217 protein-coding genes, 3 tRNA genes, 1 other RNA gene and 1 riboswitch (2 of these 222 running past the window's edge) are annotated in these 226599 nt (G+C 56.7%); of the genes, 95 read left to right on the top strand and 126 right to left on the bottom strand.

The genetic code is table 11. The annotated features are described in order from the left end of the window. The 3 genes from FZZ90_RS06395 to FZZ90_RS06385 form a co-directional block, all read left to right on the top strand. Positions 1-441, top strand: partial view of a 5'-methylthioadenosine/adenosylhomocysteine nucleosidase gene (locus FZZ90_RS06395; protein ID WP_226424882.1) — the 3' portion only. 321 nt of this gene lie to the left of the window's left edge; only the last 441 of its 762 coding nucleotides appear in the window; the start codon falls outside the window, past its left edge; it ends in the stop codon at positions 439-441. After that, positions 438-1646 carry a ChbG/HpnK family deacetylase gene (locus FZZ90_RS06390; RefSeq protein WP_370631035.1) on the top strand — a complete coding sequence of 403 codons (1209 nt, stop codon included), beginning with the start codon at positions 438-440 and terminating at the stop codon, positions 1644-1646. Before FZZ90_RS06395 ends, FZZ90_RS06390 begins: the two co-directional genes overlap by 4 nt. Before the next feature lie 246 nt (positions 1647-1892). Next, on the top strand, positions 1893-2657 hold the full coding sequence (locus FZZ90_RS06385) for a hypothetical protein (protein WP_226424880.1): 765 nt from the start codon (positions 1893-1895) through the stop codon (positions 2655-2657). A gap of 191 nt (positions 2658-2848) precedes the next feature. Here FZZ90_RS06385 and FZZ90_RS06380 read toward each other — a convergent pair whose 3' ends face one another. Beyond that, complete coding sequence (locus FZZ90_RS06380) at positions 2849-3799, bottom strand: glycosyltransferase family 2 protein (RefSeq protein ID WP_226424879.1); 951 nt, start codon at positions 3797-3799, stop codon at positions 2849-2851. An 82-nt stretch (positions 3800-3881) separates the two neighbouring features. Here FZZ90_RS06380 and FZZ90_RS06375 point away from each other — a divergent pair, with 82 nt between their 5' ends. The 3 genes from FZZ90_RS06375 to FZZ90_RS06365 all read left to right on the top strand — a co-directional run bounded on the left by FZZ90_RS06375 (position 3882) and on the right by FZZ90_RS06365 (position 7536). After that, positions 3882-5306: an NADP-dependent isocitrate dehydrogenase gene (locus FZZ90_RS06375; protein ID WP_226424878.1), complete on the top strand. Its 1425-nt coding sequence runs from the start codon at positions 3882-3884 to the stop codon at positions 5304-5306. 21 nt (positions 5307-5327) lie between these two features. Further along, positions 5328-6050 (top strand): sulfotransferase family 2 domain-containing protein, encoded by a 723-nt coding sequence (locus tag FZZ90_RS06370; protein ID WP_226424877.1) that lies wholly within the window; start codon positions 5328-5330, stop codon positions 6048-6050. Between the two features lie 106 nt (positions 6051-6156). After that, positions 6157-7536 carry a (Fe-S)-binding protein gene (locus FZZ90_RS06365; RefSeq protein ID WP_226424876.1) on the top strand — a complete coding sequence of 460 codons (1380 nt, stop codon included), beginning with the start codon at positions 6157-6159 and terminating at the stop codon, positions 7534-7536. Here FZZ90_RS06365 and FZZ90_RS06360 read toward each other — a convergent pair. Then, positions 7435-8781, bottom strand: a complete 1347-nt coding sequence (locus FZZ90_RS06360; RefSeq protein ID WP_226424875.1) for a four-carbon acid sugar kinase family protein — start codon at positions 8779-8781, stop codon at positions 7435-7437. The two genes, FZZ90_RS06365 and FZZ90_RS06360, sit on opposite strands and share 102 nt — an antisense overlap. A 14-nt stretch (positions 8782-8795) precedes the next feature. Here FZZ90_RS06360 and FZZ90_RS06355 point away from each other — a divergent pair, with 14 nt between their 5' ends. Further along, positions 8796-9947, top strand: coding sequence for an FAD-binding oxidoreductase (locus tag FZZ90_RS06355; RefSeq protein WP_226424874.1), 1152 nt, complete (start codon positions 8796-8798; stop codon positions 9945-9947). On the opposite strand, the gene FZZ90_RS06350 is transcribed toward FZZ90_RS06355, so the two are convergent. Together FZZ90_RS06350 and FZZ90_RS06345 are read right to left on the bottom strand one after the other, a co-directional pair. Continuing rightward, entirely contained in the window at positions 9932-10786 is an 855-nt protein-coding gene (locus FZZ90_RS06350) for a galactose mutarotase (RefSeq protein WP_226424873.1), read from the bottom strand. The two genes, FZZ90_RS06355 and FZZ90_RS06350, sit on opposite strands and share 16 nt — an antisense overlap. Before the next feature lie 19 nt (positions 10787-10805). Then, a complete protein-coding gene (locus tag FZZ90_RS06345; protein WP_226424872.1) occupies positions 10806-11726 on the bottom strand; it encodes an alpha/beta fold hydrolase in 921 nt (306 codons plus the stop codon). A gap of 20 nt (positions 11727-11746) precedes the next feature. Here FZZ90_RS06345 and FZZ90_RS06340 point away from each other — a divergent pair, with 20 nt between their 5' ends. Continuing rightward, the gene (locus tag FZZ90_RS06340; protein ID WP_226424871.1) at positions 11747-12097 is read left to right on the top strand and encodes a hypothetical protein; all 351 of its coding nucleotides are present in this window, start codon (positions 11747-11749) and stop codon (positions 12095-12097) included. Between the two features lies 1 nt (position 12098). On the opposite strand, the gene FZZ90_RS06335 is transcribed toward FZZ90_RS06340, so the two are convergent. Further along, on the bottom strand, positions 12099-13475 hold the full coding sequence (locus tag FZZ90_RS06335) for a cation:proton antiporter (protein WP_226424870.1): 1377 nt from the start codon (positions 13473-13475) through the stop codon (positions 12099-12101). Positions 13476-13687: 212 nt separating this feature from the next. Between FZZ90_RS06335 and FZZ90_RS06330 the strand changes: the two genes are divergently transcribed. Next, positions 13688-16210 (top strand): glycogen/starch/alpha-glucan phosphorylase, encoded by a 2523-nt coding sequence (locus FZZ90_RS06330; protein ID WP_226424869.1) that lies wholly within the window; start codon positions 13688-13690, stop codon positions 16208-16210. Positions 16211-16268: 58 nt separating this feature from the next. On the opposite strand, the gene FZZ90_RS06325 is transcribed toward FZZ90_RS06330, so the two are convergent. From FZZ90_RS06325 to FZZ90_RS06315, 3 genes are all read right to left on the bottom strand, one after another. Beyond that, positions 16269-16736 (bottom strand): hypothetical protein, encoded by a 468-nt coding sequence (locus FZZ90_RS06325; RefSeq protein ID WP_226424868.1) that lies wholly within the window; start codon positions 16734-16736, stop codon positions 16269-16271. A 37-nt stretch (positions 16737-16773) separates the two neighbouring features. Then, positions 16774-17100, bottom strand: a complete 327-nt coding sequence (locus tag FZZ90_RS06320) for a hypothetical protein (RefSeq protein ID WP_186494314.1) — start codon at positions 17098-17100, stop codon at positions 16774-16776. 93 nt (positions 17101-17193) lie between these two features. Continuing rightward, positions 17194-17267, bottom strand: a tRNA-Arg gene (locus FZZ90_RS06315). Positions 17268-17305: 38 nt separating this feature from the next. Here FZZ90_RS06315 and rnpB point away from each other — a divergent pair. Both rnpB and rnc read left to right on the top strand, forming a co-directional pair. Continuing rightward, positions 17306-17697: RNase P RNA component class A (rnpB, locus tag FZZ90_RS06310), an RNA gene on the top strand. 27 nt (positions 17698-17724) lie between these two features. Then, positions 17725-18450, top strand: coding sequence for a ribonuclease III (gene rnc / locus FZZ90_RS06305; protein ID WP_226424867.1), 726 nt, complete (start codon positions 17725-17727; stop codon positions 18448-18450). Here rnc and FZZ90_RS06300 read toward each other — a convergent pair. Together FZZ90_RS06300 and FZZ90_RS06295 are read right to left on the bottom strand one after the other, a co-directional pair. Then, positions 18408-19235 (bottom strand): ion transporter, encoded by an 828-nt coding sequence (locus FZZ90_RS06300; protein WP_226424866.1) that lies wholly within the window; start codon positions 19233-19235, stop codon positions 18408-18410. The two genes, rnc and FZZ90_RS06300, sit on opposite strands and share 43 nt — an antisense overlap. Positions 19236-19239: 4 nt before the next feature. Further along, complete coding sequence (locus FZZ90_RS06295; protein WP_115024823.1) at positions 19240-19425, bottom strand: NAD(P)H dehydrogenase subunit NdhS; 186 nt, start codon at positions 19423-19425, stop codon at positions 19240-19242. A gap of 55 nt (positions 19426-19480) precedes the next feature. Between FZZ90_RS06295 and rimM the strand changes: the two genes are divergently transcribed. Both rimM and FZZ90_RS06285 read left to right on the top strand, forming a co-directional pair. After that, positions 19481-20014 carry a ribosome maturation factor RimM gene (rimM, locus tag FZZ90_RS06290; protein WP_226425037.1) on the top strand — a complete coding sequence of 178 codons (534 nt, stop codon included), beginning with the start codon at positions 19481-19483 and terminating at the stop codon, positions 20012-20014. A gap of 69 nt (positions 20015-20083) precedes the next feature. Beyond that, positions 20084-21559 (top strand): mannose-1-phosphate guanylyltransferase/mannose-6-phosphate isomerase, encoded by a 1476-nt coding sequence (locus FZZ90_RS06285; protein WP_226424865.1) that lies wholly within the window; start codon positions 20084-20086, stop codon positions 21557-21559. Positions 21560-21562: 3 nt separating this feature from the next. Here FZZ90_RS06285 and glmS read toward each other — a convergent pair whose 3' ends face one another. Continuing rightward, positions 21563-23452, bottom strand: coding sequence for a glutamine--fructose-6-phosphate transaminase (isomerizing) (gene glmS / locus FZZ90_RS06280; RefSeq protein ID WP_226424864.1), 1890 nt, complete (start codon positions 23450-23452; stop codon positions 21563-21565). 54 nt (positions 23453-23506) lie between these two features. Continuing rightward, complete coding sequence (gene psaC, locus FZZ90_RS06275; protein ID WP_006850103.1) at positions 23507-23752, bottom strand: photosystem I iron-sulfur center protein PsaC; 246 nt, start codon at positions 23750-23752, stop codon at positions 23507-23509. A gap of 145 nt (positions 23753-23897) precedes the next feature. Here psaC and acpP point away from each other — a divergent pair, with 145 nt between their 5' ends. Genes acpP through FZZ90_RS06240 form a run of 7 tightly spaced genes read left to right on the top strand, consistent with a single transcriptional unit; the run spans position 23898 to position 33357 of the window. Next, positions 23898-24140: an acyl carrier protein gene (gene acpP, locus FZZ90_RS06270; RefSeq protein WP_011363161.1), complete on the top strand. Its 243-nt coding sequence runs from the start codon at positions 23898-23900 to the stop codon at positions 24138-24140. A gap of 8 nt (positions 24141-24148) precedes the next feature. Beyond that, a complete protein-coding gene (gene fabF / locus FZZ90_RS06265; protein ID WP_226424863.1) occupies positions 24149-25396 on the top strand; it encodes a beta-ketoacyl-ACP synthase II in 1248 nt (415 codons plus the stop codon). A 54-nt stretch (positions 25397-25450) separates the two neighbouring features. Beyond that, on the top strand, positions 25451-27460 hold the full coding sequence (gene tkt / locus FZZ90_RS06260) for a transketolase (RefSeq protein WP_226424862.1): 2010 nt from the start codon (positions 25451-25453) through the stop codon (positions 27458-27460). A gap of 54 nt (positions 27461-27514) precedes the next feature. Continuing rightward, the gene (pseB, locus tag FZZ90_RS06255; RefSeq protein WP_226424861.1) at positions 27515-28519 is read left to right on the top strand and encodes a UDP-N-acetylglucosamine 4,6-dehydratase (inverting); all 1005 of its coding nucleotides are present in this window, start codon (positions 27515-27517) and stop codon (positions 28517-28519) included. A 9-nt stretch (positions 28520-28528) separates the two neighbouring features. Next, positions 28529-29428, top strand: coding sequence for an aldo/keto reductase (locus tag FZZ90_RS06250; RefSeq protein WP_226424860.1), 900 nt, complete (start codon positions 28529-28531; stop codon positions 29426-29428). Next, the gene (locus tag FZZ90_RS06245) at positions 29425-31491 is read left to right on the top strand and encodes an aminotransferase class III-fold pyridoxal phosphate-dependent enzyme (RefSeq protein WP_226424859.1); all 2067 of its coding nucleotides are present in this window, start codon (positions 29425-29427) and stop codon (positions 31489-31491) included. The genes FZZ90_RS06250 and FZZ90_RS06245 overlap by 4 nt, the downstream gene beginning before the upstream one ends. Positions 31492-31527: 36 nt before the next feature. Beyond that, positions 31528-33357 carry a carbamoyltransferase C-terminal domain-containing protein gene (locus FZZ90_RS06240; protein WP_226424858.1) on the top strand — a complete coding sequence of 610 codons (1830 nt, stop codon included), beginning with the start codon at positions 31528-31530 and terminating at the stop codon, positions 33355-33357. A gap of 1 nt (position 33358) precedes the next feature. Here FZZ90_RS06240 and FZZ90_RS06235 read toward each other — a convergent pair whose 3' ends face one another. Genes FZZ90_RS06235 through FZZ90_RS06225 form a run of 3 tightly spaced genes read right to left on the bottom strand, consistent with a single transcriptional unit; the run spans position 33359 to position 35989 of the window. After that, on the bottom strand, positions 33359-34003 hold the full coding sequence (locus FZZ90_RS06235) for a glycosyltransferase family 2 protein (RefSeq protein WP_226424857.1): 645 nt from the start codon (positions 34001-34003) through the stop codon (positions 33359-33361). Further along, positions 33996-35090, bottom strand: a complete 1095-nt coding sequence (locus FZZ90_RS06230; RefSeq protein ID WP_226424856.1) for an N-acetylneuraminate synthase family protein — start codon at positions 35088-35090, stop codon at positions 33996-33998. Before FZZ90_RS06230 ends, FZZ90_RS06235 begins: the two co-directional genes overlap by 8 nt. A 17-nt stretch (positions 35091-35107) precedes the next feature. Beyond that, the gene (locus tag FZZ90_RS06225) at positions 35108-35989 is read right to left on the bottom strand and encodes an SDR family oxidoreductase (RefSeq protein ID WP_226424855.1); all 882 of its coding nucleotides are present in this window, start codon (positions 35987-35989) and stop codon (positions 35108-35110) included. A gap of 79 nt (positions 35990-36068) precedes the next feature. Here FZZ90_RS06225 and FZZ90_RS06220 point away from each other — a divergent pair, with 79 nt between their 5' ends. The 5 genes from FZZ90_RS06220 to FZZ90_RS06200 are packed head-to-tail and all read left to right on the top strand — an operon-like array spanning position 36069 to position 41089. Then, complete coding sequence (locus FZZ90_RS06220) at positions 36069-36803, top strand: class I SAM-dependent methyltransferase (RefSeq protein ID WP_226424854.1); 735 nt, start codon at positions 36069-36071, stop codon at positions 36801-36803. Then, positions 36790-38061 carry a DUF4910 domain-containing protein gene (locus FZZ90_RS06215; RefSeq protein WP_226424853.1) on the top strand — a complete coding sequence of 424 codons (1272 nt, stop codon included), beginning with the start codon at positions 36790-36792 and terminating at the stop codon, positions 38059-38061. The genes FZZ90_RS06220 and FZZ90_RS06215 overlap by 14 nt, the downstream gene beginning before the upstream one ends. Before the next feature lie 28 nt (positions 38062-38089). Continuing rightward, on the top strand, positions 38090-39424 hold the full coding sequence (locus tag FZZ90_RS06210) for an NAD(P)/FAD-dependent oxidoreductase (protein WP_226424852.1): 1335 nt from the start codon (positions 38090-38092) through the stop codon (positions 39422-39424). Further along, positions 39414-40400 carry a GNAT family N-acetyltransferase gene (locus FZZ90_RS06205; RefSeq protein WP_226424851.1) on the top strand — a complete coding sequence of 329 codons (987 nt, stop codon included), beginning with the start codon at positions 39414-39416 and terminating at the stop codon, positions 40398-40400. Before FZZ90_RS06210 ends, FZZ90_RS06205 begins: the two co-directional genes overlap by 11 nt. Further along, entirely contained in the window at positions 40397-41089 is a 693-nt protein-coding gene (locus FZZ90_RS06200; protein WP_226424850.1) for a bifunctional 2-polyprenyl-6-hydroxyphenol methylase/3-demethylubiquinol 3-O-methyltransferase UbiG, read from the top strand. Before FZZ90_RS06205 ends, FZZ90_RS06200 begins: the two co-directional genes overlap by 4 nt. Before the next feature lie 54 nt (positions 41090-41143). Here FZZ90_RS06200 and FZZ90_RS06195 read toward each other — a convergent pair whose 3' ends face one another. The 17 genes from FZZ90_RS06195 to thiC form a co-directional block, all read right to left on the bottom strand. Beyond that, entirely contained in the window at positions 41144-42556 is a 1413-nt protein-coding gene (locus FZZ90_RS06195) for a hypothetical protein (RefSeq protein ID WP_226424849.1), read from the bottom strand. Positions 42557-42976: 420 nt separating this feature from the next. Next, entirely contained in the window at positions 42977-44035 is a 1059-nt protein-coding gene (locus tag FZZ90_RS06190; protein ID WP_226424848.1) for a hypothetical protein, read from the bottom strand. 152 nt (positions 44036-44187) lie between these two features. Further along, entirely contained in the window at positions 44188-44940 is a 753-nt protein-coding gene (locus FZZ90_RS06185; RefSeq protein WP_226424847.1) for a cephalosporin hydroxylase family protein, read from the bottom strand. A gap of 5 nt (positions 44941-44945) precedes the next feature. Further along, the gene (locus FZZ90_RS06180) at positions 44946-45599 is read right to left on the bottom strand and encodes a formyltransferase family protein (protein WP_226424846.1); all 654 of its coding nucleotides are present in this window, start codon (positions 45597-45599) and stop codon (positions 44946-44948) included. Positions 45600-45714: 115 nt separating this feature from the next. Next, positions 45715-46431 (bottom strand): bifunctional 2-polyprenyl-6-hydroxyphenol methylase/3-demethylubiquinol 3-O-methyltransferase UbiG, encoded by a 717-nt coding sequence (locus tag FZZ90_RS06175; RefSeq protein ID WP_226424845.1) that lies wholly within the window; start codon positions 46429-46431, stop codon positions 45715-45717. Next, positions 46431-47375: a diiron oxygenase gene (locus tag FZZ90_RS06170; protein WP_226424844.1), complete on the bottom strand. Its 945-nt coding sequence runs from the start codon at positions 47373-47375 to the stop codon at positions 46431-46433. Before FZZ90_RS06170 ends, FZZ90_RS06175 begins: the two co-directional genes overlap by 1 nt. A gap of 100 nt (positions 47376-47475) precedes the next feature. Further along, on the bottom strand, positions 47476-48702 hold the full coding sequence (locus tag FZZ90_RS06165) for an N-acetyl sugar amidotransferase (RefSeq protein ID WP_226424843.1): 1227 nt from the start codon (positions 48700-48702) through the stop codon (positions 47476-47478). Further along, on the bottom strand, positions 48695-49369 hold the full coding sequence (gene hisH, locus FZZ90_RS06160) for an imidazole glycerol phosphate synthase subunit HisH (protein WP_226424842.1): 675 nt from the start codon (positions 49367-49369) through the stop codon (positions 48695-48697). The genes FZZ90_RS06165 and hisH overlap by 8 nt, the downstream gene beginning before the upstream one ends. Next, the gene (locus FZZ90_RS06155; protein ID WP_226424841.1) at positions 49366-50121 is read right to left on the bottom strand and encodes a HisA/HisF-related TIM barrel protein; all 756 of its coding nucleotides are present in this window, start codon (positions 50119-50121) and stop codon (positions 49366-49368) included. Before FZZ90_RS06155 ends, hisH begins: the two co-directional genes overlap by 4 nt. A gap of 140 nt (positions 50122-50261) precedes the next feature. After that, the gene (locus FZZ90_RS06150) at positions 50262-51386 is read right to left on the bottom strand and encodes a DegT/DnrJ/EryC1/StrS aminotransferase family protein (protein ID WP_226424840.1); all 1125 of its coding nucleotides are present in this window, start codon (positions 51384-51386) and stop codon (positions 50262-50264) included. A 1-nt stretch (position 51387) separates the two neighbouring features. Then, the gene (locus tag FZZ90_RS06145) at positions 51388-52599 is read right to left on the bottom strand and encodes a class I SAM-dependent methyltransferase (RefSeq protein WP_226424839.1); all 1212 of its coding nucleotides are present in this window, start codon (positions 52597-52599) and stop codon (positions 51388-51390) included. Continuing rightward, a complete protein-coding gene (locus FZZ90_RS06140; protein WP_226424838.1) occupies positions 52596-53165 on the bottom strand; it encodes a dTDP-4-dehydrorhamnose 3,5-epimerase family protein in 570 nt (189 codons plus the stop codon). Before FZZ90_RS06140 ends, FZZ90_RS06145 begins: the two co-directional genes overlap by 4 nt. Beyond that, on the bottom strand, positions 53155-54255 hold the full coding sequence (gene rfbG / locus FZZ90_RS06135; RefSeq protein WP_226424837.1) for a CDP-glucose 4,6-dehydratase: 1101 nt from the start codon (positions 54253-54255) through the stop codon (positions 53155-53157). Before rfbG ends, FZZ90_RS06140 begins: the two co-directional genes overlap by 11 nt. Further along, positions 54255-55025 (bottom strand): glucose-1-phosphate cytidylyltransferase, encoded by a 771-nt coding sequence (gene rfbF, locus FZZ90_RS06130; protein ID WP_226424836.1) that lies wholly within the window; start codon positions 55023-55025, stop codon positions 54255-54257. Before rfbF ends, rfbG begins: the two co-directional genes overlap by 1 nt. Before the next feature lie 24 nt (positions 55026-55049). Beyond that, positions 55050-56015, bottom strand: a complete 966-nt coding sequence (locus tag FZZ90_RS06125; protein ID WP_226424835.1) for an NAD-dependent epimerase/dehydratase family protein — start codon at positions 56013-56015, stop codon at positions 55050-55052. Then, positions 56012-57523 carry a hypothetical protein gene (locus tag FZZ90_RS06120; protein WP_226424834.1) on the bottom strand — a complete coding sequence of 504 codons (1512 nt, stop codon included), beginning with the start codon at positions 57521-57523 and terminating at the stop codon, positions 56012-56014. Before FZZ90_RS06120 ends, FZZ90_RS06125 begins: the two co-directional genes overlap by 4 nt. A gap of 18 nt (positions 57524-57541) precedes the next feature. Then, positions 57542-58924 carry a phosphomethylpyrimidine synthase ThiC gene (gene thiC / locus FZZ90_RS06115; protein WP_226424833.1) on the bottom strand — a complete coding sequence of 461 codons (1383 nt, stop codon included), beginning with the start codon at positions 58922-58924 and terminating at the stop codon, positions 57542-57544. Positions 58925-58970: 46 nt separating this feature from the next. Then, positions 58971-59078: riboswitch (TPP riboswitch) on the bottom strand. Between the two features lie 76 nt (positions 59079-59154). Between thiC and FZZ90_RS06110 the strand changes: the two genes are divergently transcribed. Next, complete coding sequence (locus tag FZZ90_RS06110; RefSeq protein ID WP_226424832.1) at positions 59155-59811, top strand: hypothetical protein; 657 nt, start codon at positions 59155-59157, stop codon at positions 59809-59811. On the opposite strand, the gene FZZ90_RS06105 is transcribed toward FZZ90_RS06110, so the two are convergent. Genes FZZ90_RS06105 through ruvB form a run of 5 tightly spaced genes read right to left on the bottom strand, consistent with a single transcriptional unit; the run spans position 59804 to position 63632 of the window. After that, positions 59804-60418, bottom strand: a complete 615-nt coding sequence (locus FZZ90_RS06105; RefSeq protein WP_226424831.1) for a HEAT repeat domain-containing protein — start codon at positions 60416-60418, stop codon at positions 59804-59806. The genes FZZ90_RS06110 and FZZ90_RS06105 overlap by 8 nt on opposite strands. Then, the gene (locus FZZ90_RS06100) at positions 60415-60642 is read right to left on the bottom strand and encodes a DUF3188 domain-containing protein (RefSeq protein ID WP_011363156.1); all 228 of its coding nucleotides are present in this window, start codon (positions 60640-60642) and stop codon (positions 60415-60417) included. The genes FZZ90_RS06105 and FZZ90_RS06100 overlap by 4 nt, the downstream gene beginning before the upstream one ends. Further along, on the bottom strand, positions 60639-61820 hold the full coding sequence (locus FZZ90_RS06095; protein WP_226424830.1) for an amidohydrolase: 1182 nt from the start codon (positions 61818-61820) through the stop codon (positions 60639-60641). Before FZZ90_RS06095 ends, FZZ90_RS06100 begins: the two co-directional genes overlap by 4 nt. Before the next feature lies 1 nt (position 61821). After that, positions 61822-62586, bottom strand: a complete 765-nt coding sequence (locus FZZ90_RS06090; protein WP_226424829.1) for a tetratricopeptide repeat protein — start codon at positions 62584-62586, stop codon at positions 61822-61824. Further along, a complete protein-coding gene (gene ruvB, locus FZZ90_RS06085; RefSeq protein ID WP_226424828.1) occupies positions 62583-63632 on the bottom strand; it encodes a Holliday junction branch migration DNA helicase RuvB in 1050 nt (349 codons plus the stop codon). Before ruvB ends, FZZ90_RS06090 begins: the two co-directional genes overlap by 4 nt. A gap of 50 nt (positions 63633-63682) precedes the next feature. On the opposite strand from ruvB, the gene smpB reads away from it, so the two are divergent. Together smpB and FZZ90_RS06075 are read left to right on the top strand one after the other, a co-directional pair. Continuing rightward, a complete protein-coding gene (gene smpB / locus FZZ90_RS06080; RefSeq protein WP_226424827.1) occupies positions 63683-64189 on the top strand; it encodes an SsrA-binding protein SmpB in 507 nt (168 codons plus the stop codon). Next, the gene (locus FZZ90_RS06075) at positions 64189-65310 is read left to right on the top strand and encodes a hypothetical protein (protein ID WP_226424826.1); all 1122 of its coding nucleotides are present in this window, start codon (positions 64189-64191) and stop codon (positions 65308-65310) included. The genes smpB and FZZ90_RS06075 overlap by 1 nt, the downstream gene beginning before the upstream one ends. Positions 65311-65431: 121 nt before the next feature. On the opposite strand, the gene FZZ90_RS06070 is transcribed toward FZZ90_RS06075, so the two are convergent. Beyond that, a complete protein-coding gene (locus FZZ90_RS06070) occupies positions 65432-67030 on the bottom strand; it encodes a serine/threonine protein kinase (protein WP_226424825.1) in 1599 nt (532 codons plus the stop codon). Positions 67031-67110: 80 nt separating this feature from the next. Here FZZ90_RS06070 and egtB point away from each other — a divergent pair, with 80 nt between their 5' ends. Genes egtB through FZZ90_RS06050 form a run of 4 tightly spaced genes read left to right on the top strand, consistent with a single transcriptional unit; the run spans position 67111 to position 69964 of the window. Beyond that, positions 67111-68259, top strand: a complete 1149-nt coding sequence (gene egtB, locus FZZ90_RS06065; protein ID WP_226424824.1) for an ergothioneine biosynthesis protein EgtB — start codon at positions 67111-67113, stop codon at positions 68257-68259. Next, positions 68256-69209, top strand: a complete 954-nt coding sequence (egtD, locus tag FZZ90_RS06060; protein ID WP_226424823.1) for an L-histidine N(alpha)-methyltransferase — start codon at positions 68256-68258, stop codon at positions 69207-69209. Before egtB ends, egtD begins: the two co-directional genes overlap by 4 nt. Before the next feature lie 45 nt (positions 69210-69254). Further along, positions 69255-69488 (top strand): hercynine metabolism small protein, encoded by a 234-nt coding sequence (locus FZZ90_RS06055; RefSeq protein WP_038551723.1) that lies wholly within the window; start codon positions 69255-69257, stop codon positions 69486-69488. Further along, positions 69485-69964 carry a hercynine metabolism protein gene (locus tag FZZ90_RS06050; protein WP_226424822.1) on the top strand — a complete coding sequence of 160 codons (480 nt, stop codon included), beginning with the start codon at positions 69485-69487 and terminating at the stop codon, positions 69962-69964. The genes FZZ90_RS06055 and FZZ90_RS06050 overlap by 4 nt, the downstream gene beginning before the upstream one ends. 1 nt (position 69965) lies before the next feature. On the opposite strand, the gene FZZ90_RS06045 is transcribed toward FZZ90_RS06050, so the two are convergent. The 7 genes from FZZ90_RS06045 to FZZ90_RS06015 form a co-directional block, all read right to left on the bottom strand. After that, complete coding sequence (locus FZZ90_RS06045; RefSeq protein ID WP_006851112.1) at positions 69966-70229, bottom strand: hypothetical protein; 264 nt, start codon at positions 70227-70229, stop codon at positions 69966-69968. A 27-nt stretch (positions 70230-70256) separates the two neighbouring features. Continuing rightward, positions 70257-71765, bottom strand: a complete 1509-nt coding sequence (lysS, locus tag FZZ90_RS06040) for a lysine--tRNA ligase (protein WP_226424821.1) — start codon at positions 71763-71765, stop codon at positions 70257-70259. A gap of 44 nt (positions 71766-71809) precedes the next feature. Next, positions 71810-72571: a response regulator transcription factor RpaB gene (rpaB, locus tag FZZ90_RS06035; protein ID WP_186572165.1), complete on the bottom strand. Its 762-nt coding sequence runs from the start codon at positions 72569-72571 to the stop codon at positions 71810-71812. Between the two features lie 92 nt (positions 72572-72663). After that, the gene (locus tag FZZ90_RS06030) at positions 72664-73971 is read right to left on the bottom strand and encodes a sugar ABC transporter substrate-binding protein (protein ID WP_226424820.1); all 1308 of its coding nucleotides are present in this window, start codon (positions 73969-73971) and stop codon (positions 72664-72666) included. After that, complete coding sequence (locus FZZ90_RS06025; protein ID WP_226424819.1) at positions 73968-74477, bottom strand: rod shape-determining protein MreD; 510 nt, start codon at positions 74475-74477, stop codon at positions 73968-73970. The genes FZZ90_RS06030 and FZZ90_RS06025 overlap by 4 nt, the downstream gene beginning before the upstream one ends. Position 74478: 1 nt before the next feature. Beyond that, positions 74479-75225, bottom strand: coding sequence for a rod shape-determining protein MreC (gene mreC, locus FZZ90_RS06020; RefSeq protein WP_226424818.1), 747 nt, complete (start codon positions 75223-75225; stop codon positions 74479-74481). Positions 75226-75229: 4 nt separating this feature from the next. Continuing rightward, positions 75230-76282, bottom strand: a complete 1053-nt coding sequence (locus FZZ90_RS06015) for a rod shape-determining protein (protein WP_226425036.1) — start codon at positions 76280-76282, stop codon at positions 75230-75232. A 142-nt stretch (positions 76283-76424) separates the two neighbouring features. Between FZZ90_RS06015 and FZZ90_RS06010 the strand changes: the two genes are divergently transcribed. Together FZZ90_RS06010 and FZZ90_RS06005 are read left to right on the top strand one after the other, a co-directional pair. After that, positions 76425-76802, top strand: coding sequence for a single-stranded DNA-binding protein (locus FZZ90_RS06010; RefSeq protein WP_226424817.1), 378 nt, complete (start codon positions 76425-76427; stop codon positions 76800-76802). Between the two features lie 101 nt (positions 76803-76903). Continuing rightward, a complete protein-coding gene (locus tag FZZ90_RS06005) occupies positions 76904-77569 on the top strand; it encodes a sulfotransferase family 2 domain-containing protein (protein WP_226424816.1) in 666 nt (221 codons plus the stop codon). A 31-nt stretch (positions 77570-77600) separates the two neighbouring features. Here the strand turns inward: FZZ90_RS06005 and FZZ90_RS06000 are convergent, their stop codons facing one another. Then, a complete protein-coding gene (locus FZZ90_RS06000; RefSeq protein WP_226425035.1) occupies positions 77601-78260 on the bottom strand; it encodes a DedA family protein in 660 nt (219 codons plus the stop codon). Positions 78261-78335: 75 nt separating this feature from the next. After that, positions 78336-79766: an adenosylhomocysteinase gene (gene ahcY, locus FZZ90_RS05995; RefSeq protein ID WP_226424815.1), complete on the bottom strand. Its 1431-nt coding sequence runs from the start codon at positions 79764-79766 to the stop codon at positions 78336-78338. A gap of 31 nt (positions 79767-79797) precedes the next feature. Between ahcY and tsaE the strand changes: the two genes are divergently transcribed. Next, positions 79798-80289 carry a tRNA (adenosine(37)-N6)-threonylcarbamoyltransferase complex ATPase subunit type 1 TsaE gene (gene tsaE / locus FZZ90_RS05990; RefSeq protein WP_226425034.1) on the top strand — a complete coding sequence of 164 codons (492 nt, stop codon included), beginning with the start codon at positions 79798-79800 and terminating at the stop codon, positions 80287-80289. On the opposite strand, the gene FZZ90_RS05985 is transcribed toward tsaE, so the two are convergent. The 3 genes from FZZ90_RS05985 to FZZ90_RS05975 are packed head-to-tail and all read right to left on the bottom strand — an operon-like array spanning position 80256 to position 83134. After that, entirely contained in the window at positions 80256-81212 is a 957-nt protein-coding gene (locus tag FZZ90_RS05985; RefSeq protein WP_226424814.1) for a carbohydrate kinase, read from the bottom strand. The genes tsaE and FZZ90_RS05985 overlap by 34 nt on opposite strands. Positions 81213-81233: 21 nt before the next feature. Next, complete coding sequence (gene mutT, locus FZZ90_RS05980; RefSeq protein ID WP_226424813.1) at positions 81234-82391, bottom strand: 8-oxo-dGTP diphosphatase MutT; 1158 nt, start codon at positions 82389-82391, stop codon at positions 81234-81236. Further along, positions 82391-83134, bottom strand: a complete 744-nt coding sequence (locus FZZ90_RS05975; protein WP_226424812.1) for a recombinase family protein — start codon at positions 83132-83134, stop codon at positions 82391-82393. The genes mutT and FZZ90_RS05975 overlap by 1 nt, the downstream gene beginning before the upstream one ends. Before the next feature lie 269 nt (positions 83135-83403). Here FZZ90_RS05975 and FZZ90_RS05970 point away from each other — a divergent pair, with 269 nt between their 5' ends. Beyond that, positions 83404-83937 carry a DUF411 domain-containing protein gene (locus tag FZZ90_RS05970; RefSeq protein WP_226424811.1) on the top strand — a complete coding sequence of 178 codons (534 nt, stop codon included), beginning with the start codon at positions 83404-83406 and terminating at the stop codon, positions 83935-83937. Positions 83938-83972: 35 nt separating this feature from the next. On the opposite strand, the gene FZZ90_RS05965 is transcribed toward FZZ90_RS05970, so the two are convergent. From FZZ90_RS05965 to FZZ90_RS05955, 3 genes are read right to left on the bottom strand one after another with little or no spacing between them, the layout of a single operon-like run. Beyond that, entirely contained in the window at positions 83973-84248 is a 276-nt protein-coding gene (locus FZZ90_RS05965) for a hypothetical protein (RefSeq protein ID WP_226424810.1), read from the bottom strand. Beyond that, the gene (locus FZZ90_RS05960) at positions 84245-84460 is read right to left on the bottom strand and encodes a DUF3721 domain-containing protein (RefSeq protein WP_226425033.1); all 216 of its coding nucleotides are present in this window, start codon (positions 84458-84460) and stop codon (positions 84245-84247) included. The genes FZZ90_RS05965 and FZZ90_RS05960 overlap by 4 nt, the downstream gene beginning before the upstream one ends. A gap of 32 nt (positions 84461-84492) precedes the next feature. Beyond that, positions 84493-85194 (bottom strand): DUF305 domain-containing protein, encoded by a 702-nt coding sequence (locus FZZ90_RS05955; protein ID WP_226425032.1) that lies wholly within the window; start codon positions 85192-85194, stop codon positions 84493-84495. A 46-nt stretch (positions 85195-85240) separates the two neighbouring features. Between FZZ90_RS05955 and FZZ90_RS05950 the strand changes: the two genes are divergently transcribed. Continuing rightward, a complete protein-coding gene (locus FZZ90_RS05950; RefSeq protein WP_226424809.1) occupies positions 85241-85639 on the top strand; it encodes a MerR family transcriptional regulator in 399 nt (132 codons plus the stop codon). 24 nt (positions 85640-85663) lie between these two features. Here FZZ90_RS05950 and FZZ90_RS05945 read toward each other — a convergent pair whose 3' ends face one another. Together FZZ90_RS05945 and FZZ90_RS05940 are read right to left on the bottom strand one after the other, a co-directional pair. After that, a complete protein-coding gene (locus FZZ90_RS05945) occupies positions 85664-85819 on the bottom strand; it encodes a multicopper oxidase domain-containing protein (protein WP_006853919.1) in 156 nt (51 codons plus the stop codon). A 128-nt stretch (positions 85820-85947) separates the two neighbouring features. Next, positions 85948-86433, bottom strand: a complete 486-nt coding sequence (locus FZZ90_RS05940) for a hypothetical protein (RefSeq protein ID WP_006853920.1) — start codon at positions 86431-86433, stop codon at positions 85948-85950. 539 nt (positions 86434-86972) lie between these two features. Here FZZ90_RS05940 and FZZ90_RS05935 point away from each other — a divergent pair. Continuing rightward, a complete protein-coding gene (locus FZZ90_RS05935) occupies positions 86973-89684 on the top strand; it encodes a DUF3854 domain-containing protein (RefSeq protein ID WP_006853922.1) in 2712 nt (903 codons plus the stop codon). Positions 89685-89839: 155 nt separating this feature from the next. Here FZZ90_RS05935 and FZZ90_RS05930 read toward each other — a convergent pair whose 3' ends face one another. From FZZ90_RS05930 to FZZ90_RS05910, 5 genes are read right to left on the bottom strand one after another with little or no spacing between them, the layout of a single operon-like run. Further along, on the bottom strand, positions 89840-91699 hold the full coding sequence (locus FZZ90_RS05930) for a recombinase family protein (protein ID WP_006853923.1): 1860 nt from the start codon (positions 91697-91699) through the stop codon (positions 89840-89842). A 34-nt stretch (positions 91700-91733) separates the two neighbouring features. Beyond that, positions 91734-91913 carry a hypothetical protein gene (locus FZZ90_RS05925; RefSeq protein ID WP_226424808.1) on the bottom strand — a complete coding sequence of 60 codons (180 nt, stop codon included), beginning with the start codon at positions 91911-91913 and terminating at the stop codon, positions 91734-91736. Then, positions 91897-93669, bottom strand: a complete 1773-nt coding sequence (locus FZZ90_RS05920; protein ID WP_226424807.1) for a transglutaminaseTgpA domain-containing protein — start codon at positions 93667-93669, stop codon at positions 91897-91899. The genes FZZ90_RS05925 and FZZ90_RS05920 overlap by 17 nt, the downstream gene beginning before the upstream one ends. Then, positions 93666-94562 carry a hypothetical protein gene (locus tag FZZ90_RS05915; protein ID WP_226424806.1) on the bottom strand — a complete coding sequence of 299 codons (897 nt, stop codon included), beginning with the start codon at positions 94560-94562 and terminating at the stop codon, positions 93666-93668. The genes FZZ90_RS05920 and FZZ90_RS05915 overlap by 4 nt, the downstream gene beginning before the upstream one ends. Next, positions 94510-95472 carry a MoxR family ATPase gene (locus tag FZZ90_RS05910; protein WP_226424805.1) on the bottom strand — a complete coding sequence of 321 codons (963 nt, stop codon included), beginning with the start codon at positions 95470-95472 and terminating at the stop codon, positions 94510-94512. The genes FZZ90_RS05915 and FZZ90_RS05910 overlap by 53 nt, the downstream gene beginning before the upstream one ends. 53 nt (positions 95473-95525) lie before the next feature. Here FZZ90_RS05910 and FZZ90_RS05905 point away from each other — a divergent pair, with 53 nt between their 5' ends. After that, the gene (locus FZZ90_RS05905) at positions 95526-96449 is read left to right on the top strand and encodes an alpha/beta fold hydrolase (RefSeq protein WP_370631034.1); all 924 of its coding nucleotides are present in this window, start codon (positions 95526-95528) and stop codon (positions 96447-96449) included. On the opposite strand, the gene FZZ90_RS05900 is transcribed toward FZZ90_RS05905, so the two are convergent. Genes FZZ90_RS05900 through mgtE form a run of 3 tightly spaced genes read right to left on the bottom strand, consistent with a single transcriptional unit; the run spans position 96406 to position 99671 of the window. Further along, positions 96406-97110 (bottom strand): hypothetical protein, encoded by a 705-nt coding sequence (locus FZZ90_RS05900; protein WP_226424804.1) that lies wholly within the window; start codon positions 97108-97110, stop codon positions 96406-96408. The two genes, FZZ90_RS05905 and FZZ90_RS05900, sit on opposite strands and share 44 nt — an antisense overlap. Before the next feature lie 38 nt (positions 97111-97148). Next, positions 97149-98156: an RpoD/SigA family RNA polymerase sigma factor gene (locus FZZ90_RS05895; RefSeq protein WP_226424803.1), complete on the bottom strand. Its 1008-nt coding sequence runs from the start codon at positions 98154-98156 to the stop codon at positions 97149-97151. A 54-nt stretch (positions 98157-98210) separates the two neighbouring features. Next, positions 98211-99671, bottom strand: coding sequence for a magnesium transporter (mgtE, locus tag FZZ90_RS05890; protein ID WP_226424802.1), 1461 nt, complete (start codon positions 99669-99671; stop codon positions 98211-98213). A gap of 72 nt (positions 99672-99743) precedes the next feature. Between mgtE and FZZ90_RS05885 the strand changes: the two genes are divergently transcribed. Further along, entirely contained in the window at positions 99744-100217 is a 474-nt protein-coding gene (locus FZZ90_RS05885; protein WP_226424801.1) for a glutathione peroxidase, read from the top strand. Here the strand turns inward: FZZ90_RS05885 and FZZ90_RS05880 are convergent. The 4 genes from FZZ90_RS05880 to gyrB are packed head-to-tail and all read right to left on the bottom strand — an operon-like array spanning position 100183 to position 103207. Next, on the bottom strand, positions 100183-100581 hold the full coding sequence (locus FZZ90_RS05880; protein WP_226424800.1) for a CrcB family protein: 399 nt from the start codon (positions 100579-100581) through the stop codon (positions 100183-100185). The genes FZZ90_RS05885 and FZZ90_RS05880 overlap by 35 nt on opposite strands. Then, positions 100574-100954, bottom strand: a complete 381-nt coding sequence (locus FZZ90_RS05875; protein WP_226424799.1) for a CrcB family protein — start codon at positions 100952-100954, stop codon at positions 100574-100576. Before FZZ90_RS05875 ends, FZZ90_RS05880 begins: the two co-directional genes overlap by 8 nt. Then, entirely contained in the window at positions 100935-101240 is a 306-nt protein-coding gene (locus FZZ90_RS05870) for an SH3 domain-containing protein (protein ID WP_226424798.1), read from the bottom strand. The genes FZZ90_RS05875 and FZZ90_RS05870 overlap by 20 nt, the downstream gene beginning before the upstream one ends. Further along, on the bottom strand, positions 101240-103207 hold the full coding sequence (gene gyrB, locus FZZ90_RS05865) for a DNA topoisomerase (ATP-hydrolyzing) subunit B (protein WP_226424797.1): 1968 nt from the start codon (positions 103205-103207) through the stop codon (positions 101240-101242). Before gyrB ends, FZZ90_RS05870 begins: the two co-directional genes overlap by 1 nt. Before the next feature lie 152 nt (positions 103208-103359). Between gyrB and miaA the strand changes: the two genes are divergently transcribed. Together miaA and infC are read left to right on the top strand one after the other, a co-directional pair. Further along, the gene (gene miaA, locus FZZ90_RS05860; RefSeq protein ID WP_226424796.1) at positions 103360-104259 is read left to right on the top strand and encodes a tRNA (adenosine(37)-N6)-dimethylallyltransferase MiaA; all 900 of its coding nucleotides are present in this window, start codon (positions 103360-103362) and stop codon (positions 104257-104259) included. A 57-nt stretch (positions 104260-104316) separates the two neighbouring features. After that, positions 104317-104970, top strand: a complete 654-nt coding sequence (gene infC / locus FZZ90_RS05855) for a translation initiation factor IF-3 (protein ID WP_226424795.1) — start codon at positions 104317-104319, stop codon at positions 104968-104970. Here infC and FZZ90_RS05850 read toward each other — a convergent pair. Next, on the bottom strand, positions 104967-105596 hold the full coding sequence (locus FZZ90_RS05850; protein WP_370631033.1) for a dienelactone hydrolase family protein: 630 nt from the start codon (positions 105594-105596) through the stop codon (positions 104967-104969). The two genes, infC and FZZ90_RS05850, sit on opposite strands and share 4 nt — an antisense overlap. A gap of 217 nt (positions 105597-105813) precedes the next feature. Here FZZ90_RS05850 and FZZ90_RS05845 point away from each other — a divergent pair, with 217 nt between their 5' ends. Genes FZZ90_RS05845 through FZZ90_RS05830 form a run of 4 tightly spaced genes read left to right on the top strand, consistent with a single transcriptional unit; the run spans position 105814 to position 109954 of the window. Then, positions 105814-106815: a GntR family transcriptional regulator gene (locus tag FZZ90_RS05845; protein WP_011363122.1), complete on the top strand. Its 1002-nt coding sequence runs from the start codon at positions 105814-105816 to the stop codon at positions 106813-106815. A gap of 10 nt (positions 106816-106825) precedes the next feature. After that, the gene (cysE, locus tag FZZ90_RS05840; RefSeq protein WP_226424793.1) at positions 106826-107578 is read left to right on the top strand and encodes a serine O-acetyltransferase; all 753 of its coding nucleotides are present in this window, start codon (positions 106826-106828) and stop codon (positions 107576-107578) included. Continuing rightward, positions 107568-108422 carry a sulfotransferase family 2 domain-containing protein gene (locus tag FZZ90_RS05835; protein ID WP_226424792.1) on the top strand — a complete coding sequence of 285 codons (855 nt, stop codon included), beginning with the start codon at positions 107568-107570 and terminating at the stop codon, positions 108420-108422. Before cysE ends, FZZ90_RS05835 begins: the two co-directional genes overlap by 11 nt. Further along, positions 108422-109954: a glycosyltransferase family 2 protein gene (locus FZZ90_RS05830; protein ID WP_226424791.1), complete on the top strand. Its 1533-nt coding sequence runs from the start codon at positions 108422-108424 to the stop codon at positions 109952-109954. Before FZZ90_RS05835 ends, FZZ90_RS05830 begins: the two co-directional genes overlap by 1 nt. On the opposite strand, the gene FZZ90_RS05825 is transcribed toward FZZ90_RS05830, so the two are convergent. The 3 genes from FZZ90_RS05825 to secA are packed head-to-tail and all read right to left on the bottom strand — an operon-like array spanning position 109936 to position 114810. Then, a complete protein-coding gene (locus tag FZZ90_RS05825; RefSeq protein WP_226424790.1) occupies positions 109936-111228 on the bottom strand; it encodes a capsular polysaccharide synthesis protein in 1293 nt (430 codons plus the stop codon). The two genes, FZZ90_RS05830 and FZZ90_RS05825, sit on opposite strands and share 19 nt — an antisense overlap. Continuing rightward, positions 111225-111989 (bottom strand): hypothetical protein, encoded by a 765-nt coding sequence (locus tag FZZ90_RS05820; RefSeq protein WP_226424789.1) that lies wholly within the window; start codon positions 111987-111989, stop codon positions 111225-111227. The genes FZZ90_RS05825 and FZZ90_RS05820 overlap by 4 nt, the downstream gene beginning before the upstream one ends. 7 nt (positions 111990-111996) lie before the next feature. Next, positions 111997-114810 carry a preprotein translocase subunit SecA gene (gene secA, locus FZZ90_RS05815; protein ID WP_226424788.1) on the bottom strand — a complete coding sequence of 938 codons (2814 nt, stop codon included), beginning with the start codon at positions 114808-114810 and terminating at the stop codon, positions 111997-111999. 233 nt (positions 114811-115043) lie between these two features. Between secA and FZZ90_RS05810 the strand changes: the two genes are divergently transcribed. Further along, positions 115044-115907 (top strand): hypothetical protein, encoded by an 864-nt coding sequence (locus FZZ90_RS05810; protein WP_226424787.1) that lies wholly within the window; start codon positions 115044-115046, stop codon positions 115905-115907. 8 nt (positions 115908-115915) lie between these two features. Here FZZ90_RS05810 and FZZ90_RS05805 read toward each other — a convergent pair whose 3' ends face one another. Genes FZZ90_RS05805 through FZZ90_RS05795 form a run of 3 tightly spaced genes read right to left on the bottom strand, consistent with a single transcriptional unit; the run spans position 115916 to position 119751 of the window. Next, positions 115916-116929, bottom strand: coding sequence for a glycosyltransferase (locus FZZ90_RS05805; protein ID WP_226424786.1), 1014 nt, complete (start codon positions 116927-116929; stop codon positions 115916-115918). Continuing rightward, positions 116926-117987: a tetratricopeptide repeat protein gene (locus FZZ90_RS05800; RefSeq protein ID WP_226424785.1), complete on the bottom strand. Its 1062-nt coding sequence runs from the start codon at positions 117985-117987 to the stop codon at positions 116926-116928. Before FZZ90_RS05800 ends, FZZ90_RS05805 begins: the two co-directional genes overlap by 4 nt. Before the next feature lie 21 nt (positions 117988-118008). Beyond that, positions 118009-119751, bottom strand: a complete 1743-nt coding sequence (locus FZZ90_RS05795) for a hypothetical protein (RefSeq protein WP_226424784.1) — start codon at positions 119749-119751, stop codon at positions 118009-118011. 38 nt (positions 119752-119789) lie between these two features. On the opposite strand from FZZ90_RS05795, the gene FZZ90_RS05790 reads away from it, so the two are divergent. Both FZZ90_RS05790 and FZZ90_RS05785 read left to right on the top strand, forming a co-directional pair. Continuing rightward, on the top strand, positions 119790-120989 hold the full coding sequence (locus FZZ90_RS05790) for a hypothetical protein (protein WP_226424783.1): 1200 nt from the start codon (positions 119790-119792) through the stop codon (positions 120987-120989). 59 nt (positions 120990-121048) lie between these two features. Continuing rightward, the gene (locus FZZ90_RS05785; protein WP_226424782.1) at positions 121049-122452 is read left to right on the top strand and encodes a hypothetical protein; all 1404 of its coding nucleotides are present in this window, start codon (positions 121049-121051) and stop codon (positions 122450-122452) included. 944 nt (positions 122453-123396) lie between these two features. On the opposite strand, the gene FZZ90_RS05780 is transcribed toward FZZ90_RS05785, so the two are convergent. The 5 genes from FZZ90_RS05780 to uvrB form a co-directional block, all read right to left on the bottom strand. After that, positions 123397-126372, bottom strand: coding sequence for an ABC transporter transmembrane domain-containing protein (locus FZZ90_RS05780; RefSeq protein WP_226424781.1), 2976 nt, complete (start codon positions 126370-126372; stop codon positions 123397-123399). A 22-nt stretch (positions 126373-126394) separates the two neighbouring features. Further along, complete coding sequence (locus FZZ90_RS05775) at positions 126395-127138, bottom strand: peptidylprolyl isomerase (RefSeq protein WP_226424780.1); 744 nt, start codon at positions 127136-127138, stop codon at positions 126395-126397. Between the two features lie 18 nt (positions 127139-127156). Further along, positions 127157-128383, bottom strand: a complete 1227-nt coding sequence (locus FZZ90_RS05770) for an HlyD family secretion protein (protein WP_226424779.1) — start codon at positions 128381-128383, stop codon at positions 127157-127159. A 162-nt stretch (positions 128384-128545) separates the two neighbouring features. Further along, positions 128546-128617 (bottom strand) — tRNA-Gly (locus FZZ90_RS05765). 89 nt (positions 128618-128706) lie between these two features. Then, positions 128707-130746 (bottom strand): excinuclease ABC subunit UvrB, encoded by a 2040-nt coding sequence (uvrB, locus tag FZZ90_RS05760; RefSeq protein ID WP_226424778.1) that lies wholly within the window; start codon positions 130744-130746, stop codon positions 128707-128709. Positions 130747-130817: 71 nt separating this feature from the next. Here uvrB and FZZ90_RS05755 point away from each other — a divergent pair, with 71 nt between their 5' ends. The 4 genes from FZZ90_RS05755 to FZZ90_RS05740 all read left to right on the top strand — a co-directional run bounded on the left by FZZ90_RS05755 (position 130818) and on the right by FZZ90_RS05740 (position 135018). Beyond that, the gene (locus tag FZZ90_RS05755) at positions 130818-131273 is read left to right on the top strand and encodes a GNAT family N-acetyltransferase (protein WP_226424777.1); all 456 of its coding nucleotides are present in this window, start codon (positions 130818-130820) and stop codon (positions 131271-131273) included. 252 nt (positions 131274-131525) lie between these two features. After that, positions 131526-132536, top strand: a complete 1011-nt coding sequence (locus FZZ90_RS05750; RefSeq protein WP_226424776.1) for a hypothetical protein — start codon at positions 131526-131528, stop codon at positions 132534-132536. Beyond that, positions 132533-134260 carry an aminoglycoside phosphotransferase family protein gene (locus FZZ90_RS05745; protein WP_226424775.1) on the top strand — a complete coding sequence of 576 codons (1728 nt, stop codon included), beginning with the start codon at positions 132533-132535 and terminating at the stop codon, positions 134258-134260. The genes FZZ90_RS05750 and FZZ90_RS05745 overlap by 4 nt, the downstream gene beginning before the upstream one ends. After that, positions 134260-135018, top strand: a complete 759-nt coding sequence (locus tag FZZ90_RS05740; protein WP_226424774.1) for an NTP transferase domain-containing protein — start codon at positions 134260-134262, stop codon at positions 135016-135018. The genes FZZ90_RS05745 and FZZ90_RS05740 overlap by 1 nt, the downstream gene beginning before the upstream one ends. Here the strand turns inward: FZZ90_RS05740 and FZZ90_RS05735 are convergent. Both FZZ90_RS05735 and FZZ90_RS05730 read right to left on the bottom strand, forming a co-directional pair. Then, positions 135002-136015 carry a hypothetical protein gene (locus FZZ90_RS05735; RefSeq protein WP_226424773.1) on the bottom strand — a complete coding sequence of 338 codons (1014 nt, stop codon included), beginning with the start codon at positions 136013-136015 and terminating at the stop codon, positions 135002-135004. The genes FZZ90_RS05740 and FZZ90_RS05735 overlap by 17 nt on opposite strands. Then, positions 136012-137220, bottom strand: a complete 1209-nt coding sequence (locus FZZ90_RS05730) for a sulfatase-like hydrolase/transferase (RefSeq protein ID WP_226424772.1) — start codon at positions 137218-137220, stop codon at positions 136012-136014. The genes FZZ90_RS05735 and FZZ90_RS05730 overlap by 4 nt, the downstream gene beginning before the upstream one ends. A gap of 56 nt (positions 137221-137276) precedes the next feature. On the opposite strand from FZZ90_RS05730, the gene mutS reads away from it, so the two are divergent. Next, positions 137277-139979: a DNA mismatch repair protein MutS gene (gene mutS, locus FZZ90_RS05725; RefSeq protein ID WP_226424771.1), complete on the top strand. Its 2703-nt coding sequence runs from the start codon at positions 137277-137279 to the stop codon at positions 139977-139979. A 4-nt stretch (positions 139980-139983) separates the two neighbouring features. On the opposite strand, the gene ribH is transcribed toward mutS, so the two are convergent. Together ribH and psbZ are read right to left on the bottom strand one after the other, a co-directional pair. Then, complete coding sequence (ribH, locus tag FZZ90_RS05720; protein ID WP_115009674.1) at positions 139984-140466, bottom strand: 6,7-dimethyl-8-ribityllumazine synthase; 483 nt, start codon at positions 140464-140466, stop codon at positions 139984-139986. Between the two features lie 64 nt (positions 140467-140530). After that, entirely contained in the window at positions 140531-140719 is a 189-nt protein-coding gene (gene psbZ / locus FZZ90_RS05715) for a photosystem II reaction center protein PsbZ (RefSeq protein WP_006850156.1), read from the bottom strand. Positions 140720-140853: 134 nt separating this feature from the next. On the opposite strand from psbZ, the gene FZZ90_RS05710 reads away from it, so the two are divergent. Beyond that, the gene (locus FZZ90_RS05710) at positions 140854-141585 is read left to right on the top strand and encodes a sulfotransferase (protein WP_226424770.1); all 732 of its coding nucleotides are present in this window, start codon (positions 140854-140856) and stop codon (positions 141583-141585) included. A gap of 9 nt (positions 141586-141594) precedes the next feature. Here FZZ90_RS05710 and FZZ90_RS05705 read toward each other — a convergent pair whose 3' ends face one another. Further along, entirely contained in the window at positions 141595-142353 is a 759-nt protein-coding gene (locus FZZ90_RS05705) for a DUF561 domain-containing protein (protein WP_226424769.1), read from the bottom strand. Positions 142354-142388: 35 nt separating this feature from the next. Between FZZ90_RS05705 and tilS the strand changes: the two genes are divergently transcribed. Further along, a complete protein-coding gene (tilS, locus tag FZZ90_RS05700; protein ID WP_226424768.1) occupies positions 142389-143393 on the top strand; it encodes a tRNA lysidine(34) synthetase TilS in 1005 nt (334 codons plus the stop codon). Here tilS and FZZ90_RS05695 read toward each other — a convergent pair. After that, the gene (locus tag FZZ90_RS05695) at positions 143341-143988 is read right to left on the bottom strand and encodes a precorrin-8X methylmutase (RefSeq protein ID WP_226424767.1); all 648 of its coding nucleotides are present in this window, start codon (positions 143986-143988) and stop codon (positions 143341-143343) included. The two genes, tilS and FZZ90_RS05695, sit on opposite strands and share 53 nt — an antisense overlap. Positions 143989-143997: 9 nt before the next feature. Between FZZ90_RS05695 and holA the strand changes: the two genes are divergently transcribed. Genes holA through FZZ90_RS05680 form a run of 3 tightly spaced genes read left to right on the top strand, consistent with a single transcriptional unit; the run spans position 143998 to position 147617 of the window. Beyond that, a complete protein-coding gene (gene holA / locus FZZ90_RS05690; RefSeq protein ID WP_226424766.1) occupies positions 143998-144963 on the top strand; it encodes a DNA polymerase III subunit delta in 966 nt (321 codons plus the stop codon). A 47-nt stretch (positions 144964-145010) separates the two neighbouring features. Next, positions 145011-146816: an aspartate kinase gene (locus FZZ90_RS05685; RefSeq protein ID WP_226424765.1), complete on the top strand. Its 1806-nt coding sequence runs from the start codon at positions 145011-145013 to the stop codon at positions 146814-146816. 33 nt (positions 146817-146849) lie between these two features. Further along, positions 146850-147617 carry a hypothetical protein gene (locus FZZ90_RS05680; protein WP_226424764.1) on the top strand — a complete coding sequence of 256 codons (768 nt, stop codon included), beginning with the start codon at positions 146850-146852 and terminating at the stop codon, positions 147615-147617. Here FZZ90_RS05680 and FZZ90_RS05675 read toward each other — a convergent pair. Genes FZZ90_RS05675 through FZZ90_RS05665 form a run of 3 tightly spaced genes read right to left on the bottom strand, consistent with a single transcriptional unit; the run spans position 147603 to position 151625 of the window. Then, on the bottom strand, positions 147603-149642 hold the full coding sequence (locus tag FZZ90_RS05675) for a ribonuclease J (RefSeq protein WP_226424763.1): 2040 nt from the start codon (positions 149640-149642) through the stop codon (positions 147603-147605). The two genes, FZZ90_RS05680 and FZZ90_RS05675, sit on opposite strands and share 15 nt — an antisense overlap. Before the next feature lie 52 nt (positions 149643-149694). Beyond that, on the bottom strand, positions 149695-150603 hold the full coding sequence (gene dapA / locus FZZ90_RS05670; RefSeq protein WP_226424762.1) for a 4-hydroxy-tetrahydrodipicolinate synthase: 909 nt from the start codon (positions 150601-150603) through the stop codon (positions 149695-149697). Continuing rightward, positions 150603-151625: an aspartate-semialdehyde dehydrogenase gene (locus FZZ90_RS05665; RefSeq protein ID WP_226424761.1), complete on the bottom strand. Its 1023-nt coding sequence runs from the start codon at positions 151623-151625 to the stop codon at positions 150603-150605. Before FZZ90_RS05665 ends, dapA begins: the two co-directional genes overlap by 1 nt. 156 nt (positions 151626-151781) lie before the next feature. On the opposite strand from FZZ90_RS05665, the gene tig reads away from it, so the two are divergent. The 5 genes from tig to FZZ90_RS05640 all read left to right on the top strand — a co-directional run bounded on the left by tig (position 151782) and on the right by FZZ90_RS05640 (position 157841). Further along, positions 151782-153191 carry a trigger factor gene (gene tig, locus FZZ90_RS05660; RefSeq protein WP_226424760.1) on the top strand — a complete coding sequence of 470 codons (1410 nt, stop codon included), beginning with the start codon at positions 151782-151784 and terminating at the stop codon, positions 153189-153191. 43 nt (positions 153192-153234) lie between these two features. Continuing rightward, positions 153235-153909, top strand: a complete 675-nt coding sequence (gene clpP, locus FZZ90_RS05655; RefSeq protein WP_038551825.1) for an ATP-dependent Clp endopeptidase proteolytic subunit ClpP — start codon at positions 153235-153237, stop codon at positions 153907-153909. 89 nt (positions 153910-153998) lie between these two features. After that, the gene (clpX, locus tag FZZ90_RS05650; RefSeq protein WP_226424759.1) at positions 153999-155348 is read left to right on the top strand and encodes an ATP-dependent protease ATP-binding subunit ClpX; all 1350 of its coding nucleotides are present in this window, start codon (positions 153999-154001) and stop codon (positions 155346-155348) included. A 4-nt stretch (positions 155349-155352) separates the two neighbouring features. Then, positions 155353-155991: a lecithin retinol acyltransferase family protein gene (locus FZZ90_RS05645; RefSeq protein WP_226424758.1), complete on the top strand. Its 639-nt coding sequence runs from the start codon at positions 155353-155355 to the stop codon at positions 155989-155991. A 23-nt stretch (positions 155992-156014) separates the two neighbouring features. Continuing rightward, positions 156015-157841: a DNA polymerase III subunit gamma/tau gene (locus FZZ90_RS05640; protein ID WP_226424757.1), complete on the top strand. Its 1827-nt coding sequence runs from the start codon at positions 156015-156017 to the stop codon at positions 157839-157841. On the opposite strand, the gene FZZ90_RS05635 is transcribed toward FZZ90_RS05640, so the two are convergent. The 3 genes from FZZ90_RS05635 to FZZ90_RS05625 are packed head-to-tail and all read right to left on the bottom strand — an operon-like array spanning position 157838 to position 162006. After that, positions 157838-159103, bottom strand: a complete 1266-nt coding sequence (locus FZZ90_RS05635) for an exo-alpha-sialidase (protein WP_226424756.1) — start codon at positions 159101-159103, stop codon at positions 157838-157840. The genes FZZ90_RS05640 and FZZ90_RS05635 overlap by 4 nt on opposite strands. Next, positions 159103-160422: a glycosyltransferase family 2 protein gene (locus FZZ90_RS05630; protein ID WP_226424755.1), complete on the bottom strand. Its 1320-nt coding sequence runs from the start codon at positions 160420-160422 to the stop codon at positions 159103-159105. The genes FZZ90_RS05635 and FZZ90_RS05630 overlap by 1 nt, the downstream gene beginning before the upstream one ends. A gap of 24 nt (positions 160423-160446) precedes the next feature. Next, positions 160447-162006, bottom strand: a complete 1560-nt coding sequence (locus FZZ90_RS05625; RefSeq protein ID WP_226424754.1) for a SpoIID/LytB domain-containing protein — start codon at positions 162004-162006, stop codon at positions 160447-160449. A 57-nt stretch (positions 162007-162063) separates the two neighbouring features. Between FZZ90_RS05625 and rpmI the strand changes: the two genes are divergently transcribed. From rpmI to FZZ90_RS05610, 3 genes are read left to right on the top strand one after another with little or no spacing between them, the layout of a single operon-like run. Further along, positions 162064-162261 carry a 50S ribosomal protein L35 gene (rpmI, locus tag FZZ90_RS05620; protein WP_006852081.1) on the top strand — a complete coding sequence of 66 codons (198 nt, stop codon included), beginning with the start codon at positions 162064-162066 and terminating at the stop codon, positions 162259-162261. A gap of 56 nt (positions 162262-162317) precedes the next feature. Beyond that, positions 162318-162665, top strand: coding sequence for a 50S ribosomal protein L20 (gene rplT / locus FZZ90_RS05615; RefSeq protein ID WP_011363098.1), 348 nt, complete (start codon positions 162318-162320; stop codon positions 162663-162665). 11 nt (positions 162666-162676) lie between these two features. Next, positions 162677-163195 (top strand): tetratricopeptide repeat protein, encoded by a 519-nt coding sequence (locus tag FZZ90_RS05610; protein WP_226424753.1) that lies wholly within the window; start codon positions 162677-162679, stop codon positions 163193-163195. Between the two features lie 38 nt (positions 163196-163233). On the opposite strand, the gene FZZ90_RS05605 is transcribed toward FZZ90_RS05610, so the two are convergent. Continuing rightward, positions 163234-163779 (bottom strand): hypothetical protein, encoded by a 546-nt coding sequence (locus FZZ90_RS05605; protein WP_226424752.1) that lies wholly within the window; start codon positions 163777-163779, stop codon positions 163234-163236. 51 nt (positions 163780-163830) lie between these two features. Between FZZ90_RS05605 and FZZ90_RS05600 the strand changes: the two genes are divergently transcribed. The 4 genes from FZZ90_RS05600 to FZZ90_RS05585 all read left to right on the top strand — a co-directional run bounded on the left by FZZ90_RS05600 (position 163831) and on the right by FZZ90_RS05585 (position 167345). Beyond that, positions 163831-164649, top strand: coding sequence for a thiazole synthase (locus FZZ90_RS05600; protein WP_226424751.1), 819 nt, complete (start codon positions 163831-163833; stop codon positions 164647-164649). A gap of 92 nt (positions 164650-164741) precedes the next feature. Continuing rightward, entirely contained in the window at positions 164742-164915 is a 174-nt protein-coding gene (gene psb34, locus FZZ90_RS05595; protein ID WP_226424750.1) for a photosystem II assembly protein Psb34, read from the top strand. Positions 164916-164989: 74 nt separating this feature from the next. Further along, positions 164990-166186, top strand: coding sequence for an NAD-dependent epimerase/dehydratase family protein (locus FZZ90_RS05590; protein WP_226424749.1), 1197 nt, complete (start codon positions 164990-164992; stop codon positions 166184-166186). A gap of 13 nt (positions 166187-166199) precedes the next feature. Continuing rightward, positions 166200-167345, top strand: coding sequence for a glycosyltransferase family 1 protein (locus FZZ90_RS05585; RefSeq protein WP_226424748.1), 1146 nt, complete (start codon positions 166200-166202; stop codon positions 167343-167345). On the opposite strand, the gene mrdA is transcribed toward FZZ90_RS05585, so the two are convergent. Genes mrdA through cbiD form a run of 6 tightly spaced genes read right to left on the bottom strand, consistent with a single transcriptional unit; the run spans position 167342 to position 173536 of the window. After that, on the bottom strand, positions 167342-169129 hold the full coding sequence (mrdA, locus tag FZZ90_RS05580; protein ID WP_226424747.1) for a penicillin-binding protein 2: 1788 nt from the start codon (positions 169127-169129) through the stop codon (positions 167342-167344). The two genes, FZZ90_RS05585 and mrdA, sit on opposite strands and share 4 nt — an antisense overlap. Beyond that, positions 169126-169509, bottom strand: coding sequence for a hypothetical protein (locus tag FZZ90_RS05575; protein ID WP_226424746.1), 384 nt, complete (start codon positions 169507-169509; stop codon positions 169126-169128). The genes mrdA and FZZ90_RS05575 overlap by 4 nt, the downstream gene beginning before the upstream one ends. 9 nt (positions 169510-169518) lie before the next feature. Next, positions 169519-170130 carry a hypothetical protein gene (locus tag FZZ90_RS05570; RefSeq protein ID WP_226424745.1) on the bottom strand — a complete coding sequence of 204 codons (612 nt, stop codon included), beginning with the start codon at positions 170128-170130 and terminating at the stop codon, positions 169519-169521. Between the two features lie 57 nt (positions 170131-170187). Then, positions 170188-170811: a sulfotransferase gene (locus FZZ90_RS05565; protein WP_226424744.1), complete on the bottom strand. Its 624-nt coding sequence runs from the start codon at positions 170809-170811 to the stop codon at positions 170188-170190. Continuing rightward, positions 170811-172397, bottom strand: coding sequence for a glutamine-hydrolyzing GMP synthase (gene guaA / locus FZZ90_RS05560; protein WP_226424743.1), 1587 nt, complete (start codon positions 172395-172397; stop codon positions 170811-170813). Before guaA ends, FZZ90_RS05565 begins: the two co-directional genes overlap by 1 nt. 32 nt (positions 172398-172429) lie before the next feature. Beyond that, positions 172430-173536 (bottom strand): cobalt-precorrin-5B (C(1))-methyltransferase CbiD, encoded by a 1107-nt coding sequence (gene cbiD / locus FZZ90_RS05555; protein ID WP_226424742.1) that lies wholly within the window; start codon positions 173534-173536, stop codon positions 172430-172432. Between the two features lie 38 nt (positions 173537-173574). On the opposite strand from cbiD, the gene FZZ90_RS05550 reads away from it, so the two are divergent. Together FZZ90_RS05550 and FZZ90_RS05545 are read left to right on the top strand one after the other, a co-directional pair. Then, entirely contained in the window at positions 173575-174723 is a 1149-nt protein-coding gene (locus tag FZZ90_RS05550) for an alanine--glyoxylate aminotransferase family protein (RefSeq protein ID WP_226424741.1), read from the top strand. A 32-nt stretch (positions 174724-174755) separates the two neighbouring features. Next, positions 174756-174827 (top strand) — tRNA-Gly (locus FZZ90_RS05545). Positions 174828-175179: 352 nt separating this feature from the next. Here the strand turns inward: FZZ90_RS05545 and FZZ90_RS05535 are convergent. Together FZZ90_RS05535 and FZZ90_RS05530 are read right to left on the bottom strand one after the other, a co-directional pair. Beyond that, a complete protein-coding gene (locus FZZ90_RS05535; RefSeq protein ID WP_226414611.1) occupies positions 175180-175398 on the bottom strand; it encodes a hypothetical protein in 219 nt (72 codons plus the stop codon). Between the two features lie 38 nt (positions 175399-175436). Next, a complete protein-coding gene (locus tag FZZ90_RS05530) occupies positions 175437-175760 on the bottom strand; it encodes a chemotaxis protein (protein ID WP_226424739.1) in 324 nt (107 codons plus the stop codon). Positions 175761-175844: 84 nt separating this feature from the next. Here FZZ90_RS05530 and FZZ90_RS05525 point away from each other — a divergent pair, with 84 nt between their 5' ends. Genes FZZ90_RS05525 through FZZ90_RS05515 form a run of 3 tightly spaced genes read left to right on the top strand, consistent with a single transcriptional unit; the run spans position 175845 to position 177183 of the window. After that, a complete protein-coding gene (locus tag FZZ90_RS05525) occupies positions 175845-176357 on the top strand; it encodes an AbrB family transcriptional regulator (RefSeq protein WP_226424738.1) in 513 nt (170 codons plus the stop codon). Between the two features lie 33 nt (positions 176358-176390). Continuing rightward, entirely contained in the window at positions 176391-176801 is a 411-nt protein-coding gene (locus tag FZZ90_RS05520) for a DUF6554 family protein (RefSeq protein WP_226424737.1), read from the top strand. 13 nt (positions 176802-176814) lie between these two features. Continuing rightward, positions 176815-177183, top strand: coding sequence for a hypothetical protein (locus FZZ90_RS05515; protein WP_226424736.1), 369 nt, complete (start codon positions 176815-176817; stop codon positions 177181-177183). On the opposite strand, the gene FZZ90_RS05510 is transcribed toward FZZ90_RS05515, so the two are convergent. Further along, complete coding sequence (locus FZZ90_RS05510) at positions 177138-178742, bottom strand: DEAD/DEAH box helicase (protein ID WP_226424735.1); 1605 nt, start codon at positions 178740-178742, stop codon at positions 177138-177140. The genes FZZ90_RS05515 and FZZ90_RS05510 overlap by 46 nt on opposite strands. A gap of 161 nt (positions 178743-178903) precedes the next feature. On the opposite strand from FZZ90_RS05510, the gene FZZ90_RS05505 reads away from it, so the two are divergent. Continuing rightward, positions 178904-179299 (top strand): HNH endonuclease, encoded by a 396-nt coding sequence (locus FZZ90_RS05505; protein ID WP_226424734.1) that lies wholly within the window; start codon positions 178904-178906, stop codon positions 179297-179299. 3 nt (positions 179300-179302) lie between these two features. Here the strand turns inward: FZZ90_RS05505 and FZZ90_RS05500 are convergent, their stop codons facing one another. Then, positions 179303-179470: a serine protease inhibitor gene (locus FZZ90_RS05500; protein WP_226424733.1), complete on the bottom strand. Its 168-nt coding sequence runs from the start codon at positions 179468-179470 to the stop codon at positions 179303-179305. Positions 179471-179502: 32 nt separating this feature from the next. On the opposite strand from FZZ90_RS05500, the gene FZZ90_RS05495 reads away from it, so the two are divergent. Further along, positions 179503-180471: an SDR family oxidoreductase gene (locus FZZ90_RS05495; RefSeq protein WP_226424732.1), complete on the top strand. Its 969-nt coding sequence runs from the start codon at positions 179503-179505 to the stop codon at positions 180469-180471. On the opposite strand, the gene FZZ90_RS05490 is transcribed toward FZZ90_RS05495, so the two are convergent. After that, positions 180425-180634, bottom strand: a complete 210-nt coding sequence (locus FZZ90_RS05490) for a hypothetical protein (RefSeq protein ID WP_226424731.1) — start codon at positions 180632-180634, stop codon at positions 180425-180427. The genes FZZ90_RS05495 and FZZ90_RS05490 overlap by 47 nt on opposite strands. Between FZZ90_RS05490 and pdxA the strand changes: the two genes are divergently transcribed. Further along, positions 180615-181631 carry a 4-hydroxythreonine-4-phosphate dehydrogenase PdxA gene (gene pdxA, locus FZZ90_RS05485; RefSeq protein WP_226424730.1) on the top strand — a complete coding sequence of 339 codons (1017 nt, stop codon included), beginning with the start codon at positions 180615-180617 and terminating at the stop codon, positions 181629-181631. The two genes, FZZ90_RS05490 and pdxA, sit on opposite strands and share 20 nt — an antisense overlap. Position 181632: 1 nt before the next feature. On the opposite strand, the gene accB is transcribed toward pdxA, so the two are convergent. Together accB and efp are read right to left on the bottom strand one after the other, a co-directional pair. Next, entirely contained in the window at positions 181633-182109 is a 477-nt protein-coding gene (gene accB / locus FZZ90_RS05480) for an acetyl-CoA carboxylase biotin carboxyl carrier protein (RefSeq protein ID WP_226424729.1), read from the bottom strand. Further along, positions 182106-182669, bottom strand: coding sequence for an elongation factor P (gene efp, locus FZZ90_RS05475; RefSeq protein ID WP_226414710.1), 564 nt, complete (start codon positions 182667-182669; stop codon positions 182106-182108). The genes accB and efp overlap by 4 nt, the downstream gene beginning before the upstream one ends. Positions 182670-182734: 65 nt before the next feature. On the opposite strand from efp, the gene FZZ90_RS05470 reads away from it, so the two are divergent. Further along, on the top strand, positions 182735-183811 hold the full coding sequence (locus FZZ90_RS05470) for a peptidylprolyl isomerase (protein WP_226424728.1): 1077 nt from the start codon (positions 182735-182737) through the stop codon (positions 183809-183811). Continuing rightward, a complete protein-coding gene (gene thiL, locus FZZ90_RS05465) occupies positions 183808-184794 on the top strand; it encodes a thiamine-phosphate kinase (RefSeq protein ID WP_226424727.1) in 987 nt (328 codons plus the stop codon). The genes FZZ90_RS05470 and thiL overlap by 4 nt, the downstream gene beginning before the upstream one ends. A gap of 77 nt (positions 184795-184871) precedes the next feature. On the opposite strand, the gene gap is transcribed toward thiL, so the two are convergent. Then, positions 184872-185897, bottom strand: coding sequence for a type I glyceraldehyde-3-phosphate dehydrogenase (gene gap, locus FZZ90_RS05460; protein ID WP_226400533.1), 1026 nt, complete (start codon positions 185895-185897; stop codon positions 184872-184874). 160 nt (positions 185898-186057) lie between these two features. Between gap and murC the strand changes: the two genes are divergently transcribed. From murC to FZZ90_RS05445, 3 genes are read left to right on the top strand one after another with little or no spacing between them, the layout of a single operon-like run. Continuing rightward, on the top strand, positions 186058-187467 hold the full coding sequence (murC, locus tag FZZ90_RS05455) for a UDP-N-acetylmuramate--L-alanine ligase (RefSeq protein WP_226424726.1): 1410 nt from the start codon (positions 186058-186060) through the stop codon (positions 187465-187467). Further along, positions 187464-188366, top strand: coding sequence for a UDP-N-acetylmuramate dehydrogenase (gene murB, locus FZZ90_RS05450; RefSeq protein ID WP_226424725.1), 903 nt, complete (start codon positions 187464-187466; stop codon positions 188364-188366). Before murC ends, murB begins: the two co-directional genes overlap by 4 nt. Before the next feature lie 24 nt (positions 188367-188390). After that, positions 188391-188732, top strand: coding sequence for a YbaB/EbfC family nucleoid-associated protein (locus FZZ90_RS05445; RefSeq protein ID WP_226424724.1), 342 nt, complete (start codon positions 188391-188393; stop codon positions 188730-188732). Here the strand turns inward: FZZ90_RS05445 and rsgA are convergent. The 4 genes from rsgA to grpE are packed head-to-tail and all read right to left on the bottom strand — an operon-like array spanning position 188707 to position 191645. Then, on the bottom strand, positions 188707-189621 hold the full coding sequence (gene rsgA, locus FZZ90_RS05440; RefSeq protein ID WP_370631032.1) for a ribosome small subunit-dependent GTPase A: 915 nt from the start codon (positions 189619-189621) through the stop codon (positions 188707-188709). The genes FZZ90_RS05445 and rsgA overlap by 26 nt on opposite strands. Then, positions 189614-189841 carry a sulfurtransferase TusA family protein gene (locus tag FZZ90_RS05435; RefSeq protein ID WP_226424723.1) on the bottom strand — a complete coding sequence of 76 codons (228 nt, stop codon included), beginning with the start codon at positions 189839-189841 and terminating at the stop codon, positions 189614-189616. Before FZZ90_RS05435 ends, rsgA begins: the two co-directional genes overlap by 8 nt. After that, a complete protein-coding gene (gene dnaJ, locus FZZ90_RS05430) occupies positions 189838-190974 on the bottom strand; it encodes a molecular chaperone DnaJ (RefSeq protein WP_226424722.1) in 1137 nt (378 codons plus the stop codon). The genes FZZ90_RS05435 and dnaJ overlap by 4 nt, the downstream gene beginning before the upstream one ends. Then, entirely contained in the window at positions 190974-191645 is a 672-nt protein-coding gene (grpE, locus tag FZZ90_RS05425; protein ID WP_226424721.1) for a nucleotide exchange factor GrpE, read from the bottom strand. The genes dnaJ and grpE overlap by 1 nt, the downstream gene beginning before the upstream one ends. Before the next feature lie 90 nt (positions 191646-191735). On the opposite strand from grpE, the gene FZZ90_RS05420 reads away from it, so the two are divergent. Genes FZZ90_RS05420 through FZZ90_RS05410 form a run of 3 tightly spaced genes read left to right on the top strand, consistent with a single transcriptional unit; the run spans position 191736 to position 195946 of the window. Then, positions 191736-193580, top strand: a complete 1845-nt coding sequence (locus FZZ90_RS05420) for a GspE/PulE family protein (RefSeq protein ID WP_226424720.1) — start codon at positions 191736-191738, stop codon at positions 193578-193580. 10 nt (positions 193581-193590) lie between these two features. Next, positions 193591-194667, top strand: a complete 1077-nt coding sequence (locus FZZ90_RS05415) for a type IV pilus twitching motility protein PilT (protein ID WP_226424719.1) — start codon at positions 193591-193593, stop codon at positions 194665-194667. Between the two features lie 19 nt (positions 194668-194686). After that, positions 194687-195946, top strand: coding sequence for a type II secretion system F family protein (locus FZZ90_RS05410; protein ID WP_226424718.1), 1260 nt, complete (start codon positions 194687-194689; stop codon positions 195944-195946). On the opposite strand, the gene FZZ90_RS05405 is transcribed toward FZZ90_RS05410, so the two are convergent. Beyond that, positions 195921-197126, bottom strand: a complete 1206-nt coding sequence (locus FZZ90_RS05405; RefSeq protein ID WP_370631031.1) for an NAD(P)/FAD-dependent oxidoreductase — start codon at positions 197124-197126, stop codon at positions 195921-195923. The two genes, FZZ90_RS05410 and FZZ90_RS05405, sit on opposite strands and share 26 nt — an antisense overlap. A gap of 34 nt (positions 197127-197160) precedes the next feature. Then, the gene (msrB, locus tag FZZ90_RS05400; protein WP_226424716.1) at positions 197161-197664 is read right to left on the bottom strand and encodes a peptide-methionine (R)-S-oxide reductase MsrB; all 504 of its coding nucleotides are present in this window, start codon (positions 197662-197664) and stop codon (positions 197161-197163) included. Positions 197665-197704: 40 nt separating this feature from the next. On the opposite strand from msrB, the gene dusA reads away from it, so the two are divergent. Then, on the top strand, positions 197705-198700 hold the full coding sequence (dusA, locus tag FZZ90_RS05395) for a tRNA dihydrouridine(20/20a) synthase DusA (RefSeq protein WP_226424715.1): 996 nt from the start codon (positions 197705-197707) through the stop codon (positions 198698-198700). A gap of 13 nt (positions 198701-198713) precedes the next feature. Here dusA and FZZ90_RS05390 read toward each other — a convergent pair whose 3' ends face one another. The 7 genes from FZZ90_RS05390 to FZZ90_RS05360 all read right to left on the bottom strand — a co-directional run bounded on the left by FZZ90_RS05390 (position 198714) and on the right by FZZ90_RS05360 (position 205773). Further along, on the bottom strand, positions 198714-199178 hold the full coding sequence (locus FZZ90_RS05390) for an RNA-binding protein (RefSeq protein ID WP_226424714.1): 465 nt from the start codon (positions 199176-199178) through the stop codon (positions 198714-198716). 126 nt (positions 199179-199304) lie between these two features. After that, the gene (argH, locus tag FZZ90_RS05385) at positions 199305-200723 is read right to left on the bottom strand and encodes an argininosuccinate lyase (protein WP_226424713.1); all 1419 of its coding nucleotides are present in this window, start codon (positions 200721-200723) and stop codon (positions 199305-199307) included. A 28-nt stretch (positions 200724-200751) separates the two neighbouring features. Beyond that, on the bottom strand, positions 200752-202164 hold the full coding sequence (locus FZZ90_RS05380; protein WP_226424712.1) for a PP2C family protein-serine/threonine phosphatase: 1413 nt from the start codon (positions 202162-202164) through the stop codon (positions 200752-200754). A gap of 35 nt (positions 202165-202199) precedes the next feature. Beyond that, entirely contained in the window at positions 202200-203702 is a 1503-nt protein-coding gene (gene ftsY / locus FZZ90_RS05375) for a signal recognition particle-docking protein FtsY (RefSeq protein WP_226424711.1), read from the bottom strand. Next, a complete protein-coding gene (gene nusB, locus FZZ90_RS05370; protein ID WP_226424710.1) occupies positions 203702-204337 on the bottom strand; it encodes a transcription antitermination factor NusB in 636 nt (211 codons plus the stop codon). Before nusB ends, ftsY begins: the two co-directional genes overlap by 1 nt. A 3-nt stretch (positions 204338-204340) precedes the next feature. Further along, positions 204341-205075 (bottom strand): DUF502 domain-containing protein, encoded by a 735-nt coding sequence (locus FZZ90_RS05365; RefSeq protein WP_226424709.1) that lies wholly within the window; start codon positions 205073-205075, stop codon positions 204341-204343. Positions 205076-205125: 50 nt separating this feature from the next. Further along, on the bottom strand, positions 205126-205773 hold the full coding sequence (locus FZZ90_RS05360; RefSeq protein WP_226424708.1) for an HpsJ family protein: 648 nt from the start codon (positions 205771-205773) through the stop codon (positions 205126-205128). A 36-nt stretch (positions 205774-205809) separates the two neighbouring features. On the opposite strand from FZZ90_RS05360, the gene queG reads away from it, so the two are divergent. The 3 genes from queG to FZZ90_RS05345 are packed head-to-tail and all read left to right on the top strand — an operon-like array spanning position 205810 to position 210190. Continuing rightward, positions 205810-206775 (top strand): tRNA epoxyqueuosine(34) reductase QueG, encoded by a 966-nt coding sequence (queG, locus tag FZZ90_RS05355; RefSeq protein WP_226424707.1) that lies wholly within the window; start codon positions 205810-205812, stop codon positions 206773-206775. A 19-nt stretch (positions 206776-206794) separates the two neighbouring features. Next, positions 206795-207676, top strand: a complete 882-nt coding sequence (locus FZZ90_RS05350) for a tetratricopeptide repeat protein (protein WP_226424706.1) — start codon at positions 206795-206797, stop codon at positions 207674-207676. Positions 207677-207721: 45 nt separating this feature from the next. Further along, positions 207722-210190 (top strand): DNA topoisomerase (ATP-hydrolyzing) subunit A, encoded by a 2469-nt coding sequence (locus FZZ90_RS05345; protein ID WP_226424705.1) that lies wholly within the window; start codon positions 207722-207724, stop codon positions 210188-210190. 7 nt (positions 210191-210197) lie between these two features. Here the strand turns inward: FZZ90_RS05345 and purF are convergent, their stop codons facing one another. The 7 genes from purF to FZZ90_RS05310 form a co-directional block, all read right to left on the bottom strand. Continuing rightward, a complete protein-coding gene (gene purF / locus FZZ90_RS05340; RefSeq protein ID WP_226425029.1) occupies positions 210198-211655 on the bottom strand; it encodes an amidophosphoribosyltransferase in 1458 nt (485 codons plus the stop codon). Positions 211656-211714: 59 nt separating this feature from the next. Then, positions 211715-214021, bottom strand: a complete 2307-nt coding sequence (gene purL / locus FZZ90_RS05335; RefSeq protein WP_226424704.1) for a phosphoribosylformylglycinamidine synthase subunit PurL — start codon at positions 214019-214021, stop codon at positions 211715-211717. Between the two features lie 40 nt (positions 214022-214061). After that, the gene (locus FZZ90_RS05330; RefSeq protein WP_226424703.1) at positions 214062-214814 is read right to left on the bottom strand and encodes an RNA methyltransferase; all 753 of its coding nucleotides are present in this window, start codon (positions 214812-214814) and stop codon (positions 214062-214064) included. 1 nt (position 214815) lies between these two features. After that, positions 214816-215973 carry a DNA polymerase III subunit beta gene (gene dnaN / locus FZZ90_RS05325; protein WP_226424702.1) on the bottom strand — a complete coding sequence of 386 codons (1158 nt, stop codon included), beginning with the start codon at positions 215971-215973 and terminating at the stop codon, positions 214816-214818. 434 nt (positions 215974-216407) lie between these two features. Then, a complete protein-coding gene (gene thrC, locus FZZ90_RS05320; RefSeq protein WP_226425028.1) occupies positions 216408-217466 on the bottom strand; it encodes a threonine synthase in 1059 nt (352 codons plus the stop codon). Between the two features lie 101 nt (positions 217467-217567). Then, positions 217568-218149, bottom strand: a complete 582-nt coding sequence (locus FZZ90_RS05315) for an alpha/beta hydrolase (protein ID WP_226424701.1) — start codon at positions 218147-218149, stop codon at positions 217568-217570. Positions 218150-218173: 24 nt separating this feature from the next. Next, positions 218174-220033, bottom strand: a complete 1860-nt coding sequence (locus FZZ90_RS05310; protein WP_226424700.1) for an AarF/ABC1/UbiB kinase family protein — start codon at positions 220031-220033, stop codon at positions 218174-218176. Between the two features lie 77 nt (positions 220034-220110). On the opposite strand from FZZ90_RS05310, the gene recN reads away from it, so the two are divergent. The 4 genes from recN to FZZ90_RS05290 form a co-directional block, all read left to right on the top strand. Further along, positions 220111-221793: a DNA repair protein RecN gene (gene recN, locus FZZ90_RS05305; protein WP_226424699.1), complete on the top strand. Its 1683-nt coding sequence runs from the start codon at positions 220111-220113 to the stop codon at positions 221791-221793. Between the two features lie 45 nt (positions 221794-221838). Beyond that, positions 221839-224802, top strand: a complete 2964-nt coding sequence (uvrA, locus tag FZZ90_RS05300; protein ID WP_226424698.1) for an excinuclease ABC subunit UvrA — start codon at positions 221839-221841, stop codon at positions 224800-224802. Next, the gene (locus tag FZZ90_RS05295; protein WP_226424697.1) at positions 224802-226298 is read left to right on the top strand and encodes an alpha/beta fold hydrolase; all 1497 of its coding nucleotides are present in this window, start codon (positions 224802-224804) and stop codon (positions 226296-226298) included. Before uvrA ends, FZZ90_RS05295 begins: the two co-directional genes overlap by 1 nt. Before the next feature lie 207 nt (positions 226299-226505). Then, on the top strand, positions 226506-226599 hold the start of the coding sequence (locus tag FZZ90_RS05290) for an HAD family hydrolase (protein WP_226424696.1). 2030 nt of this gene lie beyond the right edge of the window; 94 of the gene's 2124 nt are visible here — the first part of the coding sequence; the start codon lies at positions 226506-226508; the stop codon falls past the right edge of the window.

Raw genomic sequence — 226599 nt, 5'->3', positions numbered from 1 at the left:
GCCCGGCCCCTGTTCCCAAGGTTCACGCTGCCAGCGCTGAACAAGGACCGGCTCCAACCACAGCCGGCTTGGTTCCACTGGGCCAAGAGCGCTCTGCTGGAGGCCCACGACGCGGGCGACCTGGACGGTTTCGCACAGCCAAGCAGTGGGCTGATCGCCACAGGGGATCGCTTCATCGGCGATCCAGCGGTGCTGCAGAAACTGCGGGATGCCATTCCGGATCTGCGGGCCGTTGAAATGGAAGGTGCGGCCGTCGCGCAGGTGGCCGAACAGGAGGGCGTCCCCTGGTTGGTGCTGCGGGTGATCTCCGATGGTGCCGATGAAGCAGCCGCCCAGAGCTTCGAAGACTTCGTCAAGCGCTACGAACAACAGGCCTGGCGGCTGATTGAGGCCCTGCTGAAGCGCTGCGGTGACGCGCCCACGCCCCCACAATGCGGATGACGCCTGTGCTGAATCGGTTGATGCGGTATGGCCTGGTGGGGGTCAGCGCCGCGGCCGTTCACATCGGCGTGCTGCTGCTGCTGGGCCAGTGGATGAGCCTGAGCCTGGCCAACCCCATCGCCTTCCTGGCCGCATCGGTGGCGGGCTATGTCGGCCATGCCCTGCTGACCTTCCGTGAAGAGACCGGAGGCCGCCAGTTCGCCCGGCGCTGGCTGCTGCTGCAGTACGTGGTCAATATCAGTGTGTGCGCCCTGCTGCCGCTGCTCCAGGCCCCGACCCTGGTGCTGGTGTTCACACCCACGCTGCTGAATGCCCTGATCTGGAGCCGAGCGGCCCGCTTCAGTGCCAAGGCCCGTCAGCAACAAAACGGCCAACCCCCACTGCTCCACGCCGACGACCTCGGCCTAGCGGAGGGGGTGGATGCGGCCATCATCGATCTCGCCCAAAGCGGACGGCTTCAGGGGGCCAGTCTTCTGGTGCATGGTCCCAGTGCGGCCGATGCCATAGAGGCCTGGCGCGACCTTGCCGATCCACCACCGCTCACCCTTCATCTCTGCCTCACCGAAGGGCATCGTCTGGCCAAATGCCCAGATCTGCCGAGCGGATTCGGCACCTTGCTGCTGGCTTCGCTCCTGCCCTGGCAGCGCCGACGCATCGCCCCCCAGCTGCGCATGGTTCTGCAGCAGCAGATCAGCCGCTACCGCCAACTCACAGGCCTGAGCCAGATCCGCCTCGATGGCCACCAGCACATCCACCTTGTGCCCCTGGTGCTGGATGTCGTGCTGGATCTGGCCCCTTCCGAATCGATCACCTGGGTGCGCACGACGCGGGAACCCTTGCCGGAAGGTCTATCGCTCAGGCTTTGGTGGCGCAGCCTGCAGACAGGCGGCCTGATCAAGTGGCTGGTTCTGCAGCTGCTGAGCGGGCTAGCGATCCACCGTCTGCGCCGGGCTGGCCTTGAAACCAACCAGCACTTCGCCGGGGTGTTGTTCAGCGGATGGATGTTCGGAACAGCGTTTCGCCGCAGCTGGGAAACGGCCTACAGCTCAATCAATGTCGACCGTGCTTCACAGCCGGTTGTTCTGATCCACCCAGCCCTCCCTGATGCCGTATCAGGCATGGATCAGGAGGCGTTTCAGCAGTCTGTGGCCTTTTTCAATTCAACCAACCGTCAAAAGGAGTGGACGTCAGCGCAACAGCTCTGAAAGCTGCATCCAGCCCCAAACTCCGACAGAAAATCTTAAAAGCGCATAAATTCACAAAAACGAAGGCATCCACAGATCTTTCCAAAATGATTGAAAACCAATTCGAAACAAAAATATGTGAATCATTTGCATAGATAAATATTCGCGCGATTGAGCAAGAGATTAGGGACAGGGACAGGGACAATACTGATATTCTTGCTAAAGTAGTAAAATGGATCAATATCTCACCACAGCTCCCCGCGACACATGCCTTCGCTCCACCAGCTAATCGAAGAATCATTTACATCTTCAAGCAGAAAAACCGGGAAGTACGACAGCTACTATCTATCATATGCGTCTGCCCTTGAAAAATTTTTAACTGAAAAGAAAGAAACCGGTGAGCCAATAAAATTACTAGAAATTGGTGTAATGGACGGGGGCTCTCTAGAGGCTTGGAAGAAAATCCTAGGCTCAAACTCTAAGGTTTATGGGCTTGACCTCAATCCTGAGTGTAAGCGTCTAAGCTGCGACGATTATTCAGTTTTCATTGGAGACCAAAGCGATCCTAGAGTATGGCAAAATCTAATCAACAATTGCGGACAATTTGATATCATTATTGACGATGGCAGTCACATTGGATTTTCGCAAGCAAAAACAATAGATTTCGCGCTAAATGGAGCCATCGGCGACGAGGGAATTGTTATCATAGAAGATACACACACCGCATATATCGATCACTTTCTTGGCGACGGCACAGGAGTAAACTTTTTCGACAAAGTAAACGATATCATTGAAAGAATAAACTCTCGCTCCATAAGACTATTAAACGACCCAAGCTCTAGATTGTCCTATATAAAAGACAATGACACAGTGAGAACCTCAGTAGAAAATCTAATAATTTTTGAGTCGATAGTCTCCCTAAAGATTAAAAGAGGGATTACGAATTCAAGCAAAGCAGGATCAAAAGGAAACAAGCTTGCATCTCAAACGATTTCGAAAGACGTGCGGGCAGACTCAAAAATATACCTGTAATTTGCTCCCCCCAGTAAAATAGTACAACGAAAATCTATGAAAATAATGATGTAACGCAAGCAATAAATAGCCTCAAAATGGGTTTCATTGTAGATATTACTGCTCTACTTTCATGATGCCTGCATCCAAAAAGTTAACCTAAAAAAATACCCGAATATTTTTCAACGCAACTGACTCCCAAAAAATCGGCTTTAGCGCAACAGCTCTGAGCCCTGATGCACTGCGCGGACGAAATAGTGCGGACGCCGTTTGACGTCGATGTAGATCCGGCCGATGTATTCGCCCAGCACGCCAATGCCGATCAACTGGATCCCCCCCAGGAACAGAACGGCCACGATCAATGAGGCGTAGCCCGGCAGGTCGACACCAAAAACCAGGGTGCGCAACACGATCAGGGCGGCATAGACAAAGCTCAGAAACGAAATCAGCACACCAATCACACCCCAGACTTTCAAGGGCTTCACGGTGAACGAAAAGATGCCGTCCAAGGCATAGCGCCAGAGCTTGAGGGAGCTCCAGGAGGTGGTGCCACCAACCCTGGCCACACGGCTGTATGCGATCTCCTCACTGCGGTAGCCGGTCCAAGGCATCAACCCTTTCGAGAAGCGGGTGGCCTCACGCAACTGGGTCACCGCCTCCACCACTGGAGCACTCAAGAGTCGAAAGTCGCCGGCCCCCTCCTGAAGCTGGATCGAATCAACCAGGCGGTTGAACACCCGATAGAACCAGGAGGCCGTGGCCACCTTCACTAGCCCTTCGGCATCACGGTCATCCCGCACCGCGGTGACCACCTCAGCGCCGTTGCGCCAGGCTTGCACCATCGCCGGAATCCGCTCCGGGGGATGTTGCAGATCAGAATCAATCAGCACCGCAGCAGCACAGCGGCCGTTGGCGTAGTCCAGGCCCGCGAGCATCGCCGCCTCCTTGCCGAAGTTGCGGGTGAGTTCCAAAAGGGTGACGGCCTGGTCGGCATGGCTCTGCTGCCAGGCACGGATCACCGCCACCGTGGCATCGGACGATCCGTCATCAATGAGCAGCAAATGGTCCACCTCCTGCAAGGCCGTGACCCGCTCCATAAAGGTGCTGATGACCTCAGCTTCGTTGAAGCAGGCCGCTACCACCCACACCTGCTCGCTGGCCATTAATGCAAGGTCTGCACTGCAGTGAACCGTAGGTCTCCCGGCTCAGTCATAGGCTCAGCCTGCTGACGCCCGACCAACCGACATGGCCCAGTTCGAGAAGCTCACCACCCCCAGCCAGGGCACACCAATTCGCTTCGAGAACGGTCAGCCCGTGGTGGCCGACAACCCGATCATCCCCTTCATCCGAGGTGATGGCACCGGTGTAGACATCTGGCCCGCAACGCAGAAGGTGCTGGATGCGGCCGTGGCCAAGGCCTACGGCGGCAGCAAGAGCATCGAATGGTTCAAGGTGTACGCCGGCGATGAGGCCTGCGACCTCTATGGCACCTACCAGTACCTGCCTGAGGACACCCTCGAGGCAATCCGCGCCTACGGCGTAGCCATCAAAGGCCCCCTCACCACGCCGGTGGGCGGCGGCATCCGATCGCTGAACGTAGCCCTGAGACAGATCTTTGATCTGTATTCCTGCGTGCGCCCATGCCGTTACTACGAGGGCACCCCAAGCCCCCACAAGCGTCCCCAGGATTTGGACGTGATCGTCTATCGGGAGAACACCGAAGACATCTACATGGGGGTGGAATGGGAAGCCGATGACGCCGTCGGCCAGGAGCTGCGAAAGCATCTCAATGAAGTGGTCATCCCCGCCAACGGCAAGCTTGGCAAGCGCCAGATCCCCGAAGGATCCGGCATCGGCATCAAACCCGTGAGCAAACACGGCAGCCAGCGCCACATCCGCAAGGCGATCCAACACGCCCTACGCCTGGAAGGCGACAAGCGTCACGTAACCCTGGTGCACAAAGGCAACATCATGAAGTTCACGGAAGGGGCCTTCCGTGACTGGGGCTATGAACTGGCCACCACCGAATTCCGCGACGTGTGCATCACCGAGCGGGAAAGCTGGATCCTCGGCAACCTCGAGAAGGATCCCAACCTGAGCGTGCAGGACAACGGCCGGATGATTGAGCCGGGTTACGACAGCCTCACTCCTGAGAAAAAGGCCGACATCGATGCCGAGGTGCAAGCGGTGCTCGATGCCATTGGCCGCAGCCACGGCGGCGGCAAGTGGAAGGAGATGGTGCTGGTGGACGACCGCATCGCCGATAGCATCTTTCAGCAGATCCAGACCCGCCCCCAGGAGTATTCGATCCTCGCCACGCTCAACCTCAACGGCGACTACATCTCAGACGCCGCAGCTGCGATGGTGGGCGGTCTGGGAATGGCCCCCGGCGCCAACATCGGCGAGAACGCTGCCATCTTCGAAGCCACCCACGGCACCGCCCCGAAACACGCCGGCCTCGATCGGATCAACCCCGGTTCGGTGATCCTCAGCGGCGTGATGATGCTGGAATTCCTCGGCTGGCAGGAGGCTGCTGATCTGGTGACCAAGGGTCTCAGTGCCGCCATCGCCGACAAGCAGGTCACCTACGACCTAGCGCGATTGATGGAACCCCAGGTGGATCCGGTGAGCTGCAGCGGTTTCGCCGAAGCAGTCATCGCCCGTTTCTGAACACTCAACAACAGGTCATCTGTGATCATCAATCACTCGAAGAAATTCATATTTTTCGCCAACCGAAAGACAGCATCAACATCGACAGCTATTGCGCTATCGAGCAGCTGCAATCACAAAGATGTGATTACTCCCTTAGGTCGAGACGAGAAAATTCGCAAAGAACTTGGCTACCAGGGGCCCACCAATTTCATTCCCTGGTGGAACAAAGTGAATTATTTTGCCATCAAGGCAAAATGCAAAATACAGAAAAAAGGCGTCAGCCGGTACCTCAAATCAATTGGCCTACACACACATATTGAAGCAACAACCGCCCTCAGCAAGAATTACATCAGCGCATCGACGCTCGAGAGCTATTACAGCTTCTGCTTTATTCGCAACCCATGGGACCACGCGCTGTCCCAGTTTTTCGAACTCAAAAAAGACCAGAGACTGCAAACTCTCGACCTGGACACCTTCATCGAAGGAGGAATGCTGGAGAAGTTCGCAACATCATGCAGATCGATTTACAGCCACGAAGGAAACATTCTGGTCAAACGCTTGTATCGCTACGAAAACCTCCAGGAAACAGTCGACAGCATTTTCAACGACCTCAACCTGACGGGAAACCCACGACTCCCAACAGCCAAGTCGAACTTGCGTACTGACAAAAGACCCTACAAAGACTTACTCAATTTCAACCAAAAAAATAAAATTGAGCACATTTTTGACCAGGAAATTGAATGGGGAAAATATCAATTTTAAAGAGCTTCAAGAGCGAAACCGTTCTGATGAGGAAGCCTGAGCCAAACAAACAACGATTTCTCTTCAAACCCAGCCGTCCGCAGGCTGATCGATCCAGACTCTGCTCATGACCCAGCCAGGCAGTGCCGAGCCCGCGACCAGCACTCTCCCCGGACTTCCCGCAGGCGCCGCTGACCCCTGCGTGCACTGCGGCTTCTGCCTGCCCACCTGTGCCAGCTATCGCGTGTTGGCCAGTGAGATGGACTCCCCCCGCGGTCGCATCCATGCTCTGCGGGCGATCGAGGCCGGTGAGCTGGAGCTGGATGCAACGGTGGCCAGCCATTTCGACACCTGCCTGGGCTGCTTCGCCTGCGTTTCGGCTTGTCCTTCGGGAGTCCGCTACGACCAGCTGATCGAGGCCACCCGGCCCAAGCTGAATCAGACCAACCACCGCAGCAGCTGGCAGACCAGCTTCCGCAAGCTGCTACTGCAGGTGCTGCCCTACCCCAAGCGCTTGCGGGCCCTGCTCCAACCCCTGAGGGCCTACGCCGGCACACCACTCCAACGCCTGGCCCGCCGCTCAGGTCTCACCCGTCTGTTCGGGCCGGAGATCGAAGCGATGGAGCAACTACTGCCCCCCCTGGCACCAGAAAGCTTCAGCGACCAACTGCCCCAGATCAATCCCGCCAGCGGGGAATGCCGAGGCCGCGTAGCGCTGTTGCTGGGCTGCGTGCAGCGCTGCTTCGATCCCAGCGTGAGCAACGCAACGGTGAAGGTGTTGCAGGCCAACGGTTTTGAGGTGGTGATTCCGCCGGACCAGGGCTGCTGTGGGGCGGTGAGCCATCACCAGGGGGAGCTGGAGCTCACCCGCCAACTGGCGAGGGATCTGATCCAGAGCATGAATGCCGTTGAGGGAGATCTGGATGCGGTGCTGGTGGCCGCTTCAGGCTGTGGCCACACGATGAAAGCCTATGGCGAGCTGCTGAACAGCAAGGCTTCATTTCGGGCTCCGGTGCTGGATGTGCAGGAATTCCTTGCTGACCGCGGCCTCGTGGAGACGTTCCACGCCCAACTGCAACCTCTCCCCGGCGTGGTGGCCATGCATGACGCTTGCCACATGATTCATGGCCAGGGGATCCAGGCCCAGCCCCGCCAGCTGCTGCGCGCCATCCCCGGCATTCAGCTGCGGGAAGCGACCGAAGCGGGGGTGTGCTGCGGCAGCGCCGGCATCTACAACCTGGTGCAACCGGAGGAAGCCGCCGAACTGGGCCGGATCAAGGCCGATGATCTCAGCGGCACCGGCGCTGAATGGGTGGCCAGCGCCAACATTGGTTGCACCCTGCAGCTGCGGCGACACCTGGGCGATCGGACCCAGGTGCAGCACCCGATGGAACTGCTGGCCGCCTCAGCCGGCCTGCATCCTCTGCCAGGCGTCACGCAGGGTGTCGGCACCACCGAGATTGCCGGGGAAGGTGAGGATCGGCACTCCGCTGCAGAGTCCCGCTGAGGGGCGCACCAGCGACAGCCCCGGCAGCAGCTGGCCTTCCAACTGAACCGACTCGAGGGCCAGGCCCCTGGCCAGCAGTGTCTGGGTGGTGATGCCGCCTTTGCTGATCAGATAACCCAGATCAGGAGCGAGAGATGCCGCGAGTCGCCCCATCAACTCGGCCAGAGCGCAGGACAAGCGCCGGCCCTCCTGCTCTGAAGCACAGCGCAGCTCACCACGGCTGGTGAACAGCACCGGCGTGAGGCCTGCTCCAAGCAGCTCATAAAGCTGCTGCAGCCAGACCCGTTCCAAGTCGGCCAGCAGCAGATCAGGTGTCGGGCCCTCCAGCACCCGAGCGATGCGCGGCACCGGCAGCTCAACCCCTTGGCATCCCGGTTCCGCCAGCAGCAGCTCCAGTTGCTGATCCGCCAAGGGCACGTGGGAACCCACCATCACCAGTCCAGGCAGAGGCGTTCCATCGCAAGCCGAGCGCCGCAACCCCGCCAGGCCCTCGGGATCAAGCGGCGGCGGTCCGGGATCCGCCAGAGCCTTCACCATGCTGGCGGCGGAGCGAAACAGAAACCGTTTCTCCCTCTGCAGGGCGCGCACCGCTGCGGCCAGTGCGTTGAGTTGCTCCTGCCGCTCGGCATCCACAACCACCGCTGCATTGCCTTGGAGACCACGCAGGCGATCGATCAACAGCGGCAGCCCCCCAGCACAGGCGGCATCAAGGTCGCGGCCACTAATCCGCTGCACTGACGCCGCGGCAATGGCGCCATTGCTTTTCTCCTCCAGCCAGTGGGCCAGATCACTGCTGCTGAACCCAAACAGCCGGTCCTGGGCAAACGGCGTGGTGTGCACCGGTTCCCCGTGGAGGAGATGCACCCCGTTCACGGTGGTGCGTCCCCCTTCCAAGAACGCCGGAACGTGGAGCGTGGCATCAAAGGGCCCGAAGGACGCCTGCAAGACCTCAGGTTCCAGCACCCCATGACCGCGCAAGGTGGAATCCCCGCGACTCACCAGCAGCACCTGATCACGCGCCAACCCCTCCCGGTGCAGCGCGTGATCCAAGGCCGCCGCAATATCGCGGTTGCGTTCCGCTGCATCCGTTGGCGTCAGCGCCCGGGTGTCGGCCAGCAGGAACAACAAGGGCGACGCATGGCGCAGCCCCCGGCGCAGGCTGTCGACATCCCAATGCAACAGCAGCGGACAGCTATGCACCGTCTGCGAGCCGGTGGGATCGTCGTCAATGACCACAACCTTCATGGCACCATCGTGCCGTGATCCATTCCCCCGCCAGCCGCAGCGCTCTGATCGACCTGGTGCGCCAGTGGCATCAGGACGGCACCCCCTGGAGCCCCAGTGGCCTTGGGACACGCCTGGACTGGGGCCCACCGCTGGATCCCCGCCATGAGGTGCTCTCCTGCCGGCAGCTCAACCGGGTGATCGACCATGCCGTGGACGATCTGACCATCACGGTGGAAGCCGGCCTGCCCTTGCAGGACCTGCAGGATCAGTTGGCAAAGCAGGGGCAATGGCTGCCCATTGACTGGCCCCGAGCCGGCACTCCTGGAAGCATCGGCGGCCTGGTGGCCCGTGGACTGGCGGGGGGACTGCGGCAACGCCATCTTGGGGTGCGCGATCAGATCATCGGCATCGGCCTGTTGCGCGCGGATGGCACCGAAGCCCATGCCGGTGGCCGTGTGGTGAAGAACGTGGCGGGCTACGACCTAATGCGGCTGCTCTGCGGCAGCTGGGGGAGCCTGGCGCTGATCACCGAACTCACTCTGCGGCTGCAACCGCTGCGCCCCGCCCGGAGCAGCCTGCTCGTGGACGGCGACCTGAAAGCCCAGGAGGCCTTCCGCAGCGAACTGCTGCGCTCCAGCCTGACGCCGGAACGCTGTGACTGGATCAACAGCGGCGATGGTGCATGGCGGCTGCGGCTGGTGGTGAGCAGCGTGTCGGAGCAGGCGGTGGAGGACCAGCTGAAGCAGCTCGAGGCGGTGGCTGCGGAACAGCAGCTCAACACCGAACGAAAGGCCTGCGCCGATGCCCTGACCACACCCTTCGGTGCCAGCCCCACAACGCAGCTGGTGCGGCTGGTGCTGCCGCCGGCCCAGTTGCAGCGGTTGTTGCGGGATGAGGCGATGAAGGCCCTCAAGTTGTGGTGCTGGGAGCTGGCCGCCGGAGCCGGATGCGGTGATGGCTGGTGCGATGCCGCCACGCCGGATCATCAGCTGGAGGCCCTGCGCCGCAGCGTGATCGGCCTCGGCGGCGAAATGTCGCTGTTGAAACGCGCGGCCGGATCAACAGTGCCGGTCTGGCTAGACCGTCCCTCCCGACCGCTGATCGAAGCGGTGAAACGCCAGTTCGACCCCAAACTGCAACTCAGCCGAGGCCGTCTGCCGGGGGTGGATCAGGAGACGCTATAGCGACAGGCGAGGGTCTGCCTCGCACCGGGTTCCAACACCAGCTTGCAGTCACCGCTGACCAGAGCCTGCCGGGGCCCCGTCCAGGGTTCCAGACAGACCATCGGCCGCGGAGGCTCAGTCCAAACCACGCTGAGATCCAGCGGTGCCTGATGCTGCAGTTCCAGCGTCACCCCGGTGGCGTCATCGATCAGGCTGACTGGGCCCGCTGGGCGGCAGAGGAAATCCACCCCCTCCGGCAGCCGCTTGAGCTGATCCACCGTGGACGCATCCGCCATCTCCAGATGGTTGAGGCAGCGCTCCGCCAAACCCGTGAGCCGGGTCTGGGCCAGGTCGCTCACGTTGAAGTAGGGATGCAGGCCAAAGCTGAAGGGCATGGCGGCATCACCGCAGTTGTGCACGGTGGTGGAGATCTCCAAGGCAGAGGTAACTGGGCGCAGCTCCATCTCCAAACGGAACGGGAAGGGATAGGCCTTAAGCGTTTCGTCGGTGCTGGACAACGTCAGCCGCACACCGCTCTGATCCTCCAACAGCTGAAGCTGCCAGGGCAGATCCCGGGCGAAGCCGTGCTGCTTGAGGGGGTACTCAACGCCGTCCACCGGCAGCACATCACCGGGCAGGTTGCCGCAGATCGGGAACAGCACCGGAATACCGCCGCGAATGCTTTTGGTGGGATCGGAGTAACGCTCCTGATCGAAATACAGGACCTCCCGCCCTCCGCAACACCAACCGCTGACCAATCCACCCCGCTCAGGAATGATCCGCAACCGATCACCGCTGCTGGGATGCACAAAGTCCCAGTGGGCGTAGGGGGCCGACTGCTGGGTGAGGGTCATGGGCATCCGCCGGAACGCGGGGTAGCTACTTCACTCCCTTAGCCAGCAGATCCGCATTTGTCGGTGCCACAGCCGACTGGAGACCCTCCAGCCATTGCAGCAAGGCCGTATTCACCTGATCCGGCACTTCATCGTGCGGGCAGTGCCCGGCCTCAAGGACCACCTCGGTGGTGGCCTCCGGGGCATGGCGCTGGAAGGTGGAACGGCGACCGGGGGCATTGATCCAGGGATCACGGATGCCCCAGAGCAACAACAGCGGCGCCGTCAGTTCCGCAAAAAGCTCATCAAGGGGCTGACCGCGAGGGATGTCGAAGACGGTGCGGAACACCCCGAAAGCGCCGGGATCGAGGGAGGGGCGCCGGATCGACTCCACCAACCAGTCATCGACGTTGGTGGAGTCGACGTAGACCTGATTGAGGGTGCGGCGGATCGTGGCAGGCCGACGCAGGTTCTCGAACAGCAACCGCTGCAGCACTGGGCTCTTCAGCAGGGCTGTGCCGATGCTCTGGCGGGCTATGGCGCCCCAGCCTTGCGGTGGTTTCTGCTCATCACTGAAGGGACCGGCAGCATTGAGCAAGACAACCCCCGCGCAGTCCGATCCCAGTGCGGCCCCGGCAGCAAGGGCCGCGAATCCACCGAGGGAATTGCCGGCGATCACCGTCGGACGGCCGATCCGCTCGCGCACATAGGCCACCAGTTGATCGCGCCACAGGGCACCGCCGTAGTTCAGGCCTGCAGGCTTGGCACTTCTGCCGAAGCCCAGCAGGTCAATCGCATGCACGGAATGGGTCTGGGCCAACACGGGAATGTTGTGGCGCCAGTGATCGGTGGATGCCCCGAACCCATGAACCAACAGAAGGGCCGGACGATCAGCACTGTCCTGCTCAGGATGCTGCTGCACAGTGTGCACGGCGTGGCCGAGATGGCTCCAGGTGACGCGATCCACAGCCGGCTGCGAGGGACGCGATGCTAAGCAGCACTGAGGCAGCCTGGATGGTGAGCTACGAGGTCATGGGCGGACCGCTGGCGGACGCATCCGTCTGGCGCGGGGCTTTGCTCTGGGCCATCGCCCTTTACGTGCCGCTGAGCGCACCCCTCAGCAAGCTGGAATCCAGCCTGGAGGACAGTGAGCTCCCTGAATCAGTGCGTCAACCGACCTTGGTGATCAGCAGCCTGCTGCTGGCCCTGGTCACCGGCGTCGTCACCCAGCTTGGATTCAGCTGGGCCTTGGGTCCGGGCTGGGCCTCAAGCCTTGGCGTTGTGGCCGTGGGCTGGAGTGTTTTGCTCATCCTCGCCAATACCGGCAAAGACGACTGATTCAGGAGGCACCCGCCAGGGGATCAGCAGCAAATTCGTCGGGCACCTGGTTGCCATCCTCGGGTGGCTTGTCTTTGAGGACGATGCGCAGCAGCACCGGTGCGAGGAAGGTGGTGCCGATCACCATCAGCAGAATCGCTGCTTCAAGGCCAGGGCTGAGCAAGCCTGAAGCCGTTCCCAGGCCCAGGAAAATCAGGCCAACTTCGCCTCGGGGCATCATCCCAAGACCCACCACCAATTTATTGGTCTTTTCCTTGCTGAAGATGGCCCAGCCGGCAGCCACCTTGCCAATGATCGCCACGACGAACAGGAAGGCCGCAACCACCAGAGCAGAACGGGCCCCGGGGTCGGAAGGATTGATCACCGACAGATCCATGCCGGCACCCACCAGAACAAAGAAAACGGTGGCGAACAGGCCAACGATGGGGGTGACCGCCGCCTGAATCTCGTGGCGGTGCTTGGAGGTGCTTGCGATCAAACCAGCAGCGAAGGCCCCAAGGGCAGCCTCCAGACCAATCGCTGAAGCAACAAAACAACTGACGGCCAGTAGCAGGTAGGAACCAATCAACTTGGCGCCCGGGGCCTTGAGTTGGTCAATCATCCAATCAAAAGCTGGTGCGGCCTTCTGGCTCAACAACAGGGCCACCACCACGAACAGCACCGCTGCCACCACCAACTGGACGATGGGGCCAATCTCCAGACTTCCGCCGGCTCCCAAGGACACCACAATGGCCAAGATGACAATGCCAAGAATGTCGTCAAGAACGGCAGCGCCGATCACGATCTGCCCCTCACGGGTGCGCAAATAACCGAGTTCACCGAAAACACTGGCGGTGATGCCGATGCTGGTTGCCGTCATCGAGGCACCGGCAAAGATCGCGGGGATCGCATCAACGTGGAAGATGGCCATCAGGCCAAGGGTGCCGAGGGCAAAGGGCAGCACCACACCCACCACGGCGACGCTGAAGGCCTGGGCCCCCACCGCCATCAATTCCTCCAACTCGCTCTCGAGACCTGTAAGGAAAAGCAGGGAGTAGAGCCCCAACGTGGCCACCGCCTGCAAAGCCCCGAAGCTCTCGTTGTACAGAAGCGGAATCTCGTCCACCGGCACATGGGACAGGCCGGAGACCACCTCGGAAAAAGCGCCAGAGAGCTGTACCTGAGTCTCCGGCGGCACCAGGAGATGCAAACCCGAGGCACCGATCAGCACGCCAGCCAGGAGCTCCCCAAGGATGGTGGGCAGCTCGAAACGCACCAGCACCTCGGCGAGGGTGCGGGCCGCCACGAAGATGAGCATGAAGCGAAGGACGCCGATCAGCGTTTCCGCCAATTCGAGGTCATGGCTGCTGATTTCGCTCAGCAGGGTGGGCAGCAGCATCAAGCCGGGCATGTCTCACGCCGAACCTTAATGGTGATTCCGCCACTGAACTGTTCGCTGAAAGATCCCAATTAACTGGAGATGCTGTAGAAGCGGCATTTTTTGCAGGCAGCCCCAGTTGTGATCGCTACGGTCCGAGTAATTCATTGAGTTGGGCTCCGAGCACCCCTGGCCTGACGGTGATTCCACGCTCCTTGGCTCGCTGACCCCCCATGACCACGTCCCAACCGTTCGATCTGCGTCTGCCGACCCCCGGCTGTCACAACGACCCCGAACGCGCCGGCCTCGATGCCAAGAGCGTGTTCGACGGCATGACGGAGCACCTGTTCTTCACGCTCGGCAAACTCGCCCCCACTGCCAGCCGCCATGACCTCTACATGGCCCTGAGTTACGCGGTGCGCGACCGCTTAATGATGCGATATCTGGCCACCACCGAAGCGATGAGGGCCCGCCCGCAGAAATCGGTGGCCTACCTGTCAGCGGAATTCCTGATCGGCCCGCAGCTCCACAGCAACCTGCTGAACCTGGGGATCCAGAAGGAGGCAGAAGAGGCACTGAAGAATTTCGGCATCGAATCGTTGCAGCAAATCCTGGATGTGGAGGAGGAACCGGGTCTGGGCAACGGCGGGCTCGGTCGCCTGGCGGCTTGCTACATGGAGTCGCTGGCAAGCCTGAAGATCCCGGCCACCGGTTACGGCATCCGCTACGAATTCGGCATCTTCGACCAGCTAATCCGCGATGGCTGGCAGGTGGAGATCACCGACAAATGGCTCAAGGGCGGCTGGCCCTGGGAACTTCCCCAACCCGATGAGGCCTGTTTTGTGGGCTTCGGGGGCCGCACCGAGAGCTACATCGACGACAAAGGCAATTACCGCTCCCGCTGGATTCCAGCGGAACACGCCATCGGCATCCCCCACGACGTGCCAGTGCTGGGCTACCGGGTCAACATCTGCGATCGGCTGCGGCTGTGGCGTGCCGATGCCACCGAAAGCTTCGACTTCTATGCCTTCAACATCGGCGACTACTACGGCGCCGTTGAGGAAAAGGTGGGCAGCGAAACGCTCTCCAAGGTGCTGTATCCAAATGACGGCACTGACGAAGGCCGGCGTCTGCGCCTGAAGCAGCAGCACTTCTTCGTCAGCTGCTCACTGCAGGACATGCTGCGCAGCCTCGACAACCGTGGGCTTGCCGTCGAGGACTTCCCCAACTACTGGACGGTTCAGCTCAACGACACCCATCCGGCCATCGCCGTGGCTGAACTAATGCGCCTGCTGATCGACGATCGGCATCTGGAGTGGGACCGGGCCTGGGACATCACCTCTCGCTCCGTGGCCTACACGAACCACACCCTTTTGCCGGAAGCCCTGGAGAAGTGGGACCTCGACCTGTTCAGCAGCCTGTTGCCTCGCCATCTTGAGCTGATCTACGAGATCAACCGTCGCTTCCTGCAGCAGGTGCGACTGCGCTACCCCGGCAACGATGCCATCCAGCGCAAGCTCTCGATCATTGATGAAGAGGGCAGCAAAGCCGTGCGCATGGCCCACCTGGCCACCATCGGCGCCCACCACGTCAACGGTGTAGCGGCACTGCACTCCGATCTGGTGAAAACCGACCTGCTGCCGGAATTCGCGGCGCTCTGGCCGGAGAAGTTCACCAACGTCACCAATGGCGTCACCCCGCGCCGCTGGGTCGCCCTTGCTAACCCCGAGATGTCCGCCTTGCTGGATGAGCACGTGGGGCCCGATTGGATCTCCAACATGGAGAGCCTGCGCAAGCTGGAGGAACGACAGAACGACCAGGGTTTCCTGGAGCTCTGGGGCAACACCAAGCTGTCGGTGAAGCGCAAGCTGGCCACCTACATCCATCGCAACACAGGTGTGTTGGTGGATCCCGCCAGCCTGTTCGACGTGCAGGTGAAGCGCATCCACGAGTACAAGCGCCAGCACCTCAACGCCCTGCAGGTAATCACCCAGTACCTGCGGATCAAGAACGGACAGACCGACGGCATGGCACCCCGCACCGTGATCTTCGGCGGCAAGGCCGCTCCGGGCTACTACATGGCGAAGCTGATCATCCGCTTCCTCAACGGCATCGCCGACACCATCAACGCCGATCCGGACATGGATGGTCTGCTGCGGGTGGTGTTCCTGCCGGACTACAACGTGAAATTGGGAGAGCAGGTGTATCCCGCCTCCGACCTCTCCGAACAGATCTCCACCGCCGGCAAGGAAGCCTCCGGCACCGGCAACATGAAATTTGCCATGAATGGTGCCCTCACCATCGGCACCCTCGATGGGGCCAATGTGGAGATCCGCGAGCTGGTGAGGAGCGAAAACTTCTTCCTGTTCGGCAAGACCGTCGAAGAGATCACGGCCCTCAAGCAAAGCGGTTACCGCCCGAGCGACGTGATCTCAGCGCTGCCGGAACTGCAGGAAGCCCTGCGACTGATCGAGATGGGGCACTTCAGCAACGGCGACGGCGAACTGTTCCGCCCCCTGCTCGACAACCTCACCGGCAACGACCCCTTCTATGTGATGGCCGACTACGCCGACTACCTGCGCGCCCAGGAGGCAGTCAGCCGCGCCTGGAGCGACCGGATGCACTGGAATCGGATGTCGCTACTGAACACGGCCCGAACCGGGTTCTTCTCCTCCGACCGTTCCATCAGCGAGTACTGCAACAACATTTGGGCCGTGGATCCACTCAACGTGGAGATCACCTGCGACGTGCGCTGAAAACAGCCAAAAAAGAAGCCCTGGAGTCTTCTCCAGGGCTTCTATCGGACATCAAGTGTCAGCTCCGATCGGGTAGATCCGGAGTCTGGTGCAACAGGCGATTGAGCCGCAGACGGTCCACATTCAATGGATCAGGAGCCAACTCACCGGCCAGCTCGCGGAACTTCTGCTCGATTTCTTCGGGAACGCGCACATCAAAGACCCGTTCCATCAAGGCCTCAATCGAGAACAGATGGGCGTTGATGTTCTCAAGATCAGCGATGGCCTGCTGGAGACCATCACCTGATTCCTCAGGGAGGGGCGCTCCAGTTGCTGCAGGCTTTGATGCTGCTGCATCTGCTGTCTGACGGGACCCGTGCTGCTTTTGCAGATCCTCGAGAACGCGTCCGGACAAGGTGCGGAACGACTGGAGAGCGGCCCAGTTGAGCTCCTGTTGCTGACGAAGCGTGGGGGATTCCCGGATTAGCCGATCATGCTCCCGGTAAAACCGTTGGCAATCCGGGCACTGGCAGGGCTCTTCCGGCAATGCAGTCCCTCGCGGTCATTCCCCACTATGCCACTGATCAAGCCGCCTGAGGTCCCAAATCCTCCTCGGCCTGGGGGCCATCCTCCGCAGCCGTGTCGGGCAGAGGGATTTCAATGGACGACACCACACCGATCACATCCCGCAGCCGCATCGAATCCGCAAACCAGCCCATGGCTTGTTCGGTGTCGCCGCGGCGTTCGGCATCACTTGCCTGGTCTTCATGGGCTTCCGCCAGAAGAGCCAGCCAGCAGAGACAGCGGGCCTGAACCACCGATAGGTCCAGATCCGTGGGCTGGGACTCAGCAATCCGCTCACTTTCCTGCTGCACCAACAGCCGCAGACGAAGATCGTGAAGCTGGGTCATGGCACCCACAGCAGGTTGGTTCAACCCTAGCGGTGGTGAACGATCTGCCCACCCCACCAGATGTAGCGCTCACTACTTCTTAAGCAGTTCTCACGGGGCTGGCGGGACTCGAACCCACGACCTACGGTTTAGGAAACCGTCGCTCTATCCAGCTGAGCTACAGCCCCAGACCTCTGAATTATGCCCACGAGGCATGATGAGATCTGAAAGCAGGCGAGGTGGTTGCGGCCGATCTCTTTGAGTGTCGGCTGAGGAAAGTCCGGGCTCCCTGATGGCCAGGCTTGCTGGGTAACGCCCAGTGCGGGTGACCGTGAGGAGAGTGCCACAGAAACACACCGCCGATGGCCGGTTCGCCGGCACAGGCAAGGGTGCAAAGGTGCGGTAAGAGCGCACCAGCAGCATCGAGAGGTGCTGGCTCGGTAAACCCCGGCTGGGAGCAAGGCCAAGGAACGACGGCTGGCCATTGGCCCCGTTCCGCTTGAACGCGCCGCTTGAGGCCGTCGGTAACGACGGTCCCAGATAGATAGCCACCCACCCTCTGCAGACCAACCTCTGTGGTGGCGTGAACAGAACCCGGCTTATGTCCTGCTTTCACCCCTCTTTCCGCGTTGCCCAGGAGTCCCTGTGGATCCATCCCGCGCCGCAGCGCTCACCAACCTGATCCAGCAGCTCGACGCTGAGATTCCAATCAACCCTGAGCTACTCGCCCTGGTGGATCAGGCCCTGACCCACGTGTCGACCGGGCGAGCCCGCAACCTGGAACGGCTGGAGTTCCTTGGTGATGCGGTGCTGCGGCTCGCCGCCACCGAATTCATCGACCGCCACCACGCCGATCTCGCGGTGGGCGCCTGCTCCAACCTGCGGGCCCAACTGGTCAGCGACCGCTGGCTGGCAGACGTGGGTGCAACGCTTGTCATCGAACAGCACCTGCTGTTGGGGCGGCACGCCCAAGGGGATCGTTCCGCCCAATCAAGGCTGCGGGCCGATGCCACCGAGGCACTCATCGGAGCGTTGTACAGCGCCCTCGGAGATCTTGAGCCGGTTCACCGCTGGCTCACCCCCCACTGGCACGCCACCGCCCAAGCGGTGCTGGCGACTCCCCATCAGTTCAACGGCAAAACCGCCCTGCAGGAGTGGAGCCAAGGCCAAGGGCTGGGACTGCCCGACTACGCCACCGAGGAATGCAGCCACCAGCACGGAGACCCCGAACGCTTCCTCTGCCGGGTGAGCATCCACAACAAAGAGCTGGCGGAGGCCAAGGGCCGCTCCCGCAAAGAGGCCGAGCAGAACGCCGCCGCTGCTGCCCTTCAAATCCTGGAGGGCAGCGACGCGCCGCAGGCATCGCAGTGAAGGGCGCCCTTGCGATGGCCCTGGCGCCCGCAGCTGCTGCAGGTCAGCTCCACCCCGCGCTGCTGGTGATGCTGCACGCCTGACACCGTCAGGATGCCGGTGGGGATCGCAATGATGCCGAAACCAAGCATCATCACCACCGAGGCCAGCAACCGCCCCAGCTCCGTCTGCGGCACCACGTCTCCATAGCCAACTGTGGTCATGGTGACGATCGCCCAGTAAACGCCGCTCCCCACCGTCTGGAACTGGGAGTCGGGCCGTGCGCTTTCGATTACGAAGATGCTGTAACCGAGCACCACCTGCAGCAGAACAACAAAGAACAGGAAGACGCCAATGGTGCGGGCACTGCCCCGCAGGGCCTGCCCGAGCACGCGGGCCTCATCAATGAACTTGAGCAGCTTGAACACCCGCAGGATGCGGCCGAACTTGAACACCCACAGCAGCAGCTCGCTGCGCACCTGCGGCACGAAGAAAAACAGCACCGCTGACGCGTCGATCAATCCGGCGAAGCTGAACAGGTAGCGGCGGGGCTTCTCCACCAAGGCCAGGTGCAGCACAAAATCCGCCGCAAACACCGCAAGGCAGAGGTTCTGCACCAGATCGATCCAGAGCACATTGGTCTGGCGCAAGGCCGAGTTACCCAAGGGGTCGGGCTCCAGCAGCAGTGCCAGAACACTTAGAAGAATCGCGCCGAAGATGACGGCGTTGTAGGCCTTACCCGCAGGTGTGCTGGCTTCCAGCACCGTGGCCTGCAGGCGTTGTCGCAGGCTTCGGTCCGTTTCCATTGCCTCAGGCCGGCTGGAGGTCTTTCAAGCGCAGGGTCACCAACTTGTCCCAGTTGCCGCCTTCAAACAGAACGGCCGCACGGTCGCCGCTGATCCGCTGCACGAAGCCGGTGTAACCGTTGTAGATCGAGGTGGCATCGGCCACGGTCACGGTCGAGCCGGGAAGGATCGGAGCGGGTGCAGACGCCATGGCTCGTTCGCGGACAGATCTGGCGCCATTATCGGCAGAGTGTGCGGCGGATGGCATGGCGGAGAGCGACGACTGGCTCAGCGTCGGCAAGATCGTGGGAGTCCAAGGGCTCCAAGGGGAACTACGGGTGAACCCCGCCAGTGATTTCCCCGAGCGCTTCACTGCACCCGGGCCCCGCTGGCTGCGGAGCTGCAAAGGTGGTGGACCCACGGAAATCCAGCTCATCAAAGGGCGGCAACTGCCGGGCAAGTCATTGTTTGTCGTGCGCTTCGAGGGAATCGACAACCGCAGCGCCGCCGAAGCCCTGGTGGGACAGGAACTGCTGGTGTCGGAGAACGATCGGCCCGAACTTGAAGAAGGTGAGTTCCACCTACTCGATCTGATGGGGCTGGAGGCACGGCTCACTGCCGATGGCCCCGCCATCGGCACGGTGAGCGACCTGATCAGTGGCGGCAACGATCTGCTGGAGATCACCACCAGCGATGGCCGCAAGCTGCTGATCCCCTTTGTGGAAGCGATCGTGCCGGAGGTGAAGCTCGAAGAGGGCTGGCTGCTGCTCACGCCGCCACCGGGCCTACTGGAGCTCTGACAAATCTCTTGCGGGCATCGACAGAAGCCCCTGGGGCGAGCGAATCTGGGTCACCGTCTCCAGGACACGATGGCCGCCACACCGCTGATTCCTGTGATCCTTTGCGGAGGAACCGGCACACGGCTGTGGCCTCTATCTCGGGCGAGTTACCCCAAGCAGTACTGGCCGTTAAGTGGTGACGGCGAAGCGACGCTGCTGCAACAGACCCAGCAACGCCTCAATGGCCTGGAGGCCCTCGCGGCTCCGCTGTTGCTCTGCAACGAAGATCACCGCTTCATCGTGGCCGAGCAAATGCGCCAGATCGGCGTGGAGCCCAACGCGATCCTGCTGGAACCGATGGGCCGCAACACCGCCCCGGCGGTGACGGTGGCCGCACTACAAGCCACGGCCAGCGGCGACGACCCGCTGCTGCTGGTGCTGGCGGCGGATCACCTAATCCGCGATGCCGCCCAATTCCGCCAGGCCATCGACGCCGGCCGCAAGCCCGCCGAAGAAGGCCGCCTGGTGACCTTCGGCATCGTGCCGACGGCCCCAGAAACTGGTTATGGCTACATCGAGGCCAGCGAACCCTTCTCCCTCGGTGGACCGGCCCATGTGCCGATCAAGCGCTTTGTGGAAAAGCCGGACCAGGCCACAGCAGAGCAGCTCCTAGCCACCGGACGTTTTACTTGGAACAGCGGCATGTTCCTGTTCCGCGCCAGCGCCATGCTGGCGGAACTGGAGCGTCTGGCCCCAGAGGTGGTGAGCTGCTGCCGAGCAGCCCTGGAGCAGGACACCGCCGACCTGGAATTCCATCGTCTGGAGCGGGAGGCCTTTGCCAAGTGCCCCAACGTGGCCATTGATGTGGCCGTGATGGAGAAAACAGAACTGGGCAGTGTGCTGCCGCTGGACGCGGGCTGGAGCGATGTGGGCAGCTGGAGTGCTCTCTGGGAAACCTCTGAGAACCGCGATTCCCAAGGGAATGTGGTGCAGGGCCACGTGATCGCCGAAGGCAGCCGCAACTGCTACTTGCGCAGCGAACACCGCTTGGTGGTGGGGCTGGGGGTTGAAAACCTCGTGGTGGTGGAAACCGACGACGCCGTGTTGATTGCGGATCGCTCCAAAGCTCAGGAGATCAAGACGGTGGTGAAGCAGCTGGAGGCAGCTGGCAGCCCCGAGGGCAAGGCCCACCGCAAGATCTATCGCCCCTGGGGCCATTACACGGGCGTCACCGAAGGAACCCGCTGGCAGGTGAAACGAATCTCGGTGAAACCCGGCGCAAGCCTCTCACTGCAGATGCACCACCACCGCGCCGAACACTGGGTGGTGGTGAAGGGCACAGCCCTGGTGGAGCGCGACGGCTCCGAGCAGCTGGTGGGGGAAAACCAGAGCACCTATATCCCGATGGGCTGCAAACACCGCCTCTCCAACCCTGGCCGGATCCCGGTGGAACTGATTGAAGTGCAGAGCGGCGAGTACCTCGGTGAAGACGACATCGTGCGCTTCCAGGACCGCTACGGCCGCAGCGACCTCAGCAGTAGTGATCTCAGCATGAATGCCAGCTGAGGATCACTCCACCGTGACGCTCTTGGCCAGGTTGCGGGGTTGATCCACATCCAGGCCGCGATGAGCTGCGATGTGATAACTCAGCAACTGCATCGGCACCACGGTGAGCAGAGGGCTGATCCACTCGCTCACGGAAGGCACCGGCAGCAATTCATCAAACAGATCGGTGTCGGGCCCTTGGGGCGCCACACCGATCAATTGGGCATCGCGGGCCTTGGCCTCTTGCGCATTGCTGAGCACCTTCTCGAACACCACACCGGGGACAGCGATCGACACCACCGGTACGCGGGAATCGAGCAGAGCAATCGGACCATGCTTCATCTCTCCGGCCGGGTAGCCCTCGGCATGGATGTAGCTGATCTCCTTGAGCTTCAAGGCCCCCTCAAGGGCGATCGGGTAATTGATTCCCCGGCCCAGGAAAATCACGTCCTGGGTGTCGGCGAAGCGATGGGCCAGGGCGGCTGAGCGCTCATCGTGCAGCGCCAACAACTGGCGCAGCTGCTGGGGCAGGCTGCGGAGTTCATCCGCCAGGGCCTTGATCTCCGCCGCGGGGCGAGCGCCACGCCGGGCGGCAAAGGCCATCGCGAGGCCATAGAAGGCCAAGAGCTGACCGAGGAACGTCTTGGTGGCCGCCACGCCGACCTCAATACCGGCCCCGATGTCGAGGATGTGGGGCACCTGGCGCGAGAGGGAGCTTTCCGGTCGGTTGGTTACCCCCAGCTGGCGGGGCGCAAAGGCCGGATCCCCATGGGCCAGACGCCGCTCCGCCTCCATGGCCAGGGCGGCGAGGGTGTCTGCCGTTTCACCGGACTGGGTTACCCCGATGGTGAGGGTGTGGGGGGCCAGCGGGGGCGGGGAATAGCGGAATTCACTGGCGTAGTGCACCGACGTGGGGATCCCGGCGAACTGCTCCAGCAAATAAGCCCCCACCAGCGCAGCGTGACGGCTGGTGCCGCAGGCCAGGATCTGAATCCGCTCAATGCCGGCGTAAAAGGCATCGTCCAGCGGCAGCGCCACGGGCTGCTCAACCGGCAATCCCTGGGGCAGATGACGGGTCACCCAAAGCTCGGCCGTCTCCGGTTGCTCGTGGATTTCCTTGAGCATGAAGTGGCGGAACTCGCGCTTGTCGGCCACGTGGTCCACACCGCTGAGCTGGGTGGGCATGCGTTGTTGGCGCACCCCTGCGGCGTCGTAGAGCTCCACACCCAGAGGTGAGAGCAGGGCCACCTCGCCGTCTTCCATCGGCAGGATCGTGCGTGTGAAGCCCGCCAAGGCCGGTGTGTCGCTGGCACAGAGAAATTCCCCTTCCCCCAAACCGATCAACAGCGGGGCCGCCTTGCGGGCCACCACCAACGCCCCTGGCGCCTGATCCCAGATCACCGCCAGGGCGTAGGCCCCCTGCAGCTTGGGAAGCACCCGCTGCAAAGCCTCCAGCAACAAGCCACCCCCGGGTATTCGGGCTTCGGCCTGTAGTTGCTGCAGCTCAGCTGCCAAGAGGTGCGGGATCACCTCGGTGTCTGTTTCCGACTGGAACTCCACTCCTGCAGCCTCAAGCTGCTCCCGCAGGGCCCGATGGTTCTCAATGATTCCGTTCTGCACCACAGCCACCGCGCCATCGCTGCTGCGGTGCGGGTGGGCATTGCGCTCTTCCGGCTTGCCATGGGTGGCCCAGCGGGTGTGGCCGATGCCGCATTGGCCGGGAGCCCCTTCTGCGTCAAAACAAGCGGTGAGGTTGCGCAGCTTGCCCTTGGCCCGCAGGCAGGTCAGCTGCCCCTGGGCGGCCACCGTGGCAATCCCAGCGGAGTCGTAACCGCGATACTCCAACTGCCGCAGGCCCTCCAGGAGCTGAGGCGCCGCTTCTCGGGAGCCGACCAGGGCAACGATTCCGCACATACAAAAAAAGCCCGGCTGAAGCCGGGCTGAGCTTATGAGGTGAAACGAGGCAAATCAGTAGGCCAGACCCATCGAGCGGGTGGTCTCATCGCCCAGGTAAACGCGAATGCTGAGGAAGTCGGTGGGGCAGGCCGTTTCACAACGCTTGCAACCCACGCAATCTTCGGTGCGGGGGGACGAAGCAATCTGGCCAGCCTTGCATCCGTCCCAGGGCACCATCTCAAGCACGTCGAGAGGGCAGGCACGCACACATTGGGTGCAGCCGATGCAGGTGTCGTAGATCTTGACGGCGTGGGACATGTGCCCGATGCATACGAAGGCTTGCGGCAAACGTACCCGTCCCTCGGGGGTCCATGGCCAGGCCGTCACCGTTGTTAACGGCGCAGTCGTTGTTGAGGAAGGCTGAAGGCGTGCCCGTAAGATGCAGCGTCCCGTTGCCACGGCTATGTCTCAGGAAGCGATTCTCGAAAAGGTGCGCTCGATCGTTGCGGAGCAACTGAGCGTTGACTCCGGCGAAGTGAAGCCCGAATCCAACTTCCAGAACGATCTGGGTGCTGATTCTCTGGACACCGTGGAACTCGTGATGGCCCTGGAAGAGGCTTTCGACATCGAGATCCCTGACGAAGCAGCTGAAGGCATCACCACCGTTGGCGACGCCGTCAAGTACATCGAAGACAAGCAGGCCTGAGCAACGCAATGGTGGATGGTCTCCATCGCGTCGTCATTACCGGCCTCGGCGCGGTCACACCGATCGGCAACACGGTTCAGGACTACTGGAACGGCCTCACCTCCGGCAGGAACGGAGTGGAGGCCATCACCCTGTTCGATGCATCCGAGCACGCCTGCCGCTTTGCGGCGGAGGTGAAGGATTTCGATCCGTCCGGCTTCATCGAACCGAAGGAAGCCAAGCGCTGGGATCGGTTCTGCAAGTTCGGAGTGGTAGCGGCCAAACAAGCCGTTGCCCATGCCGGCCTTGAGATCAACGACGCGAATGCGGATCGGATCGGCACGATCATCGGTTCCGGCGTCGGCGGTCTGCTGACGATGGAAACGCAGGCCCACGTACTGGAGGGTCGCGGCCCTGGGCGGGTGAGCCCGTTCACGGTGCCGATGATGATTCCCAACATGGCCACGGGCCTTGCCGCCATTGCTTTAGGCACCAAGGGGCCCAGCTCTGCGGTGGCCACGGCCTGCGCTGCCGGCTCCAATGCCGTTGGCGATGCCTTCCGGCTGCTGCAGCTGGGCAAAGCCGACGCGATGGTCTGCGGTGGCGCCGAATCAGCGATCACCCCGCTGGGGGTGGCCGGCTTCGCCAGCGCCAAGGCCCTGTCGTTCCGCAACGACGATCCGGCCACGGCCAGCCGTCCGTTCGACAAGGAGCGGGATGGCTTTGTGATCGGAGAGGGCGCCGGCGTGCTGGTGCTCGAAACCCTCGAGCATGCCCAGGCCCGTGGCGCCACGATCCTCGGCGAAGTGGTGGGTTACGGAATGACCTGCGATGCCCACCACATCACCTCACCCACGCCGGGCGGCGTCGGCGGCGCCGAAGCCATGCGCCTGGCCCTGGACGATGGCGGGATTGATCCTTCGGAGATCGATTACGTCAACGCCCACGGCACCAGCACCCCGGCGAATGACAAAAACGAAACCTCGGCGATCAAAAGCGCCCTGGGTGATCGGGCACTGCAGATTCCGGTGAGCTCCACCAAATCCATGACCGGTCACTTGCTGGGTGGCTCCGGCGGCATCGAAGCCGTGGCCTGCGTGCTGGCGCTGCAACACGGCATCGTTCCCCCCACGATCAACCACACCACCCCGGACCCAGACTGTGATCTGGATGTCGTGCCCAATCAGGCGCGGGATCAGACACTGGGGACCGTCTTGTCCAACTCCTTCGGCTTCGGCGGCCACAACGTCTGCCTGGCTTTCAAACGCGCCAACTGAGCCTTCGCGCTCACGCCGTGCGTCAAAATCGCTCCAACTTTTCCTCTTAACACCATGGTCGCTGCGCCCGCGTCACTCGACACGCTCTGCATCAACAGCATTCGGATGCTGGCTGTCGACGCCATCAACAAGTCCAACAGCGGCCACCCCGGCCTGCCGATGGGCTGCGCACCCATGGGTTACGCGCTCTGGGACAAGTTCCTCAAGCACAACCCCAAGAACCCCAAGTGGTTCAACCGCGACCGCTTCGTGCTCTCGGCTGGTCACGGCTGCATGTTGCTCTACGCGCTGCTGCATCTCACCGGTTACGACTCGGTGACGATCGAAGACATCAAGCAGTTCCGCCAGTGGGGCTCCAAGACTCCTGGTCACCCCGAAACCTTTGAAACCCCCGGCGTTGAAGTGACCACCGGCCCCCTGGGTGCCGGCATCTCCAACGCTGTGGGTCTGGCCATCGCTGAATCCCACCTGGCCGCCAAGTTCAACAAGGCCGACACCACCGTGGTGGATCACTACACCTACGTGGTGATGGGTGACGGCTGCAACCAAGAAGGTGTCTCCTCCGAGGCTGCTTCCCTGGCCGGCCACCTGAAGCTGGGCAAGCTGATTGCTCTGTATGACGACAACAGCATCACCATCGACGGCCGCACCGACGTGTCCTTCACCGAGGACGTACTGAAGCGCTACGAGGCCTACGGCTGGCACGTGCAGCACGTAGCCGAGGGCAACACCAATATCGATGCCATCGCCAAAGCGATTGAGGCCGCCAAGGCCGTGACCGACAAGCCGTCGATCATCAAGGTGACCACCACCATCGGCTACGGCTCGCCCAACAAGGCCGATACAGCCGGTGTGCACGGTGCGGCACTGGGTGAAGAGGAAGCCGCTCTGACCCGTCAGCAACTGGGATGGGACTACGCCCCCTTCGAAATCCCCCAGGACGCCTACGACCAGTTCCGCAAGGCCGTCGACCGTGGCGCCAGCCTCGAGGCCGAGTGGAACCAGACCCTGGCCACCTACCGCACCAAATACCCCACCGAGGCCGCCGAGTTCGAGCGGATGCTGCGCGGTGAGCTGCCCGAGGGTTGGGACAAAGACCTGCCTACTTACACACCCGAAGACGGTGGCCAGGCCACCCGCAAGCACTCTCAGATCTGTCTGGGTGCCCTCGGCCCCAACCTTCCCGAACTGATTGGCGGCTCCGCTGACCTCACCCACTCCAACTACACCGACATCAAGGGCGAGACCGGCTCCTATCAGGCCAGTAGCCCGGAGAAGCGCTACCTACACTTCGGTGTGCGCGAGCACGCCATGGCCGCCATCCTCAACGGCATCGCTTATCACAACAGTGGCCTGATCCCCTACGGCGGCACCTTCCTGGTGTTTGCGGACTACATGCGTGGTTCCATGCGCCTGTCGGCCCTGAGTGAGCTGGGTGTGATCTACGTGCTCACCCACGACTCCATCGGTGTGGGCGAAGACGGCCCCACCCACCAGCCGATCGAAACCATCCCCTCCCTGCGGGCGATGCCGAACATGCTGGTGTTCCGTCCTGGCGACGGCAACGAAACCAGCGGTGCCTACAAGCTGGCGATCCAAAACCGCAAGCGCCCCAGCGCGCTCTGCCTCAGCCGCCAGGGCATGGCCAACCAGGCGAACTCCTCCATCGACAAGGTGGCCCTCGGTGGCTACGTGCTAGAGGACTGCGCAAGCACTCCCGATCTGATTCTGATTGGCACAGGTACCGAGCTGGACCTATGCGTCCAGGCGGCCAAGCAGCTCACCGCTGAAGGCAAGAAGGTGCGCGTAGTCTCCATGCCTTGCGTTGAGCTGTTCGACGAACAAACCGATGCCTACAAGGAAGAGGTGCTCCCCAACACTGTGCGCAAGCGGATGGTGGTGGAAGCCGCTGAATCCTTCGGCTGGCACCGTTTCATCGGACTCGATGGCGACAGTGTGACCATGAACCGTTTCGGTGCTTCCGCCCCCGGCGGCACGTGCCTCAAGGAATTCGGCTTCACGGTGGAGAACGTAGTAGCCAAAGCGAAGGAACTGATGGGCTGAGCCAATCGAAATCACAAGGTGCCCCACTTAAAGTGGGGCTGACTTATCCCAACAATGAAGCAAGTATTGATCACAGGCGGGACCGGAAGCTTCGGAAAAGCGTTTGTGTCTAACGTGCTGGAAACATGCGAAACGATTGAGAGATTAGTAGTCTTCAGCAGAGACGAATTGAAACAATGGGAAATGCAACAACATTTTCCAGAAAAAAGATATCCACAACTTAGGTTTTTTCTTGGGGATATTAGAGACCGAGAAAGACTAAAAAGAGCAATGGAGGGAATAGACACAGTGATTCATGCAGCTGCGTTAAAGCAAGTTCCAGCAGCAGAATACAATCCCATCGAATTCATAAATACAAACGTTTTAGGAAGCGAAAATGTCGTTCAAGCCTGTATGGATACAGAAGTAAAAAATGTGGTTGCACTAAGCACAGACAAAGCTGCAGCGCCGATAAATCTGTACGGCGCAACAAAGCTATGCTCAGACAAACTATTTATAGCAGCGAATAACATCAAAGGAAGCAGAGACCTCAAATTTTCGGTTGTAAGGTACGGAAACGTGATGGGATCAAGAGGATCAGTCATACCATTTTTCTTAAAAAAAGCGAAAGAGGGAACACTACCAATAACTGACGCTTCTATGACGAGATTCAATATATCCTTGGATCAAGGGGTAGAAATGGTGAGATGGGCATTATTAAATGCCGAAGGCGGCGAGCTTTTTGTGCCCAAAATACCCAGCTATAAAATAACGGACGTAGCAGAAGCGATTGGACCTAACTGTAAAAAGGAGATTGTAGGAGTCAGGCCAGGTGAAAAAATCCACGAAGAAATGATCACACGATCCGATAGCGCAACGACTGTACGCATGGGTAAGTACTTTGCAATATTGCCAAGCGATGGAAAACTACTAGAGAGATACATAAAGGAGAAGGAAAACACCAATAAAGTGCAAGAAGGTTTTTCATACAATTCAGGGGAAAACGAAGACTTCCTCACGCCTGAAGAAATCAGAAGACTTATAAAGCAGAATATCGACAAGGATTTCGAGCCCGTCTGAAAAGAGTGAATGTCGATGGTTGAACCAAAACTTTGCTTGGGTACAGCACAATTCGGGCAAAATTATGGAATAACAAACCAAGAGTCAGCAATAAATGAAGATGAGGCCTATAAGCTGCTTCAAATAGCGGCAAAGCATGAGATAAATCACGTAGACACCGCATTGTGCTATGGAAGATCACAGGAAATTATTGGAAACATAAAAAAGGATATAGAGCTGCATATAACAAGTAAAATCAAGATAAACGACGGGAATGAAAAAGTAAGTGATATCAGAGCAAAATGGGACATAGATTTAAACAACACGCTTGAAAGCCTCAAAATAAACAAACTAGACACGTTATTAATACATGATACGGGTGATGCGAGCCCAGAGAAAATTAAGGCGTTCAGTCGATGGATTGAAAAACAAAAAGAGAGCAATAGGTTGAACCGTGCAGGTGTATCTATATACGATGGGAAGGAAATAGACAGAATACCAAGAGAATTGCTAGAAGTCGTACAGCTACCAATGTCAATTTATGACCAAAGGGTAATAGATAATGGGACAATAGAAAAGCTAATACAGACGGGAAGTAGCATTCAAATTAGAAGTATATTTATGCAAGGATTGCTACTACAGCCAGAAAAGAGGTGGCCTGGCTGGATAGACGAAACAACAAAAAGTCATCACAAGAAATACGTGAGTCAAATTGAAAGCCTGGGAAGCAGCCTTCTTGATCAAGCAGTAACTTTTGCAAAAATGCAAAACTACGCAGAGTCAGTATTGATTGGTGTCAGCACAGTGAAGGATTTCGAAGAAATAATTAAAGCCTGGCAGAAGGACATAGAACTGGAAAAGGTTGTAACGTACGAAACATGGAAGGTGAAAGATAGTCGTATAGTAGATCCAAGAAATTGGCCAAAATGAACAGTGTAATCATCGTACAAGCGAGAACGTCATCTAGACGTTTGCCGGGCAAGGTACTGAGGCAGATCAACAAAAAGCCAATGATTATATATATGCTGGATAGATTAATAAAGTCAAAAAAGACGAATAAAGTTGTGATGGCTACTTCGACGGACAAATCAGATGATGTACTAGCAGAGATAGTAAGTGGCGAGGGTCATGAGGTATATAGAGGGAGTCTAAATGATGTGCTGGATAGATATGCAAAATGCGCAAAACAATACAAGGCTGACGTAGTGATCAGAGTGACGGGAGATTGCCCATTTATGGATCCAAAATTAATAGATGAGATAATGGATATTTACACCAAAAGTTCATATGATTACCTGTCAAATGCTGCAGATGAATCGCTATTAAGTGTTCCGGATGGATATGACATAGAGGTGTTTAACGCAAAAACACTAGATAGGGCGGCAGATGAAGCGAGATTGGCATCAGAAAGAGAACACGTAACACCATGGATGAGAAAGAGCCAGTCAGAGATTAGATGGAAGCACATTAAACATCATCCAGAACGCAAATTCTTTCGACTAACAGTAGACGATGAAAAGGACTTAGAGGTAATAAAAAAAATTATAGATAAATTAGAAGGCGACAAGAATCATCATCAGATTGACGATGTAATAAAAGTGTTAAACAAAAACCCAGAAATCGCGAGAATTAATGGAGCCACTATACGAAACGAAGGATATATACTGTCGGTGGAACAAGAGAAAAATATAGGCAAGGGACAAGAGTTATGGGAAAGAGCAAAGGGGGTAATACCTGGAGGAAATATGCTGCTGTCAAAGCGACCTGAAATGTATTTACCAGGGAAGTGGCCTACGTATTTTTCACGAACAAAAGGTTGCTACATATGGGATCTTCAAGAAATAAAATACATGGATATGAGCATAATGGGAATAGGCACTAACATTCTGGGTTATTCCAATGAAGAGATAGATGAAGCGGTACTAGAAACTGTACATAAAGGAAATATGTCGACGTTAAATTGCCCAGAAGAGGTTCTTCTGGCAGAAAAATTAATCTCAATAAATCCATGGGCTGATATGGTCAGATTTGCAAGGAGTGGAGGTGAAGCCAATGCGATAGCTATAAGAATCGCTCGAGCTGCAGCTGGTAAGGACAAGGTTGCTATATGTGGATATCACGGGTGGCATGACTGGTATTTATCAACTAATTTGTCAAGTACAAGAAACCTAGAGGGGCACTTATTACCAGGCCTGGAACCTAAGGGCGTACCGAAGGAGTTAAAAGATACAGTTGTACCATTTAGATACAATAATATTGAGGAATTTAAGAGAGTCATTGAAGAAAATGATATAGGGGTAGTAAAGATGGAAGTCGAAAGATCAGAACCACCAGTAGAAAATTATTTGCAAGAGATTCGAAGGTTATGCAGCAAAGAGGGGATAATCTTAATCTATGATGAATGTACTTCTGGATTTAGGGAAACGTTTGGCGGACTGCACAAAAAATATGGCGTTGAGCCAGATATGGCGATGTATGGAAAGGCATTAGGCAATGGCTATGCAATAACAGCTGTTGTGGGGAAGGAAGAGATTATGCAGGAGGCGCAAAATACGTTTATAAGCAGCACGTTCTGGACTGAGAGAATCGGGCCGAGTGCCGCCTTGAAAACACTGGAGATCATGGAACGAGAGGAAAGCTGGAAGACAATAACGAAGAATGGCAACTTAATGAAAGATTTTTGGATGAAAGAAGCAAGAGACAATGGGCTCAATATCTCAACAAACGGGTTATCAGCTCTAGCAGGATTTAATTTCGAGGGAGAAAAAAATATGATCTACAAGACATACATAACGCAGGAACTTCTTAAAAAGGGTATTTTAGCTAGCAACGTACATTATGCATGTGTAGAGCACAAAGAAGATGAGTACGCTAGATACATGGAAGAATTAAAAAAAATATTTGAGAAACTAGGCCAAATCAATGATAGCAAGGAAGAAATTGAGATACTGGAAAGTGCAGTGTGTCACAAAGGATTCAAGAGATTGAACTAGGTTTTGTAGCTTGTCACATGTTAGGATAAGAGAAAAATGGACATCATAGGAATCAATTGGGAGCAGAACTCAACGGCCAGTCTGTGGAGAGATGGTGAGTTCATCGCATGCGTCTCAGAAGAAAGATTCACACGCAAGAAAAATGATGAAAGTTACCCTTTAAATGCAATAAATTGGATAATAGATGAATTCAAGGTAGAGAAACAGAACATCGAAGCAGTAGTATTTGTATCAACGATGTGGTCATATGGATACACGCTTACGAGGCATTACACAAACTTCACAGTCAAGGACTACATAGACGAACAACACAACATATGGAAGCCTAGAATATACGATGGCAAGAATATTTCACAAGTAAACTACTATAAAGATAGGCTAGATCTGAAACAATACCCAGGAGAAGAATTCTGGAGTGAAGTACTTGATAGGTATAAAGAAGACAGCGGACACGTGAGCTCAGAATCATCAAAAGAGATAGCTAAAATCAGGAAAGATGTAGTTATACATCACCTTGGTGTAAAGGAAGACAAAATAGTTTTTATGGATCACTCAAGCAGTCATGCAGCATATGGGTACTACAGTTCAAACGAATACCTTCGAGAACAAGATGCTTTAGTAGTAACACTAGACGCATTTGGCGACAATGTTAATTACTCAGCATCAATATTTAGAGGAGATGGGACGAAGGAAGAGATCGTAAAAGGAGCAACATTTATCATTGGCCGTTTATATAGATACATAACACTCATATTAGGCTTGAGACCAAATGAGCATGAGTACAAAGTTATGGGAATGGCTCCATATTGCAAAGATAAATATAGCGAAAATGTCTTCAATCTATTCAAAAGCTATCAGGATGTCGATGGAATAGAGTTTAAATACAAGAGTAAACCGAAAGACATGTACTTTGAAGTAAGAGACATGCTGGAAGGGGAAAGGTTTGATTCTATATGCGGAGGGGTGCAGAGATATACTGAGTATTTGATAACAAAGTGGATTAAAAATTTGACAGATTTAACCGGAACGAAAAGGTTAATAGTTACAGGTGGAGTTGGAATGAATGTAAAAGTCAATATGGTATTGGCAAAGGAAGGAGGACTTGAAAATATATATGTACCACCATCACCGGATGACTCTTCTCAAGCAATGGGTGCTGTGCTCGAATACTTAAGGCAGAAACAATATAAAGGAATAATATTGAATGGACTAGATGTATACAGTGGCCCTAAAGCAAACACAACGGAAGTGCTAAATAACAAGTATATAGAAAAAGAAAAGAATGGACTCAAACAAAGATATATGATACAAAATAAAGTCAAGATTTCAGATATAGCAGAATTATTGGCAAAAGGTATGGTTATAGCAAGATGCTGTGGAAAACAGGAGTTTGGTGCAAGAGCACTAGGTAATAGATCAATTATGGCTGATCCACGAAGAAACGAAGTCAAACAAATAATAAATGAAAAGATTAAAAGTCGAGATTTCTGGATGCCTTTTGCGTGTAGTGTAATAAGTGAAAAAGCAAATGATTATTTTCTTATGGATGCAGAAATGAGTTCATATGAGTACATGACACTATGCTGTATGACAACTGAAAAAGGTAAGTCTGACTTGCAAGCGGCAATACATCCATATGATAATACTTGCAGGCCACAAATAGTATATAGGAATAAGAATAAAGAGTATCATGAACTGATTCAGGCATTTGGAGAGCTTACTGGAGTGTATGGAATACTAAATACGTCATTCAATTTACACGGATTACCAATTGTAAATAATGCAGATGATGCTATACATGTACTCGAAAATAGTGAGATTGACGGCATACTCTTTGAAGATAGACTTGTAATTAGAGAAAGCTAACTTAAAGGGCTCGAAACAGACCAAAACAGAATGCTTTCAAGATCTTAAATTCAGATCGCATTGATGAACCAAACCTGGAGGAGCCTACACGCTTGGAACAGGTAATAGAAAAAGACTCAACAGTCAAACTACGATTAAGAGATAGAAAGGCATAATATGTACCAACAGAATCCCACAAGCAAGGTGAAGGTATCAGCTCCAAAGACCTCCGACAATAACATTTCATCCCGGTAAAAAGATCAGGGCAATTATAGATTAAACGAGAAAGATAGGAAGATAGTGTTTCCGAAAAGCGTGGGAACTTATTACGACTACATAGCAACACATCACAATTTCGGGAAAATGCGTGTTGAATAATCAATGGAATAGAAGTTGCAGGGTGCTGGCCATCAGCATCAAGTGTCATAATTATTGAAGGGGAAAGCTTAATTGCAAGTTTTAGACCAATTAAAATAGAGCGATCATAGCCAAGGTTACGGGAATTGGAGTGAACAATACAGCCTTTATCTGATGCAATTGAAAAGGTGTCATCACTACTACAGTCATCAATCACAATGATGTGATCAAAGTATTGAGAGATAGACTCGATAACTGACTTAAGAGAAGCGCTCTCGTTATATGCTGGTATTACGGCTACTTTAGACATCAGAAGAGTTAACCGAAGAAAAGGTAACTAACTCACCTTTAGGAATTGAAGTGTGTAAGCTTCGGCCTATAAGATCACTGATGGAGAAGGGAGGGAGACCGTCAGGAGGACAAGGACGGAGAGCAACGAGATGTTCGGATGATAGGACAGTTCCAGCAGGGAGGTCAGCTGCGGCACGAATGGCACGGCGTTGAACAACATATGTATTCGTCTCGTTTTCTTCAACACGCTTCACACCGTCGCCTAGGGCATTTTCGAGCTGTCGAGTGGAGGTAACCATCTCGGTCCAGGCAGAAGGTGACATGGAAAATTTATGATCAGGACCAGAGCGAGAAGGATCGTCAGTGAAATGCTTTTCAATCACACGTGCACCAAGAGCAACAGAACCTAAAACTGTTGCGTGACCAGGTGTGTGATCTGAGAGGCCCAGAATGGTTTCAGGAAAGAGTTTGGAATAACACTTGAGTACATTCAAATTAATAAATTGAAAGTTTTCCAAAGAACCAGTATAATTAGTATTACATTGCATAAGAACGAGTTCGCTAGTCCTCGGCTCAAGAATTTTCATAGCAGAAATAACATCCGACAAGGAAGATGCACCAGTTGCTAAAAGGACAGGCTTGCTTCGGTGAGTTAAATTAGAAATCAGTTCATGCCAAGAAATATCACCTGAACCTATTTTCCAAGCCGAGACGAAGGGTTCAAGATAATCCAAAATATCCAAATCATAAGGAGATGTAAAGTACTCAATACCACATTCCTTGCATGTATCATGAAGATGATGAGTCCACTCTAGTGATATTGATGCTTTATCGTAAACGGAGTAAACAGATTCACCCCAGGAAGATTGATGACTAGCTATATCGCCTAAACTTCGAAAACCATGATCAGAAACAATAGTAGATGCCTTGAAGTTCTGGAACTTAGCAGCGTTGGCACCTGAATCTGCAGCTAATTTAATTAGATCTTGGGCTCTAGAAAGACTACCATCGTGATTAGCGGCAATATCGGCAATAAAATAAGTAGGGCAGCTATTGCCGATCCATGAGTTGCCAATCTGAAAAGCAGAAGATGAGGAAATGGTCATATCAGGTAGGCGACTAGTCATAAGTAAAGACGGGCCTTGTATTGGACTACTAGATTAGCAATTACTTGAGAAGGAGAGGGCATAGGCATGCTGAGAAGAGATTCAACCTTTGAACAGTCAAGCCCAAGAAAACGCGAACGCCTGGGACTAAGATCTAAAACAGATGATTCATTATGCCAATCAAGTTTTATATTAAATTCGCGGGCCAAAAGACTGGAAAACTCAAGTTTGGAAAGCTGTGATGAGGCACCAATATTGTAAATCCCAGAGGCAGAGATCAAACAAGGATTCATGCATATACGAACAAAAGATTCAACATCAATGGAAGAAGTATAGAAATCGGTAAAAAGATTTAAAGAGAAGCGATTTAAAAGAGAGTCAATAAGCCACTCGACAAATGTCGGACGGTGCGCAATACCTCGAAAGCCAACAATATTAGTTCGTATAACGAGTACTGATGGGTTAAGTAAAACAAATCTCTCAGCACAAAGCTTAGTAACGGAGTAGTGATTTAATGGGGAAAGAGAAGCTGTTTCTGAATGCAGGATGCAGGAGTCATCGAAGAAATGATCAGAGGAAATATGGATAAGCTTGGCTTTGATACGAAAACACAGATCAGCCAAAAAACGTGGGAGCAAGGAGTTGACCTTAAATGCATCAAGAGGATGATTCTCACAATATTGAAGGGAGGTTATAGCCAGGCAATTAATGACAATAGAAGGTTGAATATCGACTAAAAATAGCTCTAATTTAGTAAGTGCATCTAAGGCTAGTATGTCAATGCTAAGATCAGGGGAGACACGGGAGACGGTAAAAACTTTAAAATTATTAGCCGCGAGATAATTACAAAAGGCCTGGCCTGCCATGCCAGAGGAACCAATGACGCATACAGACTGCATAGAGCAAATCTAGCTACTTACTGGATTGTTTGATCGTACCAGATGTACTAATATTAAAGGGAAACAGATGCATTGAGTAGTGAATCAAGCAGATGTATTTCTAAAAGGCGAGGGTGATGCATGGTTCTTAAGAAATCACAAAGCGGATGAAAAACCAACAATCAGTGCTTCAAGGCAAATGCTCGGAAGATGGATTCAAGAGAACTGCAGAGATATAAGAAAAATATTAGAGATAGGAGCGGGAAGTGGCTATCCATTAGCGTATTTAGCCGAATCAAGTAAGAGCAAGGGAATCGGGATTGAACCTTCTTCACATGCAATAGAAAGCTGGAAAAAGCGTAAGCAGATGAAAACGACAGATGTTGAATTAGTCAAGGGAGTAGCAAATAAACTACCTTTTGATGATTCAAGTTTTGACTTAGTAGGCTTTGGGTTTTGCCTATATTTGATTGACAGATTGGATGTATGCCAAGCCATCAAGGAAGCAGATCGAGTCCTAAGAATTGGGGGATATATGTATATCGAAGATTTTGATCCTATCACGAGATACTCCAACGAGTATGAACATAAGAAGGGTATCAAGAGCTTTAAAGATAATTATTACAAATATATGAGCAATTCTGGGCACTACTCAATAGTGCGTCATGCATCTTATGGGTTTTCTTCAGATAGATTCAACCCTCGTGAAAATGAAAGAGTTTCTATGACTTTACTCTACAAGAACAAAGGTAATATAGAAAAAAGCATTGAGTTACAAACATTACACTCTGATATGATTGAAAATCTTGATAATGGACCAAATGAAACCGATTGATTTAGCAAAAGAGCTTTATCCAATCCATAGAAGCATAACGGGTGAGGGAGTAAGAGAGAGCCTAAAAGTAATCAAAGAATTTATAGATATTTTGGAAATAAAATCCTATAAGAGTGGGGAAAAATGTTTCGACTGGGAAATCCCGCCGGAGTGGTCTATCAAAAGCGGATGGATAAAAGATTTACAAGGAAATAAAGTTATTGACTTGCACGATAACAACTTACATGTAATCAGCTATTCAGACAGAGTACAAGGAGTAATGAAGCGAGAAGATTTGATGAAGAAAATTTATACGATACCTAAACAACCAAACGCGATTCCATACATCACTTCGTACTACGATAAGAACTGGGGATTCTGCATGAGCGAAAATCAAAAACAAGAGATGAAAGATGAATATTACGAGGTAAACATTGACAGCGACTTTGATGAAGCAGGGGAGATGAATTACGGAGAAATATTGATACCTGGAAAGTCCAGCAAAGAAGTACTATTATCAACATATATATGCCATCCATCGATGGCAAATAATGAAATATCGGGTCCGGTAGTATCGGCATTTGTATCGAAATGGCTACAGCAATTAGCCAATAGAAAATATACATACAGGATATTATTTCTTCCCGAGACAATTGGATCAATTGCATATATATCAAAAAATCTAGATTATCTAAGGGCTAAATTGATAGCAGGTTTTGTATTGACATGTATTGGAGATACACGAAATTATTCGTATGTGCCATCAAAATACGGAAAAACACTGGCTGATGAAGCCGCGAAAATAGCTTTATTCTCAATTGATAAATCTTTCAAGCAGTTTACATGGAATGATCGAGGAAGTGATGAAAGACAATACTGTGCTCCAGGTGTTAATCTACCAGTATGTTCAATTATGCGAACTAAATATTGTGAGTTCCCGGAATATCATTCGTCATTAGATGATTTTAATCTGGTCACAAATATAGGCTTGGAAGGCGGTATAGAAGCCATAAGAAGAACAATACAAGTAATTGAGTCAAACGAAATCCCAGAGTGTAAAATTAAGTGTGAGCCACAATTAGGGAGGAGAGGGCTTTATCCGTCCATATCCAACAGAGACAATTATAAAAAAGTACAGAACATGCTTAACGTTATAAGTTACTGCGATGGGAGCAATGATATGATAAGCATATCAAAATTGTGCAAATTAGACTACTTTTCAACCAAAGAGATAGTAGATGCTCTGAAAGAAAAGGGGATACTTAGGGTAGTGCATTAATGGAACTGCGCCAAGGTATTGGGAAATTTTGGAAGCACATGTTAGAATAGAAGAAATTTTATATCAGATACATAAAGTGATGCAAGAAAAACCTAAGCTATACATTTTAGGAGGGGGTCTAGCAGGAATATCGATAGCAATAAATAAGAAACATGATTTTGACGCCACAATAATTGAAAGTTCTGAGCAACTCGGAGGGTTGCTAAATGGTATACAAATCAATGGAAACCAATATCCAATTGGTGCTCATTTCTTGAGGAAGTCGGGAAACACAGAACTCGACGAGGTTCTATTTTCAGAACATTATAAATGGAAGTACTTTGATGTATTAAGTGCAGCGAGTACAAGTTTTGGATGTATTGACACAGACACAGGATTTCTAAATATTAATAGCTCGAGCACAAGCTTCAAGTTAAGTTTTTATATGCATCTCTTAAAGAATTTGTTGAAGAATATATTCCTCAAAAGAAGCGAGAAACATCCTGATAATCTATTAGAAATGATCAAAGTTCGTTTTGGGGCAATGGTTGCCGAACAGTTTAACAATCTAAGCAATAAATATTACGGATTAGACCTTGAAGAACAAGAAATAGATTCGATTGATCCACTTGCATGTACAGATAGAGTCAAGTGTCTAACACCAAGGCAGACTATTTTGCTAAAGAAAATTGCATATTTTGATCGTAAAATTGCATATCATAGGTCGACCTCCACAGGGCTATTAAAACAAAATTTTGTCCCATATCAATTACAATACAAAGAATGGTGGCACGCAATTGCAGAAAATCTGAAAGAATTAAGCATAAATCTAGTCATGAATACACAAGTAGTTGAAGCTAACCCAGAAAAACTAGTCCTTAATAGTCTAAATGCAAGTAGCGAAAGGAGGTATCATGAAATAAAGTTACGAGAGGGGGATACTTATATAGATACCATAGGGCTAATAAAAAGAACCGCAGCGAATCAGACACATACAACTTTACTATTCTTTGAAAGTGATCAACAGCCATTAATAAGAAATCATTTCGTAACATCCTATACATCAAGAGATGTCTTTTCTAGAATTACTTTGTGTAGAAACATTGGCGGTAATCATAATGGATTTGTAGTTGAAATCGTCCTTAGAAAAGAGAGGATGCCTAGCATTGAAGTATTAGAATCAACTTGCATTGATCAGATGAAGGAGTATGCAATCATATCTAGGAGCGCTAAAACAAAACTAGTAAAATATATAAATTTGCGCGCAAAAGGGTTTAGACCTAAATTACTAACTAATAAAGCACTAGATGCTGGCAAAAACAAAAGCTACGGGATTCAAAATAATGAAAATTGGTTTATGGGAGAGATAGCGAATGCCAAATAAGTACACAATTGAAGAGTGCATAGTAGGTGAGGATTGGGATAAGATTCACTCAACAAGGTCAACAAGTAAAAACATATTTCTATCATCAACATTGATCAATTCTCTAGATGTGCCAATTTATTCATTTTATATATGCAAGGGAAATGAAAAGTTAGCCTCATTCGTGGCGCCAATGAATAGGGATAAAAATAGGATAATAAGCCATGATTTTTTTATATATAACGGTATCACACACTTTTCATGTAATAATCAAAATAAATCACAGATCTTATCTATGAATTTAAGCGTACAAGAAGAGCTTGCCAAGTACCTAGATTTTAGGTTTGATGAGGTGATATTTTCTACACACCCATCAATTAAAGACATAAGATCATTTTTATGGCACAACTATAATACTAATTGCAGAAAGTTCGAAGTTGAAATGCGATTTACATCTTACATTCACTTGGATGACGAGCCAGAATCATTTCGAGACTTAAAAGAAAACAAATTATTCAGAAACTGCTCATCGGCCAGGAAACAAGAAATCAGATATTCTCAAAGAAAAGGAGTAACAACAGAAATGACAACTGAGATTAGTTCATTTGTGGATTTATATAGAAAAACCTTTGAGAGGCAAAACATCTCAGTCGGAGAAGAAAAATTAATTGAGCTGAAAGAATTTCTGGAATCACTGAATAGAGCTGGACTGCTCCTAATCTTTAATTCATACAGCGAGGACGGTAATTTAGGAAGCATAGCTATATTCTTAGTTCAACATGATCAAGCATGTTATTTGTATGGGGCAAGTGATCCAGAGCAAAGAGGCTCTCATACAGGAACGGCAGTACTTTGGGAAGCTTTTGAAGAACTAACTCGGCGAAACGTTGAGGTAGTCGATTTAGAAGGAATCAACAGCCCTAAACGTGGCTGGTTTAAAACAAGCTTTGGTGGTACAATTGAAAGATACTTTTCATTAGCATTAAATAATAAATGAAACAAGTCAGCTACACCAAAAGGTATGAGGAGCTATATCAAAAGGGCTATCAGATTAATAAATATCCATACGATTTAGTTGTTTCAAATGTACTTAAAAATTTCCCTAAAGAGGACCCAACTTATAGGTATAAAGCGTTAGACCTCGGTTGTGGAGTTGGAAACCATGTCAAATTTCTAGCCATGGAAGGATTTGATGTCTGGGGAGTTGATAGCTCACCTACTGCCTTAAAGATAGCGAAAAACATGCTAGACGAAGCAAACTTGACAGCACAATTGATTGAAGATAATTTACTCAACATAGACAACTATCCAAATAAATATGATCTAATACTTGATCGTCAGTCTTTATCGAATCTAACCTGTAAGGATATTCAAATTGTCATAGACAAGGCAATTACTATGCTTAACCCTGGTGGGAAATTTATTTCATTTATGTTCAACAAAGAACATCCTGGATTTTCAGAACTTAAATATGCAAAAGAAATCGAAAAAGACACATGGAGCTTTGAAAGTGAATACAAAAGCAGTTGTTTTAGCAATATAAATCAGATTACTCTGATTGACTTAGATACTTATAAATCATTTTTTCACAGACTAGAGCCCTTATCGATTATTAACAATAGCCAGAAATGTATTGTAAGCAAAGAAGGAATTTCTGAATATGTAGGGGTATTCAGGAAGCCTTGAGGAATTGGTAAGAAGACACTAGTGCAAATCGTGTAGATTCGAAGAGTAAGCTGGCTAATTTGGAGTAAATAAAAACACGTTATTTTTAGAAATCTTTTGAACCTTAGTTTTTGTATTTAGTTGTAGAGCTTTATTAGCAGATATAAGCCGCCTCGTAATCTCAGTGACAGAGTAATGGCGCGATTTACCTGCAAGTGGCGGTTTATCTCCAACAAAAGAAGCAATAAGCTGGGCGGAATAAGACTGAGAAAATTTAAGATCTATACTTGAGTAAAAATCTCTGATAACACTAAGGGTATAAGAGAGATTAGATAATTTGGGGAACCCTAGCTTAAAAGAATTGAAAAGCTCAAACACATCATCATTTATATGTTGCATATTATTTTGAAGAACATTGTCAAGATGAAGATTTTCAGTGTGGCACGGTTTATTAGAGAAGCCTTGAGAAAGCCATGATTTCTGCACGCATTTTAGGAGTTGATCCATTGAGTCCGGTTTATATCTGCTAACAATATTACTCACAGATTGTTTACGAATATCTCCATAAACTCGAGAAATATCAATGGCCGGTATGTTAGTGAGTTCCGACTCTAAACCAAGAGTACAGCCAGCGTGAATAACAGCTTTAGATGCTTTTATCCAAGGGACCGGGCTATCTCTGCAGATGATATTGATATTTCGAGACTTGACCAAATTTTTGTGCCAGTAAAATGGATCGGCAACAGGATGAGGTCGAAATATAAAATTAATGCTTGGGAAACTTATAACCAGTGTATTTATTATTTTGGAAAATTGATCACGTGAACGAAGACTTTTTTGATGATAATTTTGGTTAAACTCAATTAATTCCTCTTTTTTATTAGTTTCCGAAACCCATTTAAACTCTGGTCGAGTGTCTAGAGGAGCGCCAACACCAAATATTTCAAGCCCAAAGTTATCGGAAATGAGAATAAAGTCCCCAAAAATCTGTTGGATTGAGTTTGTGTACTGCTCAAAATAATCTGATCCAATAGGACCAAGTAAATCGATCCTGCTATTAGAACATGATGAGGACTTGGCGCGTAACAAAGGATGGAGGTCATCAGGTGCCGCGTCACACATTTGGTCAACTTCTCTTTGGCACCATGCAAAAATCTTAGAAGTAGAATTTACTGATCGCGAATTAATTCCAGGAAATGAAATGCTGGAATTCAGCATAATGTCATTGATACCCTCCTCAAAGATCAAACCATTAAATCCACCATTTTCGGTAATTGGCTCATACCATAAATTAGTTCTTGGTTCATTATAAATAGGTCTACCGGCACCGACATGAAATAGCTGAGGGAAACGTTGGTAAAGTGGTGAAATATTATATTCATGACCAAAAACTACTTGGTGACCTTCTGAAAGCAAAATTGCAGCAAGAAATATTCTAGAATCAATTTCACGATCCCAGACATGCAACGGTAAAACTGCTAGACCCATAATAAATATAAAAAGACAGTCGAGAAAAATCTTTTCGCCAATCCTAGCATAATATTGCGAGAATTTAATTGATATGATTCAGATTGGCCTAAAGAAACCCGAAGGGAAACAGTCTCAAAAAATAGTATGCATACGTATCGAAGAAGGCATAGGATATACTTAATCTCAGAAATAGTAATTCATACATTCTCTAGAGGATTTATAGCCAAATAAAAGATTAATTAATTCAAGCAAATGTATTAGTCTGGCATCGATATGGACCAAGGTTTTTAAGGAGCGTTGTGATATATAAACTACTGAAATTCATGAACTAACTGCAGTTGCGAAAGACAGCCTAAATTCAAAATGGGAATATAAATGCTTATATTGATGCACTATGTTAGATATTAAGACTCAAAAGGTCTGAAATTGAGCTATGATTTAAGCCTTTTGAATTGAACTCCAAACAGAGGAAGAGAAGGACTTTAGGGAGGTAGAATATGTATTTGACAGGAGAAAAGGTTCAAACATTTCGCTAATATAGTTAGGGAAGATAACATTATCTAGACGATCATATGGAACAGAGATTGCAAGACGGTCTTTATGTTTTTTTAGATTTATCTCGTGAGAATCTCTTGTTATGGTTATGCTGTATCTTGGTATAAAGAATGAAAGTGCGTCAATGCGGGCTTGCAAAGTAGACATCTGAATGACTTTCTGAACAATTTTGTGAAGTAATCTTTTGTCTAGATGCCTATACTCAAAATGCTCTTTACTCAATGAGTAGAGAACTTCTACAAACTCCTCGTATGCAACAGTATCAGACAAAAAATTAGAAGCTTCTTGAGCAAGTGCTTTAAGCTGATTGGGGTCCACAATAGAGTCTGAATAACTTGATTGCTTTCTAAGTGCGGTTTCTTTTCCACGAACATATAAGGGAAGCGAAAATGGAACAATATCACCTACTAAAAGAAGACTTAAAGAAAATAGATGCTGAAAAAGCTTCATAGAATACCCAAGAGATTCGAGTGTAGACTGAGTGAGTTCCTTAGTGAACATATTTAGAACAATCTTTAATTTTTTGGCATTATAAATCGTATAATAATCTACTGATAAAGGGCTAAAATACTTGTATAGATACTCGTCAACAGATCTTGCCGGAACAAGATTCTTTTTGGTTATAATTTCCGAAGAAATTAAATATGGATTAAGGGAAATAGATTCTTCAGTTACTTTTTCAAGATGGAGAGTAATGGCAGAAACGGAAGAAAAATTAGGATAAAAACTTAATTTATCAATTATACTTTCGACGGATGATGGAACATAAAAGTCATCATCAGCCGCTAAGAGTACATATTCCGATTCTGATTGAGAAAGCGCAAGTTCAAGCCTTTCTAAGTAGGTATGTGCTCCGCAAAATTGGACTAACTTAGGATTACTAATAGGCAATAATTTTGACGATGGATGCCTTGCAATAATAACTTTATCAGCAATGGACAAAAAATTATTTATAGAAGGCAAGACTTGATCGTGAGGTCTAGCCGAAACGCAGATAATATCCATTGAAAATATTCTGATGTTTACATCATATCATATTTCCATAATGGTACTGAGCAAATGGCATTAATAAATGCTGATTGATGTCTATGATTCTAAGTAATCCTTTTTAAATAGCCATCCGGCGCTACGCTAATCGAAAGCTTGTTATCAATATCCTTATCAATCTCAAACTCGGGATGACTTTTAAGCCATTCATGTAGAGCGGTTTTGGGATTGTTACCTACATCCCATGGGCGATCAGGGAATGATGAAGCCGGCAAGTCTTCAATAACAGTGTCAAATACAATGCAGTAGCTGCCCACGGAAACGAGATCGGCATAGGCATTCAGCTCAGCTAGAACATGCTCGTGGGTATGGTTGGAATCTAAGGACAGCAGCACCCGTTCAACACCATCAGCGTGGCTACGAACTTGCTGGATGATGGCAGAATCGATCGAGGATCCCTGAATAAGCTCCATCTTGAAGCGCAGGGGATGCTCATCGAGGGCTTTGCGATTGTGAGGGCGTATATCAATATCAACTCCAACAACCTTTCTAGAAGATTCACGTGGATTGAGTCCTTCCATCACATCGAGCAGGCAGAGCATAGAGGCGGAGAGAACAAGAGAACCACCATGGGCAATGCCGGTCTCGATTATCAAAGTTGGATTAGAGTTAAAAACAGTTTCTTGGTATTGAACTATGTCCTGTGGGTATTGGATTAAAGGTCGCCCTAAGCATTCAAAGTTATAAGAATACATATGCCTATTGGCTAAATTTAACCAATTTTTAGAAGCACTGATAAAAGAGGGATCGCCCGCTTGCTGTTTGATATTCTTTCTGCAGTCAGATTTGAAGTCATACATAGTGATTAATCCTCTCTCTCAATGCGAATGGTGACTTCATATTTTATACCATCATCGATAAAAGTACAGCCTGGATGTCCAGCGAAGGTCCTAGCCCGTAAACGATTCAATAGATCTCTAACTGTTGTAAGTTGATCTAAACAAAGAGACGATGCCTTGATCAATTCGGAAGAATGGTGGTAGGAACCTATAATTTTTGGTTGATATCTTGGCTTATAAGTGCTCGACCTTAAATTTGGATAAAACTCAACAAACAAATCAAACATTGCAAGAAGCGATTTATTGTATAGAGTTTCTCCTGTATCAGTCCAAGAGATAGGAATTTCTCTTTGAACCAAAATCATGCCGGTATCTATTCCTGAATCTATTTTATGCAGAGTCACGCCAAAAGGAGTCTCAGATACTATCGACCAAAAATTAGGATGCTTTCCTCTATTAAAGGGCAATAAACTCGGGTGAGTATTTATAAAACCACGACTAGTGAGGTTTAACAAAGGCTCATGAATAATAGATGGCCACCATAAAAGCAAGCCGAAATCAAATACCAAAGAGGCATTGCATATATAGGCCAGTAAAGATTGTTCTGATTCAAAGACAATGGCTGGCAAATTATGGCTAATTGCCAACTTGTAAATAGGATCAACACCAGTTGTTACCACTAACGAAATATCGGACTTATAATTCGATATTAGCCATTCTAGGCAATTTAATCCAACGGAACTATGAGCGAAAACAATAACGCTTTTATTCATAAAAAGATACGGCTTAATTACCTCAAGATTTCTTTTTTTGTCCAACAAAAATCAAATGCTTTTCTGAACCTTGATCATCTCTGTATATACCATCATAATAACCTTTAGTGTGCAAAGGGGTGAAGATACTAAATTTGTCAATCAAGTCAGCTTCTGAATCAGTGAAATTAATAAAGTGATCATTGATAGACAGACCAGGTCTATTTTTATCCTGGTCTCTATGAAATTTTACAAAATGCAGGCCATCGGATGAAGGGGTGCTCATATCAAAGTACCACGATGAAATATGCATCATAGTTGCTATAAAATAACCACCTGGCTCTAGCATATTATTTAGAGAGATAAGTCTTTTTTTCAAATCAGTGTCACTCAAGTAATAAAGAGTCTGGAAGGAGACAATAATCTTAAATTTGATACCTGGAAACCAAATATCATCTGCGTTGCATATTGGACTAATACATTTAAAATTAGAGGAGAGATTGGGAATGCGCTCTTTTATTCGGGAAATATCAACTTTACTTTGGTCAACTCCATGAACATTGAAACCTCTATCAGCGAAGAACTTGCAGTTTCCTCCTGCACCGCAACCAAAATCTAGTAAATTCGGGTGTGATGAACCATCAAGACCAAACTGATGTTTAATAACCCTGCCATATAGACGAAAGGCATATGTCTCGGGATTCGGCGTGTCATAAACGGCCTGACTCCAGTACTCAGCGTTGGCTTGGAGGTAATCCATCATAACAATCCTTTTTGTTGAAAAGTGCTTTTAACCAAGTCGTGTTGAAAAACACCTACAGAAGAGAGAAGATCAATGGTGGGCTTCATTCTGTCTTTAAGGCGTACACGATTCCATTCGTCATTATTATATTTTAAATCAATCGCGTCGCGAATTACCTCCTCAGCAAAACCAAGTTTTGCTAAAGATACATAATATATATCAGTACGAGGCTTCCCTAAGACAATCATACTTTCACAAATGTTTATCCCGAGTACTGTTTGCTCATAATCTGTCATTTGCCCCCACAAGATGGGCAATAATTCAGCAAAATATTTAGCATGAAAGACTTCATCAACTAGATGATCTTTAAACATTGACACGATTGGCTCATGAACAACGGATTTCATTTCAGAGGAAATATCGGCAACTATTTGATTTTCCGCAACAAAGACAATGGCAAGGTCGGACAGATAAGAATATTTTTTGTCAAATTGGGACCCAATTTGAGAAATTTTGCTAAAGTGAATGTTTACAACACTAGATATCTCATGTTCAGGCAGTTTGAAGTGAGCTATAATTTGGTTGGCAAGTTTTTTCGTGAAATATGAATGATATCCTTCATCAGTGTAAATCTTGAGTGCATCTAGCTTAAATTCATCACTGATAACATATGTGTAATTGCCAAAAGCAAGATCTTGAGCCACTTTATTGACACACTCAATCTCAAATCTAGCTTGTTTAGTTACAAACTCTAAAAGCTGAAGACCCATAACATAATTAATATCATCTTCGCTCAAGTCTGCGAACAGTGGCAGGGATAAAATGCCAGAATATCCTGATAAATGCCAAGTTTTAGATGAGGCCGAGTTCGCGGCTAAATTCAAATCATATGTATTTGGGTTGGAACGAACTGACGAAGTAGAATCCCACCTATCGCTCGCTGAAAGCAATGCCCTGTTCATAAAGACATACTCGAAGGATCCAAGTTAGCGTACATTGCGATCATGTGTGGCTTGGTGTTGTGTTAGACTAACATCTAATAATACTCAGAAGAAAAATCAATCATTTTACAGGATACGTCAAGTAAAACTTATCGCCATCTTTACGCCAAAGATGTGGGGTCCTAAATCTGTCAACTATTTCCCTGAATTCATCGATTGTAAGATTTAAATACTCAAGGATTTCGTCCATTAAGTTATAGGGCTCTTCAGAGCCGTATTTATTTACAAGAGCTACAGCTTCTTCACGTTCAAGCTTGCCAGTGCGCACCTCTTGGGCAGCATCCCAAGTACATCTGCCCATGCCAAACTTTATCAATTGCATATAAAAATGAAGATCTTCTAAAACATCATCAATGCCTGCATATTTTGAAAATGAACCATCTTTTCTTTTTTCGTTAGGTACAAACCCGGTATTCTTGACTGCATAATAATAATTTTCCTGGGGAACCCATTTACGGTAGTAGGACATATAATGAACTTCAATTCCTGCATTTTTTACTTCATCTATCGAAGGTGACTTATAAGGATTGAGATCATTAAGTGTGATCCCATAAGATTCAATTAAGTCCTTTAAGGACACACCAGCCAGATAATAATCATTCAATGTATCAGGACTAAAATCGAAACATGTGTACAGACCTGGGTCCATCAAGGGAGAGTAATTATCATCTTTATTGTTGCCGTACTCAGCAACATTTTCTCCATAAAATACAAGTTTAATATCATACTTTAACGCTGTAGCAGGGCCGACAACTCTCTGACCGGCGATAAATGGTTGAAAAGGATGACCTAAATTCTTAAACGCCAAAGAAGTTAATTTTTTTTGGACATCTCCACGAGGTGAATACAAAATATTTGCTTGGCCAGAATCTATTAGGCTAAAATAGTTTTCAAGGCCAATTGGTGTAAATTTATGTGGCTTCCAAGTGACTGTAAGGGGATTCATATTATATTTTTCTTTCAAAAGATGTGCCACATATCTAGAATCTTTGCCTCCACTTGCAGGCACTACAACATCATAATCACCATTTGATTTTCGATATTTATTGCAAAGTTCAATTAACTCTGATTCTCTCAGGTTCCAATCTATACTTGTTTCTTTTTCTTCAGCCCATAAGCATGCATCACAAACTCCACCCTCAAAGTTAGTTGTCTTTTTTTTGTCATTTATTTTGTGCTGCGACTCGTTAGAAGATATGGGCTTCTGATTGGATATAACGCACCTCGTGCAATACTCAACATTGAGTGGTAGGCCTGTAGGCGCCAAAGCACCAAAACCATCAGTCATTACTTCGCAAAAAATCTGCTTCAATTGAGTCTACAACAGCTTTCAAAAGAAGCAATCCGCTATGACCACTTTTCTCAGGATGAAACTGAAATCCTATATATCGACCTAATAGAATTGAGGCAGTAACAGATTGCTGGCCAATCATATATTTGAAAACTTCGCAATCATTTGTGGAATATATGTCTAATACTGCATATGAATGCGTGAAGTAGAAATAGCTTGACTGCAATATGTTCCCCCATTGCGGAGATTTTAACCGCAAGTTATTGCCCAAAGGCAAGCATTTTTCGATTTTTTTCCAACCAACAGAGGGTAATTCCTGAAATTTATTTATTCTGCTTACATTAAAAGGGAACAAATCTAGACATTCACTAGAGATATTTTCGCTTGATGATTTACACATAAATTGAAAACCTAAACATATACCAATAACATAATGTCTAGACAATGCAATAAGTTTAGAAAGGTCGGCTATACTAATCTGGCACGATATTTCTTCGCATAGATGTGATATATTACCAACACCAGGAATTATTATAAGTGACTCATCACGGAGATCTTTAAATTCAGATACGCTCAATGGAACAGCATCTACATCCTGAGTTCTTAAAGCGGCAATGACAGATTTGTAATTAGATGTAGAAAGAGCTAAAACGAATACTTTCATGTCCGACGCACGCAGAGGCCAAGAGACTCTAATTGATTACGTAATGTATTTGTGTCAATATTATGAATATTTGGAATGGATGACAAACTAAAGGAGTTGGCTCCATAGTTTTTGGAAAAGTGGAAAATATCAGAAGAATTGCGTATACCTCCAGAAATAATAATAGGCAGCGCACACGAAGAAAATGCTATTTCTGCAAGGTCGTCGGGAAATCTTGAAGAAGTACCTTCACTATCAATAGATGTAAGATGAATTTCACCAACACCAAGATCGTAAGCATTAGATAACCATTCTTTTACAGAAACATCTGAGATTTCTCTAGACCCATGAGTTGCACACATATAACGACCTTCGTAATATTTGGCATCGACTTGGAGGATAACAGCTTGACGACCACAGCTGTTACTAATCGATTTTAAAATACTAGGATTTTCAATCGCTCCTGTATTTATAATAATTTTATCTGCACCAACTTCTAATGTTGCTTTTGCTTGAGTTTGATTGATAATAGCACCACCTACACTAAGAGGAACAGAGCAATAGTAATGTTTACCCTCTCTCAACAACCAGTTATCAAATCCGTACAAAGATGCTACATTATCAACTAAAACTATTTCATCGTACTCAAATATTCCAGAAGAGAATAACTGAAGCGAAGATTTAATTGAGCGTATCTTTTCGACACCTTCGCATTTAATTGTTTTAATATGATACCCGTTGCGGACATCTACTCTAGCGATAAGTCTAATCATTTAAAAGCTGAATTGGTTGACCAATCCGGAAGAAATAAGAGTTCAATATAATATCATATAACTTGAGACATTCAATGAAAGTTCTCGCGAGATGGGACAACATAATGATATTACAGAGGATGTTGGGAAGGCATAAAAATTTAGCTGAACAAAGCTTCGCGTACTGAATTGCAGACAAGTTCAATGTCTTCAGTAGACATGCAATACGAAGAGGGAAGATTCAACGCTCTAGTGTATATAGACTCAGAAAGAAACGGCTCATCAGAGGCTTTCCGACCTTTAATATTAATTGAACTCAGCGGCCAGAAAAATACCCTGGCATCAACTCCTTTTGATTTCAGGCGATCTAATAAAAGATCGCGACAAAATGAATATTCTTCGTGTAAAACCATAGTAGGCATCCAATAGCCATTGAAACACCCTTTAGGCTGGTTATTAAGGTTCAAAGGCAAATCAAAAAGCCGTTCTTCGTAGACGGAAAAAATATTGCGTTTTAGAGAAACCAGTTCATCAACTCTCTCTAGCTGTGCGCAACCTATAGCAGCCTGAATATTACTCATCTTGTATTTGAAACCAACCATATCTGGCCAGAACTGCTTGATCTGTCCTTTCGCTCGCCCATGGTTCGACAGCGTAAGAACCTGTTCGTAAAGATTAGGGTCGTTAGTGACGAACATCCCCCCCTCCCCAGTGGTGATCGTCTTTGTCCCATGGAACGAGAAGGCGCCAAAGCACCCCAAACTCCCGGCCCGCTTACCGTGGTAAACCGAACCAACAGCTTCGGCGGCATCTTCGATCACGGGTATGCCGTGACGCTCACCGATCGCCAAAAGCGCATCCATGTCACAGAGGTTCCCGTAGAGGTGCACAGCCACAATTGCCTTAGTCTTCGGCGTGATAGCGGCTTCCACTTGTTCGGGGTCCAGGCACCAGCTATCCGGCAGGATGTCCACAAACACCGGCGTAGCGCCCAGGTGCACGATCGGTGCGGCGGTGGCGATCCAATTGGTGTCGGCCATGATCACCTCATCGCCTGGCCCGAGCCCCAGTGCGTGCATGCCCATGTGTAAGGCGCCCGTACAACTGCTCGTGGCGATGGCGTACTTCACGCCAAGGTGGGCTTTAAAGGCCTCCTCAAAACGGACGATGTAGTCGTAACAGTGTTCACCCCAACCATTGGCTGCTGCGTCGGTCGCATACTGAACCTCAAGCGCCGTAATTGACGGCTTGGTGTAAGGGATTTTGCGAATCGATATGTCGCTCATATCAGCTGTTTTCACCCCACTTCTTAAGGCTCGGAATCGCTGTCACCAAAGAATGCCTTGGCCACTGTTCGTTCACCTCATTGATGAGATTCCAAGGCAACACCAATAATGCATCAGGATTCATCCCCTCAAGCTCCTCCGGAGTGATCACCGGAATGTGGCTACCGGGAAGGTAGCTTCCTTGCTTGCTAGACGCGCGATCAGCCACAGCGGGCAAAAGGTCGGCGCGAATACCAGCGTAGTTGAGCAAGGTATTGCCTTTAGCGGCAGCGCCGTAGCCGAGCACCCGCTGGCCTTTACGTTTTGCTTGGAGTAAAAACTCCAAAAGCCCGTACTTCGCCTCCTCGGCCCGATGCTGGAAATTGTCATAAGCTTTCAAAGATTCCAGACCTGCGGTTTCTTCATCTGCAAGCACTGCTGAAACCGATGCGGTTGGTTTGGCTGCACCCTGACGGGCCAGCCAAACCCGCAGACTGCCGCCATGAGTGGGCAGCTGTTCCACATCCACTACCTCCAGTCCTGCAGATGCTGCAATCCGTTGCACCACACGCAAACTCAGGTAGCTGTAGTGCTCGTGATAAATCGTGTCGAACTGGTTTCCCTCTAGAAGCCGCAGAAGGTTGGGGAACTCGATCGAGGCGCGGCCCTGGGGCTTAAGCAACCGAGCGATACCTGAGACAAAATCATTGATATCCGGCACATGGGCCAACACATTATTGGCAACCACCAGATCAGCAGGCTCAAGCTCTTCAGCTAGCGCCACCCCAAAGAAGCGCTCGATCGTTTCGATCCCTTTGGCACGCGCCGCCTCTGCAGTCGCACGGGTTGGCTCAATACCAAGGCAGGGAATCCCACGTTTCTGCACGTATTGGAGCAGATAGCCATCGTTGGACGCCAGCTCCACCACGTGACTGTCTACCCCCAGGCCAAGCCTCTCTACCGCCGCATCCACGAACCGCTCAGCGTGAGCGCACCAACTGCTGGACGTGCTGGAGAAGTAGGCGTAATCCTCCGTAAACAGCTCCTCTGCTGTGGCATGGGCTGGTAGTTGCACCAACCAGCAGTTGGTGCACACATACACCTGCAACGGATAGGTGACCTCCGGCTCCAGCAGCTGCTCGGCGGTGAGATAGGCGTTACTGGGCGGCTGATGGCCCAGATCAATCACCGTGTGTTCAAGAGGCGATCGGCAGTGGCGGCAGGTGTGGGTCATGGGCTGGATTTATTGGTGAGAAGCCAGTCAGACAACAATGGGAGGTTGCGGTCGCGCTCGCTCAGCTCCGTCGGAGGAAGGGGCCAGGCAACTGCTAATCGGAGATCATCCCAGCGCACGCCTGTTTCGGCCTCTCGCACCCAAGCTCCTGAGTGGAGATAGAGCAACTCGCTACCTGGCTCCAACACCTGGAAGCCATGGGCACAACCTTCGGGAATCAACAGGGCATTACCCCGCTCTGGGGTCAGCTCAACGGCTTGCCAATGGCCATACGTTTCGGATTTTTCCCGCAAGTCCACTGCCACATCCCACACTCGGCCTTTCAGGCAGCGCACCATTTTGGCTTCGCTGTGGGGTGGCGCCTGGAAATGAAGTCCACGAATTGTGCCCACAACCTCGCTGCGACTGAGGTTCACCTGGGCAATGCCTCGATCAGCCCAGGAGCTGATGAATTCCTCTTCGTGGGCTCGAAATGCATTGAGGAAAGCACCTCGTGAGTCCACGAAGGGGTGGCTCAGCAGTTCAAACACGCCCTCGATTGGAGTTTGACGAAGTTCAGCTGGCATGAGTTGACTCCTGCTGATAGGCATCCAAATCAGCCAGGCAACAGTTCAAAGGACTATCTCCCTCATGGACCGCGCGATACCAGAACACCGTACGAGCCACAGTGGTGGTGAAATCCCAGTTGGGACTCCAATTGAGCTGATGATGAGCCTTATCGATTTGAAGATGAAGCCGCCCGGCTTCATGGGGAGCTGTCGGATCGGAAAGGTCTTCCCAACTGCCCGGCCAGTGCTGTAGTGCTTCTTCTACGAGTTCACCCACCGTGCGGTTGGCCTCGAGCTGAGGGCCAAAGTTGAAAGCCGTCTCACAACGACTTCCAGCACCTCCAGCAGCAGCGAGACGCTCTGCCAGCAAGAGGTAACCACCCAGCGGCTCGAGGACATGCTGCCAAGGCCGAGTCGCCAGATGATTGCGTACAGGAATCGGCTTGCCAGCCATCAGGGAACGAATGGCATCAGGCACAATCCGCTCGTCTGCCCAGTCACCTCCGCCGATCACGTTGCCAGCCCGCGCCGTAGCAATCTTTAGATAGGGGGTCTGGTGGCCCCCAGATCCACAGAAGCTGGATCGCCAACTGGAGATCGCCAATTCAACAGCAGCCTTGCTGGCGCTGTAAGGGTCATGTCCACCGAGACGATCCTCCTCCCGATAGCCAAAATCCCATTCACAATTCGCATACACCTTGTCAGTCGTGACCATGACAACCGCACAGGCATGATTCAAGCCTTTAAGAGCTTCCAGAAGGTGCAGACTACCCTGCACGTTCGTGGCCCAAGTGCCCAAAGGATCTAGGTAGCTTTTACGCACCAAGGGCTGAGCCGCCAAGTGAACCACGACCTCAGGCTGTGCTTGGGCTACCACAGATTGCAATGCCTGGAGATCACTCAGATCACCCAGGCTGTGTTGCAAGCAACTGAATTTTTCTTCTAAGTCGAGCTGATTAAAAAGTGAGCTTTTGTTCTCAGGAGGCAGAGCATAGCCCCATACCTGAGCGCCAAGCTTCAGCAACCAAAGCGATAACCAACTGCCCTTGAATCCTGTATGACCAGTGAGCAAGACGCGCCGTCCATCCCAAAACGAAGAATTGAGCATCACCACAATTTCCAGGGAGCCTGACCTTTCTCCCATAACTCTTCGAGTCGGTTGCGATCACGAAGCGTGTCCATTGGCTGCCAAAAACCCTGATGCCGATAAGCGCTGAGTTGACCATCTGCAGCCACCTGAGGCAAAACATCCGCTTCCCAGCTCGTGAGATCTCCACGAATCCGATCAAGCACGCTGGGCTCCATCACAAAGAAGCCTCCATTAATCCAAGCATTATCACCCTCAGGCTTCTCCTGGAACTGGTTAACTGTATTTCCATCCAATTGCAAAGCACCATATCTACCTGGTGGCTGAACAGCCGTAAGCGTGACCTCTCGACCTTCATCTCTATGGTGAGAAATCAAGGATTCGATATTCACATCAGCAACCCCATCACCATAGGTAAAACAAAAACTACCGCTGCCGAGATAGTCACGGACATGAGCCAATCGACCACCTGTCTGACTCAACTCACCTGTGTCAACCAAGGTGACTTTCCAAGGCTCACTTTTTCGATGATGGACCTCCATATAGTTATCATTATCCATATGAAATGTGACATCACTAGTGTGAAGGAAGTAATTGGCAAAATATTCTTTAATTAAATAACCTTTGTATCCACAACATATGATGAATTCGTTTACGCCATAATGGCTATATATTTTTAGAATGTGCCATAAAATGGGCTTGCCACCAACTTCAACCATGGGCTTAGGCTTAAGATGGGTTTCTTCGCTGAGCCTTGTCCCCAAGCCCCCGGCCAAAATGACAGCTTTCATTCAGGAAAAGCAGCAGACATAATGCTAAATCATTTTTGAGCAATTGTAAAACTCTTCTAAATTGAAATTTTTCAATTCCCGTGAGAGATCCTGAAAGATTTCCCTTCGAGGACAAATCGAGGCCAAATATTTACGCAAAAGCGTTACATCTAGCGAGGAATTAACGACATCGGAGGAATCACTATCAGCAGAATAAATAACGTTAGGCTCACTTCCCAGCAAACTTGTCACACAGGAAACAACCTCTTTGGCCGTAAAACTTTTACCAGAACCTATATTAAGAACTTCAGCAGGAAAAGAATTCATTGGATCAACAAAATGAGAGAGAAAAAAATTTAAATCATCAACAGAAAAATAATCTCTTCTTTGCAAGCCAAAGCCCCTAATTTTGATATACCTATGGTCTAAACAGCTCTGCATCAGGGATAACACAAGACCCCTCCTCTTCACAAATAGTTGATCAAGTCCATAAGGATTTGCCAACCTAAGGATCATATGATCAATATTATTTTGCGAACAAAAAGAAAAAACAATTTCTTCTAGGATTTTATTTCTTTTTCCATAAACAGAACTAGGATTCAGAGGATCACTCTCGCAAGATGATCCATTCATTGGCTCACCATAAACAGTCCCACCAGAGCTAAAAAATATCAACCTTTGATGTCCACTAATCCTAGACAAGAATGCTAGCAATGAATCCGAATGTGACTGAAAATCGTCTACAGGATTAGATTCTGCTGCACTCAAGTTAGTAGAACCAGCCATATAGACAATCAAAGAGCAATCCTGAATGTGAGTAACTTGATCAGGCAGAGAATTAAGGTCAGAGACCAAAACATGCAAACCACCTCGAAAATAGCTATCTGGATTCCATTGAAAACTTCTCGAAATTGCTAAAGCAGGAACTTTCTTATTGGACAAGTAGTGTACAAATGATTTACCAATGAAGCCTCCAGCACCAACAACAGCAACTCTATGGGGAGGCTTCATTTTTGAGCAGAAGAAAGCATAAAGTTTGCATCCAAAAAGTAATTGAGATAGTCCTTTGCAAACAAATAATGTCGACCTTTTAATGAAATAAGCAATTTTTTTTGCTTTGATGCTAACAGCACACATTTTTCTGGATCCAGAAGAAGATCTAAACAAGCGTTAAGCCGAGTTTTTTCATCACTGAATACACCTGGAATATTTGGCAATCCGAGTGAACTCGCGGCAGAAGCCAAGTATGGAAGCGCAGATGATTCTCTATTGTGAGTTGAATCTGCCAAGAAAATTGGAACATCGGCTTCAATCGCTTCAAAGATAGTGTTACAAGATCCCCTCGGTGAACTATCAAAATAAACATCAAGAGCATGGGCCCAATCCTTAGTGTTAACCCAACCCAAGGAGTGAAATCGACTTTTTAATTCCAACGGCAGATTTTTTAAAACCAATGAATACTTATCTGGAATAGATTGACTGGCAATTACAAAATGAACCTTTGAAGAAGATTTTAGTATTTCAAATACAGAATTCCAGAAACCATCATCATGTAGCTTTTCCGATCGTACAAAACAACCAACAACAAATGATCCTTTAGGTATTTGGCAAGAGGAACGCAGTCTGTCAACGATAACTTGATCACGGCAAGACATCTTCAGATCAGGAAAAGCCCTTCCACGGAACCAATCCTTATCATCAAACTTAAAACTATCTCCACCAAAACCTAAACCTGCATATTTTTGAATTGTAGGCAAAACGACACTATGATATTTCATTGACCAGTAGCTTTGGCATGGTGCGAGTTGCATTCCCATGTACAGAGAAAAATTTTGAATAGGAGCAACCCAACATATGTGATCAAATTGATTTGCAAGGCAGTATTGTTGATAAGCAGTAACTTTCAGGAAAGGATCTTGATACTGCGAAAAACTAGAGATTGATACATGTTTTAAATCTTTTGGAGCACTTTTTAAATCATCTAATAATACAAGAAATACTTCCACATGCTCTGAAAAAATAGAACATCCATTCAAAAAGCTGTGCAGAAATTCAACATGAGCAAGCTTGTAAGGACCTTTAAGTACAAATGCAATTTTTTTACGGTCAACATTGCGAATTTTATTCACCGCGCCATTGATTGGCTTTTGATTCAGCTGTTCAAAACGTTGGGCTATTCTTAATCCGTAGGAATTTATATTCCAAAATGCTCTTCTAAATCGAACAGGATTTTCTTCTCTCCTGACGTAAGGAATAAAAAGCAAATGATCTAAAATGCTATATCGACGAACCGCATCGTTAATGCTTATATTCTCATTTTTATCAAAAACAGGCCTCACGCAGTGATCGAAAATATAGTCATCCCAAATTTCACTTACTTTGCCAAATTTCCATGCATTGATTAAATGATTTACACCCTCTGCAGGCTTTTTATAAACAAGATCCTGCAGCTCAGCTCGGATCTCATACAGTTTCTGGGCGTTTTTAGAAGATGGATGCCAATCAAGAAAATCAGACATGAAACCCATCCATAAAACTCACTTGGTAACTGTATTTAAAGCCGGATTTCCAGCAATTACTTTTTCGAGTCCAGCTAATTCTTCCTCTGTGATTTTTGTTTGCATAGGACAGTGCTTGGGTCCACACATAGAACAGAACTCAGCCTGCTTATAAATGTCCGCTGGGAGAGTTTCGTCGTGATACTCCTTAGCTCGTTCAGGGTCTAGTGAAAGTTCAAACTGCTTGTTCCAATCAAAGTTGTAACGAGCTCGGCTGAGCTCATCATCACGATCGCGAGCACCTGGACGGTGACGAGCGATATCTGCCGCATGGGCAGCAATCTTGTAGGCAATCAAACCTTCACGTACGTCCTCTGCGTTCGGCAGACCCAGATGCTCCTTAGGGGTGACATAACAGAGCATTGCCGTGCCATGCCAACCAGCCATTGCAGCCCCAATAGCTGAAGTGATGTGGTCATAACCAGGAGCGATATCTGTCACAAGAGGGCCTAGAACATAGAAGGGTGCCTCGCTGCACTCCTCCATCTGCTTCTTCACGTTGAACTCGATCTGATCGAGGGGCACATGGCCCGGACCTTCCACCATCACTTGCACGTCGTGCTTCCAAGCACGGCGGGTAAGTTCACCCAAGGTGTGAAGTTCAGCGAGCTGAGCTGCATCAGATGCATCGTGCTGACACCCGGGGCGCAGCGAGTCACCGAGTGAGAAGGTGCAGTCGTAGCGCTTGAAGATTTCACAAATGTCGTCGAAGCGTGTGTACAGCGGGTTCTGACGGTGGTGATAAAGCATCCATTGGGCAAGGATGCCACCGCCGCGGCTGACGATGCCGGTGATCCGACCCTTCACTTTCGGCAGGTGCTCAATCAACAGACCCGCATGAATGGTCTGATAGTCAACCCCCTGCTGGCAGTGCTTCTCAATGATGTGGAGGAAGTCATCCTCATCGAGCTTTTCGATCGATCCGTGCACGCTCTCGAGCGCCTGATAGACGGGAACGGTGCCGATCGGCACCGGTGAGGCCTCGATGATCGCCGTACGCACCTCATCGAGGTTGACGCCACCGGTGGAGAGATCCATCACCGTGTCGGCGCCGTACTTCACCGCCAGCTTCAGCTTCTTCACCTCTTCGGCGGCATCCGAGGCATTGGGCGATGCACCGATGTTGGCGTTCACCTTGCACTTGCTGGCGATGCCGATCGCCATCGGCTCCAGGTTGGCGTGGTTGATGTTGGCCGGAATGATCATGCGGCCCCGGGCCACCTCTTCCATGATCAGCGATTCCGGCAGGTTCTCGCGCTTGGCCACATGGGCCATCTCCTCGGTGATCACCCCCTGACGGGCGTAATGCATCTGAGAGACATTCGCCTGGCCCTTGCGAGATTCAACCCAGGTAGCGCGCATGATCTGAGAGACAACGGAGTGCCCAGAGGTCGACTGAATGGCCGCAGATCACGCTCAAACACTTCCCTGCGCCAGCATGACCCGGAATCAGGTTCGGAGGGTGTGATCTCAGTCCAGGCCTTATTAGGAGACCCGGACACCCCTAGTGATGAACAAAAGCTAGCAAGAGTCCCGAAGGTGGGACGTCCGCAAGCCGTCGGAGAACATAGATCAACGACCAGACCCGATCCTTGAACGCGGAAATCCATTCCCTCAACTGGCCGGGATCCGATCCCCGTCTGGCCGAAGAACAGAAAAGCGTCTTCAGCCATTTCCAACTGCCGCTCACCCAACACCACCGCAAGCTGGACCACAGCCGATGGATGGATGCAGTGTTGCAGCAGTCCAGTGCTGATGTGGTGCTTTTTGTGGACAACGACTGCGTGCCCCTCACCCGAGCAGGCGTAATGGAAGCCCTGCAGTGGGCTGCCCAGCAGAACAGCTTTCTAGGCCTGGCCCAGGCCACCAATCACATCAACAAAGGCGTCCATGTCTTCGCTGCCCCAGCCTTTCTCGCCATCGCTCGATCAGCCTGGAAAAAGTTGGGACAGCCCAGTTGCCGCCCCACACCCCGCGGCGACGTAGCCGAAGAGCTGAGCTGGCGCGCCGAAGAGCAGGGCCTCCCCTACAAGGCCTGGTATCCGACGCATTTCCACCACCCCAGCCAGGAAGGTTTATGGCGCCTGGGAAACTACGGCACATATGGCATCGGCAGCGTCTTCGCTGACCGTGTCTTTCACCTGTATCAAGGCCGTTTTGCCGACAACGTGGATCTGTTCGTGCGGGTCTGCAACGACATCCGCAACGACTCTTTCAGCACCGAGGGCTATCGCTCCTGCATCAGCTGATCTGCAAGCCGTTCAACGCCGCCGCCACCACCCGGTGGTCGCCGTCTTGCTGAAGCGGCTGCAGGAGGGTTCTTGCCTGCTCGCCAATAGGCTGCTGGCAGCTCTCCCGAACGATCCGGCTGAGGATCTCGGCTCCACTTACTCGCACCGTGCCATCGGCATCAGCAATCGCCATGGTTGCCAACTCCAGCAGCCAGGTGAGATCGATCTGCGGCTGCTCGGCCAAGGCGGACAAAATGCTGCAGCGCACCAACCAGGCGGCATCGGCTTCAAAGGCTGAACGCAGCAAGGGCCAGGCCCGCTCCACCCCAAAGCTGGCCAGGGCATTGGCTGCCTCAGCCCGCACATTGGGGTCTTCATCGGCAGTGATCAACGCACTCAGCACAGCCCAGCCCTGTTCAGTGCGCTTGTAGCCCAATCCACTGCAGCTCAAGGAACGCACCAGGAAGGGCTTCTGCTCCGTACCCAGCACCAGCAACGGCACTGCCTCAGCGTCCGAGCAATGGCGGAGCTGTGTGATCGCCGGCATCGCCTGGACCGGATCTCCACTGGCAATGGCCTGGCGAACCGCCTCGAGATCAGGACGTTGCGGATCGGTCTCGCTCATGGGTTGCTGCCGGGGGTGCGCGCCCGTTGAAGATCAGCCAACAGCCTGGCGCGGCGGCGCTGCCGACCGAGAGCGCTGCTGATGATCAGACCCGAACCCACCAAGATGGCGGGCAGCACCTGCACCCGATCCTTGCCCTGGCGCTGGTTTGTGGCCAGCAACGCGAGCAGGATCAGCAACGGAGCCCCGAGGGAAACCCAAATCACCGCACGACGTTGGTTCATGCCGACGTGTTCTCCGCAATCCAAGCCAGCAGCGTGGCCGTGAGCACCGCAATGCCAACGCCAAGGGCGTCTTCCTCCAAGGTAAAGGCCCCGTTGTGCAGCGGAGCACACCCTTCGGGCCCGGCCACCCCAAGCCGCACCATCATTCCCGGCACATCCCGCAGCAGCTCAGCAAAGTCTTCGGCTCCCAGGGAGGGTTGCTCCACCGGCAGCACCTTGTCGCGGCCCAGACACTCCACAGCACAGCGTTCCAGCAAAGTCGTGAGCTGCGGGTCGTTGTGCACCGGCGGGGCAATACAGCGGTAGTTCACCACAGCTGTGCCCCCTCCGCTGGAACAGATTCCCTGCACCGTCTCGTCGATCCAGGCCGGCAGCTGGGCGTGCTGCTGCAGATCCAGGCAGCGCACCGTGCCCAGCAAGCGCACTTGATCGGCAATCACGTTGAAGGCGCGGCCACCCTCCACCTTGCCGAAGCTGATCACCACCGGCTGCAACGCATCCAGGCGTCGGGCGATGGTCTGCTGCAATTCCGTGATCACCCGAGCCGCAAGCCAAACTGCATCCACCGACTGATGGGGACGGGCGCCATGGCCGCCCTCCCCCTGCACCAGGATCTCCAGCTCGCCAGCCGCCGCGGTGAGACAGCCCCGGCGGATCCCCACGGTGCCCACCGGCAGATTTGGCACCACATGCACGCCATACAAGGCATCGAGGTCCTCCACAGCCCCCGCATCCCGCATCCAAACCGCCCCCTGGGCCAACTCTTCAGCGGGTTGAAACAGCAAGCGCACCCGGGCCGCCAAAGCCTTCTCCTGTGCTATCAAGCGCGCCACCCCCAGGCCCGTGCAGGTGTGCAGGTCATGGCCACAGGCATGCATCAGACCCTGCCGGGTGGAGGCATAGCTCAGCCCGGTGCGCTCCTCTACGGGTAGGGCATCCATGTCCACCCGCAAGCCCACTGTGGGGCCGTGGTCAGGCCCCAATTCGGCCACCACGCCCGTGCGGCCGACCCCCTCGCGCACACGCCAACCCAACTGACGTAACTCGCCAGCCACCAGGGCAGCCGTCTGATGTTCCTCACCGCTGAGTTCGGGGTGGGCATGCAGATGCCGGCGCAGCTCCAGAAGCTCAGGCAGCTCACGGCTGAGTCGATCGGCAAGGGACGCCGCTTGGATCATCTCAGGACGCCTCCAAGGCCAGGAACGCCATCAGATCAGCCGTCGGTTGCGGTGGCCAGCGGCGCACCTGCTGCAGCCAGTCGGCCTGGCGGTAACGCTGATCCAGACCAGCCGCCGCGGCCCAGTGACTTTCGGCTTCACCGCTGGATCCTTCGCGCCAGAGCAGGCCACTGAGGGCCGCCCGGGCATCGGCAAACAAGGGGTAGCGACGAATCAGTTTGCGCAATTCAGCCTCCGCCCAATCGAGATCGCCCGCTTGCCAGGCCGCCAGGGCCTCGCTTGAGCGGGCCATGGCGAAGCCGGGGCGGGCGAGAGCAGCCTGGCCATAAAGCTCTCGCGCCTTAAGCCAGTCGTCTTGGGAGCCGCGCACATTGGCCAGGTTGTAGAGAGCTGAAGCATCCTTCGGATCCCGATCCAGGATCCAGAGATAGTCGTCCGCTGCCGCAGACCAGTCCTGAAGCGCTTCCTCCGCCGTGCCGCGGTTCAGGCGCGGGTCACTTTCCTCCGGCGCCAGAACAATCGAGGCACTCTGGTCTTCGATGGCCCCAGACACATCCCCAAGCGCGAGGCGCACATTGCCGCGGTTGCTCAGCGCTGCGGCATCCTCAGGGGCCTGCTCCAGGAACCTGTCCCAGAGGGGCAGTGCCTCCTCAAAATTCCCCTGACGGCTCGCCGTCAGCGCCTGCTCATAGAGCCCCTGCAGATCGAGGGCATGAACCGGCAGCGCCAGCGCCAAGCTCAGCAGCAGCACCAAAAGCCGGTTCATGCCGCCTCTGCGAGATGGCTGCGGGCCGCATCCGTGACCATCCGGCCGCGGGGGGTGCGCATCAGCAACCCCTGCTGCAGCAAAAACGGCTCCACCACGGTCTCCAGAGTGACGGGGTCATCACCGAGGGCCGCCGCCAGGGTCTCAAGCCCCACCGGACCGCCACCATGGTGATCGATCAGCAGCTGCAGCAGACGGCGATCGCTGGCATCAAGACCGCGATGGTCGACCCGATGCAGGCTGAGGGCCTCGCCCACCAAGGCCTGATCAATGGCACCGGTGCCAGCGTCGCTACGCACGCTGGCCACATCACGCACCCGGCGCAGCAAGCGATTGGCGATCCGAGGCGTGCCGCGGCAGGAGGCGGCAATGCTGCTGCGAGCCTCCCGTGTGAGGGTGACGCCGATCAAGCCTGCGGTGCGCTCCACGATCGCTTCGAGGTCGTCCTGGCCGTAAAACTCCAACCGCTGAATCAGGCCGAAACGGTCCCGCAGCGGCGAGCTCAGGGATCCGGCGCGGGTGGTGGCCCCCACCAGGGTGAAGGGAGGCAAGTCCAGGGAGCGGGTGCGCGCCGTGCTGCCCTTGCCCACGGTGAGATCGAGGCGACGGTCTTCCATCGCCGGATAGAGCAACTCCTCCGCCACCCGACTCAGGCGATGAATCTCGTCAATGAACAGCAGATCACGGGGCTGCAGATTGACCAACAGGCCAACGATGTCGCGCGGGCGTTCAAGGGCCGGTGCACTGGTGACCTTGCACTGCACCCCCATTTCTTCGGCCAGCACCATGGCCATGGTTGTTTTGCCCAAGCCCGGCGGGCCGTAGAGCAGCACATGATCGAGGGGATCACCGCGGCCGAGGGCCGCCTCCACCGCGATGCCCAACACTTGCTTGAGCTCACTTTGGCCGATGTAGTCGTCCAGGCGCTGAGGCCGCAACTTGTCTTCCGGCCGACTCACCGCCTCTTCAAGGGCCGGCTGGGGGTCCACCAACGCTTCCGGACGGCGTGGTGGCTTGCGACCGGAGCTGGAGGAGACAATCGCCATGCGGGCAGGGTACCCAGACCTGGATAGGGTCGGTAGACGCAGCCGCAGCCATGGCCAAGGGAGGAGCGAAAAAAACAGCCGCAGCAGCAGCAAGGGCCGCCGCCAATCGGATGCTGGCGGACAACCGTCAGGCCCGGCATCAATACGAGATCCTCGAAACCCTGGAAACCGGCATCGAGCTGGTGGGAACCGAGGTGAAGTCGATCCGTAACGGCAAAGCCAACCTGCGCGATGGCTTCTGCCTGATCCGCAATGGGGAACTGCAGTTGCACAACGTGCACATCTCACCCCACACTCACGCCGGTAGCTACTTCAACCACGACCCGCTGCGCACCCGCAAACTGCTGGCCCATCGCCGCGAAATCGACAAGTTTCGCGGTTTGGTGGATCAGAAGGGGCTAACGCTGATCCCGCTGAGCCTCCAGCTCAAGGGTTCGTGGATCAAGCTCACCATCGGCCTGGGCAAAGGCCGAAAGCTGCACGACAAGCGCGCTGCTGAAAGGGAAAAGCAATCGAAAAAAGAGATTCGCAATACCATTAAGGGGCTGAACTTGTAATGGATTACTTGGAAAGCAAAAGGCTTCTCGCTTTATCATTTTATGTCAACAAGATAGGAGACTTAAAAGATAATTTTTTCTCCAAGTCCTCCCTGAGCAGCGCAGCATCCCAACGACTTCAACTTGCTCCAGCGTTGACAGCCTCCGAAAGAATAGGCATAACAACAGAAGCAAAGAGCCTGCACTGTTCAAAGCCATCATTAATCACAGGATTAAAAAATTATGATATTTGTCTAGTTGGAAAAATGTCTGCAAATACAACAGAATTAGTAAATAATATGATTGTCGCAAATTTAGCAGCTATCTCAAAACTCAAATCCGCAGGCGCAAAAATTGCGACTCTGTACTGCGATAATTACTTGGCATATGACGACGTCACAAAAGATTTTTATGAATTTCTAATAAATGCAAGTGATTTTGTTATTTTTCCAACAGAATACCTCAGGGACTACTGCAAGCCACAGCTTAAAACAGACATCAAGAATACATACATTATTCGAGATCCGTGGCAAATAAATACATTAGAAAAATATCCTGAAAAGCCATTAGGCTCATGTCCTTGGAGAATAATATGGTTTGGCTCCAGCAAAAATTTAGACTATCTTTTAAAAATATTACCGGATCTTTTTAGCAGCCAACTTGGGAGTTTAAAAATAGAGTTAACAGTTTTGTCGAATATGTATAGCTTAAAAAAGATTCAATCAAGTAATATAATCAAAAACCTTCCACCTGAATGGATTTTCAGATTAGTTCCGTGGTCAAACAACAATCAGCCCGAGCAACTCGCAAAAGAACTCAGAAGGGCTCATATTTCTATAATTCCATCCGACCCAGATGACCCCAAGAAGGCAGGATCAAGCCACAACAGGCTTGTTGATTCAATACGTTCCGGGTGCATTACAGTCGCAAGCCCCTTGAAAAGTTACCAAGAACTTTCAAAGGTATGCATCCTCGGAAACGATTTTCCAAAACTTATACAGATGTCAATCTTGCAATATGAAAGACTAATTAGCAAGCACAACTCATTAAGAGAATATGCGACTGAAATGTTTAACCCACGAATAAATCAATCCGCATGGGAACGCGTAATACGTGAAATTGCAGAGCGAAAAAACGAATGACACAAAGAATATTCATACAATTTTAATCACTACTCATCCACCAAATTTTTTTCAGATCCATCAAGAGTTCATTAGCTCGCCAATCAAGCAAATACTTCCATGCATAACAAGTAATGGTGAATTAAAAATCCACCCGACAGGACAAGTTGAAAATTCCTGAAGAGACCCCCTCATTGGTAACCAGCACCTGAAATGGTGTGCCCTCATGCCCTGCGATTCGACCCACCCGCAAAGGACCCCGCTTCTCCACGACCCTACCCTTAGCGTCGAACACCATCATCTGCATCAGCGGTGTGCCGTTGATGCCCAGGGCCAGGGCATCATCTGCTGGAGCCTCCACCAGCACCAAACGCACACCACCGGCAGGAATACGCAAGGACCTGTTGGTGGGTTTCAGAGGGCGCGCCCTGAGCCGCACGATCTCGATGTCATCAAGGCTCTGCATCGCCGCTGCAATCCAGAGCTGACGAAATGGTTCGGCAGGTTTCCGGTCCTGCATCGTCCCTGGCAGCAGCACCTGGGAACCAGCACTAACCAGATGTTCCACGACTTTCAGATGGACACCCTCCTGTTGCAGCGCCTGACGCGGCTGCTCCCAGTCCGCATCGCCTAAACGCCCCAACCGGGGACGGATCCCAGGCGGCAGCTGCTCGATCCGTGCCAGCCACTCCTCCGCCAGCTCGGTCCAGACCCTTCGCAGCGGCGCCTCCTCCATCGATTCCGAAACGTGTTGGCTGGCATCCACCAGCTGGAGAAACCAGCCGCGATCCACCTGAAGTGCCCGCAGCCGACTGAACAGCTGCTCGCGTAGATCCAGCTCCTCCGGCAGCAAGCGGACAGCTGGCTGCTGAGCCGCCCAATCAGGGGTGGTGCGAGGGGACCCGTCTGGGGTGGAGCTGCGCGGAAGCAAAAACAAGCCGATGGCGGAACCCACCAGAGCCGACAGCCCCAGCGCGATCACCACGGGCCAGAGGCGACCTTCCGCTCCCTGCTCGCGAGCCAAGGCCCGGCTGGTTCGCGGCGCCACGGGGGGCTCCGCCGGCAACACAACCGACTCGAGGGCCTTCAGCACCTCGGAAGCCTCGTTGAAACGGCGCTCCGGTGCCTTCGAGAGCAGGCGCTCCAGCACCTCTCGAAATCCTGCTTCCGACTCCAGGCCCTCTGGCCAGCCCCCCCCGAGCAACGCCAGGGCAGTGCCGCCCAGATCATGCAGATCCCTCCAGGCAGCATCCTGCTCTGTAGCTCCCTGCCGCTGCAGCCGACCACCGTCCAGCAGCACCGGTAGGCCATCGCTGCGGCGGCGCAGCACATGGCGGGGATTCACATCACCGTGCACCAACCCCTGGCCATGCAACACCGCCAGCACCGGCAGGATCTGGCGCAGCAGCAGCAGCACCTCTCCAGCCCCAAAAGACCTTTGCCGCTGCAGCACGTCGCAAGCGACACCGTCCTCCCAATCACGCACGAGCCACAGCGCACCATCCAGCTCGAAAAACTCACCGCAGCGGGGCCACTGGGGATGCAACAGCGTCTGCAATTGAGGCCAAACCCCAAGCAGCCTCTGCTGGGCTGCAGGGGTCTCCAGTTGGCGCATGGCCACCGGAAGATCACCCGCCATCACATCCACCGCGCGCCAGAGGGATCCCCGTAGCGAGTCGGGACCGCTCAGGCACTCTTCCAAGCGGTAGCGCTCCACCAGCACCGTGCCGGAACCGCTCAAGGGATTCAGCCGTATCGATGGACTGATGGTACCGATGGTTTGCTGCACCCCCTAGGGTCCGCGCAGGTTGGATCGGGCCCGTGCTGCTGGACACTCTGCTGGCGGTGCGGCGCCGCAGCGAAGCATTGATCGCACCGCTGGAACCGGAAGATCTGATGCTCCAAGGGATGGCGGATGCGAGCCCGCCCAAATGGCATCTGGGCCACACCAGCTGGTTCTTCGACACCTTCGTCTTGCAGCCCCATGCGCCAGGGCACCAGGCCTGCGATCCGCTCTGGAGCTATCAGTTCAACTCCTATTACGAGGCCGTCGGCGCCCGCCATCCCCGGCCACAGCGGGGCCTGCTCAGCCGCCCGGCCATCGCCGACGTGCTGACCTGGCGCCAACGGGTCAATGACGGGCTGGAAGCGCTGCTGCAGGATCCACCTGAAGTGGTGACGGCCCTGGTGGAACTGGGCTTGCAGCACGAGCAGCAGCACCAGGAACTGCTGCTGATGGATCTGCTGGATGGCTTCCAGCGCCAACCGTTGGAACCCGTCTACAACCCCGAGGCCGAGCTGAAATTGCAGCTGGCGCCGGAGCAGTGGCTGCCCTGCCCCGGTGGTCTGGCGGAGATCGGCCACCGGGGCGACGGCTTTCACTTCGACAACGAGACGCCGCGGCACCGGGTGTGGCTGGAGCCGTTTGAGCTGAGCAGCAGCCTGGTGAGCAACGCCGACTATGCCGCCTTCATCGCCGAGGGAGGCTATCGGCGGCCCGAGCTGTGGATGAGTGAAGGCTGGGCCCTGGTGCAACGGCACCAGTGGCAGGCGCCGCGCTACTGGCGGGAAGACAACGAGGAATTCACCCTGGCAGGCCGCCGCCGGCGCAACCCCAAGGCACCGGTGCGGCATCTCAGCTGGTTCGAGGCGGATGCCTATGCGCGCTGGAATGGAGCCCGGCTCCCCACCGAAGCGGAATGGGAGCACGCCTCTGGCCTACATGGCAGCGCCATGCAGCACGCACACCGGGTGCTCTGGCAGTGGACCGCCAGTGCCTACAGCCCCTATCCCGGGTTTCGGCCGGTGGAGGGGGCTATCGGCGAATACAACGGCAAATTCATGAGCTCCCAGATGGTGCTGCGGGGGAGCAGCTGGCTGACACCCCCAGGCCACGAACGCGACAGCTACCGGAATTTTTTCCCGCCAGCGAGCCGCTGGATGGCATCTGGCATCCGTCTTGCCCGATGAGCATCACTTTGCTGAACCTCCACCCAGCCCCGGCGGATCTGCAACGTCTGGTACGGGAGGGCCTGCAACGCAGCCCCCGCCAACTGCCAGCCTGGTTGCTCTATGACGCCGAAGGATCCCGGCTGTTCGCTGAGATCTGCCGGCAGCCGGAATACACCCTCACCCAACGGGAAATCACCCTGTTGGAGGCTAATGCGCCCGCCATCGCCGCCGCCACGGGCCCCGGGCTGGTGGTGGAATTCGGCATCGGCAACGCCCGCAAGGTAGACCCGCTGCTCACAGCCCTCGGCAGCAGCATCTTCGCCGCCTTGGACATCAGCCTCAGTGCCCTGAAGGAGGCCCTCTCCGGGCTCGCTACCCGGCACCCCAACACCGTCATGGTGGGCATCTGCTGTGACCACACCCGCCTGGTGCAGCTGCCTCAACATCCCGCCCTGGAGGGACAACGACGCATCGGCTTCTTCCCCGGCAGCTCCCTGGGCAATTTCACCCCGAAGGAGGCTGTGGAGTTTCTGCGCAATGCCCGGCAGCTGCTGGCCGGAGGGCCGCTGCTGCTGGGGCTTGATCAACCCCGCGAGCCGGCCTTGATGGAGGCCGCCTACGACGATGCCGCCGGGGTGTCCGCCGCCTTCGCGCACAACCTGCTGAAGCGGCTCAACCGCGACCTCCAGGGCGATGCTGATCCGACGCAGTTCCGCTACAGGGCCCACTGGCAGGCGGCGCAGCAGCGCATCGAAATGGCGCTAGTGAGCAGGCAGGACCAAACCGTGCACCTGGGCGGCGAGGCCTGGTTCTTCCGCCAGGAAGAAGCCTGGATCACCGAACACAGCGTCAAATACTCCCCAGATGGCGCAGCCGCCCTCGCGGCCAAGGCCGGCTGGCGGATCGAACGCCGCTGGACCGATCCGCACCAGCAAATGGCTCTGCATCTACTTTTGCCGGCAAACTGAGCCCACAGACTCATCCCATAGACGGAGCCCAGGAGCTCAGGCGGCATGAAAACAGACGAACGGCGTCAGGCGATCAAGCGGCAGCGTGAGCAGCTAATCCAAGACCTGGAAGCGGTGTACATGGCCGCCTTTGATCGGCTGGGGGAACTGGAAGGTGAAGTGGGCGAAGTGAAAGCCGCGCAGCTCACCCAGATGATCCTCAACTCCAAAACAGCTGCGATCGAGCCCCTGGAGAAAGAGATCGAAAAACCAGTGATCACCACCCCCGGCGAGGCATGAGCAGCTGGCTGGAGCAGTTGGAGCGGGAGCTGGACGCCAGGCTCTCCGCCTTTCTGCGCAACAACCCCGTCCAAGACAACCTGTTCAGCGAGCAGCACCTCAAGGATCGGGCCGGTGCCCTGCAACGCCAACGCCAACAACTGCAAAGCGAAGCGAAGCAGCAACGCCAGCAGCTGCTGAAGCTGGCTGAGGACGTGCGGGCCTGGCGCAGCCGGGTGGACCGCGCCAGGGCAGCCGGCGCAGTCGATCTGGCCGTGCGGGCCGAACAACATCTCACCAGCCTGATGAATCAGGGCCGCACCCTTTGGGCCGACCTGGAGGACCTGGGACGCCGTTTCACCGAAGTGGAAAAACAGCTGCAGGAGCTTCACCAGCAACAACAAACGCCCAGCCCCTCAACACTGGAGAAGGACTGGGCGTTGTTCGAAGCGGAGCAAGAGTTGCAACAGCTGCGCCGCGACGCAGGGCTGAGTTAGGTCAGGCCTTGGGAGCGGGGGGCTCAAGGCTGACACCCTCGGGCGGAGGCGTGGGGTCAGGATCAGCAATCAACATGTGCTGCAGCACGATTTCAGGGCGCTCACTGTCGCGCCAGCGAATGCGATAGGCGGGCATCTTGGTACCGCGACTGGTGGTCTGCTCAACCGGCTCCATCACCCATCCCCGGCGGGAACGGCCCTGGGGATTCCGCTTGACCACGGCATCAGCGTGCTTGAAGCGAAACCCGACGCGTTCTCCACTCATGGGGATAAGACCATGCCACTCCTCCCATTATTCCACTGAGGGTGGTTCTCCCTTGCGGGACTCCGGCCGCAGCAGCGGGAAGGCGATCACATCGCGAATCGACGGGCTGTCGGTGAGCAGCATCACCAGGCGGTCGATACCGATGCCGAGACCGCCCGTGGGGGGCATGCCCACCTCCAGAGCCATGACGAAATCCTCGTCCAACCCCTGGGCCTCCAGATCACCCGCCGCCTTGCGCTCCTGCTGAGCCTCAAGGCGCTGGCGTTGATCCACAGGATCGGTGAGTTCACTGAAGGCATTGGCGTGCTCGCGGCCGACGATGAACAACTCGAAGCGTTCCACCAGGCCAGGCTTGCTGCGATGGGGCCGGGCCAGGGGCGAAATCTCCACCGGGTAATCGGTGACGAAGGTGGGCTGAATCAGGGTCGTCTCCACCGCCTGCTCGAAGGCTTCATTGAGCAGACGGCCCACCGAGTCGGCCAGTTCAGGAGCATGCAAACCCTTAGCGGTCATCGCCGCAGCTGCCTCCTCCCGACTGCTGAAACTACTGAAATCAAGCCCCGTCGCGTCCTGCACGAGCTCGTGCATCGTGGCGCGCCGCCACGGCGGTGCCAAATCGATCGCGGTGCCCTGGTAGGTGATGGTGGTCGTGCCGCAGACCTCCTGGCACACCGCGCTGACCATCTGCTCGGTGAGCTCCATCATCCCGAGGTAATCGCTGTAGGCCTGGTAGACCTCCACCGAGGTGAACTCAGGGTTGTGGCGCGTGCTGACCCCTTCATTGCGGAAGATCCGGCCCAGCTCATACACCCGCTCAAAGCCCCCCACCACCAGACGCTTCAGGTGCAACTCGGTGGCAATCCGCAGGGTGAGAGGCAGGTCAAGAGCATTGTGATGGGTCTCGAACGGTCGAGCGTCAGCACCACCGGGTTCGCTCTGAAGCACGGGGGTCTCGATCTCGAGGAAATCGCGCTGATCGAGCCAACGGCGAATACCACTCACCAGGCGAGCCCGGCGCCGGAACGTCTCCCGGCTGTCGGGAGACACCACCAGATCCAAGTAACGCTGGCGGTAGCGCTTCTCCACGTCAGCCAGACCATGCCACTTGTCCGGCAAAGGCTGCAGCGCCTTGGTGAGCATGCGCCAGTCGTTCACCTTTACCGACAGTTCACCGCGGTCGGTGCGGCGCAGGGTGCCGCTCACCCCCAACCAGTCGCCGCTGTCGACCAGCGAGGTGATCTGTTTGAACCAGCCCTCCTGCTGGGCCTCCAGACCCGCTTTCTCAATGAACAGCTGGATGGATCCCGTCTCATCGGCCAGGGTGAAAAAAGCCAGCTTTCCCATCACCCGGCGGGTCATCACCCGTCCCGCCACGGAAACACTCACGTCCCGCTCTTCACCCTTGGGCAGATCGGCATGGGTCTCCTGCAGTTCAGCCATGCGGTGGCTGGGACTGAAGGTGAGGGCATAGGGACCCTGCCCCAGCTCCTCCAATGTCTTCGCCTTTTCTAGACGGGTGTCGCGCAGCTCAGACACAGCAGCAGGTCAGTCGGGCGCCATCCTGCCCGCCCGCGGGTTGATCAACCAGCAGCAGAGGCCTCGCCCATGCGTTGAGAGGCGTAACCGATACCCCGCACCGTCAGGATCAGCTCGGGATTACGGGGATCAGGCTCCAGTTTTCCGCGCAAACGCGCAACGTAGACATCCACCACGCGAAGGTCTGCTGCTCGACGGGGGGGATAGCCCCAAAGCTGCTCAAGAATTTCTGCCCGCGGCACAACGTGGCCGGGATCGCGGAACAGCAACTCCAAAAGGCTGAATTCCGTATAGGTGAGGTTGATCCGCTCCGACCCGCGAGTGACTTGGCGTCTGTTGGTATCCACCACCAGATCGCCGAGCCGCAAAACACCTTGCCCCGTGGGCAATTCACGGCTTTCAACGACAGCATTACCCCGACCCACCCGACGCAAAATTGTTGAAATACGAGCTTCCAGTTCCTTGGGGCTGAAAGGTTTGGGCAAATAGTCATCTGCGCCCAGATCCAGTCCAGCGACTCGCTCGGAGATCGCTTCAACGGCAGAAAGGAAAATGATCGGCACGCATGATTCAGCCCGCAAGCGGCGACATACCGCAAAGCCATCAAGCTTGGGCAGCATCACATCGAGCACCACCAAATCGGGGGACTCGTTGTGGAACATCTCCAGGGCTTGCTCACCATCCTCAGCGCAGATGACGCGGTAACCCGACAACTGGAGACGCATCACAAGAACACGCCTAACAGCCGCCTCGTCATCAACGACAAGAATGGTCGCTTTCGGTTGTGAGGGCAGGTTGCCCGTCATCCGAATCAAACCCTTAACGAGCTGCAACCTTACCTGTCAGGACATGGAGATCGACGCAAACACCCTGCCGCGCAGCTCGTTTACCGATTGTCTTAAGAATTGCCGGCGACCTCAGGCCAACGAGAACGGGCATATCTGTTCCATTCCGACGCCGCAGCTGTTAACGCCTGCTCAGGGCTGACCTGGGCCAACATCGCCCGCTGCATCTGGGTATAGAGGATCTTCTGCAGGCGCTTGATGCCCGGCAGCGCCGGTACCAACACCCGCGCCCGCTCCAACGTGCTAGCCGACAACAAACGGGCCTGGCGAATCTGACGCTCCGCGGCTGAACCGGGAACCTCCTGCTCCAACGCGGCACGCACCCGGGCCAGGGCCTCCAGTGACGACGGCAACACCCGGGCCTCGGCAGCAAAGCGCGCCTGCTGATCAGCATTGGTCAGAAACAGCGCCAGATCCACGGCCTCTTGGGCGCGCTGGCTCTGACGCGGCACCGCCAAGGTCATCAAGGCCACATTGGCGTTGCCATCAGCACCGGTCACCGGGGGATGGGACTCCGTCAACGCGGCCACCCCTGGCGCATTGGTTTGAATGCTGCGCAGGAACTCCGCCCCCGTGGCTGCCAGGGCCAGATCGCCGCTCTGGAACAACTCGATCGCCCGACGTTGTCCCTGGCTCACCACCTCGCGGGGCAACAGCCCCTCCCGGTAGAGATCACTCCAGAAGCGGAAGGCCCGACGACCCGCCGGGCTGTCGAAAGCAGCCCGGCGTCGGGAATCCAACAGGGTCACCCCCATCTGCACCAGGGTTTCCAGGAGCTCGGCCGAGTCATCCGGAACGGTGGTGAGAAACAGGCCATAGCGGCCCGTGCGCTCGCGAATGCGACGAGCAAAGGCCGGAACCTGATCCCAGCGGGTGGGCGGCGCTGGGATGCCGGCTTGATCCAACAGGGCCCGGTTGACCAGACTCAGCCGCACCGTGAGATACCAGGGCACGGCAATCTGCCCGGCATCGGGATCGCGGCAGGCCTGCCACACGGATGGCAGATAGCGGCCAGCGGCGTCAGCCGGCAGCAGCGGAGTTAAGTCGGCCAAGCCACCCTTGCTGGCCAGATTGGCCGCGAAGGGCGGATTGAGGTTCACCACATCTGGAGCCGTGCGCGCAAACACTGCCGCCAGCAACTTGCGTTCCACCGACCCCCAGGGCAGATCCGTCCAGCGCACAGGAGCGCCCGGATGGAGCCGGCACCAGTCCCCCAGAACATCCGCGAAATAGGGGTTGAACTTGGGGGCCAATTGCAGGGTCCACAACTCCAAGGCCCTGGTCTGTGGGGTCCTGGGACCGCAGGCCGCAAGTCCTAGGGCCGCTGCCCCCAGCAGCAGATCCCGTCGGGTGAACCTCATGAGGGAACCCTCCTTCGCCAGAGCAACAACTGCAACGACACCAACAGCGGTGCCAACAAACCCGTCACCAGGGCCTGGCACCAAAGGGTCTGCAGACCCCAGCTCTGGGTGAGGGGATCCAATGCGCCACCTTGACGCAACCAAAGCTGAAGAATCAACGACAAACCAAGACCCACCGAGCCAAGCCAGGCCAACAAGCCCAGATTCAGGCTGCGTTGAATCGGTGCTGCACGCCGCCCCAGCCTTCCCCACCACAGACCCAGAAGCAGCAACGCCGGCACCTGACTCAAACCTCCGAGGTTGAGACCATCCAGCACCAGCCCCAAAGTCACACCCGCCAACGCCCCCGACACCGGACCATCCACGAGAGCCCAGGGCAACAGCCAGAGCACAGCCCAGGCAGGCCCAACCCCATCAATGGCCAACCAAGGCGGCGACGCCAAGGCCAGCAACGGCACCACCAGGGCTGAAGCCACACAGATCGGTTGTCGGTGCAGACAAGCCATGTCAGCGGGTTTGCACTTGTACCCAGTCGATCGCCTCCGGTGCTGCGATCATCTGCACCACCGCTGTGGGTGCTGGAACAGCTTGCTCATCCACCGACTGGATGACGCCTACCGGCACGTTGGGGGGCAACAGGGTGCTGGCCGGCGACGTGGCGACTAAGTCACCCGGGCGCACGTCGGGGTCTTTATCGATGAAACGAAGCGAGAGGCGACTGCTGCCACGGCCCACCAGCAATCCATGGCGACGGCTGCGGGGCAGCCAAACGCCGATCTCGTGGCCGGGCGCGGTGAGCAACTTCACCCGAGCCGTCGCCGGGGTGACGCTGGCGATACGACCCACCAAACCTCCAGGGCCCAGAACAGCATCGCCCTGGCCCAACCCCTGCAGCGAACCCTTGCCCAACTCCAGTTGCTGCCACCATCCCCGCGGTGAGCGGGAAATCACAGCAGCTGGCACCTCGCCCTCGGCCGATCCATTTTGCTGAAGCTCCAGCAGACCGCGCAAGCGGCGGTTGTCGTCTGCCAAAAGCTGCAGACGGGAGCGCTCCTCCAGATCCGACGCGGCCGTGACCCATTCCCGCTGGGCAGAGCCAGGCCAGAAGGGTCGGCTGAGAAGGGCGTAGGCATCGCTGAAACCAGCGCCCTTGCTCAAGCGCACCAACAACAGTCCCACCACCAACAGCAGCCAGGGGGTGAGTTGCCCCAATCCACGCCAGCGGCTCTTGCCGGGACGGAGCGTTGGGGCCATGGCTTCAGGCGCCTGCGGCGGAGCGGACGAATTCCGGGGTGTCGACCACCCGCTGCAGACGCTTCCAATCTTCCAGTACCTGGCCGCAACCATTCACCACGCAAAGCAGTGGATCTTCCGCGATGTGCACAAAGATGCCGGTCTCGTGGCTGATCAGGTCGCTGATGCCCCGCACCAATGCACCACCGCCGGCCAGCATGATGCCGCGATCCACGATGTCGGCTGCCAGCTCGGGGGGGGTGCGCTCCAGCGTGCGCTTCACCGCTTCGACGATCACGTTGAGCGGTTCGGCGATCGCTTCGCGCAGATCACCAGCCTTGAGATTGATGGTGCGGGGCAAACCGGAGAGCAGATGCAGACCCCTCACATCCATGGACTGCTGATCGAATTGGTCGTCCGGGAAGGCGGAGCCAATGCGGATCTTGATCTCCTCGGCAGTCCGCTCGCCCACCACCATGTTGTGCACCTTTTTGAGATACACACCGATGGAATCGCTGATTTCATCACCGGCAACACGCACGGATTCACTCAACACCGTTCCGCCAAGGCTCAACACCGCCACCTCGGTGGTGCCGCCACCGATGTCAACAATCATTGTTCCGACGGGCTCGGTGACCGGAAGGCCCGCGCCGATGGCGGCTGCCACCGGTTCATCGATCAGGTGTACCTCACGGGCACCAGCCATACCTGCTTCCCGCACAGCGCGCCGCTCCACGCCAGTCACACCACTGGGAATGCCCACAACCAGACGGGGCGCCATGATGCCGCGCCCCTCATTGCCCTTGGTGATGAAGGTTTTGAGCATCTGTTCTGCGGCATCAAAATCCGCAATCACCCCGTCGCGCAGCGGACGGACAGCCCGGATGTTTCCGGGAGTACGCCCAAGCATCAACTTGGCTTCATCGCCCACGGCCATGGTGGTGCCTCGCTCGAGGTCGAGAGCCACCACGGAGGGCTCCTGCAGCACGATGCCGCGGCCTGAAACGTAGATCAGGGTGTTTGCGGTGCCCAGGTCGATGCCGATGTCGCGCGACAGCTGGAAACGACGAAAGAACACAGACACCGCAGTCAAGACCGCCGGATCATAGGGGCGTTCTTAGCAGTTGCCTGTTACACCCAGCGGCTTGGGTGGAACTCCTTAAAAGCAGTCACCCAACCGGTGTCGCATCATGAATCCAAATTCCGGAGATGAATTGTCTATGGGCGTTAATTCCGTCACCCTCGTCGGCCGTGCCGGCCGCGATCCCGAAGTGCGTTACTTCGAATCAGGCAGCATGGTGGCCAACCTCACCATGGCGGTGAACCGTCGCAGCCGCGACGATGAGCCCGACTGGTTCAACCTTGAGATCTGGGGCAAGCAGGCCCAGGTCGCCGCGGACTACGTGAAGAAGGGATCCCTGCTCGGCATCATCGGCAGCTTCAAGCTGGATCGCTGGACCGACCGTGCCAGTGGAGAAGAGCGCAGCAAGCCTGTGATCCGTGTTGACCGGCTCGAACTGCTCGGCTCCAAACGCGACAGCCAGGAGGCAGCCGGCAGCTTTGGCGGCCAGGCCTCCGATGAGGACATCCCCTTCTGAGCCTCCTTCCCAGGGAAACTCTCGCGCCGGTGATCAGTCGTCCTACTGATCACCGGCGCGACAACAAAATAAAAATTTTGAAATCTAAATAGAGACGAACGATGCTCTCCCATAAACACAAAACGATTTTTATTCATATACCCAAAACAGCCGGCCAAAGCATCGAACTAGCTTTTCTTCAGGACTTAGGCTTGTCATGGAAAACTCGTGCTCCTCTGCTTTTAAGAGCAAACGAATATCCCCTACTTGGGCCACCAAGACTAGCCCATCTCAACTACAGAGCATATGCAGACCACCATTACTTGAATCAAGAGCTACTCGATGAATACTTCACATTCTCATTCGTAAGAAATCCATATACAAGGGCAATTTCTTTATACAAATACATGTCAGGGCAAGACAAAAGTTTTAGCGACTTTATATGCACAGATTTTCTTTTGCTACACCATAAAGAGAACTGGTTTTTCCAGTCACAGTCTAGCTTTATTTGCGACGACAGAGGAATACCAATGATCGACTTTGTCGGACGATTTGAGACCATAAAAACTGATTTTGAGATTGTTGCTAAGCGCGCAAAGCTAAAGTCACACAAACTACCTAGACGCAATATCTCAAAAGAGAAAAATCAAGGGCACAAGCTTTCGAAAACAGCAATGAAGAATTTTACCCAAGAATCGCTAGAAATCATCAACACAATTTATGCTGATGATTTCAAATACTTTTACCATGAACAAAAGATTACGAGTCTTGATTCCATTGAAATCTGACGCCAGAGTCAAGCAGTGATTAAATTAATTATTAATCAACAGATGATTTCCGACGCCAGATGCGCAGGCCCACCCAAATCGCGCCAGCCAGAACCGACACCAACAGCAACACCTTCACTGCCTTGGAGACAGGGTCAATCCAAAGCTCAACGTTGCTATAGCCCTCTCCTAGAACCATACCGGCCACGGTGAGCAGGGCTGTCCAGATCAGACTGCCGGCTGTGGTCCAGATAAGGAACGGCGCCATCGGCATCATTTCAATGCCTGCTGGAACTGAGATCAACGTGCGAATACCAGGCACCAGACGCCCCCAGAACACCAAGGCGGTGCCGTAGCGGCTGAACCAGCGGCGGCTGCGGGCCAACTCATCGGCACTGATGCCAATCCAGCGACCATGGCGTTGCAACCAAGCTTCGATCCGTTCCTCGTTGATCAACCGTCCGATCCCATACCAGGGCAGAGCACCGAAAACGGTGCCCAGCAAACCGGCCAGAACCACAGGCAAGAGGTCAAGCTGACCCTGCTGCACATAGAAACCCCCGAGGGGCATGATCAGCTCGGAGGGAATCGGCGGGAACAGATTCTCCAAAAACATCGCCGCGAAAATTGCGGTGTAACCCAACCACTGGTTCGCCTCCACCGCTTGGCCGATCAACTCTGGAAGCTGTGTGATCAGATCAGAAAGCCCCATGGAGACTGCGCTGGAATAACGCAAGTCTTCCATGGGGCAGTAGTGAGAATCAGATTTGGATCCCCTGGATCGTGATCAGTAGCGGTAGTGGTCGGGCTTGTAAGGGCCTTCCACGGGCACGTTGATGTAGTCGGCCTGGTCCTTGCTGAGCTCGGTGAGCTTGGCGCCAATACGACCGAGGTGAAGGCGAGCCACCATCTCATCGAGGTGCTTGGGCAGCACATAAACCTCTTTGCCGTACTCGTCACCCTTGGTGAACAGCTCGATCTGAGCCAACACCTGGTTGGTGAAGGAGTTGCTCATCACAAAACTGGGGTGGCCAGTGGCGCAGCCCAGGTTCACCAAACGGCCTTCCGCCAGCAGGATGATCCTGTTGCCGCTGGGCAGGGTGATGTGGTCGACCTGCGGCTTGATGTTCTCCCACTCGTACGCCTTGAGGGAAGCGACATCGATCTCGTTATCGAAGTGCCCGATGTTGCAGACGATGGCCTCGTCTTTCATCTTCACCAGGTGCTCGTTACGGATCACCTGGTAGTTGCCGGTGGCGGTGACAAAGATGTCCATGTCTTCGACCACGTCTTCCAAACGCACCACGCGGTAACCCTCCATGGCGGCCTGCAGCGCGCAGATCGGATCCACTTCCGCAATGCAGACGGTGGCACCGAGACCACGCAGAGACTGGGCTGAACCCTTGCCTACATCGCCGTAGCCGATCACCAGGGCCTGCTTGCCAGCCACCATCACGTCGGTGGCCCGCTTGATGCTGTCCACCAGTGACTCGCGGCAGCCGTACAGGTTGTCGAACTTGCTCTTGGTGACTGAATCGTTGACGTTGATGGCAGGGAAAGGAAGCTCGCCGCTCTTCTGCATCTTGTAGAGACGCGCCACACCCGTGGTGGTCTCCTCGGTCACGCCCTGGATCTGGGCCTTGGTGCGGGAATAGAAGCTGGGGTCCTGGGCCAGCTTTTTCTTGATCGAAGCGAACAGGAAGGTTTCCTCTTCGTTGCCGGGGTTATCCAGAACGGTGATGTCCTGTTCGGCCTTGCTGCCCAGCATCACCAGTCCGGTGGCATCGCCACCGTCGTCCAGGATCATGTTGGGAGATCCGCCGTCACCCCACTCGAGGATGCGGTGGGTGTAGTCCCAGTACTCCTCCAGGGTCTCGCCTTTAACAGCGAAGACAGGAATGCCCTTGGCCGCGATGGCCGCAGCGGCGTGGTCCTGGGTGGAGAAGATGTTGCAGGAGGCCCAGCGCACTTCTGCTCCGAGCTCCACCAGGGTCTCGATCAGAACCGCGGTCTGAATCGTCATGTGCAGAGAGCCAGCGATGCGGGCGCCCTGCAGGGGCTTCTCGCTGCCGTACTTCTCGCGCAACGCCATCAGACCGGGCATCTCGGTCTCAGCAATGTCGAGCTCCTTGCGGCCGAAATCGGCTTGATTGATGTCGGCAATGACGCAATCGACGCCGAGCTTCAGCTCAGCCGGGGACGTGGGCGCTGCCACCATGGTTTTAATGCTCCCTAAAGCAAACGTGGAGTTGAATCTCTGCAGAGACGCCGAGGCTTCGGGCTCGCTAGAGCCGGACTCTACAGGGCATGTCTGGGCTCTTGAGACCCTTGAGACGACCCGGGCCCTGGGCCGATCCCTCGCTCGCGAACTGCCACAGGGGGCAATTCTTCTACTCAGTGGCCCCCTGGGGGCCGGCAAAACATCGCTGGTGCAGGGCCTGGCCGAAGGCATCGGGATCGCCGAGCCGATCACCAGCCCCACCTTTGCCTTGGCACAGCACTATCCCCAGGGAACACCGCAGCTGGTGCATCTCGATCTCTATCGCCTGGAGCACACGGCTTCCGCCGATGAGCTGTTTCTGCAGGAGGAGGAAGAGGCGCGCGCAGCAGGGGCGTTGATGGCGGTGGAGTGGCCAGAACGGCTTGGCCTCGACCTGCCGGAAGCCTGGCGGCTCGATCTGCGTCACCAGGACGAGGGCCGACTGGCTCAGCTCACCCCCCCCAGGAACGCCTCCACCTGAGCTTGCGTGGGCTGGGGATCAATGCCACCAGCACCAGCGCAGACCAAGGCACCACAGGCGGCCGCAAAACGGATGCGCTCATGGGGCGCGGCGGCCCACCGGTGCAACAGTCCAGCCGTGAAGGCATCGCCAGCACCAGTGGTGTCAACGACGGCGGGGGGCTGAAAGGCAGCCTGTTGACCCGATTCATCAGCCAACTGCCAGCGCACCGGGGCTGCTCCATCGGTGACCACCACATCGGGCCGCTGGGGCAAGGCCTGCTGAATCGCACCGGGATCGTCGCTGTTGAAGAACCAGAGCGCTTCCTCCCGCGCCAACTTGATCAGGGCCGCCTGGTCCAGAAGCGGTTGAATCGCGGCCTTCGCCGCTGCGGATGGTCCCGCCTCGGGATCAGCCGTGGCATCCCAAAACGTGGGACGCCAGTTCACATCGAGGGCAATCGCCGTGCCCTGGCTCCGGGCCTGGCGCACGGCCGACAGCAGGGCCGAGGCCGACATGGGTGCCGCCAGCGGCAGCGTGCCGATCAACAACCATCGGGCCTGGGGTAGGGCAGCCGGCTCCAGAGCCTGGTCCGCGAAACCCGCCCCTTCATCCCCGGCAAAGCCCTGGAACTGCCGTTCCCCATCCCGCGCACGGCGCACCAGCACGATTCGACTGGGACGCTCACCATCGCGCTGCAGCAGCGCGGTCTGCAGACCGCGCTCAGCAAACAACCTGGAAAAAGCCTCGCCAATGGCGTCCTGCCCCAAGCGACCGGCAAACGCCACGGGGGTCCCCAAGCGAGCCAAGCCACAGGCCAGATTCGCCGGTGCTCCTCCAAGACGGTCGTCCACCGGCCGATCCACCGCCGGATCACCTCCAGGCGGCCCAAGCCGATCGATCAGGGCTTCACCAAGACAGACGACAACGGGACCAAGCGCCATCCGACCGCATCAGGACCTTCCCTAAGGGTGGGCAGAGCCGCCCAACCTGCCAAGCAGCGCCTCAATGATCCGAGCATTGGCGGCTGGAAAGGCGTAATTCCCCAGGTCATCTGGCCGCACCCAACGCACCTGCTGACTCGCGAGGGGCTGCGGCTCCCCCGACACCCAGTCGCAGAGATGCACCACAAAGCGCAGCTTCTTGTGGCTGTAGGCGTGATCAACAGTGATTAGTTCAGCGCCCACCGTCACCGCAATGCCGAGCTCTTCCGTGAGCTCACGGGCAATGCAGGTTTCGATCGTTTCGCCCTGCTCCTGTTTGCCACCTGGGAACTCCCACATCCCCCCCAGCAGGCCTTCCTCCAAGCGCTGGTCGATCAACACCTCACCCTGCGCGTTGAGCACGACACCCACGCCGATCACCTGGAAAGGCAGGGGCTTGGGGGCATCGGTCACGGGCCAACGGCGGGGATCGCCGGCAGCGTAAGCAGCGCAGTGGGATTGCCAGGGGCAGCGGTGGCAGTCCGGCTGGCGGGGGGTGCAAAGCGTGGCCCCCAGATCCATCAGCGCCTGGTTGGTATCCCGCGGCCGCAGCGGATCGAGCAAGGCCTCGCTCCAGCGCCAGAACAGGGCGTCGTCGCGGGCCGGAGGACGCGGATGGGCCGTCAATCGCGCCAGCACCCGTTTGACGTTGCCATCCAAGATCGGCAACGGTGCATTGAAGGCACTGGAGAGGATGCTGCCGGCGGTGGTGCGGCCGATGCCCGGCAAGGCCATCCAAACCTCCAAGCTGTGCGGCCACGGGTGGCCCACCAGCAGTTGCGCTGCCTCATGCAGCCGACGCGCCCGCGAGTAATACCCCAGGCCCTGCCACTGCAACCGCACCTCATCCAGAGACGCCGCGGCCACGGCCTCCACAGTGGGAAACACCGCCATCCAGCGCCTCCAGTAGGGGAGCGCCACGGCCAACTGGGTCTGCTGCAGCATCACCTCGGCAATCCAGCACTCCAGGACATTGAGATGTTCATGGGGCTCGGGCCACCTTCCGTCCTTGGTGAACATCCACGGCTTCAGCGCAGGATCCTTCCGGCCGTGGACTTCCCACCAGGCCAGCAGGGAGTGACTGAGCTCAGCCGCTAGAGGACTGAAGTCGCGATGCTCAGCGCTGCGTCGTTGACCCATCAGGCAGCGACCCAAGCCTGGTCACTGCCCAGCAGCTTTCCCGACAAACCCAAGCGCTGCAGGATCCGACCGATCTGCGCCGGAGCCAGTGGCTTTCCCGTGCTGCTGAGCTTGCCAACCCCTGCAAGCGCATCAGCCATGGCCCTGTAGCTCAAGCCTGCACGAACCATTGGCTCAAGAACCCCGCGCAGTCCCTCCGCCTCAGCAATGGCCTTCTGCTTGCGCTCCGACGCCTTCTGAGCAGCACCTTCCCGGTACCCCCCAAGACACACGCCTCGGGCCTTGGCCGCGGCCAACGCTTCTTTAGTTCGCTCGCTGATCCGACGTGCCTCGAACTCAGCAACGCTGGCCATCATCGTGAGAACCATCCGACCAGCACTGGTGGTGGCATCAATGTCTGGCAAGTCGCAGAAGATGAAGCCACCCATCCCGTTCTTTTCTGCCTCGTTGGCGAGCTTCAAGACGAAGCCAGCATCACGAGCCAGACGATCGATCTTGGCAACAGCAATGACAGCCTTCTCCGCGCGAGCCTGAGCCAGAGCCGCGGCCAACTGAGGACGATCGTTCTTCCGACCGCTCTCAACCTCCACGAATTCAGCCGCAATCACAGCCCCCCGCTCGGAAGCCATTACTTCAACCTTGGCCCGCTGCGCTTCGAGGCCCAGGCCGGAGTTTCCCTGGCGATCTGTACTGACCCGGTAGTAGGCCAGCCAACGACTCGGACTCAGAGGACGATCAGGCAAAGACAACGGGAATCCAGTCGGTTGTTCCACAAGTCTACGTCGGTTGAACCTGTAACAGCGAACTTTATTGATGGGTAGTCAGCGCATGCCATGAAGGCCGACGCTGAACTCAATAAAGCCCCGAGTTATCCACCTTCAGAGCTACCGAGTTCTCCAGCACGATTCGTGCTGTCTGCGCATCGATGCCAGCAAGAGCCTGGAACTGGTCTGGACAAAGCTCAACTCGCGATAATGCGGAGCTTGATCTCATTTGTCTCCTAAAGGAATCCATGAAGGCTTCGCGTTTTGCGCACCTGTGTTCAACTGCCTTGCGACAGAGCTTGGTCGGAGCCTTCGTGGTCGTCTCTCTGCTTTCAGCGAGTCAACCGGTTGAGGCGCATGGTGATGCGAAAGGGGATGGTGAGATGCCCGTCACTAGTGGTGCGACCGGGCCACAGATAACGGTGTATCGATCGGCGAGTTGCGGTTGCTGTACGTCATGGGGATCCCACATCGCTTCAGCGGGATACCGCATTGAGGACCATGTCACCGAGGACATGGATGCCGTGAAGAAGGCGCGTGGTGTAAGCCCTCAACAGGCTTCTTGCCATACCGCGGTGGTGGAGGGTTATGTCATTGAAGGGCATGTGCCTGCTTCTTCGATCAAGCGTCTTTTGATCGAACGGCCCAATATCCGAGGCTTGACTGTTCCAGGGATGCCAGTGGGTTCTCCCGGGATGGAGGTGGCTGGCGTCGAGGCTAAACGTTTCGAGGTGCTCGCCATTGCCCATGACGGAACAACCTCCGTCTTTGCGCGCTACTGAGCGGTTTCAGAAAGACCGCTACAGGGAATGATCTGTCATCGAGATGGTTTAAAAAGCATCGCTGCACCCGACACTGTCACGACGACGGTGAGCCCACCCAAGAGCATTGGATAGAAAGGCTGAAGGTTCAGAACACCTAAATTCCCGGTGTGGATCTTGAGTAGCCAAAAGGCATCTATGTCTCGCTCCAAGAGCAAGCTGTAGAGAGATCCCGTACCGGCGGTGATCAGCAACGGAAGAGCGGCGATTGGTACAAACCATCGATGAACTCTTCGTGCCCGAATGGAGATCTTCTTCCGGGCTTGGTTCATTGCTTGCGGAGTTGGCGGTGGAGTTCACGCTCATCTGAGCAGGGCATCCAATGTCCTTTGTTTTCATGGACTGATGTGCAACCAATCTCACTGGCACGTTGTTGCGCGTCAGCTTTGGATTGGTAGATGCCTTTGCTGTGAGCATGGCTGGCCATGGGATGGACAACGAAAGCAGCGACGAGGGCGAATGAGATGGAGATCCATCCCATCATCGTTGTGGTGAAGGCATTAAAAGTGATTGCTTTCACAGCGCGAAAAGGCCATCAAATTTGTAGTAGTCCGGCTTATTCATGCCCTTGCTTTGCAACATTTTGCGGAGATCAATGATCTCTTTGCGTTGGGCGACGATGATCTCGCGTGCAAGGCGAAGGATGGTGGGATTGGTGGAATTTTCGCGAGCCTCATGGGCCATCTGAAGGGCGCCGCCATGGTGCTCAATCATTCCCTCTAGGAACCACTGCACCCTGTTTTCACGTGTCGGCTTCGTTCCTGACATGCGCATCGCGGCAATCACATCAGAACTCATGCGCACAAGATCTGCCATGGAGTTGGGGTCCCCGTTAGGGCGCAATGCCACGGGATACACCGGTGCATCGGGATACCAGGCTTTGCGCCATTGGCGCATCGCCTTGATCTCACGGGCCTGCTCGTTCCAGATGCTGTTTGCCAACGCCCCCACCCCAGGGGCGCCGATGTTGAAGACGTATTCACTCATCCGCAACGCACCGGCGTGGTGCTCCACCATTCCATCGATGAAGCGGAGGTCATAGGTGCTGCCTGCGGGGCCCATGCCATGGGCATGGTGCTGATGGTTGCCGGAATGGGGGGGTGCAGCCTCTTTCGTTTTTTCAGGTGCTGGGTGATGCATCCCATGGTCCATTTGGGCCAATGCGACTTGAGGGGGCAGTGCCGAGATGGCGGCCAGAGCAAAAGCGATGCGACGCATGGTGGCAACAAGAACAATCACGTCGCTATTGTGGAGTCTCCAGTCAGTGGAGAGTCAACCCTTCGTGCCTAAAGCGCCTGGCGATCTACTCAAGATTGGAGTTGTCTCTGCAAGAAGCAACATTTCGGTGAAAACGATTCGTTTTTATTGTGATGAAGGTTTATTGCTGCCAGTATCACGTACCGATTCCAGATATCGATTGTTTGATGAGTCTGTTTTTGACGAACTTAGTCTAATCCTTCGTCTGCGGGCCATGGACTTGCCTCTTGATTTGGTGAAAAAAGTAATTCAGGCACAGCGATCTGGAATCTGTACTTGCAGTGATCTCAAGACCACGATGCGCGAAAAATTAAGCGAGATTCATGAGCGCCTGGATGAATTGAAGGTGCTGGAGACTGAGATCAAAACGATGTTGAAGAGCTGGGAGCCTTGTGGCGGGGCTTGATCAGTCGTACGAGTATCGCAGTGTTCAGGCTTCAATCAAAATATTTCCCATCATGCCGAGATCCTCGTGATCAAAAACGTGGCAATGATAAACGCTTTTTCCTCCAAAGTCGTTGAAGCGGGTGCGCGCTTGGACGGTTTCTACATGCTGCACAAAAGGCCGCATCGAGGCCAGCCTCATCAATCCATCGCATGGAAGACCTTAGAGCTGAACGCCGGAGGTTTTCTGGAGCCAGATGGCGCTGACGGGGACCAGCTTCAAGAAGCTCTCATGCTGTGTTCACTCCATCTTTCCGTCAAAAGTCTTCGTTAGTTCGAAAAATCTTCAAGCAGCCCTGCGACCCCAAGAGCCGTCGCCTCGATGTTCATGGCACCCTCCAAGGCCTTGCAGGCCGCGGCCATTACGGAAGGAAGCTCACGCCCTTGGAGAACGGTGCCAGCTTCCAGGTGATGCCTGACGCTGCGCTCGACCATCGCCAGTAGCTCTTCAGCTCGATCTCCAACGGTGCGAGCTCGTGCGAGCTGCTCTTGTCGGAACGTCTCAAGCTGGTATTTGCAGCGCTCAAGGTCCTCCTTCGTTCGTGCCTCTGATGCCTGCTGAAGCATCCCGGAGTCGTAGTCAGCCAGACGCTCGTTCCAGCGCCACTGTTCTGCTCGTCGGCGCAGGGTTGATTCAGAGCAGCCCACAACATCCGCTGTCTGACTGAACTGACGACTGGGGCCAAAGTCTCGATGCAGCAGGAGCTGCTCGAAGGCATCTGCGGGCTCACCAGGGAGTTGTGGGAAGGAGTTCATCGACTTGTGCGCTTTCCAACAGGCTTCCAACGGGCTTCAAGCAGCGTCATCGAGCTTCATCCGGAAGAGCCAAACCGTTCGGATTGGTGGTGATTTTGTAGCTGCTCAGAGTGATCTAGCGGGCAGCATTCCCAGCGAAGTGGACGTCCTCCAGTCGCCTCCCACTGCTTCTCGATGAAGGCTCTACGCCTTCTCTCCATCCATCCTGAGGATCTATTGGGTTGGCCCTTGTAAAAGGAATCAAGATCGGTTCTAAAGGAAGCCAAGAGAGAGAGGTAACTACTCCAGGCTTCCGGTTGTTATCGACATTCCGAACGAACCTGAACAAGCCCAGGTAACTTGAAGGGTTGGCATTTCGAGGTAGTTGCCACCGCTTCGGAACACTTGCAACGAGAACAACAACTGCTCTCTTGCCACTTCTGTGGCGAACTTAAACAACCTCAGGAGTAGCTCCCTGAGCCGGATAGCCACCTCGTTTGGGTTCATTGGCCCTGTGTGTGCGAGGTGGTCGGTCCGGACCTTCCTCACACACAAACCCAATGCGCAAGAACTTTCAGGGCCTCAGGCCCCACACAACTGAGCAACTCAGAGCCGAGTTAGTTGTCGACCATCTGATTAATCTTGACGATTACATCCGCGGAGCGATCACGCTTGGCGCTGATGAAGGCTGGCGTGAGGCGTTAAATCGCAAGGCACAGGAGCAGATCAAGGAGGTCAAAGAAAATCTCAACCTGCGCCCTAACGAGGTCGCCTGGGAAGAGCGCTCCATCACTCGCAAGACGGACTACAGGTTCCGAGAAACTCCGCCCGAGAACTGGAACATCTACAGCGTCGGGATGACCAACAAAGGCGTGCTTCTGACCGGACTGCACTTTGCAGGCCAACGCAAGCACCCCAGCATCCGCACCCGAGAGAAGGGTGAAGTTCGCTTCGACTGCACCGGCACCCAGGTGAAGGTCTACCTCCCGCCGTTGACGTGGGAGTACGCCTTGCATCTGCTGGATCATCACGGGTTCATCTGCACTCGGGAGGAGTACACCCCGGAGATGGCATGGCAGTTCATCTTCAGTAACCCGGCGGTCCCCATCTGGGTCGAGGAATCAGCCCTTAAGGCGTTGTCTGCGACCTCCCATGGTCAGCTCGCCGTCGGCATTAACGGCATCAACTCAGCAGGGCAAAAGACCCGATCAGATCGCCTCCGTGTGCCCCTGCAGAAGCTCGCGAAGGGTGGCCGTCGGATGATTGTCAGGTTTGACAACGGCAGCAACTCTGAGCGCGCTGCGCAGCGAGTAGCAGGGCAGCTGAATCGAGCTGGAGCTGATGCCAACTGGTTCACCTGGACAGATCCAGGCAAGGCCAAGACGGACGACTACTTCGCGGCGAAGGGCAAGGCACTGGTCGCCGGCACGTTTGACCGCTCAGCCGATCAAACCGACAGCTTCAACCTGAACGAGGGTCAAAAGGGCCATTACTCCCGACTGAAGGGCAACTGGCGGACGACCACGATCGATCGCGAGTTCGAGCCGGAGGACCTGGTCAAGGCGCGGATGCAGGGGCGAATTATCGCCCTGGAGGGCCCCACGGGTACTGGCAAGACCAAGGCCTCAGTCGGTGCCATTGACCTGATGGAGCAGGCCCTGGGCCACAAGGTCATCGTGCTGGGTCTGTATCACCGTGCCTCGCTGGTCCACAAAGGCGCTGCTGAGTTCGGTGTCAGGGACCTCAGCTCATCCAGAGGCACGTTTGAGCGTGAACGTGGAGAGCGCAGGGACGGTCTGTTCTGCTGCTGCGAATCGATCAAGAAGGACAGCGGCGAGTTGGACATGTGGAGATGGAGCCACGACCTGGAGGAGAACCCCAGGCCAGCTGTGCTGTTCCTTGACGAGCTCACCCAAGCAACCCTGCATCTGCTCCTGGACGGGACTGACGGGATGAGAGACAGCAGGCGTGAGGCGATCCGGTCAGTTGAACGGTTGATACGAAACCCAGAGCTCATCATCATCGCTGCTGAAGCGGGCATAGGCGACATCGAGCTGGAATGGCTACAGGCGCTGTCTGGTGTTCAACCTCAGGTCATCAACACCACGTTTCGCCGGCAGTCCGACCTGTTCTATGGCGCCGCTACTGCTGACAACATCGACAAGCTCCAGCAGCTGTGCGGACAGACCATCGATCAAGGCCAGCAGGTCTGGCTCTCGATGGGCGAAGCAGAGTCACTGAAGAAATTCAGCGCACCTTTTTCTCGCAGCTTTCTGATCCACAGCGACAACTCCTCATCCTTGGAGGTCGCTGAACTGATGTCCAACACCAATGCGGTCGCAGGTCAGTACACCTTGGTCGGATACAGCCCATCTGTGGTCTCTGGCATCTCGTATGAGGCCTCAACCGTTGGCATCGCTGCTTGTGTGCAGCAATTCGCGATGGCCCCCCAAGACGCCATGCAAGCCGTCGCCAGGGCACGAAGCGCAGATCGGCGGATCATGCTGTCGCCTGTCTCAGCACCGATGGCAAAGATCGGAACTGGGCGGACATCACAAGAAGAGGTCAGCCGTGCCAGGTTCACTGCGATCGACCCGAAGATGCAGGAGCTCTACCGAGACCACCTGAAAGGCGTTGACCCGGCAACCGTGCGCTACTCAGTCGCCCTCGAAGCTCGGGTCAACTATGAGGCCGTCAATAACGAGCACGTGTTGGCATGCCGCCTCAAGGATCAGGGCTACACGCTCCGGCCGTTTGACGAGCTGATCAGCGACAACGCTGTTGTTATCCCGAAGGCTCAGCGGGATAAACAGAAAAAGCAGGCTGAACTGAGCCGCCGGACCCAGCTGATCCATGAGGTCATGACTGGTCAGAAGACCATTGACCAGGCCAACTCAGAGGCCAGTAGGGAGACCAAGAACGGCATTTGGGTGGACCTGGCAGCGGTAGACCCCAGCCATGCCTATGTGTGGATGCTGCGCGTCAGGGTGCATGACCTGATCGCTGCAAGGTCATTCACTGTCGATAGCGCTGAGTTCCGCGCGATGGCAGCAGAGGTGCAGAGCCTGAATAAGCACGAGGCACGGGAACTGCGAGACATCCTCGGTGGCCGCGTCACCATTCCTGGACCAGACGACGACGTCCCCGCAACGTTCGCCAAGGCGCTGCTCAAGGTGGCGGGGTTCACCACCCAGAGGCAGAGGCTCCAGGTTGATGGCGTCCGTACCTACCGCTTTGAGGTGATCGCGTTGGAGCTGTCCCCATTCTTGTAGTGGGGTCTATAGATCTACACACCCCACTACAAAAACAGGGCAACGTCCAACATCTTTCCAGTCCATAGAGTCGCCACACTCAGCTCGAAGCAAAGAAGACTGTTGATAACTCGAACAGAGCGCCTTCAGGGAACTGCTGAAGCTCACGCTTGTTTTCATTGTCGTCCCTCGCTTCTATCGCCTCCAAGATCAACTTCGTAACCAAGCTCTGATGCACGGAAGCGAGCAATCTCTTGGAGACCAGCCACAACCTCTGGGGGGAAGACAGGCCGCGGAAACTTGCCAGGCTCCTTGATCACCCCTCCTCGTCCTGTCACCAGTTGATTGAACCAAGTCTTGCCAGCGAACAAGAAGGCAAAGCCGCGCTCGTAACCCATCGCTCGCAGGGCATGCAGCTCTCCAAGCGCAGTCCCCCAGGAATCCGTCGGAAACCCATTGGGACCAAGCCGGTTGTAGTGAAGCTGAATCGAGTCTCCACTCATGACCCAAGAAATACCGAGCTGCTGAAGCCAAGAGTTGAACTGCATCCGTTTGGGAATCTCTTGAAGCCCATGCTGAAGAAACTGGGACACGATCTCGACTGTGTCCTGCGCCTTCAGCACAGGGTCCTGAGGGCGTAACTCGCTGAGCCTGTAGTTCAACTCAGAAATCTCTCGCTCGAGCTCTAGAACTTGCTCACGCGCCTGAGAGATGGCACCGGTCAGAACAGAGACCTGAATCTCGTTGGGCAGCTCCTTCGTCAGCTCTTCAGCAAGACGATGTTCACCGCGCTGAATCCTTCCACTGAGCTCCTGAAGCTGATCGTTTGCAGTACGGATCTGCCTGCTCAAATCCTCCACTTCCGGCCCCATCTGGATGGGGAAGAGGTTCTGCCAGTCGGCCAACGACAAGGTCGCCATCAGCATCGCCTCGGCCTCATCCAAAGGAAGATTGATGGTCGGCGACTTCCGCCAAGCACCAAGCTGCTCACGACATCGCGTCGCACCCTGCTTTGCGACCGCACCAGCACTGTCAGAACAGGTGACATAACCGGGATGCCCGGGTCTGGCGTATCGACCGGCCGCCCTGTAAGTCAACAGAGACCCACAACCCGCGCAACGGACCAAACCACTGAACAGGAAGTGAACTTTCCGCGCCTTGGTGGTTGAACGCTTCCGATCACGCGTTGCCTTCGCCCGTTGGGCTCTTGTGAAGGTCTCCTGATCAACAACAGAGGGGTAATAACCCGGTATCTCATGGCTGTTTTTGCGCTGCAACAAGCCGGTGACAGCGGGGTCCCTTAACCGTTGACTCACTTGACCACGGTTCCAACGACCGTCCTTAGATGCAGGAGGGGCTGCATAGCCCTCCGTATTCAGCTCATCGGCAATCTGCGTCTGGCCCATCCCCGCCAGGCACATCTTGAACATGGCCTCGATCGACTTGGCGTAGCCGTTTAAGCGAAATGGGTTGTCAGGCAACGACTCATCCCGGTCAATCCAGTAGGGATTGCGATGCCGCGGCCTCTCACCACGATCCTGCGCCTCGTAAATCTTGCGCCACCCACCACGAGACCATTTCGACTTCTCGTCGCTCTCGGCATGAGCCTGTGCGAAGAGGAACGACAGCATGGCGAGGTCTTGGGCCCCAGTCGTCTCTCTGAACAAAGGAGAGCCACCCTGATAGCTGCAGACCGCAAACCCAAGCCCCTGCCCCCAGACATCCCGGATCAGAGACTCCAGTGCATCCAGAGGCTCTTGCCTGGAGAAGCGCCTGTGATCCTCAACGACCAGCACGGACCCCTTCGGGATAGAACCGGAGCGAGCTGCCTCTAGAAACCGCCCCAGCGCCCCTTGGGTGCGGTTCCGGCCGGTGTAAGCGCTGACGCCTGGATCGAGAAGTTCCTCAGCAAGACGAAAGTCGGGATGCCTGCGCATCCAATCCTTTAGAGCCTCCTCCTGGCGCTGCAGACCTGACTTATCGCCTTGTGCCTGGCCACCACTGGAAACGCGGCGATAGGAATAAGCCAGCGCCATGGAGAGGCTTGCCCGACACAGACAAGCTAGTCACCTATGCCGCAGAGCACCGCATCACCTCAGCAATCCAGATGCCGTAGGGATTGAGCGAATGAGCCGCTTCAGGCCAGCCTCCAGGCGCCTTGAACATCCAGGGCTTCTGCTCAGGATCTCGACGGCCATGGGTCTGCCACCAGAGGAGCAAGCAAGCGCTCAGTTCAACGGAGTTGGGCAAGCCTGGAGCGGAGTTGCCGCCATTGGCGCCGATGCTGCCGGCGCTGGGGTGGGTTGAGCGGGGCATGGGCAAGCAGCTGCTGCTGATCCGCCATCGCCTCCAACAGGGTGGCCAGATCGGGGTGCATCTTCGCGGCTCGCCGGCAAACACACGGGAAGCTTTCCCCCTGCTGGGGCACAACTCCCCAACGGGCCAACAGACGAAGGGACTGCGATAGGGGAGAACGGGGCCGGAGGCCCAGATGCAACAGCAGCCAACCAGCCGTCAGCGCCGCCATTCCACCCATCACAATCGCCACACCCAACCAACGCAGCTGCACTCCAAACAGCATCTGCAGCCAAGCCTGCTGACTGGACTGATCGAAACTCAACCACCAGCGCGTCCAGGCCAGATCCAGGCCCCACCACTGCCATTGGAGCCAGCGCCACCAGGGCACGTTGCCCCCTTGGCGCTGCGCTGACTCAGCAGCCATTGCGGCAGCAGGCAAACCAGAGTTTGCGGCCCAAAGGGTGGGATCCACCCGCTGCCAGCCTTCCCCTTCCAACCACAGCTCAACCCAGGCATGGGCATCGCTCTGGCGCAGCTCCAGATAGGGATTGCCGCTCATGGGTTGCACCACATGGCCGCCCTGATAGCCACTCACAACGCGGGCTGGCACATCGGCAGCCCGCAGCAAGGCGGCCAGAGCACTGGCGTAGTGACCGCAGAACCCCACCTGCTGATCGAACAGAAAGGCATCCAGATCAGCAACCGCACCGGGCTGAAGGCTGTAGCGGAAGGGCTGACGCCGAAACCAACCCTCAACCGCCTCCAACCGTTCACGCCCCGTGGGCAGCCCTCGGAACTGTTGCGCCAAGGTCTTCAGTCTGGGCAAGGAATCTGGCGGCGCCTGCCGTTCACTGGGAATGGGGGGGCGCTGCTGCCAGGCCGCCACCTTTTCGGGAGACCGCAGGCGAAAGGAGCGGCGCTGACGCGATGCGGCACCAACCAGCAGCTCACCTTCCGGAGTGATCCACTGATCCGGCGAAGTCGGCAAGGCGGAGCCATCCCAGGGGACAGCCCTGGTGGCTGAAGGTTCCACCACCCACCACTGGCTGGTTCCCTCCCCCACCTGGGGGCGACCAGAGCCACCCCGAGGAACGTGAGGATCCCGGTGCTGCCAGCGGCGGCCATCGAACTGTTCATGCACCAACACCCGCCAGTAGGCATCCGTTGGCAGGGGCTGCACCTCCGGGAGCAAAACCCGTGCTGCCGAGCCATCCACCAGCGTCAGCTCGGCAATGCTGAGGGGATCTAGGTCTGGAGACAGACCAGTGACCGCGCCGCGGGCGGGGCCCAACTCAGTGGTCCACAGCGGTGGAAGCCTGGGCACAAACAAAAACAACACCAGCGCAAGGGGCAACGCTGCCCCCAGCAGCTGCAGGCTGCGCTGCAGAAATCCGCGGAAGCCAAGGGAGCCAGCCAGCTCATGGCCCAGCAAACCGGCAAGAGCCAGCAACACCGCCACCAGCTGAAGGACGCTCGCCAAAAGCCCCTGCAGCTGAGCCGCCAGCAGGCCGGTGGAGACCAATTGCAGGAGGGCGACGAGCCGCCGGTCGAAGGGCCGCCGGCATTCCCGCAGCTTGAACAGGGCACAGAACACCAACGCCCATGTGGGCCAGGTGAGGGGTGCGGACCAATTCAATGCGAGGCATTGCAGCAGCAGGGGCGACAACGCACACCAGGCCAAAAACGACACATGGCGTTGATGGCTCATGCCGTCGCTAACGCCTCCAAACAAGCATCGCGATGGCGCACCCCCTTCGATGGCGCCAGGCTGATGGCCTGGAACTGCAGGCCGAAGCAGGCTCCGCTGTGGTGCAGGCGCCAGATGCGATCCGCCAGATGCTCCCGGGCCAGCTCCAGTTCAACGCCTGGTGCAGGGGTGAGGATCACTTCAGGTTCCTCGGGGTCGTTGAACAGCTTGGCCTGCAAGGGCCTGCCTCGAGCGGCACTGGCCCAATCCACCAGGGCAGGTCGTTCGCCCTCGCGCACAGGCCTGAGGTCCTGCCATTCCTCAAGGCCATCCCTGGAGCGCGGAGGCTGCTTTTCAGCAACAGGGCCAGGGCAACGGCGAGGCCAGATCAACTGCGGCTGCTGGGGCTGCCATCGCCCCCAACAGATGAACAACCCGAGTGGTGCAATGGTCTCGATCTGCACGGGCGGCGGCAGCTGCCAGCCCCGATGCCCCGCCACCCAGGGAAGAAAGAGGGTCGCGCGGCCTGCGGCAATGCGATCACAGTCCACAACGGCATGCCCCTGAACGCGCAAGCTGCAACGGGGCCGAGCTGCAGCGCTGTCCAATTGCAAGGAATAGAGCGCCGGCTCACCAGCAAACGCCGGGGCGGGCTGATCACAGCGCAGGGTGAGCCCCTGGAGTGTGTCGTGGGTGAGAAACATGGCCAGCAACATCAGCCCGAGCATCACGAAAGCGAGCAGCAGGGTGCTGTTGCTTCCCGTCTGAATGGCCACCAGCAGCAACAGGCCAGCCGCCGCGATCCAGAGCGCGCCGAAGCGACTGGGAATGATGTAGAGGCTGCGATGCCCCAGCTTCAGTTCAGCGCAAGGCCGGGACGGCTTGAAGAAGGGCTTCACTGTGCGGTGCGCCATGACGGGCAGGACAACCGGCATCCAGTCGATGCTCCACCACGGCCGGCAACACGGACTGAACATCGTCAATCACCACATGATCGCGTCCGTCGAGCAGCGACCAGGCGCGGGCAGCTGCAAGGAGGCCCTGACTGGCCCGCGGAGAGAGACCGGGATGCCGCTGACGACTGACCTCCACCAGATCAAGGACGTAATCGATCAGAAGCTCAGAGCAGTGCTGGGCAGAACAACGCTGCTGCAACTGCTGCAGGGCCTCCGGAGCCAGCCGAGGCAGTGAGCTGTCGAAGGTTGAATCAAACCCAGCGCAAAGCAACGCCCGCTCAGACGCGCGATCGGGAAAACCCAGACTCAAGCGCATCAGAAAACGATCCAGCTGGGCCTCAGGCAAGGGGCTTGTGCCCACCTGATCGAGGCTGTTCTGGGTCGCGATCACAAAAAACGGCTTGGGCAAGCCATGGCTGACACCATCGACGCTGACGCGACCAGCGGCCATGGCCTCCAGCAGGGCGCTCTGGGTGCGGGGACTGGCGCGATTGATCTCATCGGCCAGCAACACCTGCGTGAAGAGCGGGCCGGGCTGAAAGCGGAAGCTGGCCTCCGCCGGATGGAACACGTTCAAGCCCGTGAGGTCTGCCGGCAACAGATCACTGGTGAAGCTCACACGCTTGAAGGCGAGAGCAAAAACCCTGGCCAACGCTTCAGCCAGGGTCGATTTCCCCATCCCCGGGCGGTCTTCGATCAGCAGATGACCACCGGCCAGCAAACAACTGATGGCCAGGCGCACCTGATGGTCCTTCCCCAGCAGCACCCGGCCGACAGCCTCGATCAAGGGCAACAGCTCCGGTGCAGCCAAGGGATCACGCCAAGCACTGCTCCAAGTTGACAGGTCACTGAGCCAACGCTGGGCCAACCCCGATCCAAGCCGTTCCCTCGCCAGGATGCAAGGGCACAGCAAGCCAAAGAGTGGGCCCGAGCAACAACCTCTGGAGCTGGAACGAGCGATCCATTGGCTGGAGCCTAATGGGGGATCCCAAGGCAGAAGCGGCAGTGCTGCTGATCCATGGCTTCGGGGCCAACACCAACCACTGGCGGTTCAACCAACCAGTACTGGCCAAACAGGCGCCGACCTATGCCATCGATCTACTCGGCTTCGGGCGCAGTGATCAGCCGCGGGCCCGCTTGAAGGATGAGCCCGTCGAATCAGATGCCGTGCATTACGGCTTTGATCTCTGGGGTCAGCAGGTGGCTGACTTCTGCGCTGAAGTAGTGCAACGACCCGTGCTGCTGGTGGGCAACTCGATCGGTGGAGTTGTGGCCCTACGAGCCGCACAACTGTTGGAAGAGAGCTGCCGTGGCGTGGTGCTGATCGACTGCGCCCAGCGCCTGATGGATGACAAACAGCTGGCCACTCAACCGGCCTGGATGGGCTGGACCCGGCCGCTGCTGAAAAAGATGGTTCGGCAGCGATGGTTGAGCACGGCGTTATTCCGCAATGCCGCCCGCCCCGGCGTAATCCGCAGCGTGCTGAAGCAGGCCTACCCCAGCGGCCACAACATCGACGACGAGCTGGTGGATCTACTGTTCCAACCCACCCAACGCGCAGGTGCCGCGGAAGCTTTCCGTGGCTTCATCAACCTTTTTGACGACTATCTCGCCCCTCAACTGATGGAGGACTTGGCTGTTCCCGTAGATCTGATCTGGGGAGAGAAGGATCCCTGGGAGCCTTTGCCAGAAGCTCAACATTGGAGCAAAACCATCCAATGCGTGCGCTCGCTCGTGGTGATTTCTGAGGCCGGGCACTGTCCCCATGACGAGGCACCGAGAGCCACTAACAAGGCCTTGCTCAGAACACTGATGACTCCAATGCCTCCACAGACGACGTCATGACGCGCCAAAACTGCTGGTCGCTAAGCGCCCCAAGGCTCCAAAGCGCTGCAATGCATTGGTAATCTTCAACAAGAAAGCGTTTGAGATTGTTCATCGCTTCTGCATCAAGATCCTGATCGATACGATGCTTTGAATCATTGCTGCGTTCTCTTAATCCTGAAGCGTCAACCCTCAAAATTCTGGAGCAATCAGCAGCCAAGTCTTCCTGGCACACCACACCCAAGACATTTCTAGAGGTAAGCACACCCAAAAGAGGCTGGCAGTAAAAAGAAATCGACTCGCGTAAATGATGCACCGAATGAAAATCTCTCGCCACAGCCTGATCAAGCCGCCCATCTGAGCGGTAAAGAGCACGAGCGATTCTGCCTAAACTCTGGTAGTGGCGTAGAACCTTTCTTTCCCCTGGAAAGCGACGAACCTGATCCGGCGTTGCCTCCTCAATTACAAGTTTTTTACGCCACTCAAAAGCCGAGAAGGCACGATCAATCGGATTACGAAGACAAAAAAGATAATCACAACTTGAATCAACTACAACACCATTGATATGCGTTTCGAAAAAAGAGGAGTACCTTTCACTTACAACAGACGAATGAGATAGCAGTTTTGCAACTGTTGAACCTCCGCACTTACCGATATGAACAAATTGCAATTGGCGCTTCAAAGCGGGGCCCAGTGTCTCAACCGCAGCCTAAAGAAGCCTCAGCAAGCCACGTAAGCCTCCACCTGATCACTCACCCGGCGCAGACCCGCCAGACCGTCACGCTCAAGATTCCGGACACGGTCACGGCTCATGCCCAGAATCCGGCCAATACCGGTGAGGCTCATCGGGTCTTCGCCGTCCATGCCATAACGCATACGCAGGACCTGCTCTTGTAGGTGAGGAAGCTGACCCAACAGGCTGCGCAAGTCACCTTTCAGGCAGTCTTCCTCCACTTGATCGCTGGGAAGATCACCATCGCCGGAAAGCAATTCCAGCAGTTCGGTGTCGTCACCATCACCGACCTTCATCTCCAGACTCACCGGCTGACGGGCTCGGCACATCAAATCTTTGACGTCGTCTTCCGGGAGTTCAACGAACTCGGCCAACTCGGTGACGGTGGGCGTGCGGCCCAGCTCCTGACTTAGCTCGCGCTGACCCTTTTTGAGCTTGTTCAGCATCTCGGTAATGTGAATCGGCAGCCGAATCGTGCGGCTCTTCTCCGCAATGGCCCGCGTGATGCCCTGACGAATCCACCAGTAGGCGTAGGTGGAGAATTTGTAGCCGCGGGTGGGATCAAACTTCTCCACACCACGCACCAACCCAATGGTGCCTTCCTGGATCAAATCCAGGAGCTCCATGTTCCGCTTGGTGTACTTCTTGGCCACGCTCACTACCAGCCGGAGATTGGCAGCCACCATGCGCTCCTTGGCCCGTCGGCCATGTTGCAGCTTGCGCTTGAGCTGCATCGATGACAGCCCTGAAGCCTTGGCCAGCTTGTCGCGACTGGGCTTCTCACCGGCCTTGCTCTCCAGCTCAGACTCGAGGGACTCCAGATCCATCAACTCCTGGACTTGCCGGCCCAGAGTGATCTCCTGCTCGTGAGTCAGCAGGGGCACACGGCCAATGTCTCGCAGGTAAGAACGAACCAGATCAACGTCAGCGGTGACGGTTCTTGCAGCTTTAGCAGCAGTTTTGGGCTTGGAAGCAGCGGTCGCAGCCGGAGCCATGGGGCGCTTCTTTGAGTTATGTGAAGAGTACTCCTAAGAAACGTAAACAGACTCTCAGAAAACGCCCAAGACGAAGAAATGGGTAGAAATACCTCCTGCCTGAACCAGCTGCGGCAGGTGGACCAGCAGCCACCCCGCCGTCTTCAAATAAATCAGCGTTCCAGCCACGTCGGTGCAGGTGGTGATGAAGGGCGTAGACATCAGGGCTGGATCCAGACCCATGCGATCAAACAGAAGCGGAAACGCAGCGCCCGCTGTGGCAGCCAGGGTGGTGATCGCCAGCAGGCTCATCCCCACCGAGAGGCCCACCAAAGCGCTTTCCCCTCGCCACCAAGCAAAGGGAACCACCAGCAGCATCATCAACACCCCCAGCAACGCCCCCGCCATGGCTTCGCGGCCAATCGCCTTTAACGGACCAAGGCTGGAGATGCTCTGTGTGCTCAAACCGCGGATCACCACCGTGGAGCTCTGGGCCCCCACGTTGCCGCCAGTGCCACCCAGCAAGGGAATGAACGCCGCCAGCAACACCACCTGCTGCAGCACGTCCTCATTAGCGGCGATGACTTCCGATGTGAAAAAGCTTGCGAGCACCAGCACCGCCAGCCACACCACGCGGCGGCGAGCAACGGTGAACAGGTTGCTGCTGAAGTAATCGTCGTCATCGCCGGCCTGCACGGCGCCGGCGGCGTAGAGATCACGGGTGGCCTCCTGCTCGATCACATCGATCACGTCGTCCACCGTGACGATGCCCACCAAGCGCTGTTCCAAATCCACCACGGGAACAGCAAGGAAGTCGTAGCGCTGAATCGTGCGCGCCACCTTCTCCTGATCCGTGTCGGTGCTGACGCTGAGCACCTCCTCCGTCATCACATCGCCGATGCGGGCTTGTGGGTCTGCTGTGACTAGATCACGGAGCGACAGGATGCCGGTGAGGCGTCGCTCCGCATCCGTCACGTAGAGGGAATAAATCGTTTCGGTGTCGCGGGCACGCCGCCGCACAATCTCCAGTGCCACCGCCGCCGTCTGGTTTTCTTTAAAGGCGATGTACTCAGTCGTCATCAAGCGACCGGCCGTCTCCGCGCGGTATCCCAGCAACTCAGCGGTCACCTTGCGCTCATCGGGGCTCAGCTCACTGAGCAACTGCCGCACCACCTTGGCCGGCAGCTCCTCAAACAACCGAGCGCGGTCATCCGGCGACATCTCCTCCACCACCTCGCGCATCTCACCGGAACGCAGCAGGCTCAGCAGGCTCTGTTGAGTGGCGGTGTCGAGGTATTCATAAACACTGATGGCCTCGTCCTTGCTAAGCAGACGAAAGGCAATCGCCTGCAGGTTGGCTGGAAGATTGCCAATCGCTTCAGCGATGTCCACCGGCTGAACCGGTTCCAGCAGCAATTTCACCGCGTCGTAGTTGCCCGCCTGGAGCATCGCGACGAGCTCATGGGAAACCGCCTCAGCCAGCAACTCGGGCTCCATGCTTACGCCAGCACTGCTCAGCCCCGATGCCTCCGTCATGCCCCTCCGGCCGGGAGCCCAGTGTATGGCCGTTACAGCCGGTTAACCTCTGCGCTCCATCTCTGTTCCACCATGGCGATCAGCGTCAGCGCCGTTTCCGTCACTACACCTGACGGCAGCAGCAAATCCCTGGGCGACTACGCCGGCAAGGTGCTGCTGATCGTGAACGTGGCCAGCCGCTGCGGATTCACCAAGCAGTACGCGGGTCTGCAGGCACTAAACGAGGCCTACGCCGCCAAGGGCCTTGCCGTTCTGGGCTTCCCCTGCAACGACTTCGGCGCCCAGGAGCCAGGCAGCCTGGACGAAATCAAGAGCTTCTGCTCCACCACCTACGGCGCCGACTTCGAACTGTTCGAGAAGGTGAACGCCAAAGGAAGCACCACCGAGCCATACACCACCCTCAACCAGATGGATCCCGCCGGTGATGTGGAGTGGAACTTCGAGAAGTTCCTTGTGGGCAAGGACGGCACAGTGATCGCTCGCTTCAAGAGCGCCGTCACCCCTGAAGACCTCAAGTCGGCGATTGAGGCGGCTCTGGCGGCTTGAACCATCGCCCGAGGCTGAATCCCAGGGCTGCGGCACCAAGTCCCAGCCCGAGGGTCAGCCCGATCAAGCCCAGTGCGGCGGCCCAGTCACCTGAACTCAGGTGCTTCATGGCCGCCAGCATCAAGCTGCTGAAAGTGGTGAGCGAACCACAGAAGCCAATGCCTATGAGCAACTGACGCCGTCGCGCCGCCGGGAGCCCAGCCAGCAAGCCCAAAAGGGCGGCCCCCAGAACATTCACCAGCAGGTTCTGATCACCCAGATGCAGAGCCACCTGCCAGCGGAGAAGAGCTCCGGGCACAGCACCCGCACCAACAAGCAACAGCTCCTGTAGTTCCAGTTGCAGGCTCGGCTGGGTTTCAGGCATGGGTCACCAGTCCATAACCAACGGCAGAGGCCAGCAAGCCTGCACCGATTGAGGCCGCCGCCAGCACCAACGCCGTCAGCGTTTGGCCAGCCCGCAACTCGTTCAACAACTCCACCGCGAAGGTTGAAAAGGTGCTGAGACTGCCGAAAAAACCCACCCCCATCAGCAAAGCAATGCCGGTGCTGGGGGCACATGTTTCATTGAGCGCCAGCACCAGACCCAGGGCGAAGCAAGCCACCACATTCACCATGAAGGTGCCCCAGTGCTTCTTGGGCACCATCGGCTGGAAGTGGTTCACCACCTTCAAGCGCAGCCAGGCCCCGGGGATCGCCCCCAGACCCACCAAGACAGCTTCAGACGCGGAGCCAGCCACGACGTTGATCTCCCGAAAGCGTTTGCACGTGCAACCAATCCTGACCATCGGCAGCGGACCAACGCCGCAGCAGCCGCAGGGAGGATCCCGCCTTGAGGGTGCGCAGCCGTGGAGCAACCTCCAGCGGACTGAAGTGCAAGGGCTGGTCAGTCGACGTGTGTAAGGGCCCAGACGCCTCGCGGCGTCGGGGTTGCGGTTGACGCCTGTCAGCACCACCAGCCGGCAGAGCTGCCGGGGCCATCAGGGCCACCCCCAACAGCCAACTCCAACGCAGAACAGGCCCCATCAAATGTCGAGGGCTGCCATGTCCAGCTCGGCGCTGTGGGTCTCAATGAATTCCCGTCGGGGCGCCACCTTGTCGCCCATCAGGATCGTGAAGATGCGATCGGCCTCGAGGGCATCCTCGATCTCAACACGCTTCATCGTGCGGGTAGTGGGATCCATCGTGGTTTCCCAGAGCTGCTTGGGCATCATTTCGCCAAGGCCCTTGAAGCGCTGGATCGTGTAGTTGGCCTTCTCGCCGAAGCCCTGCAGGGTCTTCTGCAGATCGCCTTCGTTGTAGCAATAGGTGTGGTTCTTGCCGCGCTCAACTTTGTAGAGCGGTGGGCAAGCGATGTAGATGTAACCGCCTTCCACCAGCTCCTTCTGGTAGCGGTAGAAAAAGGTGAGCAGCAGGGTGCGAATGTGAGCGCCGTCCACGTCGGCGTCGGTCATGATCACGACCCGGTGGTAGCGGAGGTTCTTCACGTCGAAGTCCTCACCCTTGATCCCCAGGCCCAAGGCCGTGATCAGCGCCTGAATCTCAGTGTTTTTGTAGATCTTGGCGTCATCGGTCTTCTCGATGTTGAGGATCTTGCCCCGCAACGGCAGAATCGCCTGGAAGCGACGGTCGCGGCCCTGCTTGGCCGAGCCACCAGCGGAGTCGCCCTCCACGATGTAAATCTCGGATTCGCCGGGGTCGCGGGAGCTGCAGTCGGCCAGTTTTCCCGGCAGGGTTGAGCTTTCCAGAACGCTCTTGCGCCGCACCAACTCCCTGGCTCGGCGGGCAGCCTCAGCGGCATTGAAGGCTTGGATCGCCTTCTCCAGGATCAGGCCAATGACAGAGGGATTGAACTCGAGGAACTGGCTTAAAGACTCACCCACCAGGTTGTCGACGATGCCGCGCACCTCGGTATTACCGAGCTTGGTCTTGGTCTGACCTTCAAATTCCGGTTCCGGCACCTTCACCGAAAGCACCGCCGTCAGACCTTCGCGGATGTTCTCCCCCGCAAGGTTGGAATCCGATTCCTTGCGCTTGCCCAGCTTCTTGGCGAAGGCATTGAGGGTGCGGGTCAACACCGTCTTCAGGCCTTCGATGTGGGTGCCACCATCCACGGTGCGGATGTTGTTGGCAAAGCCAAGGATGCTGTCGGAGTAGGCATCGGAGCACCACTGCAGAGCTGCCTCCACCTGGACGCCATCCTTCTCCGAATTCACATAAATGATGTCGGGGTGAAGAGCGTCCTTCTCCTTGTTCATGTAGGCGACGTATTCCTTGATACCCCCTTCGTAGAAGTAGGTCTCCTCATGGGGATTCCCCTCGTCATCCCGGGCCGACTCCCGCTCATCACGGAAGACGATCCGCACACCACCATTGAGATAAGCCAGTTCCCGCAGGCGCGCCGAGAGAGTGGCGTAATCGAAAACGATGCCGCCAGTGAAGATTTCAAGGTCGGGCTTGAAACTGACGGTGGTGCCGGTCTCGCCAGACTCTTCCGAGGGCTGCGACTCCGAGGCCAAGGCTCCGATGGCAAGACCCCGCTCAAAGCGCTGGCGGTGGATCTGGCCCTGACGGCGCACCGTCACCTGCACCCATTCACTCAGGGCGTTGACCACCGAGATGCCAACACCGTGCAAACCGCCGGACACCTTGTAACCACCGGCGCCGAATTTGCCACCGGCGTGCAGGACCGTCAGCACTGTCTCAAGAGCACTCTTGCCGGTGCGGGGGTGAACATCCGTCGGGATGCCGCGGCCGTTGTCGCTAACCGAGGCAGAACCGTCTTCCCCCAAGACGACAACGATGCGGTCGCAATGGCCCGCTAAGGCTTCATCAACTGAGTTATCAACAACTTCGTACACCAGGTGGTGCAAGCCCCGCGGCCCCGTGGTGCCGATGTACATGCCCGGGCGCTTGCGAACGGGCTCAAGCCCCTCCAGCACCTGAATCTGCTCAGCGCCGTAGGCGTTCTGGACCTTAGAAGCGTCGCTCATTAATAAGTCTCAAGCCAGGAAACCGGGTCATGGGCGGGCGCAACGGCTCTAAACCTCGACCTGACAATGCCAATCTACCACCGGCTGTCTATAGAGGCTTGCAGAGGCCTCTCAGAGGTCGTTCCAAGCCGGGCTGCACCCCCCTCACGCTTTTGAATAGCTCCAATCCCCTGGTGATCACCCTGCTCGGGCCCACCGCCAGCGGCAAGACCGCCCTGGCTTTGGAGATCGCCGAACAACTGGATCTGCCGGTGATCAACGTGGATTCCCGCCAGCTCTACAGAGAGATGGATCTGGGGACGGCCAAGCCGACATCGGAGCAACAGGCGCGGGTGCCGCACCATCTCCTTGACCTGCGCACGCCAGATCAGCCGATCACGCTGCAGGAGTTTCAGGCGGAAGCCAATCCCTGCATCAATGCTGAGCTGGACCAACGGGGTATTGCGTTGCTGGTGGGCGGCAGTGGGCTTTATCTCAAAGCCCTCACCAGTGGCCTGCAACCTCCGGCGGTGCCCCCCCAACCGCAGCTGCGCCAGCAGCTGACGGACCTGGGCCAGGGCATCTGCCACCCCCTGCTGCAGGCCGCCGACCCCGAAGCAGCCGCCAAAATCGCTCCAGCCGATGCCGTGCGCACCCAGCGCGCCCTGGAGGTGCTCTACGCCTCCGGGCAACCGATGAGCCGCCAGGTGACCGCCACACCTCCGCCCTGGCGGGTGCTGGAACTGGGCCTTAACCCCGCCAATCTTCGCCAGCGGATCCAACAACGCACCGAACAGCTCTACCGCGATGGGCTGGTGGAGGAGACTCGGCACCTGAGCGGGCGCTACGGCGCTGATCTGCCGCTGCTGCAAACCATCGGCTACGGCGAAGCGTTGCAGGTAATTGCTGGCAGCCTGAGCACTGCAGATGCGTTGCGAATCACATGCCAACGCACCCGCCAGTTCGCCAAACGCCAACGCACCTGGTTCAGGCGCCAACACAACCCCCACTGGCTGCCCGACCAGGCAACGGTGACGGATGCGATGACGTTGATCGAGCAACATCTAATGTGAAGGATGCAGACGTTGTATCCACCGAAGTGGTCTGCACCTGTCCCCGTCACCGCCTGAATGCCACCACGTCCCCGTTTTGACCGTCGTGCCCCGGTTCGGGAGCTGCCCAACATCAACGACCGGATCAACTACCCCCAATTGCGGGTGGTCGACTCAGACGGCGCTCAGCTGGGCGTGATCAGCCGGGAAGAAGCTCTCGAAGTGGCCCGTGACCGGGAACTGGATCTGGTGCTGGTGAGCGAAAAAGCCGACCCACCGGTGTGCCGGATCATGGACTATGGCAAGTTCAAGTTCGAGCAGGAAAAGAAAGCCAAAGAGGCCAAGAAGAAGTCGCACCAGACCGAAGTTAAAGAGGTCAAGATGCGCTACAAGATCGACCAGCACGACTACGACGTGCGGATCGGTCAGGCCCAGCGCTTCCTCAAGGCCGGCGACAAGGTGAAGTGCACCGTGATCTTCCGCGGCCGCGAGATTCAGCACACGGCGCTGGCGGAAACCCTGCTGCGGCGGATGGCCAAAGACCTCGAGGAAAAAGCCGAAATCCAGCAGGCGCCCAAGCGGGAGGGCCGCAACATGATCATGTTCCTCACCCCACGCAAAACGCCGCTGGTGAAAAAGGAGGAAAAAGAGCAAGCTGCCAACAAGGCCGTGCGCACCATCCCAGCGCCGCCAAGGCCCACCGCCGCAAAGGTGGCCAGCCCCCAGGGCTAAACCGCAGGGACATCACCAAGCAGCAGGCGCCATCCCTGGGCTGAGGCCTGAGGATCAAAACTGCTGCGGGCTTCGCACATGAAGCCGTGGTCAGCACCGACACACTCCACAGAGCGCAAGCGCTCGCCGGCGGGATCGGCCTTGCGCAAAGCCGCTCGAATAGCCCCCCGATCTTCAGCGGGGATCAGGGGATCGGCCGTGCCGAACACACAGGTGAGCCGTGCCATAACCTCGGGCAACAGTGCTAAGGAGGGGTCGCCACCACCGGGCCGCATCCGGCTCACGCCCGCTCCGTAGAAATCAAAGGCATGTTCAACCCCGGGCAAGGTGGCCGCCAGAAAGGCGGCGTGCCCCCCGAAGCAAAAGCCCACCACATGGATGGCAGCCTGAGGGCAACGCCCCCCTATCCAGCTGACCGCTGCGGCGACATCAGCAAGGATCTGCTCGGTGGTGGTGGCGTCCTTGTGGCGTCGACCTTGAGCCAGATCGGACGTTTCGTAGGCCAACTCCAAATCGGGTGCTGTGCGGGCAAACAAAGGGACCGCAAGGGCCGGATGGCCATGGGCGGCCAGGCGATCCGCCACGCTGCGCACCCAAGCATTCACGCCGAACACCTCGGGCAGCACGATATAAGCACGATTAATATACGATTTTGATGCAATATCGTTCAAGCCGGGCTTCCGCTCCGCCCACCAGCAACGCAAAGAAACCGGTCCATTCAGGATCTCAATCCACTCGCCTGCAACCAGTTCAGAACTTTCCATAACTGCATAGGACACACCCCCAATTGTCACCAGGCAATTCGCTCCGTATGGTGGCCGCATTCAGACCTGTCCCACCGGCGTGCGATTCCATATCCAGCAGGAAAGCGACATTCCGGCGTCGACACAGCTCTACAACCAAATCTGTTTTGCGATCGCAGCACGGCATTACCCACCGGGGCATCGCCTTCCCAGCACCCGGCAGCTGGCCATGCAGACCGGACTGCACCGCAACACGATCAGCAAGGTCTACCGCCAGCTGGAAACCGATGGCGTCGTGGAAGCCATGGCCGGTTCCGGCATCTACGTGCGCGACCAGCAGAAACCACGGGAGATCAAAACACCGCCACACATCCGCAATCGCGGCGTCACCGACCTCGACCGGGAAGTGCGCAAGTGTGTGGATGGCCTGCTGAACGCAGGCTGCACGCTGCAGCAAACCCGGGAACTGCTGACCCGCGAAATTGACTGGCGCCTGCGTTGCGGCGCTCGCGTGCTGGTCAGCACGCCACGGGAAGACATCGGCGCCTCAATGCTGATTGCCGAGGAACTGGAACCCTGCCTTGATGTGCCGGTGGAAGTGGTGCCGTTGGAGGAGCTGGAAAGCGTTCTGGAGAACTCCAGCAACGGCACGGTGGTGACCAGCCGTTATTTTCTCCAACCGGTGGAAGAGCTGGCCAAGAAACACAGCGTTCGTGCGGTGGCCGTTGACCTCAACGACTTCCGACAGGAACTGGCCATGCTCAAGGAACTGCGCCCCGGCAGCTGCGTGGGTCTGGTGAGCATCAGCCCCGGCATTCTGAGGGCCGCAGAGGTAATTCTCCACTCCATGCGTGGCAACGAATTGCTGCTAATGACCGCCACCCCTGATGTGGGCAGCCGCCTGCTCGCCCTGCTGCGGGCCTCCAGCCACGTGCTCTGTGATCGACCGAGCCTGCCCTTGGTGGAGCAGAGCCTGCGCCAAAACCGCTCCCAGCTGATGCGGATGCCCCAGGTGCATTGCGCCGAGAGCTACCTCAGCACAGATACGATCGATTTACTCCGCAAGGAGATTGGGCTGCAGACCCCAGCGGCCGCCAGCTGACCCCTCTGCGATGTTTGATCACATCCGTGCCGACCTCGCGATCATTCGCGAGCGCGATCCGGCTGCCCGCGGCTGGCTGGAAATTGTTTGCTGCTACCCCGGATTCCAGGCGATCAGCCTGCACCGCATCAGCCATCGCCTCTGGACCTGCCGCCTGCCCCTGAAATTGGCAGCCCGCTTCCTCAGCCAGATCGGCCGTGCCCTCACCGGCATTGAGATCCACCCCGGCGCCCGCATCGGCCACAGCGTGTTCATCGACCACGGCATGGGGGTGGTGATCGGCGAAACCGCCGAAATTGGTCCCCGCTGCCTGCTGTACCAGGGAGTGACCCTGGGAGGAACCGGCAAAGAGCACGGCAAACGCCACCCCACGCTTGCCGAAAACGTTGTGATCGGGGCAGGAGCCAAGGTGTTGGGAGCGATCACGATTGGCACCAACACCCGCATCGGCGCCGGGTCGGTTGTGGTGAAAGACGTGGATCAAAACTGCACGGTGGTGGGCATCCCAGGACGGGTAATCCACCAAAGCGGCGTGCGGATCAATCCCCTGGCCCACTCTGCGCTACCAGACGCGGAGGCCAACGTGATCCGCAACCTGATGGAGCGGATCGATGAACTGGAAAGCACCGTGGGCAACCTGCAGCGATGCCTGAGGGAAGTAGCGGAAGGCCGCGCATTGCGGGAAACCTGTCGAGGTGAATCGCAAAACCTCAAAGACCGGGAGATCCTGGAGTTCCTCGGAGACACCACCAGTGATCGTTGATCACGATCTGGAGCTGGTGGTTCTGCACATTCCCAAGTGTGCGGGCACCGCATTACGGAGGGCTTTTCTCGAGGACGGCGCAGAGCGACGCATGGAGAGCTGGTTCGACTTCGGCTACGACCCGGTGCTGAAACGGCAGGTGGACCTGGCCCATCGCCCTTTGATGGATCTGCGCCACACCCGACTGTGGCGGTGGCTGCGCCGCTACCAGGTGATTGCCTGCATCCGTCATCCCTACGACCGCCTGGCCTCCGCCTGTCGGGAACACCTGCGCCAGAAAAGCCGCGCAACTGAGGTGCAGGTCCGCAGCCAGCCACCCTCCGAAGAACAGCTTCTGCGTTATCTCAGGAGACTGCCGGCTGCGATGGATGCCCATGACCTGCGCTGGGTGCATGGGTTTCCGATCCACTGGTTCACCCACTTCGGCAAACGCCCGATGGTGGATCAACTGGTCCGCTGCGAACAGTTCAGCAGCGATCTCGAACAGCTGGGGGAGACACTCTCTCTGCCCAAGAGCCTGCGGAAGCGACTCCGCGCCGTGGGAGAGGGTGAAGGTCGACGGGAGGCAGCGGACCTGACTGCAATCCGCAACCATCCCGATTTAATGGCCCTCGCCAATCAGCTGCACCACGAAGACTTCCCTTGTTTCCAGTACAAACAACAGAAGGCGGAGTTCAGCGACCTAGAGCTCAAGCAACTGATCGACGCCTGCCTCGCTATCGGCCCCTCCCATGACCTGCCGCTGACCAACCTCACGCCGGAGATGCGTTGGTACTACGGACGCGTCAGCCCAAGGCCGGAGCTTCAGCTCAAACCCAAACGAACCAAGAGGGCAACCAAATGATGCTGGTGCTCACACTGCTCTGCCGGGATGAAGCCGACATCCTCGAGAGCATGTTGCGCTTCCATCTGGCCCAAGGGGTGGATCGGATCATCGCCACCGACAACGGCTCGGTAGACGGCAGTCTGGAGATCCTTCAGCGCTTCGAGCGGCGCGGCCAGCTGACGCTGCTGCAGGAAGCGGAACACACCCACGATCAGGCCGTGTGGGTGACCCGAATGGCACGCATGGCAGCGGCCATGGGGGCGGACTGGGTGATCAACAGCGATGCTGATGAGTTCTGGTGGACGCAACACGGCAACCTCAACTCCACCTTGACCCAGCTCCCCGAAAGCGTTGAAGGCCTGCTGGTGGAACGCACCAACTTTCTGCCACCACCGCAAGATGGCCAGGATCAGCGGCCCTTCTATCAGCGCCAGACCCTGCGCGAACGGGTCTCCCGCAACAGTCTTGGCCGACCTCTGCCCCCCAAACTGATTCATCGCGCCCATCCCGGCGTGGAGATCACGGACGGGAACCATGGGGCTCGCGTGGATGGGAAGCCCATCGCAGCGATCAAAGACGCCTCAATCGAGATCCTTCACGTCCCCATTCGCAGCTACAGCCAGCTGGAAAAGAAGATCCGTCAGGGAGCGGAAGCCCTCGAACGCAACAAACGCGTTAGCCCAGGCATCGGCGACAGCTGGCGCAAGATCTACGCCAATCACCTCCAACAGGGCACCCTGCCGGCCTACTACGACGGCCTCCGTCCCAACCCTGCCACGATCGCAGCCCAACTGGTTCGCGGTGAGCTGATCGACGACCGGCGGCTGCAGAAAGCCCTCGGCAATCCCCTGCCCCGGGTGGCCGTAATCACTCCCTATTACAAGGAACCTCTGGCCCAGCTGCGACAGTGCCACGACAGCGTGCAGGCACAGAGCGAGCCCTGCCTGCACGTACTGGTGGCCGATGGACACCCTCGCCGACGGATCAACCATTGGCGTGCCGAACACGTACGCCTACCGCGCAGCCATGGGGACATCGGCTCAACACCCCGCTTGATCGGGTGTTATCACGCCATCGGCCTGGGAGTGGATGCCGTGGCCTTCCTCGATGCCGACAACTGGTACGGGTCCGACCACATCGCCAATCTTCTAGCGGAGATGGACCACCATCACGCGGACTTTGTCTCCTCAAGCCGCACCCTCTGCCGCCTGGACGGCACAGTGATGGGCCCATGCCCGCTTACCAATCCGGACCGCTTCATCGACACCAACGCCATGCTGTTGGGCCGTGGCGCCTTTCACCTGTTGCACCAATGGGTGCTGATGCCGCCCTATGGCCACCTGATCGGCGATCGGATCATGCTGCATCACCTGAAAAAGTCAGGAGTAAAAAGACAGCATCTCGACCAACATTCTGTGTTTTATAGATGTTCAAAAGCCGGCTTATACAAACAAATGAACGAAACAATCCCTCGGGGCGTCCAGAAACGTCCTGACTACGAAACCTCGTTCTTAGCGTGGGCAGCCGATGGTCACTCACCGCTGAAGTAAAGCGACTCACTCTGTTGACGCTTCGACCAGTGATAATCAGAAGAAAGGATATTTCCACTGGAACCAAGTTTCAAAAAACCCTCAAGCAACGCTTCTGGAACCGCATATAGCCCAAAAGCAATGTTTGGACTTGAGCCCATCAAATTGCGGAAAAGACCAGGGCCGAAGTCTCGATAGACCTTGGCCCCAGATCGAGAAAGCAGCCGCGGAACCATTTCCTCCCAGGCTGCTTTGAGCAATGGCAGACCAGGTCGAGACGCATAAATCACTCCGGAAGAAATTTTTGGGTGCTCCTGATGAGAACGGCGCAGCATTTGCAGGGAATGCCGTCGATCCAACCAAGTCTCAACGGGTCGAATCAAAGAAGTTGCTGCATCCACCCACAAACCACCAGAATGCAATAAAAAAGCAACACGAAAGACATCAGCTTGCATCGCTGGGAGGCGGATATCTAAAAAGGCGGAAGCAATATCGGAGCCATACACGATTTTCAAATAACCAGCGGCAGTTTTTCGATTAAACAGATGGTAATCCCAGCCTGGATTCAGACTCTTACACACTTCCATTCGACGAGCAATAAGGTCGGGAGGCTCAGGCTGATCCCAATACTGAACCAATGGCAATGACTGAGTGAAATCAGTTTCATAACCAAATCGAGTAAAATCGGCAGAATAAAAATGCTTAATACATTGAAGATCATGACCAGAAATATTTAGTATCGCGCCTGTTGAATTCGCAGATTTATTTCGATGCTCAAGCGGTCTGGACAACGGCAAATTTAAAGCTTTGAATAGACCATTCACATCAGCAGCGAAGGACTCCTGACGACAACAAAATATGGATTTCGCAATAGGCTTAGCCAACGAATCAAGCCAGTAACTAGCAGGAAGAAAATGAGGTATTCGAGTGGAGATCGAATCTAGCCTCTGAGTACAAGTGGAAAAGGTTGGCGCAACAGACTTCAAGTACTTTTGGCATCGAAGATCACCTAAAAACTCCCCTTTCCCGCGACCATTCAAACCTCCAGAAAGAAAATAGTGATAACAGCTCTGCAAGCGATCTACAGGATGCCTCAAAGCAATCACAGCAATGTCGTACTGCTCCAAAGAGTTGAGCTCAGCGCGATGCCTACCAACACAACGGGCATTCTCAAAGCGGAGCAAAAAACCATTATGAAAACAGTCAAAGCGAGATATCTCCTCATGTAACTTCAATAAACGACGCAGAGAAGTACCTCCAGCCTTAGCGATATGAACAAAAAGAAGGGAGCTCATTCACTCAACATCCAAGCAAAGCGTGTAGGAGACAAGCATTCTCGAACTTCTTCAAAATTAGCAATTAAGTCAACCAAGTAACCTGAATTGATTTTTCTTTGCTGCAGACCTACGTCAACAAAAGAAAGACCCAAGAAGCCACAAACATCCCGATATGCGATATACGGATCGGGCTCAATGTGATCTTCATAGACCAGCTCAAGCCAGGAAAAACCAGGATGAGATTGCCGCATAGCATCCAGACAATCCTGCATTACTTTATGGCCTCGTTCATATTCCTCAAGCCAGCCCACCAGTGTGCGGGTACCAAAACCATGGACTATCCCATTCAAAGGGATTGTGATCGGTGAGCTCTGCGCAACTGAACTGGAGGAACCAAGAACATATTGTCCGGAGTGAGCTGCCCGTAAGTGAGAAACGATCCTCCTCAAACCATTGCGCCTACACATCAGAAGATGATGCTTGTAGCCTTTAGCTAAAAAGAAATTCAACCAGTCTTGAACCTCCAATTGTGGATAAAGCCCTATATTTTGGTCGGGCAAGTGCTTCACTTCAAAGAAATGAAGCTCGTCTTCCGAGACGGACTTCTCAGCAAGCCTGAGCACTGAATCGATAGCTAGAAGCGATGATGTCCCTCGACGACGAGGCATATAACAGGAGTAAATCTCGTTGGAATAAGCAATAGAGGGATGTTGCGCCAGAAGCGAACCCAAAACGCTGCTCCCACAACGCCCGATATGCCAATTAACGATGCCGGACATTATCAGTTCAAGGTTGACCCTGAGTTTTGGTGGGCTGAAACATGAACATCGAATAAATCACATTTCGGCGCATGTTAGTCATCATCTCCAGGAACATATCGTAGCCCTCGTTCTTATACTCGATCAAAGGATCTTTCTGGCCATAACCACGGAGGCCAACGGACTCGCGCAACGCATCCATCGCTTGTAGATGTTCACGCCAAAGCGTGTCGATCTGCTGAAGAATGAAAAAACGCTCAGCTTCTCTCATTAAGCCCGGACGCTGCTGTTCAATCTGGCCCTCCTTGAGGTCGTAAGCATTGCGCAGTTGCTCATGCAGGAAGGCCTTGAGTTCCTCCATGCCTAGGCCCTGGACCTCGTCTGGGGTGAGATCTTCTAGCAAGTAGATGAACTCCTTCACCTTGCCCACTAGTTGGTCGAGATCCCATTCCTCCGGCGGAAGATCTGGGTTTACATACGCCTCGACGATCTCTCCCATAGTGCGTTCTCCGTAGCCGATCACCTGCTTCTTAAGGGCACGACCATCAAGCACGCGACGACGCTCGGAATAGACCGCACGACGCTGGTTGTTCATCACCTCGTCGTACTCGAACACCTGCTTGCGAATGTCGTAGTAGTACGTCTCAACTTTCTTCTGGGCACCTTCCAGTGAGCGCGTGAGCATGCCGGATTCGATTGGCATGTCTTCTTCAACACGAAAGGCATTCATCAAACCGGCAACGCGATCACCCCCGAAGATCCGCAGCAGGTTGTCTCCCAAGGACAGAAAGAAGCGGGTGGATCCAGGGTCTCCCTGGCGACCGGCCCGGCCCCGGAGCTGGTTGTCCACCCTGCGGGACTCATGCCGTTCAGTGCCAATCACATGCAGGCCACCGGCCTCGCGCACGAAAGCTTCTTCCTGCTTCACCACAGCGTCATACTCCGCTTTGACCCGTGCGATCGCCTCGCGCAAGGCCTGGATATGGGGGTCCTCAGTGGGTGCTTTCTCAGCAGCGGTCGAGATGCGCTCCTCCAACTCGATCAAAGTCAGAGAACGATCGCCCCAAGCCTTGACCAAATCACGGGCCAACTGGCCGAGAGCTTGGTCGGTATCGAGGGTAAGGAGACAGGGATAAAGACTCTCACCACTGCGGGGCAGAGTTGTCGCAGGGGAATCAGCAAAACCACCGGTTGCTGCACTGCGCTGTAGTGGCACCGGTGGCTTGTGATCGTCCTCCGGCTTGACCAGACGGCTCAGCAAAACATCCCGCAGCTTCAAACGAGCCATGTAGTCGCTGTTTCCGCCAAGGATGATGTCGGTACCCCGGCCGGCCATATTCGTAGCAATAGTGACGGCACCGGACCGACCGGCTTGAGCCACGATCTCGGATTCCCGCTCTACGTTTTCGGGCTTTGCATTGAGGAGGTTGTGGGGTATTTCCTGTGCAGCCAACAGTGAGCTGAGCAATTCACTCTTCTCGACTGATGTAGTACCCACAAGCACCGGCCGGCCTTTTTTGTGGATGTCGGCAGTCTCGTTGGCAACGGCCCGCCATTTAGCGGTTTCGGTTTTGTAAACCTGGTCAGCCCAGTCCTGCCGAGCGCGAACCCGGTTGGTAGGGACAATCGTGGTCTCGAGTTTGTAGGTTTTTTCGAATTCCACTTCTTCTGTTTTGGCCGTACCGGTCATGCCTGCCAAGCGGGGATAAAGCAGGAAGAAGTTCTGATAAGTAATCGAAGCAAGAGTCTGGGTTTCGGCCTGTATCGGCAGCGCTTCCTTGGCTTCGATCGCCTGATGCTGTCCATCGCTCCAACGGCGACCAGGCATGACCCGCCCGGTGAACTCGTCAACAATGACAGCTTCACCATCGCGGACGATGTAGTTGACATCCTTGACAAACAGCTCTTTAGCTTTGAGGGCATTAGTGATGTAATGGGCCCAAGGGTCCTGAGGATCAAACAGGTCCTGAACGCCAAGCATCTGCTCAGCCTTAGCAAAACCCTCATCGGTAAGAGTGCAACTTCGCTGCTTCTCATCAACTTCATAATCCCCTTCGGGATCAATACCATCCTTACCCATTTCGGAGGCACGGTCGAGCGCCTCAGCCACCTGTGCAGCCTGCTGATACTTCTCCTGTGACCGCTCCACTTGGCCGGAAATGATCAGGGGGGTGCGGGCTTCATCGATGAGAATCGAATCAACCTCATCGATTACGCAGTACTGGAATTCCCGTTGCACAACCTCGCTAATATCCGCGGCCATGTTGTCCCGGAGGTAATCGAAACCAAGCTCGGAGTTGGTGGCGTAAGTGATGTCACAATTGTAATTGCGCCGTCTTTCCTCAGGGCGCATGTCCTGTTGGATTAGGCCCACAGATAAACCGAGGAAACGGTGCACTTGCCCCATCCACTCGGCGTCACGGCGGGCGAGGTAGTCGTTCACAGTGACTACATGAACGCCACGTCCAGTAAGTGCATTGAGGTAACTAGGCAGGGTAGCGACCAACGTCTTTCCCTCGCCAGTTTTCATCTCGGCGATCTGACCTTCGTGAAGGACCATGCCTCCGATCAGCTGCACATCGAAATGGCGCATGCCAAGCACGCGCTTGCCGGCCTCACGTACGACCGCAAAGGCTTCAGGCAAGATCTCGTCTAATATCGGACGTTGGGTGTCCAAACTGCCGGCGTTGGCAAGGCGCTCCTGAAAGGCAAGCGTTTTGGCACGCAACCCATCATCGGAAAGAGGTGCGATTTCTTCTTCCAGTAAATTGATATCGGATACAATCGGCTGGTACCGCTTCAGCTTGCGGGCATTGGGATCACCCAGCAGAAGCTTGAACATGCGAGGTAGCAGGAAGAAACAATGGTACTTTACTCAATGAGGGATCAAGAGGCGAGGAAAGCTTGGAAAAGGCACAGGAGGGGTATAACCTCAACAAGAAATAATATGCTTTCAAAGGCCAAGGCCAGGAGCATCAACGAAATAATAAACAATATAGAATGATGAAAAAAATAAAAGGCATTTACATCAACTTAGACACTGAAGGCAAGCGAAGAAATGAGCTGCTTAACCACTTGTCCTCAATCGACAAAGAAAACGAATACGAAAGATTTGCAGCAATCAGGGGCATGCAGGAAGAGGCGAGTGAAAGATCTTTAGCAGTCGGAGAACTGGGCCTTTGGAAATCATGGCTAAAAATACTCGAAGAGGAATCAAAAAAGACGGAAAAAGAATACCACTATTTACATATAATCGAAGATGATGCACGCCTAGGAAAATCACTATTTCAAGTAATTAGCAACATGAACAATAAAGGAACTGGTCATGACATAATATTTACAGACATGTATGTGAATCCATCAGTATACAAAGCGTACGCCGGAGAATACAAGAGCAATCTCAAGAAAGGCACAGTAAAATTACTAGAAAATGTGTATACTGGATGCACATCTTCATGCATAATTCATAATAGCAAGATTAACAAAATTCATCAGCTATTGCTCAAATCATTTTCAAGCGATGGCCCTCTAAAACCTTTAGACAATACACTCAGAAATCTAATGGTATCACGGGATATAATCATCGGAGTAACAGCACCATTGCTAACAACAATAGAAACAAAATACATAAGGGAAAGCACAATTCAATCCGATGACGATTACTCGATATCGTTAACGCAAGAATATTGCGCGATATTAAGAAGAGAATTGTCTTGCATGCGAAACGAGAGAACCGAAGAAGAATTATTAAAAATAATAAGAGAGTTAATTAGCGCAAAGATAGCTCATGCAAAGGCAATCGAAAAGACAGACAAATGCAAACATGATCAAGGAGAAATACTCACAATTTTGAGAGCAACCGAACTGCTTTCACTTTTAAAGTATAAATACCGCAAAAACTTACAAGGAGACAAAGATAATGATCAGAAGATGAAATAATATATATGCTAGATCGCGATTGCTTCAATAGCATCAAGGACTGAATTAGTCATGGAGCTCTCAGAATAAATAGACCGTATCTGCTCAGCCATCTTGGTGGACTGGTAGATATAATCAGAAGAATTTAATTGGGAGGCATGAATAAGAGAAGACAAACCGTGCACAAAACCATAGAAATCGCCGTAATCTACTGAATAAGAACACCCATATCGCCCAGCGAAGTCAAACAATTCCTTACCACCAAGACCATTGTAACCAACAATGGAGCAACCAAGTGATAGAGATTCTGCTATTGGCAAACCAAATCCTTCAGGGTGACCGAAGGAAAGAAAAAACTGACAAAAAGATAATACATTCAATACATCACTGTGTGAGAGTCCAGTTATTGGGAGGATTTTCCAGCCCTCCAGGAATGATTGCTTCTTTAGCAGTTCAATAACGACATCAGAATGATTTTTATTTTTTCTGGGCATATAACAAATTAGGTTTTTCTTTAATGGAAGCTGTTCTAAGGTCGACTCAACTGAATTAAAGATTCGAAAGACTTTCGATGTCGGCAGCTGCATAGCCCTACTTAAAAATAATCTATCAAATTCGGAGACGCACCAAACTTGCTTGACGATCGGATCGTGGTAATAGTTGTGGATATGAGAAGGCGAAGGATACTTAGCGCCCTGGATTCCATACGTATATCCACCGTTTTGATTAAAAATTATTTTTGGTATAGAAGGATAAATTTCCTTTAGAGCACTAATAAAAGTCTCAGGTAGAATAATAACATCGCGAAGCTTATCGAGCTTAATTGTTTGAAAAAAATCAACTTTAGAGACGGCCTCAATATTACTCGTAAACCAAGAAGGCTTAAAATCACAATGATCTTGGACAATGTAAGAGGAGAAACCTAAGGTATTGATAACCTCAGAAATACGATGGATCTGCTTTATGCCGCCAATTGGCTTCTTGATATCTGGAAACGCAAGAAACCAAAAGCGTCTTTTGAGCAAGAGCTTTGATTCACTCATTGTTCCTTTAACTCAGGTACATGCCAAGATGAAGCAAAAGTTTGCTGAAGCACCGAATTACTTTGTTTCGCAACTAGGTCTGATATAGCCTGTAGTTGAGGATGACTAGGATCGATAGAAGCTGCTTGCTCAAGATAATTATTGGCGAGCTTATAATCTTGACGCATACATGCGAAACTGACTAAATTAAGGCATCTCTTTGGGGAGATTCCTCCAAGTTGACAAGCATGAAGCAAACAGACTTCAGACTCATGAAATCGCTTGAGATTCAAATAGATATCAGAAAGGTAGTCATATAGTGAAGAGGAGATACCATGTTTTTCAACAATTTGAGAGCATAGTTTAAGTGCGAACTCAAACTCACCCGAGCTGATTGATTGCTCTAAGACAGCAAAGTAATCAGCCTCTAATTTTAAATTATCCGTTGAAGGGATAATTGATGCTTGAGCTTTGGCGTCAGAACTAAGTTTATACCTTTTGGATGAGTAATTAACCTCATTCTCAGCAAAAGCCAGAAGCAAGGGATCCGCAAGAGAGAAGGAAGTAAGATAACCTGAGGAAATGATAGATTTGTTGATTGATTCGGGATTGCTTGACCGATTTTTATTCTGCTCAATTCGAAACTGGACGCGATTAAGATTTTGAATGGCATCATTATATGATGGATTATCGCGTACGATTTCTTGTAAAATCATGTAAGCATCATCTAGCCTATTCAAATCAAGGAGAAGATTGGCATAATTATTCTTTATTTCAACAGACTGAGGATTAATATCAAGTGCCTGCTTAAATAGATTCTCTGATTTCTCAAGATCTCCCAATCTGCGAGAATTGGATGCATACAAAGTGAGGAACTCAGAGTTTTCGGAAAGAAAGGGCTCGATCTTTATTAATAATTGATTGGCTTCCGAGAATTCCCCAAGCTTAAAATAACAGGCTGCAAGAATGCTATCAGAGATGGGGGACTTATCACCCTCAGGCATTGAAGAGTAAGTTGATATTGCTTGATGATATTTACCCAGATTAAAGAGGTTTAGAACGTCTGAGGAAACAGCCATAAAAGTATTAAAGCACTAGCATCATACAATGAAAGGCGTTGACCATTGAATCGGCGTGCCATTCCGTAGCCACGATCGAGTATCTACAATTGCTTGATCCCAAGATGAATCATCATTTTGTCTTGCAATGCCTACAGAGGGATACCAGTAGCTTTGGTCGACCTTAGGTGATTTAATCCAGCGCCAATCACTATGTTGGCTCAAAAGACACATCGTGGGGATATCAAGCCCACCAGATGCGTGAATAGTGGTGTTAGCTACGCTGATTACGGCATCACAAATCTGAACCTGAGAAAGCCAGGAATCCATGTTCTTCAGAGGATTAATGCTATCATCCGAAATAATATTTATTTTGAATGATCTAAGTTTTTTCAAGGCTGATTCACAATCGCCATACTGCAGATTAACAAATAAGATGTCATCAAAACCGGAAATTAGTTGGGCAAACTTTTCGATCGGAAAAGATTTTTGTTTAATTCTTGACCCAGTGCCACCGCCACGCCAACTGATACCAACTATAGACTTAAAGCTGGAAGCGCTGTCCAGGTAGGTACTCTTCAACTGATCAACTTCAACAGAATTAGCGATAAGACAAGGAAGATGATTCCCATAATTTTGAGGTAATGTAAATCTGTATTGACATATAGATCCAATAGGTGTCTGATAGTCGAATTTTCCTGAATCTAAAATATTGTTCCTTGAATCAGCGAAACTATACAACGACAAAGAACCATTGGATATATATTGTACGAGCGAACGTTTGTAAATTGGTAGCAGCCGATCAGATAATAGTATGCCTACATGTGAACACTCTTCAAGAATAGTAGGAATTAAACTCATAAATTGCATTACATCACCAACAGCCTGTTCTTCGAGAACCAGGAGTGATTTTCCTAGCAATGATTGGCCTCGCCAAAGAGGAATTTGGTTATGAGTAAACGGCTTGGGAAGGGCACGTTGCCAGGCTTGGGGGCCTACTGCCTTTGCGCGTAAACCAAAATCAAAAAGTTTCCAACCGAGTTCAAAGTCTTGATTTTGTAAAAGTATTGTCGATGCATTCCAACTATTTACATCATTCAACTTGATGGCAGAATTTGCATCGGCTTGGGTCATACTCACAACACCAGCTTCCAATGCAGATCTAGCGCAAGTAAGATATTTAATAGCCAAGGGAAGGTTTGAATTTTGAAAATAAAGCCATGACAAAGAATAATGGAACTCTGCTTGTGTCAATACAGGTGATGAGCGAAAGATATTGGCAAAAATATCCTCAATATCTGCAAGACTTTTGTCTGAGAGTTGTTGTATTCTGCCAGCCTGAAAAATTTTAACTATCTCAATGGCCAAGTCCGGTGAAAGACCATTCAGCAGAACGGCAGATCTACAGATTTCAAGTGCCCAGTCGAAAGCGTTGCAAGACCGAAGGATTGATGAGATAGAAATAAAATAAAAACTGGTTTGTTTCTCCAAAGCCAGCTCTTCATGCAATAGCCTAAAATAAATTGGCAGAGCTTTTAACGGGTGCTCAGATACAATCAAGTTGGCATAGTTACGTTGTATGGAAAGTTCGTCAGGAAAAATTGACAGTCCAAGTTCATAAATTTCTTTTGATTTTTTAACCTCACCAATTTCACGGAGCAAAGCTCCGTAGTTTTGGAATAAAGATGGTTTATAATCTTTCTGATCTAACGCTCTTTGATAATGCTTTGCAGCTAGCGCAAGATTTTTATCTGCATGCGCTCGTATAGCTGATGGCAGTCCCACAGAATCATCAACACCTCAAACAAGTGTAGCACAACGAAATGAAACTATTATTCCTACATCCAAACTTTCCTGCACAATTTAAATATCTTGCAACTGCGGCTGCCAAATATGGCAACGAAGTGAAATTTTTATGCCAAACGCACTTTAATAGAAAAATTGAAGGCGTACAACGCCTAACCCTAAAAGGTGAATTCGGGCACGAAAGTCTTAAAAAGGAGAACTTAGGTTTATTAGGTGAAACAAAGAAAATGTCAGAGCAATACAGAGAGGGGTGTTTGGCATTAAAAAATAGTGGCTGGGATCCGGACGTGGTAATAAGTCACTCAGGATGGGGGTGTGGACTTTGTATTAAGGAGATATGGCCTAGAACACATCACATTGCCTATCTGGAATGGTGGTTCAATCCAGAGTCTGAGTTTTTTACGTATAATGAGAAAAATAAATACGTCGGCATTAGTAAGAATTCAATACGGAAGTGTTGGCAAAGAAATGTTTATGTTTCACATGAGCTTGCATGCTCTGATGTGATAGTTGCACCAACTAGTTGGCAAAAAAAACAATTACCACCATTGCTGCGAAGGAATTGTCATGTAATTTTTGATGGGGTAGATACCAAAAAATTTCAAGGTGAATACCAAGAGTTTGACAATGACAGAATACAAATTACATATGGAACAAGAGGAATGGACCCATTTAGGGGTTTTCCGGAATTTATAACGGCAATTCCTAAAATAATTAGTTCAACAGTTGGTGAAGTAACTATAGATATTGCTGGATTCGAAGGCACATTCTACGGATCAAAACCGAAAAATCACAATACATGGAAAGAATGGGCAGAAGAATATTTGAATTTCAAATCGGTCGCACACATGGTTAAGTGGAAAGGTTACATGGAAGAAGCTCAATACATAAATTGGCTAAAAAGTAGCGATTGCCATATTTATTTTACTCATCCTTTTGTTCCAAGCTGGAGCCTGGTGGATGCACTGGCTTCGGGATGCCCCTTACTTGTGAGCGATATCGAAGCACTCGACGAGTTTGTACGAGAGTGCGAGGGTGTCACGAGAGTCGACCATAGGTCCACGGAAGAAATTGTCACAAGAGTCATTGATACAGTTAAGCTTAGAAGAGATAATATGAAGTTACGCTTTAAAAGAAATTTAGGGAGTTTTTCGCTAGAGAACTCTCTCAGTTCTTGGGAGGCTGTGTCTGGTGTTGAGCTGACCACTCAGCATTGACTCACTAACGGCCTCGCTCTATATTCCCGGGGTACAGTGTCTGTATCTCTTCCGTTCTCATGGCGACCTTTTTCGTCGACAGCACCGGAGTCGTCACTACGGCCTCGGTTGACTCAGATTCCATTTTCATTCAGTCAGCCGCAGTCCCGGGCTCAACAATTCTGGGTCTTGCTGGCAACGACACCATTAATCTCACCGAGGGTGCAGCTGCAAATTCAAGCGCTGCTGGCATTGAAGTTCGTGCAGGTGAAGGCAACGACTTAATCGACGCTCATGCCTTGATGCTTCAGAGCGCAGGGCCTAACACTCTTATTGGTGGTGCCGGCGCTGACACCATCAACATTTCCGGATCTAACATTGGTGTTGTCAAGGGCAATGCTGGTGCTGACGTTCTCCGTATCAGCGGTGGCTTAGGCGTCTACTCAGCCATTGGCATGGGCGCTGGAGCTGACGAAGTCGTCCTTGAAGCAGGCACCTTTGGTTCGATCGCTCTGGGAGACGGTCACGACAAGTTCTCCGCCTCAACCGTTACTTTCGCGACTGCAGCCACAGTTCAAGGTGGTAACGGACGTGACACGATTGCGTTGACCGTTGCTGGAGGAACAACCGCCATCGTCAACGGCGGAAAACTCCAAGACCTGATCACGATAGACGGTATCGGTGCTGACTCCACCATTCGCGGCAACGGCGGAGCTGACACCATCACTGTTAGTGGCGATGGCGCTCTCTACAAAATTGCTGGTAATGCAGGTGCTGACCTGATCAACATTTCCGGCTACGCCGCTGACGTCAGTATTTCTGGTGGCGATGGCAACGATACAATCATCGTTCTTTCCAACGAAGAAGACGTAACTGCCAACATCCTTGGCGGTGCTGGTAATGACAGCATCAAGATCGGCAACGTCACTGAAGATGACACCTACGCCAAGTCTGTGATCTTTGGTGGTGCTGGTGCTGACACCATCAACTTCTCCGCGGATGCAACTGTTGGTTCCGGTGAAACTCTCGGAACCCTCTCCTACAGCTCGTTCTCAGAGTCAAACCTGGAAAGCTTCGACAGCTTTGTCCTCCAGGGCGCCGGTATTTCTGGTAACACCACGACGCTCAATGCCGACTTCATCGGTGTTGATGTGACTGCTACCACAGTCACCGAAGCAAGTGCTATTGGATTGCTGGGCAACACCACCTTCAGTGGCAACATCGCAAGCAACGTTCTCACTCTCTCAGGTGATTCCAGCGTCTCTTCTGTGACTGCAATCATGGGGACCGTTGATACGTTGACTGTTGGTACTACCAATGGCGGTGTGTTGTTCGAAACCAAGGGTGGAGACAATTACCTGTTCATCCAAGGTGGTGCTGCAGGTACTGCCGATGATGCTCTCATCAGTCTGGGTGACCTCAGTGGTGGTGCATTGACTATGGCTGGATCTGCTGCCGCTGTGACCTTCTCAGGCCAAGCCTGATTTCCGTAATCAACAATCAAACCCTGCTCTGCAGGGTTTTTTTTTACCCTGCTCTGCAGGGTTTTTTTTTGCCCTGCTCTGCAGGGTTTTTTTTTGCCCTGCTCTGCAGGGTTTTTTTTTACCCTGCTCTGCAGGAGCTGAGCGAACAGTAAAAATAGGCTTTTCCATGAGTCCATCCATCATCAACAACTAAATCAATCCCCATAGCAGCCAATACAAAAAAAATAACTTCAAGTGTCTAAATCAACAAGATCACGCCGTCAATAAGGGGATATACATATGCGTATTGACTAAAACCACCAGTGAATGATCTGCAAAATATTAGTTACTTGAACAAGTACAACAATGACCCTCTGGCTACATAAGATGATGGAATAAAGCCAAAATATGTGCCATTACCTGAATTCAAGCATATCTCAAAGCTCCACAAAAGCCAGGCAAATCAAATACGGGATAGATGGCAAAAAAAATAATCTCAAAAAATTAAAGACGTCAGTTTTTATTTAAGTGTTAAGACTTACCCATAGACATAGAGCTCCCGGAAGGATTTCACCAAAACTCTCGGGGTGCTTTAAACAAGCAGGAAAGACGTGTACGTCAACGAATAACGTTTTCCTTCCAAACATTTAGGGCAAGTAGTTCAGCAAAGATATACTCTTGCGCCAGACAAAAAAGAGCGAAACAGGCAATCATCGACAGATCACATAACATTATTAGACCAATGCAATACTGAACAATCTGAACCAACAGTCACTGAAATACAATGGTGTATATGTCTAACACTTGCCATCCAAGTCGAAGGCAGCAACAAAAGCGGAATTTACAGGACAATAAATAAGAGGAAAATATGGGAATCATCTGTAAAAAAACGTTTGCCGCCAGGGCGATGTGAACAATTTACATTAGAATAAAAAGAGTAATTTTTTTTTTCAGGGTTTAATTAATCAATCAGACTGTTGCCTATAAAGCGTATAATAACGACAAGCTTTTTCAATCAAATCTGAATGAGTGCCCTGTTCGACAATTTGGCCATCATGCATAACGACAATTAAATCACTATTTCTAATAGAACTAATGCGATGAGTAATAAAGAAAACTGATCTGTTTACTGCCCATTCCTGAAGATTTAAACAAAGCTGCTTTTCAGTGTTGTAATCGAGAGCACTAGTAGCTTCATCCATAATTAGCAATTGAGGATTTGCCAGAATTGTCCTTGCTATAGCTATACGTTGTCGTTGACCACCACTTAGATTACTACCCCTTTCCCTGAGAGGAGTTGCGTAACCCTGCCCAAGGGTCATAATAAAATCATGTGCACAGGCAATTTTTGCAGCTTCTATAATTGACTCGTCACTTGCCTGAGGGTCATTGAGTGCAATATTTTCAGCAATAGTACCCTCAAAAAGCAGAGAATCTTGAGGGACAATTCCAATCTGTCTTCTAAGGCTAGAGATATCTACCTTCCCAATATCAAAGTTATCGATAAAAATACGACCAGATTCAGGGCTATATAACCTTGGCAACAATTTCATTAAAGTGCTCTTACCACTTCCACTCTGACCAACAATGCCTACAAACTGACCAGCATCAACTGAGAGCGAAACAGAATTCAACTGGTATGGGCCGGACTCTCCAAAACGGAATTTGACATCTTCGAAACGAACTGCCCCTGTGATTGCGGGCATAGCAATTTGGGAAGTGGTATCTGCAGTGCAAGTTTCGGGATTCTGATCTAAAACATCAGAAAGCCTTTCCATAGAGACCTGAACTTTCTGGAAGCCCTGATAAAGTCCAGACAGTTGCATTAGAGGGCCAGTAACATTACCTGCAATAATTCTAAAAGCAATCAACATTCCAAGGGTTAAATCACCTTGCAACACCAAATACATACCAACCCACAAAACCAGCAAGCTGCTAATCTGGTTTAAAATAGAACCAACTGTTCCGGAAGTTGTACCCAAAATAACTCCCTTGAACCCTTCAGATACAAAATCTTTATACCTATCCTGCCATTTCCATCTAGCGGTAAGTTCAAAATGCTGTGCTTTGACTGTCTGTATACCAGTCAAAACTTCAATTAAATGACTCTGAGTACGAGCTTGTGCTATTGCACGTTGTTTAATTAAGTACCTGTAGAATGGTGCCACGCCAAAGACTATAAGTGCATAAAGGGGGAAAGTACTAAGAGCTACGGCTGTGAGCAGCGGTGAATACATCAACATAACGACAAGATAAAGAGCCGCAAAAATAAGGTTTAAGACACTTACCAGTGCTGTACCTGTGAGAAAAGATCGGATTGAATTTAACTCTCCAAGCCTCTGACTCAACTCGCCAACAGGTCGCTTTTCAAAAAAGGATAAAGGTAGGGACAACATCCGATCAATAACAGCACTGCCAAGAGTTAAATCCATCCTGTCAGTAGTATCTACAAAAATATAAGTTCTCAACGCAAGAAGAACACCCTGAAAAACAGCCAGAGTAATCATCAAAGACCCAATGACATTGAGACTACTCATATTCCCCTGCGTCAATACCTTGTCAATAATTTGCTGGATTAGCAAGGGTATTGCCAAACCAAACAATTGAGCTAACAAAGAAGATGCAAATACAAGCACTAAAGATCGCCTGTATTTTGTTACCAAAGGCAAAAACCAACTCCATCCAAACCGACTGTTGGGAGTGGTTGAGATTGCTCTAGGTACTGCAAATCTTATTTGGTTACCCAACATAGACCTTAATTCATCAAGGCTATAATTAACTAACCCAAATCTAGGGTGACCAATAATGGCTGTTTCACCAGATATTTTATACAAAATAACTGCAGTGCCCTCAAGCAAAAGAAGTATGGGCGCTTCAACACCTAAAAAATTATCAATAGTTACTGAGCCGAGCTGAGTTCTCAATCCAAGGATTTCACAAAGTCCACCCAATAGCTCAAGCGAAAGTACTTTATCTCTTCGAAACTGAGACTCTAAAACTTTTTTAAGAGTGTCACGCCTAAAGGGTATTTTAAGAGATAGTGACAACATTTCGCACGCGGCTAAAGTCTCATTGATAGCCCCCCTGCCCCGAACAACAGGAAATAGATCATTATGATCTTGTTTATCTGCTTCTGTAATTCCTAAAGTCTCAAGAGAAGAAGAATTTAGTTCTTCTAGCGGAGACGAATCAGCATTAAGTGATTGTACAAAATCTAATGATAGCCCTAATCCTGGCTTCAACGGAAAACCAATAATTCGATATTGCAGATTGAAATCGTTACGGGAAGCTAAGAATTGGTTTGGCAATATACGCTGACCAACGACTAGGCCGGGGATATTAGGTGTACTAGCAAACCAAATATAATTATCATCTAGATTATTCGGAGGGACAAATGGAGAACCGGGTGAACTAACAGTGGAAATAGAATTTTCTGCCATGGGCAACAAATTCTTCTGCCAACCATCAATTAATTCTGGTGATAAGGAAAGAACAGCTTTTGCAACAGCATAACTCTCTTGAACATTATTCAATCGTGAGAACCATGCTTGGAACGCTGAATTTGATTTGTACAGGCTTATAAAAATATTTGAATCTAATGCAAGCACTAAGCTATCTTCAGACGCAGATACCCATTCTGTGGGAACACATCGCAATAGAGAGATCCAACCTAAAAATTGACCTGATCCACGCTTCGCAAGGGTTTCAATAACCCCCTCATTATTAACTAAATATCTAACACTCCCAGTGACGAGGAGATATATACGATCTTGAAGTATATTAGGAGATAATATTGTCTGCCCAGGACTTAAATTCAGAATTTTAGAAGGCTCAAGCCAACTAGAGCACTCAGAGTCACTTAGCAGATTGAAAGGCGCAGAGCCTCTAAGCTGCGCAACAAGTTGTTGGTGGCCACTCAAGCGCCCGTCGGTGGAGGCCAAATCATTGTCGAATCAAATACTATTATAAAGTACTGAGTAGTGATTCCTTCAACGAGATCAAAAATTCATCTATCTGAAATTCAAGAATTTCTTTCTTGGTGAGATCATCAAACTTAGCATCTTGAAATTTATTTAGGCGGACAATTGTATATAGACCTCCTAATTTGCGAGGCTTTGCCACCTGCCCAGTGTTTAATGTCTTCAAAATCTGAATAATGCTGATTGGAATATCTTTAGCTTTCATATTTTCAAATTTTCCACCATGTTTTTTCTCTGCTCCCTGACCAAAAGACCACGACAAACTCTCAAACGGCTGTTCATCCGAAACCAAGCGATAGTATATTTCTGCAGCCATTAATTGATCCGAGTTACGTAACAACTCAAAGCTGTATGAATCCAGAGAAGATTTATTGGAAATATATAAAGCCTCTAACCTGCTACTCCATTCCATAACAGCCCAGTCGTAGATAACAGAGTCAATAGAAGAATTTATTTGCGTCCGCAGTTGATCGTAGTCATCAATTCTGCTCATTAGATCAATGTTATGAAAAAGAAATTGCGCGTTGTCACTGGACTCGGAATTGTCTTTCTGAAAAGAATGTATCTTACAAGCAAGATTGTATTTAATCCAAAAAGAAAGAAAAGCATCGAAAGAGCTGGACAGTTTTAAACAATTCAAGTGGAATGGATCGATCTTTGAAAAATTTTCTTTTAGATCACCAAAAGCCCATTCTTTGAGCAAATTTTCAGATGTACAAAAGTTCATGAATTAACGAGGAGACGTTTACTGCTGGCGGATTCCACGCACGCTATCAGCTTGCTCCACAAAAATATCACTAATTAAACTAATAGCAGGCTTATCACGCAGTTTTAAATTTGCGGTGACTGACATTCCTGACTTCAGAGGAATTTTGTTTTCAGGTGTACCAAGAAAATTACGTTTTAAATCCAAGGTGACAGGAAAATGATAATAACTTATAGTTGTAGTCGGCGGAAGTGCATCTGCACTAATATTACTTACAGTTGCATCAATTTCACCATAACGAGCAAAAGAGAAAGCATCTAAACGCACGGAAGTTTCTTGGCCAATTTTAATGTAACCTATATCTTTATTAGGGATGTAAACTTGCGCGTAAAAACCATTTTGTGGAACTATGGATGCAATTTTTTCACCTGGTTGAAGGACACTAGACTCAACAGCGCGCAGATCAAAAAGAATACCGTCGGTGGGGGCGAGAACATTTTGATATTGAAGCTGTAGTTCAGAATTTTTTAATTCATTATTGAGTTGATTTAGGGACTTTTCAGACGACAATGTATTAGCATTTTTTTCAATATCGATCCGATTAAGCTGCTCATCAATCTCAGTGATCTGAGTTTGTATTTGAAGAACTTCATCTTTCTTGGCCAAATATTGAATTTTTTGATACGCACCCTGAGAAACCAAGATTTTCATTTCACCTAATACTATATTTTTTGTATCCAAAATACTTTCATAAAGCTTTTTGCGTAGTGATAGGGTTCTTTTTTGGCTATCTAAGCTACTTAATCTTGTTTTTAGACTATTTTTTTCATTTTTGATAAGTATCATTAGAGTATTCTTCTTTTCTTGAACTTGACGAGTGTCATACTTGAGAAGCAAATCTCCTGCTTTTACAGAATCACCTTCTTTGAAATACACCTTTTGAATCTTTCCACCAGCTGGTGTTTTTACTTCGACAGTTCCTCCCAACGATTTCAATTGACCGGTAGCTGTTACGACTTCATCAATACGAAAAATAATTGAGCCTACAAGCGACACTGCTCCAAGACTTATTAACAATAACAATAAAGATTGAGCCCAAAATGGAGTCTGCCTTAGTACAAGTGATCTGTTTTTAGCAAGCCAATTATTTGCAATATCCCTAGATTTTTCTTTTAGAGTTAGCTTAGACCCAGACGAAGTTATATCTACAACCTCAGCAGAAGCATCATTGCTCTCAGAGGAAAGATTTTCTGTATTTTTACTCATTTTGAATATCTAGCAAAGCAAATTTTTAAAATAATTACTCGTACACAACAACTCAAATCAGCTATCATAAAAAGAATTGAGGTAAATGACGTTATAAAAAATAACAGACATTGATTTTATCTGATCCTAGGGCAACCTTAAAGGTGTTGAAGAAATATTGCAAGCGGATGAAGAGATTCGAACTCTCGACCCTCTCCTTGGCAAGGAGATGCTCTACCACTGAGCTACATCCGCAGGTTATCGATTGGAATCATCCGTTCGACTTGATGATGATGCACCACAGAGGGGCCCTTGGTCAATCAATCCCGCTGTGAAGCACCAGCTCAGGAAGGACCCGCCATCTTCTGGCGTAACTGCTTGACCCGATCCCGAAGGTTCGCAGCCTCTTCGAAGTCCAGCTTTTTGGCGGCCTCCTTCATCTTGGCCTCAAGCTGATGGATCAATTCCGGCAATGCCTCCAAAGCCATGCTGGCATCAAGACTGTCCTCCAAGGCCTTTGCGGCCTTTCCCACCACCTCAACTAGATCGGCATCAGGGCCGTCCTGCTTCAGCTTGCGGCTCAGTTCCAGGAAGCTGAGGATCGAGTTGCTGGCCTTCTTACCTGCCGCCGTGGGCACCACGCCGTGCTTCTTGTTGTAAGTCTGCTGGACCGCACGGCGCCGCTCGGTTTCGGAGATGGCCTTGGCCATCGAGTCGGTCATGTTGTCGGCATAGAGCAGCGCCACCCCCTCAACATGGCGGGCGGCCCGGCCAATGGTCTGAATCAAGGAGCGCTCCGCTCGCAGGAAGCCTTCCTTGTCGGCATCGAGGATCGCCACCAGGCTCACCTCCGGCAGGTCTAGGCCCTCTCGCAGCAGATTCACCCCCACTAGCACGTCGTATTCGCCTAAACGCAGGTCCTGGATGATCTCAATCCGCTCGATGGAGTGGATCTCCGAGTGCAGGTAACGCACCCGCACCTCGTTCTCCGCCAAGTAATCGGTGAGGTCTTCCGCCATCCGCTTGGTGAGGGTGGTGACCAGGACCCGCTGGTTCTTGGCCGCCCGATCGCGGATCTCCCCCAGCAAATCGTCCACCTGCCCCGTGGTAGGCCGAACCTCTACTACCGGATCGAGCACTCCCGTGGGGCGGATCACCTGCTCGGCCACCTCACCTCCGCTCACCTCCATCTCCCAGTTGCCCGGCGTGGCCGAGACAAATACCGTCTGCTGCGCCTTCTCCCAGAACTCTTCGCCCTTGAGCGGCCGGTTGTCGGCTGCGCTGGGCAGGCGAAAACCATGCTCGATCAGCACCTTCTTACGGGCCTGGTCGCCGTTGTACATCGCCTGTAGCTGCGAGCAGGTGACGTGGCTCTCGTCCACGATCAACAACCAGTCGTCCGGGAAGTAATCAATAAGGCACTCCGGCGGTGTGCCCTCCTCACGGCCGGCCAAGTGACGGGCGTAGTTCTCCACCCCGTTGCAATAACCCACCTGCCCCAGCATCTCCAGGTCGTACTTGGTGCGCTGCTCCAGTCTCTGAGCCTCCAGCAACTTGCCTTCGCTGTTGAGCACATCCAAGCGCTCCCGCAACTCCGAGCGGATGGCACTGATGGCGGAGTCAAGCCTGTCTTTGGGCGTCACAAAGTGCTTGGCCGGATAGATGTTCACCTCCTCCAAGCTCTGGAGGATCTCGCCGGTGATGGGGTCGACATAACGGATCGCCTCCACCTCGTCGCCGAACAGCTCGATCCGCACCAACCGGTCTTCGTAGGCTGGGCCGATCTCCAGCACATCCCCTTTCATCCGAAAACGGCCGCGGGCGATTTCGGTGTCGTTGCGGGTGTACTGGTTGTCTACAAGCTCCCGCAGCTGACCGCGGATGTTGAGGGTCTCGCCCACCTCAAACTTCACCGCCGCCTTGAGGTATTCACTGGGAATGCCCAAGCCGTAGATGCAGCTGATCGAGGCCACCACGATCACGTCGCGCCGCTCAAACAGCGAGCGCGTCGCCGAGTGGCGCAGCATGTCGATCTCCTCGTTGATCGACGCCGTCTTGGCGATGTAAGTGTCACTGACCGGAACGTAGGCCTCAGGTTGGTAATAGTCGTAATAGGAGATGAAGTACTCAACGGCGTTCTTGGGGAAGAACTCCCGCAATTCGTTGCAGAGCTGGGCCGCCAGGGTTTTGTTGTGGGCCAGCACCAGGGCTGGCCGGCCGGTCTGGGCAATGACATTGGCCATCGTGAAGGTCTTACCCGTGCCCGTTGCCCCCAGCAGGGTCTGATAGCGCTCACCGCCGTTCACCCCCTGCACAAGCTGCTTGATCGCCGCGGGCTGATCGCCCTTCGGCGAATAAGGAGCCGTGAGGTCGTAGGCGGGCATGGGTGCAGTGCCAAACGGCGGACGGTGATTATCGCCGGGGAGCAAGATGAAGTGCAGCGGCTTCCAGACCCGTGACCCCGATCCGGCTGGTTCACCATGCCCCCGGTGCCCCCGGCCTGCGCTGGCTGGGGCTTGGGCCGGATCTGCGACCCAGCCGGTCGCTGCTCAAGCTGCAACGGCTGTTCGATCGCCACGCCTTCTGGGCCCGGGGCCGCAGCTTTGGTCAGCTGCGGCGGTTGCTGGCCGGTAGCGACGCCGTTGTGAGCCTCTGGCGGGGCAAGCGGCTGGTGGGCTTCGGCAGGGCCACCTCTGATGGCTGCAGCCGAGCCGTACTCTGGGACATCGTCGTAGCCGGCGATCTGCAGGGCCACGGCCTGGGCCGCCGGGTGATCGAAGAACTACTCCACACCCCACCGGTGGTGGGTGTGGAACGGGTTTATCTGATGACCACAAAGAGTGCAGGCTTCTACCGGCAACTGGGCTTCCAGGATGCGAACCCCCAGCAGTTGATGGTGCTGCGCCATTAGAGCCAAACCATTTCAGCCTTTAAGGCCCAGATCTGATAAGGAGTCCAAAGATGATTGTGTGCTCAAGTCAAGGAGTAAGGAATGAGTTTCAAATTGTCTAGCGCTCCAACATCAAGCATCTAGGCCAGTGCCTCCTCAGCTGATGACTGACCACTCCCAAACACCGAAAGAACAGCCAAGTGGGGCTCAAAAAACAGTGAATTGAATAGGTGTAGGCAGTAGCGTTCGATTCATCCAAAGAACTGCCTGGTCATGACAGCCCCGCACCAACCTGCCTGGGTGCTGCTGTCAGCCTCTGCAGATCGCAGACCCTGTGAGCCAGATCCTTCAGACCAACACCCCATCCTTGAGGACATTGCTCTAATAGAGGCCAGACGAATCAATCGGCTCCGTCCGCAATCACTGGTTCAGCAGGCACCAACTTGGACAACCCCCCACAAACATCCACGTTTTGCCGTGCTGATCACGGGGGAACTGCGCTGCCTTAACCGCTCCGGCCAGCTGTTTAGAGCCCTCAAGAAGCGTGCAGATTTGTTCGTCGTGACCACGGCGGAATTTCGCGATCGCGCCCTGCAACTCACTTCTCCTGAACGAACTCTAATTGTGGAGGATCATCCTCTTGAGACCAAACGGGATCAAGCTGTGCCTGTGAACGCTATGAAGCAATGGCACAAACTCGAACTGGCATGGCGGCTATTGCGCAAGGAAGAAAATCAACGCGGGGCTACATATCGCTATGTGATCAAGCTCCGATCGGATTACCACATCGTTCATCCCAAAGCAGTGCTGAAATCAGTACGCAGGGCTTGCCGTCATCCCGATTCGGGCTTGGTTGGTGCCTCTGACAAAGTTTTTGGTGGAAGGCGCCAGAGCATGCAAATGCTCGAGGGTTTCTTTGACGCAATTCCAGGCTGGTTCGATCAACGGGAAAAGGATTACTGGCCGATAAATCTGAAACAAGTGCTCGCATCCGATGACTCAGTCAAGTGGTATGGGATGAATTGGCCAGCCGAACTGATCGGCAGACCTCCAACCCCAAGCCTCTGGCGACGAAAGCTGGAAAAAATTGATCCAAGCCTGGTCCAAGCTCTCGGCAACCGACGAAATCAAGGACCAGAACACTTCCATAGATTGTTGAGGGGCCACCCACGCTTTGCATCTGAGATCTGCTTCAGCCGCTTTCTCAACTTCTGCGGCATCCCCTTTAGGGACTGCAAGGGTCTGCGAGGCTTTCTCTACAGCGACAGGCTGATGCAGCCATGAGCCAACTACCTGATCCATGGCTGACCGTCCTAATACTGGCTGGCGGGTCCCTGAACAATAAACAGATTGGCCCACTCCCAAGCTTGAGCAACAATCCGGCCGACCTAGCTGATGGATCTGGCCTCGCACGAGACCAAATTAACCAACATTTTCGTAAATTAGATGGTGTTAAGCAGTGCCTTCTATCGGATCAATCAAACACACCCATCCGACCCCACCTTTGTGACAGCGGTTTGGAAAAGCTGCTGATCGAACCACAATCCGACGTGATCGCAAGCATCAAGAAAGCGCTACCAAAGATCGAGACACCTTGGCTACTGCTGCAACCGATCACTAGCCTTCCAACCCTGGACGTGGAGCTCTGCTACAGCATCGAGCTAGGCGAACGGCCCATCCCCCGGGAGAACTGGTCCGCTGTAGAAGCACCCGAAACCAATAAGCCTCGTTTTCTCAGCAGAGATCAATCGGTCAGCACAGACGAAAAACCCTCGCATCCTTTCACCGGCGTGATATGCGCACCTACGGAGCTGATCGAACAGCTGTTGCCAGCCGCAGGGAGCGATTTGCTGCTACTCGCGGAACGGCTTTGGAAGACTGGGAAGGTCCGATTTCGGATGGCCCCATGGATGGACCTCGGCCATCGGGCTACTTACAGCTACAGCCGTCTAAACAGACTTAAAAGCCGCAGCTTCAACAAAGTTTCCTATGACCCTCGAGCCGACCTGATACGCAAATGCTCCAGCGATCAAGAACGACTGGTTCAGGAATACAACTATTTGCGCAACCTGCCATTACCACTACAACGATTTTTTCCAGCACTAGCTTCTCAAAACATGAGTACTTCCAACCAGGAACCTTCCTGCCTAGAACTAGAATATATTCCCTTCCCCAACTTGGCAGAACTATTCCTGCACTGGCAGTTAGGAAGCAATGGATGGAGACAAATCGCTCGTCGTCTAGCCACAGCCCGAAAAATCATGCTGGATAGCGATGCACCAGAACCCACACCTCAGCCGGTATCAACAAAGTGGCTTTACAGTCAAAAACTGGCCAAAAGGCTTAGCTTGCTGCGAAAACAACCTCCCGACTTAACATCTAATCTTGGTTTGAAATGGGAAAAGTTCTGGGAAAGCCCACTTCATCTACAACTTGTGAATCCTCAGGGACGAGAAACTACAAAAGTCATGAAATTAACAAGCCCGCATGCTGCCAGCCAAGCAGCACTGAAGGCACTGCCTCCCCTTGAAAAGCCACAACAGCTGAGACGCACGCATGGAGACCTCTGCTTCAACAACATCCTGGCTGATCCCTACAGCGGCTCAATCCGTATGATTGATCCAAGGGGCGAAGCGGCACCGCATTCGCAATGGCCTAGTGGATATGGCGACCCCCGCTATGATCTAGTAAAATTATTGCATTCATGCCGATACCTTTACGATATTGTTTGCAACAGCATGTTCCATCTGAAGTTAAATGATAACGTACTAACGCTACAGATTGACGTGCCACAGCACTACGATATCGTCAACAATGCCATCCAAGAGGAAGTAATCAAAGATGAACTAAATCCCTACGAGGAGCGCTTTTTAACAGCCAGCCTGTTTCTTTCGATGCTCCCCCTTCACCGTCAAGAGCCCTTGCACTGCGTCATGTTCAGCTGCATTGCAGTTCTGATCCTGGAAAATCGCTTTGACAACGTGTTGAAAGCGAGCTTGAGCATCTAATGGCAAAAACAGTATTAATCCCTGCAGCCGGCGCCGGCAGTCGGTTCAAAAATGCAGGGATAAATGTAGCCAAACCCCTCATTATCGCAAAAGGACGAACGCTCCTGGAGCACACTCTAGATTGTTTTGAGTTTGCAAATGAAGACCATCTCATATTGGCAGTACAACATAAGCATGAGGTACGCAAAGCCCTCGAAAAAAAGCTAAAAAGACGACTACCAAAAGTAAATATTCACTGGTTCGAATTGGAACAACTTTTACCCGGCCAGCTGGCAACATCAGTAGCCGCACTTGAATCAATACTTCAAACGTCCGATCTCGATGAATCCCTTCCACTTCTTATCCATAATTGCGATACTGGCTTCCAATGGAAACCCGAATTCGAATCCATACAGGGATTCGCATCTATGGCCGTATTTCCTGCTAAGGGAACTCACTGGTCGTTCGGACAGCCAGATCCAAAGGATTCACACAGAGCCATCGCTATTGCCGAAAAAAAAAGGATCTCTGATCTCGCATCTATCGGATTATATGGATTCTCGTCAACCAAAATTTTTTTAAAAGAAGCGAAGGCCGTTCTCTACAGCCAAGACACTATTGAAGGCGAATATTACATAGCACCTATGCTTCATAAAGCAATAACAAAAGGAATGGAAGTGAGCCTACCGAGAGTTGACAAAGTCAAAATCTATGGAACACCTGGGGAACTTTGTGAATGCTTTAAACTTAGCCTGGAGACCCTCAAGAGCGAAAATTAACGACTTCGAGCAAGCCATCAACCAAGCAACTAATCTGCTCAGAAGACAGAGAAATGCTGTCAGAACAGCTTCCAAGATTGTCACTGAAAATTTGATCAAAACTTAGGCCTTCAGTTAAATTCAAAGCAGCAGATTCGGGCAAAAAAGTATTGATACGCTCAATGACGCCCGCCCAACGGGAATTAAATGCTTGAATTGCAGCCAAAGATGCATGCAAACACGCAGGCTGCAGCATTGGAAGCCGGTCTACCAACGCCTCCCCTACTGGTGCTGCAGCATCTCCAAGACGACCATTGAGACAACGCATTAGGAGAAGCTCATCATCAGTGAGCGAACGATTGACCGGCAAAGATGGCGGCGGCTGCCAACACAACCATGGATCAAGCTCCAACCAGCTCTGCAATTCTTGAAGCAATGCCTTCTTTCGGCGGCCATAATGAACAATCGTAAGTTTAATTCGCTCCTGATATTTCTCGATCAACTCCAATGATTTCAGCAATCGCGCCATAAATCCATAATCGAAGAGCCACTGCTCGAAATCGGCTGTATAACCGTGACGTTTAACCATCTGGCTATAAACGGAGCAGGCATGCTCCAGCGGATCGCGAACCATCAAAAGCAACTCGATTCGCTTAACTCCCCAACGATCTGCAACTGGCAATAAAGGTGGAAGCAGTTGATCCAACTGCTTGGCCCAGCCTTCAAAACTGAACACCAAACCATTCAGTTGGCGGCGAGAAACCCCCTCTTTGTCCAACAGCTTGCGCCGCCAGCGGCGCGGCCTAATTGAGGAATCAAGCAAAGCCTGAAGAACGTGGCCGTTGCCCATGCTGAAGCGCCCTTGCGAAGCACGGTCCTCCAGGAAAAAATTATCTGAAGACTTCGTTGGATAGAGAAGCCCACTCTGAAGCGCCAGTGAATTCGTATTGGTCGCAAGCCAGCTCTGCAGGTAAGAACTTCCAGTCTTGCCATGACCGATATGCAAAAGCAGTCTCATATGACCGTCATCACCTCATCGGCGTAGTCGACAGTTACAGGACCTTTCATGCGGCGAAGCCTTGAACCGAAACTACCCTCCAAAGGATTGGAAACCGCTCCCATTGCTGCCCAGAGTGCAGAAGTCAATCCAAATGGCCGCCGGTTGTACCTCCAAAGCCGCCTCCAACCGGCACGACCGCCAGGTGGACGATGCAGAAACAACGATCGAATTGCTCCCTCAAGAAAACAACCTTTCAGCATTAAACCCCAGTCCCCCAGAAGCTCTCCGTGATCACTGCAGACGGAGATAGCTGTTCGATTGGCATCACTTCGACGCTCCAGAGCCTGCAAAATCTGGCCAAGCTGAGCATCCAACAACTCCAAATGATTCGCATAGTCCTGGCGTAGAGCGTCAACTGCCTCTTCTGGCAGCCCATGAGGCCAACGCCGGAGCTTGCCGGCAAGAACGCTTCCATCAGGAACATGAACACCCTTGGCTGAACCCAATGGAGGCCTGGGCTGGGGCTTGGGGATCGGCCGTCGACGACTCCAGGACAAGGGAACATCAAAGGGCTCATGGGGGCCAGGGAAACTCACCCAAAGCAGCCATGGTTGATCCATCGGCAATCGAGCAAGTTCCTCCAGAGCGATCCCGGTTAGCCAGAGATCGGGATAAAGCTCGTCCGGCAGAACAGTGGGCCTGACGCAGTGAACCCGACCGTTGCGATATCGATCCTTAAGATCCTCCCGATAGAGATCAAAAACGCCAGAGTCGCGCCAAAGATCCGTCAGCTCGCACTCAAGACGAGTCAACGCACGCGGTCCTGCAATCTCTCGGGCTCGATCAAATCCCAAGTCGTTCAACAACGGGATGTTGTCCCTCAAATCGCCTTGACCTTTGTGAGGAGTCCAGTGGGTCTTGCCAACCAGAGCCGTGTTGTAGCCGAAATCCTGCCGGAGGTTGCGCACAAAAGATCTTGCGTCCGCCGGCACCGTGTAAGGCCTGTTAGTGGTCAACCCAATGTCCGCAGGTCTTTGTCCCGTCAACCAACTCACTCGAGCGGGGACGCACTGGGGGCTTGATGTGTAGCAACGACGTAGATCCCACCCTTCAGCCGCGATCGATTGCAGATAAGGCAGACGGAGCCAGGACTGATGCAACCAGTCTCCCCGCCACTGATCAAAACTGATAAGGAGCCAGTTTTGCGAGGGAGGATTCGGCATGGACTAATTGTGCAGTGACTGATACCCCTACGATCGGGCTTCCAACTCTCGGGCTCGTGGCACGATCCGCTGAAACCCAGCCGGAACTGGCCCTGCAGGGAAGCCTATTTGGCGAGCCCGAAACCGCTACAACATCAGAACCCGTGCCGGCTAGGCCGGCCGCAGGAGAGCTGAGCGATGCAGAGCTGGGCGCCGATGCCGCCGCCCGGCCCCGCCAGCGCCAGGCCGCATCAAGCGCAACCACCAGCGAATCCCCGGCTGCAAGAGATTCCGACCCCAGCAGCGACGAACCGGCCTGGGCCCACCACAGTCAGCTGGATCCCTTGCAGCTCACGCCGATGCTGCGCCACTACGTGGAGCTCAAAGCGGCCCATCCCGAACGGGTGCTGCTCTACCGCCTGGGCGACTTCTTCGAGTGCTTCTTCGAAGACGCGATCGAGATCTCCCGGGTGCTGGAACTCACCCTCACCGGCAAGGAGGGCGGCAAAGCCATCGGCCGAGTGCCGATGGCAGGCATCCCCCACCACGCCGCCGAGCGCTACTGCACCGAACTGATCAAGCAGGGCTACAGCGTGGCCCTCTGTGATCAGCTCGAAACCACCCCCACCAAGGGCGCCCTGCTCAAGCGAGACATCACACGGGTGTTGACCCCCGGCACCGTGCTGGAGGAAGGCATGCTCAGCGCCCGCCGCAACAACTGGCTGGCGGCGGTGGTGGTGGAGCCGGCCCAGGGCCAGCAACCGCTGCGCTGGGGCCTGGCCAGCGCCGATGTGAGCACTGGCGAGGTGCAGGTGATGCAACGGGAAGAGAGCAGCGCCCTGCACCAGCAGCTGGCCCAACAGGAGGCCTCCGAACTGCTCTGGAGCGCCGACCACGACGCAGGTCGGCCGGCCTGGTGCCCGGAGCGGCTGCGGCTGACACCGATGGCCAGCACCCCCTTCAGCCCAGTAGAAGCGGAGCGCACCCTGCAGCAGCACTACAGCCTTAGCAGCCTCGATGGCCTGGGCCTGCCGGAACATCCCCTGGCCCTACAGGCCCTCGGCGGCCTGCTGCACTACCTGCAGGAGACCCAGCCCCTGGAAGACAACAGCCGCATTCCCCTGGAGGTGCCGGCGATCGTGCACCGCGGCGATGCCCTGGTGCTTGATTCCCAGACCCGTCGCAACCTCGAGCTCACCGCCACCCAGCGCGACAACCAGTTGCGGGGGTCCTTGCTCTGGGCCATCGATCGCACCCTCACCGCCATGGGCGGCCGTTGCTTGCGCCGTTGGCTGGAAGCACCGTTGATGGACCGCCATGCCATTCAACAGCGCCAGGATCTGGTGAGCAGCCTGGTGAACGAACGCAGCCTGCGTCTAGCCATCCGCCAGCTGCTGCGGCCGATGGGCGACCTGGAACGACTGGCCGGCAGGGCCGGGGCAGGCCATGCCGGTGCCCGCGATCTGGTGGCCATCGCCGATGGCCTGGAACGGTTGCCCCAACTCACCGCACGGCTGGAGGCTGCCATCAGCACGGGACCCGACTGGTTACAGCAGCTGCTCAACCCAGATCCGGCCCTGGCGGAACTGGCCCAGACGATTCGCCACAACCTGGTGGAGACACCACCCCTATCGCTCTCAGAGGGCGATCTCATCCACGACGGCGTCGACCCGCTTTTGGATGGGCTGCGCAACCAACTGGACGATCAAGACGCATGGCTCAGCCATCAGGAGCAGCAGGAGCGCCAACGCAGTGGCATCAGCACCCTGAAGCTGCAGCACCACCGCACCTTCGGCTACTTCCTGGCGGTGAGCAAAGCCAAGGCCACCACGGTTCCAGACCACTGGATCCGGCGCCAGACCCTGGCCAACGAGGAACGCTTCATCACCCCCGACCTCAAGGAGCGGGAAGGCAAGATCTTCCAGCTGCGGGCCCGGGCCTGCCAGCGGGAATACGAACTGTTCTGCCAATTGCGCGAGCAGGTGGGGACCATGGCGGCCCCGATCCGTCAGGCCGCCCGCGCCGTTGCCGCTCTGGATGCCCTCACCGGCCTCGCCGATGTGGCCGCCAGCGGTGGCTACTGCCTACCGACCATCACCGAAGGCCGGGGGCTGAAGCTGGAGGCCAGCCGCCATCCAGTGGTGGAGCAACGGCTGGTGGAAACCGCCTTCACCCCCAATGATGTGCAACTCGGTGATGGCACCGATTTGGTGGTGCTCACGGGCCCAAACGCCAGTGGCAAGAGCTGCTATCTGCGCCAGATCGGATTGATCCAGTTGATGGCCCAGATCGGCAGCTGGGTACCGGCCCGCTCCGCCACCGTCGGTATTGCTGATCGGATCTTCACCCGGGTGGGGGCTGTGGATGATCTGGCCGCCGGCCAGTCCACCTTCATGGTGGAGATGGCCGAAACCGCCAACATCCTTCACCACGCCAGCGATCGTTCCCTGGTGCTGCTCGATGAGATCGGGCGGGGCACCGCCACCTTCGATGGCCTTTCGATCGCCTGGGCAGTGAGCGAGCACCTGGCCGGCGACCTGGGCAGCCGCACGGTGTTCGCCACCCACTATCACGAGCTCAACAACCTGGCCGCCGAACGCGACAACGTCGCCAACTTCCAGGTGCTGGTGGAGGAAACCGGTGACGACCTGGTGTTCCTCCACCAAGTGCAGTCCGGCGGCGCCAGCCGCAGCTACGGCATTGAAGCGGCGCGGTTAGCCGGCGTTCCCAAGCCTGTGGTGCAACGGGCCCGGCAGGTGCTGGATCAGTTGGCGGCCTGAAGCATCAAGCCGATGGCAACGCGCGCATCAGGCTGCCCATCTCCAGGGCTTCCAGGCCGTAGCTCCAGCCGAGATTGCTCTTGATGCCCGCACGCTCGAGGGCCTGCTGCATCGTGTCGGTGGTCAACACCCCGAAGATCACCGGCACGGACGTGTCGCGCGCCACTGCAGCAACACCCTTGCTGGCCTCCGCCACCACCACATCGAAGTGGGGTGTGTCGCCGCGAATCACCGCCCCCAGGGTGATCAGCACCTGGTACTGGCCGGAGCGGGCCATCTGCTGGGCCACGATCGGCAGTTCGAACGAACCCGGCACCCAGGCCACATCGAGCTGGGAGCTGGTCTCCGACACATCCACGCCGTGGCGCTTGAGGCAGTCAAGGCAGCCGCTCAGCAGCTTGGCGGTGACCAGATCATTGAAACGAGCCACAACGATGCCGACGCGCAGCCCAGCTGCGTCAGAAAAACGTCCTTCGAACGTGGCCATTGGGAAGGTGCCGACTGAATCTCAGCCATCGTGGCACCCGCCAGGTTTCCGCTGAGGGCTGAACTCAGACGACGAAGAAGCTCACACCCCAGTTCAGCAGCACCAAGGCGACCCAAACAGCACTGCCCAGCAGGATCAGTCGATTGGAACGGCCGCTGTCCTCGCTGGAGGCATACAGAACCGGCACCGCAACGATCAAGGCAAAGGACGCCACCACCAGGGCCAGAACGGTCAGCGTGTTGATGAACTGCATGGGTCTGGATGACAGGGGTTGATTTTCACATGCGAACAGATAGCTCCGAGGCTACGAGCGCCACTCTTCACACCATGAAGGCGTTCTGTCCTTACAGCCCCAGCAAAATGCTGCCAATCGGCCACACCAGCTGAATGGCACCCCCCTTACCTGAGTTCCTCGGTCTCGGCACCCAGAAAGGTGGCACCACAACACTGCATCGCTTGCTGGAGCAGCACCCGGACGTTTATCTACCAGCCTGCAAGGAAGTTCATTTCTTTGATCAGAACCACGACGCAGGGGACGGCTGGTACCGGAACCACTTCGCCAACGCCCAGCCCGACCAGGTGTGCGGGGAGATCACGCCCTTTTATCTGTTCCATCCCGACGTGCCTGGCCGCATCCACAACCTCCTCCCCAAGGCCCGCATGGTGGTGCTGCTGAGGGATCCAGTGGAACGCACGATCTCTCAGCTGTTTCACGCCCGCAAACGGGGCTTTGAAACCTTGGAGCCTGCCGATGCTTTAGCCGCTGAACCACGACGCCTGCAGAGCGGCGATCCCGTCAGCCTGCAAAAACACAGCTACCTCAGCCGTAGCCGCTACCTGGAACAGCTGGACCGCTACGAAGTCCTCTTCCCCCGAGAGCAACTGCTGATCCTGCGCAGTGAAGACCTGTTCTCCACGCCGGAGAACATCTGGCAGCAGATACTGCACTTTCTCCAGCTCACTCCCATCGATTGGCCCGGGGCGTTGCCACGCGCCAATGCCGGTGATGGGCTGGGTGACCGTATCGACCCAGCCCTACGCCAACAACTCAGGCAGCAACTGGCAGAGACCGTTGCCGGCGTCCGGAGCCGCTATGGCATCGAATGGGAGTGGACCTAAGGCGAGGCCTCAGACGCGGGCCGCGACAGCGCTGCCGAGGGCATCACGCAGACCGCGCACAACCGCCACCATCGCCAGCTCATCCTGGAGGCGATTCACAGCAGAACCAACACCCACACCGGCCGCACCAGCGGCAATCGCCATCGGCAGCGTCACCGCAGAAAGACCAGACGCACAAAGAACGGGCACATCGACGGCGCGACTGATGCTGTGGGCCGCCGCAAGGGTGGGGGCAGCCTTCTCGATCAAGCCCAGGTGGCCAGCGCTGAAGGGCTTGGCACTGGTGCCTCCCTCGGTCTGGATCAGATCAGCACCGGCCCCCACCAGATCGATGGCCAGCTGCTCCTGCTCATCCATCGGCAACACATGGGGCACCGTGACGCTCAACACCACGTTGGGCAGCAGTTGGCGGGTGCGGCGGGTGAGGTCCAGCACCTCAGCCGCGTCAAAGATCCGGCCCTGGGGATAGAAGGCGTCGTAGTTGCCGATCTCCACCATCAGCGCACCGGCTTCCACCGCCGCAGGGAACTGCTCGGGCTCCACCGACGACACACACACGGGCACGCCACCGGAGGCCTCGATCGCCAGACGCACCAGGCCGGGGTCGCAGGCCACGTCGATCAGATCAGCACCGCCACGCCCTGCTGCACGGGCGACCCGCTCCACGCTGGCGGCATCGAAATTCATCAGGCCAGCGATCACCTTGAGCGCAGAGCGCTGCTCGAGGCTGCGCTGCAAAGAAACGGGCAGCTGCTGAAGACGGGTCATGGGGGACTGGACAGCGATGCCCTGATTCTCACACCGTGGGGGAAACGCATCCCACCTCCTTGGGCTGGACGTCCTGGCATGACCGACTGCACCGGCGCCTGCGGCAGCAGCCGCAGCTGCTGCCGCAAGGCAGCTCACTGCTGCTGGCGGTGTCGGGCGGACAAGACTCCATGGCTCTGCTGGCGTTGCTGCAGGATCTGATGCCCTTGCATGGCTGGGAGCTGCGCCTTTGGCACGGCGACCACCGCTGGCACAACGGCTCCAGCCAGATCGCCGCGGAGCTCGGGGCCTGGTGCCAACAGCGGGAACTCCTCCTCCAGGTGGACCAGGCAGCGCCGGGACAAGTGCCCAGCGAAGCCAAAGCCCGTCAGTGGCGTTACGAACGGCTGGCACAACGGGGCCGCGAAGTAGGCGCCGATGTGGTGACAGGCCACACCGCCAGCGACCGGGCCGAAACGATGCTGCTGCAGCTGGCCCGCGGCAGCGACCTGGCCGGCCTAGCGGCCCTGCCCAGCATCCGCCCCCTCAGCCCAGAAGGACCCCAGCTGCGCCGGCCGCTGCTGCACCTGCAGCGCGATGACACCCTCCAGATCTGCCGGGACCTCGCCCTGCCGATCTGGGAGGACCCGAGCAACCAATCCCCTGATTTCGCCCGCAACCGGATCCGCCAGGAGGTTCTTCCGGTGATGGAGGAGTTGCATCCAGGCAGCACTCAGCGGATGAGCGAGCTGGCCGAACGGGTGTCCCACGTGCGGGACAGTCAGACGGAACTCAGCCAGATGGCCCTGGAGGTTCTGCAAACTCCAGATGGCCTGAACCGCCGCGGCCTGGGGGCCTTGAGCCCAGCCACCCGTCGCCTGCTGCTGGCGCAGTGGCTGCAGCAGCAGGGGCTGCCACCCCTTCCGGCCACCCAACTGGACGAGCTCAGCCGACGACTGGACAAGGGTGCTCCCGGTGGTGCAGCCGATCTAGCCGGGGGCTGGCAGCTCAGCTGGAAAGGGGGGGAGCTGGTGCTGCTGCAGCGCGAAGCAGAGCATTGACCGCCGCAGCCACCAGACCGGCTCCACCCCTGCTGCTCTCCAAACGGATCTGGGCCAGACCGCTGGCCGCCAGATGCTTCTTGCTTTCCTCCACCCCCACAAAACCCACCGGCATGCCGATCACCAGGCTGGGGGCTGGAGCACCGGCGGCCACCTGCTGCAACAGCACCTCAAGAGCGGTCGGCGCACTGCCGATCAGCACCACCGGAGCCGGTGACGCCACCGCGAGCGAGCGCCAAGCCTGCTCCATGCCAGCCGCCGTGCGCGTTGAACCCGACGGCGCCGCCTCAGGTGCCCACTCCAGCACCGTGTGCACGGTGCTGCCAAGGGTGCGTTGGGCCATCGGGGCCACCGCAGCCGCCGCCATCGCGGTATCCGTCAGGATCGATGCCCCCTGCTTCAACGCTTCCAAACCCTGGTCACAAGCCCCCTCGCTGAACCGCAGCAGTGCCCCCAGGGAGAGATCACCACTGCTGTGCACCAACCGTTCCAGCACCTGCTGTTGCAAAGGCAGCAGGCCCGTGTCCCCCAGAGCCGCACGGATCCGCCGGATGCTTTCGGTGAAGATCGGGTGGTCTTGGGCCATCCACGCCATCATCGACCCATGCCGATCCATCTGCTCTGGGGTGATGACGCCGCTGCGCGGGACCGGGCTATCGATGCTCTGATCGGGCAGGTTGTCGACCCCAGCTGGAGCAGCCTCAACCTCAGCCGCCTCGATGGAGCAGACGTTGGGCAAGCCCTGCAGGCCCTTGAGGAGGCCCGAACCCCTCCCTTCGCCACAGGCGAACGACTGGTGTTGCTGCAACGCAGTCCGTTCTGCAATGGCTGCCCCAGTGAACTGGCCGACCGGTTTGAAGCCGCCCTCGAGCTGATCCCCGACAGCAGCCACCTGGTGCTGGTGAACCCGGCCAAACCGGATGGTCGCCTGCGCACCACCAAAGCCCTGCAGAAGCGGATCAAAAGCGGGCTCGATCAGGAACAGAGCTTCCCGCTGCCAGCGGCCTGGGATGGCAGTGGTCAGCGCCAATTAGTGCAACGCACGGCCGAGGCCCTGGGTCTGAAGGTTGAGCCGGATGCCATCGATGCCCTGGTGGAGGCCATCGGCACCGACAGCGCCCGGCTTGAATCTGAACTGCGCAAGCTATCCCTGCGCGGCTCCACCATTTCGGCTGCACGGGTGCATGAGCTGGTGGGGGGACGCTCCACCAACGCCCTGGCCGTGGGCGATGCGCTGCTGGAGGGCAACCCTGGCGAAGCGATTGCCCGCTGGGATGCCCTGATCGAAGCGGGGGAACCAGCCCTGCGCATCGTGGCCACCCTCACCGGTCAGATCCGCGGCTGGCTCTGGGTGAGCATGCTGGAACAGCAAGGGGAACGGGATGTGGCGGTGATCGCCAAGGCCGCTGGGATCGGCAACCCCAAACGCATCTACGTGATGCGCAAGCAACTGCAGGGTCGGCCAGCCAAACGTTTCCTCTCCTTGCTAGGCCGACTGCTGGACGTGGAGGCGCGGCTCAAACGCGGCGCCCAGCCTGGCGATGCCTTCCGCGACGGACTGCTGGGCTGATCGCTGCCCGCCAGGTGAGAAAATCCAGCGTTGCTGAAGCCCGGCCCATGGCCCTCCTGGTGCAGAAATTCGGGGGCACCTCCGTCGGCAGCGTGGAACGCATCAAGGCAGTGGCCGATCGGATCGGACGTTGCCGTGAGGAGGGGCACGACGTAGTCGTGGTGGTCTCCGCCATGGGCCACACCACCGATGAATTGACGGGTCTGGCCAACGCCATCACCTCTGCCCCCACCCAGCGGGAGATGGACATGCTCCTGGCCAGTGGCGAACAGGTGTCGATCGCCTTGCTGGCGATGGCCTTGAACGCCCAAGGGGTCAGTGCAACATCCATGACTGGTCCGCAGGTGGGCATCGCCACGGAATCCACCCATGGCCGGGCCAGGATCCTTGGGATTCGCACCGACCGACTCCGCAACCGCCTGGATGCTGGCCAGGTGGTGGTGGTCGCCGGTTTCCAGGGCACCAGCACCAGCAGTGATGGACTCAACGAAATCACCACCCTTGGGCGCGGGGGCTCCGACACCTCCGCTGTCGCCCTGGCGGCGGCCCTGGGTGCCGATGCCTGCGAGATCTACACCGACGTTCCGGGTGTTCTCAGCACCGATCCGCGCAAGGTGTCCGATGCCCAGCTGATGGACACGATCAGCTGCGACGAAATGCTGGAACTTGCCAGCCTTGGGGCCTCCGTGCTGCATCCCAGGGCCGTTGAGATCGCCCGCAACTACGGCGTGAACCTTGTGGTGCGCTCCAGTTGGAGCGACGCACCCGGCACCCGGATCACCAGCCGTTCAGCCCGTCCGATCAGCAGCAGCGGCCTGGAGCTCGGCAGTCCTGTGGATGGGATGGAGGAAGTGGGCGGACAGGCTGTGGTCGCCCTCTCCCACATTCCCGATCAGCCCGGTATTGCCGCACGACTGTTTGAAACCCTCTCCGATGCGGGAATCAATGTGGACCTCATCATTCAGGCCACCCACGAGGGCAGCAGCAACGACATCACCTTCACGGTGGCCGAAGCGGATCTCGCGCTGGCCCGCACTGTGAGCCAGAAGGTTCTGGATCAACTGGGCGGCGATCTGGCATCCGAAGCAGGGCTGACGAAGCTCAGCATCAGCGGTGCCGGAATCATGGGGCGCCCTGGCATTGCCGCCGGGCTGTTCAACTGCCTGTGTCAGCAAGGCATCAACCTTCGCCTGATCGCCACCAGTGAGGTGAAGGTGAGCTGCGTGATTGACTCCGGCGCCGGCAGCAAGGCAGTTCAGGCGGTGCAGGAGGCCTTCGACCTGGAGGACTCACAAATCCGCATCAATCCCACCGACAACGGCAGCGGGGAACCGGAAGTGCGTGGCGTCGCCCTCGACCGCGACCAGGTGCAACTGAGTGTTCGTCACGTGCCCGATCGACCCGGCACCGCAGCAGCTCTCTGTTCAGCCCTGGCGGACAACAGCATCAGCCTCGATGCGATCGTTCAATCGGAACGGCAACACAACGACGGATCGCGCGACATCACCTTCATCCTGCGCAAGGACGACCGCGCCCGCGCCGATGTGGCCCTGGCACCCCTGCTGGCCCAGTGGCCCGGAGCCGCTCTGGAAGATGGTGAGGCCATTGCCCGGGTGAGTGCTGTGGGGGCTGGGATGCCGGCAACAGCAGGGACAGCGGGTCGCATGTTTCGAGCGCTGGCGGATGCAGGCATCAACATCGGCCTAATCGCCACCAGCGAAATCAGAACCAGCTGTGTGGTAGCAGAAGACGCCGGCGTCCAGGCCCTCCAGGTGGTGCACACCGGGTTCGGGCTGGGAGGAGAAGAGCGTCACACCGCCCAAGGCACCGCTTCACCGCACGACCCCGACTAACGGTCTACAACGGGGAGACTGGCCCCCCAACGCGTGGACGCCGATTTCGAGCAGCACTACCAAGCCGCGGAACGGGCCTATGGCCTGGGGGAGTACGCCGAAGCCCATGCCCTCACTTCAGCGTTGTGGGATCAACTCCAAAGCGCAACAGACGAGCACGACCCAAGCCTGGTCTTGGGCTGGCGGGCGGTGGTGTCATTGCTCCTGGGTCACATCCAGCTGCATGGTCTCCAGCAACCAGAGGAGGCTTCTTTCTCCTACCAACAAGTTCTGGAGGGTGAACCTGACGCCACCATCGCAGCCCTGGCTGAACAAGGGCTAGAGCGCTGCAGATCAGGACAGATCTCCAGCGAAGCAGGTAGGACGCTCGCAACCGATGGCGCCATCCCTGACCTGCTGAAGGATCCCTTCCTGAGCACGAATTCCGATCAAGCGAAGCCAGCACTGGCTGATGTGGTCACCGCAATGCCGTGGTTGTCCAGTGCCGATAAACCCCGGGCCATGCCAACTCCCAATACCACTCCCACTTCGGCCCCTTTTCCAAGCCCAGAGCCAACGCTCACCCCTGGAGCCAATTCAGACGTTGAGATGGCGAACCAGGAACCAGAACCCACCATCGAAGAGCCCCCCCTCGACGCCGTCGAGCCCACACCCCAGGAGCCTGCAGCCACGGATCTCCTAGAGAAATCATGGCTGCGAGTCCAACTCCAGCCTGCAATCAAAAGCCCCACCGACTCCAATGAGCCGATGGGGCTGATCAACAGGATTAAAGAAGCGATCGCCCGCTCAGCTGGCCGCTGAACGACGACGACGGGTACGGCCTGCAGGCATCTCCGGCTCCTGAGAAGCAGGGGCTGGCTTTTCAGCAACCGGTTGAGGAGCCACTTTCTCCACCACTGCCGTTGCCGCCGCCGCACGAACGGGGGCAGGGGTTGCTGAGCCAGAACGACCGTTGCCCTGAGCGTTCCGCACCGGAGCGGGGGTTCCACCTCCACCACCGTTGCGACGCCCATAGGGAGAGCCACCGCCACGACCACCGCGACCGCGGGGAGCCGGACGGTCATCGGGCTCTGCATCGGCACGGCCCTTATAAACCGGTGTGCCGCCAGGAGCCGGCTGCACCAGACAGAGGATCAGCGGCTCCACCTGCAGTTCACGACGCATCCGGCGGCCAAGGCCGACCTCCACTTCACGCTGCACACCCATCCAGTCCACCTCCGGTGCCTTGTCACCGGTGTTGCGGCAGAGCTGCTTCCAGCGGTTTTCGAGCACCCACTTGATTTCACGCTCAACCCACAACGACATCTTGCGAGCATCGGCTGTGGTGACCACACCGCGAAGATTCACCCGCGGCGGAGCCACCATGGCGCCATCGGTGCTGATGGCGGCCAAGATCGTCACCACGCCATCTTCCGCCAGCTGCTGGCGTTCCTTGAGCACCCGGGCATCAACGATGCCGTTGCGGGATTGATCCAGCAGCTCGATGCCCGCCTTCACCGCACTGCCTTTACGGAGCGAATCCGGGGTGAGCTCCACCACATCACCGTTGTCGATGATCAAGGTGTTGTCGACCGGAACCCCCATCGAATGGCCGGTGCGGGAGTGCTGCACCAGCATCCGGTGTTCACCATGCACCGGCACGAAGAACTTGGGACGGGTGAGGGCCAGCATCAGTTTCTGGTCTTCCTGGAAACCATGGCCAGAGACGTGAATGCCTTCGCCCTTGCCGTAGACCACCTTGGCGCCCAACATCATCAGCTTGTCGATGGTGTTGACCACGGAAATCGTGTTTCCAGGGATCGGGCTGGCCGAGAAAATAATTGTGTCGGTGGTCTTGACCTTCACTTGGGGATGCTCACCGCGAGAGATGCGGCTTAAAGCGGCCAGTGGCTCTCCCTGGCTGCCGGTCATCAGCAGCAGCGTTTCGCGATCGGGCACATCGTTGATCTGCTTGATCGGCACAAACAGTTCATCCGGCGCGCGCATGTAGCCCAGTTCCCGGGCCTTGGCAATCACGTTGAGCATGGAGCGGCCCAGCAGCCCCACCTTGCGGCCGTTCTTCAGGGCCAGCTCCAGAATCATCGACACCCGATGAATCGAGCTGGCGAAGGTGGTAACGATCACCCGCCCTTCGGCATTGGCGATGTGGCGATCCAAGTTGGGGAACACCGAGCGCTCCGGCGGGCAGAACCCAGGGACTTCCGAGTTGGTGGAGTCACTAAACAGGCACAAGACACCTTTCTCACCGTGGTGGGCGAGGCGGGCCATGTCGAAGTTTTCGCCATCGACCGGGGTGTGGTCGAACTTGAAGTCGCCCGTGAAGATGACGGTTCCCACCGGTGTGGAGATGGCCAGCGTGAAGCTGTCGGCCATCGAGTGGGTGTTGCGGATGAACTCCACCGAGAAGTGCTGACCCACTTTCACCACATCACGCGGACCAACGGTCTGCAGGGTGGTGCGGTCGCGGACCCCGGCCTCATCCATCTTGCCGGTAAGCATCGAAAGGGCCAGCCGCGGCCCGTAGATCACAGGAATGTTGAAGTGCTTGAGGTGGTGAGCGATGCCACCGATGTGATCTTCATGACCATGGGTGACGATCATTCCGCGAATCCGCTTCTGGTTCTCGCGCAGAAAGCTGGTGTCGGGCAGCACCACATTCACCCCGTGCATGCCATCGCTCGGGAAGGCCAGACCGGCATCCACCAGCATCAGGTCATCGCCGTACTCGAACACGCAGGTGTTCTTGCCGATTTCGTGCAGACCACCCAGGGGGATCACCCGAAGACAGGGCTCCTGCCCCTTGCTGGATCGCGCGTTGTTGACCATGAAAAACGATGTGTAAAAGAACGGGTTGCGTAAGCCGATAAGCCGGACCGGGCTAGGTCTGACGGAGGGCGGCCATGGCGGTGGAAAGCGAACGTTTCATGTCGTCAGAAAGGGAGCACAGGGGCGGACGGGGTGCACCGACAGACCAGCCATTGAGTTCCAGGGCAGCCTTGACGGGAATTGGATTGGTGGTGGCGAACAGGGCCTTAAACAGGGGAATCAGAGCGTCGTGTAGGGCGAGTGCGGAGGCACCATCGCCGTTCAGATAGGCCTCGATCATGGCGCGGATCTCAGGGCCCGCCACATGGCTGCCCACACTCACCACACCAACGGCACCGACAGCAAGCATCGGCAGGGTGAGCCCGTCGTCACCGCTGTAAATCGCCAACTGGGGTCCGCAGGCCAGGCGCAACGCCGTGACCTCTTCGGTGGTGCCGCTGGCGGCCTTGAAACTCACCACGTTGGGGCAGTCCATCAACCGCGCCACCGTGGCCGGAGCGATGCTGCAGCCGGTGCGGCCAGGAATGTTGTAGAGCATCAACGGCAGCTCAGGAGCTGCCTCGGCGATGGCCCGGAAATGGACCTCCAAGCCCTCCTGGGGAGGCTTGTTGTAGTAGGGCACGACCACGAGAGCCCCATCAGCGCCAGCCACCGCCGCTGCCTTGGTGGCCTCCACCGCTTCGGCCGTGGAATTGCTGCCGGTGCCCGCCAACACCTTGACGTCGCTGCCCACCGCCTCTCGAACTGCCTGAAGCAGTTGCAACTGCTCATCCCAGCTGAGGGTTGGCGATTCGCCGGTGGTGCCGCACACCAGCAGTCCATCTGATCCCTGATCCACCAGATGCCGGGCAAGCTGTGCGGCGACGGTGAGATCCACAGCACCGCTGGCATCAAAGGGAGTCACCATCGCGGTGACGACACGGCCGAAGGGCGTTGGCGAGAGGGTGGCGGTCTGGGTCATCACTTCTCGATCAACAGTTCAGCGATCTGAACGGCGTTGAGCGCCGCTCCCTTGCGGATCTGGTCCCCACACAGCCAGAGCTCCAGGGCATTCGGATCACTGATGTCCTGACGGATCCGTCCGATCGCCACCGGGTCTCGACCGGTCACATCCGTCGGCATCGGAAAGCGGTTCGCAGTCGGATCATCAATCAACTCAACACCGGGGGCAGCCAAGAGCAGCTCGCGCGCTTCACCGACTGGGAAGGGGGTCTCGAACTCGATATTCACTGCTTCTGAATGAGCCCGCAGCACGGGCACCCGCACGCAAGTGGCGGTGAAACGCAGATCCGGAAGACCCATGATCTTGCGGGTCTCGTTCACCATCTTCATCTCCTCTTCGCAATAGCTGTTGGCCTGCAGTGGTGAGTTGTGCAAAAAGAGGTTGAAAGCCAGGGAATAGGGCAGCACCTCTCCCTTGGGAGTTCCGCCGTCCAGCACCGTCTGCGAAAGATTTTTCAGCTCTTCCATGGCGCGGGCACCAGCACCACTGGCGGATTGGTAGGTGCTCACCACCACCCGGCGCATCGCCCGCTTCGCTGCCAGAGGAGCCAAAGCCAGGGTGAGCAGGATCGTGGTGCAATTCGGGTTAGCGATCACTCCCTTGTGGGCGAAAGCCGCATCGGGATTGACCTCGGGCACCACCAGCGGCACACCTTCCTCCATCCGGAAGGCACTGGAGTTATCCACCATCACCGCTCCTGCAGCGGTGATGGCCTCTCGCCACTGCTTCGAAACAGAACCACCGGCCGACGCCAGCACCAGATCGACCCCTTCAAAGGATCGGGCCGAGACCTCTTCCACCGTGAGGGTGCGGCCATTCCAGGCTTGGGTCTGACCGGCCGAACGGGCCGACGCCAGCAGCTTCAACTCGCCAACGGGGAAATGGCGCTCCTCAAGCAGCAGCAGCAGTTCCTGGCCAACAGCACCGCTGGCACCCAGAACAGCAACATTGAGAGGACGGTTGGGAAGAGTCGAAGACAAGCGGTGGAGTGAACGATCTGAACGAAAACCTGTCGTTTCTCGAAATCGACATCACTGCGTAGAGATCGTGATGCCGCGATGCGACCGGCTCAGCTTACCGATCCAGCCCCAATTCACCCGTTGCATAAAGTGCTGGGCTGCCCTTTCCCTTCCCCCATGAGCGCTGCAGCCCTGAAGGTGACCACCGAAGCCCGCCCCAGCAGCCGCCTGTCGGTGACGGTCACCGTTCCTGGGGAGCGCTGCAAGACGAGTTACGAAGACGCGATCACCAGCCTCAGCCGCAGCATCAACCTGCCGGGCTTCCGCAAGGGCAAGGTGCCGCGCACGGTGCTGGTGCAGCAGCTGGGTGGCGTGCGAATCAAGGCCACAGCGCTGGAAAAGCTGATCGACAACGCCTGGCGCGACGCCATCAAGCAGGAATCACTGGAACCGATCAGCCAGCCTGATCTGAGCAGTGGCTTCGACGGCCTGCTGGAGAGCTTTGAGCCTGGCAAGGAGCTCACGTTCACCCTGGAAGCCGACGTCGCTCCGACGCCGAAACTGAAGAGCACCAAGGGGCTGGAAGCGGAATTCGAAACCGTCGCTTACGACGCCTCCCGGGTCGACGCGATGCTCGAGGACTCCCGCAAGCAGATGGCCACAGTCGTTCCCGTGGAAGGTCGCGCCGCCCAAAACGGCGACATCGCGGTGCTGGGCTTCAAGGGCACCTACAGCGATGACGGCAGCGAAATCGAGGGCGGCAGTGCCGATTCCATGGATGTGGACCTGGAAAACGGCCGGATGATCCCCGGCTTCATCGAAGGGGTCATCGGCATGAAGGTCGGCGAGACCAAAACCGTGGATTGCCAGTTCCCCGACGACTATCCGAAGGAGGACGCCCGAGGACGCAAGGCCGCCTTTGAGATCGAACTGAAAGATCTCAAGACCCGCGAACTGCCCGAGCTGGACGACGCCTTCGCCAAGCAGGCCAGCGAACAGGACACCCTGGCGGACCTGCGCAAAGACTTGGAGCAGCGGCTCAAGGACGACGCAGAGCGGCGTCAGACCAGCAACCGCCGCGATGCCCTCGTCGCCGCACTGGTGGAGCAGCTCGAGGTGGAATTGCCAGAAGCCCTGATTCAACAGGAAAGCCGCAACCTGCTGGAGCAAACCGCAGCCCAGTTCGCCCAGCAGGGCATGGATGTGAAGTCGCTGTTCACCCCCGACCTAGTGCGCAACCTGATGCAGAACTCGCGCCCCGAGGCTGAGGAGCGCCTGCGCCGCAGTTTTGCCCTCACCGCCCTGGCCGAAGCGGAGGACATCAAGCTCGACGACAAGGACGTGGACGCCAAGATCAAGGAGGTGAAAAAAGAGCTCTCCGCCGACGCCAAGATCGATCCCGAGCGCCTGCGTCAAGCCGTGATGGATGACCTCATGCAGGATCGTCTGATGGGCTGGCTCGAGGAGAACAGCACCCTCACCGAAAAGGCCCCATCCACTGACGACAGCAAGGCTGAAGCCAAGAAAAAGGCCGCCGCCAAGAAGACCTCAGCCAAGAGCAAGTCCAAGGCGGACGCCAAGGACTGAGCAACGCCCATAGATTGAGCGAACTTCACCGCATACCGATCGCGTGATCGACGCCCGCAGTCACCACCCCATCCAGAACCGCTGGCGGGCCGCCATGCCCGTCTCGGCACCGGGGCCACTGCCCACGGTTGTGGAACAGTCCGGTCGCGGAGACCGCGCCTTCGACATCTACTCGCGCCTGCTGCGGGAGCGAATCATCTTCCTCGGCACGGGGGTGGATGACGCCGTTGCCGATGCCCTGGTGGCGCAGATGCTGTTCCTCGAAGCCGAGGATCCTGAGAAGGACATTCAGATCTATATCAACTCACCGGGAGGGTCCGTCACAGCTGGCCTGGCGATCTACGACACGATGCAGCAGGTCGCCCCTGACGTGGTGACCATCTGCTACGGCCTCGCCGCCAGCATGGGTGCCTTTCTGCTCTCCGGAGGCACCAAAGGCAAGCGTCTCGCCTTGCCCAACGCCCGGATCATGATTCACCAACCCCTTGGTGGTGCCCAGGGTCAGGCGGTGGACATCGAGATCCAGGCGAAGGAGATCCTCTATCTCAAGGAAACCCTGAACGGGCTGATGGCGGACCACACCGGCCAGCCGCTCGACAAAATCTCGGAAGACACCGACCGCGACTACTTCCTTTCTCCAGCAGAAGCGGTTGAATACGGCCTGATCGATCGAGTGGTGGACAGTTCCGGGGACGGAGGAATCATTACGGAAGGCTGACAGACGCCTTTCTGTTCTCGATCCTGTGTGTTCAGGAGACCCCATCGGTTGATTCCTGAATTGTTCTCCTGAGTGGTGCCCAGCGTTCGATGGCCAAGTTCGACGCCCATCTGAAATGTTCGTTCTGTGGGAAATCCCAGGACCAGGTGCGCAAGCTGATCGCCGGACCTGGCGTTTACATCTGCGACGAATGCATCGATCTCTGCAACGAGATCCTGGATGAAGAGCTGGTGGATGGTCAGGGCAACCCACGCCAAAGCCACGAGCCAAACCGCAAGGCCACGCCAGCCGCCAGGAAGAGCAGCAAACCGGCCCCGACCCTGGCCTCGATTCCCCGGCCTCAAGAGATCAAGAGCTTTCTGGATCAGCAGGTGGTTGGCCAGGACGCGGCCAAAAAGGTGATGTCGGTGGCGGTCTACAACCACTACAAACGTCTGGCCTGGCAAGGGGACGGCCAGGGCGAAACCGAAGAAACGGCAACCCGCCTGCACAAGAGCAACATCCTGCTGATCGGACCAACCGGCTGCGGCAAAACGCTGTTGGCGCAGACCCTGGCTGAGATGCTGGACGTGCCCTTCGCCGTGGCCGATGCCACAACCCTCACCGAAGCGGGCTATGTGGGTGAGGACGTTGAAAACATCCTGCTGCGGCTAATGCAGAAGGCCGATATGGATGTGGACCAGGCCCAGAGGGGCATCATCTACATCGATGAGATCGACAAAATCGCCCGCAAGAGCGAAAACCCCTCGATCACAAGGGATGTGTCCGGCGAAGGTGTGCAGCAGGCCCTGCTGAAAATGCTTGAGGGCACGGTGGCCAATGTGCCACCCCAGGGAGGGCGTAAGCACCCCTATCAGGACTGCATCCAGATCGACACCAGCCAGATCCTGTTCATCTGCGGTGGTGCCTTCGTCGGATTGGAAGACGTGGTGCAGAAGCGGATGGGCCGCAACGCCATCGGCTTCATGCCCAGCGACGGCCGTGGACGCAATCGCACCAACCGCGACCTTCAGGCCGCCCAAGTGCTGCGGCACCTGGAGCCGGATGATCTGGTGCGCTACGGCCTGATCCCGGAATTCATCGGACGGATGCCGGTGAGTGCCGTGCTGGAGCCCCTGGACGAAAGTGCCTTGCAGTCGATCCTCACCGAACCCCGCGATGCCCTGGTGAAGCAGTTCCGCACCCTGCTGAGCATGGACAACGTGCAACTGCAGTTCGCCGATGACGCCATCGAAGCGATCGCCCAGGAAGCCCACCGGCGCAAGACCGGTGCCCGCGCTTTGCGCGGCATCGTTGAGGAACTGATGCTGGATCTGATGTACGACCTGCCATCGCAGACGTCGGTGAAGGAATTCACCGTCACCCGGGCGATGGTGGAAGAACACACGGGCGGCAAGGTGCTTCCCCTGCCTGGAACGGAACAACAAAAAACCGCCTGAGGTCTTGGCTGCCGCTGACCACCTTGAGGTGCCGCGTCAGCACGGCCTGTTCAACCACCACGGCATCGACCTCGGCGACGGAACCGTCGCCCACTACTTGGAAGGGCGTGAAATTCTGCGCAGCCCATTGGAAGAGTTCAGTCAGGGGCAACCGCTGCGGGTGATCAGCCATGCCGAGGCTTCTCCGGTGGGTGTGACCTTGCGCCGGGCCATGGGACGCCTGGGGGAACAGGACTACAACCTGCTGTTCAACAACTGCGAGCACTTCGCCACATGGTGCAAAACCGGGCGCCATCGCAGCGAGCAGGTGGACTCATTCCTGGATCGGGCCCGCAACTGGAGTGGCCTGATGCCATCGGCCCTGATCAAGGGACTGGAACTCCTGGTGCAACGGGGCCTTCTCGATGACGATGCGCGCACGATGGCCAAACGGGGGGTGGAGAAGCTGGAACGTCTGCGCCTCTCACTGCTGCACAAGTTGGAGGGTCTGCTGGAACGGGCGGGGGACGGCACGGATCGCAGCCTGCTGCTCACGGGGCAAAGCCTTGCCGATGAACTGGCGGCCGTGGAAGACCTGAAACAACGGATTGATTCCCTGCTCGAGCAGCGCCCTGCCCTTCCAGGCTCGGAATCCTCTGAGTAATCTCCTTTCAACGCTCGCGGCGCATGAGTTCGGCTTACCAGCCGCTGCATCACAAATACCGGCCCCAGCGCTTTGATCAGCTGGTGGGGCAGGAGGCGATCGCCGCCACCCTGGGCCACGCCCTCACTAGTAATCGGATTGCCCCGGCCTACCTGTTCAGTGGCCCCCGAGGCACCGGCAAAACCTCCAGCGCCCGCATCCTGGCCCGCTCGCTCAACTGCCTGAACAGCGAGGGGCCGACGCCAGAGCCCTGCGGCACCTGCGAGCTGTGCACAACAATTGCCGCCGGAACAGCGCTCGATGTAATCGAGATCGACGCCGCCTCCAACACCGGTGTTGACAACATCCGCGAACTGATCGAACGCTCTCGCTTCGCTCCGGTACAGGCCCGCTGGAAGGTGTACGTGGTGGACGAATGCCACATGCTGTCCACCGCAGCGTTCAACGCCCTGCTGAAAACCCTGGAGGAACCACCACCGCAGGTGGTGTTCGTCCTGGCCACCACCGACCCGCAAAGGGTGCTGCCGACGATCCTCAGCCGTTGCCAACGCTTTGATTTCCGGCGCATTCCGCTCGATGCCCTCAACACTCATCTGAGTTGGATCGCCGAACAGGAAGCGATCAACATCAAGCCTGAAGCCATTCATGTGGTGGCCCAGCGGTCGCAGGGAGGCCTGCGGGACGCGGAAAGCCTGCTGGATCAACTGAGTCTGCTGCCACCACCGATCGAAGCCGCTGCGGTGTGGGATCTGCTGGGGGCCGTGCCCGAACAGGAGCTGCTGGAGCTTGTAGGGGCCATGAGCAGCGCCGAACCGGTGCAACTGCTGGAAGCCACACGCAACCTGCTGGACCGAGGTCGGGATCCCGGAGCCGTGCTGCAGGGCCTGGCCGGGATGCTGCGGGATCTGGTGTTGATGGCCGCCGCTCCAGACCGACTGGAGCTCACCAGCGTTTCACCCCAGTTCCGCGATCAGCTGCCCGCCCTCGCGAAAGCGATCGGCAGGGCCCGCTTGCTGCAATGGCAGGCCCAACTGCGCGGCAGCGAGCAACAACTGCGCCAAAGCGTGCAGCCGCGCTTGTGGCTGGAAGTGCTGCTCTTGGGCTTGCTGGCGGAACCGGTAGTAGCGGCTCAACCCACAACGGCAGCAGCAACCCCGCCGACAACCCCAGTCGCCCCTCCTGCTCCAGCTCCTTCGGCCGCAGCCCCCACATCCGAGGCACCCGCGCCCAGTCCAAAACCTGCACTGGCAACATCACCAGAACTGCCGACGGTCTCCACTCCTGCGCCGGCACCCAGCACGAACCTGCCCGAGCTGTGGCAACAGATCCTGGGCAGCCTCGAACTGCCCTCAACCCGGATGTTGCTGTCGCAACAGGCCCAACTGGTGCGCCTGGATGCCAACCGCGCTGTTGTGCAGGTGGCTGGCAACTGGATGGGCATGGTGCAGAGCCGGGCGTCTCTGCTGGAACAGGCGGTGGCCAAAGCTCTGGGCGGCTCAAGGCAGCTGGTGCTGGAGGCCAGCAACAACGCCATGCCACCTCCGCTTGCAACAGCCCCGATCACAACACCATCGATCACTCCGCCAGCCGCGGTCGAGCCCCCCGCACCAACACCAACTCCGGCACCCACATCAGCTCCGATCGCGGCACCCGCAGCAACACCAGCGCCAGCTCCAGCTCCAGAACTGCCGCGCACTCAAGCCAAACCGATGGACCCGAAACCAGCCCCAGCCCCAGCCCCGCCGGAAACCAGCACTCAACCCAACCCGCCCTCAGGCCTGGACCGTCAGGCCCGCAATCTGGCGGACTTCTTCAACGGTCAGGTGCTCGACGTTGACGAGATCAATTAACGGGATGAACTGACGTCAGAAAAACCAAAGGCTGAGGCGTCAGGGTCGTACCCGATCACCTCCAGTTCGCGCAAAGTGACGTAACGAATGGCCTGACGTCCGGCCCAGGAATAGGCCGCATGCAGTTCCCCAGGCTTCCCCTCGATCAGGGTTGGGTAGGCCAGTTGTCCATTGAGGTCCCAATTCATCGGACCACAGAAACCGAAACCCGTGTCGATGTCGCGGATCCATGGCCAATGAAGGCCATCGTCATCGCTGATGGCGATCGACAACGGCCATCGGGTTCGCGGCCAACGGGCCTCTCCCCACTCCAGCTGCTCCTCCGACGAAACCGGATCCGGCGCAAAGCCAAAGCGGTTGAAAATCATCGCCAATCGCCCACTCGCCAGCCGGCAGGCCTGGATCGAGCTGTTGTTGTTCGGCAGCTGGGTGGGCTCAGGAGCTGACCAGGTTTGGCCGTCATCTGTACTCACACTTCGATAAATCTGATCCGCGAGACGACTGCGAAAGAACTGGAGCAGTTGAGCTCCATCCCGCGAGGCAACGACGGAGCCATGCACCCTGCCGGTGCTGTCTGGAATGCTGACCGGCTGGCCCAGGCACTGACCTACCGGATCCAGACCCACCATCTCGCTGTGGTCGTGACCAAAGGCCCCGCCCGCTTCCAGGCTGCGGTAGATCGGCAACAACCAGTGGCCGTTCTCCAAGGGATGGGGGGGATGGCGGCAGAAGGCGGGATCGTCCAACAGGTCAAGGGGAGTGGACCATGCCTCGGCCGACCAGGTCTCAGGATCGGAAGGATCAAGGCCCTCCAACGCCAGCCGCTGATGCCGGAGGACAGCTGTCCACTGCATGGAAAAGCTGCTGGATGTCTCGAGAGCAGAGCGATCCTCTGGATCGCGCACCACTTGGGCGGAATGGATCAGGTGCAAACACCCTTCGGAGACGAACAGCAGGGGGTTCTGCTCCGAGCGCTCCACATCCCGGGAAATCCGCTGCGGTTCAGACCAACCTCCCCCTTCAGCACCCAAAAGAGATAGAAACACCGACATCCCAGCGGTGCCCTCTCCGCTGCCCGCCATCCAGACACAACCCAACAGATCGGGACGGATCCAACACAACTGAGGTGCATGGTTTTGTTCCCCCATCGGCTCCAGCAACGCCCAAGCCCCCAGCTCAAAGGGGGTGACAAGAACCTGTCCCCAAGCCAGATCCTCAAAGCGATCCTGCGCCTGATCGAACGACGAAAAAGGGGGAACCATCAAACCTGGACCGGATGGTCCTGACCATGGCTGGTTTTGGCCCAGACCAGGCGTTTGGGGAACAGTGACATCCGCAGCGTTACCCAGGGAATCACCACAAACCAGTGGCCTAGGTAGGCAATCCCCACCACAAGATTGGGCAGGCTCGCAGAAGGGATCTCCGGCCCCTCACTACCGCTGCGACAACCGCGCCAATAGGCGAGACCCGACACACTGAAAGCCACCAGAGACAAGGGCCAGTACACCGGCACACTTCGGGTGATCAGGGCCGTGGTGAGATCAGCGAAGGACACCACAGGCAGGGCGTACTGGAGCAGAAAAAAGGCCGTCAAATCCCAACGTTTGCGCAGACTGAGCTGGGCTGACGTGAGCACCGACCAGTAATCAAAGAAGCGCTGCAATCCACCTTCGGCCCAGCGCTGTCGTTGTTTCCACAAGGCTGGGAGACCTGGGACCGCCTCTTCCTGAACCGGAGGATCCCACAACACTCCGACCAAGGCGCCGTGGGTCAGCAGGCGGAAGCTGAGATCAAGGTCATCGGTGACGGTGTCTTCATTGAAACCTCCGCTGGACTCGAGCACAGAACGCTTGATCAGCTGTCCGTTCCCCCGCAGCTCCGCCACCCCTCCATTCGCCAGTCGCCCCGACTGGATCACCGCATCCAAAGCCATCTCCATCGCTTGGGATCGAGTCAACCAATTGCAATCGGCATCAATCACAGCCTTACGCAGCTGCACTGCCGACCAGCCACCCTCCAGGGCGTAGGGGACGAGACGCTCAAGCAGGTCGTCCTGTAACTGGGCATCTGCATCAAGTACCAACAGCCACTCGCCCTTAAGGCGATCCAAGGCGGTGTTGAGCGCACCCGACTTGCCACCACCGGCATTGCGCTGGCGATGGATGACATTCAGCCCAGGGTGCTGGGTGGCCAGATCGTCCAGCAACTCAGAAGTCCGGTCAAGACTGCCGTCGTCGATCACCCAGGTGGTGAGCTGACCGGATGGATAACGCAGCGAAGTGAGCCGTTCCACCAGACGCGGCACCACCGCCTCTTCATCGCGGGCGGCCACCACCACATCAAGGCTGGGAAGCTTCGTCGGATCCATCGCCGGCATGGACTCCGCTGACCCACGTGTCAGCTGCCCGCGCATAACGGAACGCAGCCCATATCCCCCCAGCATCAAGGCAAGGCTGATGGCTGGCCAGAGCGAACGGGCTGAGTCCAGCCAGTGGGGAGCAGCGCCAGCACATCCGCAGGCGAACAGGAACGCTGCCGATTTCACCCGACGGTGATCACTCGATGTGGCGTTCGAGCTCATCCAGCTGCCCAGGTGGGAAGGACTTTAAGGGGACTGCATTGGTGTTGAGAGTGGGCCGTAGACAGTCCCTGGGTAGTAATGGCTGAGGATCCGCTCCACCGGCCAGCCACGCCAGGCCAGATCGATGGCTCCAGCCTGCGACAAACCGGCCCCATGGCCGAAGCCACCACCCCGCACCAGCCAGCGTTCAACCCCCTGAGGCTCCAACATGAAAAGAGTGCTTGGCAGTGTGCGAAGGGTGCGCCGGATGGCATCCAACTTGAGGATGACTGGAGCGGCGGCACCGCTGCCTGAAATCTGCAGAGCCAGCACCCGGCCGCTAACGCCCCGCTCCAGAACCTGCAAGCGCAAGGGGGAAACCAGCGGCCCTGCCGCTGCTCCCAGGGCCTGACGCAAATCTGCACTAGAGAGAATTCGGGTCCAGCGGAAGCGGGGATGCTGCTCGCCATAGGCCCCGGAACGATCCGCCAGCAACGCTTGCACCGCCTGGCGCTGCTGCAGGGGCAATTGATGACGGTTACTCCAACCCTCATCCCCATCCGCTCTTGGGCGCAAATAGATGGTGGGCTGCATGGCCCAGGCTTCCGGCCCGGCAGCCATGACCCCGCCATTGGTGGCGTGATACACAGCGCTGATCGGCTGGTTGTTCAGGCTGAGCAATTTGCCCTGCGTGGCTGCAATCGCCTCCCGCACAGCAGCTCCCGCATGGCGAGGGTCGCTATAGACCTGACACTGGGTGTCGCTGCAGAGGTGATAGCCATCGATGCTGAAGCGATGGCTATTGGCCAAAGCCCAAGTGCGCGCCAGAACAGTCTGAGCCTGCAACGCCGCCATCGGTGAACCAGCACCGATCTCATGGGGCACCACCCCCTCGAGGTAGCGCTCCACCGGCACCTGCTCAACAAGGGTCCAACTGCCATAGGCATCCCGTTGCAAACGGAAGGGCCCCTCAAAGCGTCCACCAGCCCAGAGCAACCCATCCGAAGCTTCGATCAAGACAGGACCCTGCAGAGGACGTTCCCCCTCCGACGTCTCCAACACCGGTTCGATGGTGTTGGCAAGGCTGCCTTGCCAATCACGCACGGCTAGACCCTCTGGCACAGGGGAACCTTCCGGCGCCCACACCTCCCATTCCTTGGGATGGGCCACCTCGGCCGCAACCCCCAAATCACGCCAACGGGAGGCAACGCGGTCCGCCGACTCAAAACTGGCGTAGGGGCCTGCGATCCGGCGAGCCAACGTCAGCGGACGGTCCAAAGCAACGCTTCGCCAGCTGATCACGAAACCCGAACCACTTCCGTGCTCCCCGGTGGCGTCGCGAAGGCTGAGCGATCCAGCAAAGGCACGCAGATTCAAGGGAGCGGCGGTTGCCGTAGCACCGAGGTGATCCTCCAAGGCCACCCAGAGCACAGGCTCAAGACCATCAACCGGCGGTGGGTCAGCGACGGAACGGTGCGTCGCCCGTTGAACCGGCTCCACTACAGGGGGCTCAGTCACAGGGGGTTGGAGAACATCACCACGCTCGCGGGCGCGACAGCCCAGACCCATGCAAAGCAGCAATGTGAGCGTCAGGAGCCGAATCATTCAGCGGGGGGCACGTCGGGACGTATTGTTGTCGTTTGTGTCCGAACGAGCAGACCAATGCCCAAGCTGAAGACCCGCAAAGCTGCCGCGAAGCGGTTCAAAGCAACCGGCACCGGCAAATTTCTGCGTCGTCGCGCATTCCGGAACCACCTGCTGGACCACAAAACCCCCAAGCAGAAGCGTCATCTGGCCACCAAGGCCGTGGTGGACCGCACCGATGAGGAGCGCGTGACCCTGATGATGCCCTACGCCTGAGCACAGCTGCTCAGACGAGACCGTTCAACAAGACCTGATCTAACCCTTCCAACCTCATGGCCCGCGTCAAGAGAGGCAACGTCGCCCGTAAACGCCGTAACAAGATCCTGCGGCTGGCCCGTGGCTTCCGTGGTGGCAACGGAACCCTGTTCCGTACAGCAAACCAGCGGGTGATGAAAGCCCTCTGCAATGCCTACCGCGATCGTCGTCGTCGCAAGCGCGATTTCCGTCGCCTTTGGATTGCACGCATCAACGCCGCTGCTCGCCTGAATGGTGTGAGCTACAGCCGTCTGATGGGCGGCCTTAAAAAGGCAGATGTGCGCCTGAATCGCAAGATGCTGGCTCAACTGGCGGTCGTTGACCCCGGCAGCTTCACCAACGTCGTGGCTGCAGCCAAGAGCTGAATTTTCAAACCGTGAACCTGCTGCCCCAGACCTACCTGCTGGGCCTGGTCGGCCTGCTTGCCATCGTTGCGGTGGTGGTTGGCCGACAATTTTTTCGTGTGCGCCGTGATGAAGCACGGCTGATTGAACTCGAGAAATCCGAAAAGGCCTCTTCGCGACAGGCATCTGATCTCTACGAGCTCGGATCAGTTCAACTGCGCAAGCGGCTGTATCCGCAGGCAGCTGCCACCTTGAAGCAGGCACTGAAACGCTTGAGTGGTGAACCTGATGAAGCCCGTGCGCTAATCGAAAATGCGCTCGGCTTTGCCCTGGCCGCACAGAAGGATTACTCCGGTGCCATAAAGCATTACAAGCTGGCTCTGAAGGCAAAAGCGGATTACCCCGTCGCCCTCAATAACCTGGCTTTTGCCCAGGAAAAGCTGCTGAAGGACTCTGAAGCGATCTCCCTCTACGAGCAGACACTTCAACTAGAACCCGACAACGCCACAGCGAAAAAAGGCCTGAAGAAACTCAAACGTCGGAACAGCTGAGTTCTTTTAAAAACATTTGGTGCCTCAAAAAGATATGGTCACCAGAGAGGCTGAACAGGAGGCTCCTCTTGACAGCCGCTGGTCAGGGCCAGACGTCCGCCCACTCCAGTGCTGGGGTTGGCCACGTTGACCAGACGAGGCGCCTGCCAGCTGGTGGGACTGAACATTTGCAGTCCGAGGAAGACGCCGCCCGGCTCAAGACCCGCAATCAAAGGATCCGCCAAGGGGAGGAGATCAAGCTGATCCGACTTGGCATGGAGATTGCCTTGAACCGGTGTGATGACGGAGCCAAGGGTCATGGTCCCCCGGAGATCCACCATCTGGCCCATGGCCGTCATCTGAGTGATGTCCAACGTGACATCAACGGTGGGATTGCCATCAAAGGGCTCAAACGTGCCGCACCATTGGCGGGGCAGAGATGCCGCCAGTTCAGCAGCGCGTGCAACCGGGTCGAAGCTCTCCACTTCGATTTCATCGAGCTCCAGAGGAACCGCCAACTGAATCGGATCCAGGGGCAACTGGGGATTGGTCTGAAACGGCACCTGGCTGCCAGCCGGGAGATCCATGGCAAGCAGGAACGGCATGGATGACGATGGATGATGAAGGAACGGTAGGCCCTTTTGCTCAGACGCGTCATGGATTCGCCCTCCCCCTACTCCGACCCCCTAACCATTGGCGGGCGCCAGTTCAACAGCCGCCTGTTCACCGGAACAGGCAAATATCCATCCATGGAATCGATGCAGCAGAGCATCGAGCGATCCGGCTGCGACATGGTCACCGTGGCTGTGCGCCGGGTGCAGACCGTTGCGGCAGGCCATGAGGGCCTGATGGAAGCGATTGATTGGCAGCGAATCTGGATGCTGCCCAACACGGCGGGATGCACCAATGCCGAAGAAGCGGTGCGCGTCGCCAGGCTTGGACGGGAGCTCGCCAAGCTGGCGGGGCAGGAGGACAACACCTTCGTAAAGCTGGAGGTGATTCCTGACTCCCGACATCTTCTGCCCGATCCGATTGGCACCTTGAACGCGGCAGAACAACTGGTGAGAGAAGGGTTCACGGTGCTGCCTTACATCAATGCAGATCCCCTGCTGGCCAAACGGCTGGAAGAAGTCGGGTGCGCCACGGTGATGCCTTTGGGCTCTCCGATCGGCTCGGGCCAGGGGCTCAACAATGCCGCCAACATCGGTTTGATCATCGAAAACGCCGAGGTGCCGGTGGTGGTGGATGCCGGCATTGGTGTTCCGAGCGAGGCGGCACAAGCCCTCGAAATGGGCGCCGATGCCGTCCTGGTCAACAGCGCCATCGCCATGGCTGGCGACCCCGCAGCCATGGCCGAGGCCATGGGCCAGGCGGTGATGGCCGGACGGACCGCTCACCTCTCTGGGCGCTTGCCGCGAAAGGATCAGGCCTCTGCCAGCTCACCGACCACGGGCCTAGTGCAGTCACCCCGATGAAGTGAAGAGAGATGAAGTGAGGTGAAGCCTGCTTCACAAAGGCAGGCAATAAGCATTTGGACTCATAAGGTCCGACCAGTCGCATTGGACCCATGTCGGTCACCACGGAAGACGGCGGTCGTCTCAACGCCTTCGCCAAGGAGCCACGAATGGAGGTAATGGACATCGCCTCCAGCCAAAGCCGCAACCGGAGCTCAATGATGATGCTGGTGACCGGTGGATTGCTGGTGGCCGCCATGGTGGCGGTGACCGTCGCCATCAGCTGAGACAGTTCACACTGAAAATCCCTGTAGTAGCTTGCCCGGAGTGAGCATCACGCTCGTTCCAGTAGGAGTTTGGGGTGAAAGTTCTCGTTCTCGGCGGTGACGGCTTCTGTGGCTGGCCCTGTGCGGTGAACCTGGCGGATCAGGGCCACGATGTTCTGATCGTGGATAACCTCAGCCGTCGCAAGATCGATATCGACCTTGAAGTTGAGTCGCTGACTCCGATCGTGAGCATCGGCGAGCGCCTCAAGGCCTGGGAGGAGACCGGCGGGAAGCCGATGCGGTTTGTCCACATGGACATCGCCCATGAGTACCAAAGGTTGCTGGATCTGCTGCTGGAGGAACGCCCGGATTCGGTGGTCCACTTCGCGGAACAGCGGGCCGCGCCCTATTCGATGAAGAGCAGCGCCACCAAGCGCTACACCGTCGACAACAACGTCAACGGCACCCACAATCTGCTGGCCGCCATCGTTGAAAGCAGTCAGGACATCCACGTGGTGCATCTCGGCACCATGGGCGTCTACGGCTATGGCTCCCACCGCGGCGCCACCATCCCCGAGGGTTACCTGAAGGTGGAAGTGCCCCAGCCCGACGGCAGCCGCTTCGAGGAGGAAATCCTCCACCCGGCAAGCCCCGGCAGTGTCTATCACATGACGAAGACACTCGATCAGCTGCTCTTCCTTTACTACAACAAGAACGACAAGGTCCGCATCACCGACCTGCACCAGGGCATCGTCTGGGGAACCAACACCGATGCCACCGACCGTGACCCGCGGCTCACCAATCGCTTCGATTACGACGGCGATTACGGCACAGTGCTGAATCGCTTCCTGATGCAGGCTGCGATCGGCTACCCGCTCACCGTGCATGGCACCGGTGGCCAGACCCGCGCCTTCATCCACATCCGCGATTCCGTGCGCTGCGTCCAGCTGGCGCTGGAGAACCCTCCGGAACAAGGGGAGCGGGTGAAGATCTTCAACCAGATGACCGAAAGCCATCAAGTGGGCGAACTGGCCAAGAAGGTGGCCGCTATCACCGGCGCTCAGGTCAACAACTTGCCCAACCCCCGTAACGAGGCCGTTGAGAACGATCTGATCGTGGACAACCGCTGCTTCATCGAACTGGGCCTCAACCCCACCACACTCGATGACGGCCTGCTGAAGGAGGTGGTGGAGATTGCCACCCGCTATGCCGACCGTTGCGACCGCAACCGCATCCTCTGCACCTCCGCCTGGACCAAAACCCAGGCCCAGGCCATCGGCAACGCATCCTGATCGGACTTCATCCTTGAAAGTCGCCTTCTTCACCGAAACCTTCCTGCCGAAGGTCGATGGCATCGTCACCCGTCTGACCAAGACGGTGAAGCATCTGGTGGACGCCGGCGATGAGGTGGTGGTCTTCTGTCCTGAAGGCTGTCCGGATGAGTACATGGGTGCACGCCTGATCGGCGTGCCAGCGATGCCACTGCCGCTCTATCCCGAGCTCAAACTGGCCTTGCCGCGCCCAGCGGTGTCGGAGGCGATCGATGCGTTTCAGCCGGATCTAATCCACGTGGTGAACCCGGCGGTGCTGGGTCTCGGCGGCATCTGGCTCGCGAAGAACAAGGGCATTCCTCTGGTCGCCAGCTATCACACCCATCTGCCCAAATACCTCGAGCATTACGGCTTGGGAATGCTGGAGCCGCTCCTGTGGGAAATGCTCAAGGCCGCCCACAACCAGGCCCTGCTGAATCTGTGCACCTCCACTGCCATGGTGAAGGAGCTCAGCGACAAGGGCATTCAGCACACCGATCTGTGGCAGCGGGGCGTCGACACGGAGTTGTTCCGTCCCGAACTGCGCAGCGCGGAACTTCGCCAGAGGCTTCTCGGGGGGTATGACGACCGCGGTGCCCTGCTGCTCTACGTCGGTCGCCTTTCCGCAGAGAAGCAGATCGAACGGATCCGCCCCGTTCTGGAGGCCCTACCCGATGCACGGCTGGCCCTTGTGGGGGATGGTCCCCACCGCCAACAACTGGAGAAGCACTTCGAAGGAACCGCCACCACCTTCGTCGGTTATCTCGCCGGGGAAGACTTGGCAGGGGCCTACGCCAGCGGCGATGCCTTCCTCTTCCCCTCCAGCACAGAAACGCTGGGGCTGGTGCTCTTGGAAGCCATGGCGGCAGGTTGTCCCGTGGTCGGTGCCAACCGTGGCGGCATTCCAGACATCATCAGCGACGGCGTTAACGGCTGCCTTTATGAACCCGATGGCGCGGATGGCGGCGCTGCAAGCCTGATCGAGGCCACCCGCCGTTTGCTGGGGAACGACCTGGAACGACAAGCTCTGCGCACTGCAGCCCGTGCCGAAGCCGAGCGCTGGGGCTGGGCGGGTGCCACCGAACAACTGCGGACCTACTACCGCACGGTGCTGTCAACGCCTCAACTCACGGCCGCCTAGCGCTGCCGGGTCCTCTCCCACTCCGCCAGAACCTTCTTCGCCATCGGCAGAGCATGCACCGATCCACCTCCAGGGGTGTTTTGGGCAAAGGCCACCACCACGATCTTGCCGTCCGGATAGGGGGCATAACAACCGAACCAGGCGTGATCCGGACCTCCCGTGCTGTCCTCTGCCGTTCCCGTTTTGCCAGCTGCCGGAGGAATACCAGGCCCATTGAGGCCAGCACCAGTGCCGGCCTCCACCACTTTGCGCAGGCCCTCCCGGATCGTCTGCAACGTTGATGGCTTCATCGCCACCTTGGTGCGGTGCTCGGGGCTCAGCCAGTCGATGTCACCGGCGGCGAGATGCGGCGTCACCAACCAACCGTCATTGGCGAACACCGCATAGGCGCGAGCCAGCTGCAGGGGGGTGATCTGCACCACGGACTGCCCGATGGAGGCACTGGCCATGTCCTCTGGAATCCAGGGGCTGGTACCGGGATCGGTCCAGCCGCGGCCACGGGCGGCCCAATCTTCATCCCCCACCAGCCCGACGCTCTCTTCCCAGCCGATCTCAATGCCGGTTTTCTGCTGAAAGCCCAACTGATCAGCGGCCTGTTTCAGCGCTTTGGAGCCGACTCCCACTCCCACTTGGTAGAAAAAGGTGTTGCTGGAAAAGCGCAGGGCATCGGCATAGCCGATGTGACCGAAACCAGCCCCGTTGTGATCCGGGAAGCAGTGGCCGCCATAGGTGATGCAGGCCTTGGTGTGCAGCTTGGTGTTGGGCGGAAATTTTCCGGACTCCATGCCGGCCATCGCCGTCACCGGCTTCCAGGTGCTCCCGGGGTCATAGGGATTCATGGCCCGGGACAGCAACGGTTTCTTCGGATTGGAGAAGAGGGCGTCGTACTCCTTCTGGGTGATGATCAGCTTGGAGAAGAAATTCGGATCAAAGCTGGGACGGCTGGCCAAAGCCAACACGGCACCCGTGGCCGCCTCCAACGCCACAACAGCGCCACCGGGCTTGTCCGCCAGCGCCTGCTCCGCCACCCGCTGCAAATCCAGATCGAGGGTGAGCACCAGATCCTTTCCTGCTTGGGAAGGTCGATCGCCCAGGTTGCGCTGCACTTCGCCCATGGCATTCACCTCGAGCATCTGGCCGCCCCATTTGCCGCGCAGATGGCGCTCATAGGCGGCTTCCACACCCGTGCGACCAATCCGGTCGCGGATCTTGTAGCCCTTCTCCGACAGGATTTCGTATTCGTTTTCCGTGATGGGCTGGGTGTAACCCAGGGCGTGGGCCGCCAAGGTTCCATTGGGATAGAAGCGCAGGATGTCGACATCCACCTGGGCGCCCCGCAACCCAAGAGCCTGTTCACGGAAACGCAGCACCTGTTCGGGCTTGAGATCCAGGGCCAACGTGGTGCGGTAACCATCCCGATCCAGGCCCTTCTGCCGGCGCTGGTCGAGCAGATCAGGCTTCAAATTCAGCAGCCGTGCCAGGCGATCCCGCAGATCAGGCCAGTCGTCATCGCTGACCAGACGCGGCTCGAGATACAGGGAGTAGGTGAGCTTGCTGGTGGCCAGCACCCGGCCTTTGCGATCGAGCAACCGACCGCGGATCGGCGAGCGGGGCACCAGACGGATGCGGTTTTCGTCCGCTAGTTCGCGAAAGCGCGACCCCTCCAGCAGCTGCATCCAGACCAGGCGGCTGACCATGGCACTGCAAAACATCAGCACCAACAGCAGCAGAACAAGGGGTTGCTGACGCAGACCGGTCTGACGCTGCTGGGCGGAACGGGTCATTCCTGTTGCTGCGCTGGCAAACGGCGGCGCAACTCCTCAAGGCGCTCTTCAATCCGCCGCAGGGTTGGCAGCAGGTCGTCGGGGCCGTCCTGTTCAACCGTTGCCGGTTCGTCAACAGAGATCGAAACCGGCATCACCGGATTGCCCAGTCCCGGGCTCACGGTGTCCAGCTGTTCTCGCACATCGCGCGCCACGGGCTCACCCTCCTGACGCAAATCTGCGATGGGGTCCTCCGACCCCGCCGTGAACACCTCTACCACTTTTCCGGGACCCCCCTGCCGGGCCCTCTCAAGTACGGCCAGCCCAACAGGAAGCACGTCCTGCATCAGCGACAGACGCAACTGGTCGAGCGGGTTGTCGGAGGTGGAATCAGCGGCCATGGGGCCAGATCAACGAACCCCAGTCTGTCCCGAAGGAAGCGCCAATGTCGGACAAGCTGAGCGGTCCGCAGCCAGGGACCAGCCCATCACCCCACTGAGCACCATCAACATCGCCACAGGCACCAAGGCTTTCTGGGTGGTGTCCAGCAGAATCCACTCTCGCCAGGCACGCCAGAAGCGGCTGCGCTCAAAGCGCCGATTCTCACGGGTTTCATCGCGCTGACGCCGCCGGATCGCCTTGTCCACCCAACGCTCGAAGGCCCGTTTCTTAGTGATCGTCATCTTGCGTTCCACCTCGAGCATCTGCCCGGAACCCAGCTCGGGATGAAAGGTGCTGATCAGCTCAAGGCTCTTGAGGAACATCTCCACAGCACCATCGTGGACTGCGGTGGCGTGATCATCCAGCTGACCCCAGTCGAGTTCGGGGTAAAACCGGCTGCGATTGGCGGTGATCTGATCCTCCGTCAGCTGTCCGGGCTCCCGCAGCCAGCGATCGGTGTTGCTGTCAAACCGCCGCCAATAGAGGAAGGGGTTCAGATAGATCGTGCGGCCACCCAGCTGAATGCTGTCCTGCTGCAACCGGCGCTGCAGCTGAACTTCCTGCTGTTGTGTCGCCGTCATATCCCAAAGGCCGGTGGCCCAAGGTATCGGTGATGCAGGGTCGTCGCCAGCCGTGAATCAGCTTGCGGCCTGCGCAGATCGCGCGCCGGCATGGGGCAACACCTTGCCGCGGATCCGGTAACCCCGACGCCTGAGAAAACGGCAAAGAGCGGCCTGCTCAGACGGCACGCTGATGTTGAACGCAAAGAAATTGCTGCGTCCTGCGAAATAGCGCTTCAGATCGAGGTCATGGCGCTGCCAGGCCTCCTCCCAGTGCTGACGCAGGTCCTCCAGCGTCAATGAGGGATCGTCATAGGCCCGACGCATCCGATCCAAGTAGGCACGGGCGTACTTGCCCTTGCGATGATTCATGCGTGAGTCGACCCAGCGGCTCACGTCGCGCGTGTTGTAGATGAAGCAGGAGCCTGGATACTGCAGATCCAACAGAGGGAAGAGGCGGTAGGCATAGAACTCGCCGCAGAGTTCCATGTCCGTGTAGCCGCAATAGCCATCCACACCATCCAGCAGCGGCTTGGAAAAGGTGAAGTTGGCCTGAATCCGGCGGGCCAGGCGACCTTTGTCGTAGTGGATCGAGCTGTAGCCGTTCTTCCGCAACAGCTTGTGGAACGACCGGGTGCCGCACTTGTTGTGACCGATCAAAAAGATGCGGCCCGGTTTGGGCCGCAACCAATCCCACGCCATCACTCCCACTCGATCGTGCCGGGGGGCTTGCTGGTGATGTCGAGCACCACCCGATTCACCCCCTTCACCTCATTCACGATCCGATTGGAGATGGTCTCCATCAGGTCGTAGGGAAGGCGAGACCAATCGGCGGTCATGCCGTCCTCACTAGACACGCATCGCAGCACGATCGGCCAGGCATAGGTGCGTTTGTCCCCCATCACACCGACGGAACGCACCGGCAGCAGCACAGCAAAAGCCTGCCAGATGTCGTGATACAGCCCTGCTTCCTTGATTTCCTGGCGAACAATCAAGTCAGCATCACGCAGGCAATCCAGCTTCTCGTCGGTGACTTCACCCAAGATGCGGATGGCCAGACCAGGACCCGGGAAAGGATGGCGGCGCACGATCTCCTCGGGCAGGCCGAGGCTGCGACCCACCTTGCGCACTTCATCCTTAAACAGCTTGCGCAGGGGCTCCACAAGCTTGAACTGAAGATCCTTGGGAAGACCACCCACGTTGTGGTGGCTCTTGATCTTCACAGCAACCCGTTCGCCCGTCTTAGGGTCAACGTTGGTGCCAGCGCTTTCGATCACATCGGGGTAAAGCGTGCCCTGGGCCAGGTAATCGAAAGGTCCGAGCCGCTTGCTCTCCTCTTCGAAGACCCGGATGAACTCGGTGCCGATGATCTTGCGCTTCTCTTCCGGATCGGTGATGCCGTTCAGCTTGCCGATGAACCTCTGGCGAGCATTGATGTACTCCACATGGATGTTGAACTTCCGATCGAAGAAGTCCATGAGGAACTCGGGCTCACCCTTCCGCATGAAGCCCTGGTCGATGAACATGCAGGTGAGCTGATCACCGATCGCCTTCTTGAGCAGGAAGGCGAGGGTGGAGGAGTCAACTCCTCCGGATAGAGCCAACAGGACACGTTTGTCGCCCACCTGCTCCCGAACCAGGCCTACGGCCTCATCGATGAACGCCGCGGTGGTCCAATCGGGATCACAGCCGCAAACGTGATAAACGAAATTGCGGATCAAAGCCATGCCGCAGGTGGAATGCACCACCTCGGGGTGGAATTGCACGCCGTAGAGCTTGCGCTGAAGGTGCGCCACCGCCGCCTCCGGTGTGTTGGCGGTGTGGGCCAAACGCACAAACCCCTCCGGCAGCGCTTTCACCGAGTCGCCATGGCTCATCCACATCGTCGAACCGTTGTCGACATTGGTGAGCAGATCCGTCGGGTCATCCACTTCGAGAGGCGCCTTGCCGTATTCGGCCTTACCCGTGGCGGCCTCAACAACTCCACCGAGCTGTTGCACCATCAGCTGCATCCCGTAGCAAACCCCCAGCACGGGAATGCCCAGATCCCAGATGCCGGGATCGCACAAGGGCGCATGTTCGGCATACACGGAACTGGGGCCACCGCTGAGGATGATTCCCTTCGGAGCCATGCGTCGCAGCTCCTCCGCCGAAGTGCTGTAGCCGAGCACCACCGAAAACACCTCGGTCTCGCGCACGCGCCGAGCAATCAGCTCCGAATACTGGGAGCCGAAATCAAGAATGACGATGGCCGGCTGACGCTGAGTGTCGGACGAGGGCTGGGACATCGATCCTGGGAGGTATCGCTCGCTGACGAGCGTCAATCCCTCAATGTAAAGAAGCGCTTCTCCCCTTCCGGTCCCCACCAACGCAGGGTGCGGCTGCGGTCGAACAGGGCAGCACCAATCCACATCGACCACGCGCCGTAGCGGGCCACATAGGACTGGCTGCGCTGCTCCACCATCGCGGCCAGATGCTGACCGATGGCCCTGGCTTGATCGGCATCCAGTTCCTGAAAGGCCTCCTCAACGGAGGCGGCGCCGCGCAGTTGCAGCATCTGAGCCGCCGACAAGCCGGCATCCAGTCCCAGGGCCACCAACACCTCCAGACGGCCATCAGCCAAATGGTGATGGGTGTGAAAAATGCCGCCGGCCAGCTTGATCAATTTGCCGTGGTAGCCCAGCAACAGCAGATCACGAACACCAGCCTCCGCCGCGGCCACTAACACCGGCCCCACCCAGTTCCCCACCTTCAGCACGGGGCCGAGACCCTGCTGGCGGGCCAGAGCCAAGCCGTTCTCGCCAATCACCAGTACGAGGCGTCCCTGAAACGCCGGATCCGCAGCGAGCGCCCTCAGGTCTGCCAACACCTGTTGCAATTGATCCGGTGCAGCGCTGCGCTGCACCTCGGCCTGGGTGCCGATCAAGGCCAAACCATCCACAACGCCGAAGGCAGCGTTGCTGGTGCGTTCGGCCAGGGTGCGGCCCCGCGGAAGAATCGGCTGCACCAGCAAGCCCCGACCGAGCGGCAAGAGAGGCAGCAGATTCCGCTCCAACAGCTCACGGGCAAAACCGGAAAGGCAAACGTCGCCCTCAGGCCCAAAACGGCCCACCCCTTCTCCAGCCTGCAGCTCGAGCACCGGCTGTGATGCAGGGATCCAGGCCACCCGAACCCAGACCTCAAGATCCCGCGTCAGATCAAGGCCTTGCCCTGGATCACAACGGCTGATCCCCAGGGCCTGACCATCCGCCAAGGGTGCTGCCGAACAAACCGGCACCTGCAACGACGGTTGGTCCGACCCGTGATCTAACTGCTGCTCAGCGTTGAACGGCTCGCCAAGCAACACCTCCAGGGCCGCCTTGGCCGCCGCCGCCACCCACACCGGCAGGGTCAATCCAGAGCTGGAGGGGGCGATGGAACCGGACAAGCTGTTTTCTAGAGTCGCCGATTGGCATCCCCCGCGCCATGCAGGACAAGCTCACCCTGATGATTCCGGGCCCCACCCCGGTGCCGGAAACGGTGCTGAAGGCCATGGGTCGTCACCCCATCGGCCACCGCAGCGGGGAGTTCCAGGCCATCGTGCGGCGCACCACCGAACAACTGAAGTGGTTGCACCAGACGACGAGCGACGTGCTGGTGATCACCGGCAGCGGAACCGCTGCCATGGAAGCGGGAATCATCAACACCCTCAGCCGCGGCGACAAGGTGCTTTGCGGTGACAACGGCAAGTTCGGCGAACGCTGGGTCAAGGTGGCCCGCGCCTACGGACTGGATGTTGAGGTGATCAAGGCGGAGTGGGGCCAGCCCCTCGATCCGGAGGCCTTCCGCTCGGCATTGGAAGCCGACAGCGCCAAAGCGATCAAGGCCGTGATCCTCACCCACTCGGAAACCTCGACAGGGGTGATCAATGACCTGGAGAGCATTGCCCGTCACGTGAAGGCCCACGGCACCGCGCTGACCCTGGCGGACTGCGTCACCAGCCTTGGTGCCACCAACGTGCCGATGGACGAGTGGGGACTGGATGTGGTGGCTTCAGGCGCACAGAAGGGCTACATGCTTCCTCCAGGCCTGAGTTTTGTGGCCATGAGCGCACGGGCCTGGGAGGCCTACGAGAGCTCAGATCTACCCAAGTTCTATCTGGATCTGGGCCCCTACCGGAAAACAGCTGCGAAGGACAGCAACCCCTTCACCCCGGCAGTGAACCTCTACTTCGGCCTGGAAGCTGCTCTGGAGATGATGCAGAAGGAAGGCCTGGAGGCGATTTTTGCCCGCCACGCCCGCCATCGCGCCGCCGCCCAGGCGGGCATGAAGGCAATGGGCCTGCGCCTGTTTGCTGCCGAGGGTTGTGGCAGCCCGGCGATCACCGCCGTGGCTCCCGAAGGCATCGATGCAGAACAGTTGCGCAAAGCCGTCAAAGAGAAATTCGACATTCTTCTGGCTGGAGGACAAGACCACCTGAAAGGTCAGGTGTTCCGCATCGGCCATCTCGGCTATGTCTGCGACCGGGATGTTCTGACCGCCGTCGCTGCGATTGAATCCACCCTTCAGTCCCTTGGCCTGCACAAAGGCAGCATGGGAACAGGGGTCGCTGCAGCCTCCGCTGCTCTTGGCTAAAACACAGGTGGCGAGAGCGATCTCGCCCCTTTGCGGGTGTAATTCAGTGGTAGAATGTCAGCTTCCCAAGCTGAACGTCGCCGGTTCGAGTCCGGTCACCCGCTTGAACAAATTTCAAACGCTTATCAAGTGCGAGGCTTGATGAGCTGAAGAACCTGGGGGCCGGCAGATCCAGCACGGCGTTCATGACCCAAGGCCTGCAAGATCAACGAACCTGCCTCATTAATTCGGCCATCCTCAGCACACTGTCGAGCCTTAGCGAACAAGTCTTGCGCAACTGATTCGTGATCCTGACGTTGTTGAGCAGCCGTCTCAAATTGTTTTGTTTTCGTAAGCGTCAGGATCAACTTCGAATTCCCTTATCAACAAAAGAGTAGCTCTAATTGATATTTAGACCATCTCACACGCGATCTGCGGAGTTGCCGAACAACAACTGTTCAATTCCTCGGGTTCAGCTCAGGTACCAGGTTCTTCAGCATTGCCCCCCAGATCAGCAATCCGATCCCGCAACTGAGAGCAGCGGCGTTGATCGCCTTTGGCTTCAGCGAGGGCGAGCGCGAACTCCAGCTTCTCGAGCTGATGCCCACCTTCAAGGAAACCTGAACGGGTCCAGATGGTCATGCCGTGCAAAGTGCGTGAAGCGCAAGCACTAGAGGCAGGGATGGTGATCGCCATAGTTGCCTTTCTTTTTATTTTGGCACCGCGCGCCACCCCTACGCGACATCGCGACTCGCTTCTGTTTCGTCCTCCTGACCCCAGGCATGGTTCTGGGAGGACTCTTCAGTCATTTCAGCCTCTGGCATCGGAGCTGTGCTCTCCAACAGTTCACGCGTTTCCCGCAACAGAGCTTCAACGCCCTCGAGAGTGGAGATCTCTTCGTCCGGGACAGCATTCAGATCCTTCTGCTGCTGGCGCAGTTGGAGCTCAAGCGCTTCCTGACGCTGTTCCAGTTTCACCAAGCGCTGCGATAGAGCCGTGATGGTTTGAGCGAGATCTTCCGCAGTGCGGGTGATCCGAAAGGACACGGAGGACGTCATCACCGAAAAGCTGATGGTTGCGCTGATGACAACACAGGAGCGCCGCTGTCTCAAGATCAAGCTGACATGACGCGATCGAGACCGATGCCTTCCTTGGCAACGCTGGCGCTCTACCTGGTGGCTGGAAGCGCCATCGGACTGCTGGCTCTGTTCAGCGGCATTCCCGCTGCACCTCTGGCGGGAGCCCTTCTGGGTGCTGGCATTGTCAGCATGAGCGGCCAGCTGGAACCAGCCACATGGCCACCGGGAACGCGCACCGTTCTTGAGATCGGCATCGGCACCGTGATCGGAACCGGCCTGACGCGAGCGTCCTTGGAACAACTGCAACTCCTCTGGAAACCAGCAGTGCTGATCACCCTGGCGCTGGTGCTGACAGGACTGGTTGTAGGCCTGTGGACCAGCCGCTTGCTCGGTATTGATCCCATCGTGGCCTTGCTTGGCGCTGCCCCAGGTGGCATCAGTGGCATGAGCCTTGTGGGCGCAGAATTCGGAGTCGGTGCCGCGGTGGCCGCTCTCCATGCCGTTCGGTTGATCACCGTGCTGCTGGTGCTGCCTTTGGTGGTGCGACTGATCATCCCCTCGACAGCTGGAAGCTGATCGATACCTTGGGGCCAATCCACTACTAACGTCATGGGTCCAATCAGGTCATCGCTGGTTCTGTCCGCCGCGGCCCTGATCGGCGCTCTCAGCAGCGTGACCCACCCCCTGCAAGCGGCCGAAGCCACTGAAGAGAAGGGCGCCAAGATCTATTGCTACATGCGTTCCAGCGGAAACGAGCACGAGGTGAGCTGGAAAGCCGCCTACGCCGTGATCAAACGGCAGCGCAGCGGCGTGTTCAAAACATCCCCGGAGCATGCCTCGGTGATGATTACGGAAGCCGTTGTCCAGGACCCCGGCAATTTCCCCGACTGTGGCCAGTTCCTTGGTGATCTGTTCGGCGGAAACACCCAACCAGCCACCGCTGCCGCCCTTGCAAACTCCACATCCGTCACCGAAAGCACCATCGAGAGCACCGAAGACACCACGCGCTACAGCTACTGATCCCTCAGGGCTTTTGGGTCTGACTCTCCTGGCTGCTGTGTTGATGGCTGGCTGCCAAAGCAAGCAACCCTCGACGCCTGCCAACACACCGATGCCACTCGTCTCCAGTTGCCTCGGCAACTTCCGGATGGATGACCTGAAGCTGATGGTTAAACGCTGTGATGAGGCCATCGAGCAGACACCGGATCAGGCCGATCTGCATCGGGACCGTGCCCTTGTCTGGACCCTGCTTAGCAATCAAGCCAAAGCCTGCGACGACGTCGAATTGGCACTGTCGCTGCTGAAGCAGTCGAGCCAGCCAGTCGACCCGATGCTGCAGCACGAACTCCAGGTGCGTCAGAGCACCTGCAAACAATCCCGCACCATGGCGGAGAGTGATTGACGTTGCAGCGACAAGCGCCGAGGCCCCAGCAACACCTCGATCCGTTCCGCCTTGCTCGCCAACAAACCATCCACCAGCTGATCCGCTGCACCGAGCTGCAGCCAATGGCAGGTCAAGCCATCCCCCATCCCCAAACGATGACAGCGATCTTCGGCTTGGTCGAGGTCGCCTGGCGTCCAGGGTCGTTCCAACAACACCACATGACGGGCCCGGTGCAGGGTGAACCCAAGGGCACCGGTGCCAAAGGTGGCCAGCAGACAATCGTTCTGACCTTGCTGAAACCGATCCACACTCTCCTGACGTTCAGCAGGGCGCTGACGACCGGTCAACAACTCGCCGCCGAGGGTTTGCTGCAACAACTGCAATGGGGCCACAAAGCCACTGAACAGAACCACCGCCTCCCCTTGCCGGCGCAGTGACTCCACCAGCTGCTGGGCCGCCGGCAATTTGAATTCCGCTGCGATCTGACGCATGGAGGTGAGCAGAGCCAGGTGCTCAGCATCCCGTCGCACCTCTCCGAGACGAGCCCGACGCCGGTAGTCATCCAGCACCAGCTCAACACGATGGTCGAAGCCTGTGAACTCAGCCTCCGACAGCACCACAGGGTGAAGACGTCGCTGCTTGGGAGGGAGGTCCACCACCTGCTGCTTGCGGCGATGAAGGATCAACGGTCGACTCAGGCGACGCAGCTCCTCCAGCTGACTGGCCCCGGAAGCCTGCCAGCGTTTGCCGGTTCGACCCTCCCGCCAGTGCCCCTGGCAATACCGCTCCTCGAACTGGCGTTGATCCCGCGCAATTGGATGGTCCATGGCCGCAAGCAGGGGATACAGCTGGGACGGACGACCGTTCTTCATTGGGGTCCCCGTGAGCATCCAAATCGCCCGCAGACGGGGATGACGGGCCAGACGCAGCAAAGCAGCCGTGCGCTGCGCCTGCAGTGACTGGGCGTAATGCGCTTCATCCACCACCAGAAGCGTTCCCGCTGGCGGCAGGGTGTCGGGCAGGCGAGCCCAGCTCACCAACTCAATCTCAACCCCAAGGGCCTCTGATTCCCGGCGCCAGTGGGGATGCAGACCGACGGGAGCCACCACAAGCAACCGCACCTCAGCGCAGCGCATCAGGGCACGGGCCGCCAACAAAGCTGTAAGGGTCTTTCCCAGCCCCATCTCATCGGCCAGAACGGCGCCGCGACGGGCCAAGAGCCAACGGACACCGGAGCGTTGATGGCGCAGAGGGCGACGACCATCTTGCAGGGCTTCGTCAAGATCTGCTGCCGCCACAAGGGTCCGGTGCGGGGGCAGCGGGGGCAGGGGGTGCTGGCACCAATCAAGCCACTGCTGCAAAGCAGAGGTGACAGGGAAACGGCGCCCGAGGGCCTGCTGAAGTGCATCGGCTGCGGCCAAGGGAAAATCCCAGCCATGGCCGGGGCCGATCCAACGCCCCCTGGGCTTGATCCGACGCAACTGGGACTGGGTCACCGCATCAAACGGGCTGACCACGCGGATCAGTCCTGCTGGAGAGAGATCCAGGCAACAGGTCAATGTGGGATTTGACGGCACCAACAGCCCCCCACAAACAATCACTTTAGTGAACTCAGATCAGCGTGCAAGCACTGAGATCAAGATTCACATCTCAGACCAAAAAATTGTCGAAAATGCAGCGCTCGACACATTGACTGGCTTTTCGTTCAAGGCAGAATTACCTCAACCGATGCATTCGGATGCATAGCAGGGACGCGGTTTTTCTCGACGAACTCTGCCCCAAATTGCGTGTCCGAAGATGGCGACAGTCCCTTCATACATTTACCGGCCAAAGTTGTATTTATTGCGGCAAACCTTCTGAATCAATTGATCACATTCACCCCCAGGCCAAAGGGGGGTCAAGCGTTACTGAAAACTGCGTACCGGCCTGTTTGTCCTGCAACGGCCGAAAATCTGACGCCGACGTTTTCGACTGGTACCGGCGACAGCGCTTCTATGACCCACGTCGTGCCATGGCGATTCGAGCCTGGATGGATGGCGACCTACGACTCGCCCTTCGCTTACTGCAGTGGGCCCAACCGGATCACCCCATCAACGATCCCGACGACTTCCCGATCGCTGCTCAGGCCGCCTAAGGCTCACCAAACTCGGCAGACATCCGTGGAGTGGTGCCGCTGACAAATGGAGGCCTGAACACCAGGGTCTTCAGGTGCCAGCACCATGGCACTGGCAAGCAGGGCAGCCGTCAGGATGGCCCGGAGCACAATGGCCCCGGAGCGGGAGCGATGGAGAGACGACGTCGTCACGACAGTACATTTGATCTAATACAGGTGTACTGATGCTTGCTGATCTTGTCAAGCGGTCGCAGCCTCTGGCGGCTGACACCAAGCTGCTGGTGCTGGGCGGCGGATACAGCGGACGTTGTCTGGCCAACCTGGCCCGAGCCCTGGGAACACCGGTGCTCTGCACCCGCCGCTCCCTCGACTCTGCCGAAGCTGACCTGCTCTTCGACAGCAACGGTCAGGACCAGCTCGACCCAGCTGCCCTGGAGGGCGTGACCCATCTGCTGTCCACCATCCCCCCGGATCGCGAAGGCAACGATCCGGTCTTGTCGAAGCTGCTGCCAACGCTCAGAAGCCTGCCGCTGCGTTGGGCGGGCTACCTCTCCACCACAGGGGTTTACGGCGATCGCCAGGGCGGTTGGGTGTCGGAGCAGGACGACCCGGCGCCTGCGCTGGACCGCAGCATGCGCCGCCTCAACTGCGAAAAAGCTTGGTTGCGCTCCGGTCTGCCGATCCAGATTCTGCGTTTGCCAGGCATTTATGGCCCAGGACGATCGGTGCTCAACGGCTTGGAGCAAGGTCGTGCGCGCTTGATCGACAAGCCCGGCCAGGTGTTCTGCCGCATCCACGTGGAGGACATCGCCGGGGCCTGCTGGCACCTCATGCATCGCGCTGAGCAGGGAGCTCCAGCAACCATGGGCGACGGGACTGTGTTGAACAAAGCCGTCGTGAATGTGGTGGATGACCTCCCGGCTCCCACAGCCGAACTGATGCGACATGCGGCAGCCCTGTTGGGTTGTGCCCTTCCACCACTGGAGCCGTTCGCCCAGATCGTGGACAGCATGAGCCCGATGGCTCAGTCGTTCTGGAGCGAGAACCGCCGCGTCAGCAACCACAAGCTCTGCCACGAGCTCGGTTACACGTTGCTGCATCCGAACTACCGCGTCGGGCTGCAGGATTGCCTGAACCAGGACAAACTCACTCCGTCTGACCTGCGTTCTCCCCCTCGATCAGCCAACGGTTGAAATCGAAGTCCTCACCTTCCTCAGGCGGTGAAAGCCCGACATCCTCAAGGAAACGGGAGAGGTTCAGTTCGATCCAGCCATTGCTCAAGCCAGAGGCCAATCCCACCAACAGACACCCCAGCAGCAGCAAGCGCAGCACAGCGATGGCCCCCCACGATTCCACGAACCCTAGGCATGAGCTTGTGATCGCTCTCGGCGATCCCGCGGGTATCGGCATGGAAGTGGTGCTGAAGGCCCTCGCCTCACCCACGCTGTCCCCAGAGCTCCAACCCCTGCTGGTGGGTTGCCGACGCACGCTGATCAGCACCCACGCGCGACTGCGGCGGCAAACAAACCACCCCCTTGCCGACCCTGCAGCACTCAGGATCGACGACCAACCGCTCGAGGCCAGTGTTCAGCCAGGACAACCCACCACCTGCGGAGCCGATGCGGGGTTTCGCTGGCTCACCCGCGCCGTCGAACTGCTGCAGGAACGGGGGTCCCGCGCCTTGGTCACCGCCCCCATCGCCAAACATCTCTGGCATGCGGCCGGCCATCGCTATCCCGGGCAGACCGAACGGCTGGCTGAGTTGGCTGGACGACAGCGCTCCTCAATGCTGTTCACCGCCGTCTCTCCAACCAGCGGTTGGCGCCTGAACACCTTGCTGGCCACCACCCACATCCCCCTGAGCCAGATCCCTGATGCGCTGACCCCAGACCTGGTGCACCACAAACTGAACGTGCTGGAAGGCTTCTGTCGACGCTTCACCACCAAACCACATCTGCGTATCGCCGGGCTCAATCCCCATGCCGGCGAAGCCGGTCAGCTGGGCCATGAAGAAGCCGAATGGCTGCTGCCGCTACTGGATCAATGGAGAAAGGACCATCCTCAGGCGCAGCTGGAGGGTCCCGTTCCTCCCGACACCTGCTGGATCAGCGCTGCTCGCGCTTGGCAGACCCCAAACCAGCCAGGTCCTGACGGGATTTTGGCCCTGTATCACGACCAGGGGCTCATTCCTGTGAAGCTGCTGGCCTTCGACGCTGCGGTGAACACCACCTTGGAACTGCCGTTCCTACGCACCTCCCCCGACCACGGCACCGCCTTCGACATCGCAGCTGAAGGTGTCGCCAGCCCTGAGAGCACGACGGCAGCGATTCAAGCCGCCTGGGACCTGAGCTAACTCAGGCCGGCTTGACCCGCATCAGCACCTGACCGAATTCAACGGGCGTGCCGTTGTCCACCAGGATCTCCACCACTTCACCGCCAACCTCAGACTCCAGCTCGTTCATCAGCTTCATTGCCTCGAGGATGCAGACGGTCTGGCCGACATTGATCCGACTGCCCACTTCAACAAAAGAAGGTTCGCCTGGCGCAGGGGCACGGTAGAAGGTGCCCACCATGGGGGCTGTGACTTCGAGCAGGTCGCTGCGCGTTGCGGTGGATGCAGGCGGCGCAGATGCAGGCTCGGCGGGCGCAACAGGAGCTGGTGCAGCAGCAACGGGAGCGGGCATGACCGGAGCCATGACGGCCTGGCCAGGCAAGTTGCGACGGATTTCCAGACGGAAATCATCTCCTTCCAACCGGAACTCCTGGATGTCGCTCTCACCGAGCGCCTCCAGCAAGCGGTGCAGTTGTTCGTGATCCAGCTGCATGGTCATCCGTTTTCGCGCCCGAGGTAACTGTCGTTGCGGGTGTCCACTTTGATCTTTTCTCCCACAGAAAGAAAGAGCGGAACCATCACTTGTGCACCGGTCTCAAGAATGGCGGGCTTGGTGCCACCCGTGGCGGTGTCGCCTTTGACGCCAGGGTCGGTTTCTTTGATCTCCAGAACAACGGAGTTGGGCAGTTCAACCTCGAGGGGATTGTCGTTCCAGGACACCACATTCACCTCCATGCCTTCCTTGAGGTACTTGCGGCTCTCTCCAATCTGGGCAGCACTGAGGCGGGTCTCCTCGTAGGTGGCCATGTCCATGAAGACATAGTCCTCACCTTCCATGTAGGTGTGCTGAAGAGAGGATTTCTCCAACATCGCCTGGGGAAGCATTTCCCCAGCGCGGAAGGTTTTCTCCACCACGTTGCCGGACTTCACGGCCTTGAGCTTGGTGCGCACGAAGGCAGATCCCTTGCCGGGCTTGACGTGCAAGAACTCGACAACGCGCCAAACGGCCCCATCGATCTCAATCGTGGTGCCGGTGCGGAAGTCGTTACTGGAGATCATTCCCACCGAACGGTTCACCGGACTATACGGCTGTGCCAAAGTCCCGTCAGCACTGGGGTTCCCCCTTGGTTCATCAGCGTTTGAACGCCGTCCTTGCTGCTCTGATCAGCTTTGCTCTGATCACAATCGCCGCCCCTGCTTGGGCCTCCTTGCCCCAGGGCAATGCTGTGAAGGACCCTGCCGCGATTCTTCGGGACGCGCTTCCCTTCGATCAGGACGACATCCGGGAACTGCAGCATCGGCTGGAACTCACCAGTGACGATCTGCGGGCCAAACGTTGGACAGCTCTCGGCAAGACGGTGTCACGCACTGAAGCGCTGCTCAACACCCGCCGCGACACCATCCTGAACGCGGTCCCTGAAGCCAAGCGCGGTACGGCTGAAGCGCTGTTTGAGAGCGTGGGTCAGGGTCTTGAAGACCTCAAGGAGAAGGTCAAAGCCACTGACAAACCAGGCTTCATCGCCGATCGACGCCGGACGCTGCGCTCCATCGGTGATGTGGAAGCCCTGCTGGTGCCCGACGGCTTTGAACGGGAGATCCCCGCAGAATTCGATGCCCTGCCACGGCTGCAGGGAAGAGCCACCCTCAGCGTGAGCACCACCCAGGGGGAACTGACCACCGTGGTGGATGGCTTCAACGCCCCACTCACCGCAGGTGCCTTCGTCGATCTCGCTCTCCAGGGTTTCTACGACGGACTGCCCTTCATCCGAGCCGAGGACTTCTACGTGCTCCAGAGCGGTGATCCTGAAGGGCCTGAGATCGGCTACGTGGATCCGAAGACCAAGCAGGAGCGCCACGTCCCCCTAGAGATCCGCGTGCCCGAAGAAGACGACACGATCTACAACCAAACCTTTGAAGACGTGGGCCTGTTCATGGCCACACCAACCCTTCCGTTCGCAACCCTGGGCACCCTTGGCTGGGCCCATTCAGACCAGGCCCTCGACGACGGATCCTCGCAGTTCTTCATGTTCCTGTACGAGGCGGAGCTCACCCCGGCTGGTCTGAACCTCGTGGATGGCCGCAATGCAGCCTTCGGCTACGTGGTGGATGGATTCGATGTTCTGGAGGAACTGGGCGTCGATGACCGGATCACCGCCGTGAAGGTGATCGAGGGAGCGGAACAACTCAAAGCCCACGCATGAGCCCAACCCTGGCGGAGCTAACTGAAGCGGAGCTGCTCAGGCGGCTGGCTCGCTTCGCTCCGCCCAATCAGCTCAGTGACGACACCGCAGCCCTGGCCGCCGACGCCAGGCCGCTGCTGATCAACACCGACGTTCTCGTGGATGGCGTTCATTTCAGCGATGCCACCACAACGTCCATGGATGTGGGCTGGCGCGCTGTTGCCGCCAACCTCTCCGACTTGGCCGCCAGTGGTGCTGTCGACATCGATGGGATCACCGTGGCCCTGGTTGCCCCTGGTCACACCAGTTGGGACTGGGTGGACGGGGTGTATCAAGGCATCAGTGCCGCCTTGGGCCAGTACGGCGGCGTTCTGCTGGGGGGTGACTGCTCCAGAGGAGAGCAGAGACTGCTCTCGATCACCGCGCTCGGCCGTCTCGGCCCCCTGCGTCTGCATCGCAATGCAGCCCGCCCTGGCGATGTGCTGGTCACCAGTGGGCCCCATGGGCTCAGCCGACTGGGCCTCGCCCTGCTGCAGGACGAGCCAAGCGCGCGTGACATCAATTTGCACTCAACCTTGCGGGACCAAGCGATCGCACGCCACCAACGACCGACGCCTCGGCTGAAAGAAGTCCAGCAGCTGCTGGCCTGCAAACCGAAGCATCTGCCCTGGCGAGCCGGGGGAACCGACAGCAGCGACGGATTGCTCGCTGCCGTCGCAGGCCTCTGCTGCAGCAGCGGCTGTGGGGCGGTGCTGCAAAACGATCATCTTCCAACGGCCGAAGGCTGGCCTGATGGAGCTCCATGGATGGATTGGTGCCTCGCCGGAGGAGAGGACTTTGAGTTGGTGCTGAGCCTTCCCGAAGCCTGGGCCGATGTCTGGCAGGAATGCGTCCCCGAAAGCCAGCGCATCGGCCAGATCAATGCTGAAGCGGGCGTCATCCGCTGGGGCCACAACCAGAAGCCAGTGGACACAAGCGGATTTGATCACTTCGGCCAGCCCTGAGCAGCCCAACGCGACGGAGCCTGACCAAAAAAATCCCCCCCAGGCCGGGAGGGATCAAAAGAGCGATCAGCTGACGATCACTTCCAGTTCTTGGCCACCACCTCGGCAAGGTCAACAACACGCTGGCTGTAGCCCCACTCGTTGTCGTACCAGGCCAGGATCTTCACAGCCTTGTCACCCATGGCGTAGGTGAGGTCGGCGTCGAAGATGGTGGACTCGTTGGTGCCGGCGTAGTCGGTGGACACCAGGGGCAGGTCGCTGTACTTGATGATCCCCTTCATGCCGTTCTCGGAAGCCGACTTGATCGCTGCCTTGATGTCGTCAACGCTGGCGCCGCGGGACGGGCCGAAGGTCAGGTCAACAGCAGAGACGTTCGGGGTGGGAACGCGCATGGCGAAGCCGGTGAGTTTGCCCTTCACCTCGGGGTAAACCAGAGCAACAGCCTTGGCAGCACCGGTGGTGGTGGGAACCATATTCAGAGCCGCGGCACGGGCACGGCGCAGATCGCGGTGGCTGTTGTCCAGGATCCGCTGGTCGCCGGTGTAGCTGTGAATGGTGGTCATCAGACCCCAGTCGAGGCCAAAGTTCTGGTCCAGAACTTTGACGATCGGAGCCAGGCAGTTGGTGGTGCAGCTGGCGTTGCTGAGGATGTCCCAGTCTTCGTGGCGGTACTGGTCGTCGTTGACGCCCACCACGAATGTGCCGACGCCGTCACCCTTGCCAGGAGCGGTGAGGATCACCTTCTTGGCACCAGCCTGGATGTGCATGCTGGCCTTCTCATCGGTGTTGAACACACCGGTGGACTCGATCACCAGGTCAACGCCCCACTCCTTCCAAGGGCAGTTGAGGGGGTTGCGGTCGGCGAAGAACTTGATCTCCTTGCCGTTGACGAACATCGAGCTGTCCGTGGTCTTGATGTCCACGGAAGGATCCAGACGCCCAAGGATGGAGTCGTAGGTGAGCAGGTGAGCGCTGGTGGCGGGGTCGGAGGTGGAGTTCATCCCCACGATTTCCAGGCCGGTGTCAGCGCCCCGGCTGATCCATCCCCGCAAAACATTGCGACCGATCCGGCCGAATCCATTGATCGCAACGCGCAGGGTCATGGAAGAAGCGGCAAAGCCGCGCAGGGGTTTTGGCCGCCGATCATACAGAAATCAGCAGAAATACCTTGTTCCACCCCGAATCAATCAGCTCGATCCGGCCCTCAGCACGGCAGACAAGCAGAGGCAACTGACTTATCTTTCCCCAGACTGAAGCCCTCCGTTGCCGCGCCTGCTCGACCGTCAGACACCAGTCCACTTCATCGGTGTCGGCGGAATTGGCATGTCGGCTTTGGCTCGGATTCTCGTTGACCGCGGTCACCCGGTCAGCGGCTCGGACCCGCGTGACAATGCGACAACACAACAACTGAAGACCCTCGGAGTGAAGGTCTTCCGCCAGCAGGACGCCACCTGCATTGACGTTGTCACGGGAGCGAAAGACGCTTGTTCACCGGTGGTGGTGATCAGCACAGCCATCCCCGAGAGCAATCCAGAACTGCAGCGGGCCCGACAGCGGGGGCTGGAGATCTGGCATCGCTCCGATCTTCTGGCGGCTCTAATCGAGCAACAACCTTCCATTGCAGTCGCCGGCAGCCACGGCAAGACCACCACCAGCACCTTGATCACCACCTTGCTGCTAGAGGCCGATCAAGACCCAACCGCTGTAATTGGAGGCATCGTTCCCAGCCTCGGCAGCAATGGTCACGCTGGCCAGGGAAAGCTGCTCGTGGCCGAGGCGGATGAATCCGACGGGTCCCTGGTGAAGTTCCGTCCAAGCCTGGGGGTGATCACCAACCTGGAGCTGGATCACACCGATCACTACTCAAGCCTCGACGACCTGATCTCCACCCTGCAACGCTTCGCAAGGGGTTGCGACCGCGTGCTGGCCAATCACGACGACCCGATCCTGCAGGAACACTTCCAGCCAACGGCCTGGTGGTCCAACCAAAGCGCCGAATCCGTTGACTTCGCCGCCCTGCCCCTGAGCCTTGAGGGCGATCGCTGCTTGGCCCGTTTCTACGAAGCTGGCCACCCCGTCGGTGACTTCACCCTGCCGATGGCCGGGCTGCACAACCTCAGCAATGCAACAGGCGCCTTGGCCGCCTGCCGGATGGAAGGTCTCCCCTTTGACCAGTTGGTGGAAGGCCTCGCTGGCCTGAAGGCACCGGGACGCCGCTTTGATCTTCGGGGCACCTGGAAGGGCCGTCACATCGTTGATGACTACGCCCACCATCCCAGTGAGGTGAAGGCAACCCTGGACATGGCACGCCTGATGGTGAGCAGTGGTCGCAGCCCGCTCCCCACAGCACCAGAACGGCTCCTGGCGGTGTTCCAGCCGCACCGCTACAGCCGCACCCGGCAGTTCCTCGATGACTTCGCCCAGGCCCTGCAGAACTGTGATCTGCTGCTGCTGGCTCCCGTCTATTCCGCAGGAGAGCAACCGCTGCAGGGCATCTGCAGCAACGCTCTGGCGGATCGGGTGCGCAGCCTGAAACCGGATCTTGAGATCGCCGTCGCAGAGAGCCTCGATCAACTCACCGACCTAGTGATCCAGCACAGCCGCGAGAACGATCTTGTTCTGGCCATGGGTGCTGGCGATGTGAATGGACTGTGGTCAAGGCTGACCTCATGACGCAGTGCGATGCCCGCCTCCCCCAGGCCGGAGTCAACCTGGCGGACTACACCACCTGGCGTGTGGGAGGAGCCGCCGAATGGCTTGCGGAACCCGCCAGCCTTGAGGAAACCCAGGCTTGGATCGAATGGGCCGCTCATCAGGGCATGCCCTGCCGCGTCATCGGCGCTGGGTCGAATCTGCTGATTCACGATGACGGCCTGCCCGGGCTTTCGCTCTGTCTGCGCAAACTTCAGGGGCTGAAGCTTGATGCAACCACTGGGACCGTGGAAGTGCTCGCGGGCGAACCGATCCCATCACTGGCAAGACGCGTTGCACGCGCTGGTTTGCATGGTCTGGAGTGGTCGGTTGGCATCCCGGGAACCGCTGGCGGTGCAGCTGTGATGAATGCAGGAGCCCAGGGAGGCTGCACAGCGGAATGGTTGGAGTCGGTGCGGGTCATGCCCCTGGAGGGGGGCGAGTGCTTTGAGCTGCAACGGGATCAACTGGACTTCGGCTACCGGCATAGCCGTCTCCAAGAGGGCAACCTCGTGGTGTTGTCCGCACGGTTCCGCTTAGAGGCCGGTCACGATCCGGATGAACTGAAGCGGGTGACCAGCGCGAACCTCAGCCACCGCACCACCACGCAGCCCTATCAACAACCCAGCTGCGGCAGTGTCTTCCGCAATCCCGAACCGCTTAAGGCCGGACGGCTGATCGAAGAGCAGGGGCTGAAGGGAACCCGCATCGGCGGCGCTGAAATCTCAACCGTGCATGCCAATTTCATCGTCAACACCGGTCATGCCCAGGCGAAGGACATCGCCCAGCTGATCCACCTGGTGCAGGACCGCGTCGAAGCCGAGCACGGAATCCGTCTGCACCCCGAAGTAAAGCGGCTGGGATTCGCTTCGGCGGCTTAACCTTCCGGCTCCCACAGGATCGCCATGGCAGGGTTCGGACTCCCTAATTTCGGCCAGCTCACGGAAGCCTTCAAGAAGGCCCAGGAGATTCAGCAGAACGCCCAGGCACTGCAGGACGAACTGGATGGGATGGAGATCGAGGGCCAGAGCAGCGATGGCCGGGCCAGCGTTTGGCTGTCGGGCAACCAGCAACCCCTGCGGGTGCGGCTGGACCCAGCCCTGCTGCAAGAGGGCCAACAGGCCAGCGAAGCGGCCACTCTCGAAGCCCTGCAAGCGGCCTATGAGCAATCCACCGCCACGATGAAGGGCCGCATGGAAGAACTCACCGGTGGCCTGAACCTCAACCTCCCCGGGATGGGCGGCTGAGGCCGCTCTGCTCGATCAACGCAGCCTTATAAAGGGCATAGCGTTCCCAGTCACTGGACACACCGCAGCCAGGCTCACCGCGATGCAGGCAGTCGCGGAACCGACAGGGCCAGGGATCAAGCTGCTGTCGGAGCTCCGGAAAAAGCACCCCCAATTCCTGGGGGTCATCTGGCAGATCTGGACGGTTGAAGCCAGGGGTGTCCGCCACCCTCGCGCTCGGACCCAGGGGAAACAGCTCCACGTGGCGGGTGGTGTGGCGCCCGCGCTGCAGTCGACCGGACACCGCAGAAGTGCGCAGTTGAAGATCAGGACGCAGCTGGTTCAGCAGGCTGCTCTTGCCCACCCCGGAAGGTCCACACAGCACCGAAAGCTGCGCACCAGCCAAGCGCTGCCTTAGGGCGTCGATGCCTGTTCCAGCTTCACTCGAAAGCGCCAGCGGGTCATACCCCCACCCCTGCAACCGGGCCACAAGCCTCTCGAGCGCTTCGGCTGAGATGAGGTCTGTCTTGGTGAGCAGAAGGATTACCTCGAGCCCTGTCCGTTCCGCCGTCAACAGGAAGCGACTGGCCTGATCAGGGTCAAAGCTGGGCTGTTCCACCGCCAACACCACAGCCACCAAGGAGACATTGGCCACCGGTGGGCGCGTGAGAAAGCTGTGGCGTGGCTCAACGTCGGCCACCACAGCCCGCCCTTGGCCTGGATCAATCGCCTCGACGCAAACCCGATCGCCCACGTAAACGGCTTCGCCCCGATGGCTGAGCCGAGTGCGGCGCGTGCAGAGCAGCCGACCTGGACATCCGTCAGGTGCTGCATCCAGCTCAACCTCCACGTAGTTGGCCTGGAGCGCCACCACCATCCCGGAAGCCACGGAACTGCCGGTGTCAGCCACCGCAGATCACCTCAATGGTGACGGAATCCGACGTTTGATCAATGCACTCAACACGGTGGCCTGCATCCCTCAGGCCTGGAAGCACCATGGCCTCAGGCTCACCCCGATCGAGACAGACCTCCAGACAGTCACCACTGCTCATCTGCTCGAGGCTGAGCTTGCAGCGAATGAAATTCACTGGACAGGGCGTTCCCCGCAGATCCAGGGAACACCTGTTCATCCCTTCTGACCAAACAAGCGCGCGAACAAACCACTGTTGTGGTGGTGGTGTTGCTTGCCGCGGGCGGAATGGTGACCCGCCAACTGCTCCAGCAGCTCACGCTCCACATCGCTGATCCGCTTCGGCAAGTCCACAGTGACCGTCACGCGCTGATCACCCCGTGCCACCGGATTCCCGAGCTTGGGAATGCCCAGGTTCGGCAGGGTGAGCACCGTGCCGGGTTGGGTGCCGGCGGGGATGTCCAGCTCCTTGCTGCCGTCCACCGTTTCCACCTCGATGGTGTCGCCAAGAATCGCCTGGAGATAGCTGACCTTGACCTCCGAAAAGATGTTCAGACCATCCCGCTGCAAGCGCGGGTGATTGCGAACAGTGAGGAAGACGTAAAGGTCACCGGACGGGCCTCCCCGGGGTCCCGCGTTGCCTTCGCCAGTCACGCGAAGCCGTGTCCCGGTGTCCACCCCGGCAGGGATGTTGATCCGCAGCTTCTTGCGCACCTGTTTGACACCCTGGCCTCCACAGGACCCGCAAGGATCCGAAATCACCTGGCCAGTGCCCCCACAGTTGGGGCACTCGGCGACCTGAGTGAAGCTGCCGAAGGGCGTCCGGGTAGCACGGCGCACCTGCCCGGCGCCGCCACAGGTGCCGCAGGTGGTGGGCCCACTTCCCGCTTTGGCACCGCTGCCGCCGCAGGTGTCGCATGTCTCCAGATGCGGGATCTTGATCTCCTGCTCCTGACCGAACACCGCCTGCTCGAAATCAATCGTCAGGTCGTATCGAAGATCATCCCCCTGCTGGGGGCCCTGCCGCCGCGACCGACCAGCTCCAGCACCACCGGGTCCACCGAAGCCCTGGAAAAACGTCTCGAACAGATCCGCGAATCCGCCCATGTCCCCCATGTCCGGAGCGCCAGCCGCACCACCAAGACCGGCTTCACCGAACTGGTCGTAACGGGCTCGGGTCTGGGGATCACTGAGCACCTCGTAGGCGCGGCCGATTTCCTTGAAACGGTCTTCAGCGCCGGGATCCTTATTGATATCGGGGTGGTACTGACGCGCCATCCGCCGATAAGCCTGCTTGAGGCTGTCGGGATCCACATCTCGGCTGACGCCGAGCAGGTCGTAGAAGTCGGCCATCAGGCCTCCTCCGCCGTCTGATCCGGTGCCGCCTCAGCAGGCGCAGACGCTGGATCGGATGGTCCTGGACCCATCGACACCTTCACCATGGCGTGGCGCAGCACACGCCCGTCGCGGTGGTAACCGCGCTGGAGCTCCTCACACACCACGTCCTCGGAGAACTCGCTGCTTTCCTCCCGCAGCACGGCCTCATGCAGATTCGGGTCGAACTCCTGGCCAACCACTTCCATCCGGGCCACCCCCTGCTGCTTCAGCACCTCCACCAGTTGCTTGTACAAACCCTGGTAACTGCGGTGCAGCGCCTGAGCTTCTTCCCCTTCAGGATTCAGCTGCTGACGGGCCCGCTCGAAGTTGTCAACGACGGGGAGAATCTCCGTGAGGGTCGAGCAGACCAGCTGCTGACGCATATCGTCCTGATCGCGGCTCTGGCGCTTGCGGAAGTTGTCGAAATCCGCCGCAATGCGCATGTATTGGCTGTTGAGCGTCTCGTGCTCTTGCTTGAGCGAGCTCAACTCCTGCTCGAGTTGCTGCATCCGCTCCGCCGGATCCACCGCTGCAGGAGCCTGTTCAGACGTCGCCTCAGGCGCATCAGGAGCGGACTCCGGCGTTGCTGGAACAGCACCGGACGCAACGGTCTGGTCCTGCTCTGGGGTGGAGGCGTCGCCGCTCATGCTGACCGCTCAGGGATTGCTGTCTAGACATGTTGAAGGGCAACGCTTACCTCCCACAAGCTGCGGAAGCCCGCACCTCGGTCGCAACCCATGACTCTGACGCTGCCCAGCCCCGATGCCGGCGACACGGCACGGCAGCGTTTCGCCCTTGAATTGCTGTTGCAGCAGCCGGTTCCAGGTCCAGAGCAACTGCTGGCAAGCCGCAACCTGCTTAACGACGCCCTCCCGGACGTCAGCCCGGATCAATGGCAGACACTGCAGGCCATGCCGATCGCAGTCGGTGCTGACCACCTGGACATCGCGATCCCCAGCCAATGGCGAGACCAGGAATGGCAACACCTGATCGATCAGCTGCCGGACCAACACCGCACGATCCGTCTGCACCCTGCCATCGAAGCGGATCTGCAGCGTGCCTTGGCCACAGAAACAAACCGAACAACGACGGAACCAAACCCGCCAGCAACAGAACAGTCGAGCAACCCTGCTCCGGCAGAGACAGAAAGCACTCTCGAGGTGAATGCTGAGTCCTTTCTCGACGACTTCAGCCCCGATGAGGTGCTGGAGAGCGACGAGGACGCCCAACTGGCCCGGGATGCCATTGACCTTGAGGCCAGCCTTAACGATGCAGAAGCCTCGCCGGTGGTGACGCTGGTGGACCGGATCCTGCTGCAGGCCATGTCAGTGGGCGCCAGTGACATCCACGTGGAGCCACAGCAGAAGGGCTTGCGTCTGCGGTTCCGCCAAGACGGCGTCCTCCAGCAATACGTGGAGCCGCTCCCCAGTCGCCTGGTTCCTGCGGTGACGTCCCGATTCAAAATCCTGGCGGATCTCGACATTGCCGAACGGCGCCAGGCCCAGGACGGCCGCATCCGCCGCAAGTACCGCGACCGGGTGATCGATTTCCGCGTCAACACCCTGCCCAGCCGCTTCGGTGAAAAGGTCTGTCTGCGCCTGCTGGACAGTGGAGCGACCCAACTGGGGCTGGACAAGCTCATCGACGATCCCGATGCACTGGCCCTTGTCCGAGAGCTGGGGTCCAAACCCTTTGGAATGATCCTGGTCACCGGGCCAACGGGCTCCGGCAAGTCGACCACCCTCTATTCACTTCTCGCCGAGCGCAACGATCCGGGCATCAACATCTCCACGGTGGAGGACCCGATCGAGTACACCCTGCCGGGCATCACCCAGTGCCAGGTGAACCGAGACAAGGGCTTCGACTTCGCCACGGCACTGCGGGCCTTCATGCGCCAGGACCCGGACGTTCTGCTGGTGGGAGAAACCCGTGATCTCGAAACCGCCAAAACAGCGATTGAAGCCGCACTGACGGGTCACCTGGTGCTCAGCACCCTGCACGCCAATGATGCCCCCAGCACCATTGCCCGCCTGGATGAAATGGGCGTGGAGCCCTTCATGGTGTCGGCATCCCTGATCGGAATCATTTCCCAGAGGCTGCTGCGCAGGGTCTGCTCCCACTGCCGCGAGCCCTACCGGCCGGAGGAACGGGAACTGGGCCGCTTCGGGCTGATGGCCAGCCGGGAAGCGGATGTCACGTTTTATCGGGCTCATCATCACAGCCCCAACGAGCAGGTCTGTTCCCATTGCCAGGGGAGCGGCTACAAGGGCCGCGTCGGCATCTATGAGGTGCTGCGGATCCAGGAGGACATGGCCACCGCCATTTCCAAGGGCGCCAGCACCGATGTGATACGCCAGCTGGCCCTGGAATCAGGAATGGTGACCCTGCTCGGCTACAGCCTCGAACTGGTGCGACGGGGCGAGACCACGCTTGAAGAGGTGGGGCGGATGGTGCTGACGGATTCCGGACTGGAATCCGAGCGCAGAGCCCGCGCTCTCAGCACAATGACCTGTGAAGGATGCGGTGCCGGCCTGCAGGAAGGCTGGCTCGAGTGTCCCTATTGCCTTACACCACGCCACTGAGGAGCCGGTCATGGATCTGATGATCGAAGACCTGATGGAACAACTGGTGCAGGGCGGTGGCAGTGATCTGCACCTCGCCACCGGTCAACCGCCCTACGGCCGCTTCAGCGGTGAACTGCGTCCGATGACGGACCGACCCCTGGCCGAGGAGGACTGCAACAAGCTGATCTTCTCAATGCTGAACAACAGCCAGCGCAAAACGCTGGAGCAGACCTGGGAACTGGACTGCGCCTACGGCCTGAAGGGCGTTGCACGCTTCCGCGTGAACGTCTACCGCCAGAAAGGCAGCTATGCCGCCTGCCTTAGGGCCCTTGGCAGCACGATTCCAAGCGTTGACCTGCTGAACCTGCCTCCTGTGGTGCTGGAGACCAGTGCGCGGCCCAGGGGGCTTGTGCTGGTGACCGGTCCGACCGGATCCGGCAAAACCACCACCCTGGCGGCTCTACTGGATCACATCAATCACACCCGCAGCGAACACATCCTCACGATCGAAGACCCGATCGAGTTCGTGTATCAGAGCGACAAAAGTCTGGTGCACCAACGCCAGCTCAACGAAGACACCCGCAGCTTCGCCAACGCGTTGCGCGCCGCCCTGCGGGAGGACCCGGACGTGATCCTGGTGGGTGAGATGCGTGATCTGGAAACCATTCAACTGGCCGTGAGTGCCGCCGAAACCGGACACCTCGTCTTCGGAACCCTGCACACCAGCTCAGCGGCCCAGACCGTGGATCGGATGGTCGACGTCTTCCCGCCGGAGCAACAGACCCAGATCCGTGTGCAACTTTCGGGAAGCTTGGTGGCTGTGTTTTCCCAGACCCTCTGCCGGCGTCAGAACCCCGCAGAGGGACAGTTCGGTCGGGTGATGGCGCAGGAAATCCTGATCAACACACCCGCCACGGCCAACCTGATCCGCGAGGGCAAATCGGCGCAGCTCTATTCCCAAATCCAAACAGGGGGAGAACAGGGCATGCAGACCCTGGAGAAAGCCCTGGCCAACCTGGTGCTCAATGGGGATGTATCCCGCGCCGAAGCGATGGGCAAGGCCAGCAAACCGGGCGAATTGCAGCGCTTAATCGGTGAAATCTGAAGCCAGGGGGTAAGCATCGATGGCCGCCTTCATTGCCTCCTACTCCGGTCCCACCGGACAACCGCGAACGGTGACGATCAAGGCAGCCAACCTGGCTGAGGCCAAAAAGCTGCTGCGGCGTCGTGGAATTCGCGCCGAAGAACTGCGGCCCGTCAGCCCCGGAAACAGCCAAGACACCAAAACCGATGGGGCCGAGGCGGGAGGTCTGAAGTCGATCGACCTCAACCGAATGTTTGAAAAGGCACCGGGCGTTAAGGAGAAGGCCGTGTTCGCCAGCAAGCTGGCGGCCCTGGTCGATGCCGGCGTGCCGATCGTGCGCAGCCTCGATCTAATGGCGACGCAGCAAAAGCTGCCGATGTTCAAACGGGCGCTCACCAAAGTGAGCCTCGACGTCAATGAGGGCATTGCGCTGGCGACAGCCCTGCGTCAATGGCCGAAGGTGTTTGATCAACTCAGCATCGCCATGGTGGAAGCCGGCGAAGCCGGCGGTGTGCTGGATGAGGCCCTGAAGCGACTTGCCAAGTTGCTGGAAGACAACGCCAAACTTCAGAACCAGATCAAGGGAGCCTTGGGCTATCCCATCGCCGTGCTGGTGATCGCCATCCTGGTGTTCCTGGGGATGACCATCTTTCTGATCCCAACCTTCGCGGGGATCTTCGAAGATCTAGGGGCCGAGCTGCCGGCCTTCACCCGACTGCTCGTTGATCTGAGCGCACTGCTGCGTTCCTCTGCCTCGCTTTATGCGATCGGGGTGATCCTGCTGGCGATCTGGATGTTGAACCGGTTCTACGCAACCCACAACGGTCGTCGAACGATCGACCGCCTGATGCTGAAGCTGCCACTCTTCGGCGAACTGATCCTGATGACGGCGACAGCTCAGTTTTGCCGGATCTTCAGTTCGCTCACGCGGGCCGGTGTGCCGATCCTGATGTCGATGGAAATCTCGAGCGAAACCGCCGGCAACGCGATCATTTCCGATGCCATCCTTGCCTCGCGGGCCATGGTTCAGGAGGGCGTGCTGTTGAGCAATGCGCTGATCCGCCAGAAGGTGCTGCCAGACATGGCACTGAACATGCTGGCCATCGGCGAGGAAACCGGTGAAATGGACAAAATGCTCAGCAAGGTGGCGGACTTCTACGAAGACGAAGTCGGCGCCATGGTCAAAGCACTCACATCAATGCTCGAACCCGCGATGATCGTTGTGGTGGGCGGAATCGTGGGATCCATCCTGCTGGCGATGTACCTGCCGATGTTCACCGTGTTTGATCAGATCCAGTAAGCACTGCAGCGATGGCCTGGCCCGCCAACCAACCGCCGCTCCAGCAGGCCTGAAAGTTGAAACCGCCGGTTACCCCATCCACATCCAGCAATTCTCCGGCCAGGTAGAGGCCGGGGCATCGGTGGCTCTCCATCGTGGCCAGGTTGACGTCCCCCAAGGCGACACCGCCGGCGGTGACGAACTCCTCCCCGAACGGCCCACGTCCCTGGATCGGCACACTCTGCGCGCAGAGCAGCTCCACCAATCGACGCTCCGCCTTGATCGGCAGATCGGCCCAACGGCGTTCTGGCTCCACCCCAGCCAGGCTCAGAAAGGCTTGCCACAACCGTCGCGGCAAATGCTCGAAAGGCTTCGATGCTGAAAGAGTTCGCCGCGCCTGCTCCTGCCGCCATTGCTGCAATCGGTCGGTCAGCCCCGAACGACCCAACCCAGCACTCCAATCCAGCTTCAACTCAGCCTGGTAGCGGTTCTGATGCAGGGCCCTGGCGGCAAAGGCCGAGAGGCGCAGCGTGGCCGGACCACTCAGACCGCGGTGGGTGATCAGCACCCGCCCGGTCTGGCGGAAGCGCTGGTTGCCCAGTTTCAGATCAAGGCCCACACCGTCGATGGCAATGCCACTGCAGGCCGTCAGCGCCGGTGCCTGCAGCGTGAGGCTGAACAGCGATGGCACCGGCGGCACCACCTGATGACCAAGGGCTTCCGCCAGTTTTCGGCCACTGGGATGCCCCCCCGTGGCCAGCATCAAACAGCGCCCACGCAAAGGCTCCAGGCCGCGGCCCTCGAGCACAAACCCCCCCTTGGGGTGAACGCGCACCTGCTGGACCATGACCTTTGTGCGCAGCTCTACACCTGAGGCCCTTGCCGCCTTCTGCAGGCACTGAATCACGGCCTCAGAACGGTTCTGCTGCGGAAACATCCGTCCATCGGGTTCCTCCACCAGGGTGAGCCCGTGCTCGTCAAACCAGGCAATCGCATCGCCGCAGGCGAAGCGACTGAAGGGCCCCCGCAAGGGTCTACTGCCACGGGGGTAGTGGGTGGCCAGTTCACGGGGATCCCAGCAGGCATGGGTCACATTGCAGCGACCGCCACCGCTGATGCGTACCTTCTGGAGGGGCTCAGAGGTGCCTTCCAGCACCAGCACATGCCGAACCCCCTGCTCGGCTGCAGTGATTGCTGCCATGTACCCGGCAGGACCACCACCAACAACAATCAGATCAAGCGGGCTGGAAGCGGAGGGCGACTCCGTTGTTGCAGTAGCGCTTGCCGGTGGGTCGTGGTCCGTCATTGAAAACGTGGCCCTGGTGCCCACCACAACTGCTGCAGTGGTATTCCGTGCGCGGCAGGATCAATTTGAAATCTACTTTCGTGGCGATGGCACCATCCAGGGGCTGCCAGAAGCTGGGCCAGCCGGTGCCGCTGTCGAATTTGGCCTCCGACGAAAACAAAGCTGCATCACAGCCGGCGCAGTGGTATGTGCCGGAACGCTTCTCTCCATTGAGCGGACTCGTGAAGGGACGTTCCGTTCCCTCATTGCGCAACACGTCATAGGCCTGGGGAGACAAACGCTCACGCCACTGCTCGGCATTGAGATCCCAAGAGGGATCGCCAGCGTTGGACGCCGCCAACACAGGTTGAGGTCTCCAGAGACTGCCAAACACACCTGCCATTGCCGCCAACAACAGCGATCGACGGGACAGAACGGCGGCACTCAAGCTCATCAACGCTGAAGCGGGAATCACGGGCGGTTCTAATGGATTGATGACTGCCGCCGGATCCACCACTGCCTACCGCTTCAGTGTGGCGCCGATGCTGGATTGCACCGACCGCCATTTCCGGGTGCTGATGCGGCAGATCAGCCGTAGAGCCCTGCTCTACAGCGAAATGGTGGTGGCCCAGGCGCTGTACCACAGCAAACGACGCAACAAGTTGCTGGATTTCGATCCGGTGGAACATCCCATCGCCCTTCAGGTGGGGGGAGACGATCCAGCCCTACTGGCCGAGGCGGCACGACTGGCGCAGGACTGGGGCTACGACGAAATCAACCTCAATGTGGGTTGCCCCAGTCAGAAGGTGCAGGCAGGGAATTTCGGGGCTTGCCTCATGGCGGAACCGGATCTGGTCGCCCGATGCGTGGAGGCCATGGTGGACGCAGGGGGACTCCCCGTGACCGTGAAACATCGGATCGGTATTGACGATCTCGACAGCGATGCCCTGCTGACGAACTTCGTGGATCGAGTGGCTCTGGCAGGGGCCAGCCGCTTCGCTGTTCACGCCCGTAAAGCCTGGCTGGAGGGCCTGGATCCCAAGCAGAACCGAACGATTCCTCCGCTGCAGCATGACCGCGTGGTGGCTCTTAAAAAACGCCGCCCCGATCTGGTGATTGAACTCAACGGGGGGCTGGAATCCCCTGAAGACTGCCTTGAGGCACTGGAAGGATGCGATGGCGCCATGGTGGGACGGGCGGCCTACAGCCATCCCCTGCGCTGGACCAGCATCGATGCCTTGATTTTCGGGGAAGAGTCACGCCAGATCCTGGCGTCAGATGTTGTGGAGGGTCTACTTCCCCATGCAGAGGCTCATCTGGAGAGAGGGGGCCGGCTGTGGGACCTATGCCGTCACCTGGTGCAACTCGTGGAAGGCGTCCGTGGTGCAAGGCACTGGCGGCGGGAGCTGGGGGAGAAAGCCCAGCGCCCTGGAGCTGATCTGGATGTGCTGCTCCAAGCCGGACAGCAACTCAAGGACGCAGGACTCTGATCAACGGCTGAGTTCAGCCCTCAGCTCCGCCGTAACCGGAATAGTCATCGCCACCGCCGCTGGAGGATCCACGGCGACGACGGCTGCGACCCTCGTCGTAGGCATTGCCCTCACCAGCATTGTCTCGGGCGCCATAGCTGCGGTCTTCCCATCCCCTTGCACCGGAGGGGCGATCACCGCCGCCACCACCGCCGCCGCCGTAGCCGCCACCACCACCGCCACGACGGGGGGCGCTACCGCGGGGCTCAGCTTTGTTGATCCGGAGAGGACGGCCCATCAGTTCTGCACCCTGCAGGCCTTCAATGGCTGCTTCTTCGGTGGACTCATCGGCCATCTCAACGAAAGCAAAACCACGCTTGCGACCTGTGTCCCGCTCGAGGGGCAGCGCGCAGTTGGACACTTCACCGAACTGGGCAAACAGTTCAATCACATCTTCCTGCTCAGCGCGGAAGGGAAGGTTGCCGACAAAAATGCTCACGTTTTGCGTGGACCGGGTACGAAACAGTGGACCGATGAGGCCTTGAACTTTGCCATCGGGCCATGACTCCGGAACGAAGTGACATAGCTCTGGCTAAACAAGCGTAGACCCGGTTATGGGTGAGAGTCATCCCACCGGTTGAGTTCCGTTGAAACGCTGTAACCAACGCTGAAGCTGTTCATCAACACGCTCAAATCCCGTTCCACCTTCACTGCGACGGGCGGCAACAACAGCCCGGGGAGCCAGGGCGTCATGCAAATCCGCCTCAAAGGCCGGATGAAGTTCCTTCCAAGCAGTCAGATCAAGGTCCCGCAACAAACAACCCTGCTCGAGACAGCGCCGGACGACAGCGCCGACCAATTGATAAGCCTCGCGAAATGGAACACCACGAGACACCAGATAGTCGGCCACATCCGTTGCATTGGAGAAATCCTGCTCCACCGCTTCATTGAGGCGCTCGACTCTGAAATCAAGGCCTTCCTCAAACAAAATCGCCATCGCCTCAACACAATCACGTGTTGTGCGGAAGGCATCAAACAACGCCTCCTTGTCTTCCTGAAAATCCTTGTTGTAGGCGAGCGGAAGACCCTTAATCATGGTTAGCAATCCCTGGAGATGTCCGAAGACCCGTCCTGTTTTGCCCCGAACCAGCTCAGGCACATCGGGATTCTTCTTCTGAGGCATCAGGCTGCTGCCCGTGGCACAGCGATCGCTGAGCCGCACGAAGCCGAATTCCTCGGACGCCCAGGCGATCACCTCTTCGGCGAGACGGCTGAGGTGCACCATCACCAAGGAGGCGGCAGCTGAGAACTCAACGCAGAAATCACGGTCGCTGACCGCATCGAGGCTGTTGGCATAAACCGCTGAAAAACCCAGCTCCTTCGCGGTGCGCTGGCGATCAATCGGTACTGGCGTGCCCGCCAGGGCAGCGGCGCCGAGCGGGCAAATGTTCACGCGTTTCCGCACATCCTGAAGACGCTCGCGGTCGCGCTCCAACATCTCGACATAGGCGAGAAGGTGATGGGCGAGACAGAGCGGCTGGGCCCGCTGCAGGTGGGTGTACCCGGGAATCATGGTGCGGCGATGTCGATCCGCCTGGGTCAGCAGTGCCCCCTGCAACCGCTGCAGATCCTGATCCAGGCCATCCAGCCGTCGCCGCAACCAGAGGCGTAGGTCAGTCCCAACCTGATCATTGCGGCTGCGTCCGGTGTGCAACTTCTTGCCCACGGGACCCAGCAAAGCAATCAGCCGGCGTTCCACAGCGAAGTGAACATCCTCATCAGCCAAACCGGGCTGGAAACTGCCGGATGCCGCCTCAGCACGAATCGTCTCCAGGCCCTCCACCAACTGCTCAGCCTCCGCCTCCGTGATCACTCCCACGCCGGCCAGCATCCGGGCATGCGCGATCGACCCATCGAGATCCTCCTGAAGAAGGGACAGGTCAAAACCGATGGAGGCGTTAAACGCCTCAATAAAGGGATGCAGACCTTGCTCAAAACGATCGCTCCAGGTGCCTGCAGCACCACCGGTCACCCCACCAGCCATCAATTCATCCGTCGATTTCCTCAGCTTGTCAGGCGATTGACCGTCCCTGCACACTCGGCAACGTGACCGCTTCCGGAACTTTCAACACCACAAGCGACGCGTCATCCTCCAGCTGACGATCCGGACCAACAAAACGGTCCAAGCGTTCAAACAGGCTTTCAAGAATTCCCTGCGCTCCCTGACCACTTCGACAGGCCGTTTCAAGGGCACGAATCAGCCGCGCCTCGTCGAAACGATCGCCAGTGATCCCCGGTGCTTCGGTCACACCATCGGTGTAGTAGAGCAACACGTCTCCCGGTTCAAGGCGAACCTCGCCAAGGGCGAACTCAGCTTCAGGTTGGAGACCGATCAGAAGCCCAGCGGCATCGAGCCGCATGATCACCCGTCGCTCGGCGCGCCAGAGCAGGGGCGGGTTGTGGGCCGCATTGGCATAACGCAACCGCAGCGTGCGCGGATCCAGGTCGGAATAAAACAGCGTCACAAACCGGTGCGACTGCGCAAGGTCTTCCTGCGCCAGCTGGTTGAGGTCGTGGAGAATCCGATCCGGTGGCAGACCGCTGAGAACCTCAGCGCGCAGCATCCCGCGCAACATCGTCATCAGCAGACCAGCAGGAACGCCTTTGCCCATGACATCCCCCATCACCAATGCCCAGCGACCCCGCTCACGGCGTCTGCCGATGAGTTCCGGACGGGTGGGAATGAAGTCGTAGTAGTCACCGCCCACCTGAAAAGCGGGCCGACAGCGCGCGGCCAGATCAACGCCCTCGATCACGGGGCAACGATCCGGCAACAACTGCGCCTGAATCTCTGCACCAATGCTGAGTTGTCGATCGACCCGCTCATGCCGGCGGGCGTCCTGCAGCATCTGATCGTTTTCGATCGCAACACCAGCAAGATCCGCCACCAACTGAACGTGCCGACGGTGCACCTCGGTCCAGACCAAGGAGCCGTTGCGGGCATAGACGTAAAGGCGGCCCCGCGTCCGACCACGGGCCGTCACAGACGTGGCGAACAAAGCCGCTTTGGGCAGGCAGCGTTGAACCAGACGATCGAGCGCCAACAGCTGCTGATCGTCGCTGCCAAAACCCACGGCCGATCCAGGTTCAAAGGCGGCTAAGCGCTGCAGCAGATCCTGGGACGGCTCAGCTGGACTCCCCTGCAACTGATCACGCCAGAGGCGACCATCCGTCTGAAACGGAACAAGCAAGGCCCCCTCAACACCCACCAGGCGCGAGGCCACGACAGGCACAAGCTCAAGAAAGCGCTGGAGGTTGGTGAAGCTGCGGAGGGCAAACCCCAGGGAAACCAACAGATCCTGATTGCGGCGCTGTTCGCTGCTGAGGCTGTCAAACAGCTGACGCAACGAAGCCATGGCCTCGGGCGAGGGGTGTCCAGTCCGCTGCGCAGAGCTGGGATGACGTCCGGGCGGCTTGCTGCTCAACCTCGCACCCCCAGGGTCCGCAAGGTAGCAACGCTTCAGCGTCCAGCCAGCAGAGCCTCAACGAATTCAAAACTGTTGAAGGGGCGCAGATCACGAATTCCTTCCCCAGCGCCGATGAAACGAATCGGCAAACCTGCCTCAGACGACACCGCTAGGGCGACGCCGCCACGGGCTGTGCCGTCGAGTTTGGTGATTACAACACCAGTGAGGCCTGCCGCCTCGGCAAAGGCCATGGCCTGGCGAAGCCCGTTCTGACCCTGGCTTGCATCAAGAACCAGCAAGGATTCGACCTTCGCCTCCGGCGCCAAACGGTCGATGATCTTTCTGACTTTTTGAAGTTCCTCCATCAGGTTGTGCTTGGTCTGCAACCGTCCGGCGGTGTCCACCAGCAGCAGATCAGACTTGCGCGAGCGAGCGGCACCAATCGCATCGAAAACAACGGCAGCGGGGTCGGCATTGCTGCTGGGGTTGGACACCACTGGAACATCACTGCGCTCTCCCCAGACCTCAACCTGCTGCACGGCTGCAGCCCGGAAGGTGTCTGCGGCCGCAATCAGAGCCGAATAGCCGCTGCGAACAGCCAGATTGGCAAGTTTTCCCAGGGTGGTTGTCTTACCAACCCCATTCACCCCCACCATCAACCAGATGTTGAGGCGATCCCGTTCCGGCGCCAGAAGAGGAACACCACTGGCCTCAATCGGCGTGTCCAAAAGGCCACGCAGCTGTTCCTTAAGGAAGCGAATCCCTTCCACAGGATCAACGACCTCCTCATTCATCCGCTGACGCAAGGCATCCAGCACCTGATCGGTGGCCTGGACGCCAGCATCCGCCCTCAGCAAGAGAGTTTCGAGATCGTCAAGAACCTCCGGCGTTAACGGGTCGTCACCAAGATTCTCCAGAAGGCTGGTGACAAAGCCCTGACGGGTCTTTTCAAGGCCGCGGCGAAGCCGGCCCAACCAATCGATTTCCTCGAGGGAAACCTGATCAACGCGACGGCCCTGGGCCGCAAGCACCTCGGCAGACCAGGTGAAATCCTGATCAAAGTCACCCAGCTGCGGCTCTTCTGAATCGAGAGCTGGCGCAGGGGTGGGAGCCGAAGTGGATGCAGGTGGAGCCTCACGAGCCCTGTCATCCAGATCCTGCTGACGCTGCTGTCGCTGAGCCGCTGCCTGCTCCAGCAGCGACAGTCCGGGAGCTGGTGCTGGAGAGGGTGTCGGTAAAGGTGCCGGACCTGGTGTTGGTAAAGGTGTAAGTGAAGGTGCTGGTTCTGGACTGGGCGCTGGGGTGGGCTCGGGGGCCGCTTCAGCAACAGGGGACGCTGCCTGTTGCTGAGCCTTCAGGCGGGCATAGGCCTCACGGGCCCAAACCAGAGCTTCGTCTTCTTCCTCACTGGCTGCAGGAGCTGGAGTGGGCTCCGGCGCTTCTGAAACGGGAGCATCAGTCCCACCAGCCATCGGTTCCGGCGTCGGCGCGGGGGTGGGCGTCGGCTCCGGCGTCTGAGACTCGTCAGCCTGTCGTTCGAACCAGTTGAACACCATCAGGCCGATGCTTTCGATTGAGCGTCATGGAAGCGGCGCAACACGCCATTGATCATCCGGCGCCCCTGCTCATCGCTGTAACGGTTGGCCAGCTCAACCGCCTCGTTGAACGCCACTGGAGCCGGAGTGCGCAGGCTTTCCAGGTCAACGACAGCCAACCGGAGAATGTCGCGATCGATCCGTGGAAGTCGGGTCAGCCTCCAGCCCTCCATCACCTGATCCAGACGTTTGTCAATGCCCTCGCGCTGGGTGAGCACCTTCTGAACCCGCTCCATGGCACCGCGGCGAATCTGCTCCTGATCCCCAAGCAACAAGAGCCGAGACAACTCAAGACTGGCGGACAATCCATTCAGCACCTGTTCAGCGGAACTCAACGATGCGCGCAGATGGGTGCGGACGGTGTCATGGGTTCCGGTTTCGCCCTGCTGCAACTCACTGTCCAGCAGGGACTGCTGCGCCTGATCGAGCTCTGCAGCACTGGAATCAAGCGACTCACGCCAGTGCTGGGTGAGGGTGTCGAGGGCCTGGTCCAGGATCGAATCAAGGGCCAGGTCAGCGACTGAGGCTGACTTCTGTTCCGGCACCTGACCAAGCACCAGCAAGGCCAGCTCGCGTGTAAGGGATCGTGTCGCCATGACTCAGCTGGAAGGAGATGCAGAAGCCCGTAACTGGGCCATGAGGCTGGAAAAACTCCGATTCACAGGGGCTTCACGATCATCGGGGTTGACGATGCCGGCCGAAATGATTGTTCGGAAAGCTTCTTCAACGCTGATCTCAAGATCTCGGACGGACCCCTCTGGAACAAGGGTGTACCAACCGGTGGTGGGATTCGGAGCGGTGGGAATGAACACACTCAACAGAGGCTCCTTCAAATCAGATTGAAGTGAAGGACCCACTTCCCCGGTCACAAACCCAACGCTGAACAATCCCTCCCGGGGGTACTCAACGAGAACAACACGACGGAACCGGGTGGAGTTATCGCGGAAAAAGGTCTCCAGCAGCTGCTTCAAGGTCTTGTAGACCGATCCAGCCAGGGGGATCCGGCTCAAGGTGCCTTCCCCAAACTCCAACAGCCAGCGACCGACAATGTTTCGAGCCATCAAGCCGATCAGAAGGATGCCCATCAGAGGCACCGTGAGACCGAGAGCCAGGTTGATCAGATCCTGAAGCAGTGGATTCAGGGTGATGAACGGATTGAACTGCTTTGGTATCGAGGTCAGGAACGCCAGAACAAACCGACTGACAATCGTTGACAGCCAAATCGTTGTTGCCAGTGGAATCACCACCAGCAAGCCTGCAATCAGGTCGTTCTTTAGATCCTGCCGAAGCCTTGCGGACAGCGGCAGATCAGGTCTGGGATTGGACTGGACCAAGGAGGTACTGCGCCCAGCTTTGAATAAGGTCTGACCAACCTAACCAGCGGTCAGAGCAGTGCCGTGAACGCGAGGAGCACAAACGCAATCGCAAGAACCACAGCAGTGATGGTTCCACCGATGAACCGCTGCTGGGATTCACGGGCCTGGCCAACCTCAACTGTCTTGAGTTGGGCCTCCATCTGGGTGATCTGATCGTCCACCATCTTTTCGGCCGCCCGCAGCTTGTCGTCCTCGGTGGCATCGGCAGCGAGTTGACCGGCCTGGGCCAGCTGCTCACCCAAGGAGGTGACCTGCGCTGCATCGGCGCGGAAGGCTCGGGCATCCTTCAACGCTTCGCGACCCTGTTCCAGATTGCGCTGGCGGGCAACGTCACCCGCACCCCCATCCAGGGACATCGGCACGGCAACCACCATGCCGAGGGCCAACAGTCCTGAAAGGACGGCGATCAGAAGGCGCAAAGGACTGCGCTGCTGCTGAGGGTGATCCAGCCTTGATCCAATCAGGCAGATCAACAAACCGGCAAACCCAAGGGGAGCCAAAGCCACCAGCGGACCGGTGACCTGCGGGCGAGGAGCATCCTCACTCCAGTCGACGCCAACAAGAACAGCCAGCATCTGCAGGACGAGAATCACCACGAGGGTCAAGCCCAGCCAGCGCAGCAAAGGTGCAAGACGTCCTGTCTCAGTCCCGGTCACAGAGAAGATGCTGATAAGCGCCCAACCCTAAGGTCGATGCAAGGGCATGTCACCGATCAACAAACGCTGTTGAGTCAGGCTCTGAAGCGTCGCGCTGCTGAGGAAGGCTTCAGTCCCGTTGGCATTGCCAGGATTCCGGGAAGTCCACGGCTGCAGCTGCGCACTCAAGCCCTGCAGCGCTGGTTGGACCATGGCGATCAAGCCGACATGGCTTGGATGGCGGCCCCACGACGGCGAGACCCCAGGCTTCTGTTGGACGGAGCCAATAGCGTGCTCGCCGTTGGCCTCAACTATTACGTCGACGCCCAACCCTCGCCCGGCTCCCTCAAGGTCGCCCGCTACGGCTGGGGACGGGACTATCACCGGGTTGTGGATCAACGGCTGCGACGGATCGGCCGCTGGCTTTCGGAACAACGGCCAGACTGCGGCTGGCGCGCCTGTGTTGACGCAACACCGCTGCTGGATAAGGCCTGGGCTGAGGAAGCCGGTCTTGGCTGGATCGGCAAGCACAGCAATCTGATTCACCCCGAAAGGGGCTCGTGGATGGTGATCGGCCATCTGCTGACCACAGAGCCTTTGGACGCCGACACACCAGCCCGCAGCCTCTGTGGACGCTGCAGCGCCTGCATCGATGCCTGCCCCACGGATGCGATTCACGAACCATTTGTGGTGGATGCAAGGCGATGCTTGGCCTTTCACACGATCGAAAATCGTGAGGACGACCTACCGGAGAACATTCGCGCCGCCCTTGGACCATGGGTGGCCGGGTGCGACATCTGCCAGGACGTCTGCCCCTGGAATCATCGAAGCTTGCCCCAGAGCAGCGATCCCGAAATGCAGCCACGCCCATGGCTGCTCAATCTGCACAAGGAGCAGATCCAGACCTGGGATGACAGCGTCTGGGACCAAAACCTGCGGGGGTCGGCGTTGCGACGGATCAAACCCTGGATGTGGCGACGCAACGCCGCTGCAGCACAACCGGATCCCACACCTACGCTTTAGCGACTCAACCCTTGCTCCAGTGCTGCGTCGAATTGGCTTCCGTCAAACGCTGGCGGCTGCACTGGTCGTTCTGGGGAGTTGGTTCGGCGCCCCAGCAGCCAACGCCCTGATCCCCTACGTCTACCTACCCACCGAGGAGGAGCTCAAGGGCTCATCGATCGGCATCGGACGGACTGCTGCCCAGCTGCTGCAGCTGGGGCAAGCCAAGGACGCGGCACGACTCGCGGCTCTGGCGGTGCGGCTCAACCCAAATGACGAACGGTTCTGGTCGATCCTGGCGGAGGCTCAACTCCGCAACAACAACCTCAAGGACGCAAGCCGGTCTTTGGCCCGCGCCAAGCAGCTGAATCCTGAAAAAGCCGGCCTGTGGTTCGCCGAAGCAGCGATCGCCCTTCGGGCAGAGCGACCGAACGATGCCGTTCCCTTAATTACCCGCGGACTCCAATTGGATCCGAACAACGCTTCGGCCTATTTCGACCTTGGCAACGCCAGAATCATGCAGGGCGTACTCCCTCTGGCCCTGAAGTCGTTCGAAAAAGCCACCGCTCTAAAACCGGAGTTCTGGGAAGCCCTGAACAACCAAGCCCTAGTGCTTTTTGAGATGGGCCAGCGTCAGGAAGCCGTGCGGCGTTGGCGCCGGGTGTTGAAGCTGGAGCCCAACGCGGAACCGATGCTGGCTCTGGCCGCAGCGCTGCATCAACAGGGTGAGCAGACCGAGGCAATTCAGCTGGCTTCCACAGCGTTGGCCCAGAACCCCAACTACGTCTTGCCCCTGCATCAAGCCGAACAGCTTTGGGGGGTGCGCATCCGTGAGGCGACGGCACAATTGCTGAGCGAGACGGAGCTCACCAACATCGTGGAACGGGCTCAAGCCAACGCAACGTGGAAGAAAAGCCAGTGATCATCTGTAGGCTGAGCGCCTTCCGGTCGGAGAGCGACAGACCGAATGGCTGAGGAGCGCGTTCAACCGATCGCCCTGCATCAGGAGATGCAGCGCTCCTACCTCGAATACGCGATGAGCGTGATCGTGGGTCGGGCGTTGCCCGATGCCCGCGATGGTCTCAAGCCTGTACAGCGACGCATCCTCTACGCGATGCAGGAACTGGGTCTTACCCCAGACCGTCCCTACCGCAAGTGCGCGAGGGTCGTCGGTGACGTGCTGGGCAAGTACCACCCTCACGGTGATCAAGCGGTCTATGACGCCCTAGTGCGGCTTGTTCAGACCTTCTCCAGCCGTCATCCCCTGCTCGACGGCCACGGCAATTTCGGCTCAGTGGACGACGACCCACCGGCGGCGATGCGGTACACCGAAACCCGCCTGGCGCCGATCTCCCATCAGGCAATGCTTGAGGAGATCGGTGAAGACACCGTTGATTTTGCGCCGAACTTCGATGGATCCCAACAGGAACCCACCGTTCTTCCGGCCCAGCTTCCCTTCCTGCTGCTGAACGGTTGCTCCGGTATCGCCGTCGGCATGGCCACCAGCATCCCCCCGCACAATCTGGGAGAGGTGGTGGATGGCCTGATCGCCCTGATCCACAAGCCGGAGCTGAGTGACGACAAACTTCTGGAACTGATCCCAGGGCCCGACTTCCCCACAGGTGGTGAGGTGCTGATCAGCTCAGGCCTACGAGACACCTATCTGCACGGCCGCGGCAGCATCCCGATGCGCGGCGTCGCCCACACCGAAGAAGTGCAACTCGGCAAGGGGCGCCATAAACGCAATGCCGTTGTGGTCACGGAACTGCCCTACCAGCTCAGCAAGGCCGGCTGGATTGAAAAACTGGCGGAATCCGTCAACGACGGCAAGATCGGCGGAATCGCCGACATCCGGGACGAAAGCGACCGCGAAGGCATGCGCGTGGTGGTGGAGCTGCGCCGCGATGCGGATCCGGAGAAGGTGCTGAAGGATCTGCAGCGTCGAACGGCGCTGCAGAGCAACTTTGGAGCGATCCTGCTGGCCCTTGTGGATGGACACCCCCAGCAGCTGTCTCTGCGCCAACTGCTCCAGACCTTCCTCGATTTCAGGGAACTGACCCTGATCCGGCGCACCAGTCATGCCCTGCGCAAGACCGAAGACCGGCTTGAGGTGGTGGAAGGACTGATCACAGCCCTGAACAGTCTTCAGGCCGTGATCGCCATGATTCAGGAGGCGAATGACGCCGCCTCAGCCCGCGCCAGCCTGATGGTGCGCCTCGACCTCAGCGAACGGCAGGCGGATGCGGTGTTGGCCATGCCCCTGAGGCGTCTGACCGGACTCGAACAGGAAAGCCTGCGCCAGGAGCTTGAGGAGCTTCGGGCGGAACGTCAACGGCTCAAGTTGCTCTTGGACAACCGGGATCAGCTGCTGGAGGCGATGGTGACAGAGCTCAAAGCATTGAAAAAACGCTTCAGCACCCCGCGTCGAACCCGCCTGGTGGAGGGCGGTGATGCCCTGATAGCCGAACGGGCAGCCAGCCAACGACCGAACACAGAACTGCTGCGTCAGCAGGCCCTGGCCGCATTGCCCGGAGATGGTCGAGTTCTGATCCAGGCCGATGGACAAGTGAAAATCGTCAGCCCTCAGGTGCTGGGCCGGCTGCACCTCAATGATCCTTGCCCCATTGGTGATGCACCATCTCCAGCGCGCGTGATCTTGCCAATCGAACCACCACCACGGCTGCTGGCCGTGAGTGCGAGCGGACGCATTGCCCAAGTGCGCTGGGAGTTTGCAGGACAACAGCCGGGCCCAGTGGAGCGTTTCCTTCCCACCGGACTCGACGGAGACACGATCGTTTCGCTGCTGTCATTGCCCAGACAAAACATCGAGACCTTAAGTCTGGGCTTGCTCAGCAGCGATGGTCGTTTCAAGCGACTTCCCCTCAGCGAAGTGGTGGACCTATCCGGTCGGGCCACCAGCGTTCTCAAATTGAAAGAGGGCGTCGAGCTCAATAGTGCAGTGATCTGTCGCGACCAAGGAACACTGATGCTGATGAGCGACATTGGTCGCCTGCTGCGACTGCGAGTCACTGAGGAAGCGCTCCCTTTGATGGGTCGATTGGCGCAGGGACCCATGACCATGCGATTGCTGCCCGGGGAACAAATCGTCGGAGCCATCTGCACGGAACAAACACCACTAATGCTGTTCAGCCAAAGGGGATTGATCGCACGAATCGACTGTTCAGGCCTGCGCTACAACCAACGGGGCGATCTCGGCAGCATGGCCGTGCAGCTTGATGCGGAATCTGATCGCTTAGTCGGTATCAGCGCTGGAACAGGACTGATCGGTGTGCGCACCAGCAAAGACCGTCACGGACGCTTGGATCCGGAAGACACCAACATCTCAAACCCCGGAGAAAAACTGACGGAACAAACGTCTCTTCAGGTCGGAGAAACCATCGTTGAAGTGATTAACGCCATTCAACCGAATCCCTAACCCCCAATCAGGAGCTGCAATTCTGCTCCAGCCATTGAAAATAATCTTCGTCGATTCCACCGGTCACATAATGGCCATCAAAACAAGACATCTCGAGATCCTTGATCTCAGTTTTCTCAACAATGCTTTCTAACAAGTTCTCAACGGTCTGATAAACAACATGATCAGCACCAAGAATATCTGAAATCTCATCACTTGTTCGACCGTGGGCAAGAAGTTCCGCCCGAGTCGGCATGTTGATCCCATAAACATTGGGATAGCGAACCGGAGGAGCAGCCGATGTAAACGTCACCTTGTTGGCACCAGCGCTGCGTGCCATTTGAACAATCTCGCGGGACGTTGTACCACGTACAATCGAATCGTCGACAATCAAGACATTCTTTCCGGCAAATTCAGTGCCGAGAGCGTTGAGTTTCTGCCGCACAGATTTCTTCCGTTCAGCTTGACCCGGCATGATGAAAGTGCGGCCAACATAGCGGTTCTTATAAAAACCTTCGCGATACTCAAGCCCCAATTGCTTAGCCACCTGCATCGCCGAAGGCCTTGCCGAATCAGGAATCGGCATCACAACATCGATATCACCAGCCGGCAACGTTGCGGCAATAGTTTGAGCCAAACGATCACCCATCCGCAGCCGCGACTCATAAACCGAAATTCCGTTCATGACGGAATCCGGCCGCGCCAAATACACGTACTCAAAAGCACAGGGAATTAACCGAGGAGACTCGGCACACTGACGCTGGTGCAAGTTCAAATCAACGTCAATGAACACCGCCTCGCCAGGGTCAACATCGCGAACGATCTCGTAGCCACTGTTTTCAATCACCAACGATTCACTGGCGACAATCCACTCCTCACGACCCTGTTCAGAGAATCGCCTGCCGAGAATCAGGGGGCGAATTCCATAGGGATCCCGGAAGGCCAGCATTCCATGGCCCGCGATCAAAGCGATCGATGCATAGGAGCCCTGAACGCGGTGATGCAATGACGCCACCGCATTAAACAACTGATCCGGTGTCAAATCACCGCCTGTGAGTTGAGATTGAATCTCCGTGGCCAACACATTGACCAGCATCTCCGTATCGCTACTCGAATTGGTGTGACGACGATCAATCTTGAACAGATCCTGCTCAAGCTGATGGGTGTTGGTGAGATTGCCGTTATGAACAAAAGTGATGCCATAGGGGGCATTCACATAGAACGGCTGAACTTCCTCTTCTGACGCAGCAGCGCCACGGGTGGCATAGCGAACGTGACCGATCCCGGCATTACCCAACAGCTTTCGCATATCTCGAGTGCGAAAGGCTTCACGCACACGTCCCCTTTGTTTGTGTACATGGAAGGTGTGATTGTCCATCGTGACAATCCCTGCCGAGTCCTGACCACGGTGCTGAAGCAGAAGCAGATTGTCGTAGATCTGTTGGTTGACTGAATCAACACAGAACATTCCGATAATGCCGCACATGATGAATCCGAAGTCAGATAGATAAGGAAAAAACAACCGTCAGGCAACGCCTGACTCAATCACTCCGAATGCATCCGTCGGGGCAACGCATCACGGAAAACAGCAGCACAGCGTTGCACCTCAAGATCGAGCTGAACAGAAGACTCGGATCGGATCACCAATCGAGCCTCCGCGGTGACACTGCCCAGCGGGGTAACGCAGAGCGCTGGCTTGGATCCAATCAACTGTTCCCAAGCAGGGAGGCAGGCTGCATTCACCGACACAATCACCCGACTGCCGCCTTCAGCGAACAGGACCCGCTCCAGACGCGCCGATCCTGTGGAAAGCGTCACGTTGATGCCGAGGTCAGAGGCAATGCAGGATTCAGCCAACGCCACCGCCAATCCGCCATCACTGCAGTCATGGGCGGAGGCCAACAGACCCTGAGCAATCGCTTCACGTACCAGACGCCCCACCGCTGATTCGACGGCAAGATCGGGCTTGGGCGGTCGTCCGGCCAAGGAGCCAAGGGTCTGTTGTTGATAGGCACTGCCCGCCAAACCAAGGCTGGGGTTGGCACCATCCTCCGGAGGAACACCGATAAGGAAGATCGCATCGCCGGGCTGTTGCCAGGCCAAGCCAGTCACACGGCTGATGTCATCCACACAACCAACCATGCCGATCACCGGCGTGGGGTGGATCGGTTGCATGGTGCCGTCATCCTGTTTGGTCTCGTTGTAGAGCGAGACATTGCCGCCAGTCACGGGTGTGTTGAGGGCGCGGCAGGCATCAGAGATCCCCCGACAGGCCATAGCGAGCTGCCAGAAGCCCTTGGGTGTTTCCGGTGACGGGAAATTGAGGTTGTCGGTCACCGCCAGAGGCTCCGCCCCCACACAACTCAGGTTGCGTGCCGCTTCTGCGACGGCCGCCTGAGCGCCGCGTTCGGGATCCAGGGCAACCCAACGGTTGGGACAATCCACTGTGGCGGCAACACCACGATTGGATGCGGCCATGGATCCATCGCCTTGCTGGGGTCTCAGACGCACCACAGCAGCATCAGCGGCACCGGATGAGACCACCGTGTTGGCCAGCACCTGCTGGTCGTACTGACGGTGAACCCACTGCTTGCTCGCAATGGTGGGGTCATCCAGAAGCTGAAGCAGGGCTGCGGCGGCATCGCTCAGCTCCGGAAGTTCCTGCTCGGTCCAGCTCCAAAGAGCCTGAAGGTCTGCCGGGGGCTCCTGCAACAGAGCATGTTTTTCGATCGGGGTGTCATCGGCAAGAGCCGTGGCCGGCACCTCAGCGGCAACGGCACCGTGATGCAACACCCGCACAATCGGTTCTTGGAGCACCTTGCCCACAACCGCCGCCTGCAATCCCCAGCGACGGAAACGCTGCATCAATGCGTCCTCCCGGCCAGCCTTCACCACGAACAACATCCGTTCCTGGGACTCCGACAACAGGAACTCGTAAGCCGTCATCCCGGCTTCTCGGGCCGGAACACGATCTAGATCCAGTTCCACCCCGAGGCCCCCTTTGGCGGCCATCTCCGAACAGCTGCAGGTCAGACCAGCGGCGCCCATGTCCTGCGCTGCCACCACATCACCACTGGCGAAGGCCTCAAGACAGGCTTCGATCAGCCCTTTCTCCAGAAACGGATCCCCCACCTGAACTGCGGGGCGATCATCCAGGGAATCAGCACTGAGCTCAGCGCTGGCAAAGCTGGCTCCCCCCATGCCATCCCGACCGGTGGTGCTGCCCACATACACCACGGGATTGCCGACGCCGATCGCGCCGGATTTGACGATCTCCTCGGTCTCCATCAACCCGAGAGCCATGGCATTCACAAGCGGATTGCCGGAATAGGAGGGATCAAAGGCCACCTCGCCGCCCACCGTCGGCACCCCAACGCAGTTGCCGTAATGGGCAATGCCGGCCACAACGCCTTCCATTAGGCCAACGTTGGCGGGATCCTCAAGGGGACCGAAGCGCAGGGCGTTCAGCAGCGCAATCGGACGGGCCCCCATCGTGAAGATGTCACGCAGGATGCCGCCCACCCCTGTTGCGGCCCCCTGAAAGGGTTCGACGGCGGAGGGGTGGTTGTGGCTTTCGATCTTGAAAGCCAACCGGTGCCCCCCTCCGAGATCGACCACGCCGGCGTTTTCACCGGGGCCCACCAGGATGCGTGGTCCCTCAGTGGGGAAGCCACTCAGCAAGGGCCGGGAATTGCGATAACAGCAGTGTTCGGACCACATCACACCGAACATGCCCAGCTCAGCTCGATTCGGCTCGCGACCAAGCCGCCGACAAATCTCATCCCAGTCACTGGGCTTGAGCCCTTCCTGCTTCAGGGCTGCAGCTATGTCGTACGCAGGGGAGGAAACCACGAATCGCGGAGCACCTCCTACCAGTGTTGCCGACCGGCCGTCAGACCCAGGGGTCTTCGTCCTCGCGGCGGCGGCGGGTGGGGGTCTCTTCCCAGCTTTCGTCGTCCCAGACCTCAGGTCCAGACACCTCCTCTGGTTCATCATCGTCAAGCGAAGAACGCCTGGTTTCCGATCGCAGCTCATCGATGGGCGAGTCGTCCAACCAACCCTCCAGGCGATCGCCCGCACGGTCACCCATGGAACGCAACTGGTCCCGCCAGTGTTGGGTGCGTTGGAGCAGATCCTGACGAACGCTGGCGCGGGCCATCGGCAGATCATCCAATCCCATCAGACCGGTTTGGATCTGACCCGGTTGTTGATCAAGGATGCGATCGGGAGCCAAACGCCATCGGGAACTCCCCGGCAGACGTGGGTCGCTGCGGGCGATTAGGTAATGAAGAATCGCGCCATCGGCAGGTCGAAAATCAAGGTCAACAACACTCCCGATCCGCTCACCGTCGCGGTCCAGCAAGGCTGCATCCATCAGCGTTGGCAAGCGCTCCAAGGTCACCTGATCGGTGACCGCCGGCTCGCCACGCACAAAAACCTGTTGATCGCTCAAACCACAACACTGGTTCAAACGCCAGACATCCCGCGACATGCGCAAGGCTGATGGACGGCTGACCCAGCCCAGCAGACGATGCACCGGCGGATGCATCCAAGCCATGACCCCAGGCCCGTGATCCAGGCCCAGATCACAACGAACCGTATGACTCAGAAGATCACTGAGAAGCAGCTGATCCGGTAGCGACACATCAGGAACGAATCTGAACGGGCATCACCAGATAGGTGAAGGCTTCAGGCACGTCATCGGAGCGGAGCACGGCCGGCGTGGTGGGCGCGTTGCAATGCAGAACAATCCGATCAGAGCCCATGGCTTTCAGGCCATCCAGCAGATAACGAACATTGAAGGCAATCTGCATGGCGTCACCCTCCAAGTTGGCGGGAAGCGACTCAGAGCCACTGCCCACATCCTGCGCATCTGCACTGATCTGGACAACACCGTCCTCAGGCTGACTGCTGAATTTCACAACGTTGTTGTGTTGATCAGCCAGTACAGCAATCCGCTCCAAAGCTGCAATCAGGGCGCGACGGTCCATTCCAAAGGTGCGGGTGAAACCATCAGGGATCAGCTGGCCGTAATTGGGATAGGTGCCTTCCAAGGTGCGGCTGGTGACCATCTGGTCGGCCGCAAGAAACACCACCTGGCCGCGATCACAGAACAAACTGACGGGTTCATCGGACCGCCAGGACGCCATCAGCCGCTCCACCTCCCGCAGCGAGCGCGATGGGAGCGTCACCGCGAAACCCTCGTCATCCACAGCGTCGGTTACGGCAGCATCCTGCAGAGCATCATCAACATTGAGCACGGCAAGACGGTGCCCATCGGTGGCAGCCGCTTCCAGAGCCCGCTGGTTGAACTTGAGATGGACGCCGGTGAGCAGTTGCTTTGCTTCATCAGCGCTGCTAGCGAAAAGGGTGCCTTTGAGCGCCTGCACCAACCGTTCAGGTTGCAGTTTGAGCGTCATGCCGCTCTCCACCATCGGAAGGTCGGGATAGTCATCGGCGCTCATGCCGCGCATCTGATAGCTGCCGCTGAGGCTGGTGAGCTGAACCTGCTCACCGGAATCATCAACGGCAAGTGTGATCGGAGAATCGCTGGACAAGCGGGACACAATCTCTCCCAGCAACCGGGCCGGAAGTGTGATGGCGCCGCTGGTTTCCACGCTGGCGGCGAGAGACGTCTGAATTCCGAGGCTTAGGTCAAAACCAGTGAGGCTTAGGCGGTTGCTGCCGGCATCGGCGGTGAGAAGCACATTGGCCAAAACCGGATGGGTGGGGCGTGTGGCGACCGCACGGCTCACCAACTGCAGAGCGCCATTCAGTTCGGACTGTGAACAGACCACCTTCATCGTCCTGACGACCTGATCGCGCTGAGGTGTCCCACGGTTTCACAGGCTGAGGGGAAGTGCAATGGCCAGCGCATTGGGAGGCTCTGTTCGGCTGTTTGGTTCTTATGGATTAAAAAAATAAAAAACAAATACAGCCGTCGTAGGGCTTGGGGAAAAGGGGGAAAAGCACCCAAAACCCAGCTTTCATAACAGCTCTCGATGAACCAAGCCTGAGGAGAATTTTTCACAGGATGGGGAGTGAGACCCCGTTTTCCACCGCTTCACAGGGAGTGGAAAACCTGCGGGGCCAACGGGTGGATTGTTTTCGCCTGTTTTCCACAGCGTGTTGGGATGGTTTTAGGGCGTTTTCCGTAGCCGCTTTGTCGGTTGGTTTTGTCTTATGGCCATAAAAAAGCCCCCGTCAGGGGGCTGAAGCACGTTGATGGAAGGCGGTGTCAGAAGCCCATCACACTGGCGACGGTCCCCAGATCGGGATTGAGGTCGGTGTGGAACGAGGCGTCGTTGTTGCTGATGGCGCAGTCGGGATCCTTGAGGCCGTTGCCGGTCAGAACGCAGACCACTGTGGCTCCGGCTGGAACTTCATTTTTGCGCTTGAGCAGGCCTGCCACAGAGGCAGCGCTGGCCGGTTCGCAGAAGATTCCCTCTTGGCCGCCCAGAAGCTTGTAGGCCGCGATGATCTCCGCATCAGTGACATCCAGGAATGCACCGTTGCTGGCTTCGCGTGCTGCCAGGGCCTTGGCTCGGTTCACCGGGTTGCCAATGCGAATGGCGGTGGCGATGGTTTCGGGGTCCGTCACCGTGGTGCCGTTCACCAGTGGGGCTGATCCGCTGGCCTGGAATCCCATCATTCGGGGAAGACTGCGGCTCCGGCCGGCCTGCTGATATTCCTGAAAACCCATCCAATAGGCGGTGATATTCCCTGCGTTGCCCATGGGAATGCACAGCCAGTCAGGTGCATCTCCGAGGGCATCCACGATTTCGAAGGCCGCCGTCTTTTGGCCCTGCAGCCGGTAGGGATTAACCGAGTTCACCAGGGTGACGGGATACTTCTCTGCCGCTTCCCGAACGATGTCGAGAGCGCGGTCGAAGTTGCCGCGGATCGCCAAGACCTCAGCTCCGTATACAAGAGCCTGAGCAAGTTTTCCCTGGGCGACATAGCCGTCAGGGATCAAGACGAAGGCGCGCATCCCTCCCCGCCTGGCATAGGCCGCTGCAGCAGCACTGGTGTTGCCCGTGCTGGCACAAATCACCGCTTCACAACCGGCTTCCTTGGCTTTGCTGATGGCCATGGTCATGCCCCGGTCCTTGAAGGACCCTGTGGGGTTCAGGCCGTCGTACTTCACAAACACCTTCACGCCCTTGCCAATCTGTTCCGCAACAGATGGGACGGGAATCAGAGGGGTGGCTCCTTCGCGCAGGCTGATCACCGGGGTCGCATCGCTGACGGGCAGCCAGCTGCGATAGGCCTCGATCAGTCCAGGCCAGTCCTGCATCACAGGGGTGGCAGTGAAACGCCGACGGAGGTTCTGAAACAGGGACACCGGCTGGGATGGGGGGATTTCCGGAATCTAGGCGGCGTCCGTTCAGGGCTTGGTCAGGGTTGCGCTTCCTTCAATCCGTCCAAGGGGGAGTCGGAGAAAAACTGCACCAGGCCGGCGATCGATTCTGCTTTTTCGATCACCCCAAACAGAGCCGGAAGATTCACCGCCATCACGCCATTGGGGTAGCCCTTCAAAAAGCTCACGGCAGTCAGCCCATCTTCACTCTGCAATCCACTGATCACTCCGGCGCGGATCGCCGGAACACTCACTTCAGGTTCCGGTGTGTAGATCGGATGAATGATGCGTGCAACACGACGCAGGATGGCCTCACCGATCCGTGTGTTGATCAGACGGCTTGTGAGCACCAAGGGAAGCTCGAGGCTCTGGTTAAGCATCTGCGACACCTCATTGGGGTCCTGCCCGGAGAGTTCAAGCAGATCCTCCAGCAGGCCGGTGGCTTCACCGGTTTCGGCCAGGTGTTCAATTTCCTTGACGGGAATGGAGCGACGGAAGGCCCCACTCACCAGGGCGACCTCCGTGGCGGCATTCAGAGGTTGCATCACGCTGCCCAAACTGAGCCCAAGTCCCGCCGCCGCGGCCAGCAGAGAGGAACGACTGAAGGGCTTGGGGAGCATCACGCTGAAGGTGTTGATCGGAAGTTAGGCAGGAACTCCAGCGGCGACCCGCACCAGGCGGACAACTCCCCGTTCGGCCAGCCCCTGAGCCACCTTGAAGCCCATGCGTCGGGTGCTGGGTTCGTTGAGCACCCTTGGCATCCGACGAAGCAGAAGGTCGGGTGTGAATCCAGGCAACGACTGCAACACCTGAATCAACTCCCGCACCGGCTCCAGTTGCATCAGTGGATCGGAGAGCCCTGGAGGTGTCTGGGCAATGGCGGAGGGTTGCAGTCGTTTGGGGAGGCGTCGACCCAGGCGTTGCATCGTTGACCAACCCAGGGCGTCCAACCGTTCCACGGTGGCGGTCACCAGTTGATCCCGAAGTAGTCCTGCCTTGGGTGAGAACAGGAAATCGAGCAGTTGATCGAGCAAGGCTTCCAGATCCAGCTGGGCCTGGCTGGCAGCGCTCGACACCAGATTTTCAAGGCGGGTCCAGCGGAAGGCGTCACCGTCGAACAGCATTTCCTTAAGGCTCTGACGCAGCTGGGGATCGGGATCTTCCATCAGCCGCCGGGCGAAGTACGGGTAGGCAGCACCGAGGATCTTGAAGTTGGGATCCACACTCAGGGCGATGCCCTCAAGGGTGACCAGCGACCGAATGATCAGGGCGTAGTAAGGGGGCACCCGGAAGGGGAATTTGTACATCACACCGGACATGTCGTCGGTGACCGCTTTGAAATCCATGCGGTTGACGCCGGCTTCCAAGGCCTGGCTGAAGACCTTTTCAAAGGCGGGAACAATCGGTTCCAGGTTCACGTCTTCCGCCAAGAACCCCAGGGTGACGAAGTCTTTGGAGAGCTTCCCGAAGTTCCGGTTTACAAGATGGACAACCGCCTGAATCAAGCCGGTGCGTGATTCGCGGCTCACCTCGCTCATCATCCCGAAGTCGAGATAACAGAGGCGTCCGTCCTCAAGGGCCAGAAGATTGCCGGGGTGGGGATCGGCATGGAAGAAGCCATGCTCCAGCAACTGTTGAAGGCTGCAGTTCACGCCCACCTCCACCATGTCGTCGGGGTCTACACCGAGCTCCCGAACCGCTTCAAGGTTGGTGAGCTTGACACCGTCGATCCACTCCATCGTCAGCACGCGGCGGCTGGTGGCGCTGCGATAGATCGTGGGAACAGCGATTCGAGGGTTGTGCTGATGCAGCTCAGCGAAGGTCTCAGCGTTCGAGGCCTCGTTGAGGTAGTCCATCTCCTCAAACACCCGTCGCCCCAGCTCGTCGATCAGTGCGACGAGGTCACTGCGGATCAATCCGATGTTGCTGTTCAACCAGGCGGCGATGTTTCGCACGATGTACAGATCCAGGGTGATCTGTTCGCGCAACCCCGGGCGTTGCACCTTCACCGCCACCCTGGCGCCACCTTTGAGGTTTCCTTTGTGCACTTGACCCAGCGAGGCGGCTGAAATCGGTTCCCGGTCCAGCTGCTCGAAAATGTCATCCACCGGTGCGCCGAGGTCTTCTTCGATGCAGGCCATGGCCAGGCCGCTATCGAAGCCGGGCAATTGGTCTTGCAGCTGAGCCAGTTCTTCCAGCAGCAGCGGGGGGACGATGTCGGGTCGGGTGGAGAGGGCCTGGCCGGCTTTGATGAAGGCGGGGCCAAGATCCACCAGCAATTCAGCGCATTCGCGGGCTCGGCCCCGGGCCCGTTCTTCATCTTTCAGCAACTGGAAGATCCAGTCGAAGGCAACGCCCAGAAGCAACAGGCCGATGGGCACCAGCGTTTGCCAGAGCCGGCGGATCAGTCGCTGGGGATGGCCTGCATAAATACGTGTGATGGCGGCGGGGTCGTACTCGAGCAATCCCGCCGCTTCGATGAAATCCCCGAGCTCCTGCGCCATCAATTCATCGGGATGTCCGACACCCCTTCTAAACGAACCGAGCTGCCGCTACGGTCGGCATCATCACAGGGCTGGACGTGCTCACCGGTCTGCTGCTGCAGAACATCGCTCTGATTGAGAGTCTCGAACTTGAGTTCAGCTCGGGTTTTACGGTGCTCACCGGTGAGACCGGCGCAGGCAAGTCGATCCTTCTCGATGCCCTCGATGCGGTACTGGGTGGAGCGCAAGGTTCGAGTGGCGTTCGTCTGCTGCGGACTGGGTCGGATCGCGCCAGGATTGAAGCCGCATTTCAACTCAACCCAGCCCTCGAGCAGTGGTTGACCGCGGCGGATTTTGACCCCGAAGAGGAGCTTCTGATCAGCCGTGAATGGAAACGGCAGGAGGGTGATCGTTATTCCAGTCGCTGTCGTCTGAACGGCAGCACGGTGAACCGTCAGCAGTTGCTTGAGCTCAGGCCGCTGTTGATTGATCTCACTGTTCAGGGACAGACCCAGTTGTTGTCGCGGGCGGGGCAGCAACGGCTTTGGCTTGATCGTCTCGGTGGATCTGCATTGGCCGAGGTCAAAGCACGGGTGGCTGATGCCTGGATCGAATGGCGCCAGGCTGCAGATGCCCTGATGGCACTTGAGCAGGAGCAGCAGCGCTCCGAACAGGAGCGGGCTGAACAGGAAGAGCAGCTGGAGCAGCTTCAAGCTGCAGATCTCGAAGACCCAGATGAGCAGCAGCGGCTGGAACAGGATCAAGACCGCCTCGTCCATGGCGTGAGGCTGCTGGAGGGTCTGGCCTTGCTGTTTGGCCGAATTCGCGATGGTGTGGATCAGGCGCCTTCGCTGCAGGATCACTTCGCGGCGTGCATTCAGGAGCTGCAGGCCATGGCGCAGCTGGATGGTTCGCTTGAGCCTCTCCGTGATCAGGCTCTGGATCTCGAGGCTGGTGTGGACGGTTTGTTGCGCTCCCTCGATCAATACGGTCTGGCGCTTGAGAGCGATCCAGACCATCTGGAGCGGATCCAGGACCGCTTGTCGGTCTTGAAACGTCTGCAGCGTCGTTACGGGCTTGATCTGGCCGGCTTGATTCAGCGTCGCGATGAACTGCTTCAGCGTTTGGGATCGGAAGGCTTCGCGGCGGATCTCGCCCGCCTGCACCAGGAGGAAAACGACCGTCGCCAGACGCGAGATCAGGCCAATGCCGCCTTGCGTTGCGAGCGGTCCAAGGCGGCGGAGGCTTTGCAGGCGTCGTTGCTGGAGCTGTTGCCTCCCATGGGCTTGGCCAACGTGCGTTTCAAGGTGGATCTCACCCCCTGTGATCCGGCTGAGCATGGTGCGGACGCTGTTCAATTTCTGTTTTCCGCCAATCCCGGCCAACCGATGGCACCGCTGACGGAGGTGGCGTCCGGCGGTGAGATGTCTCGTTTTCTGCTTGCGCTCAAAACCACCCTTGCCGCGGTGGATGGCTCCAGCACGCTGCTGTTCGATGAGATTGATGCCGGCGTCAGCGGTCGCGTCAGTGGAGCGATGGCGGATCTCCTTCAGACCCTGGCCCGTCAGCGTCAGGTGTTTTGCGTCACCCATCAACCGCTTGTGGCAGCGGTTGCTGATCACCATTTCCGGGTGAGCAAGCATGTGAATGACGGTGTCACCCACTCGCGAGTGTCCCGACTGCGGGACACTCAGGAACGCCGCCAGGAGCTGGCAGACCTCGCTGGTGGCGATCAGGCCGATGCCTATGCAGCGAGCCTGCTGGACCAGCGAACAGCTTGAAGGCTTCGGTTCTTCCTAAGCTCACGAGCTTTCCAATGGGTCCTGATGGCGCGAGCTGCTGCCAAGATCGCTGACTCAGCTGGCCCGCTGGCGACTCAGGACGATGTGATTCGAGTGAGGGGTGCCCGACAGCACAACCTCAAGAATGTCGACGTCACCATTCCCCGCAACAAGCTGGTGGTTTTCACCGGGGTGAGTGGAAGCGGCAAGAGTTCGCTCGCCTTCGACACGATCTTTGCGGAGGGGCAACGCCGCTACGTCGAAAGTCTCTCGGCTTATGCCCGCCAGTTCCTGGGGCAGGTGGACAAGCCCGATGTGGATGCCATCGAGGGCCTGTCTCCTGCGATCTCGATTGATCAGAAATCCACCAGTCACAACCCCCGTTCCACGGTGGGCACCGTCACCGAGATTCAGGATTATCTGCGTCTTCTGTTCGGCCGGGCTGGTGAACCCCACTGCCCCAAATGCGGCCGCTCGATCAAGCCGCAGAGCATCGACGAGATGGTCGATCAGATCCTGCTGTTGCCGGAAGGAACCCGCTATCAATTGATGGCGCCCGTGGTGCGCGGCAAAAAGGGAACCCACACCAAGTTGATCAGCGGCCTTGCGGCCGAAGGTTTCGCGCGGGTGCGCATTAACGGTGAGGTGCGCGAGCTGGCCGACAACATTGAGCTCGACAAGAATCACAGCCACAACATCGAGGTGGTGGTCGATCGCCTTGTGGCCCGTGAGGGGATTCAGGAGCGGCTAACCGATTCGCTGCGCACGGCTCTCAAACGTGGAGATGGTCTGGCGTTGGTGGAGGTGGTGCCCAAGAAAGGTGAGGAGCTTCCTGATGGCCTTGAGCGGGAGCGGCTCTATTCCGAGAATTACGCCTGCCCCGTGCATGGGGCTGTGATGGAGGAGCTCTCACCACGGCTGTTTTCGTTCAACAGCCCTTACGGCGCCTGTGAGGCTTGCCATGGCATTGGCCATCTGCGCAAGTTCACTGTTGACCGGGTGATCCCGGATCCATCTCAGCCGGTGTACTCCGCTGTTGCTCCCTGGGCCGAGAAAGACAACAGCTATTACTTCTCACTGCTCTACTCAGTGGGAGAAGCCTTTGGTTTCGAGATCAAGACCCCATGGAATGAACTCACTGATGAACAGCGGGATGTGCTGCTCAATGGAAGCCGCGAACCGATTCTGATCCAGGCTGATAGCCGCTACCACAAGGGCAAAGCCGGTTACACCCGCCCGTTTGAGGGCATTCTTCCGATTCTTGAGCGTCAGCTTCGCGACGCCAGCGGCGAGTCCCAGCGCCAGAAACTTGAGAAGTATCTGGAGTTGGTGCCCTGTGCCAGCTGTGCTGGTCAGCGGCTCCGCCCCGAAGCCCTGGCGGTGAAGGTGGGGCCCTATCGGATTCCAGAGCTCACGGCCGTCAGCGTCGGTCAGACCCTGGAACGGATCGAAAAATTGATGGGTGTGGGCGCTCATGAGGGTTTAGAGCCCCTGCTGAATGCTCGTCAGATCCAGATCGGTGATTTGGTGCTCCGGGAAATCCGCCTACGTCTGAAGTTCCTGCTCGATGTTGGCCTGGACTACCTGAGCCTGGATCGACCGGCGATGACGCTCTCCGGTGGTGAAGCCCAGCGCATTCGCCTGGCCACCCAGATTGGTGCTGGTCTCACCGGGGTGCTTTACGTGCTCGATGAGCCGAGCATCGGCCTGCATCAGCGGGATAACGACCGCCTCTTGAACACGTTGGTGCGGCTCAGGGATCTCGGAAACACCCTGGTGGTGGTCGAACACGATGAAGACACCATTCGTGCTGCCGATCACGTGGTGGACATCGGCCCTGGTGCCGGGGTCCATGGGGGTCACATCGTTGCGGAGGGAAGTTTCGATGACTTGGTGGCGAGCAGCGAATCCATCACCGGCGCTTACCTGAGCGGCCGTCGCTCGATTCCAACGCCGGCCGAACGTCGCCAGAGCGGTTCACGCTCACTCAAGTTGATCGATTGCAACCGCAACAACCTCAAGAACGTTTCGGTTGAGTTCCCCTTGGGTCGGCTCGTGTCTGTCACCGGGGTGAGCGGCAGCGGCAAGAGCACCCTGGTGAATGAGCTCCTGCATCCGGCTTTGGAGAACGGACTGGGTCTCAAGGTCCCCTTCCCTCAAGGGTTGGGAGAACTAAGGGGGTTGAAGTCGATCGACAAGGTGATCGTGATCGACCAGAGCCCGATCGGACGGACACCCCGCTCCAACCCAGCCACCTACACCGGTGCCTTTGATCCAATCCGTCAGGTGTTTGCCGCCACGGTGGAGGCCAAGGCCCGTGGTTATCAGGTGGGGCAGTTCAGTTTCAACGTAAAGGGCGGCCGCTGTGAGGCCTGTCGCGGTCAGGGCGTGAACGTGATTGAGATGAACTTCCTTCCGGATGTGTACGTCCAATGCGATGTCTGCAAGGGCGCTCGGTTCAACCGTGAAACCCTGCAGGTGAAATACAAGGGCCACACCATTGCGGATGTGCTCCAAATGACGGTGGAGCAGGCCGCTGAAGTCTTCGATGCAATTCCTCAGGCGGCAGATCGCTTGCGCACGCTGGTGGATGTGGGCCTGGGCTACGTCAAGCTCGGCCAGCCGGCGCCAACACTTTCGGGGGGTGAGGCCCAGCGGGTGAAGCTTGCAACGGAGCTTTCACGGCGTGCCACCGGTAAGACCCTTTATCTGATTGATGAACCCACCACCGGCCTCAGCTTTTACGACGTGCACAAGCTGATGGATGTGATGCAGCGCCTAGTGGACAAGGGAAATTCGATCATCTGCATCGAGCACAATCTTGATGTGATCCGTTGCAGCGACTGGATCATCGATCTCGGCCCTGAAGGCGGTGACAAGGGTGGCGAGATCCTGGTCACCGGCACTCCAGAGGAGGTCGCCCAGCATCCCACTAGTCACACCGGCCGTTACCTCAGCCGGGTTTTGGAGCAGCATCCACCAGAACTACTCGTTCCCCTGGCGGCTTGATGGCTCGATTTCGGACACACCTGGCGGCCCTGGCTTTTGGCATGTCGCTGGCCCTCAGCGGGGGTCCCGCTTCAGCGTTGGAGCGGCTGGTGTTGCGACTGCCATTCCTGGAAACGGAGATCACGATCAACTTCGATGACGGTGAGTCCGCTGAACAATTGATCCAGGCCAGTCCGGATCTGCAGGATCTGGAACTGGCCAGTGGTGGCAAGTTGTTGCCGCTGTTGCGCCAGGTGTTCCTCACGCCACTGCCCTTGGAAACCAAGGCGTTGCTGGCGGGATCGACCGGTCAGCCGCTTCTGGAGCAGGCCCTCCATGCGGCGACGCAGGTGGTGGCTCTTGAAGGAGTTGAGCCGGATGTGAGCGGGCGGATGCTGACCGAGGCCCTGATTCGTGCTGAACGCCGGGGGCAACCCAACATCCTTGGTTTTTTGCGGGAGTTGCCGGGAGAACAGGCATCGATCGATCTGTCGCGTCTCGCTGAGGTGGCCAATCGGCTTAAAACCAATCTTGAGGAGGGGGTTGCTTTGGCCCGTTCCGTTGAGCCCGCATTCGTGACGGCTGCTCTGCGGGGCCCACTGCGGCCCAGTTGGTCCCGTGAGGTTGTTCAGGTGTCCGTGCCCCACCGGCCGAAACCCCTGCGGGTTCTGACGCTTCAGCCTGCAGCGCCTGGAAATGGTCGCTTGGTCGTGATTTCCCATGGGCTCTGGGACGATCCGGAATCCTTTGAAGGTTGGGGTGAGGTGCTGGCTGCCCATGGCTACACCGTGCTGCTGCCAGACCACCCCGGCAGCGATCTCAATCAGCAGAAGGCGATGCTCGCTGGTGATGCGCCACCGCCGGGGCCTGAAGAATTGCGTCTTCGGCCCCTTGATGTGTCCGCTTTGTTGGATGCAATCAGTGCTGGACGTTTTCGGCCAGGGGCCAACTTGAACACCGATGCCGTAGCGGTGGTGGGTCATTCCTGGGGAGCCACCACCACGCTCCAATTGGCCGGTGGTGTTCCTATTGATTACAGACTCAAAGCCCGTTGCAACGACCTCAAGGATCCGGAGCGAAACATCAGCTGGGTGCTCCAATGCAGTTGGCTGTCGGGGGTTAAACAAGCCGCTGTTGCTGATCCAAGGGTCAAGGCTGTTGTGGCCGTCAGCCCGCCCTTGCGTTTGTTGTTTGACGGCAGTCGCCTGGAGAGCCTTCCGGCCAAGTTGCTGCTGATCAGCGGTACCCGTGATTGGGTGGTGCCTTCGGGGCCGGAAGCGATCGTTCCGATGCGTGAGAGCAAGGCCGTGCGGTTGGGTCACCGCCTGGTGTTGGTGCAGGGTGCCGACCACTTCAGCCTTCGCAGTTTTCAAGGTGAAACGTCCCCGGCACAGGTTGGGCCGGTCATCCTTGGCTGGATCAACGAGCAGCTTGAGATGGATGGCTCAGTCACCTTCTCTGCGGGTGGTTGGGGTGACGAGCAGGGCAGCCTTGTCGATGTGAGCAACCGTCTCTGACGTTGCTGGCTTGTTACATCCAGCAGTCGGCAACGACTTTGGTTTCTTAGGTCCAGATCCACTGCAAGGCAAAAGGACTCGGCTTTTTTTGTCGCTTTAAATTGCTGTTCTTCTAAGGTTTTTTTCATTTTTTATTCCTTCTTCCGCCTCTAAAGAAAAACCAACGGGACCGAATTTGCGTTCCGTTGTTGTTTGTGAGGTGAGCGAATGGGGATCCGGTTGTTGCATCTGCATCTTCACGGCCTGTTTCGTTCTCATGAGCTTGAGCTGGGACGGGATGCTGATACCGGTGGCCAGACGT

Origin of the sequence: Synechococcus sp. MU1617 (assembly GCF_020514235.1) — a bacterium.
Taxonomy (GTDB): Bacteria; Cyanobacteriota; Cyanobacteriia; order PCC-6307; family Cyanobiaceae; genus Parasynechococcus.
This window is presented reverse-complemented; position numbering and strand designations above follow the sequence as displayed.

What these genes read in the sequence shown, in the direction of transcription:
- FZZ90_RS05495 (WP_226424732.1), top strand. Translation starts at nt 179,503, where the DNA reads ATGCTTGCTGATCTTGTCAAGCGGTCGCAGCCTCTGGCGGCTGACACC.
- thiC (WP_226424833.1), bottom strand. Translation starts at nt 58,924, where the DNA reads ATGCGCGCTACCTGGGTTGAATCTCGCAAGGGCCAGGCGAATGTCTCT.
- FZZ90_RS05695 (WP_226424767.1), bottom strand. Translation starts at nt 143,988, where the DNA reads ATGGCGTGGATGGCCCAAGACCACCCGATCTTCACCGAAAGCATCCGG.
- glmS (WP_226424864.1), bottom strand. Translation starts at nt 23,452, where the DNA reads ATGTGCGGAATCGTTGCCCTGGTCGGCTCCCGAGAAGCGGCGCCTCAG.
- FZZ90_RS05805 (WP_226424786.1), bottom strand. Translation starts at nt 116,929, where the DNA reads ATGAGTGAATCAAAGCTCTTGCTCAAAAGACGCTTTTGGTTTCTTGCG.
- FZZ90_RS05830 (WP_226424791.1), top strand. Translation starts at nt 108,422, where the DNA reads ATGCTGGTGCTCACACTGCTCTGCCGGGATGAAGCCGACATCCTCGAG.
- FZZ90_RS05985 (WP_226424814.1), bottom strand. Translation starts at nt 81,212, where the DNA reads ATGGCGCTTGGTCCCGTTGTCGTCTGTCTTGGTGAAGCCCTGATCGAT.
- FZZ90_RS05295 (WP_226424697.1), top strand. Translation starts at nt 224,802, where the DNA reads ATGGCTCGATTTCGGACACACCTGGCGGCCCTGGCTTTTGGCATGTCG.
- thrC (WP_226425028.1), bottom strand. Translation starts at nt 217,466, where the DNA reads ATGCAGGACTGGCCTGGACTGATCGAGGCCTATCGCAGCTGGCTGCCC.
- FZZ90_RS06300 (WP_226424866.1), bottom strand. Translation starts at nt 19,235, where the DNA reads ATGGAAACGGACCGAAGCCTGCGACAACGCCTGCAGGCCACGGTGCTG.
- mreC (WP_226424818.1), bottom strand. Translation starts at nt 75,225, where the DNA reads ATGGCCCCAACGCTCCGTCCCGGCAAGAGCCGCTGGCGTGGATTGGGG.
- rimM (WP_226425037.1), top strand. Translation starts at nt 19,481, where the DNA reads ATGGCGGAGAGCGACGACTGGCTCAGCGTCGGCAAGATCGTGGGAGTC.
- FZZ90_RS06215 (WP_226424853.1), top strand. Translation starts at nt 36,790, where the DNA reads ATGAAACCGATTGATTTAGCAAAAGAGCTTTATCCAATCCATAGAAGC.
- FZZ90_RS05940 (WP_006853920.1), bottom strand. Translation starts at nt 86,433, where the DNA reads ATGAACTCCTTCCCACAACTCCCTGGTGAGCCCGCAGATGCCTTCGAG.
- FZZ90_RS05600 (WP_226424751.1), top strand. Translation starts at nt 163,831, where the DNA reads ATGGATTCGCCCTCCCCCTACTCCGACCCCCTAACCATTGGCGGGCGC.
- ribH (WP_115009674.1), bottom strand. Translation starts at nt 140,466, where the DNA reads ATGGCCACGTTCGAAGGACGTTTTTCTGACGCAGCTGGGCTGCGCGTC.
- FZZ90_RS05750 (WP_226424776.1), top strand. Translation starts at nt 131,526, where the DNA reads ATGACAGCCCCGCACCAACCTGCCTGGGTGCTGCTGTCAGCCTCTGCA.
- egtD (WP_226424823.1), top strand. Translation starts at nt 68,256, where the DNA reads ATGAGCATCACTTTGCTGAACCTCCACCCAGCCCCGGCGGATCTGCAA.
- psaC (WP_006850103.1), bottom strand. Translation starts at nt 23,752, where the DNA reads ATGTCCCACGCCGTCAAGATCTACGACACCTGCATCGGCTGCACCCAA.
- FZZ90_RS06100 (WP_011363156.1), bottom strand. Translation starts at nt 60,642, where the DNA reads ATGAACCAACGTCGTGCGGTGATTTGGGTTTCCCTCGGGGCTCCGTTG.
- FZZ90_RS06200 (WP_226424850.1), top strand. Translation starts at nt 40,397, where the DNA reads ATGAAACAAGTCAGCTACACCAAAAGGTATGAGGAGCTATATCAAAAG.
- clpX (WP_226424759.1), top strand. Translation starts at nt 153,999, where the DNA reads ATGGCCAAGTTCGACGCCCATCTGAAATGTTCGTTCTGTGGGAAATCC.
- FZZ90_RS05535 (WP_226414611.1), bottom strand. Translation starts at nt 175,398, where the DNA reads ATGGCGATCACCATCCCTGCCTCTAGTGCTTGCGCTTCACGCACTTTG.
- FZZ90_RS05445 (WP_226424724.1), top strand. Translation starts at nt 188,391, where the DNA reads ATGGCAGGGTTCGGACTCCCTAATTTCGGCCAGCTCACGGAAGCCTTC.
- FZZ90_RS06375 (WP_226424878.1), top strand. Translation starts at nt 3,882, where the DNA reads ATGGCCCAGTTCGAGAAGCTCACCACCCCCAGCCAGGGCACACCAATT.
- FZZ90_RS06120 (WP_226424834.1), bottom strand. Translation starts at nt 57,523, where the DNA reads ATGTCTGATTTTCTTGATTGGCATCCATCTTCTAAAAACGCCCAGAAA.
- dnaJ (WP_226424722.1), bottom strand. Translation starts at nt 190,974, where the DNA reads ATGGCCGACTTCTACGACCTGCTCGGCGTCAGCCGAGATGTGGATCCC.
- FZZ90_RS05625 (WP_226424754.1), bottom strand. Translation starts at nt 162,006, where the DNA reads ATGATTCGGCTCCTGACGCTCACATTGCTGCTTTGCATGGGTCTGGGC.
- FZZ90_RS05770 (WP_226424779.1), bottom strand. Translation starts at nt 128,383, where the DNA reads ATGAGTAAAAATACAGAAAATCTTTCCTCTGAGAGCAATGATGCTTCT.
- FZZ90_RS06140 (WP_226424838.1), bottom strand. Translation starts at nt 53,165, where the DNA reads ATGCCAGCTGAACTTCGTCAAACTCCAATCGAGGGCGTGTTTGAACTG.
- FZZ90_RS05880 (WP_226424800.1), bottom strand. Translation starts at nt 100,581, where the DNA reads ATGCCTGAAACCCAGCCGAGCCTGCAACTGGAACTACAGGAGCTGTTG.
- FZZ90_RS05705 (WP_226424769.1), bottom strand. Translation starts at nt 142,353, where the DNA reads ATGACCCGTCTTCAGCAGCTGCCCGTTTCTTTGCAGCGCAGCCTCGAG.
- FZZ90_RS05550 (WP_226424741.1), top strand. Translation starts at nt 173,575, where the DNA reads ATGCAGGACAAGCTCACCCTGATGATTCCGGGCCCCACCCCGGTGCCG.
- FZZ90_RS06235 (WP_226424857.1), bottom strand. Translation starts at nt 34,003, where the DNA reads ATGTCTAAAGTAGCCGTAATACCAGCATATAACGAGAGCGCTTCTCTT.
- gyrB (WP_226424797.1), bottom strand. Translation starts at nt 103,207, where the DNA reads ATGAGCGACGCTTCTAAGGTCCAGAACGCCTACGGCGCTGAGCAGATT.
- FZZ90_RS05825 (WP_226424790.1), bottom strand. Translation starts at nt 111,228, where the DNA reads ATGAGCTCCCTTCTTTTTGTTCATATCGCTAAGGCTGGAGGTACTTCT.
- uvrA (WP_226424698.1), top strand. Translation starts at nt 221,839, where the DNA reads ATGGCGCGAGCTGCTGCCAAGATCGCTGACTCAGCTGGCCCGCTGGCG.
- FZZ90_RS06170 (WP_226424844.1), bottom strand. Translation starts at nt 47,375, where the DNA reads ATGAACAGGGCATTGCTTTCAGCGAGCGATAGGTGGGATTCTACTTCG.
- FZZ90_RS06350 (WP_226424873.1), bottom strand. Translation starts at nt 10,786, where the DNA reads ATGCCCATGACCCTCACCCAGCAGTCGGCCCCCTACGCCCACTGGGAC.
- FZZ90_RS06240 (WP_226424858.1), top strand. Translation starts at nt 31,528, where the DNA reads ATGGACATCATAGGAATCAATTGGGAGCAGAACTCAACGGCCAGTCTG.
- cysE (WP_226424793.1), top strand. Translation starts at nt 106,826, where the DNA reads ATGTTTGATCACATCCGTGCCGACCTCGCGATCATTCGCGAGCGCGAT.
- pdxA (WP_226424730.1), top strand. Translation starts at nt 180,615, where the DNA reads ATGGCCCCCCACGATTCCACGAACCCTAGGCATGAGCTTGTGATCGCT.
- guaA (WP_226424743.1), bottom strand. Translation starts at nt 172,397, where the DNA reads ATGTCCCAGCCCTCGTCCGACACTCAGCGTCAGCCGGCCATCGTCATT.
- FZZ90_RS05885 (WP_226424801.1), top strand. Translation starts at nt 99,744, where the DNA reads ATGGCGATCAGCGTCAGCGCCGTTTCCGTCACTACACCTGACGGCAGC.
- FZZ90_RS06175 (WP_226424845.1), bottom strand. Translation starts at nt 46,431, where the DNA reads ATGGATTACCTCCAAGCCAACGCTGAGTACTGGAGTCAGGCCGTTTAT.
- psb34 (WP_226424750.1), top strand. Translation starts at nt 164,742, where the DNA reads ATGTCGGTCACCACGGAAGACGGCGGTCGTCTCAACGCCTTCGCCAAG.
- FZZ90_RS05525 (WP_226424738.1), top strand. Translation starts at nt 175,845, where the DNA reads ATGCCTTCCTTGGCAACGCTGGCGCTCTACCTGGTGGCTGGAAGCGCC.
- FZZ90_RS05965 (WP_226424810.1), bottom strand. Translation starts at nt 84,248, where the DNA reads ATGAACCAAGCCCGGAAGAAGATCTCCATTCGGGCACGAAGAGTTCAT.
- msrB (WP_226424716.1), bottom strand. Translation starts at nt 197,664, where the DNA reads ATGAGCTTGAGTGCCGCCGTTCTGTCCCGTCGATCGCTGTTGTTGGCG.
- FZZ90_RS05960 (WP_226425033.1), bottom strand. Translation starts at nt 84,460, where the DNA reads ATGATGGGATGGATCTCCATCTCATTCGCCCTCGTCGCTGCTTTCGTT.
- FZZ90_RS06150 (WP_226424840.1), bottom strand. Translation starts at nt 51,386, where the DNA reads ATGAGCGACATATCGATTCGCAAAATCCCTTACACCAAGCCGTCAATT.
- FZZ90_RS06105 (WP_226424831.1), bottom strand. Translation starts at nt 60,418, where the DNA reads ATGAGCGAGACCGATCCGCAACGTCCTGATCTCGAGGCGGTTCGCCAG.
- mrdA (WP_226424747.1), bottom strand. Translation starts at nt 169,129, where the DNA reads ATGACCCGTTCCGCCCAGCAGCGTCAGACCGGTCTGCGTCAGCAACCC.
- FZZ90_RS06205 (WP_226424851.1), top strand. Translation starts at nt 39,414, where the DNA reads ATGCCAAATAAGTACACAATTGAAGAGTGCATAGTAGGTGAGGATTGG.
- FZZ90_RS05310 (WP_226424700.1), bottom strand. Translation starts at nt 220,033, where the DNA reads ATGGCGCAGGAGCTCGGGGATTTCATCGAAGCGGCGGGATTGCTCGAG.
- dusA (WP_226424715.1), top strand. Translation starts at nt 197,705, where the DNA reads ATGACTGCCGCCGGATCCACCACTGCCTACCGCTTCAGTGTGGCGCCG.
- FZZ90_RS06000 (WP_226425035.1), bottom strand. Translation starts at nt 78,260, where the DNA reads ATGGGGCTTTCTGATCTGATCACACAGCTTCCAGAGTTGATCGGCCAA.
- FZZ90_RS06295 (WP_115024823.1), bottom strand. Translation starts at nt 19,425, where the DNA reads ATGGCGTCTGCACCCGCTCCGATCCTTCCCGGCTCGACCGTGACCGTG.
- FZZ90_RS05630 (WP_226424755.1), bottom strand. Translation starts at nt 160,422, where the DNA reads ATGAGCTCGAACGCCACATCGAGTGATCACCGTCGGGTGAAATCGGCA.
- FZZ90_RS05800 (WP_226424785.1), bottom strand. Translation starts at nt 117,987, where the DNA reads ATGGCTGTTTCCTCAGACGTTCTAAACCTCTTTAATCTGGGTAAATAT.
- FZZ90_RS05785 (WP_226424782.1), top strand. Translation starts at nt 121,049, where the DNA reads ATGGCGACCTTTTTCGTCGACAGCACCGGAGTCGTCACTACGGCCTCG.
- FZZ90_RS06320 (WP_186494314.1), bottom strand. Translation starts at nt 17,100, where the DNA reads ATGACCCAGCTTCACGATCTTCGTCTGCGGCTGTTGGTGCAGCAGGAA.
- acpP (WP_011363161.1), top strand. Translation starts at nt 23,898, where the DNA reads ATGTCTCAGGAAGCGATTCTCGAAAAGGTGCGCTCGATCGTTGCGGAG.
- rplT (WP_011363098.1), top strand. Translation starts at nt 162,318, where the DNA reads ATGGCCCGCGTCAAGAGAGGCAACGTCGCCCGTAAACGCCGTAACAAG.
- FZZ90_RS06365 (WP_226424876.1), top strand. Translation starts at nt 6,157, where the DNA reads ATGACCCAGCCAGGCAGTGCCGAGCCCGCGACCAGCACTCTCCCCGGA.
- accB (WP_226424729.1), bottom strand. Translation starts at nt 182,109, where the DNA reads ATGACCATGCAGCTGGATCACGAACAACTGCACCGCTTGCTGGAGGCG.
- mutT (WP_226424813.1), bottom strand. Translation starts at nt 82,391, where the DNA reads ATGGGTCAACGACGCAGCGCTGAGCATCGCGACTTCAGTCCTCTAGCG.
- FZZ90_RS05685 (WP_226424765.1), top strand. Translation starts at nt 145,011, where the DNA reads ATGGCCCTCCTGGTGCAGAAATTCGGGGGCACCTCCGTCGGCAGCGTG.
- FZZ90_RS06195 (WP_226424849.1), bottom strand. Translation starts at nt 42,556, where the DNA reads ATGGGTCTAGCAGTTTTACCGTTGCATGTCTGGGATCGTGAAATTGAT.
- FZZ90_RS06385 (WP_226424880.1), top strand. Translation starts at nt 1,893, where the DNA reads ATGCCTTCGCTCCACCAGCTAATCGAAGAATCATTTACATCTTCAAGC.
- FZZ90_RS05740 (WP_226424774.1), top strand. Translation starts at nt 134,260, where the DNA reads ATGGCAAAAACAGTATTAATCCCTGCAGCCGGCGCCGGCAGTCGGTTC.
- FZZ90_RS06335 (WP_226424870.1), bottom strand. Translation starts at nt 13,475, where the DNA reads ATGCTGCTGCCCACCCTGCTGAGCGAAATCAGCAGCCATGACCTCGAA.
- FZZ90_RS05745 (WP_226424775.1), top strand. Translation starts at nt 132,533, where the DNA reads ATGAGCCAACTACCTGATCCATGGCTGACCGTCCTAATACTGGCTGGC.
- infC (WP_226424795.1), top strand. Translation starts at nt 104,317, where the DNA reads ATGCCACCACGTCCCCGTTTTGACCGTCGTGCCCCGGTTCGGGAGCTG.
- FZZ90_RS06055 (WP_038551723.1), top strand. Translation starts at nt 69,255, where the DNA reads ATGAAAACAGACGAACGGCGTCAGGCGATCAAGCGGCAGCGTGAGCAG.
- FZZ90_RS06155 (WP_226424841.1), bottom strand. Translation starts at nt 50,121, where the DNA reads ATGATTAGACTTATCGCTAGAGTAGATGTCCGCAACGGGTATCATATT.
- FZZ90_RS05870 (WP_226424798.1), bottom strand. Translation starts at nt 101,240, where the DNA reads ATGGGGCCTGTTCTGCGTTGGAGTTGGCTGTTGGGGGTGGCCCTGATG.
- FZZ90_RS06230 (WP_226424856.1), bottom strand. Translation starts at nt 35,090, where the DNA reads ATGACCATTTCCTCATCTTCTGCTTTTCAGATTGGCAACTCATGGATC.
- FZZ90_RS05420 (WP_226424720.1), top strand. Translation starts at nt 191,736, where the DNA reads ATGACTCTGACGCTGCCCAGCCCCGATGCCGGCGACACGGCACGGCAG.
- FZZ90_RS05820 (WP_226424789.1), bottom strand. Translation starts at nt 111,989, where the DNA reads ATGTCCGGCATCGTTAATTGGCATATCGGGCGTTGTGGGAGCAGCGTT.
- FZZ90_RS05930 (WP_006853923.1), bottom strand. Translation starts at nt 91,699, where the DNA reads ATGGCGCTGGCTTATTCCTATCGCCGCGTTTCCAGTGGTGGCCAGGCA.
- FZZ90_RS05405 (WP_370631031.1), bottom strand. Translation starts at nt 197,126, where the DNA reads ATGGCAGCAATCACTGCAGCCGAGCAGGGGGTTCGGCATGTGCTGGTG.
- FZZ90_RS05520 (WP_226424737.1), top strand. Translation starts at nt 176,391, where the DNA reads ATGGGTCCAATCAGGTCATCGCTGGTTCTGTCCGCCGCGGCCCTGATC.
- FZZ90_RS05675 (WP_226424763.1), bottom strand. Translation starts at nt 149,642, where the DNA reads ATGGTCAACAACGCGCGATCCAGCAAGGGGCAGGAGCCCTGTCTTCGG.
- FZZ90_RS06245 (WP_226424859.1), top strand. Translation starts at nt 29,425, where the DNA reads ATGAACAGTGTAATCATCGTACAAGCGAGAACGTCATCTAGACGTTTG.
- FZZ90_RS05415 (WP_226424719.1), top strand. Translation starts at nt 193,591, where the DNA reads ATGGATCTGATGATCGAAGACCTGATGGAACAACTGGTGCAGGGCGGT.
- FZZ90_RS06095 (WP_226424830.1), bottom strand. Translation starts at nt 61,820, where the DNA reads ATGATCCAAGCGGCGTCCCTTGCCGATCGACTCAGCCGTGAGCTGCCT.
- gap (WP_226400533.1), bottom strand. Translation starts at nt 185,897, where the DNA reads ATGACCCTGCGCGTTGCGATCAATGGATTCGGCCGGATCGGTCGCAAT.
- dnaN (WP_226424702.1), bottom strand. Translation starts at nt 215,973, where the DNA reads ATGAAGGTGGTCTGTTCACAGTCCGAACTGAATGGCGCTCTGCAGTTG.
- FZZ90_RS05920 (WP_226424807.1), bottom strand. Translation starts at nt 93,669, where the DNA reads ATGAGCCATCAACGCCATGTGTCGTTTTTGGCCTGGTGTGCGTTGTCG.
- FZZ90_RS06090 (WP_226424829.1), bottom strand. Translation starts at nt 62,586, where the DNA reads ATGAACCGGCTTTTGGTGCTGCTGCTGAGCTTGGCGCTGGCGCTGCCG.
- rpaB (WP_186572165.1), bottom strand. Translation starts at nt 72,571, where the DNA reads ATGACGGGCAACCTGCCCTCACAACCGAAAGCGACCATTCTTGTCGTT.
- queG (WP_226424707.1), top strand. Translation starts at nt 205,810, where the DNA reads ATGCAAGGGCATGTCACCGATCAACAAACGCTGTTGAGTCAGGCTCTG.
- FZZ90_RS06340 (WP_226424871.1), top strand. Translation starts at nt 11,747, where the DNA reads ATGCTAAGCAGCACTGAGGCAGCCTGGATGGTGAGCTACGAGGTCATG.
- FZZ90_RS06250 (WP_226424860.1), top strand. Translation starts at nt 28,529, where the DNA reads ATGTCGATGGTTGAACCAAAACTTTGCTTGGGTACAGCACAATTCGGG.
- tkt (WP_226424862.1), top strand. Translation starts at nt 25,451, where the DNA reads ATGGTCGCTGCGCCCGCGTCACTCGACACGCTCTGCATCAACAGCATT.
- secA (WP_226424788.1), bottom strand. Translation starts at nt 114,810, where the DNA reads ATGTTCAAGCTTCTGCTGGGTGATCCCAATGCCCGCAAGCTGAAGCGG.
- FZZ90_RS06045 (WP_006851112.1), bottom strand. Translation starts at nt 70,229, where the DNA reads ATGAGTGGAGAACGCGTCGGGTTTCGCTTCAAGCACGCTGATGCCGTG.
- FZZ90_RS06145 (WP_226424839.1), bottom strand. Translation starts at nt 52,599, where the DNA reads ATGACCCACACCTGCCGCCACTGCCGATCGCCTCTTGAACACACGGTG.
- FZZ90_RS05570 (WP_226424745.1), bottom strand. Translation starts at nt 170,130, where the DNA reads ATGACGGCGACACAACAGCAGGAAGTTCAGCTGCAGCGCCGGTTGCAG.
- FZZ90_RS05505 (WP_226424734.1), top strand. Translation starts at nt 178,904, where the DNA reads ATGCATAGCAGGGACGCGGTTTTTCTCGACGAACTCTGCCCCAAATTG.
- psbZ (WP_006850156.1), bottom strand. Translation starts at nt 140,719, where the DNA reads ATGCAGTTCATCAACACGCTGACCGTTCTGGCCCTGGTGGTGGCGTCC.
- FZZ90_RS06075 (WP_226424826.1), top strand. Translation starts at nt 64,189, where the DNA reads ATGGATTACTTGGAAAGCAAAAGGCTTCTCGCTTTATCATTTTATGTC.
- FZZ90_RS06330 (WP_226424869.1), top strand. Translation starts at nt 13,688, where the DNA reads ATGACCACGTCCCAACCGTTCGATCTGCGTCTGCCGACCCCCGGCTGT.
- FZZ90_RS06125 (WP_226424835.1), bottom strand. Translation starts at nt 56,015, where the DNA reads ATGAAGCCTCCCCATAGAGTTGCTGTTGTTGGTGCTGGAGGCTTCATT.
- FZZ90_RS06010 (WP_226424817.1), top strand. Translation starts at nt 76,425, where the DNA reads ATGGGCGTTAATTCCGTCACCCTCGTCGGCCGTGCCGGCCGCGATCCC.
- FZZ90_RS05790 (WP_226424783.1), top strand. Translation starts at nt 119,790, where the DNA reads ATGAAACTATTATTCCTACATCCAAACTTTCCTGCACAATTTAAATAT.
- FZZ90_RS06225 (WP_226424855.1), bottom strand. Translation starts at nt 35,989, where the DNA reads ATGCAGTCTGTATGCGTCATTGGTTCCTCTGGCATGGCAGGCCAGGCC.
- FZZ90_RS06380 (WP_226424879.1), bottom strand. Translation starts at nt 3,799, where the DNA reads ATGGCCAGCGAGCAGGTGTGGGTGGTAGCGGCCTGCTTCAACGAAGCT.
- FZZ90_RS06165 (WP_226424843.1), bottom strand. Translation starts at nt 48,702, where the DNA reads ATGACTGATGGTTTTGGTGCTTTGGCGCCTACAGGCCTACCACTCAAT.
- FZZ90_RS05775 (WP_226424780.1), bottom strand. Translation starts at nt 127,138, where the DNA reads ATGAACTTTTGTACATCTGAAAATTTGCTCAAAGAATGGGCTTTTGGT.
- rfbF (WP_226424836.1), bottom strand. Translation starts at nt 55,025, where the DNA reads ATGAAAGCTGTCATTTTGGCCGGGGGCTTGGGGACAAGGCTCAGCGAA.
- FZZ90_RS05530 (WP_226424739.1), bottom strand. Translation starts at nt 175,760, where the DNA reads ATGACGTCCTCCGTGTCCTTTCGGATCACCCGCACTGCGGAAGATCTC.
- holA (WP_226424766.1), top strand. Translation starts at nt 143,998, where the DNA reads ATGCCGATCCATCTGCTCTGGGGTGATGACGCCGCTGCGCGGGACCGG.
- FZZ90_RS05730 (WP_226424772.1), bottom strand. Translation starts at nt 137,220, where the DNA reads ATGCCGAATCCTCCCTCGCAAAACTGGCTCCTTATCAGTTTTGATCAG.
- FZZ90_RS05345 (WP_226424705.1), top strand. Translation starts at nt 207,722, where the DNA reads ATGGCTGAGGAGCGCGTTCAACCGATCGCCCTGCATCAGGAGATGCAG.
- thiL (WP_226424727.1), top strand. Translation starts at nt 183,808, where the DNA reads ATGAGCCCAACCCTGGCGGAGCTAACTGAAGCGGAGCTGCTCAGGCGG.
- argH (WP_226424713.1), bottom strand. Translation starts at nt 200,723, where the DNA reads ATGGCTGGTGGGGTGACCGGTGGTGCTGCAGGCACCTGGAGCGATCGT.
- FZZ90_RS06360 (WP_226424875.1), bottom strand. Translation starts at nt 8,781, where the DNA reads ATGAAGGTTGTGGTCATTGACGACGATCCCACCGGCTCGCAGACGGTG.
- FZZ90_RS05635 (WP_226424756.1), bottom strand. Translation starts at nt 159,103, where the DNA reads ATGGTTCCCCCTTTTTCGTCGTTCGATCAGGCGCAGGATCGCTTTGAG.
- FZZ90_RS05575 (WP_226424746.1), bottom strand. Translation starts at nt 169,509, where the DNA reads ATGGCCGCTGATTCCACCTCCGACAACCCGCTCGACCAGTTGCGTCTG.
- rfbG (WP_226424837.1), bottom strand. Translation starts at nt 54,255, where the DNA reads ATGCTCAATTCTTCGTTTTGGGATGGACGGCGCGTCTTGCTCACTGGT.
- FZZ90_RS05710 (WP_226424770.1), top strand. Translation starts at nt 140,854, where the DNA reads ATGGCACCCCCCTTACCTGAGTTCCTCGGTCTCGGCACCCAGAAAGGT.
- FZZ90_RS06005 (WP_226424816.1), top strand. Translation starts at nt 76,904, where the DNA reads ATGCTCTCCCATAAACACAAAACGATTTTTATTCATATACCCAAAACA.
- FZZ90_RS06185 (WP_226424847.1), bottom strand. Translation starts at nt 44,940, where the DNA reads ATGTATGACTTCAAATCTGACTGCAGAAAGAATATCAAACAGCAAGCG.
- ruvB (WP_226424828.1), bottom strand. Translation starts at nt 63,632, where the DNA reads ATGGCGATTGTCTCCTCCAGCTCCGGTCGCAAGCCACCACGCCGTCCG.
- tig (WP_226424760.1), top strand. Translation starts at nt 151,782, where the DNA reads ATGAGCGCTGCAGCCCTGAAGGTGACCACCGAAGCCCGCCCCAGCAGC.
- murB (WP_226424725.1), top strand. Translation starts at nt 187,464, where the DNA reads ATGACGCAGTGCGATGCCCGCCTCCCCCAGGCCGGAGTCAACCTGGCG.
- efp (WP_226414710.1), bottom strand. Translation starts at nt 182,669, where the DNA reads ATGATCTCCAGTAACGACTTCCGCACCGGCACCACGATTGAGATCGAT.
- FZZ90_RS06285 (WP_226424865.1), top strand. Translation starts at nt 20,084, where the DNA reads ATGGCCGCCACACCGCTGATTCCTGTGATCCTTTGCGGAGGAACCGGC.
- uvrB (WP_226424778.1), bottom strand. Translation starts at nt 130,746, where the DNA reads ATGCCCGCCTACGACCTCACGGCTCCTTATTCGCCGAAGGGCGATCAG.
- FZZ90_RS06025 (WP_226424819.1), bottom strand. Translation starts at nt 74,477, where the DNA reads ATGGCTTGTCTGCACCGACAACCGATCTGTGTGGCTTCAGCCCTGGTG.
- FZZ90_RS05565 (WP_226424744.1), bottom strand. Translation starts at nt 170,811, where the DNA reads ATGGCGTGGGATTGGTTGCGGCCCAAACCGGGCCGCATCTTTTTGATC.
- FZZ90_RS05640 (WP_226424757.1), top strand. Translation starts at nt 156,015, where the DNA reads ATGAGTTCGGCTTACCAGCCGCTGCATCACAAATACCGGCCCCAGCGC.
- mgtE (WP_226424802.1), bottom strand. Translation starts at nt 99,671, where the DNA reads ATGACGGAGGCATCGGGGCTGAGCAGTGCTGGCGTAAGCATGGAGCCC.
- FZZ90_RS05435 (WP_226424723.1), bottom strand. Translation starts at nt 189,841, where the DNA reads ATGAACAGGTGTTCCCTGGATCTGCGGGGAACGCCCTGTCCAGTGAAT.
- nusB (WP_226424710.1), bottom strand. Translation starts at nt 204,337, where the DNA reads ATGGCGACACGATCCCTTACACGCGAGCTGGCCTTGCTGGTGCTTGGT.
- FZZ90_RS05735 (WP_226424773.1), bottom strand. Translation starts at nt 136,015, where the DNA reads ATGAGACTGCTTTTGCATATCGGTCATGGCAAGACTGGAAGTTCTTAC.
- hisH (WP_226424842.1), bottom strand. Translation starts at nt 49,369, where the DNA reads ATGAAAGTATTCGTTTTAGCTCTTTCTACATCTAATTACAAATCTGTC.
- FZZ90_RS06030 (WP_226424820.1), bottom strand. Translation starts at nt 73,971, where the DNA reads ATGAGGTTCACCCGACGGGATCTGCTGCTGGGGGCAGCGGCCCTAGGA.
- FZZ90_RS05915 (WP_226424806.1), bottom strand. Translation starts at nt 94,562, where the DNA reads ATGGCGCACCGCACAGTGAAGCCCTTCTTCAAGCCGTCCCGGCCTTGC.
- FZZ90_RS05605 (WP_226424752.1), bottom strand. Translation starts at nt 163,779, where the DNA reads ATGCCGTTCCTGCTTGCCATGGATCTCCCGGCTGGCAGCCAGGTGCCG.
- FZZ90_RS05970 (WP_226424811.1), top strand. Translation starts at nt 83,404, where the DNA reads ATGAAGGCTTCGCGTTTTGCGCACCTGTGTTCAACTGCCTTGCGACAG.
- fabF (WP_226424863.1), top strand. Translation starts at nt 24,149, where the DNA reads ATGGTGGATGGTCTCCATCGCGTCGTCATTACCGGCCTCGGCGCGGTC.
- purF (WP_226425029.1), bottom strand. Translation starts at nt 211,655, where the DNA reads ATGTGCGGCATTATCGGAATGTTCTGTGTTGATTCAGTCAACCAACAG.
- FZZ90_RS06390 (WP_370631035.1), top strand. Translation starts at nt 438, where the DNA reads ATGACGCCTGTGCTGAATCGGTTGATGCGGTATGGCCTGGTGGGGGTC.
- grpE (WP_226424721.1), bottom strand. Translation starts at nt 191,645, where the DNA reads ATGAGCGGCGACGCCTCCACCCCAGAGCAGGACCAGACCGTTGCGTCC.
- FZZ90_RS05410 (WP_226424718.1), top strand. Translation starts at nt 194,687, where the DNA reads ATGGCCGCCTTCATTGCCTCCTACTCCGGTCCCACCGGACAACCGCGA.
- FZZ90_RS05945 (WP_006853919.1), bottom strand. Translation starts at nt 85,819, where the DNA reads ATGAGGCTGGCCTCGATGCGGCCTTTTGTGCAGCATGTAGAAACCGTC.
- dapA (WP_226424762.1), bottom strand. Translation starts at nt 150,603, where the DNA reads ATGACCCAGACCGCCACCCTCTCGCCAACGCCCTTCGGCCGTGTCGTC.
- pseB (WP_226424861.1), top strand. Translation starts at nt 27,515, where the DNA reads ATGAAGCAAGTATTGATCACAGGCGGGACCGGAAGCTTCGGAAAAGCG.
- FZZ90_RS05935 (WP_006853922.1), top strand. Translation starts at nt 86,973, where the DNA reads ATGCGCAAGAACTTTCAGGGCCTCAGGCCCCACACAACTGAGCAACTC.
- smpB (WP_226424827.1), top strand. Translation starts at nt 63,683, where the DNA reads ATGGCCAAGGGAGGAGCGAAAAAAACAGCCGCAGCAGCAGCAAGGGCC.
- FZZ90_RS05895 (WP_226424803.1), bottom strand. Translation starts at nt 98,156, where the DNA reads ATGGCTCCGGCTGCGACCGCTGCTTCCAAGCCCAAAACTGCTGCTAAA.
- FZZ90_RS06050 (WP_226424822.1), top strand. Translation starts at nt 69,485, where the DNA reads ATGAGCAGCTGGCTGGAGCAGTTGGAGCGGGAGCTGGACGCCAGGCTC.
- ftsY (WP_226424711.1), bottom strand. Translation starts at nt 203,702, where the DNA reads ATGGTGTTCAACTGGTTCGAACGACAGGCTGACGAGTCTCAGACGCCG.
- rpmI (WP_006852081.1), top strand. Translation starts at nt 162,064, where the DNA reads ATGCCCAAGCTGAAGACCCGCAAAGCTGCCGCGAAGCGGTTCAAAGCA.
- FZZ90_RS05955 (WP_226425032.1), bottom strand. Translation starts at nt 85,194, where the DNA reads ATGCGTCGCATCGCTTTTGCTCTGGCCGCCATCTCGGCACTGCCCCCT.
- FZZ90_RS05315 (WP_226424701.1), bottom strand. Translation starts at nt 218,149, where the DNA reads ATGCTCCCCAAGCCCTTCAGTCGTTCCTCTCTGCTGGCCGCGGCGGCG.
- ahcY (WP_226424815.1), bottom strand. Translation starts at nt 79,766, where the DNA reads ATGGTGGCAGCGCCCACGTCCCCGGCTGAGCTGAAGCTCGGCGTCGAT.